The following is a 227,729-nucleotide window of genomic DNA, read 5'->3' on the forward strand; positions in this document are numbered from 1 at the left end:
CAAGATCTCAGGATTTACTTTGCCAGGGCTTGAGAATAAATCGATGAGCGATGAGTTGATCAAGATATGTTGGTAGAGCGGGATCGGGCGATGCTCGCTCAAGATCACATGGGTTTCACCACGCACTTCCCCGAGCCATTCACCGAACTCTTCAGCGTTAGAAACCGTTGCTGATAGCGAGATAACTTGAACTGACTCCATCAGATGGATCAAAACTTCTTCCCAAACCGCACCGCGGAACTTATCGGCAAGGTAATGAACCTCATCCATAACAACTGAACCTAAATTGGTGAGCGTTGAAGAGCCGGCATAGAGCATGTTGCGCAGAACTTCTGTGGTCATAACCAAGATATCTGCTTCGGAATTAATATTGGTATCGCCAGTTAAGAGACCAACCCGATCTTCACCGAATCGATCTACAAACTCTTGGAACTTCTGATTTGATAGCGCTTTGATCGGTGTTGTGTAGAAACACTTCTTGCCGTTACGTAGTGCAAGAAATGCTGCGAACTCTCCAACGACCGTCTTTCCTGCACCAGTTGGAGCAGCAACTAAGACTCCATGTCCGCTTTCTACCGCGTGACAGGCTTGGATCTGGAAATCATCAAATGGGAACTTTGATTCGGCTAGAAAATCTTCAGTTACAGCGTGCTTACTTCGACTCTTTGAAGCGGCGAATTTTTCAGCAGGCGTACTCACGGGGTCCACGATAGTCCAGCACCTGCCATACATTCAGCACGAACTGGCAAACCTCCGATTCGCTCTCCATCGGCATACGCAACGGCAGCAGATGAGATGGAGACACGAGCACTGCGATAAATGCACACTTGAGGGTGTCCGATATGAGCGCCCTTGAATACCTTGGGAAAGACCTTGATAAATTCAAATTTGCTAACGGGATGCAGAATCATCACATCAAAGAGTCCATCGGTCATAGATGCATCAGGGCAAACTTGCATGCCTCCCCCGTAACTCTTGCCATTTGCAACGGCGATCAACATCGCTTCAACTTGGAGTAATTGGGTATCCAATTCAATTGTGTAAGAAATCGGTGCAAATCTTGGCAACTCCATCGCAATAGCCAAGTTGTACTTCATTGGTCCTTTCGGCCATCTCATGGTGTTGGCTCGCTCGTTTACCACCGAATCAAAACCGGTTGAGAGTATTGCGCCAAACCATTCCGAATCAACCATTCCAAGATCAATTGCAGTCGGTTGCGTTGTTGTCACAAAATCTAATTGCTTAGTAATCGAGTCTAGGCTCCAACCCATGGTTCGAACCAAATCATTTCCAGTTCCTGCCGGAATCACTGAAAATGGGATCTTTCTTGGGGCAACCAATTGGATGACGAGATGCGCCAGGCCATCACCGCCAACTGCAATCACGCCCTGACATGGTTGACCGTCGGCTAGATCAAGAAAGTTAGCTAAGTTCTCTTTTAATTTGTTCGCTGATGTAGCGGTGATAATCGTGTATTCAAGTCCGTGCTTTGCGAAGTAACCAGCAACTTCCCTACCGAGAATGGCGCCTTTGCCTCCCCCAGATACAGGGTTGATAACGATCGCCCACACGATTTAATCCAGTGGAATTTCTTTTTTAGCTCGCCGCTTGTCATTCCAAAGCGCGAATACTCCCGAAAGTAGGTACAGAATAATTAGTGGAATAGCTAGAAGAATCATCGATAGCGGATCGGCGCTTGGTGAGAACCCAGCAACAAAGAGAACAATACAGAAGACCCAAATGCGCCAAGGTCTGAGAATTGTCACGCCGCTTAAGAAGCCAATCAAGTTAAAGGTAACTAGGAAGACAGGAAGTTCAAAGGCCAAGCCAAAGACCAATATCGTTCGCATTACAAAATCTAGATAATCATCGAATTTCACCAAGTTGTTAAGTGCATCTGGGGTGAAGCCGAATAGAACCTTGATCGCTAAAGGAAGAATTGCGTAGCCGAGGAAAGTTCCGGCAGCGAAGAATGGAGTGGCGGCGACGAAGAAGAAGACGGAGTTACGCTTTTCTTTTCGGTGAAGTGCCGGTGCTATGAAGGCCCATAGTTGATAGAGCCAATATGGCGCAGCGATGATCAGCCCGGTAAGTAGCGCGACTTTAATCTGAAGGTTCAATGGACCCAGTACGCCACTGATGTAGAGAGAACCGCAGGTGTCAGATCCAGTTCTTTGAGCTAGGGCTAAATCGCAAACTGGTTCTGCTAACTTCGCGATAATCTCGTTATAGAAGAACCAGCCAATTAACGCGGCGAGCAAGATTGCCGAAACCGAACGAACGATTCTCTTTCTAAACTCGCGTAGATGATCTAACAAAGGCATGCGAGCCGCTTTTGCTCCAGCCATCATAAGAGTAGGACGCGGGCCTAATTACTTACTGAATTACTTAGTTGATGAATCGTCGTCGTTCTTCTTTTCATCCCCATCGTTCTTCATCTCGCTCTTAAAGATGCGAAGTGATTGACCAAGGGAGCGCGCTGAATCAGGCAGGCGCTTTGCACCGAAGAGAACGATAAATACCAATAGGACAAGAAGGAGGTGACTTGGTTGCGCTAAATTCATAGGTACAAGATATCCCATTAGCGCCAGTATGCGCAGGCGTGCCTAGGACGAGAAGCGCTCGTTCTTATAAAGTTCCAAGGTCGCTTGCGCCTTTTGGCCCACAGCTTTGGCTAGCTCTGCCGGCTCTGTAATCTCTGTATTGGCCAACGTACTCATGAAATTTCTCACCAACCAATCTCGGCTAAATGAGGTGACCTCAACAGAAACCGCCTTGCCTGAATCAACGCTCGGAGCGGTCGCAAGCGCTGTCTCTAACCGGAATCTCTCAAAGGTGGTTCGCAATCGAGAGTTAACTTTGCATTTGGCTCGGAATAACTCTTCGCTATCGCTCTTAGCATCTGAAATCATCTGGCTTGAATCCAAGAGCCTTGCTTGCTTCACATTATCTAGGCGGAATGTACGAAATCCTAAAGCCTTATTGCAGTAAGCCAGAAGAACTTCGATCCCTTTATCCTCGCCCAACTCCAGTGGCGTTACCGCCCTGGTGGAAACTTCATCACGAATTAGAGAGTGATATTCAATCTCGAGATCTTTACGCTCTTTTATCGCTCTTAGAATTACCGCACGGTGTGCGCTATCTACCGTTGGTGATGCCTGCGCGATATCACCTATGAGGGATTTAATTTTAATTTGCAGCGAAGCAATTGCAGCGATTAGATCTACCCGATCTTTGGAAATCGAATCTCTTAGGAAATCTAACCCGATTGCAACGACAACCAACTCTTCTTTGGTGAGTAAGCGAACTTTCTGGAGTATTTCGGCGTTACGAATTGATACGTAACCAGATTCAAAGGCGAGGTCTATCAGCTCAAGTGGTGTGTATCCAGGAAGCCCGCACATCCAAAGGGTGTTCAAATCATCAAGCAACTCTTCTGTTGAAATGGAGAACTCGTTCGCTAGATCCTTAACTGATACTCCCTGATGGGTAGTTATATAAGGAACTAAATCCAATAGACGAGCGGTTTTAGCGATCGGTGAGGATGGTTGCTTAGCCATAGCGCTTCACCCCGAGTTCCAATCTCTTGATAATTTCAGCCCTAACATCGCCCGGTTCGAGGACGATTGCATCATCTGCATACCAGAGGACTTCTTCAATAAATCTCTCTTGATCTCGATAACTCAATTCGACTAAATCCCAGCCAGCAATTGAACTCTTGGTGGATGCGGTCTTGGATCTCGAACGTAGCGCTAACGCTCTACCGGTTCGCAAAAAGATCGTCGCTGTACGAATCTCATCTGCGTTACTGCCTTGGCTGGATAGATCAAAACTCTTTTCCACCTCGAAAGATCCTGACTTACCTTCAGGTGCGATATCTCCTGAAATGCGATCGAGTCGGAAGCTTCTAACTCCTAACTTCTCCAGATCTAGGCCATATAGATACCAGTGGCCATAGCGAGAAGTGACCGCGTAAGGATCGATTTTCCGTTCCTGTTCGGTTAGCTCTTCGCTTAGGTATTTAAAGGAGATCTTCTGTCGAGATGTAATAGCACTGATCGCAACTTGTAAATTCTTATCTCGAATATTTGCATGCGGTGCGAGATCAGGAATTGATTCGATATCTGACTCGATACCAATGGCGTGCAATTTTCTTAGCGCAGTAAGCGCAGATCCATCTAGCGCCGCTCCTCGCCAAGCTTCTGCGGCTAGAGAAAGAAGTGAGATCTCCTGGCTAGTAACTTCACCTAATTGGAATTGGTAACTATCCGGCTTAATTCGATAGCCAGCCTCATCTTCAAATAGTGGATCGAACGAGCCAACTTCAATTTCAATTCCGAGATTTCGAAGATCATCTTTATCGCGCTCAAACATCCGCTCTTTGCTCTCTGCAGTACCTTCATAGCCATCAACAGTGCGAAAGATTTCAGATTTCGTTATATATCTCTTTGTTGCCAGGAGCGCGATTGTTAAATTTACTAAACGCTCAGTCTTCCGCGACACCGTAAGACCCCTTCGCAGGACGACGACGTCGAGCCAGGACCTCAACGCCTGGAGCCATGCGGCGAGAGAAGATCAAGAATCCGGTGTGACCGATCATTCTCTGCTGCGGACGAACTGCTAAACCTTCATGGTGCCAACCACGAACCATGCTCTCAAAACTTTCTGGCTCAGTGAAGTGGCCATCATCTTTTAGCGCCTCTGCTGTGGCTGATAGCTGCGTGGTTGTTGCGACATAAGCCATAAAGACTCCCCCAGGGCGCAAAACTTTCGCTGCCATCTCGACACACTCCCAAGGGGCAAGCATGTCTAGTATCACGCGATCAAACTCGTGGTCGAACTCTTGTTCCTGCACTGAACCGATTGCAAGTGACCAGTTTGCAGGTCGCCCACCAAAGTAATTTTCAATATTGGATGTTGCGTTCGCGGCAAACTCTTCGCGACGTTCGACAGAGTGCACAGAACCCGATGGGCCAACTGCGCGTAAAAGCGAGAGCGTCAGCGCACCGCTTCCCACACCTGCTTCAAGTACTCGCGCACCCGGAAAAATATCTGCAAAGCCTACAATTAGCGCGGCATCTTTAGGATAAACAATCGTCGCGCCGCGAGGCATAGATAGAACGTAATCAGTGAGCAGAGGAATGAAAGCGGTGAACTTCAAACCAGCGCTTGTGCTGACAACTGAACCTTCCGGAAGTCCGATCAAATCATCGTGAATGATCCAACCTTTGTGGGTGTGCCACTCCTTACCTGGAGTTATGGTGATGCTGTAAATCTTTCCTTTTTGATCGGTCAGTTGAACTCGATCGCCAGCGACAAAACGTCCGCGATTGGCTTCTAGATCGGCGTTGCTCTCAATATGGCTAGACACGGGAGCATCTTAGGCGCAAAGCTCGGGTGAACGGGTATCTTCCTTCATTATGAGCCAATTGAGACTTTCGCCCAGCCGCATCAGCGACTTTAACAATTGTCCACAGCTCTATAAATATCGCACGATTGACCTGCTGCCAGAGCCACCGAGTATTGATGCCGAACGCGGAACTTTAATTCATACCGTTCTGGAAGATCTCTTTGAAGTTCCTGCATCCGATCGCACCGTCTCCAACGCTGCACAGATGTTGCCAGAGAAATGGCAGGCACAGATCGAAGCTAAGCCCGCCATTAAAGAACTGGTTTTAGATTCCGGAGCATGGTTTAAGAGAGCCGAAGAGCTGTTGGGCAATTACTTTACTTTGGAGAATCCAACTCTCTTTGAACCAACTTACCGAGAGCTACATCTAGAGATGGATCTCTCCCCCGAACTTTATCTTCACGGCTATGTAGATCGTTTAGATGTTGCACCAACTGGTGAGGTACGAATCGTCGACTATAAAACTGGTAAATCTCCCAAACCAGGTTGGGAAGATAAAGCCTTCTTTCAGCTACGTGTGTATGCCCTTCTTTATTGGAAGAATCACGGCGTAATTCCAAAGTTGTTGCAGTTGATTTATATGGGCGATACCCGATTGATCAAAAGTACGCCCACTGAGAAAGATCTAATTAAGACCGAACAAATACTCTTTGATGTCGCCGCCGATATCTTGCGCGCTATTGAGCGAAATGAGTTCCGACCACGTCCAACCAAATTATGCGATTGGTGCTTCTTTAAGGCAATCTGCCCAGCTCACGTTGGTTAACTTCTGCCCACTTCTCTAAATCTGCAAAAGTTATATCCTCAAATGAAGCAATGACTTTCAATCGAGGCTGTTCCTGCACTTCTACATAGTGTGGGACCGCCACGACAAACGCTCCACTTGCGACAGCCGCCGTTATGCCAGTTGGAGAGTCTTCAAAGATAAGCGATTGCTCAATATCGACGCCAAGAAGTTTGGCTGCATGCAGATAAGGATCAGGAAAAGGTTTAGTTCGTTCGATATCACCAGCACCTACCGTTACATCAAAGTACTTCTCGCTCATGCCGCGAAGAACTCCATCTACGATCGGGCGTGGACTAGCTGAAACTAAACCTTGTTTCGTGCCCGAACCGTGTATCGCTTTAGATATTGCTAGCGCACCTGGCATCAATGGAACTTTTCTGGAAAGACGATCGGTCATCTCGGCGATGATGATCGCCTCTAACTCTGTTGGCGATTTACGTCCCTCAAGACAATTAGACATATATTCCGCGACGCGACGAAGTGGCCCGCCGAGACAGTGCAGTTGATCTTCCGGCTTCCAGTCATAACCATTTTCACGCATCATTAGCGTCTCGGCTTCATGCCACTGTGGCTCGGAATCTAGGAAGAGTCCGTCCATATCAAAGAAGATTGCTTGGAAACTCAATTTGCGTTGAAGTATTTCGCCTCAGGATGATGAACGATGATCGCAGATGTACTTTGTTCAGGATGTAACTGGAACTCTTCAGAGAGCTCTACGCCAATGCGTCCTGGTTCTAGCAACTCGCATAGTTCAACTTGTTGTTCGATGTTTGGGCACGCTGGATAACCGAATGAGTATCTAGATCCGCGGTAACCCTGATCCAAAATTCCTTGCAGATCTGGTGCATCATCTCCGCGGACATGGAATTCTTCGCGAATTCGCGCATGCCAATGCTCAGCCAGCGCCTCTGTTAACTGAACTGATAAGCCGTGTAGCTCTAAATATTCGCGGTAGTTGTTTGCGGCAAAGAGTTCATTTGCCGCTTTACTGATCTCGCTACCCATCGTGACCACGTGGAATGCGACAACATCGGTCTTACCTGAATCTTTAGCGGCGAAAAAGTCACTCAAACAGAGTCTGCGATCGCGTGATTGACGTGGGAATGAGAAGCGGGTTCGTTCTTTTCCTTTATCAGGGCCTTCGTGATGCAAGATAACTAGATCATTGCCATCGCTAACACATGGGAAGTAGCCGTAAACAACGGCGGCATTTAACCAACCTTTAGATTGCACCTGATTTAGAAGTGCGCGAAGACGAGGACGCCCTTCATTTTCAACCATCGTTTCATATTCACCGCGGGCACCCTTTAAGCCCCACTGACCAACGAACAAAGCTCGTTCATCAAGCATTTCAACATAATCCGCTAAAGGAACACCCTTAATGATTCGAGAACCAAAAAATGGAGCGGCCGGAATATCGATATCGATCGCGACATCGCTTCGCTTGGTATCAATTACTAAATCTTCATCTTTCTTAGGACGTAGCGGAACTTTACGTTCTCTTAGCGCCGGCAAGATAGCCCCTGGAACTCCGCGCTTAACTGCCATAATCGAATCCATCAAGCGAAGTCCTTCAAATGCATCACGTGCATAACGAACTTCTCCGGGAAACATCCCAGCAAGATCTTGCTCTACGAAAGCGCGAGTCAACGCTGCTCCCCCAAGCACAACCGGCCACTTTTCAGCAAGCCCACGATTAGTTAACTCTTCGAGGTTCTCTTTCATGATCACCGTTGATTTAACAAGCAACCCGCTCATGCCGATGGCATCGACGTTAGATTCTTGCGCAGCATCAATAATCTGATTAATTGTCTGCTTAATTCCAATATTTACCACGGTATATCCGTTGTTGCTCAGAATAATATCTACCAGGTTCTTGCCGATATCGTGAACATCGCCCTTGACGGTAGCCAGCAGCATTGTGCCGCGACCTTCGTCATCGGTCTTCTCCATAAGCGGCTCAAGATAAGCAACTGCCGTCTTCATAACTTCAGCGCTCTGAAGTACGAAAGGAAGCTGCATCTCGCCTTTACCGAAGAGTTCGCCTACTACCTTCATTCCTTCGAGGAGATAATCGTTAATAATCATGAGCGGTTTGATGCCTTCAGCCATTGCGGTATCTAGATCATCGCTGAGGCCAACTTTTTCACCATCGATAATGCGACGTTGCAAACGTTCAGTAAGTGGCAAAGCGGCTAATTCTGAGGCTCGAACATTTCGAGATGCGGCTAGTTCAACGCCTTCAAAGAGTTGTAGAAATTCAGTTAACGGATCATAGATACAGCTTTCACCATCGTATTTACGGCGGTCATAAACTAAATCGAGGGCTACTTCCTTTTGTCGCTCTTCAATACGGGCAAGAGGCGTGATCTTTGAAGGATGAACGATCGCTGAGTCAAGACCTGCCACTACACACTCATGTAAAAATACCGAGTTAAGAACAACGCGCGCTGCGGGGTTTAGGCCAAATGAAACATTTGATACGCCCAGAGTTGTTTGAACATCTGGATACTCAGCCTTGAGCTGACGAATCGCCTCTAGCGTTTCGATACCGTCGCGGCGAGTTTCCTCTTGGCCGGTTGCGATTGGAAATGTCAGGGCATCGATCAAGATATCGCCGGTCTTCATCTGCCAATTGGTAGTTAGATCTTCAATTAGTCGACGCGCAACGCGCAACTTCCATTCTGCGGTACGGGCTTGACCTTCTTCATCGATAGTAAGTGCAACAACTGATGCGCCATGTTCTTTAACCAAGGGCATTATTCGCGCGAAGCGAGATGTAGGACCGTCACCATCTTCGTAGTTAACTGAGTTGATAACGCAGCGACCACCGAGCGCTTCGAGCCCTGCTTTGATCACATTAGGTTCGGTCGAATCAAGAACAATCGGCAAAGTAGACGCAGTAGCAAAACGTGATGCGATCTCGTACATATCTTTAGCGCCATCGCGACCGACGTAATCCACTGAAAGATCGAGCATATGCGCTCCGTCGCGGATCTGATCGCGGGCGATTTCTACGCACTTCTCCCAATCTTCGGCGACCAGTGCATCGCGGAATGCGCGAGAACCGTTGGCGTTGGTCTTCTCACCGATCGCTAAATAAGTATTGTCTTGGCGAAATGGAACATACTGGTAAAGCGATGAAGCGCCCGGATCGAGCGCTGCTCCGCGATCTTTAAATGGCTTGCTCGACATTTTCTCAACAACCGCCGCTAAATGCTCTGGCGTAGTTCCACAGCAACCACCAATTAGGCCGATGCCATAATCGCCCACAAATGTTTCGAGTGCATCGGCTAACTCTTTAGGCCCAAGCGGATATTCAGCGCCCTTTGCACCGAGTATTGGCAGGCCAGCATTTGGCATTACTGAAATGGCACAGTTTGCAAACTTTGAAAGGTAACGCAGGTGCTCAGACATTTCTGCAGGACCCGTCGCACAATTCAGGCCAATTAGATCAATCTCTAGCGGCTCTAGCGCATTTAGCGCTGCGCCAATCTCGGAGCCCAGCAACATCGTGCCAGTTGTTTCAACAGTTACCTGTGCAATCAGCACTACATCGAAATCAACTTCTTCGATCGCTTGGCGACAACCATTTACCGCAGCTTTTGCCTGCAACAAATCTTGAGTTGTTTCAACTAAGAGCGCATCTGACTTTGCATCAAGCAGACCCTTCGCCGCTGTGTAATAAGCTTCTTTAAGCTTTTGATATGTCGTGTGTCCGAGCGAAGGCAACTTCGTTCCGGGTCCAAGTGAGCCAAGCACGAAACGCGGCTTCTCTTTCGTGCTCGCGGCATCTGCTGCCTCGCGAGCGATCTTGCCACCGGCAAAAGCCAGTTCGTAAATTCGATCTTCAATTCCGTACTCGGCTAAATTCGCCCAGTTCGCACCGAAAGTGTTGGTTTCAATTGCATCAACGCCCACGGCTAAATATTTGTCGTGAACTCCGCGAACAACATCTGGCCGCGAGACGTTAAGAATCTCGTTGCAACCTTCATGGCCTTGGAAATCCTCCAGCGTTGGATCGGCCTCTTGCAACATCGTGCCCATCGCCCCATCGGCGATTACCGTGCGCGATGCCAGGGCTTGGCGGAGTAATCCCGCGGGTCTCTGGCGATTAGGGCTCGTCACTTGGCAGAGGTTACCGTAAGGTGATCAATGTGGAGATTCATAAGATACCTGCGCTGCGCTCACCAGTCATGGTTATCGCATTCTCTGGTTGGAACGATGCCGCAGAAGCGGCAACTGGCGCCGTCTCTCATCTCTTAGGTATCTGGAGTGAAATCGCTGATGTAGATAATCCAAAGGCGACCGATTTGATTCCAGAGCTAATCGCGGATGTAGATTCTGAAGATTATTACGATTTCCAAGTAAATCGACCAATGATCGAAATAGATGGTTCCCTTGTTCGATCTCTAATCTGGCCCGGAACCCAAGTCTTTGGTCTTTCTACACCGCAGTTTGCCAATGACTTTGTAATTGTTCGCGGCGTTGAACCTTCGATGAAATGGCGCACATTTACGCATCAACTATTAGATCTCGCCGATGATTTAGAAGTATCAACGATTATTACCTTGGGATCGATGCTCGCTGATGCGCCACATAGTCGCCCAATTACTGTTACGGGATCAGGTGCACATCCTGAGATTGCCAAGCGTTTAGGAATAGAAGTAAGCCGTTATGAGGGACCAACCGGAATTCTCGGTGTCATCCAAGATGCATGTCTGCGCCGTGGAATTGATGCGATTTCACTCTGGGCTGCGGTTCCTCACTATGCGAGTAGCTCACCATCTCCGAAGGCAACTCTCGCATTGATAAACGCTTTAGAGGATTTTTTAGAGATCGAATTCCCATTGGGTGAGTTAAATGATCACGCCCAAGAATGGGAGAAGGAAGTTGATGAGTTAACGCAGGAAGATAGTGAGATCGGAGATTACGTTAAAGCGTTGGAAGAGAGTAAAGATAGCGCCGCCTTCTCCGATGTATCTGGCGATGAGATTGCCCGTGAACTAGAGAAATTCTTAAGACGACAAGAAGGCAGTTAGAAAGCGATACCGAGCAAGGTATCAATCGCGCGTGATAGTTCTCCCGGGCTTCCGCCAATTTTTCCAGCGTTAGTAGCTGCCAGCCAGTTTCGTAGAGCCTTGATAGCCCGTGGAGTATCGAGATCGTTTGAGAGCGCAGCAATAATTTCATTGATAGTGGCATCTGTTGGTGCAACTTCCATACGCGAGAGCGCAATACGTAGTTGCTCCATAAACTCCTCGGCGTTAACTAGATCTGTATCCGTCCACATATGGTCGCTGCGATAGTGATGGCTTAACAAAGCCAAGCGAATCGCCATCGCATCGCGACCTTCTTTGAGCAAATTAGAGACCAGAACAAGGTTTCCCTTGGATTTACTCATCTTTTCGCCATCAAGTCCGATCATTCCTGCGTGAACATAATGCGTTGCAAACTCGCGTCCGTTGATCATCTTCGACTGAGCAGCAGACATTTCATGATGTGGAAAAATCAAATCGCTTCCGCCACCTTGGATATCTATCGAGGTGGCATCGTCTTCTGCAATATCTAAATAATTGAGCGCAATTGCACAGCATTCGATATGCCATCCTGGACGTCCACTGCCGAATTCGCTTTCCCAACCCGGTTCATTGGGACGTTGTGCAAGCCAGAGAAGAGCATCAAGTGGATCTTTCTTGCCCGGCTTCAACGGATCTCCCCCGCGTTGCGCGAATATTTCGAGCATCTCTGGTTGAGATAAATTTGAACGTCGGCCAAAGTCGGCATCACTTCTAACTTCGAAGTAGAGGTCTTGGTTTACGTTATAGACCGTACCCTTTTCTCGGAGCGTCTTAATTGCGCTTATTACTTCTGGAATCGCTTCAACCGCTCCGATGTAACGAGCTGGTGGAATCACATGAAGTGCGACCATATCCGACTTAAAGAGCTCAATCTGTGAATGAGCCAGATCTTTCCAGTCGATGCCATCGCGGGCGGCTCGCTCTAAAAGCGGATCATCGATATCAGTGATGTTCTCAACGAAGTTTACTTGTGCACCGGTTGCTCGGAGATAACGGTTCACTAGATCAAAGGTTAAGTAAGTATTGGCATGGCCTAGATGCGTTGCATCGTACGGAGTTATTCCACAGACATAGATTCGATAGATGATCTTTCGCGCAAGTGGCTTGACCGAACTAGTTGCAGTGTCGTGAAGTGCGAGATCTGCTAAAGGAAAGCGCGCATCAAGTGGCGGGATATATAGATCTGACCAGGACTTCATTTGCTCATCCTAGAACGGTGGCCAAGGAACTGCTGGCCAATCTGGGTTGGGTTCCGGGAAACACTTCTCAGTAAGGGCTCTATCGATCCGATCAACAGTTGCATCCAACTCTTCTTCTTCAATCAAACCCAGAACAACATCTCGCTTCTCAGTTGCAATCAACATCCTTGCTAATTGTAAAAGTTCTAGCTCGGCCGGAGAGAAAGGTTGCTTTGCCCACTGCCACAAAACAGTCCGCAATTTATCTTCAGCGTGAAAGGTAACACCGTGATCGCAGCCATAAACTGCACCTTCGGAAGTCGGAATCAAATGGCCGATTTTTCGATCTGTGTTGTTAGTTATCAGATCGAGTAGCGCAATCTTGCGAAGCTCAGCGTGATCTTCCTTGAAGAACTCCATAAGATCAACGCTCTCGTCGATATCGATCCAAAGTTGGACCATTCCAGTTCCGTAAGGGCCATCGCGAAGCACCGTTGGTGGGACGAGATGTAAACCTAACCAATGGCTCACTAAGAATGTTAGGTATTCGCGGTTTGCTAACGTGCCGTCGGGAAAATCCCACAGCGGACGTTCGCCAGCGATTGGTTTGTAGATACAAATTAAAGTTCTTTCCTTAACTTCGCACGAGGCATACAAAGTTGCATTGGATGCATCAACCAATCTGCCGGTCACGGATATTTCACCGTGGCTAAGATCTCGCAGATATTCTTCAATTTCCTGAGCGCCGAGAAAACTCATCTTCGGTATCCATTTGCACGGGGACAGAGATGGCCACTCGGATCAATTGGGCCACCGCAGAATGGACAAGGTGCGCGACCAGCGCCAACGACTGCGATGGCGCGTTTTGCAAAACTTTCGGCATAACCCAGCGGAATCAAAACTCGCAATATGTCCTGGCTATCAGATAACTCCATCAGCAACTCTTCATCTTCAGGAGATTGGCTATCTGCGATCGCCTGAAGATCAATCTCAATCATCTTGCGATCTGAAAGATAGGCCAGACCGATAACTCCAACGCGAAACTCTTCATCGATAGGTGTCTCGAGCGGTTGATCATCCCGACCTACGCGCTCAAAGACCGTCAAAGGTTCTGATGATCTAACTTCTCGAAGAATCTGTTGAGTTCTCTCAGCAAGTGCAGCCACTTGTGCCTTCTCTAGCGAAACCGAAATCAATCGCGATCCTCCTCGCGCTTGAAGAAAGAAAGTGCGCTCCCCCGGTACGCCTACCGTTCCAGCGACAAAACGCTCTGCCGGATCAAAGAGGAATATCTGACCGCTCATCCCTTACCTTTGCGCCCGGATCCTCCACCAAGCAGCGCTGACACACCCTTCTTCTTGGAACTCTCTTCTTTCAAGAAGGCGGTGATTGGAGATGTAGTGCTATTTAAAGTCAGAACTCGATAATCAGCGCCATTGAAATCAAGAACGGTTATCGATGCGGGATCAATGACGATCTTTTGAAAATGATCTAAATGGGTACCTAATACGCTGGCAATAATCGATTTAATTACATCACCATGACTCACTAGAAGCTTCGCACCTCTACCTGGAGTGTTTGCCGCTCCATTTAAAGCGCGCATCGCTCGGGCTTGGACATCTAAAAGTCCTTCACCGCCCGGAAAGTACATCGCGCTTGGAGTATTTTGCACAACCTTCCAAGCCTTATCTCTTGAAAGAACAGCGAGCTTTCGCCCTGTCCATTTACCGTAATCCACTTCCACAAGATCGCTCTCAACTTCAATTAACGATTTAACCCCACTGCTCTTCGATAGTTGCGTCAATAGTGGTTCAATCGTTTGCGCACAGCGCTCCATAGGGCTAACTCTGATTAAGGAAAAATCAACGCCTTTTAATCTCTTCGCAACATCCAACGATTCTTTTCTCCCGCGATCAGATAGATCTACACCAGGTGCTCTTCCGGCAAGGATTGCTTTGGCATTGGCTGTGGAATGTGCATGCCTCAATAAAACTATCCGTGTCATGTTAGAAGGTTATCCGCAAAATTCATTTGCGTCTTGCTAGGGTGGCCGCCATGGAACTTCGTCGCGCTGGCAGATCAGGTCTTTCGCTATCGCGCCTTGCCTTAGGGACGATGACCTGGGGGCGAGATACCGATACCCATGAAGCAGCCGACCAAGCCCGTGCCTTTATAGATGCTGGCGGAAATTACTTTGACTCAGCTAGTCACTACGGCGATGGAGATGCTGAGCGGGTAATTGGTGGATTAATCGGAACGCTCTTCAAACGAGAAGATGTCGTTATCTCAACCAAGGCAGGGTCTTCATACATAGACGGTTCTTTAGTAACCGACAATTCGCGCACCTCTTTAATGAGTTCACTCGATAAATCACTCACTCGACTAGGTACAAGTTATGTAGATATCTGGATGATTCAAAGTTGGGATGATGCTGCGCAATTAGAAGATGCGCTATCGGCTCTTGACTGGGCATATACCTCTGGTCGCGCCAGATATGTGGGCATTTCAAACTTCAACGGTTGGCAGAGCGCACGGGCTATCTCGTTACAGGAAGCCAATAGCAGCAAGGCACCTATCGCCGTTATGCAGAATGAATTTTCACTTCTGAATCGAAGAGTGGAAGAAGATTCGTTGCAATGCTCCCGCAATCTGGAAACCGGATTTATCGCATGGTCTCCACTAGGTCGCGGTGTTTTAACCGGTAAATATCGCAACGGAATTCCTGCCGATTCTCGCGCTGCTACACCGCACTTTGCGCCCTTTATTGAACCTTACTTAAATGATCGTTCACGTCGCATAGTTGAAGCTGTCTCTGTTGCTGCTCAAGGTCTCGGCTATTCACCACTAGAGGTGGCCTTAGCTTGGGTACGTGATTTTCCCGGTGTTACTAGTTCAGTCGTAGGTGCTCGTACCGCGGCTCAATTGCAGGGAATACTGGCTAGCGAAGAGATTGAACTTCCTGAAGTTGTACGTAACGCGTTAAACGAAGTATCAGCAACTCTCTAAAAAGTCGTTAAGTACTCGTACTCCAAAGCGCAGGCCATCAATTGGAACTCGCTCATCTACTCCATGGAATAGAGACATAAAGTCGAGATCTGCTGGAAGGCGCAGTGGAGAAAAACCGTAACCAACAATTCCAATTTCAGAGAGAGCTTTATTGTCCGTGCCACCGCTCATCAGATAAGGAACGGGAATTCCTTCTGGATCATGGGCGAGAATTGCAGCCTTCATCGCATCGACAAGCGGTGCATCAAAGTCAACTTCTAAAGCAATATCGTGAGAGATGGTTTCGATTAAAATATCAGGACCAACAATCGCTCTAACAGTCTCATTTAGCTCAGCTTCATAACCTGGTAGGAAACGTCCATCAATAACCGCACTTGCCGTTCCTGGAATTACATTTGCCTTGTAGCCTGCTTCCAACATCGTTGGATTTGCAGTGTTCTGCAACGTTGCTCCAATCATTCGCGCAGTTGAACCAATCTCCTTCAAAAGCGGCCGTAGATCCTTCTCGTCATATGCTTTTCCAGTAACGCGCGCAACTTCTTTAAACAAATCTTTTACCGTCTTGGTGTAACGCTGTGGCCATTCGTAGCGACCAATTTTGGCGACTGCTTCAGTTAGCGCCGTTAACGCATTTTCATCGTTCATCATCGAGCCATGGCCTGCGCGACCTTGCGCGGTTAATTTCATCCAATGAATACCCTTTTGTGCTGCTTCAATAAAGTAGAGACGCTTGCCATCGGCAACGGTTACGGAGAAACCACCGACTTCTGAAATCGCTTCTGAACAACCAGCGAATACTTCAGGGTGATTTGCCGTCATCCAACGAGAACCAAAGGTCATTCCTGCTTCTTCATCTGCGAAGAAGGCGAGAACAATGTCGCGTTCTGGAACATAACCGCGCTGCGCCCAATCTCGCACGATGGCCAAGATCATTGCATCCACATTCTTCATATCAACTGCGCCACGACCCCAGATACATCCATCTTTAATCTCGCCGGCGAAAGGATCGACTGACCATTCAGCAGCGTTAGCGGGCACGACATCGATATGTCCGTGGACAACGAGACCTGGTTTATCTGGGTTGCTCCCTTTAATTCGTGCAATTACGTTGCATCGCTTGGGCGCGGATTCATAAATTTTCGCTTCGATTCCAACTTCCGCGAGTGAGGAAACAATGTATTTAGCAACCGCTTCTTCGTCGCCGCGTCCTTCACCAAAGTTCACACTAGGAATTCGGATTAAATCTTGGCAGATACGAATTGCTTCATCTTCAAAATTTCTTATCTCGCTCATGCCGTCATTCTCCCCCACAATCGCTCGAAAAAGGACCTGCTTTTGCGTGGTTGCTTCAGCGTTGCTATCGTTTGCAGCGCACTGGTCCGGGTGGCGGAATTGGCAGACGCGCTAGCTTGAGGTGTTAGTGCCCGCAAGGGCTTGAGGGTTCAACTCCCTTCCCGGACACGTTTAATGTGGTGGAATTGGATCGTTATGAAGTTAGCAGACGCCCTCTCCCTGATCAGAGATATTCCAGATTACCCAAAACCTGGCATCCTCTTTAAAGATATAACGCCGCTACTGGCCGATCCAACTGCTTACTCAACTGTAATCAAAGCCTTCGCATCCCAGATCGACGACGTAGATGTAATTGCTGGCATTGAAGCTCGTGGTTTTATCTTTGCCGCAGCGATTGCCTTAGAGAAGAGCGCTGGTTTCGTGCCCTTTAGAAAGAGTGGAAAACTCCCCTTTGAAACTATCGGCGCGAAATACGGTCTGGAATATGGCGAAGATGAGATAGAAGTTCATATCGATGCATTTGCCAATGGAAAAACGGTAGTGATTATTGACGACGTCCTCGCAACAGGCGGAACGATCGCTGCCGCGCTCGAACTCGCTGAACGCACTGGGGCGGTCGTCAAATCCGTTCAGGTTCTCTTTGAAATTTCTGGACTCGGTGGCCGGGAGTTAATCGCCAAGCGTTTTCCCAAGATCGAGATTAAATCGTTGGTAACTTCTTGAGTTCTAAAGTTCGCATCCACCAGATCCAAGCGCTGCGTGCCGTCGCTGCAACGCTGGTTGTTCTCTTCCATGCAAAGTTAGCTCCTGGTGGGTTCATTGGCGTAGATATCTTCTATGTGATCTCTGGATATCTAATAACTGGCATCATCATTAAAGAGATAACGCTAAGTGGCGCCTTTAACTACCGAAACTTCTTTTTGCGGCGAGCCAAGCGGTTACTGCCTGCCTCAATAAGCGTTCTGATACTTACCGCATTCGGGGCCTGGCTTTTTCTTCCACCAACTATTCGATCATCTCTGGGTCAGGATATCTTCGCCGCTTCGATCTATATTTCCAATTACCTTTTTGCTTGGTGGCAGAACGATTATCAGAATCTAAACGCGACGCCATCGCCAGTAATTCACTACTGGTCGCTCGCCGTAGAGGAGCAGTTCTATCTTCTCTGGCCACTGATAATTTTCACACTCTGGAAGATTGGTCGCCAACGCTTAGTCTTTCGCGGCGTTCTCGGTATCACCATCCTCTCTTTTCCATTCTCGCTCTTCCTAACTAACGCAGCACCGATCTGGGCTTTCTACAGTCTTCCAACTCGCGCTTGGGAACTCGGCGTGGGCGCGCTACTACTCTTCATACCGAAAGAGCTTCTTGAGAAGAAATCGGTTGCTCGAACGCTGATCGTTTGGTTATCTGCGCTAACACTTCTCTACGGCGTAATTCGATTCAGTGACAACACGCCGTTCCCAGGTACTGCAGCTCTGTATCCGGTTTTGGCTACTGCGCTACTGATTGCATTCATACAATCGTGGCCACCAATACTCAATGATTTTTCACGCCTGCGCTTTGTTCAATGGTTAGGTGAAATCTCCTATCCTTTCTATCTCTGGCACTGGCCTCTACTAGTAATTCCTAGTACTCGCTTCGGTCGCCCTTTAACCCTGCTTGAGCGATTTCTCTTAATTGCCCTAACCGCTCTGGCCGCCGATTTAACTCATAGATTTATTGAAAAACCGTTCTCCCGAATCAAGTTATCAAATCGCCAGACTACGAAGTTCGCATTAGCGGCAACTCTCTCCGGCGTTATGGTGGCAAGTGCAATATTGCTCACCACAAAAGATGACATCTCTCTACCGAATGGTCGCTCTGTATCAATAGCGGCAGTGATGCAGAAGCCTAAGATCTACGACGATGGATGTCATGCAAACTATGGCAACAAAAACTCTCCAGAATGTCTCTACGGAGATGTTAATTCGAAGCGGAAGATAGTTCTCTACGGGGATTCACATGCAGCGCAATGGTTTCCGGCCCTTGAAAAAATCGCAATCGATGACGGGTTTGCACTAATCAGTCTCACCAAATCCGCCTGTCCTGCCGTTGAAGTAGATCGCGTTAATTCAGGTGCTTTTAAAAACTCCGACTGCAACGCTTGGCGTGAGAACTCCATAAAGCGAATAAAGGAGTTAAAGCCCGATGCGGTGATCATGAGCGGATTCCAGCATTTCGCGTTCCCAAAGCGTTACTCATCGCGTGATGCCTGGTGGTTTGAAGGACAGCGTTCTCTCTATGCCAAGGTTTTAAATAGTTCTCCAAATTTGATTTATATCTCCGATACGCCGAAGCCACAGCGAGATATCCCTAGTTGCTTAGCAACAGCGAAGGGCGATGAATGTGATGCCAATGAGAAATCTGATCCGCGAGTAGCGGGAGGGTTTATCGCGCTAGATCCAACTCCATGGCTCTGTAACGATTCCTGCCCAGCAATTGTCGATGGGATCGTGGCCTATCGTGACGCCTCACACATAAGCGTTGATATGAGCGCGGCGCTTTCCGATAATCTTCGTGAATTCTTGAGGAGCAATGGCGTCATATGAAGTCACTCTCGCCAATTTCCTTGATTAGATGCAAAGATGCACCCCGTGGCTGAACTCATCTATTACTGCGGAACGATGGATAGTGGTAAATCCACGCTTGCACTGCAGACCGCCCACAACCATAAGAGCCGTGGACGTTCGGGTTTAATTTTCACAAGTAAAGACCGCGCCGGTTCTGGAGTTATCTCATCTCGTCTTGGCTTACAGAGCGCTGCGATTGAAGTTGATCCAGATCTAGATCTTCACAAGTTAGTTGTGGAACGTCTCTCTCTTGGAGATCGCATTGATTACATAATCTGCGATGAGGCCCAGTTCTATCAGGAAGAACAAATTGAACAACTTGCAAAGATAGTTGATGGTTTAGGGATTGATGTCTTCGCCTTCGGAATTTTGGCAGATTTTCGCACAAAGTTATTTCCAGGATCGGCTCGATTGGTAGAACTTGCTGATCGAGTAAATACGCTACAAGTTGAAGCACTTTGCTGGTGTGGTTCAAGAGCAACTCACAATGCCAGAACTCTCGGCGGAGTAATGGTCACCGAAGGCGAACAAGTCGTTGTCGGAGATGTTGCACCAGGTGCAGAAATTGCCTACGAAGTCTTGTGTCGGCGCCACCATATGCGCCGTGTTACTGCGCGGGCATCTCGGGCAGGACATACTTCACCGTTGCCTTTACCATTTACAGAGACTGAATAGTTCAAGCCACTAATAAGAACCAAAATAGGGAGAGAAAAATGAAAATACGTGGATATGCTGCAATGACCGCTAAGGCCCCGCTTGCCCCTTGGGAGTTTGAGCGTCGCGATCTTGGCGCACACGATGTCGCCCTAGATATTAAGTACTCAGGCATCTGTCATTCAGATATCCATCAAGCTCGCGAGGAATGGGGGCCAGCAATTTTCCCTATGGTTCCGGGCCACGAGATCGCAGGCGTCGTAACAAGCATTGGCTCTGCAGTATCCAAGTTTAAAGTTGGAGATCTAATCGGTGTTGGCGTTTTCGTTGACTCATGTCGCGTATGCGAGCCTTGCAAAAATGGAACGCAGCAATACTGCATCGAAGGAATGACAGGAACTTATAACCAACTAGAACGCGATGGTAAGACTCCTGCAATGGGAGGCTATGCAAATGTCATGGTTATTAATGAAGATTACGCAGTAACTATTCCCGCAAATCTTTCACTAGATGGCGTCGCCCCCCTGCTTTGTGCTGGAATTACTTTGTATTCACCAATTAAGCATTGGAAAGCCGGCCCTGGTAAGAAAGTTGCGGTGATGGGTCTGGGCGGTCTTGGCCATATGGGAGTGAAGTTTGCAGCGGCGTTGGGCGCAGAAGTTACCGTCTTCTCTCATTCACCATCTAAGGAAGCGGATGCAAAGGCGATGGGAGCAGATCACTTTGTTTCAACAAAGTCCGAAGGTTTCCACACTAAGTACAGCAAGCACTTTGACTTAATCTTGAACACAGTCAGCGCTGAGTTAGATATCAATATCTACCTCTCAATGCTCGGTGTCGACGGAACGCTCGTCGTTATTGGACTTCCAGGAAAGCCGTATTCGGTTGAAGCTGGTTCGTTACTTCCTGCACGCCGTTCACTATCTGGATCAATGATTGGTGGCATCCCCGAGATGCAAGAGATGCTTGATTTCTGCGGGAAACATAACATTGTCAGTGACGTTGAAGTCATTAAGGCTGATTACATCAACGAAGCCTATGAACGCACAGTCGCAAGCGATGTTAAATATCGCTTCGTGATTGACGCAACTACTTTCTAAAAATCCTAAAGAGTAATTCCTAAAGGAAGTTATTTAGCACAAGAACAAAGATAGGTGCGATAAACAGCGCTGGTAACAAATTGCCAACGGCGATATCTTTGATCTTTAGTAGTCGTAGACCGATGCATACCAACATCACTCCGCCTGTAATTGTCATGGCATCAACCTGATAACCCTCAAGAATGCTGCCTAGCCCGAGTCCAATTACCGTCCAAATACCTTGATAGATCGCTACCGGAATCGCCGCAGCAGCTACGCCCCAACCCAGACTTGCTGCAAAAGCCATTGCCGCAAAAAAGTCGAGACTTGATTTGAGAAGTAGCTGATCAATACCGGTAGACATTCCATCGCTTATCGATCCAAGAATTGCCAACGGCCCTATTGCAAATAGCAACGCTGCTGAAACGAAACCTTCTATGAAGGTGCTCTCTTTATGGGCACCAAATTTAACTCGTAGAGTTTCACCTAAACCTTCGAGTCGAGACTCGAGTGATAGCGCGGAACCTATAGCGCCACCGATAAGAAGTGAACCCAGAATCGCTAAGAGAGTCCAACCTTTAGGAATTGAATTGATATAGCGATCGCTCCACATTGGAGCCAGTGCACTGACAGCGCCAAGAATCGTTACTAGGCCAAGTACTTCCGTGATCAATATTCTGGTTCGCGCCAACATTCGGGTGCCAACAAGAACACCAATAGCCGCTCCCCCGATGATTGTCGAGATATTAATTAGAGTGCCGAGGCCAACGAACATTTGATTAGGATACGGCCTTTAAAGCGAATTATTTGCGTTAAACTCACAAAATGAGTTTTATGAGTAGGTTCTCCGAATTCTTAAAACCCCACAAGACGGTTCCAATCACCCCTTGGCGCGCGAATTCTCGTTGGGATCTCTCATTCTCTCGCGTCGCGATTCTCTTCTTTGGGCTAGCTATCTTTGGTTTAGGAGATGCGCTAGTTGTTCAATCGAATCTAGGAAATGCACCGTGGACTGTATTTGCACAGGGCCTTAGTTTAAAGACCGGCCTATCACTCGGATGGGCAACATTTGTTACCGGTTGCTTCGTTCTACTTTTATGGATTCCATTACGTGAAAAACCAGGATTTGGAACGCTTACAAATATCGTGATCATCTCCGCTGCGATCGAGTTCGGTGTTTCAGTATTTCCTTTACAAGAAACGTTAATTGGTGGGCTTGCCTCTGCACTGATTGGTATCGCACTAGTTGGCCTCGGATCAGCGCTCTATATAACTTGTGGCCTTGGTCCTGGCCCGCGCGATGGCGCAATGACAGGAATTCATCAACGTACCGGCGTTCGCGTGGGACGTGTGCGTATGGGAATTGAAGTAACTGTTTTGATCGTGGGTGCGCTGCTAGGCGGCAATATTGGCCTCGGCACCGCGCTCTTTGCCCTCTTAATCGGCCAATCTGTCGCTATTTCCTTCGGCATAGTCGCGCGTCTAACCTCAAAGTAACCGCTCTTTTAGGTTTAAATCCTCTTATCCCTCGGTCTGTGAGCCGTCATTTCACACGGGGTCGCAAACACCCCCGTTAACAAAATTAGAAAGGTTCGTCATGCTCGATAGCTATTTCAAAATATCGGAACGTGGCTCAACTGTAGCTCGGGAAGTTCGCGGCGGCATCGTCACCTTCTTCACCATGGCATACATAGTCGCTCTAAATCCACTCATCATTGGTCTCGCAAAAGATGCTGATGGCAAATACATCGGTGGCGGAGATGCTCCTAATCTCGCTCTAGTTGCCGCGATGACTGCGCTAATGGCCGGTGTATTAACAATCCTGATGGGTGTAGTTGGAAACTATCCACTCGCACTCGCCACAGGTCTTGGCCTTAACACCTTCGTTGCAGTTGGTATCGCATCGAAAATGACATGGGCAGATGCTATGGGCCTTGTTGTAATCGAAGGCATAATCATCACCATCTTGGTGCTTACCGGCTTCAGAACAGCGGTCTTTAGAGCAGTACCTGCACAGCTAAAGATTGCAATCTCCGTGGGTATTGGTTTATTTATCGCACTTATCGGTCTTGTTGATGCGGGATTCGTTCGACGCACTGGCGCCGGTCCGGTTCCAGTAACTCTTGGTGATGGCGGAACTCTTGTTGGTTGGCCAGTAATCATCTTCGCACTTGGACTCTTCCTAACTATCGCTCTGATGGTCAAGAAGGTAAAGGGTGCGATTCTTATCGGAATCATCGTTGCAACTATCGCAGCGGTTATCGTCGAGACAACTCTTAAGATTGGGCCGCTATTTAACGGCGCAACCGGTGAAGTAAATCCAAAGGGATGGAACCTAAACGTTCCTGCGGTACCTGAAAAGATCGCCGCTACCCCAGATTTCAGCCTCTTTGGAGATTTCAATCTTCTTGGCTCATTTGACCGTCTTCCTTTGGTCACAGTTATCCTCTTGATCTTCACCTTGCTGCTCTCAGACTTCTTCGACACTGTCGGAACGGTTACAGCAATCGGACACGAGTCAGGCTTGATCGATAAAGATGGAAACGTTCCAAATAACGATCGCATCCTTCTCGTCGACTCATTGGCTGCCGTTGCAGGTGGCGCTGGAAGCATCTCTTCCAATACCAGTTACATCGAATCTGCATCAGGAGTTGGCGAAGGCGCACGAACTGGTCTGGCATCTGTTGTAACCGGAGCTTGCTTCTTGCTTACGACATTCCTTGCTCCGTTAGTTGCGATCATTCCTTACGAGGCTGCAACTCCTGCCCTCATCATCGTTGGTTTCTTGATGATGACTCAGATCAAAGCCATTGATTGGGATGATTACGGAATCGCAATTCCAGCGTTCCTCACAATCATCTTGATGCCATTTACCTACAACATCTCAGTTGGTATCGGCGCTGGCTTCGTTACTCATGTAGTAATCCGCTACATCCAAGGCCGTCGCAAGGAAGTACATCCACTACTTCTTTTGGTCTCTGGCCTCTTTATGATCTACTTCTTATCTTCACCAATCAATACCTGGGTTGGATAAGTAAGTAATTAGTAAGTAGAAAGCCCCCGGTTGTTGTTAACCGGGGGCTTTCTACTTTAAATAGACCAGTCGATGGGTTGGCGCCCCTTGCTAACCAATACTTGATTAGCTCGGCTAAAAGGTTTGGAACCGAAAAATCCACGGTAGGCAGATAGCGGACTGGGATGAACGGATGAAATGCAATCCGATTTAGGAAAGTGGTGTTCCACCTCTTGCGCGTTGGCGCCCCAAAGAATTGCAACAACTCCTTGTTGGGCGAGAACAGAAACAACTTGATCCGTAAATTCTCTCCAACCTATATCTCTATGTGAATTGCTCTCGCCTTCTGCACATGTAAGGGTTCGATTTAAAAGAACAACACCCTGTTTGCACCAAGGAGAAAGATCTCCTGAAGTTGGGTGAGGAATATCTAAGTCATCAACTAATTCACGATATATGTTCTTTAGTGAAGCCGGCAGTTTTCCGTCTCTTCGCGCTGTTGAGAAGGCCAGGCCCATCGCATCATCTGAGTTTGGATAAGGATCTTGCCCAAAGATTAAAACTCTTGCCTGCGTCGGATCAAAGCTTAAGGACTTCATAACATCTTCGCGTGCCGGTAGATAGGCGTCCGCCTGAAGTTCTCTCTCAATCCGATCTAGGAGATCTAGTGAACCCTCGAGCAAATCGCGCCAGCCAGGATGTAACTGTTCTCTGAAACTAGTCATCTACTTCTAGCGAAGAAACGCGAACCATCTGTAGTCACATCGATACTAACTCCGAAAACAGCGCTCATATGCTCCGATGTAATTACTTCGGCGATAGGTCCTGAAATCGCAATTACCCCATCTTTGATAATGAGTGCATGCGTAGTTCCGGCTGGAATTTCTTCAATGTGATGAGTAACGATGATGCTAGATGGTGCTAACGGATCTAATGAAAATTCTGAGAAGCGACGAAGTAAATCCTCGCGACCACCCAGATCAAGACCAGCGGTAGGTTCATCTAAAAGGAGTAGTTCAGGGTCAGCCATCAATGCGCGGGCGATCTGTACTCTCTTTTTTTCTCCATCACTAAGCGTGTAGTAACGGCGATCGGCGAACTCGCGAACTCCGAAGGTGGTTAACAGCGCTACAGCACGTGACTCATCCCAGAGATCATAAACTTCATTCCATCTACCAATCACGGCGTATGCCGCAGTTAGAACAACATCTCGAACAAATTCATCATCGGGAATATCTTCAGCAAGTAACGATGCACAAATTCCGATACGGGTTCGCAGTTCAGAGAGATCAACTTTTCCCATCTGTTTATCGAGTATCGAAACTGTTCCAGAAGTCGGAAAGATGCGCGTGGCTAAGATGTTGAGAAGTGTGGATTTACCTGCGCCATTAGGTCCAAGAATTACCCAACGCTCTCCGCTTTGAATTCGGAAATCTATCGGTCCGAGAATACGTTTATCGCCGCGGGTAACGCTCACCCCTTGCATTGCTAGGACAACTTGGCTCGGTGCGGCGTTCATAGATGAAAAAGATAGCGGTAAAGGGGATGAATCACTTGCAATTGCGCCATGCGCTGATGTGATTCACGATAATCTTCTCCATTATGGAGTCAAAAAACGGTGTTTCAGAGCAACAATTCACCGGCCTTATCTTGGTCTCCGGAGTTGATAGTCCAGGCATTACAGAGGCTCTCTTCGAAACGCTCTCCCCTTTTGCTGTAACTATTCTTGATATCCAGCAAGTCGTAATTCGTGGTCGATTGATTTTGACAGTTTTAATCTCTCTTTCACCCGCTCACGCTAAATCGATTGAGGCGGACCTAGAAGAATGTGCCGCGAAATTAGGCGTAGATATCGCAACCTCCTTTGAAAGCAGCGACCAGAGCTCGATTGCTGCAAAGAAATCTCTTCTGCACGTCGTTGTGCTTTCACAATCTCTAAAGCCGCAAGCCATAAATGCCATCGCTGCAGTGATTGCCCAAGATGGCGGAAATATTGAACGCATAAACCGAACCGCTAGTTATCCAGTAACCGCTGTCGAATTAACCGTCTCTGGTGCTGATTTGGCAACGCTGCGCAGCGCGCTAGCTACGACCGGAAGTGAACTCGGTGTTGATATCGCAGTCTCCCTTGGGGGGCTAATGCGCTTTGCAACGAAGTTGGTAGTAATGGATGTGGATTCAACGCTGATTAAACAAGAAGTGATTGAACTTCTCGGTGCCAAGGCAGGCGTTCAAAGTAAGATTGCAGAGATCACCGAGGCAGCGATGAGAGGCGAACTCGACTTTGAAGCAAGCCTACGCGCACGTGTTGCACTTCTCAAGGGTCTACCTGAATCCGTTCTAGTTGATGTGCAATCTGAGATCACTTTGACACCTGGTGCTCGCACACTAGTTCGCACCTTAAAGAAACTCGGACACCATATCGCTCTAGTTTCTGGCGGCTTTGAACCTGTTATTGCACCGCTGGCTTCCGAATTAGGTATCGACCATATGCGCGCCAATAATCTAGAAATTGCAGATGGAAAGCTAACTGGCGCACTTGTCGGTCCAGTTATTGATCGCGCAGGAAAAGCAACTGCCCTGCGTGATTTCGCCGCCGAACATAACATTGATTTAGAGCAGACTATTGCTATCGGTGATGGCGCAAATGATTTAGATATGATCGCCATAGCGGGAATGGGAATAGCATTTAATGCTAAACCCGCCGTTAAAGCAGCGGCAGACAGCTCTGTTTCTGCGCCATATCTAGATTCCGTTCTCTACCTAATGGGAATTTCTCGTGAAGAGGTTGAAGAGGCTTAATTTAAAGCCGGCACGCGTGGATATCTGTAACCAAGATTCCACGTGCACCTAAAGACCACAACTCATCCATTAAACGATTTGTATCTTTACGAAGCACCATCGCGCGAACTGCGACCCAATCCTCTTTCTGTAGAGGTGAGATAGTTGGTGATTCAAGTCCTGGTGTGATTGCGCAAGCTTTATCAACGCTCACCTTCGGAATGTCATAATCTAGAAGAACATACTCGCGAGCAGTTACGACTCCTTGCAGGCGTCGTTGCAGAACTTCTAAACCAGCTGGTACAGCAGCACCGCTACGTGTAATAAGAACGGCCTCGCTCACCAAGATCGGATCTCCGAATATTGCAAGTCCCGCCTGGCGAAGAGTGTTTCCGGTACTCACAACATCTGCGATTACATCAGCAACGCCAAGACGAACGCTACTTTCAACTGCTCCATCTAAGCGAACAACCTCGGCCTTGATTGACTTCTGAGCAAGGTAATTTTGAACAAGTCCTGGGTATGCGGTTGCGACCCGCTTTCCATTTAAATCCGAGATCGAAAGTTTTTCAGACGCAGGTCCTGCAAATCTAAATGTTGAACCACCAAAACCAAGTGATAGAACTTCAGTAGCGGCGGCTCCAGAATCTATAAGTAAATCTCGCCCAGTTACGCCCGCTTCTAGTTCGCCAGAGCCAACATACAGAGCAATATCTCGCGGACGAAGATAATAGAACTCAACGTTATTTTCGGGATCGATTAAGACTAGATCTCGAGAGTCACTTCTCTGTCGGTAGCCTGCCTCTTTGAAAATTTCGATTGAGGCGTCAGCCAACGAACCCTTATTTGGAATTGCGATCTTTAACATTTACTACCTATCTCTAGAGAAACTTGTATATATCTGAAGGTTGTAACCCGCGCGCTAACATCAAAGTTTGGAGATGATAGATAAGTTGGCTGATCTCCTCGGCCAGTGCTTGATCGCTCTCATGTTCTGCAGCCAGCCAGACTTCACCGGCTTCTTCAAGAACCTTCTTTCCGATCGAATGAACTCCGGCATCTATCGCCGCCACAGTGCCCGAACCCGCTTCACGGGTAGCCACCTTTGCAGCAAGCTCTTCAAAGAGTTGATCGAAAGTCTTCATGCTCAGAGTTTACTAGAGTGCGCTTGCGCGATGGCGGAGCATTTCAACCATAGCCGCAGGTTCTGGAGAGTTGAAAACAGCAGATCCAGCGACAAAGGTATCTGCCCCTGCTTCACGTGCCATTGCGATGGTATCGATAGAGATTCCACCATCTACTTGCAACCAGATTGGACGATCGCCTATCGATCTACGGGTAAGGCGAACCTTATCCATCATCTCTGCCATGAATTTCTGGCCCCCGAATCCTGGTTCCACCGTCATGATGAGAAACATGTCGACGAGATCAGAAAATTCTAAGTAATTTTCAATTGGAGTTCCGGGCTTTACTGCAAGGCCAGCTCTTGCGCCATGTGATTTAATCCCCCGCAACGTCTTATTGATATCAACAGCCGCTTCTGCGTGGATCGTGACGCTTCCCGAACCGGCAATTGCATATTCAATCGCTAAGGTGTCAACATCCTCGACCATTAAATGAGCATCGATGAGGGTTGGTGATGCGGCGATAATCGCCTGTGCCTCCGCTAAGTTCCAAGTTTCGTTCGGAACAAAGCGATTATCCATAATATCTAGATGAATGAGATCTGAAACTTCGGCGATCTTGGCAATCTCACTGACAATATTCTCGCGATCGGCGCTAAGAATGCTTGGCGTGATTCGAATATGTTGATCGCTCATAGAAATACCTTATTCGCCTTTCTTGCGAAATACCGCCATGAACATGGAATCGCTCTGATGGCGATGGGTCCATAGCGAAAGGGATTTACCGCGCATCGCGCTGTTAAGTCCTTCTGGAAGAAAGGGCGCCAAATCGATCTGTTCTAACTCTGGATGAGCCTTCAAAATATCAGCAACCGCAACAGTAGTTTCGGCAAAGTGCGGCGAGCAAGTTGCATAAGCAAAGAGCCCACCATCTGCCAACACGGATACTGCGCTATCGGATAATTCGCGTTGTAACGCTGTTAACGCACGTAGATCGGTGACAGTTCTGCGCCAACGAACTTCGGGACGGCGACGTAACGCACCGAGCCCAGTGCAAGGAACATCAGCAAGAATGGCATCGAAGAGTTCACCGTGTGAAGCGATTTCGCGACCATCTCCTACCCAAACTCTCGCACTTCCAATTACTTGTCTAACTAACTCTGCTCTTGGTTGGCTAACTTCATTTGCCGTAAATTCTTTCCCATTTTCTTGCGCGATTGAAGAAAGAAGCGCCGCTTTTCCGCCAGGCCCAGCACACAGATCTAGCCATCGTTGTGATTGCCCAGCAACGTTAGAAAAAATCTGCGCAACGAGCTGAGATCCTTCATCCTGCACGCCCGCTCTTCTACGTCGCACCGGCTCTAGTGAATTCGGAATACCATCAAACTTAATTCCATACTCTGAAAACTCCGTGGGTACTCCGCCCAACTCAACTAACTCTGCCTGCGAGGAACGCCCTGGCCACCAAACTAAAGTCGGTGATGCCGGAATATTGTTAGCAATTAGCGCAGATTCAACCTCTGAGAAATCCTTAAGCAAGTCAAAGTAAGCCGAAACTATCCACTCTGGGTGCGAGTGAATTATCGCTAACCGTTCAACCTCATCTTTAATATCGTTAACCGGCTCCATCCACTGATCCAGCGTCTGAGCGCTCATCTTTCGCAACATGGCGTTGACGAATGAGGCTTTCGACTCCCCCAGCACTTTACGGGCAAGTTCCACCGTCTCAGATACCGCCGCATGAGTTGCGACTCTCATCTCGAAGAGCTGGTGCGCTCCCAGACGAATTACATCGACAATTCCGTTATCGACTTCACTCCAGGGTCTATCGGAAATCTGCGCAGCAATGTAATCGTGTCGCCCCTGCATGCGCAGAGTTCCGTAGAGAAGTTCGGTAGCAAAACCCTTATCCCGTTGCTCATACTTAGAATCATTTAACGCACTTGGAAGTAATAAATTTGAATATCCGCCACGCTGATTAACCTCTTGCAAGATGTCGAAGACTAATAAGCGAATAGGATCTGGCTTAGGTGATTTGAAGGTGTTGCGACGAGCTGGCGTTGACTTTTCGTTCATTTAAAGCACGCTTCTGGCTCAATACGGGCTCCATTTACCCAGTCCATAGCCGGCATAGATGCTTTACCTGCAGGCTTTAAAGTAAAGATTTTTAGTGAGCCCTCGGAGGTGGAGACAAACAATTCTTTTCCTTCGAGAAGTATTTCTCCTGGTTGGCCAGACTTCGCCTCACTTGTTTCAGCAGACTCAATTTTTATCGCTTCATCGCGGAAAGTGGTCCATGCTCCAGGTGCTGGGTAGAAAGCGCGAATCTTTCGCTCGATCTTCGTTGCTGGCAGTTGCCAATCAATCCGCCCCTCATCTTTTGATAACTTCTCCGCACGTGATCTCCCAATCTCTGATTGGATCACTGGGCTCTCGTTGGCTTCGATTGCCTTGATCGCATCTAAAACTACTGGCGCACCAATTGCTGCTAGATCTTGCAGCAGAGATGAGGTAGTTGCCTTATCTGGCATCGCTATCTCTTTCTGGCGATAGATCGGCCCAGTATCCATACCTTTATCGAGTTGAAAGACGGTAATTCCCGTGCTTTGATCCCCTGCTTCAATTGCGCGTTGTACTGGAGCAGCGCCCTGCCACTTGGGAAGCAGTGAAAAATGAAGATTTAAAAAACCATGTCTAGGTACGTTGAGAACTTCCTCTTTAATGATCACACCAAAGCCAATGGTGATAACTAGATCTATATCTGCGACCGCTAATTTGAGCTCTTCTTGGTCTACTGGCTTACGAACGATAATTCCATGGTCCTTGGCCCAGATAGCAACTGGTGATTCCTTGCGCGCCAGCCCACGACCCGCGGGTCTATCTGGCTGGGTGATCACCGCAACAAGATCGTGTCCACTAACGAAGAGCGCCTCAAGAGTTGGTAGAGCGACTTCAGGCGTTGCAGCAACTGCGATCTGCACTAAATACTCTTCCCGAACATGTTATGCGGTGAAGTCTTTATCACTGGGCTATCTCCGCCATCTAAAGCGGTACCGAACCATTCTGATTCACGAATCTCTTTCATCGCTAACTTTCGATCTTCAACAGATAGACGATCGATAAAGACGATCCCATCTAGATGATCGGTCTCATGTTGCAAGCATCGGGCTAATAATTCAGTACCTTCAACGGTAATTGGTTCGCCATACATATTAAATCCCTTAGCAACGGCGCGAAAGGCGCGCGGAGTTTCATAGCTAAGTGCAGGGAAAGAGAGGCAACCTTCCTCGCCATCTTGCAGTTCTGCACTCAAATCCAGCGTGGGATTTATGAGATGTCCAATCGCTTCATCGATATCCCAGACAAATACTCGAAGCGGCACACCAATTTGTGGCGCCGCTAGTCCAGCGCCAGGTGCTTCCAGCATGGTCTCGGTTAAATCTTGAACCAGAGTTCGTAACTCCTTATCGAAATCCAAAACCGCAGATGCCGGCGTCGTTAGCACGGGATCGCCAAAGAGGCGGATCGGTTGAATAGACATGTGAGAAGTCTATCTCAGTGCGGAAATAAATAAGTTATCCGCCTCTGATACTGTAACTCAAGAGAGTGAATATGGGTCGATTCGCACTTGTATCGCCTCTTTCTTGGCTATAGCGCGATGCTTTACAAATTCACCAACGAATTGCGTTAGCTGCAAAAAATCATTTAGTGAAGCAGTCAAAATAATTCTTGCCTTATCTCCGCCTCGAATCGAAGGCCCTAGTATTTTTGTTGAGGAAGGAATACGAGAATCAAGGAGCGCCTTCTTAAATCCATCTGCAACCGCGCTTGCTTCACGCGTTACTAAATCGATGGTTAGCGATCTTGTAAACGGTGGAAGCTCCAGCGATTCGAGATCTGCTAGTTCTCGTTTATACATATGAGCCGGATTCCAACTAGCTAGCGCGGCGCTGATTGGGTGGCTAGTATCGATAGCAACTAATACCGAACCTCCAACCTTTACCTGGCCCGCCGCCTCAAAGAAAGCTTCACGGGATCTCTCTTGTCCACGTAGATCAGAGTAGGAAAAGAATGAAACACCTTCTAGAAGTACTACTGCTGAATATCCGCCTTCGCAGATTGGCGTCATGCCCTGAGTTGAAATTACTACCGATTTTTTACCTGTGATCTCTTTGACCGGTGTATCAGCATCGGAGTTAATCACTTGGAAACCCGGAAACGCCCTACCTATTTCCTCTGCATGTCGGATCGCTCCCCTGCCAAGAAGAACCAACTTATCTTCGTTGCACCACTTGCATTTCCAATTAGAAAAGACGTTTGAACAATGAACACAGGATGGTGAAGAGCTCTGACTCGAACGGGAAAGTTTTCCACCACAAGAGCAGATCGCTAGATTTCGACATTTCTTGCACATCAGAGCGCTGGCATAACCTTTCTTGGGAACGAGAAAGAGAACTGGTCCCGACTTTAGCGCACTGCGGATTGGAGAAAAGATCCGCTCCGGTAACAACTCTGAATTGCCTTGCGGAAATGTAAATACCTGAAGACGCGCTTTTTTACTTAAGAATTTCACCGAACCCGATTCGATGGCCCGAGCCATTTCGAATGACGGTGAATGGCCAACAAAGTAAAGGTTTAACTCCTCTTCACTCTGGCGCAAAAGGGCGACATCTCGCACATTCCATCCAGGGTGGCGCGGTTCATAATGGCTCTGTGAATTTTCGCGGTAGATAATCAGCGTAGTTAAATCGGGTGGCGTTAAAAAGATCGCACTTCGGGTACCGATAATAATCTGGTTGGAACTAGTAATCGCAGTAAGGTAATTTGCATATCGCTGAGTGCGGGATAACGATGAAGTCAAAATTAGCGCATCAGGAAGTTCAGTCTTAAGAAGTTCTAATTCGCGATCTTCTGGAACGACTATTAATACAGTTCCCTTTGCTTGAGCCTTCACTGCAAACTCGCTTAAGCGCTTTAAAGGATCTTCATGAGGAGCTAGATGGAGATAGGTCACCTCCCCCTGCGCTTTCTTGACCAAGTCTTGAACCTTTGAACTTCTAGCCTCGGTAGCAAAGGCTTTATCAACGCTAGCCACGCGCGCCGGAATTGCGCTCTTAATGAGATCGTAGGGATTACAGATCCAGCGTTTAGCGATTAGGGAAACCAGGTTGATAAGGGTCGGAGTTGCAACCACCTCCTCTGATATTACTGATGAGATGAATTTCAAGTTTGTTATCTCGCTCTTATCTGTGCGCTCCAAAACCAGCGCTTCTACATCACGTCCCGCAAATGGCACACCGATGCGGATTCCGGGGTGTACCGAATTTGTTAGCCGCTCGGGAACTAAGTAATCGTAAGTACCATCTAGATGGCTAACGGAAGTATCCACCCACACCTTTACGAAGGCGGCTTGCTCGGCTTGAGCGCTATCTACTCGCTTTGCTTCTTCTCGCTTCAAGCGAAGTGGACGCGCCGTAGCCACGGCGTTACTTCTCTTTAGTTAACAGCAGCGCGTAGCGCATCGACTCGCGAAGTTGTTTCCCATGTGAAATTTGGGAGTTCGCGACCGAAGTGGCCGTACGCAGCGGTTTGTGAATAGATTGGACGCAGCAGATTAAGGTCACGAATAATCGCAGCAGGACGTAGATCAAAGACCGTGGTCACAGCATCTTGAATCTTCTGTACTGGAACGGTTTCAGTTCCGAAAGTTTCAACGAAGACACCTACTGGCTGTGCTTTACCAATCGCGTAAGCGACTTGAACTTCACAGCGACGCGCAAGTCCGGCGGCGACAACGTTCTTGGCTACCCAACGCATTGCATATGCAGCAGAACGGTCAACCTTTGAAGGATCTTTACCTGAAAATGCTCCTCCGCCGTGGCGGGCCATTCCACCATAAGTATCTACGATGATCTTGCGGCCAGTTAAACCAGCATCACCCATCGGACCGCCGATAACGAAGCGACCGGTTGGGTTAATCAAGGTGCGCATATCTTTACGTGGCAGATCGATCTTGGAAAGCACAGGTTCAATAACGTGTTCAATAATTTCAGGGGTTAACTTCTTTACAACATCTACTTCTTCAGCGTGCTGACTAGAGATGACCACGGTATCTAGCGCAACTGCCTTGTCGCCATCGTATTCAATGGTTACTTGGGTCTTGCCATCAGGGCGTAGATATCCGAGAGCACCTGATTTGCGAACCTTGGAAAGTTGTTGTGCAAGTTCGTGAGCCAACCAAATTGGAAGTGGCATCAACTCTTTAGTGTCATCACAGGCATAACCGAACATCAAACCCTGATCTCCAGCACCTTGTAAATCTAAAGGATCGGCTGAGGATGCCACGCGATTTTCGTAAGCATCATCTACGCCTTGGGCAATATCTTGCGATTGCTGTCCAATCGAAATAGATACACCACAGCTATTTCCATCAAATCCTTTTACTGAAGAGTCATAACCAATACCGATAACGGTGTCGCGAACAATGCCCATTACATCTGCATATCCATTAGTTGTTACTTCACCAGCAACATGTACTTGACCTGTAGTGATGAGAGTTTCTACGGCAACGCGACTTGAGGGATCCTGAGAGAGAAGTGAATCTAAGATCGCATCCGAGATTTGATCGGCGATCTTATCTGGGTGCCCTTCGGTGACAGATTCGGAGGTAAATAGACGCTTTGACATGGGCTTAACCTAACTGAATAAGGGCTTGGTCGAGGAGAAGTTCGGCCAGCGAGTCCTTGCTTGAAGTTGGTACTTCAATTTGAGCGCCATTGCTCGTTAAAACAATTCCTTGAGTCTCAGTAGCACCGAATATGGCGCCTTCTGAAACATCGTTGAGATAGAGAATATTAGCGCCTTTAGCGACTAACTTTGCTTTAGCGATCTCAATATTCAGCGATGTCTCTGCGGCAAAGGCAACAACTATCTGTTTATCCCTTAGGCGAGCGATTGATTTAAGTAGATCTGGATTCTCTGATAGCTCGATCTGTTGCAGATCGCCCTTCTTTATCTTGCCTTCGGAATACTGCGAAGGTCTAGCATCTGCAACCGCCGCGCTCATGACCAATACGTCGGTCTTAGGAAATTCTTCTTCCAAAAATTGGTGCATTTCAATAGCGGTTTCAACCGGAATAACACGGACTCCTTGCAGAGCGCGAGACTCTTCCTCAGTTAACTGTGAATTAGCCATAATCAAAGTAACTTCTGCGCCACGATTTAGCGCAGCGCTAGCAACTGCTGCACCCTGTCTACCGCTAGAACGGTTGCCGATATAGCGAACTGGATCTATCGCCTCACGTGTTCCACCAGCCGTAACTAAAACTTTACGACCCAGGAAGTCCTTCTTCGCGCCAATAGCTTGCTCAAAATTTTCGATGATCGCTGCAGTTTCGGGAAATCTTCCCGGACCAATGTCATCGCCAGTGAGTCGACCTACTTCAGGTTCCATAACCTTAAATCCACGCGATCTAAGTGTTGCCACATTTGCGACAGTTGCTGGATCCAGCCACATCTGCGGATGCATAGCTGGTACGACCAGGATTGGTACATCGATTGCGAGAATTAGGTTTGTTAACAGATCGTCAGCGCGACCAGCTGCGATACGTGCGATGAGGTCAGCGGTAGCCGGAGCGATGATTGCGCAATCTGCATCCTTGGCAAGTGAGATATGGCGAACTTCATCAACGCGCTCCCAAACTTGCGTAGTAACTGGTCTGCCAGAGAGCGCTTCCCAGGTAGCAGCACCGACGAAATTCAGACTTGATGGAGTTGGAACAATAGTTACTAGGTAGCCACGATCTTGCAGACGACGAAGTAGATCGCAGGATTTATAGGCAGCGATGCCTCCGCCAACTCCGAGAATTACTTCCCGAGCGCGCGCCATAACTCAAACCTAATTAAAGGTTAATTAAGCAGTTGGCTCGAGGTTTTCGATGGTCAATAGACCTTCGTTGATTTCGCGTAGCGCGATTGAGAGAGGCTTCTCATGAACGTGGGTCTCAACTAGTGGACCAACATATTCAAGTAAACCTTCTCCGAGTTGTGAATAATAAGCGTTGATCTGGCGTGCGCGCTTTGCCGCATAGAGAACGAGGCTGTACTTAGAACCGCTCTTCTCGAGAAGTTCGTCGATTGGTGGATTAGTGATGCCGTCCATTTGAGCCTCCAGTAATTATTGCTAACTGCTTCTAAAAGTAATTTGCTCGGCAACTGTTAAAGAACAGCAGTCCTAGCGTTGAGTCACCAATGATATCAGGTGTGCGACGACCTCTTCTACTCGCTCATTTACCAAGGAAATATCGAAAAAACCAGCCTGGGCTAGCTCTTCTTGGGCCAACTCTAAACGCGCTGCCCTTCGCTCTGGTGAATCAGTACCACGTCCTTCTAACCGCGAAACTAACTCTTCCCATGATGGCGGCTCTAGAAATACAAGTACCGCTTCAGGGGCGCGTTCTTTGACTTGCTTAGCGCCAGCAATTTCGATTTCAAGTAAAACGCTCTTGCCATCGCGGAGCGCATCTTCGACAGGCTTGCGTGGCGTTCCATAACGAGCGCCTGCAAAATTTGCCCACTCCAAGAAGAGCGCACCTTTTACCGCGTTATCAAATTCCTCGTCGGTATAAAAGAAGTAATCAACGCCATCTATTTCATTATGGCGCGCTGTTCTTGTGGTGGCTGAAATGCTGACCCAAAATTCGCCGGAGTCACGAAGCAATTTGGCGATCGTGCTCTTACCAACTCCCCCGGGTCCAGATAGAACCAGCAACTTTCCACGCTGAGCGGCGGCGACGCGATCAGGAAACTCTTTCAATAGATTTTCACGTTGTGAAACTCCTAAGCCTTGAATTCTGCGCGTTGGAGAGATATTTAACTTCTCAAGAATTCCCAAGGCTCGAACTTTGCCGACCCCTGCAAAAGATTCGAGTAACTCAGCAACGCGCATCTTGGCGATCGCTTCATCATTTACCGCCAGCGTTAAAATCGCAGAAAGTGAGAGATCACCGGCTTTCACGCGCGCTTTGATCGCAGCTCTTACTTGGCGAGAAGCGGTAGATTTCGCTAACGCCGCAGATCTTTGTGCGGGGGTTAACTGTGGTGGCGTTGGCATATCTAAAAGTCTAGTTACTAAGAATTTCGCTAGCAATCAATGCAGCTTTATCGCGCAGCGCCTGTGGACCTTGGCTCCATGCCGAAGTAATAGGGCGACCAATCACCACGAAATTTGCACCTTGTGCAATTGCATCGGCCGGAGTCATCGTTCGCTTCTGATCGTCTGAGCCAACTTCAGTTAGTGGCCGCACGCCAGGGGTAATGATTATTGGCTCGCTTCCAACCGCGCTTCGAATCGCAACCGTTTCAAGAGGGGAACAGACCAATGATCTCGCTCCTGCAGATACTGCCATCTTTGCCAGAGCGACAGCGCTTTCTAGTGCGGGGCTTGCAAAACCAACTTCAAAGAGATCTTCTTCAGACAAAGAGGTCAAGATAGTTACCGCAGTCACGCTAACTTCGGGAACTGCCGCAGCTGCAGCCTTAACCATCTCTCTACCTCCACTTGCATGGACCGTCAAAAACTTGGGAGATAAGTACGCGATGGCTTTCGCCGCACCTGCAACTGTGTGCGGAATATCGTGCAACTTTAGATCAAGAAATATCTCAGCACCGGTCTCTTCGATAATTCGTGAAACTCCAGCACTTCCAAAGTTAAGGTAGAACTCGAGCCCCAACTTATAGACCGATACCGATTCCTTAGTGTTATCGATCCACGCTAGAGCAGTATCGAAATCAGAGGTATCAACCGCCAGAATTATCGGGGCTTTCATGGCACATCCGTTCTGTGTGCGTACCCGATGGCAGATTTCAAAGATTTAAAACCCTTATCTATCAAAATCTGCTGCAACTGGTTTTGAACATCAATAAGCGCATGTGGATTTCCAAAACTTGCTGTTCCTACGGAAACTCCAGATGCACCAGCAAGGATTAGTTCAAAGGCATCGCGCCCGGTTGTTACGCCACCCATTCCGAGAATCGGAACGTTCGGTAGCGCTTGATGGACTTGGTAGATAGCGCGGACCGCCACTGGACGAATCGCTGGACCAGATAGACCGCCTGTTTTTCCACCGAGGTGCGGACGCATGGAGTCAACGTTGATAACCATTCCAAGAACGGTGTTGATCAAGGCAAGTGCATCGGCCCCAGATTCAACTACTCCCGCTGCAATCGATGGAAGGTCAGTTACATCTGGAGATAGCTTTGCGATGATCGGAAGGTCTCCCCCAATTATTCGACGAACTCCATCAATCACTCGCCGCGAAGCTTCGGGATCGCAAGCAAAGACAAGTCCACGATTTTCCACATTCGGACATGAGATATTTACTTCCAAAGCGCTGATGCCGGAAACCGAGCGAACCTTGCGCGCCAAGGTTGCATACTCTTCAATTGTTTCTCCCGCGATCGAAACAATTACTCGTGCTTTTTCTTCAACTAGCCACAGAACATCATTAGCCAGAAAGGCATCAATTCCTGGACCTTGTAGACCAATTGAGTTGAGCATTCCAGACGGAGTCTCTGCCATACGTGGTGTTGGGCGACCATGGCGCGGTTTATTCATAACCGATTTCGTTACGACAGCACCGATCTGACTTAATGGAAAGAACTGCGCCAACTCTTTGCCAGAACTGGCGCAACCACTTGCGGTGAAGATCGGTGAGGAAAAATAAGCATTTCCTAGAGTTGTCGAAAAATCGAAGTTCTCTGTGTTATTTAAGGTCATTGCTGCACCTGCGGAGTCTGTCCAACTAAGTGCCATTGCACATCAGCGCCATCCATTACCGGACCGTCAATGCAAGAGCGCAACATTGAAACTTGCCCATCACTGCCCTTTACTGGCAAAACACAAGTCATGCAGATACCAATGCCACAAGCCATCGCTTCTTCAACCGCACACTGGTGAACTACATCGCTTCCTTCGGTGAGTTTAGATATGGCAGATAACATTCCCATCGGGCCACATGAATAAATAACGTCAACGCTGCCGGCCTTGATCAAGTCAACGATTGGTTCGGTAACTCTTCCAGTCTGACCCATGGTTCCATCTTCGGTGTAAATCTTGAGTGAATTAACTGAACGCTTACCTTCCATCGGCGCGTAAATCTTTGCTCCGGTAGATGCACCTAGCAACATATCTACTTTGCAGCCACGAGATTTCAAAACTTCTGCAAGACCGAAGAGCGGTGCCGACCCGTAACCGCCACCAACTAGGAGCGCGTTCACAGGAGATGTTGGAATACCGAAGGCGGTACCAAGCGGAGCGACAATATCGATCTCAGAACCTTCTGGTTGGGAACATAACCATTGTGAACCGCTACCGTGAGGAGCCGCGATTAACTCCATCGTTCCACCGAATGATGTGCTTTCTGCAACGCGTGAAATAGCAAATGCGCGACGAAGAATCATTCGAGAACTGTCACCTCCAACCTTGATTGCAACAAAGTTTCCAGGCTTACAAGCTTTAACTAGATCTCCAACTCCGAGGAGAATCTGATGGTATTGACCTACGCGCTTATTAGATAGAACTGTTGCGAAGGTGTGTGTTGCGCCACGATTTATAGTTGTCATTACTTCTTCAACCATTCTTGAATTGGTTGCACCGATAATTCACCGCGTTGCAGCGCCTTAATTCCCTCTACAGCGGCGCTAAATCCTGCAGTGGTTGTGATGCATGGAATAGATCGTTGCACAGCTGCGGTACGAATTGCCCAACCATCGGCTCGAGTTCCACGACCTACTGGTGTATTAATGACTAGATCTATCTCTCCACTGTTGAGTAGTTCGACGATCGTCCTTTCACCCAGAGGACCTGTTCCTTCAGAGTTCTTTCGGACTTTTTGAGCAAGAATGTTATTGACTGCAAAGAAATCTGCTGTTCCGCCTGTTGCAATCAACTTAAAGCCAAGTTGCAGAAGGGCGCGCGCCGGAGCAAGACCTGCATCCTTATCTTTATCCGCGAGTGAAACAAATACTGAACCTTTTTTTGGTAAAGGGCCAAATGCTGAGATTTGACTCTTGGCATAACTCTCACCAAATGTTTCGGCTATTCCCATAACTTCACCGGTTGAGCGCATCTCTGGTCCCAGAACTGCATCAATTCCCCGACCATCAGTGCGACGGAATCTGTTCCATGGAAGTACCGCCTCTTTAACTGAAATTCCCTTGGCAACTCCATCTCCACTTGCTGGGAGAAGACCTTCGCTTCGCAGCTCTGAAATCTTTGTGCCCATCGCAATTCGCGCCGCCGCCTTTGCTAGAGGAACTCCGGTCGCTTTGCTAACAAAAGGTACTGTGCGCGAGGCGCGTGGATTGGCCTCAAGAACATAGAGAATCTCATCAGCCATAGCGAATTGAATATTGATTAAGCCGAGCACTCCAACGCCTTGTGCGATCTTGACGGTCGCTTCGCGAATCGCTTTCTGCTGCGCCGGATTAATTGTCATCGCAGGTAGAACGCACGCGCTATCACCTGAGTGAATCCCAGCTTCTTCAATGTGTTCCATGATGCCACCTAAGAAGAGTTCTTCGCCATCAAAGAGGGCGTCAACATCTAATTCAATAGCGCTATCTAGGAAACGATCTACTAAAACTGGATGATCTGGAGTTATATCGGTAGCTCTTGAGATAAATCCAGCCAGGGCTGCATCGTCGTAAACGATCTCCATGCCGCGCCCACCTAGAACAAAGGAAGGACGCACAAGTACCGGATAACCGATACGTGTAGCAATGGATTGTGCTTCTAATTGTGAAGCAGCCATTCCAAACTCTGGTGCGAGCAGTGATTGCTCTGCAAGAACTTGGCCAAATGCACCGCGCTCTTCCGCCAAGTTAATCGCCTCTGGTGATGTTCCAAGAATTGTTACACCCGCTGCCTTTAAACCTGCCGCTAGCCCAAGAGGTGTTTGTCCGCCTAATTGAGTTATCACACCAAGAACAGGACCAGCCAAAGTTTCGGCGTGAACAACTTCTAAAACATCTTCCAAAGTAAGCGGTTCAAAGTAAAGACGGTCAGAAGTGTCATAATCTGTCGAAACTGTCTCTGGATTACAGTTGATCATTACAGTTTCAAAGCCCGCTTCACGTAGAGTAAATGATGCGTGAACGCATGAATAATCAAATTCAATTCCTTGACCGATGCGATTTGGTCCACTACCTAAGATAATTACCGCTGGTTTGGTGCGCGGGCGAACTTCGGTCTCTTCCTCATAGCTTGAATAGTGATACGGGGTAAAGGCTTCAAACTCAGCAGCACAAGTGTCGACAGTCTTATAGACAGGTCTAACGCCTAAGTGATAGCGAGCCTTACGAATATCTTCATCTGTTACTCCACGAAGAGCAGCAATTTGAAGATCTGAGAAGCCCATCTCCTTGGCGCTACGCAGGAACTCTTCGCTAATCTCGCCAGGTTGGGCGATCTCGCGTGCTCGCTCATTAATCAACTGCAACTGATGCAAGAACCAGCGGTCAATCTTGGTGGCTGCAAATACATCTTCCATGTTGGCACCAGCCCAAAGTGCGAGCTGTACTTGCTGCAGACGGTACTCAGTAGGAATAACCATTGCCTTAAGCAGATGTGGCAGATCGATCTTTGAAAGATCGGTAGGGAATGTGAAGATCGCTTCCTTGCGCTCCAAAGATCGCGACGCCTTCATCAACGCTTCTGGAAATGACCGGCCGATCGCCATAGCTTCGCCAACGCTCTTCATCGTTGTAGTAAGCCTTGGATCGGCATCAGCAAATTTCTCAAAGGCAAAGCGCGGCGCCTTAACGACTATGTAATCAAGGGTTGGCTCAAAAGATGCTGGAGTTACTTGGGTAATGTCATTCTTAATCTCATCAAGGGTGTAACCGATCGCCAACTTGGTAGCGATCTTGGCGATAGGAAAACCAGTTGCCTTAGATGCAAGTGCGCTTGACCTGGAAACACGTGGGTTCATCTCAATCACAATAATGCGACCATTATCTGGATTAACAGCGAATTGGATGTTGCATCCACCTGTAGCCACGCCAACTTCGCGAATGATATCTATTGAAAGATTACGTAGCTTCTGAAATTCGACATCAGTAAGTGTTAGCGCAGGGGCAACGGTAAGTGAATCTCCGGTGTGAACACCCATCGGGTCAATGTTCTCAATACTGCAGACGATAACGACGTTATCTGATTTATCGCGCATTACTTCGAGTTCGTACTCTTTCCAGCCAATGATAGATTCTTCAAGGAGAACTTCTGTAGTTGGGCTATGGCGAAGACCCGCGCCCGCGATCTGTCGCAAACTCTCTACTTCAAATGCGATTCCGGATCCGAGTCCACCCATCGTAAAAGAAGGGCGTACGACGACTGGATATTTGAGAATTGCGGCGCCCGCAATTACCTCGTCCATCGTGTGACAGATAATCGACTTAGCCGACTCTCCCCCGATTTTCTCAACGATGGTGCGGAAGATTTCACGATTCTCACCGCGTTCGATCGCATCAACATCGGCGCCAATTAACTGCGCACCATAACGTTGCAGCGTCCCAGCCTTGTGTAGACCAATCGCTGCATTAAGCGCAGTTTGTCCGCCGAGCGTTGCAAGCACTGCATCGGGACGTTCTTTAGCGATAATTCGTTCGATAAATTCTGGGGTAATTGGTTCGATATATGTAGCATCGGCAAACTCTGGGTCGGTCATGATCGTTGCGGGATTGGAGTTAACCAGAACTACGCGGATACCTTCGGCGCGCAGAACGCGGCAGGCTTGCGTTCCTGAATAATCGAATTCGCAGGCTTGGCCAATAACAATTGGTCCAGAACCAATTACAAGAACGCTCTTGATCGAGGTATCGCGTGGCATTAGATCGCCACCTTTGCTCGTGGGTAACGCAGCATTAATTCTATGAAGCGATCGAATAGATAGGCAGCATCATGCGGACCAGCCGCAGCTTCAGGGTGATACTGAACGCTAAATGCACCGCGTTCCAGCAATTGCAAACCTTCAACGACGCCATCATTTAGGCCAAGGTGAGTTACTTCGCCGGCACCAAATACGGTGTTGAAGGTTCCCTCAGTCGGAGCTTTGATTGCGAATCCATGGTTATGCGCCGTGATTTCGACCTTTCCAGTTCGCTTATCGATTACCGGTTGATTGATTCCGCGGTGACCAAATTGCAACTTATACGTTTCGAAACCAAGTGCGCGTCCGAGAATTTGATGGCCAAAACAAATTCCAAAGATCGGTATCTGCTCCAGCAAAATATCTCTAACCAGATCAACGACATCGTTCATCGTTGAGGGATCGCCTGGACCATTCGATAAAAAAACACCGTCCGGTGAGATCGCCATGATCTGCTCAAGGGTTGAGTTGTAAGGCATGACATGGACTTCTACTCCACGTTGGGCAAGGGCGCGTGGCGTTGCTCCCTTAATTCCGAGATCAAGTGCGGCAACAGTAAATTTCTTTTCACCAATTGCAGGGATGATGTAGGTCTCTTTGGTGGAGACATCCTCGCTCAAGTAAGCACCGCTCATCTGAGAAGTTTTACGAACTTCGACAACCATCTCTTCTTTACTCAACTCTTCACCGGAGAAAATTCCAACTCGCATCGCACCGCGATCGCGTAAATGGCGGGTTAAAGCGCGTGTATCAATCCCCTGAATTCCTACAATATTCTGATCGATTAACTCTGCTTCCAGATCTTTCTCACTGCGCCAGTTGCTAGTTAAAGTAGATGGATTTCTTACGACAAAGCCAGCCACCCAGATCTTCTTTGATTCATTGTCGGTTGAGTTAACGCCAGTATTTCCAATATGAGGCGAGGTCATGACCACCACTTGTCGGTGGTAGCTAGGGTCGGTAAGAGTCTCTTGATAACCAGTCATACCAGTTTGAAAAACTGCTTCACCGAAAGTTCTTCCTGGTGCGGCCCAAGATTTACCTTCAAAGATCCGTCCATCATCTAAAACCAGGTAGGCCTTACTCATCTAGAGCTACCTCCCTGCGCTTCTGAATTTGAACCGTTGCTATGTATCGATGTTAGTTGTCCAGCCAAATAGGTCGGAATACCTCGGAAGAAAGTTCCCTGAATTACTCCAGAGAGTTCCATTCCATGGAAGGGAGTATTGCGACTTCGAGAGGCAACTAGGTCGCGATCCACGCGGTAAGTCTGGGTCGGGTTAATCACAGTCAGATGTGCAGGTGCACCAACCGCGATCTTGCCACCATGGTTTTCATAACCTGCGATGCGAGAAGGAGCGCGGCTCATACGATCTGCCACACCCTCCCAATTTAAGAGGCCGGTTTGAACCATTGTTTGGTTAACGATCGAGAGCGCGCTCTCCAAGCCCAGCATTCCAAATGCAGCTTCTTGCCACTCACACTCTTTCGCTTCCGCTGGATGTGGTGCGTGATCTGTTGCAACGATATCGATAGTGCCATCTGCTAAACCTTCACGAAGCGCTTCCACATCTCGTTGTGTACGGAGTGGTGGATTAACTTTAAAAATCGGATCATAACTATTTGCGTAGTCATCGGTCAGAAGTAAGTGATGCGGCGTAACTTCTGCGGTTACATTGATTCCGCGGGCCTTTGCCCATCGAATAATGTCGACGCCACCAGCAGTTGTTAAGTGGCAGATATGTAGCCTTGATTGGACATGATCAGCAAGTAAGACATCTCTAGCAATAATCGCTTCTTCGGCGACCGCAGGCCAACCCTTCAAACCTAAGCGAGAAGAGTTAATACCTTCATTCATCTGCGAACCGATTGTCAGCGCTGGCTCCTGCGCATGTTGGGCAATAACGCCATTGAATTTCTTTACATACTCCAAAGCCCGGCGCATGACTAATGGATCATGAACGCAATTTCCATCATCGCTAAATACTCGAACTCGCGCATTTGAATCTGCCATTGCCCCGATCTCAGAGAGCGTTTGTCCATTTAAACCTTGCGTAACTGCGCCAATTGGAAAAACGTCCACAAAGCCAGCGCTCTGGCCAAGTGCGTAAACCTGTTCCACGACTCCTGCGGTATCAGCAACTGGTGAGGTATTGGCCATCGCAGATATCGCAACGAAGCCACCTTTTGCCGCTGCCATCGAACCAGATAGAACTGTTTCAGCATCTTCCTTACCTGGTTCTCGCAAATGTGTATGGAGGTCAACTAAACCAGGAAGTACTACCGAACCCTTGAAGTCAATAACTTCGTCTGCAGAGTTTTTAGGAAGTGATTTGCCGATTGCGGTGATAACTCCATTTGCAATCTGAATATCACTAGTTGTTCCATCTGGCAGAGTTAACCCTGTTAAGAGAAAGTTTGAATTCGATGCGCTCATTACAAAGCACCTACCTCTCTGTTAATTCCGATAATTTCACCTTCAGGAGCGCCAGCTAACAACATATATAAAATCGCCATTCTTACGCTGACACCGTTGGATACCTGCTCAACAATCACAGATCGAGCACCATCTGCGGCATCTGCGGTGATTTCTAAGCCACGATTCATTGGACCTGGGTGCATAACCAGCGCTGTTGGTTTAAGACTTTTAACGCGATCACCATTTAAACCAAAGTATCTTGAATACTCACGGGCATTGGGAAAGAACATTTCAGACATACGTTCTAGTTGAATGCGAAGCATCATCACCGCATCGGCGCCAACCAGCGCATTATCAAAGTCATAGGAAATCTTGCATGGCCAACTTTCAACACCTACCGGTAGCAAAGTAGGTGGCGCTACCAAAGTTACATCGGCTCCCAACTTTGCCAGTAGAAGTACATTCGAGCGCGCAACTCGTGAGTGCAGTACATCGCCAACGATGACGACTTTTATACCCGTGAGATCCTCACCTGATTTTGCCAAATGCTTACGGATGGTGAAGGCATCAAGCAGAGCCTGACTTGGATGCTCGTGCGTTCCATCGCCTGCATTTATCACCGAACCAGACATCCATTTTGAATCTGCTAAACGTTGTGCGGCGCCCGATGCGCCATGGCGAATGATCACCGCATCTGCGCCCATCGCCTGCAACGTCTGTGCGGTGTCTTTTAAGGATTCGCCTTTACTGATACTTGAACCTTTAGCCGAGAAGTTGATTACATCGGCCGATAGCCTCTTAGCTGCGGCTTCAAATGAGATTCGAGTTCTGGTGGAATCTTCCGCGAAGAGATTTACTATCGTTCTTCCGCGAAGAGTAGGAAGTTTCTTCATCGGTCCATCGCTTACACGAGCCAACTCCTGGGCCGTATCTAAAATTGCAATCGACTCAGCTTTACTCAAATCATTTATTGACAATAGGTGCTTCATTTTGCGCCACCTTCAATCAAGACTTCATCAGCGCCATCGAGCTCTGTTAGATGAACAAGGACGCTCTGATCTATAGACGTTGGCAAGTTTTTGCCTACGAAATCTGCTCGGATCGGAAGTTCGCGATGGCCACGATCTACTAAAACTGCCAATTGCACACTCTTCGGGCGACCGATCTCACCGAGGGCATCGAGTGCAGCTCGGATCGTTCTGCCAGAGAAGAGAACATCATCGATCAGAACAACGTTTCTTCCTTCAACGCCGAGTGGAGGTATCAGAGTCGGCATCAAGGCGCGAGGCGGTCTCATCCGAAGATCGTCTCGGTGCAAGGTGATATCTAAAGTTCCAACTTGAACCGGGACCTTCTCGATCGTTTCAATTATTGCGGCGATTCTCTTGGCTAAATGTGCACCGCGCGTGGGAATTCCAAGAAGTGTGATTGATTCAGAACCTGAGTTGCGTTCTAGGATTTCATGGGAGATGCGGGTTAGCGCGCGCGTTATATCTGGCGCAGGCAGGGCAAGGCTCATCGTAAATCTCCTTCCCCGCCTCGCAGGACGGGTCGTTAAAGGATGTTGGCTGATGTTACACCGAAATTCAATAGCCCTGTGGACAGCCACGGTAGCGCAACTGATGGGTGATCTACCTTTGCGCGCATGAGCCAGATAACACCCGCCACAGCATTCACTCAGCCTACGACCGCGACCATCAGCGCACGCATCCGCGCGCAGCGGAAAGCGCGATCCTTGACGCTGCAAGATATCGAAAGACTTTCAAATGGGAGGATCAAAGCGGTTGTGATGGGTTCTTACGAGAGAGGCTCTCGGGCGATCTCCTTGGCGCGAACAATTGAGATAGCAAACCTATTCACTATTCCGCTTTCTGAACTGATCGAAGAATCGAAAAATCCCGAACGAGGAAGCGACGATCAGTTGATCTTTGACCTTAGAAAATTGCGTGAGATTTCTTTAGCGGTGACGGGAAGTGAGATCAGCAAAATCAACGCTTTCGTTAGCGCTATCTGCGCCAGGCGTAGAGATTGGAATGGTGAAATATTAACGCTACGTTCCGGCGATTTAGATACGCTCACGCTCGTACTTTCCGCGCCTCGCGCAGCAGTTCAAGAACTCTTAGAGCGCTTCCAACTAGTTATTAAAGCGCCCAGAAACTAAAGGGCGAGGCCATCTTTCAGCGAGGCGATACGACCCAAAACTCCATGGATATACCCGGCTGATTCATCGGTGGAAAGCTCCTTAGCAAGCGAAAGCGCTTCATCGATTGCAATCGCATCATCTAAACCCGGTGACCAGAGAATCTCATAGAGCGCAAGGCGCATAATATTGCGATCCACTGCTGGCAAGCGATCCATATCCCAGCCCTGCGCGTAGGTAGCAATCAACTCATCAATTTTTCGGCGGTGCTCAGCAACGCCAGTAATTATCTCGCGGGTGTATTCACGAATAGGACGCGCATCCGGTCCATCTTCAGTTACATCTCGAGATGCCAAAATATCAAGCGGCAGAGTTCCCCGGATATCTGCCTCAAAGAGAATATCCAGACTCTGTTTACGCGCTTTACTGCGAGCTGACACTAGTTAGCGCGACCTTGGTATGACCCATCGCGTGTATCTACCAATACCTTCTCATCCTGCTTGATGAAGAGCGGAACCTGGATTTCAATTCCAGTTTCAACGGTGGCAGGTTTTGTTCCACCTGAAGAGCGATCGCCCTGAAGGCCTGGTTCGGTGTAGGTAACGGTGAGTACAACTGATGCCGGAAGTTCGATATATAGCGGGTTATTCTCATTGATAGCAACGATAGCCTCAGTGTTCTCAAGCATGTAGTTCACAGCATCTCCAACAATCGCTGCTGAGATATTCATCTGGTCAAAAGTTTTGTTATCCATGAAAACGAAATCTTCGCCCTCTTTGTAAAGGAAGTTCATCTCGCGCTTTTCTAGAATAGCAACTTCGACTTTGACGCCTGCGTTAAAGGTCTTATCGACAACCTTGCCAGTCAGAACTTGCTTTAACTTTGTACGAACGAAAGCTGGGCCTTTGCCTGGCTTCACATGCTGAAACTCAACGACCGTCCATAGCTGGCCTTCAATATCTAAAGTCATGCCATTTTTTAGATCATTTGTTGTTGCCACGAGAAACTCCAGTTCACGTCCGTTGACGTAATAATTTCAACCATCAGCGAACCAAAGTGCCTTTGATCTAGCGCGGTTGGCCTTCGAATGTCGAAGGCGAATGCTTAAGTTTACCTGAACTTTTAGGCTAGCAACGCCTTCAGCGCGATCAGCGCAAGAACGTAAGAGTTTGGACCAAATCCCCCAATGGTGCCGTTGGCTACTCCCGAAATTACCGATGTGTGGCGGAATTCCTCGCGCGCCAATGGATTTGAGAGGTGCACTTCAATCACTGGAGATTTCACTAATTCGACAGCGTCACGAATTGCATATGAATAGTGTGTGAAGGCGGCGGGATTGATGATTACCGGCAATTTCTTATCGGCAGCTTCGTGCAACCAACCGATGATTGTCGCTTCATCATCGCTCTGTCGAACATCCGCCTTAAAACCATGTGTCTCTGCCGCGTTTTCAATGTGAGCGACCAATTGGGGGTAAGTCATATCGCCATAGATTGCGGAATCTCGGATATCTAAGCGAGCAAGATTTGGGCCATTGATTACCAGTACATTCATGAACTCACCTTTTCATATGCGGCATACAACGTCTTGGGATCAGGGTTTTCTAACCTATCCGTCTTTCCTATCTCGCTAATGGTAACGAATCGCAGGCTATTGCCGCGGGACTTTTTATCAACTGCCATATGAGCCAATAACTTAGGCCAACTTTCGCGCTTGTATTTGATCGGCAAATCCAAATCTTGCAATATCTGCAGATGATCTGCTGCCAACTCTTTACTAATTAACCCTAAATCTAATTGGAGATTTGCCATGAAGGCCATCCCAATCGCTACACATTCGCCATGGCGCATTGAATATCCGCAATCAAGTTCAACTGCGTGGCCTAAGGTGTGGCCATAATTCAACGCCTCACGTGCAAAGCTCTCTTTAAAGTCCTGCGATACAACCTCGCCCTTAACCTTTACTGAGCGTTCTACTAACTCCTTTACGAGCGATAGATCTTTTCGGATCTCGGAGGTTTTCTTTCCTCGCAAGAGATCCAAGATCTTCCCGTCAGCGATAAAACCACATTTAACTACCTCTGCTAAGCCCGCTGCGAAATCACGATCGGAGAGAGTGATAAACCAATCAAGATCAATAATCACCTTGATCGGACTGTGAAATGCTCCAATTAAATTCTTTCCGTAATCGCTATTGATCGCAGTTTTGCCACCGATTGCAGCATCAACTGCTCCAGCAACTGTCGTCGGAATTGCGATCCAATCAAGGCCACGCAGCCAACTGGCCGCGGCAAAACCTGCAAAGTCGGTAACTGCTCCCCCGCCAATTCCAACAATTAAATCACTTCGTGTAAATCCGGCCGCACCGAGCCAATCCCAAATCTCGAGCAAGGTATCGGAAGATTTACCAGCTTCGCCATCAGGTATTGCAAAGGTAAAAATCTCTACGCTGCCCAGATCTAAGCCCTGAACTCTCGAAGTTAACGATTCTGAAACTATAAGTGCAACACGAGATCGACCTTGCACGCTCTCGGACAACGAGCTTCTCCAAGATTGGGAAATTAGAACGCTGTAATCGCGTTCAGATCTCACCATTATCTCGCTCATTACTTAACTCCATCCGTTGCCGTTTTAACGCTCTTCTTGCCTGTGATGATCTCGTCGACGATTTCTCTAGGAGTTAGGTTATCTACTAGGACTACTTGGGTAGCTAAAGAAAGATAAGTTGGACGGCGTTTCTCCATTAACTCTTGCCATGCCGCTCGCGGATTGCTGAGCAGTAACGGACGATCACGATTAAATCCCACGCGAGGGGCAGCTGCTGATAACGAGATATCTAGATAAACAACGTTAGCACCAGATTCTTTGATCGCCTTCTGCGCAATCTCAGATAAAGGTGCACCACCTCCCAGAGAAAGCACTCCAGAGAGTTGAGCTATCTCGCGCGCCACAATTCGTGCTTCAACTTCACGGAACCAAGGCTCGCCTTTATCAATAAAGATCTGCGAAATGGAAGTACCCACTTCAGATTCAATCAAAGCATCAGTGTCAGATAACTTGAAACTAAGGGCCTTTGATAGCGCTCTACCAATTGTGCTCTTTCCTGAACCCGGCGGGCCGATGAGGATGTAGTTCTGCTTTCTAGAATCGCTCATATCGCCTACTTAAAACGTAGGTTGCTCATATAGTTTTCGAAGTTGCGACGGGTTTCACTTACATTATCGCCGCCAAATTTTTCGAGGACCGCCTCTGCCAGAACAAGCGCTGCCATCGCTTCTGCAACGACTCCCGCAGCAGGAACAGCACAAACATCTGATCGTTGATTAATAGCTTTTGCAGCCTCACCAGTCTTAACATCGATGGTGTCCAACGCCTTTGGCACAGTTGAAATCGGTTTCATTGCAACGCTAACGCGAAGGATCTCACCATTAGACATACCGCCTTCGGTACCACCGGCGCGATCGGTGCGTCGCTTTATTAATCCATCTGAACCGCGCTCAATTTCATCATGGGCAACTGAACCTCGACGAGTAGCCGTTTGGAAACCATCACCGATTTCCACACCTTTGATTGCTTGAATTCCCATCATGGCTCCAGCCAAGCGTGCATCTAAGCGGCGATCCCAATGAACATGTGAACCAAGACCGGGCGGCAAGTTGTAAGCAAGAACTTCACAAACGCCACCAAGTGTGTCTCCATCCGAGTGTGCAGCTTCAATCTCCGCGATCATTTTGACGCTAGTTGCAGGATCTGCACATCTGACTTGATCTTGATCAATTCTCGCCATATCTGTTTTCTCTGGAAGTTTTGTACCGTCAGGAATTCTTACCGAACCGATAGAGACAACGTGGCTCAATATTGTGACTCCGACGCTCTGTTCCAGAAATGCTCGAGCAACTGCACCAAGTGCAACCCGAGCTGCAGTTTCGCGAGCACTTGCACGTTCTAAAATTGGTCGTGCGTCATCTAAGTCATACTTTTGCATTCCAACTAAGTCGGCATGTCCTGGACGTGGTCTAGTAAGAGGTGCATTTCGAGCCAAGTCTTTAATTTCCTCATCAGGAACCGGATCAGCAGACATTACCTTTTCCCACTTTGGCCATTCTGAATTTCCTACTTGAATTGAAATTGGACCGCCTTGAGTTAAACCAAGACGTATACCGCCAAGAATCGAAATTTTATCTGCCTCAAAATTCTGTCTAGCGCCGCGACCAAAACCTAAGCGTCGTCTAGCTAAATGAAAATCAATATCCTTCGATGAAATTTCAACACTTGCCGGAATGCCCTCAATAATCGCCGACAGGGCTGGGCCATGAGATTCACCTGCTGTTAACCAACGCATTCGCATATTGTGTCAGATAAGCGCGTTATCTCGCGCACCATATAAAGGCGGCGCAAATTGCTGGTGCCAACGCTATTGGATCGGCTAACGATCTCCTTGAAATGAGATGTCCAATCAGAAGTAACACGCCTCCCAAGATAAAGCCCTCGATGAAATCACTCCATCTCGATACTTCCAGAGGCAGAAAGAATAGAGCGAGAAGAGCCGCCAATTTCACATCGCCAGCGCCCAAACCAAAGAACATCGCAATAAAACCAATTGAGAAAATGGCTAGTGAACTAGCGAGATGAATCTGCCCCTTACCTACGATAGTGGTTGCAGCAAAAATCGCGGCGGTGAAGATCAGATTTCGATTTCTAACCTTATGAGTAGTGATATCGACTATTGAGATATAGAGCGATGAGATGAGAAGGAGCGCATACACACCGTGACGCTAATCGCTAGATAACCCGAATTTACATCTTTCGCAGAATCTGTGAATTACTTCGAAGCGTTGGTTAGCGCCAGTCTTAGCTCGCTATCGATAATCTTTTGGCCAAGTGGATAAACAGCGTTTATCTGGTCGATACCCTGATATAGAAGTAGTTCCAATCCACTGATCACCTTACCGCCAGCATCAGACCAGCGACGCGCAAGAAGTGTTGGCCAAGGTTTATAGAGAACATCGAAGAGCAGGCCTTCGACCTTAGAAGGAATATTATCGGCAACTAAATCCGCCGCACCTGAAGGAGTTGTGTTTACTACTAGATCGAAATTGCGAAGATCAATTTGATCATCCCAAGCAATAAACTCCGGCGCTAATTTTCTAAAGCAAGCCGCTATTCCAACATTTCGCCTAACGCTTCTTCCCATAATTGCGACGCTGTCTGCGATCTCATCGAGGGCTCCCGCCACTGCTCGAGCGGTTCCACCGGCTCCTAATATCAAAACCGAATTGAAATGATCGTATCCAGCATTGGCAAGTGCTTTAACAAATCCTGAGCCGTCTGTACTGGTCGCACTCCAACCCGAACCATTTCTGACAAGAGTGTTAACAGATTGAATTCGCAACGCAAGCTCATCAACGGTAATCCCAGAACTTTCGGCGATAACCAATACTTCTTCCTTTAAAGGCATAGTAAGTGAGAGGTAGTCATAGTCAGCGCCTTGGCTTTTAAGAAATTCTGCTAAGCCGCCACTTGCTACTTCAATGGCTTCATAGCTTCCTGCGATACCAAGCAAATCGAAGGCTTTGGCATGCAATACGGGCGAAAGAGAGTGCGCAATTGGAAAGCCAAGTACGGCAGCTTTTAAACTCTTATCTGACATGTCCTAATCACTCCTTACTCTCAAATAGCCCAGCACGTAGATTCTTCTTGTATTCAACTTTCCATAAGCCAAACTCTTCAAATGATGAGGTAAATCTAGTGTCATTTGGTGCAACGGTGATGAAGTAAATCCAGTCCCCCGGTTCAGGGTTAACTGCAGCCAACAAGGCTTGCTTACCTGGGTTTCCTATCGGTCCAGGAGGAAGGCCATATTTTCTGTAGGTGTTATATGGCGAATTCAACAAAGTCGACTTGGTGCTCAAAAAGATATTGCCCCGCAACTTCTGGACATAATGAATTGTTGAATCCATCTGCAGGGGCATGCCCTTCTCCAAACGATTTCGAATAACTCGCGATACTTTCGTGAAATCCGCCAGACCGCCTTCCGCCTGAATAATCGAAGCGATTGTTAAAAGCTCTTGCGCGCTGAATTTTCCTGGAGCTTCTAGAAACCCTACGCTCTTCATTTCAGTCTGAGCCCGTTCAACCATAGTCGCAATTGCAACGGATGCAGTCGTGCCCTTGGCAAATGAGTACTGCGCAGGGAAGAGAAGTCCTTCAAGTGATTTGTATCCCACCGGCAACTTCAATTGAGCGAGGGCTTCTTTTATCTCAGAACGTGAGTATCCAGCTTTAACCATATCTTCAAAGACTTCAGAGTTCCATTCACCTTCAACGATATTGATTAGCCCCGCGATTCGCTTGCTATCTAGAAGTTGTTCGAGGGCATCCTTTGCGCAAAGTTCGGGCGAGATCATATGTAAACCTGGTGCAATTTTGGCGGCACGAGCATCTCCAACTGCCACACCGAAGAAAGCCCTTGAAGATTTGACAACGCCTTTCTCAAAAAGTTGAGACGCAATATCAGAACCAGTTGCCCCTGCACCGATCTCTATCGCAATATCTGCCTCTGTTATTTTCTTACCAGCTGAAGATTCATCGGAACAGGAGAAATCAGGTGCCGCTGATGTCTTGCGAAGTTCGTGAACTCCCCCAGTGAAGACGAATACAAATGCGAGTGCTAAAGCAACGCGAATAAGCGCCTTTCTATCTCTTATCAAGTGCTAGCCCTTGTTCAAGAATCGCAACTGCGGCAGCACAATCAATAAGAGTTTTTGCGCTTTTGGCATCGATTCCGGCATCTCGTAACTGGCGACTTGCCGAAACAGTTGATAGCCGTTCATCAACCATCGAAATTTCAATATCGAATCTAGCGCTAAGTCTTTCTGCAAACTTCAAAGCTTTCTCCGCTGAAGATGAATCAGCGCCACTAAGTTGCTTCGGCTCTCCCACGTAAAACTTAACAGGCTCGTACTCTTGAACAAGTTCGTTGATTTTGACTAACAAATTGGGGTCTTTACTCTGTAGAACTTCTAACGGCGTCGCCAATAAACCATCAGGATCACAGATTGCTACACCGATACGGACATCGCCATAATCAAATGCGATCCTCCGGCCTAGCCTTGCCATTACTTCCCGCTTATTGCGAGTTCAATCGCTTGCAGCGCTTTATCAATCGCAGAAATATCAGTTCCGCCACCTTGTGCGAAATCATCTTTGCCGCCGCCGCCACCGCCCAGAACGGTTGAACCGATCTTGACTAAGGCACCAGCTTTCACTCCACGTGCCCGAGCGGCATCGCTTGCAGCAACGACTAGAACGGGTTTTCCATCAACGACACTTACCAAGGCTACGACGCTATCGATATCACGGTTGCGCAGTTCAAGCGCAATTTTACGAAGATCATCTACCGCTATCCCATCTGGAATGCGATTAGCAATCAACGTTGCGCCACCAATCTTCTTTGCACCCGCAGCAAACTTTGAAATATCAGCCATTGCCGCAGCGGATCTAACCTGCGCTAGCTCTTTCTCGATCTCTTTAAACTTAGTAAGAAGATCTGAGATTCGTTCTGGAAGTTCCTCTGCGCGCGAGCCTTTGATCAGCGATGTTAACGAATTGAGCAAGATATGTTCGCGGGCCAGGAATCGGTAAGCATCCACGCCAACTAGGGCTTCAACGCGACGTACGCCAGCGCCAATTGAGGACTCACTTAACAGCTTTACAACACCTAATTGCCCAGAGCGCTGGACATGTGTGCCACCGCAGAGTTCGCGCGCCCAATCTCCAACGGACACGACGCGAACGCGATCTCCGTATTTTTCGCCGAAGAGCGCCATTGCGCCCAACTTCTTCGCTTCATCTTGCGACATTACTTCCGCGCTTACTTCAAGATTATCTAGTAAAAGCGTATTTACGCGCGCTTCAACGTCATTGAGTACTGCTTCAGAGACCGCCCCTGTTGAAGGGAAGTCGAAACGAAAACGTCCTGGTGAGTTCTCCGAACCTGCCTGAGTTGCAGTCTCACCCAATATTTCGCGGAAAGCTTTATGAACCATATGGGTTGCAGTGTGTGCGCGAGAGATTCCATCTCGACGTTCTTGATCGATTGTTGCTAGACCCTTAACCCCTACTCCAACTTCACCCGAGATAACTCGACCACGATGTACGGATAATCCGGTAACAGGTGCTTGAACATCTTCAATTTCAATAACCGCACCATTACTTAAGACAATGCGTCCACCATCGGCTAACTGTCCACCGCCTTCAGCGTAGAAAGGGGTGCGATCTAGAACTATCTCGACATCGCTTCCTGATTGCGCAGATGTTACGGATATGCCGTCAACCAAAATTCCATTGACCTGAGATTCAGTCTCGGTCTTTATATAACCGAGGAATTCTGATGCGCCCTTACTGTCGGCGATCTTCTTGTATTCACTCAAATCAGTGTGACCGCTCTTCTTCGCCTTGGCATCGGCCTTCGCGCGATCACGTTGTTCTTTCATTAGGCGCGTGAAACCGGCCTCATCGACTTCTAAACCTTCTTCGCGCGCCATTTCAAGAGTGAGATCAAAAGGGAATCCATAAGTGTCATGCAATTTGAAGACTTCTTCGCCAGGCAGTACCGATTTCTTAGACTTCTTTAGTTCAGTTGAAGCCATGTCAAAGATCTGGGTTCCGCTCTTTAGCGTCTGCAGGAATGACTCTTCCTCTGAGACTGAAACCGACAAGATTCGTTTCTTATCTGTAACTAGCTCTGGATACTGCGGCCCCATTGCGCCGATGGCTGCAACGGTGAGCTCAGACATGATCGGATCATTGGTACCCAGCAAGCGCATATTTCTAATTGTGCGACGCATCATGCGACGCAGGACATAGCCACGACCTTCATTGCCAGGAGTTACTCCATCGCCAATCAACATCGCAGATGTTCGAGCATGGTCAGCAATAACACGAAGTGCAACATCAGATTTCTCAGATGAGCCGTATTTAACACCCGTTAGCTCCATCGCTTTATTCAAAATCTGCATGGTCGTGTCAATTTCGTAGATATTTTCTACGCCTTGCAATAGCGCAGCTGTGCGTTCTAGCCCAAGGCCCGTATCAATGCTCTTTGCAGGAAGCTCGCCCAAAATTGGATAACTATCTTTACCACCGCCTGCTCCGCGTTCGTTTTGCATGAAAACAAGGTTCCAAATTTCTAAGTAACGATTTTCATCCGCGATTGGGCCGCCATCTTTTCCGTAGGCAGGACCGCGATCGAAGTAAATCTCTGAACATGGTCCGCAAGGCCCTGGAACTCCCATCGACCAGAAGTTATCTGCCATATCGCGGCGTTGAATTCGCTCTTTAGGTATGCCGATCTTTTTATGCCAGATATCGGCTGCTTCATCATCGGTTAGATAAACGGTTACCCACAATTTATCTTCAGGAAAACCATAACCACCATCTGAAATCGGCCGGGTTAAAAGATCCCAAGCAAGGGCGATCGCACCCTCTTTAAAGTAATCACCAAATGAGAAGTTTCCACACATCTGGAAAAAAGATGCATGGCGGGTTGTCTTTCCAACTTCATCGATATCTAGAGTACGTACACATTTTTGGACCGACGTTGCACGCTTAAAGGGAGGAGTTACCTCGCCGAGAAAATAGGGCTTAAATGGAACCATTCCTGCATTTACAAGTAAGAGATTTGGATCATCGGCAATTAAAGATGCTGACGGAACAACGGTGTGAGTTAAACCTTCGCGGTTACCGCTTTCAAAAAAGCGCAGCCAGCGTGAACGTATCTCGGCGGATTCCACGTTTGGAGATCACTCAGCCTTCTTCTTCTTTTTAGAGCGAGATTTACTCATTCCGGCCGCGCTAATTAGCGCGCCAGCGACTTTAACCGCAGGACCACTCTTATCCATGAATCCTGTCGTTGCATCAGCAACTTTTGTAGTTACATCTTCTACGTTCTTAGTTATGCGCGCAAAGCTTTCAAGGGGGCTATTTACTAGTTCTACAGTGCGAGTTGACTCGTGAATTAACGGTGCAGTCTCATCTGTAAGAACTTTAAGTGAGGCTCTTGCCTCATCTACGAGGCGGCCGATGCGGATTACTGCGTAAGAAATTGCTATGGCGATAACAAGTAGTGAGCATGCCGCAATAATCGTTGCTACTCCGCCTGGACCGGTAACCATTTCCATCCTCACTTAATTTGCACTAATAATCGGCTTAATATCGTTAGCCTACCTGAGATAGCCCTTACTTCTGGCTATCTACCTTTGTAACTCCATCAATTCCACTCTCTTTACGCTGTGCTGGAGTAATTGGCGTTGGCGCCCCAGTAAGCGGATCTCCCCCGCTTGCCGTCTTTGGAAAGGCGATAACTTCACGGATTGAGTCGCTTCCGGTTAGTAGTGCGCAAACGCGATCTAGGCCAAGTGCGATTCCGCCATGTGGTGGTGGACCGTAATTAAATGCTTCAAGTAAGAAACCAAATTTGCTCATCGCTTCTTCATCGCTTAACCCAATGACAGAGAAGACATCTTTTTGAATCTGGCGATCATGGATACGAATCGATCCGCCACCGAGTTCGGTTCCGTTAAGAACGATGTCATATGCATATGCCAAAGCGTTGGCAGGATCAGATGCGAATGTTTTTGCAAACTCTGGCTTTGGACCAGTGAATGGGTGGTGCACTGCAGTCCATCCACCATTATCCGTTGGTTCGAACATTGGAGCATCCACTACCCATAGGAATTCCCATGCGCCTTCAGAGATTAAATTACAGCGCTTGCCGATTTCTAGACGAACTGCGCCGAGAAGTGAAAGGGATGCTGAACGCTCACCGGCGGCGAAGAAGATTGCATCGCCTGACTTCGCGCCAGCAGCTGCAACAATTCCGGCAGTCTCTTTCTCAGAAATATTCTTTGAGACGGGGCCACCTAGAGTTCCATCTTCATTTACAAGGATGTATGCAAGGCCTTTTGCACCGCGCGCCTTTGCCCAATCCTGCCAAGCATCGAGTTCGCGACGTGGTGATGATGCGCCACCTGGCATCACGACGCTACCAACGTATGGCGCTTGGAAGACACGGAACTCGGTATCTTTAAAGAATTCAGTCTGCTCGACTAACTGCAGGCCAAAACGAAGGTCTGGTTTATCTGAACCATAGTTCTGCATTGCATCGGCATAAGTCATATGGCGAATCGGAGTTGGAATATCGTAACCAACCGCTTCTTTCCAGATCTTAACCAAGAGCTTTTCAGCAACTGCCAAGATATCTGCTTGATCAATGAAAGACATTTCGATATCTAGTTGAGTAAATTCTGGCTGGCGATCAGCACGGAAATCTTCATCGCGGAAACAGCGCGCAATTTGGTAATAACGTTCCATGCCGGCAACCATCAAGAGTTGCTTAAACAACTGTGGAGATTGAGGGAGTGCATACCAACTTCCGGGTTGCAGACGAACCGGAACTAAGAAGTCGCGTGCACCTTCTGGAGTGCTACGAGTCAAGTAAGGAGTTTCAATCTCTAGAAAATCGAGATCTTCCATAACACGACGAATTGTTGAAGTTACCTTTGAGCGTAGGCGCATATTTGCGGCCGGCTTTTCGCGACGCAGATCTAAGTAGCGGTACTTAAGGCGAACTTCTTCAGAAATTTCAGAATCATTTCCGCTATCAACTGGAAAGGGAAGCGCGGCGCTCTCACTAAGAACGACTATGTCATCGCCCATGACTTCAATTGCTCCGGTTGGGTTTGAAGTATTGGCATTGCCATCAGGGCGCAGAACAACTTCGCCCTTTATCTGCAGACACCATTCGGCGCGAAGAGATCCAGCTAGAGCTTCGTCGCGAATGACTACCTGAACTGAACCTGTGGCATCACGTAAGTCGATAAAGGCAACGCCACCGTGATCGCGGCGGCGCGCAACCCAACCAGCCAGGCTTACCGTCTGACCAGCATCGCTTGCGCGCAGAGCGCCAGCATCGTGAGTACGTAACATTTTAAAAGCCGCCTTTAATATTTGTAAAACGTTGGTCAGAGATCCCCGAGAAGAACGCTCTGTAATTGGTCAATCTTAACCGATCTCGTGCTGCCATCGCTCATGCGTTTGAGTTCAACGCTCCCTGAGGCTACTTCGCTATCACCAAGAACGATTACATAGCGAGATCCACTTTTATCGGCAGCCTTCATCGCACCCTTTAGGGCGCGATCACCAAAGGCGATCTCCGTGCGAATCCCCGCTTCACGCAATTTCGCTGCAATAGATAAGGATGCGCTCTTTTGATTATCGCCCAAAGGAATGATGAATAGATCTGATGAGAATTGATTTTCAACTAAAACGCCTTCTGCTTGTGCTGCAAGAAGTGCTCGATCCACGCCCAGACCAAAACCGATTCCAGAAAGTGCTTGACCGCCAAGAATCTCCATCAGGCCGTCGTAACGTCCACCGCCACCAATTCCTGATTGCGCCCCAAGTCCTTCATGAATGAACTCAAAAGTAGTGCCGGTGTAATAATCCAATCCGCGGACCATTCGGGGATTTACTACATATGAAATGCCAAGTGAATCTAGATAACTCTTTACCTGCTTAAAGTTCTCCGCAGAGTCAGCCGAGAGATAGTCAAGTAAGAGAGGTGCCTTTGCCATCGCCTCTTTCATCTCTGGTCGTTTATCGTCAAATAAACGAAGTGGATTTATCGCAGCGCGAGTCGCGGTTGCTTCATCCAGATCCAACTTCGATATAAATTGCAGTAAATCAACGCGATGAGCAGCGCGAGATTGTGCATCTCCAAGCGAAGTGATATCTAAGCGGTAATTCTTTAAACCTAAAGATTTAAATCCTTGATCTGCGATGGCAATCACTTCAGCATCTATCGCTGGATCATCTAGACCAATCGCTTCAATTCCAACTTGATAGAACTGGCGATAGCGCCCTGCTTGTGGGCGTTCGGCGCGGAAGAATGCTCCGGAGTACCAGACCTTTACGGGAAGTTGCCCGCGATCCAAACCCTTTTCGATTACTGCACGCATAACACCAGCAGTGCCTTCGGGGCGCAAAGTTATAGAACGCCCACCGCGATCTTCGAAGGTGTACATCTCCTTCGATACAACATCAGTTGACTCGCCTACTCCACGAGAAAATAGTGAAGTGTCTTCAAATACCGGGAGCTCCATTAGTTGATATCCAGCTAACTTGGCGGGAGCGATCAGAGATTCACGGACCCATTCAAAGGCAGCCGAAAGTGGGGGTGCGTATTCGCTTACCCCTTTTGGCGCTTGAATCTTTTCGTACTTCATGCCTGTAATTCTTTCAGATATGGATTATTTTTTCGCTCGAATTTAATTGTTGTCTCTGGACCGTGTCCTGGCAACACTCGCAAGCCATCATTCAAGGGAAGTACTCTTGTTTTTAGGGTCTTTTGCATCGCTTCATGCGATCCTGAAGGCAAATCAGTGCGTCCGATCGACCCTGCAAATAGAACATCTCCAGTAATCAACAACTCGTCATTGATTGTAAACATAGTGCTCCCCCGCGTATGGCCCGGAGCATGAATCGCGGTGATCTTCATATCTAATAGATCGATCTCATCGCCATGTCGTAAGTTTTTAACTTCATTTGGTTCTTCAAATTTCATGGCATCAAGCGTTTGAATAAATTCAGCGCCATGTGCACCTTGTGGTTTTAGAAGTAAATCTCGATCTTCGGTGTGAATATAAGAGGAAATTCCATATCCATCGGCAAGTGGCTTTACTGAGAATGTGTGATCAAGATGGCCGTGGGTGATTAAAGCTGCAACTGGTTTCAAACCATGTTCAGAAATGAGAGCCTCAATCTCATGTGAAATATCTGGCATACCTGGATCGACGATGATGCACTCTTGGCCAGGTCCTGCAGCGATCACCCAACAGTTTGTGGCAAACATAGGGGCTACAAAAGAGGTAACTAACATCGCCTCACCCCCTAATTTTCGCGCGCAAATAGGCGCAAACTTTCCCCAATAAGTAAGACAGGGTACCTTTTATCTCCGCAAGACCTCATCTGCACACTCAAACAACGAAGGCGAAATCGCCGACGCGCTGAAAGGGAACACTATGACCGAGCAAATCAATCCAGGATCAATCAACATCACACCAGCCAATGCAAGTGCAGCATCTGCGCTAATTGGAGATCCATCAAAGTTCGGTCGAGTCGCAGAAGATGGCACGGTTTATGTTCGTACTCCAGAAGGCGAAAAGGCCGTTGGTTCATATCCCGGAAAAACCGCTGAAGAAGCGTTGCAATATTTTGTAAGAAAATTTGAAGCTCTAGCATCCGAGGTCGCGCTGACCGCAGCCCGCATCACAAGCGGCGCCATGGTTCCAGATGATGCGTATGAAGCAGTCAAGAAGTTACGTCAGCAAGTCCGCGAGTTAAATGGTGTTGGCGATCTCGCAGCACTCGCTGCCTCAGTTGATCAGATTGAGCCACTAATCGAAGGTCACCGCGAAGCATATGAAGCCAAGAAGGTTGCAGAAGCTGCGGTAAAAGCTGCGCGTCGTGAACAAGTAATGGTTGAGAAAGAGAAGATTGTTTCTGAAGCTGAATCGCTAGCGCTCTCTGAAAATTGGAAGGTAACCGGAGATCGCTTAAAAACACTGCTCGAAGAGTGGAAGTCAGCTCCTCGGCTAGATAAGAAAGTAGATGGAGAACTTTGGAAGCGTTTTTCTGCATCACGCAATAAGTTTGATAAGCGTCGTAGAACTCATTTTGCAACTCTAGAAGAGACATCGGCAAAGGTATCTGCGGCTAAGAAAGCACTTGTTGAGCAGGCTTCTAAACTTGCTACCTCCACCGATTGGGTTGCCACTGCGCGTGCTTTCAAAACTCTTATGGATCAATGGAAGGCTGCCGGTCGCGGTAAGCCAAGTGAAGATGCCAAGCTTTGGGCTAAGTTCAAAGCGTCACAAGATCATTTCTTCACCGCAAAGAACGCTGATCTTGAAAAGCGCGAAGTTTCAATGGTTGCAAACCTAGCCAAGCGCGAAGAGTTGATAGTTCAGATTGAGGCGCTAGTGCCATTTACTGATGTAAAAGCCGCGAAGAACTCGTTCCGCGAACTTTCTCGCTCTTGGGAGAAGATCGGCATTACTCATCGTGACAAGCGAGCAGCAATGGATGCGCGAGTAGCTAAAGTCGAAGAAGCGATAAAAAGTGCTGAGGCTGAGATCTGGCGTAAGACAGATCCAGCTGCAAAGGCTCGTGCTGCCGATGTGGTTAAGCAGCTGTCTGATTCAATCGCTAACTACGAGAAGATTGCGGCGAAATCAACCTCTGCCGGAAATGCGAAGAAGGCACAAGAAGCCCTTGATTCAGCTGCTGCTCGTAAGGTCTGGTTGGCCGAGGCTGAAAAGTCTCTCGCTGAATTTAACTAAACTTTACTTTCTTAAAACTATCGAGTTAGTTGCGATAGACGTCGTAGACGCCTTCAACGGCGCGTACTGCAGCTAAGACTGAGTCGAGATGCGTCGCATCTGCCATTTCAAAGGTGAACTTGCTGATCGCGGTTCGATCCTTTGAGGTATTCACTGCAGCGCTTAAAATATTTACATGCTGTTCAGATAGCGCTCTCGTTACATCTGCCAACAAACGTGATCGATCTAGCGCCTCTACTTGGATATTTACTAGGAATACGCTTCCGGCTCCATCGAGCCAGCGCACCTTTGCAATTCGTTCGCCTTGATTTAACTGCAAGTCAGCAGCGTTGATGCAATCATCGCGATGGACTGAGATGCCACTTCCTTTGGTGATAAATCCGATAATTCCATCTCCAGGAACTGGCGTACAGCAGCGGGCTAGCTTCACTAGCACATCGCCCACGCCTTCAACTTCGATTGCGCTACTTGAACGTCTGATTGAGTGGGATCCGGTTGGAATAACATCGATAGTTGGTTCAGGGTGCGAATCTTCCACGCCTAGCGAAACAACTAATTTTTCAATAATGGAAGCTGCAGAAACATGCCCATCTCCTACAGCGCTATAGAGCGCAGAGATATCGGGATAGCGCAGTTCGTGTGCCAGCTCCAGTAAAGAATGTCCTGCAAAGATTTTCTGAAGTGGTAGTCCTGCTTTACGCATTTGACGCGCAATAGATTCGCGCCCAGCATCAATCGCTTCCTCGCGACGCTCTTTGCTGAAGTGCGCTTTGATCTTCGATCTGGCTCGAGGAGATTTAACAAAGTTAAGCCAATCGCGTGATGGCCCTGCGTTTTCGCTCTTATTGGTAACTATCTCGATCACATCACCATTAACTAAGCGGGTATCAAGTGGAACTAAGCGACCATTTACTTTTGCGCCAGCGCATTTGCTGCCGACATCTGTATGCACTGAGTATGCGAAGTCGACAGGTGTAGATCCACCAGGAAGAGCAATCACGCTCCCCTTTGGAGTAAATACGAAGACTTCGGGACTGCCTAAATCAAAACGAAGCGCTTCGAGGAATTCTGAAGGATCCTCAGTCTCTTTCTGCCACTCGTGCAACTGGCGTAGCCAAAGCATCTCTGGTGAGGAGTTCTTTGACTCATTGCCTTGCTTGTACTTCCAGTGCGCTGCGATTCCGAATTCAGCACGGGAATGCATCTCAAAAGTTCTAATCTGGATTTCTATCGCCTTGCCGTTTGGCCCAATCACCGTAGTATGCAATGACTGGTATAGATTGAATTTTGGCATTGCGATGTAATCTTTAAATCGTCCTGGCACAGGCGACCAGCGAGCGTGAATCGAACCAAGAACCGCGTAGCAATCCTTGACGTCATTTACCAAGACGCGAATACCGACTAAGTCATAGATATCGTTGAAATCGCGTCCTCGCACCACCATCTTCTGATAGACGCTGAAATAATGTTTTTTGCGCCCTGTAACTGTCGCAGTGATCGCATCTCGATCTAGATCACTTTGCACCGCATCAATTACCTCTTGTGACAGCGCATCGCGGGAAGGCGAACGCTCGGCAACTAGCCGGGAAATCTCTTCAAACTTCTTAGGTTCCAGAACCTCGAAGGAGAGGTCTTCCAGCTCCCATTTAATTGCATTCATACCTAAGCGGTGCGCTAGAGGGGCATAAATATCTAAAGTTTCACGTGCTTTTCGCTCAGCGCTCTCAGTGCTAACAAACTTCCAAGTGCGCGCATTATGTAATCGATCTGCAAGTTTTATCACCAGTACTCGAATGTCGCGCGACATGGCAACGACCATCTTGCGAACCGTCTCAGCCTCAGCGGTCGGACCGTAAGTTAATTTATCTAACTTGGTGACTCCATCAACTAAGTTAGCAATCTCGTCGCCGAAATCAGAACGCAATTGGGTGAGCGAGTAAGGCGTATCTTCAACGGTGTCGTGCAGAAGGGAGGCGATTATTGTTGTGTCATTTAAACCAAGTTCAGCCAGAATCTGCGAAACCGCAACGGGGTGAGTTATGTACTCTTCACCGGATTTACGCATTTGCCCTACATGGGCCTGCTTTGCGATTTCAAAAGCGCGCTCAACTTCAGAGAGCCGACTTGTTGGGTGGCTCTCTTTAAGTGTTGCTAATAGTGGTGCAACTAGAGCGTTCAAAGGCTGCGCCTTACTTGCGACCCTTGCGCTTTGGTTGATTGCGAGGTCCGCGACCAACGCTTGGGCGTATCGCCGCTCTCTCACTATTTGCACTCACTGATGCTGAGACTGGATCTGCTCCCCCGCGCGATGCAACTCGCTTTGCAAGTGCTTGCATCGCTGGTTCCTTCTCGCGAAGTGATGCCAGGAATGGTGGAGCGATAAAGATTGAAGAGTAAGTACCAACTGCAAGCCCGATAAACAAAGCAAGGGATAGATCCTTGAGAGTTCCGGCGCCAAGTAAGCCAGCACCTACAAAGAGGATCGCACCAACTGGAAGAAGTGCAATCAAAGAAGTGTTAGCAGAACGCACGATTGTCTGATTAACAGCCAAGTTTGCCGCTTGTGAATATGTAACTTTGCCCACTGCAGCAACAGATTTGGTGTTCTCGCGAACCTTATCGAATACAACAACGGTGTCATACAGCGAATAACCAAGGATCGTTAAGAATCCGATCACAGTTGCGGGGGTAACATCGAACCCGACGAGTGCATAGATTCCAACTGTAATAAAGACGTCATGCACAACGGCCACGATCGCAGAAACTGCCATCTTGGGTTCAAAGATCATCGTCAAGAAGATCATAATTACGATTAAGAATGCGATAAGTCCGTACAGCGCCTTCTTGGTAATTTCCTTACCCCATGAAGGTCCGATCAACTGAGTATCGATTGATTCAAGCGGCACATTAAAGGCGATAGTCAAAGCCTTTTCAACCGCCGTTGACTGTGCCGCAGAAAGCGCACCAGTCTGAACCTTTACTTTGTCATCACCGATCTTCTGAACAATGATTTCTCCTGGAATATCAACATCTGCAACAGCGGCGCGTGCTTGTTCAACTGTCGTGCCCGCCTTATTTACTGTGTAAGAAGAACCACCCTTAAATTCGATTCCAAGGTGAAGACCTTGAATCAAGAGGGCACCTATTGATAGCAAGATGAAAATTGCTGAGATTGAGTACCAACGACGGCGATTACCAACGATGTTAAATGAAGTTTCGCCAGAGTAAAGACGACCGCCAAGACCTGAGATTTTTACCATGGCTTATGCCTCCAATGTTGAAACAGACTGGGTAGAAACAGTTTTGGTTGAATCAGTTGTGATCGATGCAGTTCTATAATTCTTCATACCGATGCTCTTAGGCGATAGCCCCGAAAGCGGATGACCGGAAGAGAAGAATTTAACTCCGGCCAAGATGCTCACCATTGGCTTGGTGAAGAAGAAGACGATAATTAAATCGACAAGTGTTGTGAGACCTAGAGTGAAAGCAAAGCCACGTACGCCACCAACTGCGAAGAAGTAGAGCAAAGCAGCCGCAATCAGAGAAACAGCATCTGCAACCAAAATCGTGTGACGCGCCTTAGCCCAACCACTTTCAACCGCAGAGCGGATTGAACGGCCTTCACGCGCTTCATCGCGGATACGTTCGAAGAAGACGATAAATGAGTCTGCGGTAACACCGATCGCCACAATGGCACCAGCGATACCTGCCAAGGTGAGAGTAAATCCAATCGTTTCACCGAGTACTAGGAAGAGCAGGTAAACAATTGCAGCTGCTAGCGCAAGTGAACCAACTACTACGAGACCGAGTCCGCGATAGTAAAGAAGTGAATAGATAAGAACTAAACCAAGTCCCAACGCGCCAGCCAAAAGGCCAGCGCTTAACTGGTCAGCGCCCAGGGTTGGTGATACTTGCTGCACCTCACCGCGGTCGAATGCCAACGGCAAAGCTCCGTATTTAAGAACATTTGCAAGATCTTGCGCTTCAACTTGTGAGAAAGACCCAGTGATCTGAGCATTTCCTGATGGAATCGCTTCATTAATTCTTGGTGCAGAAACAACTAGACCATCGAGAACAATCGCAACTTGATTGAGCGGTGATTGCAGCGAAGTTACGCGGTTAGTTAGTGCGCCAAATGCCTTTGTGCCATCGCCATTGAAGGTTAGAGAAACAAACCAAGCAAGGCCTTGTGATGGGTCATATCCAGCCTCGGCGGAAGAGACTTGAGTTCCGAGAACTTCGGCTGGAGCGAGAATGTACTTTGCACCGCCATCGCGAGAACAAGAAACAATTGTGTCGGCCGGACTATCAGCGCCAGTACCTTCACGACTAGCAGGATCGGTGCAATCAAGTGCGGCGTACTTCGCATTGAGATCAGCGTTAACGCCGGCTGCAGGTGTTGCAGCAGTTGAAGTGTCAGCAGGATTTGATATGCCAGAACCTTCTGCTAGTACCTGACGAAAACGAAGCTCTGCAGTTTGGCCAACAAGATCCACAACGCGACGTCCGCTATCTCCTGGAACAGAGATAACGATCTGTCGATTGGTTCCGCTTCCTTGAGCAGTTACTTCACTCTCTGCTACACCAATTGAGTCAACGCGTTGGCGAATAATTGAGACTGCTTGATCTATCGCCTCAGAAGTTACCTTGTTGGAGTCATTTGACGCTCGGGGTTGCAGCGTCACGCTGGTTCCGCCTCGAAGATCGAGACCTAGCTTGACCGAAGAAACACCCTGGATAAAGGTGGTTGCAAGTAGACCGAAGATAATGAGCGCCAGAATCAAAAGGGCGCGGCCAGAGCGGGCAGGGCTCTTCACAGTTTTATTTGGTGTGGACATAAGAGCAGAGTCTATGCGTTGGGCGCGGGCGTGTCGAAAAGGGTTGCGATCCCAGCAGGAGGGGTTCGCCCTAAATGGCGCCACCCGAGTTCGGTGGCGATACGACCCCGCGGAGTGCGGGCCATAAAACCATTTCTTACCAAGAATGGCTCAGCCACGGCTTCGACCGTTTCCGTCTCTTCACCCACTGCAATCGCCAGCGTTGAAAGACCAACCGGTCCCCCATTAAATCGCTCGATAAGTGCGGTCAGCACTGAACGATCTAGTCGATCCAAACCTTTCTCATCTACTTCATACATTTCAAGCGCGGCCATCGCATCTGAGTGAGTGAGGGCATTTGCAGCTTTAGCGCTGGTTCCACCACTTGTGCGAACTTGGGCATAGTCGCGGACGCGACGCAATAAACGATTGGCGATACGTGGTGTGCCGCGAGACCTGCCAGCAACTTCAAGTACCGCCTCTTCTTCAATTGTCAGTTGCAGTAAAGCAGCGCTGCGACGAATTACTTCAGCAAGTTCAGTGGACTCATAGAAATCAAGATGTGCAGTAAAGCCGAAGCGATCCCTCAGCGGACTAGGAAGTAATCCTGCGCGTGTAGTTGCCCCAACTAATGTAAAGCGCGGCAGTTGTAATGGAATCGCAGTTGCTCCCGGTCCTTTACCTACGACAACATCAACGCGGAAATCCTCCATTGCAAGGTAGAGAAGTTCTTCAGCAGGTCTTGGCAAACGGTGAATCTCATCCAAGAAGAGAATCTCTCCTTCAACTAGTGAAGATAAAATCGCCGCTAAATCTCCAGCGTGAGTGATCGCAGGACCGCTGGTTATACGAATCGGTGTTTGCATTTCGCTAGCTAAAATCAAAGCAAGAGTTGTCTTTCCGAGTCCGGGTGGACCGCTAAGCAGGATGTGATCGGCGGCCGAGCCGCGTGAACGTGCTGCTGATAACAAGACATCAATCTGATCTCGAACGCGATGCTGTCCAATGAAATCATCGAGAGTCTTTGGACGTAGCGCGTGTTCGGCAGCTGAGTCATCCTGACTAAATTCTGGCGCTACTAAACGATCATCGCTCATATCGTTAGCCACTTTAACGCCCACCTTGCGAAAGTGCGCGCTTTAAGAGATCGGAGAGTTCAAGAGTTTGCGCATCGACGCCATCTTCAGAAAGCCGCGCTACTACTTGTGAAATTGCCGCATCTGAATCTTTAGCGCTAAATCCGAGCGAGACAAGTGCGCTAGTTAATTGTTCACGCCAAACTGGTTGATGGCGATCACTCTTCGAAGAGGTTCCAAAATCAGTTAACTTGCCCTTTAACTCAAGGATTAAACGCTGTGCACCCTTGCGGCCAATTCCAGGAACCTTTTCAATAGCAGAGATATCTTCCTGGGCTACAGCAACGGCTAACTGCGATGGTGATAGCGCCGAAACAATTGAGAGTGCAACCTTTGGACCAATTCCACTAACTGTCTGAACTAATTCGAAAAGCGCACGATCTCCGTCTTCTAGAAAACCATAAAGCGTTAGCGCATCCTCACGAACCACCAGAGTTGTAAACAACTGGACCTGAACACCGATATTCAACTGAGCGGAAGTTTTCTGCGTAACTGCTAGAGATAGACCGACTCCGCCGACTTCAACTATTACCCTATCTAGCGAAATAGAGCGGACAACGCCGTTTACAAGTGAAATCATTTGCGCACCAACTTGGCTAGCCGTGATTTTTCAGCAGCAAGTGCTGATTCAATCTTGCTATTGCCGCCGCCACGCCAAATGTGGCAGATGGCAAGTGCCAGCGCATCGGTGCTATCGACAGGTTTAGGAATCTCAGTTAAGGAAAGTAATCTCTTGACCATCTCAGCCACTTGCACTTTATTTGCGCGACCTGAACCAGTTACCGCAGCTTTAACTTCACTTGGTGTGTGCATTACAACTGGGATTCCCGCTCTTGCGGCAACTAGCAATGCGATACCGGCAGCTTGTCCGGTGCCCATGACAGTACGAACATTGTGTTGCGAGAAAACTCTCTCAACAGCGATGCGATCAGGTTGATATTTACTCACCCAACTGGTGATCTCTTCTTCGAGTTGCAAGAGACGCTGTTCTAGAGGGTTATCACTTGGAGTCTTGATGACCCCCACGCTAATCAACTTAAGTGGCGAGCCAGGTAGGCCTTCAATAACCCCTATGCCGCAGCGCGTAAGGCCTGGGTCGATACCCAAAACTCTCAGCGTTGCTTGGCTCATAACTTCAAAGCCTATGTCCGAGTCCGCAAAGAGCTAGGAAAGGCTCGCCATAACCTCGTCTGAGACATCGAAGTTGCTGTAAACATTCTGCACATCATCCAACTCTTCAATGGCATCAATTAGTTCGAAGACCTTGGTGGCACCTTCTGCATCCAAGGGAATGGACATCGATGGCAAGAATGATGAATCGGCGGATTCGTAATCAAGGCCTGAGTTCTGCAACGCTGTGCGAACTGCAACCAGATCGCTAGCCTCACAGACAACCTCAAAAGATTCACCTAAATCGTTTACTTCTTCGGCTCCGGCTTCAAGCACAGACTCGAGAATTTTCTCTTCAGTTACCGACTCCGCCTTAGCAATGATGATTACACCCTTGCGATTAAAGAGATAGGAAACTGATCCGGGATCTGCCATTGAACCACCGTTGCGAGTTACGGCTACACGAACTTCTGAAGCTGCGCGATTTCGGCTATCAGATAAACATTCAATCATGATCGCAACGCCATTTGGACCGTAACCTTCGTACATAATTGTCTGCCAGTCAGATCCGCCAGATTCGAGTCCAGCGCCACGCTTTACCGCTCTTTCGATGTTATCGGCGGGCATCGAGTTTTTCTTTGCCTTTGCGATCGCATCAAAGAGAGTTGGATTGCCATCAACATCTGGCCCACCATTACGTGATGCAACTTCAATGGCCTTAATGAGTTTTGCAAAGTTCTTTGCACGGCGGCTATCGATTACCGCTTTCTTATGCTTTGTCGTTGCCCATTTGGAATGGCCTGACATGGCGTAACCTCAAACTTTCACTCTCGTTGAGCGGTATCTAAACCGCGTAATTCACTTCGCTTACTTTATCGCGCCTGTACAGACTTGATCAAAGAAGTAGCGATGTACGCGTAAATCTCCAGTTAACTCGGGATGGAATGAGGTTGCCAAGAGCCTTCCTTGTCGAACAGCCACCGCGTGCGATCCCTTCGCAGTTTTCACTGTTGCTAGGACCTCGGCCGTTGCGCCGACTTCTTCTACCCAAGGCGCACGAATGAAGACCGCGTGAAGATTGCCGCCTTGAAAATCAAGATCGCTTTCAAAGGAATCAACTTGGCGACCAAAGGCATTTCTTCGCACGGTCATATCAATGCCACCGAAAGTTTCTTGACCATCCGATCCATCAATAATTCGATCAGCTAAAAGAATCATTCCTGCGCATGATCCATAGACCGGCATACCTGATTTGATTCGATCTCTTATCGGCTGCATCAAGTTAAAGGTATTTGCAAGATGTGCAATCGTTGTTGATTCTCCCCCAGGAAGAATCAGCGCATCTACTTCAGCAAGCTCTTCTGGACGACGCACAGTTAGCGCAGCATGGCCAGCGCTCTTTGCTGCAACGAGGTGTTCGCGAAAATCACCTTGAAGAGCGAGAACGCCAATCTTCATTTTCTAATTAACTACCAGCCGCGATCAGCTAAGCGATGTGGTGCAGGAAGATCAGCGACATTGATTCCAACCATCGCTTCACCCAGACCACGTGAGGCATCGGCAATTACTTTTGCATCCTCGAAGAATGTGGTTGCTTTAACGCAAGCAGCTGCGCGAGTTGCAGGATCGCCTGACTTGAAGATTCCTGAGCCAATGAATACGCCGTCAGCGCCCATCTGCATCATTAAAGCCGCATCGGCAGGAGTTGCGATACCACCAGCAGTAAATAGAACGACAGGAAGTTTTCCGGTCTCAGCTACTTCTTTAACAAGTGCGTAAGGAGCTTGTAACTCTTTTGCGGCAACATAGAGTTCATCTTCGCGCATGGAAGATAGGCGACGGATTTCTGCCCCGATCTTGCGCATATGCATCATGGCGTTGGAAACATCTCCAGTACCTGCCTCGCCCTTTGAGCGAATCATTGCGGCGCCTTCATTAATCCGACGGAGCGCTTCACCTAAGTTTGTTGCTCCGCACACGAAAGGAACTTTGAAATCCCACTTATCAATATGGTTTTCAAAATCTGCTGGAGTTAAAACTTCTGATTCGTCGATGTAATCAACGCCTAGAGATTCGAGAATGCGAGCTTCGACGAAGTGACCGATACGAGCCTTAGCCATTACAGGAATTGTCACTGCAGCTTTAATCTTTTCGATCATGTCTGGATCTGACATGCGTGCCACGCCACCTTGGGCGCGAATATCTGCGGGGACTCTCTCGAGCGCCATAACAGCACAGGCACCTGCATCTTGAGCGATCTTGGCCTGCTCAACATTGACGACATCCATGATGACGCCGCCCTTAAGCATCTCTGCCATACCGCGCTTAACGCGAGCTGTTCCGACTGCCTCTGACATCGCTAACTCCCTAAAAAATATCTATCCAAATAGTTAAGGGCTTAATACTACTTTGCTGCAGCAGATGGCGCATCTGCGGGGATTTTCGATGGAATAGGCGTAAATACTGGTTCCTTATCGGTTAACGCGATCCAAATTTGCCCCGGTGCGAAGGGGATCGTTTCTCCAGAAGTGGTTTTCCAAGCAGTTCCTGATTCAGGAGTTGGACGATCCCATAGCGCGGAAATGTATTTACCGTCGCGAAGAATGTAGCCACTACCTGACCCGACCGTTGCGGTGAATGGAGTAACGCCTCCGAACTTATCTCCATATTCAGATGGAGTAATTGAAACGATTTGAATTACGAAGGTACTTGCAGCTAAATGAATGCCACTGGCTGAAATGTTTGGAACACCTTTGTGTGAGAGCAGCCAGTGCTTCTCCACATTTGACCAGACCGCATCGTATGAATTTGCCGGCCAAGAAATTTTAGCTGAGGCGATTGCCGTTCCAGTATCGAAGGATTCCGCAAAGTTCCATCCAACGTTCTTCGAAATTGCAACAGGAAGTTGCTGTTCCTTAACTTTTTGCATCAAAGTTTGCGCCTGCAGCATCATCGCCGTCGGTGCGTTGCGTAGCGGATCATTTGTATAGATTTCGCGTGACTGGCGCTGTGCTCCTAAGTTCTCCAGGTTTGCCGCACCAATTACTGGCAATAATTTTTTCTGTGCGCCACTGTAAGCAAAGGCCACACGACCAAACTGCTCAAGTATTTCTATATCTGAGATACGCGCACTTCTTACAGGTCCTATTACCGTCGGGATAGTTGAGGAGAAAACGGCAGCCAGTCTGGTGAGTCCACCTTCTACTTGCTCTATATAAACCACATCAGCATCTTCGAGCCCCGCTTGTGGATGTGCCGGCGGAGTGTCATCGATCTTTACCACCAGAATTGGTCCATCGCTTCCGATGCGACCACTCAATGAGTTAACCGGCTCAGGATCCTTGAAGACGTTTTCAATTTCACCCAATTTCGAGAACTGTTCAGGCGAGAAAAAGCCCAAGCCAACAACAAAGATGGATGTAACTCCAATTATCGAGATGGCAAACTTTTTAAAGAACATCGGCTTCAAATTCATAGGTAACAGGAAGCGGTGCCCGACCGGCTAAGCGAAATATCCTAAAAACGGGCTTACGTCGCACCATTTGTGTGCGATTGACGGCATCAACGTGTAGAGCAATTGCGACGCGAATCTTGTCGGTTAATTCGCTGAGTTCTCTCAACAAATCCTTTTCTATTGAGCCACTTACCAAATGTCCATCGTGCAGCAAGAGACCCAGCGCACCAGATAGTCCGCTTTCAGCTTGCGAACGTGCGCGCATTTGCGCATCTCGCGCTTGGTGCGCAGCCGCTGTTAGGAGAAGCGAGGAAGCGGGGTCAGCAATTTCGCTCTTAGCAATCTCTAGAGCCACTGCTGCACGTCGCTGAAGTAGACCATCAAGATTTGCCCAACTAGTTTCAACACGGTTATGTAGACGATCTAGCCTTGTTGCCGAATACGACAAATACCAGATCGCGAAGATAACAATGAGCGCAATAAAGAAATACTTCTCCATTTAATTTCCTTCTCTTCCTAGAAAGCGATTCCACGCGCGATTTTCCGAAGAAAGAGTTACCCCAGAGCTTCCCACAAGCGCCATTTCGTATATTGAATAAATATCTTCAGCAACAACATCCCAGTCAAATCTTTGTGCGTACTCTTTGCCACGTTTAGCTAGTTCACGGCGTTTTTCAGAATCACGCAACAAATCAATAGCACCGCGCGCCAGATCTTGCGGATCTTCTGAAGTAAAGAGCGCACCAAATTCTCCATGGCCCAGCAGTGAATCAAATGCTGGGATATCGCTAGCAAGTACCGCAGCTCCCCCGGCTAACGCCTCGGCCAGAATGATTCCGAATGATTCTCCTCCAGTATTTGGCGCTACATAAATAGCGACAGAAGAGAGAAAATCGGCTTTCTCCTTCTCGGAAATTCTTCCCAAAAATTCGAAGCGGCCTCGCAGTTGCGGATCAATACTTTCGATTACCTCTTTACTCTCGCCTGGTCCAGCAACTAAAACTCTTACATCTGGAGCAAAGCGGGCGATTATCGGCAGTGCTTCAAGAAGGACAGGCAAACCTTTACGCGGTTCTTCATATCGGCCAATAAAACCAATTGTGTTCCCGCTCCATTTTTCTAGCACTTCACCATCACGATATCGATCAGCATAAATACCGTTAGGAATCACAACTGCGTCAGTTTCTAGATGTTCTGTAAGAGTGGAACGAGCAGCTTCGCTTACCGCAATTCGCGCCGTTAACTTTTCAATTACCGGCTCAAGAATTGGTCCAATTGCAAAGATCGCCTTCTGGCGTTTTGCAGCGGCGTGGAAGGTTCCAACCATCGGTCCTTCAGCAGCCCAGCAAGCCAATAATGAAATTGATGGAATAGCAGGTTCGTGTAGATGTAGAAGATCAAATTTTCCATTGCTGATCCACTGGCGAACTCTGGCAAAGGCAATTGGACCAAAGAGAACGCGAGCAACCGCTCCGTTATATGGAATCGAAATTGGTTTTCCTGCACTCGTTACATAATCAGGGATGTTCTCTTCATCAACAACAGGTGCAAGAACAGATACGTAATGGCCTTTGGCAATCAGGTACTCCGCTAGATCGCGAACATGGCTCTGTACGCCACCTGGTGTATCCCAACCGTAGGGACAAACTAGTCCGATCCTTAATTTTTTTAGGGTCATGCGCTGCGCTCCTGGAAATCTCCATCTGTCCAGATTCGCTGCAACATATGCCAATCTTGCGGCGAAGATGCGATTCCTTCTGCAAATAGGTCAGCGCAACGTTGCACTACTTGCGAGACTCTCTCTTCTTCGCTTCCATGGGTAGGAATCTCCACCGAATTAAAAACAATGTGAATGCCGGCAGTCGTGTAAGAAACATATGCGGTAATTAGTGGAATACCAGTTCTGATTGCAAGCAGTGCAGGGCCAGCAGGCATGCGCGCTGGATGGCAAAAGAAAGATACATCCACGCCGCTCTTAGAAAGATCACGATCGGCGACAAGGGCGATCAAACGACCCTCGCGCGCCCTTTGCATCAGGGTGACAATTGATCTTGAATCAAGTGCAAGAACTTCCATCCCGATGTTTTGGCGATACTCCAAAAATTTATTGAAGAGCGCTTCTGGCTTTAAACGCTCGGCAACAGTTACGAGTGGAAAACCCATTCCGCAGAAGTACGAGCCGGCATGGTCCCAATTACCAGCGTGCGGAAGTGCTACTACTACACCGGTCCCGTTCTTCATGGGTGCGGTTAGTAAATCTTCACCGTCAACAGTGACTGTTGCAGCAATTCGCTCACGTGACCAATCTGGCGATCTAAATGTGTCACACCAGTAACGCATATACGAACTCATCGCCTTGCGCATCAGTTCGTCCATTTCGGATGAAGAGTAAGTAGGGCAAACTCGTGACAGGTTAGAGCGCAACCTTTTCACGCGCGCGCCATTACGGGAAAGTGCGTACTTACCGATTGCTTCGAAAGCTTTATATGCAAACTTTTCTGGTAGCGCTCGAACTAGGCGCCATCCAGCGAAATACCCACCTGCCACTGCGAAATCAAAATTCATTGCGTTACAGCGCTGCCTTCACAATCAAAATTCGTTGAATAACGGTAACCACGGCGAGAGCTAGTAGAAGCCAGATGCCGATCGCTAGAGCGAATGGAACTCCAAGGCCTTCCAGACCAATCGCTGTTAAAGAGATGATCAAGCGTTCGGTTCGCTCAGCGATTCCGCCAGAACAAGAGATTTGCATGCTCTCGGCCTTGGCTCTGATGTATGGAACGAGTGAACCAAAAACTAGCGCACCAATCACAACAGCAGTTAATGAGTCATCGGCATCCACTAAGTAAAGTGTTAAACCAACCAAGATAGCCGAATCAGTAATTCGATCGATTGTTGAATCTAAAAATCCACCCCATGCGCTGGCGCCTTTATGGGAGATTCGCGCCATTGCACCATCAAATAGATCGCTCAGTGCAAAGAAAGAGACAACAAGAGTTCCGATAAAGAAATCGCCCTTGGGATAGAAAAAGAGCGCCGAAGTGACAAGGCCAAGTGCGCCAATAAAGGTAACTGCATTTGGAGTTAAACCAATGGCAAGGGCACCGCGAGCGATCGGATTGATAGCGCGGGTGACTGCGGGTTTTAAAGAGGCGCTTAACATCAGGTCCATCGTAGGCTCCCCCGCGGATTTTCACCTATTCTGACGCCTGTGAGTTCAGAGAGAGATAGCGCTAATCCGCGTATCCATATATATGGACATGTCTCCTCGCAACCAAAAGCGCTAGCCGAACTCTTCGGTGCGGTTCATTCCAATGAACCAATAGCCGAGAGCGAACTAGCTATCTTTGCAATTAATCCCGCTGCCGGAATTGATCAAGAAACGATTGATCTTTGGACCACTCTCTCTGACTTCCAGTTACCACGTTTAGTTGTTGTAAATGAATTAGAGGGAAGCGATTCAGATTTCGACGATGCGGTATTACTTGCTAATCGAGTCTTCGATCCTCTTGTTACCCCGTACTTAGTTCTCCATGACGATTCAGGAAATCCATCTGCACTGATTGATCTCGAAACGCTCGAAATAATTGATTATTCGCAAAGCCCCATTTCACGTAGAGATAGCGATGCGGAACATAAAGAGTTAGTTGCAGATTTCAGAAGTGAATATTTAGAAGCGGTAGAAGATGCGGGAGAAAGCGCGTTCGAGGCGGGTTTACTCTTTCCAGCAATTCCAGTTGTGATAAGCAAAGGAATTGGTGTGGATATTGTGAACTCCTTTATAGATAGAGCGGTAAGAAGCTAACTACCAAGCTTGTGCGAGTTCGTCGCGGGTTTGAGTTAGAAGAACTGGCAGCACCTTGGTCTGTCCGATGATCGGCATGAAGTTAACATCGCCAGACCAGCGCGGAACAATATGTTGATGGATATGTTCTGCAACTCCGGCACCCGATATGGCGCCTTGATTCATACCAAGATTAAAACCGGCAGGCGCCGAAACCTTACGTAGAGTTTTCATCGCATGCGCACTTAGCTCGAATATTTCGTTACGTTCGTCCTGATTGAGTTCGGTTAAATCGGCGACATGGCGATATGCGCAGATTAGTAAGTGACCAGCGTTATACGGGTAGAGATTCATAACAACGTAAGCGTTTGTTCCGCGAGCAACAACTAGGCCTTCTTCATCGCTCATCTTGGGAATTTCACAGAAGGGGCAAGTAACTTCATTTCCCGCAAGCGGGCGGTTCTCGCCCTTTAAATACTCCATACGATGCGGCGCCCAAAGTCGTTCCCAACGATCGGGCATTCCTGCCCCGCCTGGAATTACTTGGTCGCCTTCGCGCATTACTTAAACCTGTTTACGTTCTGCAATAGCGGTGCGAATTTCGGCAATGGCATCTGCAACAGCGATTGAGTTCTTCTGTTCACCGTTGCGATAGCGAATTGAAACCTTGCCAGCTTGCTGATCTTCTTCACCTGCAATCAGCATGTAAGGAACTTTCTGCATCTGCGCATTGCGAATCTTCTTCTGCATCCGGTCGTCAGAGGCATCTAAATCGATACGGATACCCGCTGCTTTAAACTCTTTCACAACCGAAGCAAGGTAATCCGCAAAAGCTTCAGCAACTGGGATGGCGGTTACTTGAACTGGCGCCAACCATGGCGGGAATGCTCCTGAGTAGTGCTCGGTAAGAACACCGAAGAAACGTTCGATGGAACCAAATAGTGCGCGGTGAATCATCACTGGTCGTTGACGGGTTCCGTCAGTTGCGGAGTATTCGAGTTCAAAGCGCTGTGGCAACTGAAAATCAACTTGGATCGTCGACATCTGCCAAGTACGTCCAATTGCATCTTTTGCTTGAACTGAAATCTTTGGCCCATAAAACGCTGCGCCACCTTCGTCGAGAACGAGTTCTAGATTTTGGGCTACCGCTGCTTTACGTAGCGCTTCAGTTGCCTCTGCCCAATCGCTATCTTCTCCGACAGATTTTTCAGGGTTACGAGTTGATAGTTCGAGATAGAAATCTTCGAGTCCGTAATCGCGCAACAAATTAAGTACGAAAGTTAAGAGCGAATCTAGTTCTCCCACCATCTGTTCCTTTGTGCAGTAAATGTGGGCATCATCTTGGGTAAAGCCGCGCGCACGAGTGAGTCCGTGGATCACACCTGATTTTTCGTAGCGATAGACAGTTCCGAACTCAAAGAGGCGAAGTGGGAGTTCGCGATACGAACGTCCGCGCGATGCAAAAATTAAATTGTGGAAAGGGCAGTTCATCGGCTTCATGTAGTACTGCTGTCCAGCACGCTTGATAGTTCCGTCAGCGTGCAGCTCTTCGTCCATCACCATCGGTGGATACATACCTTCTGAGTACCACTGCAAGTGGCCAGACTTTTCAAATAGCGCAGCCTTAGTTAGATGTGGTGAGTAAACGAATTCGTAACCTTCATCTTCATGGCGCTTACGTGAATAATCTTCCATAGCGCGACGAACTATGCCGCCCTTGGGATGAAAGACCGCAAGCCCTGATCCAATTTCCTCCGGAAACGAGAATAGATCGAGTTCAGTACCAAGGCGGCGATGATCGCGCTTTTCTGCCTCTGCCAAAAGTTCTAAGTAAGCAGTTAATTCTTCTGCCGAAGGCCAAGCAGTTCCGTAGATACGTTGCAGCATTGGATTCTTTTCAGAGCCACGCCAATAAGCAGCAGCGCTACGCATCAATTTAAATGCTGGAATATGTTTGGTTGAAGGTAGATGCGGACCACGACAAAGATCAGACCAAACGGGTTGTCCATCGCGACCTAAATTGTCATAGATGGTGAGCTCTGCTCCCCCAACCTCAACGCTGGCTTCTTCTCCGGCGCCAGATTTAATTCCAATCAACTCGCATTTATATGGCTCGTGCGCCAACTCTTTAAGTGCATCTGCTTCGTTTGTAACGCGACGGCGAAAACGTTGGCCTTCTTTTACGATCTTGCGCATCGCGCTTTCGATCTTCTCTAAATCTTCTGGATTAAAAGGTCGCTCTGGATCGAAGTCGTAATAAAAACCATCTGTGATCGGTGGACCGATTCCGAGTCGGGTTTGAGAAAAGACTTGCTGAACCGCTTGCGCCATTACGTGGGCTGTCGAGTGGCGAAGAACTGATAAACCTTCAGGCGAGGAGATTGAAACTCCCTCGACAACATCACCATCTTTTAGATCAGTCCATAGATCTTTGAGCTCACCATTTACTTTGCAGACAACGATCTCTTTGCTTTCGGCGAAGAGATGGGTCGGGCGTTGGTCATCTGCAATGCTTACGGCGCGACCATCTACGGTGATCGAGAGCTGGGACATGTTCCTAGCCTACCGAATGAGAATGCGTCTGGGCGCGAATTTCCTCTAGGAATGATCGACATTGCCCATCAACGACGAGATCACGATTATCGATTGATGTAACGGCTAGACCAATTTTCAGACTTGAAATAACAATTGCAGAATCCACGCGTTCTATGTCGCGACGCGTCAAAGATTGGACAGTAACCCCACATCTTTCGATGGTTAAGGCGCGTTGCACTCCAGGTAAAACGCCTGCACTTAGCGGGGTCGTAACCCACTGCCCATCAATTAGGAAGAGAAAATTGGAGACAGCACCTTCAGTTATCTCACCTGATTCATTGACGCAGATGATCTCGTCAAAGCCATCCCGCTGCGCTAACTGCAGCAAACCGGTTCGGTGGATATATGGAAAGGTTTTAAATGCGATCGGGTCAACCAGTCTGCTTTCATCAATGACCTTCAATTTTGCAGGTAGTAGAATTTCTTCATAACTTTGGTGTACAGCAACAAACCATTCCTTTGAGAAGAGCAATCTCAACCTTCCGAGATGGTGAGGTTCTGCAACAAGTAAAGCTGCTATTGCATCTCTTATCAATCCTTCGCCAGGCAACTTAATGTCGAACTTTCTCGCAGCGGTAGCCGCGCGGCGCATGTGGCGCGCCAATTCGAAAACTTCACTATTTTCAGTTCTGATAGTTTCGAAAACGCCACTGCCAACCGGCCAGCCATCGCTGTCGATATCAATTTCTTGAGAATCGCAGATTCGATCATTGAGCCAGATCTTCATTTGATAGATCCTCCTGCAATCGAAATCAGACGTTGCGCCTTTAACTCAGTCTCTTCCCATTCTGAAACCGGATCGCTTCCGTAGGTTATTCCAGCACCGGTTCCAAATTTAAGTAACCCATCGTTTTCCTGCCAGAAGATGCGAATCGCAACGGAAAGTTCTGCGCGATCTCCTTCTACCCAACCCAGCACACCACAGTATGGTCCTCGTTTAATCTCTTCATTTTCAGCAATTACAGATAGCGCCGAACTCTTTGGCGCTCCACTTATGGAACCGGCGGGAAGTAACGCCTCAAAAATTTCCGACCAAGAGATATCTTTCCGAAGTTCACCAACGACGTCGGAGACCAAGTGGCGCAGACCAGGATGTTCTTCGCTACGAAGAAGCTGTGAGACATCTACTGAACCAGGCTCACAGATACGCCCGAAATCATTGCGCATCAAATCAACGATCATCACGTTTTCGGATTGATCCTTATTGCCAAATCCCTGCTCACTTAAATTCTGAGTTCCCTTAATTGGAGAAGTTTTCACGGTCGACCCGTTTCGGGAAAGGAATAATTCAGGAGATGCTGATGCGATCTTTAACTGCGGGATAGAGAGAAAGGCGGCATGCGGTGCTGGGTTCTCGCTAAGCATCTTGGCAAAGAGCGAAGCGAGTTCTTCTCGATCTGATGCAACCTGCAACTGTCGACAAGCGTTGACTTGATACACCCAACCATCGGATATCGAGCTTCTAATATTTTCTACATACTTGCCGTACTGGACTTTGCTAAGAGATGAGATCCAATCGCCTTCCAAGGGCTTCCAATGCGAACCGCTAAATGGGAAATCTGCTTCAAAGTTAGATCTAAACCTTGCAAGAGTAACTTCCCCTTCAAAAGAGATCGCCACCGCCCAAAAGTTTCCATCATCAAGTCGCGAAAGATCGTTCGTTACTTCTACAAGAGATCTGGCATACCTTCGACCCATCCAGAATGAGTCATCGCGCAGATCCATAGCCCTAACGCTACGGTGAAAGCGCTCACTTTGGCGGATAGCCCCTTGCTGCGCTAGATTTGCCCCCGCACGAAATGCGGACGTAGCGCAGCTGGTAGCGCGGAACCTTGCCAAGGTTCAGGTCGCGGGTTCGAACCCCGTCGTCCGCTCGGATTCTCCGCCGCTTTGGAATTAATTTTTCAGGTGGCGGTTTTTCTATAAGTGAAAAGATCAGCAAGAAGATAGTAAAAGAATGGTCGGATGGCCGAGAGGCGAGGCAAGGGACTGCAAATCCCTCTACACGGGTTCAAATCCCGTTCCGACCTCCAATAACGAAAAGTAATAGTGCAGAACAGTTCTACTGGAGAAGAAGATGAGCGAAGATCAATCACAACGTCCATGGGGACGTTATGAAATCTTGCAAGAAAGTGATGCTCATAAAGTTAAAACCATCTGGGTAAATCCAGGTAAACGTCTTTCATATCAACGCCATGAAAAGCGCGCAGAGCATTGGTTCATCGTTCAAGGTCAAGCGAAGATAACTCTCAATGGAGATATCTTCGAAATGTCCACAGGTGATTCACTCGATATTGAAATCGGTGATCTCCACCGAATCGAAAATATTGGATCAAACGATGTCATCTTCATCGAAGTACAGACAGGTACTTACTTTGGCGAGGATGACATTGAGCGTATCGAAGACGATTTCGGGCGCTAAATAGCCTCGGCTATACTTTCGACCACAACTTAATAGATACCGAAGTTTTAGACCCGGACGATTGGCTCAGCGGTAGAGCACCACATTGACATTGTGGGGGTCACTGGTTCGATCCCAGTATCGTCCACGCAACGCAGTGAAGTGGCGAGGAAATATCGTCCACGCAACGCAAAGAGAAAGATAAGAATAAATGGAGAAAGAGCCTCGCACCGGATTTATGGGTGAATGGGATCGTCTATCTTCGAATATGAAGATCGTCGCGGTGATTCTTCTTATCATTCCGATCTATCTTTACCCACCATCAGTATTTCTCTACATGGGCTATGCCGTGTATCTGAATGTGCGGGATAAGCGAAAGAAGTAAAAGTGGTGCCAAAAGACCCATCTAGAGAAGCACATTTTCCATCGATAGAGAAGAAGTACGGCGAACCAATGAAGTACTGGTTTGCGGTTATGAAGAAGCTAGATGGTAAGAAATACCCAGAACAGATAGCGCACTTGCGCGAAAACTTCGGTTTCTCTCAAGCACATGCAAATGCACTCGTAATGTTCTCAAGAGGATCCGTTTCATCTAGAAGGCATGAAACTCCTGCTGATTACTTCAAGAGCATTAAGCCTGAGCAGGCTAAGACGATGAAGAAGATTTTCAAGGCTATTCAGAGCAAGTTTCCAAAGCTAGAGCTTGTGATCGCTTGGAATCAGCCGATGCTAAAGAGCGGTGGTGAGTACATTTTCGGTGCATCTGCCGCTACTAATCACATTCTGATTGCGCCATGGGATCAGCAAGTCCTCAAAGAGTTCACCCCTCACTTTGCTGAATATCGAGTCAATAAGAAAACCATCGCGCTGCCCAATGATTGGCCAGTAGACGAGAAAGTCCTGCAGAAGATGATCAAGGCGAGCATTAAGAAATAACTTCTTTTTATGAGACTTCGCGTGAGAGGATCTGCGCATGACTAGAGCCAAACTTGAATCCTTCGCGAAGGAAAAACTCACCTTCGGAGCCTCTCCCCTACAACGCCTTGATCGTTTAACCGAACATCTTGGTGGCAAAGTAGAAATCTGGGCAAAGCGGGAAGATGTGAATTCTGGGCTGGCTTATGGCGGAAATAAGACGCGCAAGCTTGAGTACTTGGCAGCGGAAGCGCTAGCAACAGGTTGTGACACTCTCGTTTCAATTGGTGGAGTTCAGTCAAACCACACTCGCCAGGTTGCTGCGGTTGCGGCGCACCTTGGTTTGAAATGTGTTTTAGTTCAAGAACACTGGGTTGACTGGGAAGAAGTTAATTACGAGAAGACTGGCAATATTTTATTGAGCCGCATTATGGGTGCAGAAGTTCGCCTGGATCCAGCAGGTTTTGATATCGGCTTCAGAAAATCTTGGGAAGAAGCGATTGCCGATGTAATTGCGCGAGGCGGAAAGCCTTATCCAATTCCAGCCGGTGCCTCAGATCATCCGCTTGGTGGTCATGGTTTTGCAGGTTGGGCTTTTGAAGTTGAAGATCAAGAGAAGGATCTCGGTTTCAAATTCGATAATGTAATCGTTTGCTCAGTTACCGGATCAACGCAAGGTGGAATGATCGCGGGTTTTGCTCACTCAAATCGTGCTGAAGGCGTTATTGGTATTGATGCATCGGCAACCGTTGAGAAAACTTGGGATCAGATCAAACGAATTGCATCTCGTACAGCAGCGGCGATTGATCTGGGGCGCGAACTTAAAGATTCAGAGATCGTTTTGCTAGATCGTTGGCATGATGGGATCTATGGAGTTGCTGGCCCGCGAACAATCGAAGCGATTCGCTTAGCCGGAAGTTTGGAAGGCATGATTACTGATCCGGTTTATGAAGGTAAATCGATGGCGGCGATGATTGATTTGATCCGTGAAGGTTTCTTTAAAGAAGGTTCACGAGTTCTCTATGCACACTTAGGTGGACAGCCAGCGATTAACGGATATACCGGCGCTTTTTAAATTACTTTAAGAAAGTTGGTTTAAGTACGCCTAGGTCGAGAGTCTTCTCGATCAAGGCCATCGCTTGAATTAAACGCTCTTCTTGATTTGCTCTAGCAACAACGCCAACTGCCACGGGCAACCCATCAACTAAGCCCATCGGAAGTGCGCCGATTGGAGTGCCGGCAATTGCTGGCGCCATTGAGATCCACGATGCAGAACCGTAATCATCTCCCCCGCCCAGATTGCTCTTCCATGCGGGTGCATAAGTTTCACCGATCAAAATATCGAACTCTTCAAATCCCGGCGTCAAAACTTTATTTATCGCCCAATCTAAATTTTCGCTTCGCAACTTTTGATAATCGCTATTTCGGCCACCTAACTTGAGTGCCATGTCAAAGTATTCCTGACCGAAGTGCTGCAACTCCGAATCCTTATTTGCGAGATTGAAATCAACAACATCTTGCAAAGTCTTTACGCGCGCACCCTCACGAGTCGCTAGATAGCCAGCTAAATCTTCATTTAATTCGTGCATCAAAACCTTGAACTCCGACTCTCCTTCTTGATCACTTGGGGCTGGCAGTGAGATTTCGACAATCTTTACTTGTTTACTCAACTTGCTAACAAGATCTTGGAAGAGCTGATTGGTGCCAGGGTTCTCCGTTACCCATTCTTTAACAACTCCGATACGAATCTCAGAACTATCGTTAACTGCCGATTGATATCCACCTTTGCCCGTTAAAACTTCTAACAAAAGCGCCACCTGTGCAACGCTCTGCGCCATAGGCCCTGGTGTGTCTTGGCTCGCGCTAATAGGAATCATTGCATCGCGTGGAATTGAACCAACGGTTGGCTTAATGCCAACGCAACCATTTAGTGATGCCGGACAAACAATTGATCCGTCTGTTTCGCTGCCAACTGCCATTGAGACTATTCCGGCACCAACAGCTGCGCCTGAACCTGAAGAAGAGCCGCCTGCGCTGTGCGCATGCTTCCAAGGGTTAGCGGTAAGTCCACCAACTGCAGACCAGCCACTTGTTGATTTTCCAGAGCGAATATTTGCCCACTCAGAAAGATTTGTTGAACCGATAATGGTTGCACCAGCAGCACGCAAGCGTTTGGCGATTGTTGAATCACGAACCACTGGTGTATCTGCAAGAGCCAGCGAACCTGCAGTTGCGGGTAGTCCTAACGCTTCTATGTTGTCCTTTATCAGAATTGGAACACCAGCCAATGGGCCATCGACCTCATTAAAAATTAAATCTTCGGTTACCGCCAAGACTGAATTGAGTTGATAACCAGAAGCGTCAATCTCAGCAATTTTGCTTAAAGATCTCTCGTAACTATCTTTACTCAACATCTAGTATCAATCCGCGGCGTGAGTCTCAATAAAAATCTTGGAATTTTCGAAGATTATTTCGGCATCGTAATCAAGGGTGGCAACGTGGTAGCTATTGGTTAGTTCAATCCTCTGCTTAATTCTGGAACCTACGCCCTTCATGATTATTTCAGTATTAGATACTGGAAGGGTGTGGTCATCAACGCTATGGAATAACTGCATTGGTACGGTGACGTCATGCAGGCGTTCTCTTGTGTATTTCAACATGATCAAGAGTTGATGGATTCCTCTTGTAGGTAGGGCGTCATAACCCCACTCCGAAATTCCTGGACGTTTTATGTCATCTCCGACAGATTTGCGCATCTTTTGAAATCTCGAAAGCACGAACGCTAACTGCGGGCTAACCATTGCCACGTGAATCATTGGGTTCACCAAGATGATTCCGCTGATCCGATCCGAATAACGCGTAGCAACGTTTAGCGTTGTTCCGCCACCCATGGAAAGACCACAGATAAATACCCTTGAGCAAGTCTTGAAAAGTTCTGCTAACTCGGCTTCAACTTTGGCGGGCCACTGCTCCCATTTCACTTCATTTAAATCTTCGGGTTTGGTTCCGTGGCCAGGCAGTAAAGGAACTCTGACAGTAAATCCTCTTTGATTTAAATACTCTGCCCAAGGTCGCATCGAAGCCGGCGATCCGGTGTATCCATGCACCAATAGAACACCGACACTTTTATTTTTTCCGCTTCCATCTGCTGCCCAATCTTCAAGCAGACCAGCGGGCGCTCCAATTACTCCCATTTCTAAAGCGTAGCGATATCTCGCTGTCAGGGCTATGGATTAGCCTTACATTCATGTCGGTACATGCACTCTCTCTTGCAGAAACCACATTTGTAGTTCTCGACCTCGAAACCTCTGGGGCGGCCCCGTCTACCGGCGCTGCTATTACCGAGATCGGTGCCCTGAAAGTTCGGGGTGGCGAAATAATCGGTGAGTTTCAAAGTTTTGTAAACCCTGGTCATTCACTTCCTGATTTCATAACCGCGCTAACTGGCATAACAGATTCGATGCTCTTTGATGCGCCAACAATTGCAGAAATACTCCCAACCTTCTTTGAGTTTCTCGGTTCTCATCACGAAACGGTTCTTGTCGCCCATAACGCTCCGTTCGATATTGGTTTTCTAAAAGCTGCCGCGATTGAAAGTGAAAACATTTGGCCTGAATTTATTGTTGTAGATACGGTTCGAATTGCCAGATCTGCCTTGGGTCGCGACGAGGTGCAAGATTGCAAACTATCAACCTTGGCCGAATTTTTCGGGGCATCGATCGAACCTAACCATCGCGCCTTAGATGATGCCCGGGCTACCGTTGATGTCATGCACGGAATCTTTGAACGCCTCGGAACCTTTGGAGTATCAACGCTAGGAGAGCTAACAACCTTCAAACGTAAACGTGAACGTAAAGCCCTAGATTAATTAGCGGCTAATTTATTGCTCAGCAGAACCCATTCGCCAAGCAAAGAACTTGCCTTTCCAGAGTCAATGCTCTCTGTCGCCTTCTTCAGTGACTTACTTAAACGTTCATGAATCGAGAGCTCGAACTCTCCATCATAGGCGGCGATCGCAGCGGCGGCGTTGAGTAAAACTGCATCTCTAGGTGCACCGCGTTCCCCAGCAAAGATCGCTTTGGTGATGCGAGCATTTTCTTGCGCATCTCCCCCAACTAGAGCCGAAATCGGCGCGTTAGCTAATGCAAAGTCCTTAGCGTCGATGCGATCACTGGAGATTTCGCCATTACCGATTGTTAGAACTGAAGTTGTCGTGGCCAAAGTGATTTCATCCAAACCATCATCTCCGCGGAATACGAAACCTTCTACGCCACGTTCGGCCAGCACTTGGGCCATCACTAAATGCATTCGATCATTGGCAACGCCTATTGCTGCGGCTTTTGGCTTGGCTGGATTGGCAAGAGGGCCAAGGATGTTAAAGACCGTTGCAGTTGCTAACTCTTTACGAGCTGGCGCTGCAAAGCGCATCGCTGGATGAAAAATTGGAGCAAAGCAGAAACCGATGCCGAGCTCGGCAACTGTTTGAGCAACTTTTGCGCCATCCAGATTGATTGCAACACCGAGGGCTTCGAGAAGGTCGCCGGCGCCAGATTTCGAAGACGCGGCACGATTGCCATGCTTCACAACACGCGATCCTGCCGCTGCAGCAATGATCGCTGCGGTAGTTGAAATGTTGATCGTGTGGGCACCGTCGCCGCCAGTTCCGACAGTATCTACGGCGCGTTCATTGATAGTTATTGGTGCGCAAAATTGATACATCTGAGAAACAAGCGCTCCGACTTCTTCGGGAGTCTCGCCTTTGTTTTTTAGCGCAATTAAGAAACTTTTTAAAACTTCTTTATCAGCACGATCTTCCAATACTTCACGCATGACCGCTTGCGCCTCTAGAGGTAGGAGATCAAGACCGTTTTCTAATTTGGCGATAACGCCGGCCCAATCAATTGAGCTCATTTAAAAATCGCTTTCGTTTATTAGTTAAGCGGTGGCAACTGCGCTAGTGCGCATCAAGTTTGCAACGGTATTTGCCAAGGTAAATGGGTCGATCGGATGGATAACGCTAGCTTCGGCGCGCGACCATGCAGCAAGCCAGGCATCTTCTCGTCTGCCAGTTATCAGCAGAACTGGCGGGCAGTTAAAAACCTCATCCTTTAATTGGCGGGCAATTCCCATACCGCCCTCAGGTACTGCCTCCCCATCTAAAATAAATAGATCTGCACGGAGATTTCCTGAAACGCTCTTGCGATCAATGTATGAGCGAAGCGCCGGCCCAGTAGCGAATTCCTCAATCTGATGCTCTGGTAGATCGGCGGCAACTTTCTTTCCCAAAGCGGCAACAATCGACTGGCGCACCGCCGAATCATCGGAATAGATAACGATGATCGGCTTGCTCGGAGAATTCATGGGGTAAGTCTAATCAAAGCGGCGAGAATTCCCAGCCAGTTTTAGGGTGGAAATGCGTGACCCGTTTCACCAAAAAGTGGGCCATTTTAAGTGTCAGAACCAAGCCTAGAACTAGGTAGGTGAGCCTACTTTCAGGGATACTTGCCCCATGACCAGCACATCGACTGCGACCCATCACAACATCAATCGCCCCAATATGGTGGCGGTCGGAACGATCGTATGGCTCTCAAGTGAGTTGATGTTCTTTGCGGCGCTCTTTGCAATGTATTTCACTACGCGCGCAGTCCAAGGCCCAGAGATCTGGCTTGAGTCAACGGAAGTTTTGAATATTCCTTTCGCTGCATTTAACACAACAGTTTTGGTTCTCTCATCTGTAACCTGCCAATTCGGAGTATTTGCCGCTGAACGTTTCCAAGCAAAGCGCACAGGCTCACTTCTAAATGTTAAATCTTGGGGCATGCGCGAATGGTTCTCTCTAACCTTCCTCATGGGCGCATTCTTTATCGCGGGCCAAGTTTATGAATATGCCAGCCTTACTCACGAAGGTTTAGCGCTTTCAACTAACGCCTACACATCTGTCTTTTACCTAGCAACCGGCTTCCACGGATTACACGTGACCGGCGGGTTGATTGCATTTCTGATTGTCATGGTCCGCGTCGCAAAGGCGCGACGTTTTACTCACAACCAAGCTACAACAGCGATCGTTGCCTCTTACTACTGGCACTTCGTTGATGTTGTTTGGATTGCACTCTTCGCAGCGATTTATCTAATTAAGTAATTTCACTATCGGAAGAAATGGAAAATAACTTGAAGCGTCTCTCACGTTTTCGCAGGCACCGCGCAGTAGCCCCGCTTCTCTTGGTGCTTGCACTCCTTTCGATAGGAACCACTTTCTCTGTAGCCGGGGCTTCTACAAGTACTCCGATCACTGCCGCTGAAAGAAGCGCTTTGATCGAAGAAGGTAAGGAGATATTCCTTAAAGGCTGCTCTTCATGCCACGGCTTAAATGCTGAAGGTGCAACCATCGCGCCTTCACTAATCGGCGTAGGTGCCGCTTCGGTTGATTTCCAAGTTGCTACAGGGCGTATGCCTATGGCTGATATGAGCCAGCAAGCGATGCGTAAGGCACCTGTCTACAACGAACGCGAAGTGGAAGCGCTGGCTGCCTATGTTGCATCTCTTGCTCCGGGACCTGAAATTCCTGGTGAGGAACACTTGAATTACGAACGCGATGGATCTCTTGCAGAAGGTGGAGAGTTATTCCGCACAAACTGCGCGATGTGCCACAACTTCGCCGGACAAGGTGGAGCGTTAACTCGTGGAAAGTACGCGCCAACAGTTATGGGAGTTACTTCACGCCATATCTATGAAGCGATGATTACTGGTCCTCAATCAATGCCGGTCTTCTCTGATAAAACAATTACCCCTGAAGAAAAACTCTCAATCATTAAGTGGATTAAAGCCGTTGAAGTTGAACCACAGTTGGGTGGCGCATCACTTGGACGCGTTGGTCCAGTAACTGAAGGTTTATTAGTTTGGACTCTTGGACTCGGACTGCTAATTGGTGTTGCAGTCTGGCTAGCGATGAAGGCGAGATAGGTAAATATGTCGAATGAAATCGAAGCGATAAAAGATCCAGGGCTACCAGCACACGTTCACCGTCGTGCCGACACCGATCCGAAGGCAGCTAAGAAGGCTGAGCGCCAAGTTGCGATTCTCTTTTTACTCTCCGCAGCCGGAACAGTTCTCTTAATCGCCTCTTATATCTTCATTCCTCAGGATGTCTTTATCTTCTTCCCAGTTCTTGGTAGCACTAACGCACACCAACTCTTTCTTGGTCTCGGAATGGCTGCATCTCTCTTCTTTATCGGAATGGGTGCGATCCACTGGGCAAAGACCTTAATGCCGGATGAAGAAGTAATTATTCAGCGCCATGAATTTCGTTCACCAGATGAAGATCGTGAAGAATTTGTAAAGGCTGCAAAGGCTGGCGCCGAAGCGGCAGGTCTTGGTCGCCGCTCACTTATTAAACGCTCCCTCGGTCTTTCGTTAGGCCTAGTAGGACTCTCTCCGCTAATTCTTCTTCGTGACTTGGGCCCGCTTCCAGGTGATTCACTTACCAAGACATCTTGGAAAAAGGGAACTCGTCTGGTTACAGATCCAGGTGATCGACCAATTCGTCCAGAAGATCTCGAAGTTGGCGCGGTTGCTCAGACACTTCCAGCAATAGCCGCTGGTGAACATCGCAAACTTTCCGATATTGCTAAAGATGCCGTTTTATTGATTCGCCTTCGACCAGAAGAGTTCAACTTAGATGCTGAAAGACTCTCTTGGACACATGAAGGCATCATCGCCTTCTCAAAGATTTGCTCACATATGGGATGCGCCGTGGCCTTGTACGAACAGCAAACAAAGCACCTGCTCTGCCCTTGCCACCAGTCAACATTTGATGTGACGCGCGCTGCCAAGGTGATCTTCGGACCAGCTGCTCGCCCACTGCCTCAACTCGCGATAACAGTAGATTCCGAGGGATACTTGGTCGCACAGAATCCATTTAACGAACCGGTCGGACCTAGCTTCTGGGAGCGCTCATCATGACAGCACGTGAAAGAATCGCAGGCAGCGTTGCAAATTACGTTGACGAAAGAACTGGCGCTGCCAAATGGATGAAGAAGAATTTAACAAAGGTATTCCCTGATCACTGGTCATTCCTTCTTGGTGAAATTGCACTTTACTCATTTATCATCTTGCTCCTCTCTGGAACTTACCTAACTTTCTGGTTTGATCCATCGCAGCGCGAAGTAATCTATGACGGCGCTTATGAACCTCTTCAAGGTATTGAGATGTCTGCTGCATATGCATCAACTCTTGATATCTCATTCGAAGTTCGTGGCGGACTTTTGATGCGCCAGATTCACCACTGGGCAGCCCTAATCTTTATGGCAGCGATTGTTGTTCACTTGATGCGCGTTTACTTCACTGGCGCATTCCGCAAGCCACGCGAGTTCAACTGGATTATCGGAGTTGGTCTATTAACTCTTGGAATCGTTGAAGGCTTCTTGGGCTACTCACTTCCAGATGACCTACTTTCTGGAACAGGAATCCGTATTGCTGAAGCAATTATTCAAGCCTTGCCAGTCGTTGGTTCTTATCTAGCGTTCTTCGCATTCGGAGGAGCATTCCCTGGAGAAGCATTTATCCCACGTATCTACACGGTTCACGTTCTGCTTCTACCAGGAGCATTCTTAGCGCTGATAACAGTTCACTTAATGTTGGTCTGGTACCAGAAGCACACTCAATACCCTGGTCCTGGTCGCACTGAAAAGAATGTTGTCGGTTATCCACTTCTTCCTGTCTACATGGCTAAGGCCGGCGGCTTCTTCTTTATCGTCTTCGGAGTAACTGCATTTCTCGGCGCAGTCGCATCCATTAACCCAATCTGGTTATACGGTCCATACACGCCTGCACAGGTTTCTGCAGGATCCCAGCCCGATTGGTATATGGGTTGGCTCGATGGGTTAGTTCGTATGGCTCCGCCACTTGAGAGTTACATATTTGGTTACACAATCTCTTGGAACATTTTGATTCCAGGATTGATTGTTCCGGGCATCCTATTTACCGGAATGGCGCTCTATCCATTTATCGAAAGTTGGATAACTGGAGATAAACGCGAACACCATCTCCTTGATCGTCCGCGCAATGCGCCAAACCGCACAGCGCTCGGAGCGATGTCTCTGACATTTATGCTTGTTGCACTTATCAACGGTGGTAACGACATTATCGCCATAACCTTTGATCTAACGATTAATCAGATTATGTGGTTCTCGCGAATCGGTATCTTTGTACTTCCACCACTTGCCTTTGTAATTACCAAACGCATCTGCCTTTCATTACAGCGCGCTGATCGCGAGCTAGTACTTCATGGCCGCGAAACCGGTCGCTTAGTGATGATGCCGCATGGAGAGTTCGTTGAAGTTCACGAGCCAATCTCACCTGAAAAGGCTTGGCTGTTAACTCAGCATGAACAGATTCCTGCGCTAGCTCTTGAAGAGCACGATGCCAGCGGAGTACGTCGTCCAAAGGCGCTGAAGAATAAGTTACGCGCACGTATGAGCAAAGCTCATGCCGTATCGATTCCGAAGGTAACCTCTGAAGATCTAAAGCAGATCGAGAACCACTAATTAAAGCAGTTCCTAGTTTAATTTGTTTCGCAGATCGCCTTTAAGCGCACCAAGCTCTTAGCAATCCACTTTGGGTTGTGGGCCATCGCACCCGTTATCTTGAGCCATCGCTTGGCATAGAACGGTATCTCGCGAGCATCAAAAGTTTCGATTACGAGCGTTTTGCCATTTGCTAGCTCCTCTAGCTGATAACTCCAGGTCCACTTCATCAAGTGACACCAAGAAATCCTGCGGCCTTCTTCAAACGCTACAACCGTGTTTGTGATGCGATATGGCAACCTGATCTTCATCGCCATTCCGAACTTCGCACCAAGATGAAGTCGAACCGGTCCCGAGATACTCCCCTGCACCGTGCCAGAGCCATCGAAGAGCTGGTGGCAACGCGGGTCTGCAATCAAGTCAAAGATTTGTTGTGCTGGTGCGCTAATTTCAATTTGTGCTGAGGTAGCGAGGTCGGAGCCGGTATTTAGAATTTCGGCGCGCACTTTTTCCATACTGAGATTTTGAGATTAGATATTTAGTGTGCAGCGTTGTCAGGTAAAGGTTTCTCATACTCAGTCACGAAACCGATAATGCTGATAACTAGCGCACCGAGCGCGATAAGAGTTAACCACCAACCAATAAGAAGTGAGAGACCTAAAGCCATCGCGCTTGCCGCAACCGGCAGAGGCCACCATGAATGAGGGCTATAAAAACCAAGTTCGCCAGCGCCTTCTGCAATCTCTGCAGTAGGACGATCTTCAGGTAGTAGTCGGCCAATTCGTTTCTGGGTAAACCAAACATAGAAACCGACCATGCCTGCCAAGCATGCAGCGAGAATCATTCCTGTAATGCCAACTGCCTCGCCACCTACGTAGTAGTAAACGATCGCCATTAAGACGTAGAAAACGCTTAGACCACCGAAGAGCTGCCAATTAGTTTTCATCTGTAATTAGTGGCCTTCCGTTTTAACATGTGGGTGGTGAAGATCAAATGCTGGGCGCTCAGAGCGAATACGTGGCATCGTCAAGAAGTTATGGCGCGGTGGTGGGCAAGATGTTGCCCACTCAAGAGATGAGCCATATCCCCAAGGATCATCACAGTTAACTAGTGGTGACTTGCGGGTAATCCAGACGTTTACAAAGAACGGAATCATTGAGAGCGCAAGGAGCGCAGATCCGATCGTTGAAATCATATTCATCCCGGTGAAGCCATCAGTTGCTAAGTAATCAGAGTAGCGTCGTGGGAAGCCCTTAATTCCAAGCCAGTGTTGAATTAAGAAAGTTGTATGGAAGCCGAAGAAGAGCGTCCAGAAGTGGATCTTTCCAAGGCGTTCATTGAGCATGCGACCAGTCATCTTTGGCCACCAGAAGTAGAAACCGGCGAACATTGCAAAGACCACAGTTCCGAAGAGAACGTAATGGAAGTGAGCTACAACGAAGTATGAGGCCGATACCGCAAAGTCCATTGGAGGCGAGGCCAAGATGATTCCGGTGATTCCGCCGAATAAGAAGGTAACGAGGAATCCCATAACCCAGAGCATTGGAGTCTCGAAGGTTACGTGGCCACGCCACATGGTGCCGATCCAGTTAAAGAATTTAACGCCAGTTGGAACACCAATCAAAAAAGTCATGAATGAGAAGAACGGTAGAAGTACCTGGCCGCTGGCGAACATGTGATGGGCCCATACTGCAACCGAAAGCGCTGAGATTGCGATTGTTGCTGCGATCAAACCTTTATAACCAAAGATTGGCTTGCGGCTAAAGACCGGCAAAATTTCGGTAGCGATTCCGAAGAATGGCAGCGCCAAGATATAAACCTCGGGGTGTCCGAAGAACCAGAACAAGTGCTGCCATAACATCGCACCACCGTTGGCCGGATCAAAGATATGGGTGCCGAAGAGGCGATCAGACTCCAACGCTAATAACGCAGCTGCCAATGGAGGGAAGGCAAGCAATACCAAGATCGAAGTTAAGAGAACGTTCCAAGAGAAGATCGACATACGAAACATCGTCATACCTGGCGCGCGCATTGTAAAAATTGTTGTAATGAAGTTAACGCCGCCCAGGATTGTTCCGAGACCTGAAACTGCCAAACCGATTACCCAAAGGTCTCCGCCGATTCCTGGTGAATATGTTGAGTTAGCAAGTGGTGCGTATGCAGTCCAGCCAAATGATGCCGCGCCTCCTGGAGTTAAGAATCCAGCAACTGCCGTAATGCTTCCAAACATAAATAACCAGAAGGAGAGCATGTTAAGGCGAGGGAAAGCCACATCGGCTGCGCCAATTTGCAAAGGCATTATCACGTTGGCAAAGCCAACAAAGAGTGGAGTTGCAAACATGAGCAACATAATCGTTCCGTGCATCGTGAAAATCTGGTTGTACTGCTCGTTGCTCAAAAATTGCATTCCTGGACGAGTTAACTCAGCGCGTAAAAAGAGCGCTAGTAGCCCGCCTACTAAGAACCAGCCGAAGGTAGCCATCAAATACATATAGCCGATCGTCTTGTGATCGGTTGAGGTAATCCACTTTACAAAGTTTTTACCCTTGCTCGATGGTTGCGCGCCTACTAGATTGATCGTTGGACGTTCTGCATAAGTGGTCATGCTGCGCTCGCCTTCAGAGTTTCGAGATAAGCCTTATATTCGGCAACTGTTACAACTTTTACCGTAAAGAGCATCTGTGAGTGATTACGTCCGCAGAGAATGTTGCATCGACCTGGATATGTGCCCAATTTATTTGCGGTGAATTCAAGGCTATTTGTTACACCCGGCAGGTTTTGCATCTGAATCATAAATGCAGGAATCCAGAAACCATGAACAACATCGTTGGATTCAATTGTGTAGCGAACCTTTTCGCCGATCGGTACTACCAAAGTTGGAGGCTGCGCTGGAGTTCCAGTAACAACTGCCTTTGGTCCCGCCTCAGGATAACTAAACTGCCATGACCATTGGAATCCATTTACTGTGATTTCATGGGCGTAGGTTGATGTCTTCTCAACAATTTTCTCTTGCTTCACTGCGGTGTAATAGAAGAGAACTGCAACGATGATAAATGGAATTATCGTGTAAGCAATTTCTACAGGAATGTTGTACTGAGTCTGCTTTGGGAATTCACCTTTACTGGCTTTAGCGCGATGGAAAATCGCTGGCCAGATAATCAGTACAAATGTAATTACACCAACTACGCCGCCAGCAATCCATGCTCCCTGCCAGAGTGAAAGTGAGATGTCATTAACGCTTGATAAACCCTCTTCATATCCAAGGCCAGAGACTTTGGAGCAACCGCTAAGCAGAAGTGTTAGCGGAGCGGCTAGAAGAACCAGAGCGCGCGAGCGTTTTTGAGCGAACATAAGGCTAAGGATAGTCGGCTAATTCGGAGTTAGTCGCATTGGCTAGTAGCGTTCGCTAGGTGGTACGAGTCACAGGAAACTTTCAATCAGAGACAGCACTCAATTCCCTTGCTGCCCAAGCCTTTCTCGCTGCCTTAGATAGCGGATGGGCCGACCCGAAGAAGATAGGGCAATCGCCTAGTCGCGCCGCCAACCTGAGAACAAACGCCCTCGAATCTCTCGCGACAAATTTAGGATTGAAAGCAGATCAAATTGAAATTTCAGGTGAAGTTGGGCTTGGCTATTTTCTTTCTCTGGGAGGTTTCTTAGCGCCACAACGAAAACTTTTCTATGGAGCTGGAGATAGATCAGGTGTGATCGCAACAGCCAGATCGCATCTAGGCGACTCTCAGATTATTCCACTCTCCCGCGAAGGAACCTTAGATTTCTCTGCCGTTGAGTTGACTACCAATTCGGTGCTTTCATTTCAATTAGCAAATGGTGAAACTGGCGCCATAAACCAAGTTCCAGAGCAACTGCCAAACGATCTCTTGATTGCAATCGATGCCACCGCCTCTGGAGCTCGTGAACCGCTTCCCGAAAAGTGGAGTAGCGCGGTCTTTGATTCAAGAGCATGGGAAGGGCCGGCTGGTCTCGCCGTCGTTGCAATCGCAGATTCCGCTAACTGGAAGAATCCGCTCCCCCATATATCTGCAGTTCGCAGGACCTACGGAACATTCTCGTTACCGCTATTGATTGCTAGCGCTGTAGCGCTTGAGAATTTCAAACCTGGCGATAAAAATATAAGGCAAATGAGCGCAAAGATACGCTCCAATATATCGCGCGAGATTCCGGGTGCCCGCATTGCGGGAGATTTAGAAAATTCCATGGCGCACTTAACATCCTTAGTTATTCCAGGTTGCAATGGAGAAGAGATACTTCGCGGCTTAAGCGCCCGTGGCCTATCAGTTGATTCGGGCTCGGCATGTACTGCAATGAATCTGCAACCTAGCCATGTCTTAGCGGCTATGGGGCTACCAACCGATGGAAATATCCGAATAACTTTGCACGCAGAAACTACTGCAGAAGAAGTTGAATTACTGATTAACGCTTTGGTAGATGAGGTTCGATCTCAGCAGCAGCGCTAGCGCCGTATGCGTCTTTAAAGCGCGTTAAAAATTCGGCTGATGTAAAGCGATACTCCTGTGTACCGGTTGTTTCAATTACATAGGTAGCAATCATCGAACCTAGTTGTGCACATCTTTCGTGGCTTAAGCCCCAGGCCAATCCAGCAACAAATCCAGATCTAAATGAATCTCCAACACCGGTTGGGTCGGTCTTTGATTTCTCTTTCGGACAGGTAACTTTAATTGTTTCACCAGTTAGAGATTCAACTCTTGCACCTTCCGAGCCAAGAGTTACAACGCGATACTTAACTTGCTCGAGAATTTCGCGATCGCTCCAACCGGTTTTTTGAATTGCTAGCGCTAGCTCGTACTCATTTAAAAATAGGTAAGTAGCACCTGTTATAAGTTGCTTAATCTCTTCGCCACTCATGCGTGCCATTTGTTGTGAAGGATCAGCTGCTATAGCAATTCCCTCCTTGCGGGCTACCTCAGAATGGCGCAGCATCGCTTCTGGGTCATCAGGAGAAATAACAATTAGATCTAACTTTCCGGTCTTTTCCATGATTGGTGACAGTTCGATATTGCGCGCTTCTGACATTGCACCAGGAAAGAAAGATGCGATCTGATTTAACTCGGTATCTGTCGTCACCATGAAGTGAGCCGTGTGAAGAGTTTTAGAGACTAAAACATGCGACGTATCGACGCCGTGACGCACCAACCAAGCGTCATAATCTGGCCAATCGATTCCAACTGCGGCGATCAAAATTGGATTAAGGCCGAGTGAACCCATACCGAATGCGATATTTGCTGCGCATCCCCCACGGCGAACTTCCAGGCCATCTACGAGAAATGAGAGGGAAACTTTTTCAAGTGATCCGGCAACGAGTGAGTCGGTGAACTTTCCAGAGAAAGTCATCAGGTGATCTAGACCAACCGAACCGGCAACGCCAATCTTCATGCAGCCACCATCGCAGTTAACAACAAGTTGAAAGTGTCTTTAGTTGAAAGAATCGCCGCAGGCGCAAGATCCGCCAGCGTTTGGATTATCGATTGTGAAGCCCTGCTTCTCAATCGTGTCAACGAAATCAATTGAGGCGCCCATTAAATATGGATCGCTCATCTTGTCTACAACAACTTTTACAGTTCCGAATTGATGTGAGATATCGCCTTCTTGATCGCGATCATCGAAGTAGAGCTGGTAGCGCAAGCCCGAACAACCACCTGGCTGTACTGCAACGCGGAGATAGAGATCATCGCGACCTTCTTGAGCAAGGAGCGCTGCAACCTTGGCTGCGGCAACTTCTGTCAGGACGATAGGGCCAGTCGATGCTGGCGCTTCTGTTGTTGAGTTCGATGTCTCTGTAGTCATGGGTAAAGACTACCTGCCGCTTACTGTCGATGCGACAGCAAGGCTATAAATGCGCGAGAATGTGTCCATGTCCACACCTGCTCGTTCAACTTCGCTGACTGACCTGCTGCTTCTTGGGCAAGGTCGAGATCTGGCATCTGAGCGAGGCGTCTCCTGTACTGGCGAACTACCAGAGGCGAGTGATCCTGATTTAATCTCCAGAGCAAGGGCTGCTCGCGCCGCACTTGGCGATCGCGCCCTTGTTTTGGGCCATCACTATCAGCGAGATGAAGTAATTGAATTTGCAGATGTAACTGGTGATTCATTTAAGTTGGCACAAGCTGCGGCAGCACAATCGGGCGCCGAGTACATAATCTTCTGCGGTGTTCACTTCATGGCCGAAAGCGCTGACATTCTGACTTCAAATAAACAGAAGGTAATTCTTCCTGATCTCGCTGCCGGTTGTTCGATGGCTGATATGGCGACAGCAAATCAAGTTACCCAATGCTGGAGAGATCTCGAAGAAGTTGGCGTAGCCGATAAAACAATTCCAGTCACATATATGAATTCATCTGCAGCGATTAAGAGTTTTACTGGCGAACATGGCGGAACGATTTGTACGTCATCTAATGCCAAGAAGAGTATGGAATGGGCGCTTTCCAAGGGCGAGAAAATTCTCTTCCTTCCCGATCAGCACCTCGGTCGAAATACAGCAGTCCTTTCGCTAGGCCTAACTCTGGATGATTGCGTTCTCTGGAATCCTTGGAAGCCAATGGGTGGGTTAACTCCTGAAGAAATTCGTGGAGCCAAGATAATTTTATGGCGCGGACATTGTTCTGTGCACGGGCGCTTCACTTTGGAATCTGTGAACGAGGTGAGAAAACAAGTTCCAGGGGTGAAGGTTCTAGTTCATCCAGAGTGCCAACATGAAGTTGTTGCTGCGGCCGATGTCGTTGGCAGCACCGAGATGATCATCAAAACTGTCGAGCAATCCCCTGCAGGGAGCGCTTGGGCGATTGGTACCGAGCTAAATTTGGTTTCACGCCTTGCCAAAGCCCACCCTGATAAGAAAATTGTCTTTCTGGATAAGACCGTTTGCTATTGCTCAACGATGAATCGAATTGATCTTCCACATCTGGTTTGGGCGATGGAATCGTTAGTTGACGGCCACGTTGTAAACCAGATTAGCGTTGCCCCAGAAGTTGCCAAGTACTCCAAACTCGCACTCGAGCAGATGCTCGCCCTATAGTTTGCCCATGACTTCTACTCCAGAAAATAGCCAGAAAAAAGGTCGTCCGACTCCAAAGCGAAAAGAAGCGCAAGCGGCGACGAAAGTTTCCTCACTAGCGCCAGCATCAACCAAGGCAGAGAAGAAGCGCTCTAAAGATCAAGCACGCGCGGCTCGTCTCTTGCAGCGTCAGGCTTATTTACGCGGCGATGAGAATGCGCTCCCAATGCGTGATCGCGGACCAGAAAAGAAATTTGTTAGAAATTACATCGATACCCGTCGTTCGATCGGTGAATATTTCCTTCCAATCATCGGCTTTGTGTTAATTCTTTCGCTCATCCCGCTAAGTGTTTTTGCTGTGGCTGGAATCGTGATTATGTATAGCGTTCTTCTCTTCTCAATCATCGATGGATTCTTCTTATCTCGCAAAATTAAAGCCGAAGTCACCGAGCGCTTCCCAGATAAAAGCACCAAAGGACTTGGGCTTTATGGATGGCTGCGTTCTACACAGATGCGACGTATGCGCGCACCTAAGCCACAAGTAAAAGCTGGAGATAAGGTTTAACTCAAGCCCTAGGATTTGGGCTTTTAGTCTCTTTTGGATCAGTCGTCGGAATATTGCCGAGCGCCTTATCAATAGCGTGCATAACATCGGCAGATAACTTCACTCCCGATGCCTTTACATTCTCTTTAACCTGAGCTGGCTTGGTTGCTCCCATAATTGCGCTAGAAACATTTGAGTTCTGCAGAACCCAAGCGATTGATAGTTGACCCATCGTTAAATCTAGGTCACGGGCTATCGGGGCTAAATTCTGAACTGCGCTAAGTACATCATCGCGCATCCAGCGCGAGATCATATCTGCGCCGGATTTCTTATCTGTTGCGCGAGAACCCACTGGCGGTTTCTTACCTGGCAGATACTTTCCAGTTAGTACGCCTTGCGCCATAGGTGACCAAACAATCTGTCCGATTCCTTCGCGCTTACTAAGTGGAACAACTTCGGTTTCGATAACGCGCCAAAGTGCAGAGTATTGCGGTTGGCTAGATACAAATCGGTTGTAACCCTTGGCATCTTGAATGCGCAGCGCATCTGCGATCTGCTTAGCGTTCCATTCAGAGAAACCTATGTAATGAACTTTTCCAGCGCGAATCAAATCATCGAAGGCGCTCAGTGACTCTTCTAGTGGGGTTTCATAGTCAAAGCGATGCATCTGGTAAAGATCGATGTGATCGGTATTGAGGCGCTTTAGCGAAGCGTTGCAGGACTCAATAATGTGTTTACGCGATAAACCGCGATCGTTTTTGCCAGAACCAGTTGGCCAATAAACCTTGGTAAATAGCTCATAGGATTCACGCTTGATTCCCTTGAGAGCGCGCCCTAATACTGATTCAGCTTTAGTTGCTGCATATACATCTGCAGTATCAAATGTTGTGATGCCCAGGTCGTAGGCAGTGCGCACGCACTTAACGGCCGCATCTGCTTCAACCTGAGATCCGTGGGTAATCCAATTTCCATAAGAAATCTCTGAGACATACATTCCTGAACTGCCGAGGCGACGATATTCCATGGGCGAAACCATACCCCCACTCTGATACAGCTTGGCCTTAATTGGCGTGGTGAATTGCTATCGCGAGTAACCTATGGTTTTCTTCGCAGGTACCTACAACTCAATAGCAATACTTTCTCTTGAGGGGAAGTCGGTGAAAATCCGACGCTGACCCGCAACCGTAAGAGTTCCTTGGCGATAAAAGCGCCACTAGAACTTAAGTCGGATTACCTCACCAGAAAGCGTAATTGACCAACACCCGCCGAGGTTTGCGGGGCGTAGTCTCAAGAAAAAGTAGATTCAATACTTTTATTGCGCTACCCCTGTGAGACTCTGACTTTCTAGAGAGGCTCCACAGTAAAAATGTTTAACTTAAAATTGTCTAACGTAAAATCATCTCGCAAGTTCAGCCCAACGTTATTTGTTCTAGCCCTCGTTGCTGCTCAAATAATTCCAGTTGCTTCAGCCAACGCTGCCGATAAAGGTTGGCGTTACTGGGGTTATTACCAAGCAGCTCCAGGAGCAACGAAGTGGACCGCTGCAATGACCGGACCAACAGTAGATATTGAAGATGGCGCCGTTGAAGGCTGGTCATTTGTATTCAGCAGCGATGACATCCCATCGACTCCCCCATCAGCCAAACCAAACTTTGCGTCGATCTGCGGAAAAACAAAGGCTGATGAAGATACAAAGCGGATCGCCCTGGTGATTGACTTCGGCTCCAAGTCATACGCCCCCAAGGGTGAAAAGGTAAAGAAGCCAATATCGATGTGTGTTCGCACCGCAAAGACTTCGCAAGGTATCGATGTTCTCGGAATGGCCGTCAAGGTGCGCGCCGCAAAGAGCGGACTCATCTGCGGTCTAAATGGTTACCCAGCAAAAGAGTGCGGTTCTGAAATAGCAACGCCTGCTTCACTTAAGAAGTAAGAAAAGCGCCTAACTGTTATGAAATCGCTGCACCCGCTTACTTGGTGGCTTTGGAGTATCGCTTTAATTGTCACGGTCATTCGTGCCGATAGCGCTCTCTATGCTGCTTTGGTTATTGCGGGTGCAGCGCTCATAGTTTGGCGCTGGGCTGGAGATTTTCCTTGGTCGAAGAGTTTTTGGTTCTCGCTTCGCTTGGGAGCCTTTATTTTGATTGTCCGAGCGGTCACAGGTGTATTAATCGGTGTACCAGTTCCTGGCACCAAAATAGTTGAACTACCGATTCTTCCTCTGCCGGATTGGATGGCGGGCATCCGCATTGGCGGCGTTATTAACCAAGAACGACTTTTCTCATCACTACATGAGGGCTTGATCATTGTTGCAGTTATCGCACTCTTTGGAGCGGCGGTATCACTTACCAGTCCTCATAAAATGTTGCGAGTGCTTCCCGTAATCGTTTATGAATTTGGGGTTGCGATTGTTATTGCAACCTCATCACTTCCACAACTTGTCGCTAGTTACTCGCGAATCAAACGCGCGCGAATTCTAAGAGGCGATGAGAAACCAAAGTTTAAATCCATCGCTCTGCCACTCTTGGAAGAGGCTTTAGCAAAGTCGCTCGATCTTGCAGCAGCGATGGATTCGCGCGGGTATGGCGTAAGTCGAGTTCGCTCCAGGTATCGCCCGATCAAGTGGCGCTCAGCCGATACTGCGATTTTCTCTAGTGGCCTCGTTCTTCTTGGTCTTGTTTGGTCAGTGACTTCATGATCAAATTTTCAAATGTCTCACTTGTCTACCCCACATCAACACAAACGATTTTAGAAGGACTGACATTTTCTATTGAAGAAGGTGAAATGGTTCTGGTAATTGGTTCGACCGGAACTGGAAAATCTTCACTCCTACGTTTAATCAATGGCTTGGTTCCGCATCACACCGGTGGAATTTTGGCAGGAGATGTAACAGTTGATGGAATTTCTACTCAACTAGTGCGACCGGGTGAGTTGGCTCATCTCATTGGAATTGTGGGACAGAACCCAAGTAGCGGCTTTGTAACCGATACCGTTGAAGAAGAACTCGTCTTTAGTATGGAGTCGCTAAATGTGGCCCCGGATGTGATGCGCAAACGCGTTGAAGAGATACTTGATCTACTGGCCCTGGCGCCACTACGTAACCGAGCGATTTCAACTCTCAGCGGTGGCGAACAGCAACGTTTAGCGATCGGCAGCGCACTTGTCATGCACCCCAAGATTTTAGTTTTGGATGAACCAACCAGCGCACTTGATCCGATAGCAGCCGAAGAAGTTCTCTCAATTATCCATCGCTTGGTTCATGACCTCAGCCTGACAGTTGTCATTGCAGAACATCGCTTAGAGCGAGTAATTGGTTTTGCTGATCGAATCATTCATATAGCAGGAGATGGTCAAGCCCAAATTGATCTTCCCGAGAACATCCTGAAAAATTCAGATATCGCTCCCCCAATCGTTCATCTATCGCGCGCCCTTAAATTGGATCAACTCGGTCTTAGCGTTCGCGATGTTCGAAGAATGACCGAAGATGTCAGACGCGATGGTAGAGAGAATCCGCAGTCACTAAAGAAAACGACTCCAACGGCTATTTCGGTTAAGGGAGCTTCGATTTCTTACGGCTCACATCTTGCGCTAAAGAACGTTGATGCACTTGTAATGGAGGGCGAAATTGTCGCCGTGATGGGTCGAAACGGCGCCGGCAAGAGCTCTCTCCTGCAATCGATCGTAGGAGTTAAAGAGTTGGATCGAGGTGAGATATCGGTTTTCGCGCGTCCCCCAATGAGTCTTAAGGGTGCGCTGCGCCGCGCAACCGTTGGTTACATCCCGCAAGAACCTAGCGATCTCTTATACGCGCAAAGCGTTACGCAAGAGTGTTCACAAGCCGATAAAGATAATGAAATAGCAAGTGGTACAACCTTTGCTTTACTTCAAGAGCTAGTGCCTTCAGTCTCCCCTGCGACCCATCCACGCGATTTATCGGAAGGACAACGTTTGGCGCTGGCGCTGGCCGTGGTTCTCTCAGCACAACCGCGCGCGCTAATCCTGGATGAGCCAACGCGTGGGTTGGATTATCAATCTAAATCGCTCCTTATTGAGATTCTTAAGGGCTTCGCTGCACAACCTGGAAAGTCAGTTGTTATTGCCACGCACGATGTCGAACTAGTGGCCGAACTAGCCGATCGAGTTATCTTCTTATCTGAAGGTGAAATTGTCGCAGACGGACCAACGATCGATATTTTATTGGCATCACCTGCCTTTGCCCCACAGGTCGCCAAAGTGATGGCGCCACGGAGATGGCTAACGGTTAACGATGTAATGCGGGCGCTGGATCCAGAAGCTGATCAGCAATGAAGTATTTAACTAACGATGTATATCGTTTCAGTGGCAAATCTAAATTCGCGCTCTTATTGGTTTCAATCACAGTCTTTGCCGGCTTCACCTGGCCCTTCTATGTGCAATCACAGAGCTCGGCACAGTTTGCACAATACTTTTTCTGGGCAGCCGTTCCTGCCTCAATCTTTTTACTAATCGCGCAACTGAGTGATTCTGGGTTAGATGCTAAATCTGTTGCACTACTTGGAACGCTCGCTGCTCTTTTGGCAGCGCTTCGACCACTAGGGGCTGGCGCAGTTGGACTTGAGCCTATGTGGTTTCTTTTAATTCTTGCCGCCCGCGTCTTTGGTTCGGCATTTGGTTTTCTGTTGGGCGTTCTCGGAATGTTGGCATCGGCTCTTCTTACTGGTGGATTTGGACCTTGGTTGGCCTATCAACTCTTCGCAGCGGGCTTAGTCGGTTTATTTGCAGGTTCATTCCCGGCAAGAATCAAGGGCCGTGCTGAAATTTTCTTGCTGGTCTTTATCGCAATTCTCGCTTCGCTCATGTTCGGTTTATTGATGGATCTGCAATTCTGGCCGTGGGCGTTAGGTGGAGATACCCAACTCTCTTATCTGCCAGGAGCCCCCGTCTGGGAGAACTTAAATAGATTTATAACCTTTCACTTTCTATCGTCAATGGCGTGGGATATTCCAAGAGCTGTTTTGACGTCAACGCTAATTCTTATTACCGCGCCCGCTGTTCTATCGGCGCTGCGTAGAACAAGAACTAAAGCTGCCTTCTTGACGCCAGTCGAGTTCAGCGCACGTTTGAAGTAACTAGCGGCAACTTAGTAATTACCGAAACGCTATCTCTTCCACGAACATCGACGATTAACTCATCGCCTACTTTATATTCGGGGTTGACCAAAGCCAAGGCGATACCTTTTTTTAAGGTTGGCGAGAAAGTTCCGCTCGTTATCTCGCCAACAACTTCGCCGCTTGAATTCTTAATCTGCATACCAGCACGTGGAATACCGCGATCTTGGCTAACAAGGGCGCGCAGTTTGGTGTGCGATTTTGCTTCACGTTGCTCAGTAAGCGCTTTAGCGCCACTGAAAGTTGGCTTCTCCCAATCAATCGCCCAAGTGGCTGATGCTTGAACCGGTGTTATTTGAAGAGTTAACTCGTGTCCATGAAGTGGATATCCCATTTCGGTGCGCAAGGTATCGCGCGCACCTAAGCCGCAGATTAAACCGTCGTATGGCTTAATTGCTTCGACCAGGGATTCCCAAACAGCGCCAGCATCGCTCCAGCTTGGAAGAATTTCATATCCATGTTCGCCGGTGTAACCAGTGCGACACAAAATGGCAGGGCGCCCTGAAATCTGGATGTGTTCAAAGGCCATGTAATCCATCGCAGGGTTTAAGCCAAGGGATTCAATGACCGATTTAGATTTTGGGCCTTGCACTGCGATGACCGCAAATTTCTCGTGGAGATTTGTAATCGTGATTCCAGTAGGCACAACAGCCGTGAGGGCAGCGACTACATCTGATGTGTTGGATGCGTTAGGGATTAGAAATAAATCAGTCGGGCTATTTCGATAAACAATCAGATCATCGATAACTCCGCCAGCAGAGTTGCAGTGAAGGGTGTACTGGGCCTGTCCATCGGTAATTCGATTTAAATCATTGGTAAAGACAGAGTTGAGAAATTCCAGCGCTCCTTCGCCAATCACGCTGACTTTGCCGAGGTGAGATACATCAAATATCCCAACTCGCTCCCGAACAGCGGTGTGTTCGGCGATTACGCCCGATGCTGGGTACTCAATAGGCATCAACCAACCGCCGAAATCGGCCATCTTTGCGTTAAGTGCAAGATGTTTTTCAGCAAGTGGTGAATTTTTCATGTAGACAACTTACACTTACCCGAGCATCGCCACCAGATAAGAACCATCATTTAGTAGCGAGTCACCACGACGCAGGTTACTTCTTAAGGAGCTTTACATGACAACAATCCACCTTTCTGATGGAATCATCAAAGATGAGATTCTGGTAGTTGGGCTATCTCATAAGAAGAGCAAATCCTCGCTAACAATTGAAAGTGGCGATATCGCACTTGATACAAAGAAAATTTTGGCGACCTTGGCCGATATGGGTGCAACTGGCAAGGCCGATGAAGTCATTAAAATCCCCGGTACTAGTACGCGTCTATTAATCTTCACCGGACTTGGCGAACATAAAGCCACCTTCGACGATGAGACCCTGCGCCGCGCAGCAGGTGCAGCCGCGCGAGCTCTGGCCGGAAATTCCAGCGCCACCTTCTCGCTTCCCGCAAAGAAAGCAAATGCAGTCGGAGCTGTTGCAGAGGGCGCGCTATTGGGCGCGTATGTCTTTAACAAATTTAGAGTTGATTCACTAAGTGATCGCCGCCCGAGCCTTAAGTCGGTAACGGTTCACTCATCCCTTGCCCAAGATCCAAAGGCGAAGGCAGCGGTTAAACGAGCAGCGATTATTGGGGATTACACCGCAATTGTTCGCGATCTCATCAACACTCCCCCAAGTCACTTAACTCCTGATTCGTTCTGCAAGACATTTACTGAAATCGTTAAGAAAGCAGGCGGTGCCGCAGCCGGCTTAAAGGTTTCGATAATGACTGATTCACAGTTAAAGGCAAAGGGATATGGCGGAATCACCGCAGTCGGACAAGGTTCTGCAAATCCACAACGACTGCTTCAAATTTCATATCGCCCAGTTAAGGCTAAGGCGCGCAAAACCTACGCCTACGTTGGTAAGGGAATCACCTTCGATACTGGTGGCTTAGCTCTCAAGCCTGCTGCCGGAATGGAAGCGATGAAATCCGATATGTCAGGAGCTGCTGCTGTCTGTGCAGCAACTATCGCAATCGCACTTCTGAAGCTTCCGATAGCCATTGATTGTTACGCGCCGCTTGCTGAAAATATGGTCAGCGATAACGCAACTCGTCCAAGTGACATCATCACTATGTATGGTGGCAAAACTATTGAGGTCCTAAACCCAGATGCGGAAGGGCGTTTAGTCCTTGGTGATGCGCTGGTGAAGGCGCAAGAGAATAAAGATCTAGACGGAATCGTTGATGTTGCAACTCTCACCGGTGCCCAAGTTGTTGCACTCGGTACGCGAACAAGTGCGATCATGACCAACAACCAAGAATTCAGCGATCACTTCTTTGCAATTACAAAAGAGGTTGGCGAAGCTTTCTGGCCGATGCCGCTTCCTGTAGAACTTCGCGCATCTCTTGATTCACCAGTCGCTGATATGGCAAATATCGGTGAACGTATGGGCGGAATGATGGTCGCTGGCCTCTTTCTAAAGGAGTTCATCGCACCTGAGTTGCCTTGGTTACATCTCGATATCGCAGGTCCGGCCTATAACGAAGGCGATCCATATGGCTATACGCCAGTTGGCGGCACTGGTGTTGCTCTGCGCTCACTGGTTGCCCTTGCTGAATCAGCCGCCATTTCGTAATCGGGCGTTAAAACTGGCAAGATAGGAACTAATCGGGCCGCTTCGTGGCGCTCGGTGATGAGGGAGTCAGCAGACGTGTCTAATTTTGATCTCGTAGTTTTAGGTGGCGGCAGTGGCGGTTACGCAGCTGCGCTACGTGGCGCTCAACTCGGACTATCCGTAGCGCTAATCGAGGCAGATAAATTAGGCGGCACTTGTCTTCACCGCGGATGTATCCCAACTAAGGCCCTGCTCCACGCCGGCGAGATTGCAGATGGCGCACGCGATGCGAGCCACTTCGGCGTAAATGCAACTTTTAACTCAATAGATATGACCGGCGTAAATGCCTACAAGGATGGCGTCGTTTCAAAGTTACATAAGGGTCTGCAAGGTCTAGTTAAATCTCGAAACATCACCTTTATCGAAGGCCACGGAAAGCTTGTCTCTAAGGACACCATCGAAGTTAATGGCGCTCGCTACACAGGCAAAAATATTCTTCTTGCAACCGGTTCATATGCCCGCACTCTGCCTGGTCTAGATATTGATGGAAAGCAAGTCATCACATCTGATAAGGCGATGAAGATGGAATATGTGCCAAAGAGCGTAATTGTTCTGGGTGGCGGAGTTATCGGATGTGAGTTTGCATCAGTCTGGAAATCATTCGGTGCAGAAGTAACAATTATCGAAGGTTTGCCGCACCTTGTAGCTCTGGAAGATGAATCATCAAGCAAGCAGTTAGAACGCGCCTACCGTAAGCGCGGAATTAACTTCGAACTAGGCGTTCGCTTTAAATCCCATGCAGTCACAGCTGATGGAGTAACCGTCACCTTGGAAGATGGAAAGACATTTACCGCTGAAGTTCTCTTGGTTGCCGTTGGTCGCGGTCCAGTTTCCGCCAACCTCGGCTATGAAGAACAAGGCATCACGATGGATCGTGGATACGTTTTGGTTGATAACAAGTGCCGCACCAATGTGCCAGGTATTTGGGCAGTAGGAGATTTGATTCCAACGCTGCAACTCGCTCATGTTGGTTTCGGAGAAGGCATCTTGGTTGCTGAGGAGATCGCAGGTCTTAATCCACGTCCAATCAACTATGACGGCGTTCCACGCGTTACTTACTCTGAACCAGAAGTTGCCTCAGTTGGCCTTACAACTGCGCAAGCAAAAGAACGTGGTTATGACGTTGTCGAACTTAATTACGACCTAGCCGGAAACGGTAAGGCGCAGATTCTGCGTACAGCGGGTTCAATAAAGCTGGTCTCGCAAAAGGGTGGACCAGTTCTAGGAATTCACATGGTTGGCTCACGTGTCGGTGAACTACTCGCCGAAGCGCAATTAATCTTTAACTGGGAAGCATCAGCAGATGATGTTTCTCCATTGATCCACGCCCACCCAACGCTTTCTGAAGCAATGGGTGAAGCGCATATGGCACTTGCCGGCAAACCACTTCACGCTCACGGATAGAGAATAGGAAAAGCAATGACTTTCTCAGTAACTATGCCAGCACTTGGCGAAAGTGTCAGCGAAGGTACAGTCACACGTTGGCTTAAATCCGAAGGCGATCATGTCGCAATGGATGAGCCACTCCTTGAAGTATCAACCGACAAAGTCGATACCGAAATTCCTTCACCTGTTGCCGGCATCTTGCAGAAAATAGTTGTTGCAATTGATCAGACCGTTCCAGTTGGAGCAGAGCTTGCAATCATCGCCGATGGTGCTGCGCCCGCTTCAACTCCTGCACCTGCAGCGCCAGTTGCTGCCGCACCTGTTACTCCGCCTGCTGCCGCACCTGCGCCAGCAGCACCAGTTGCTACTGCTCCTGCTGCAGCTGCAACATCTGCCGGAACAATTATTACGATGCCAGCACTTGGCGAGAGCGTTAGCGAAGGAACTGTTACGCGCTGGTTAAAGGGCGTCGGAGATTCAGTCGCAGTTGATGAAGCTCTTCTCGAAGTTTCAACTGACAAAGTTGATACCGAAATTCCTTCACCTGTTGCAGGAACAATTCTTTCAATCGATGTTCCTGTTGATTCAACTGTTCCAGTTGGCGCACGTTTAGCAGTTATCGGTGGCGCAGGAGCTTCCGCACCTGCCGCACCAGTTGTAACTCCCCCAGCGCCACCAGTTGTTGCTGCACCAGTTGCTGCACCAGTTGCTGCACCAATAATTTCTGCTCCAGCGCCAGTAGCACCACCAGCGCCAGCGCCTGTTGCTGCAAGTGCTCCTGTATCACAACCTGCCGATGCTTATGTAACTCCAATTGTTCGTAAGTTAGCTAACGATCTTGGGGTAAACCTGGCAAGTGTAAAAGGCTCTGGTGTAGGTGGACGAATTCGCAAGGAAGATGTTGAGGCTGCTGCACCAAAGAGCGCCGCTCCGGTTTCAACAACAGCGGCAGCACCTGCACAACGCTCTGCTGCGGCACCTGTCGTTGCAACGTCTCCACTTCGCGGAACTACCGTAACCATGTCACGTCTTCGTAAAGTAATCGCAGCCCGCATGGTCGAATCACTTCAAGTAAGTGCGCAGTTAACAACTGTCGTGGAAGTAGATGTAACAAAGATTGCTCGTCTGCGTGATCGCTCAAAGGCAACATTCGAGGCACGTGAGGGCGTAAAACTCTCATTCCTTCCATTCTTTGCAGTTGCGGTTTGCGAAGCGCTAAAGCAGCACCCAGTACTTAACTCATCGGTTGAGGGCGACCAGATCATTTATCACGGCGCAGAACATCTCGGAGTTGCCGTAGATACTGAACGTGGATTGCTAGTTCCAGTGATCCATAATGCTGGAGATCTAAATATGGGTGGCATCGCACGCAAGATTTCTGATCTCGCTGCACGCACCCGCGACAATAAGGTCACTCCTGATGAACTGGGTGGCGGAACATTTACGTTAACGAATACCGGAAGCCGCGGAGCGCTCTTTGATACTCCAATTATCAATCAGCCACAGGTTGCAATCCTCGGTCTTGGTGCAGTTGTTAAGCGTCCAATGGTTGTTAAAGGCGACGATGGTGGCGAATCTATTGCGATTCGTTCCATGGTCTACCTTGGTCTTTCATACGATCATCGCGTAGTCGATGGCGCAGATGCTGCTCGATTCCTAGTCACTCTTAAAGAGCGACTAGAAGGCGGCGCTTTCGAATCAGATCTAGGTCTCTAAACTTCTATGACAGTTCCACAACGCATCGCAATTACTGGCGCATCCGGTCTCATCGGAAGTGCGCTAGTTGGCCATTTGAAATCGGAAGGCCACACGGTTCAGCGCCTAGTTCGTCGCGCAACTGTTGCACCTGATGAGATTCAGTGGGATCCCAAGACAGGTTATGTAGATATTGAAGCGCTGCGTGGCGTCGATGCAGTTATTCACTTAGCTGGCGTTGGAGTTGGCGATAAGCGTTGGACGAAGCGATATAAATCAGAAATACTAAATTCACGTTTGCTAGGAACAACTGCAATTGCAAACGCAGTTGCCGAAGTAAAACCACAAGTTTTTATCTCGGCAAGTGCGATCGGTTGGTATGGAGATTCTGGAAACCGCGCTGTTGTTGAGAGCGATTCTGTCGGCAATGATTTCTTAGCTGCAGTTTGCCGCGAATGGGAAGGCGCTGCCGACCTCGCAGGAGATGTTCGTACTGTAAAACTTCGCACAGGTTTGGTCCTTGATCCAACTGGTGGCGCGCTAGGTCGCATGCTGCCACTCTTTAGATTTGGTCTCGGTGGAAAGCTCGGTTCAGGTAAGCAGTGGTGGTCTTGGATAACTCTTCACGATGTAGTCCGCGCGATCATCTTTGCACTTGAACACCCAATTGCCGGTCCAGTAAACCTGACAACGCCTAACCCTGTTACCAACCAAGAATTTACCGCCGCCCTTGCTCGTGCCATGAATCGACCAGCGCTATTTCCAGCACCTGCAATTGCGCTAAAAATCGCACTCGGTGGATTTGCCAGCGAAGTACTGGGTTCAAAGAAAGTTATGCCGAACGCTCTAAGCGATGCAGGATTTGTTTGGGATTATCCACATATCACCAACGCGTTAACGGCGTTGATCGATCAGTAACTGCTCTGCCGCTTTTCTACCAGAAAGCAAAGCACCGTTCTGCGATGGTGATTCTAAATAATCTCCCGCACAATAAATATTCTTTTCAATCTTCACCACTTGGCGCTTTTTATATCCTGGCTCAAATAAAGGCAGCGCCGAATTAATCTCGTACTTAGCAAGGAATCTCCACTCTTCTGTTGATACTCCCCACATCTGCGTTAAGTGGCGGCGAACTTCAGATTCAGATGAATGTCTGATCGTTGTGGAAGAAATCAAATTTTGACCGCTTGGTGCGTAAGCGCGTGAGAGGTTCGAGATAACTATCGAGTTAACGACTGGTCCGCGCGCTTGGCTATCAACAATCAGCTCAGCGTTATCTACTGGGGCAACTGGAGTTGAGTGATACCAAGTTGTCGAGCTAGCTAAACGACAAATTTCCTGTGCCCCTAATAGCTGTCCCGCTGTAGTTAGGTCGGTTGCAAGAATTACTCCAGTGGCGTTAATTCTTCCTTGGTTGGTGACAACGCCTTTGCTATCTATCTCTTCGACCTGGGTGTTCAACCTTAAGTCTTTGATCTGATCGGCCATGCGCGAGGCAAACTCCCCCATACCCTTAGATGGAATACCTGACTTTCCATTTATAAATGAGGCAATAACTTCTCGGCCGATAACTGCGCTTACTTGCGAAGGTTCGGCAAGGAAGACGCCCTGCAGAAAGGGCTTTAGAACTTTCTGGTAGAGATCAGATGTTCCTGTGCGCAGCAGGTGTTCTTCTACGCTCTCATACTCATTGGGGGTAGAAGTTAAATACCGAAGAAAACTTGCCTTCGCAAAAATACTGCCAGTTTTACTTGAGAATATTGAGAACATCGCTGAACGCGGATCTCCTAGCCTTGTGATTCCATCAGCGCTAGCTATTCCAACAGTTCGTGGTGCAACTTGAAAATCAACGCCTTCAAGATAATTACCCTCTTTGATTTCGGAATAATTCGCATTTATCAACTGGAAGCCGCGATCTAAGGTGAAGCCATCGATCTGATCACTGGCAACCCGACCACCAGCTCGATCGGATGCCTCAACTACAACAATATCCACACCGTTCTTCTGCAAGGTAATCGCAGCGCTCATTCCAGCTAAGCCCGCACCAACAACCAGATACATAACGGGGTTATCGCAGAATTATCAGGTGCACTAGTTATTTGTTCTGCAGCTTTGAAGGCCACCAGATTTTCGGACCAATCTCATGAACCAATGCTGGAACCAGAATTGAGCGAACGATGATGGTATCTAGCAGAACACCAAATGCGACTGCGAATCCCAATTGGGCTAGAGGTACCAGCGGCAATAGACCAAGTACGGCAAAGGTCGCTGCTAAGACAATTCCTGCAGATGTGATTACCGCTCCGGTGACCGTTACTCCCTTAGTCACGCCAGCGCGAGTGCCAATCTTGGCGCTCTCTTCTCGCACGCGAGTCATCAGGAAGATGTTGTAGTCAATACCAAGTGCAACTAAGAAGATAAATGCAAACAATGGGAATGAGTTATCTCCTCCTGCAAATCCAAAGACATGGTTAAAGACCAGCGCACAAACGCCCAGGGTTGCGAAGTAACTGAGTACAACCGTGCCAAGAAGAACTACTGCACTCACAATGCTTCGGAGTAAGACTCCAAGTATCAGAGTGATGACAAGCAAAATAATTGGAATAATTGTTCGGTTATCTCGATTATTCGCTGTACGTACATCGAAGTAGACAGCACTTGTTCCGCCTACGAGTGATGTTGAATCCGCAGCTTGTGCGAGTTCGCGAATCTTTGGAATGTCATTTCCGGCCTCCACGCTATCTGGAGCCTTATCCAAGGTCACATTCAATATGGCCCGCCCATTTACGATTTTGACCTCAGGGGTGGGTCCGCCTTCTAACGCCATTCCATCAAGCATCGGAACGACTTCAGTTACTCCCGGTGCGTTTTTGACGGCTGCAGTTACTGCGCCAATTTTATCGGCAGCGACAACTATCTGAGTTGGGTCGCCTTGCCCACCAGGGAAATGCTTCTCCAGTAAACGCTGACCAACAACAGATTCCGGTTTACCGGTAAAGGTATCAACTGTTCCGATTCCATCTGCTTTCAGAGTTGTCGATGCGCTAGCGAAAGCCAGCAATACAACGCCAGTAATAATCCATGCCTTACGAGGATTGCGCGCGATTGAATTAGAAATTTTTGACCAAGAGCCACTCATTACATGGTCATCACCATCGTTCTTCGGAACTCGTGGCCAGAAGATCCAGCGGCCAAAAATCAATAGTAGCGCTGGCAAAAGCGTCAGAATCGTAAACATCGATACAACGATTCCGATTGCACCAATCGGTCCTAAACCAGCTGTGTTAGTTAACTGGCTAAAGAGCAACACTAAAAGTGAGATAGCAACGGTGGAACCAGAAGCCAAGATCGGCTCCCAAACACCTTTATAAGCCGCACGCATCGCCACAAATCTGTTATCAGTGAAATGTAGTTCTTCACGATAACGAGCAATTAATAAGAGCGCGTAATCAGTGGCTGCACCAATAACTAGTACCGAAAGGATTCCTTGGGATTGTCCATCCACATCAATAATGTCGTTCTTAGCGAGGAGATAAACAATTCCACCAGCGGTAGAGAGTGCAAACAGCGCTGAAAGTAAAGGAATTATCCAAAGAATTGGTGAGCGATAAACAACGATCAAGATTATTGCAACTACGCCGAGTGTGGTTAGCAATAACTTAGAATCGATATCACCAAAGGCGCCAAAGAGATCACCGAGCAGTCCAGCAGGACCTGTTACATAAGGCTCAAAACCATTTGCTTTAGCGATTGGTTCGAGATCCTCGCGCAAAGCTTCAACTACCGCGGGAAGAACTGGCTCATCATTTGGAAGAAGTTTCGATATTGCATTTCCATCAAGTGGAATGTTTGCAAGTAACGCTTCTCCATCTTGCGAAGGAAAGACCGAGATACCGGCACCAGGAGCAAGGAATTCAGAGATCTTTGCGGTGGTTCCGGCCAAAGTTAGGTTTCCAACTTGCAGCACTCGCTCGTTAATCGCCGCAAATGTCGCAGGAGTGGAACTACCTTCAAAGAGAACTAGCGCTGGGAAGTTAAATGAATCCTGAGAGGAAAAGAGCTTTGTCTGATCAGCAGCCAGAGTTGCTTCAGCGCCTTTAGGCAAGAATGAGGAGTTGTTGTTCTCCTGAACTGATGTCAACTTTCCAAATAGCGGTCCAAAGATGCCTGTTATGACAAACCAGAGAATTACAACCAACATCGCCCATGCAAAGGGCTTACGGTTCTTTTGGACTTTCTGAATTTGGAAGTTTTGTGACACGTTGAGATGGCCTTTCGGTGCGTGGATCGAGCTAATTTCGCTAGGGGCCTAGCCTACCTTTAGGCTGTGCATGTGGCTCTACAAGAAGCACCTAGCGCGCCAGTGATCGAAATCTCGCGCGCTGGATTAGTGGAGTATGAGCAAGCGCTCGCAAGGCAGCGCCAGTTTCATCAAGAGGTTGTTGCTGGCACGCGTCCTAACTCGCTTATTTTGTTAGAGCATCCATCTGTCTTCACCGCCGGGAAAAGAACTCAGGACTTTGAAAGACCTACCGATGGCACACCAGTAATTGATGTAGATCGAGGCGGACGAATAACTTGGCACGGACCCGGTCAGCTCGTTGGCTATCCAATTGTTAAATTGCTTAAGCCAACCGAACTTGTCGGTTTCGTTAGAACTCTCGAATCAGCGCTAATCGAAATCTGTTCGCATTTTGGGATCAAGTCGCAAAGAGTTGAAGGGCGCTCTGGCGTTTGGGTCTGTGATGAAAAGGGAGAGCGAAAAATTGCGGCGATCGGAATTCGCGTCGCCTCCGGAGTAACAATGCATGGTTTTGCGTTAAATGTGAGCCCAGACCTAACTGCCTTTGAACAGATCGTGCCATGCGGAATAGATGATGCTGCTGTGACCTCTATGGCGCGCGAACTTGGGCGTGAAATTAGCATTTCTGAGGTGGCTTCGATCGTTGAGAAAGCGATAACCGCTGCACTCGGTAAGGTAAGCGCATGAGCATCGCTCCAGATGGACGTAAGTTACTTCGCATTGAGGCTCGCAATACCGAGACCCCAATCGAAAGAAAACCAGAGTGGATCAAGACTCGTGCAAACATGGGTCCCGAATACACCAGACTTCGTTCGTTGGTTAAAAGTGAAGGTCTCCACACGGTCTGCCAAGAAGCGGCCTGTCCCAATATTTTTGAATGCTGGGAAGATAAAGAAGCAACTTTCTTAATTGGTGGCGATCGCTGCACTCGTCGCTGCGATTTCTGCAATATCGATACCGGTAAGCCTCTTCCAATTGATCGCGAAGAGCCACGCAAGGTTGCCGAATCGGTTAAGAGCATGGGACTTAAATACGCAACTATTACTGGAGTAACTCGCGATGATCTTCCAGATGAAGGTGCTTGGTTATATGCCGAAACTATCCGTCACGTACACGAGTTAAACCCTGGTTGCGGCGTTGAAATGTTGGCGCCAGATTTTCATGCCAAGCCAGAGCTGCTAAATCAGATTTTTGAAACGAAGCCAGAAGTATTTGCTCATAATTTGGAGACAGTCCCCCGCATTTTCAAGCGAATCCGTCCCGCATTTACCTACGAGAAATCACTACACGTGATCAATATGGCCCGCGAATATGGTTTGATCACCAAATCGAATCTAATTCTAGGACTCGGTGAAACCCGCGAAGAGATTTCTCAAGCTTTGGTTGATTTACAAGATGCGGGCTGTGACTTAATTACGATCACTCAATACCTTCGTCCTACAAATAAACATCATCCTGTTGAACGTTGGGTAAAGCCTGAAGAGTTTGTTGAGCTCGCTGCTGAAGCAAAAGAAGTTGGCTTCCTTGGAGTTATGAGTGGCCCACTTGTTCGCTCGAGCTATCGCGCAGGCAAGTTGTATAAGCAAGCCCAAGAGGCTCGCGTGGCTCAAGGTTCAAACCTTGGCTGAAATCGTTTATCCACCTGTAATCGTTGCGCTAAAAACTTTTTGGAAGTATCTCGGTCTGCAATTTACCTTTACAGGTGAAGCGCACATCCCACGCAAAGGTGGCGCAATTCTTGCAATGAACCACATTGGTTATTTGGATTTTGCGCTAATTGGTACAGCAGCACTGCCTGCCAACCGACTTGTACGCTTTATGGCAAAGAAGGAAATCTTCGATAACAAGTTAGCCGGACCGCTTATGCGCGGCATGCACCATATAAATGTTGATCGCAATAACGGTTCGGCATCATTCGTCGCAGCGCTCAGAGCGTTACGTAGCGGTGAAATCATCGGCATATTTCCAGAAGGAACTATCTCGAAAAGTTTTGAGATCAAAGATTTGAAATCAGGCGCAGTCCGCTTAGCAATGGGTTCTAACGTGCCAGTTATCCCAGCAGTTATTTGGGGCTCGCAAAGAATTTGGACTAAGGGCGTAAAGCGAGATCTCCGTCGCAAAAACGTTCCAATCTATGTAACTTTCGGTGAGCCACTTCACTTTGAAAAAGGTAGCGATGTCGAAGCTGGTGAAAAAATCCTTCGGGAAAAGTTGATCGCTTTACTGCATGAAGTCCAGGAAAGTTACCCAGATAGCCATATCGGCCAACGCTGGGCGCCGCTGCGTCTTGGTGGTACGGCACCTGCTCCCCTAAACTAACGATCATGTTTAAGAAGAAGGCGAAAGAGCCAAAAGTTAAAAAGGTCCGTTTCAAAACTTTCCGCGATGCTTACTCCGTTACCAAGAGCGTTAAACCTTGGATCGGTGCTGGAATATTCGGTGTCTTTGCAATCACTTGGTCTATCGGTATCTCAACAGGGTTAGTTGTTGGTCATCCGATCTACCTTGGCTTTGTATCGCTGCCCGTCGCGGCTCTTGCGGCAATGTTCTTCTTCACGCGCATTGCAGCTTCTGCCGCATACGTTTCGATTGAGGGACAGATCGGTGCCGGAGCAAGCGTTTTGATGGCGATTCGTAAAGGTTGGGTTACCACGCCAGCCGTTGCAGTTACTAAGAATCAAGATATGGTCCATCGCAGTATTGGACGTGCCGGAATTGTTATTACTGGTGAAGGCACCCAAGCGGTGCGGATGATGTTGCAAGATGAGCGAAAGAGATCTGAGCGATTTGCGCCAGGCGTTCCTGTTACTGAAGTTTATGTCGGTGATGGCCCTGGACAAGTTCCACTTCGTAAATTACAGAAGCACCTGACAAAGTTGCCTAAGAAATTATCTGCTCACCAGATGCGTGAAGTTCGTGCGCGCTTTAAGGCCGTCGGCGGAATGTCGATACCAATTCCAAAGGGGCCAATGCCAAAGGGCGTTCGTATTCCTAAAAGGTAGGTTTTCTTAAATCTAGAAGTTTTGTACCACTAAATCTTTCATGTAGCCCACGACCATTTTCGTCGTAGGTAATTGCGGTAACTACTAAGCAGAGAAGTATGGTGCGAATAAAAGATTGTCGCAGTGTCGGATTGGTACCGCTCTGAAAATTGACCACCTTGACCCGAATCGCGCGATGGCCGGCGGTCGCTCCCCCGAGGGCGGTAAGTAAAAAGGTTTCGATGAAAAAGACGGCCAGAGTCCACGTTGTGTCACCAATGAGCCCGAAGGCGATTGCGTAACACATCAGCCAATCGATGGTCAGGCCTAATAAGCGGCGGCCGAGGCTGATCTGATGTTTCATGGCGTGAGCCTACCGAGTGGGTTCTAGTTTTCAGCAAGGTTTTACACCTGAAGGAAGCGTCAGCGGCTGAAGGTTTTACATGGCTGTAACACGCCAGTTATGTCAAAAGGTCCTTTAAGTCTTAGGGTTTACCTAGATCGGTCGCCCTCAAAGGTGAGGCCCCGAGTACACCTGGCAGATATCAAATTCGGCCTTAGACTCGAAAAATTCGATTACATGAGGAGTTCGATTAATGTTTAAAAATGCAGCAGAAGTTTTTGCTTACATCAAGAAAGAAGATGTAAAGCTCGTCGATGTTCGCTTTACCGATCTACCCGGTATTCAGCATCACTTCAACGTTCCAGTTGAATCATTCGATGAAGCAGTTTTCACTGATGGCCTAATGTTCGATGGTTCATCAATCCGCGGATTCCAGTCAATCCACGAATCAGATATGAAGTTGCTGCCAATTCCATCTTCAGCATTTATCGATCCATTCCGCTTGGAAAAGACACTAGTCATTCTCTTCTCTGTCCATAACCCATCTGATAACTCTCCTTACTCACGCGATCCTCGTGGAGTTGTCGCTAAGGCTGTCGATTATTTGAAGTCAACTGGAATTGCAGATCAGGCTTTCTTCGCGCCTGAAGCTGAGTTCTACGTTTTCGACGCAGTGCGCTTTAGCACTGGAATCAATGAGTCTTTCCACCACATCGATTCTTATGAAGGTGCTTGGAATACCGGCATCGTCGCAGACCCAGATGGAACACCAAACCGTGGATACCGCACACGCGTCAAGGGTGGATATTTCCCTGTTTCACCAACTGATCAATTCGCAGATCTTCGCGATGAGATGGTTATGGAACTCGGTCGCGCTGGCTTGCTAGTTGAGCGCTCACACCACGAAGTTGGTACCGCAGGACAGATGGAAATTAACTACCGCTTTACCGACATCCTCAGCGCCGGCGATGAATTGATGAAGTTTAAGTACATCATTCGAAACGTTGCCTGGGAAGGTGGCAAGACTGCAACCTTTATGCCAAAGCCACTTTTCGGTGATAACGGTTCAGGTATGCACGTTCACCAATCACTTTGGAAAGATGGCAAGCCACTCTTCTTCGAAGCAGGAACATACGGAGATCTCTCCGATATGGCTCGTTGGTATATCGGCGGGCTCTTGAAGCACGCTCCATCACTTCTTGCATTCACCAACCCAACTGTTAACTCATACCGTCGTTTGGTTCCAGGTTACGAAGCGCCAGTAAACCTCGTTTACTCAGCGCGTAACCGTTCTGCATGTATCCGTATTCCAATTACAGGTTCATCACCAAAGGCAAAGCGCATTGAGTTCCGTTGCCCAGATCCATCATCAAATCCATATTTAGCATTCGCCGCAATGTTGATGGCCGGTATCGATGGAATCGTTAACAAGATCGAACCACCTGCTCCAGTTGATAAGGATCTCTACGAACTCGAAGGTGCAGAAGCTGCAGCAATTCCTCAGGTTCCAGGTTCCCTTGATGCTGTTCTAGATAGCCTCGAGAAGGATCACGAATTCCTTACTAAGGGTGGAGTCTTCACTGAAGACCTCATCTCAACATGGATCGAATGGAAGCGTAAGAACGAAGTTGATTACGTTCGCTTGCGTCCACATCCAGCAGAGTTTGAACTCTACTTCGATATTTAAGTTGAAGTAAGTCTAGTTTTAACTAGCAACAGCCCCGTCGAATCTTCGGCGGGGCTTTTGCTTTACCTTGTACTCTTTACAACATGATCTTGGATCTCTTAATTGCAATCTTCTTCCTCTTTGTAGGAATCGAGATAACTGCGACGCTTACTCATCCAAAGCAAGTGCTTCTGCCCGCTATCGCAGCGCTTGGCGGAATGGTTATACCTGCATCGATATTCCTTATACTAAATCCTGGATCACAAGCGTGGGCAACTGCCATGCCTACTGATCTGGCTCTGGCTCTTGGCGTGTTCGCACTTTTAGGAAAGAGTGCCAACCCTGCAGTTCGGATATTTCTCTTAACGCTGGCGGTTGCCGATGATCTGTTCTCACTTATCGTGCTCGCTATTTTCTATGGAGATCAACTGGACATGGCGCACAGTGCATCGACTTTGGGGGCAGCAGCCCTAGGCGCTAGCCTCGCAATAATTCCGAAATTTCCAGTTAAGCAAGTTGTCGCAATTCTCTCGCCACTTTGTACATTCTTTGTAATCCCCGTTTATGTCATCGCTAAATTAAGCCAAGGAATCTCAATGGATTCCATTACCTCTGAGACCGCGATTTCATTAACAATTGCACGCGTAATCGGCAAGATACTCGGCATAACCCTTTTCGCATGGTTAGCCATTACGCTAAATATCGTTCGGCTTCCTAGCGCTTTGAAATTATCTGAAATAGCTGGAGTTGGAGCATTGGCTGGCATGGGTTTAACCGTCGCACTTGTCATCTCTGAAGTTGCCGTTGAAAGCAAAGAAATTCAAGGCGATGTCAAGACAGGATTAATTATCTCAGCGTTAATCTCTGGAATGGTTGGTTATATATGGCTCAAAAAGCCTCTCGCGCTTTAATTTCTTTTCTCGCTAGTAGGTAATGGCCACCACCACCTATCGCAAGCGCAAGAAGCACGCCCACATTAGCAAAAGCCCAACTACCTTCTTTGCCGCCGATGATAAAGAGCAAGTAACCCTGCCAAGAAAGCCAGCTAGCAAAGGTATTAGTTACGAAACCCCAACCAATAAATGTTCCTATTGCCATGATTGAAAGCGACCTCTTATTCCAAGAGCCGTAGCGGCCACTTTCGCTGTAAAGATCTTCCTCCGAATATGCGTGTTTACGAAGAAGCACATCAGTTACAAAGATCGCTGACCAAGTAGCGATTGGAACACCTAAGGTGATTAAAAAACCTTGGAATGGGTAGAAGAAATTATCGGCAATCCAAACAATATAGATCGTGCCAAATAGCATCACCGCACCGTCAATTATCGCTGCGATATGTCTCTTAACCGGAAGACCAATCGAGATAAGAGTTAGCCCCGATGAGTAAAGGTCGAGAATTGCTCCGCCTACCAATCCGAGGATGGCGATCAAGGCAAAGATAGCTAAATACCAAGTAGGAAGAATTGTGGTTAGCGCACCGATGGGATCCATGGCAATTGCCTCATTTAGCTTTGGATCACTGCCGGAAAGTGCGGCGCCATAAATCACCAGAATAATTGGAACGAAAGATGCGCCAAGAACTGTCCAGCCTACGACAGATTTACTAGAAGTCGTTCTTGGTAAATATCTGGAGTAATCGGCTGCTGCATTAACCCAGCCCAGACCTATGCCAGTTATGCCAAAAATTAGTGCGCCGATAAATGCTTGAGTGTTGCCTGAAGGAATCGCTGAGACGCTCTCCCAGTTGACTTGATCGATCGTCAGAGCAATATAAATCAGCGTTGCAAACACGGTTACGAGAGTTAAATACTTCTGCAGGCGCATGATTACTTTATGGCCGAGTACTCCCCCATAAATAGTTAGTGAAACAGCGAGGGCAAATCCAATCACCATTGCTAGATCATGATTGATATGCCCAATTCGGATAAAGATTGTACCGGTGGCAAGAGTTGCAAGAGAGACTAAAACCGTTTCCCAACCAACAAAGATTAGGTAGGACAAGAGACCGGGAACGATATTTCCTTTTACTCCGAAGACAGCGCGAGAAAGCACCATTGTTGGCGCACTCGATTTCTTTCCTGCGATTGAACTAAGCCCCACTAAAAGGAATGAAAGGACTGTGCCAAGTACCGCGGCCAGCGTTGCTTGCCAGAAGGAGATGCCAAATCCCAGGAAGAAGGAGCCGTAGGAAAGCGCTAATAAAGAGACGTTCGCCCCGCACCACGGCCAGAAGAGAGAGGACGCCTTGCCCGCACGTTCATTCTCGGCGATGACATTTGTTCCATTAAGTTCTAGTTGCATCTTTTCCTTCATCTTTTTTGGTGCAAGTCTAGGGCTTACTTCTCTTTACGTTGGTAAGAAGAGAATTCGCCAATTAGCGAAAATCCAACCTTTTCGTATGCGCGCTTGGCGCTAACGTTTCCAGCGAAGACTCCTAAGCCAACATGTGCAATACCTCTGCTATTTGCAGTTGAGAGCATTCGCGAGACAAGTGTCTGGGCCAAACCTTTGGAACGATAATCCGAATGTGTTGCAATAGATGCAAACATCACTTCACCGGTTCGCCATTTCACCAGAGCGCCAGTTGCTACCAGTTGATCATCTTTGCGAATCGCTCCCCAAAAGAGAACTTCTTCATTTCCTGGCCAAACCGAAGAGTTTGGGGCATGCGCTTCAAGTAGCGCCTTTACCTCTTCATTGTTCGTCGCTTCGTCGGCACCTTCAAAAATCGCGAATGTATAAGTATCTATTGAGTAGAAATCCCAATCTGCGCGATGGGTAAAGCTATCTAAATTGACTTCAATTCCGCGTGATGTCGCTACGCGGTCGCATTCCAGAATTTTTGGATTTCTGCCAAGCGCCATCGCGAAGATAGATCCATCTTCATCCCTTACGGAAAAACTTAGATTTTCAGGATCTACAATTGCCTCAATAAATTTGTGCTCTGGTGAATACGTGGTAAAGGTCTCTAAGAATTTAGGCCTACCTTCCAGAAGTTCAAGTACTTGACGATGGTCTTTAATCGAGGAAGAAGTCAAGAAGAAAATCCGTTGTTCCAGGAACGACCGAGTACTTTTCAAGATCTGTTACTCCGACAGATGCTAGAACTTCGTCATCTACGAAGAAGTTTCCGGTGCAATCTTTCGATTCGCGATTGAGAATTGCATAGGCCGCATCAGCCAAAATCTCTGGCGTTCTGCAAGCGGCGGTATCAATTCCAGGAATCATCTGCAAAGCCGCGGTATCAATCGCTGTGCGTGGCCATAAGGCATTTACGGCAATTCCTGTTTTGCGAAACTCTTCAGACATTCCAAGCACGCACATCGACATGCCGTACTTCGCCATTGTGTATGCCACGTGGTGCTGAAACCACTTCGCCTTCATAGAAAGCGGCGGAGAGAGCGTGAGAATGTGAGGATTGCGTCCGGCCTTTGCGGATTCACGAAGATGCGGAATTGCAGCCTGAGAAGTCAAGAATGTACCTCGCACATTTACGTCAAACATCAAATCAAAACGCTTGGCTGGTGTTGCCTCTGTTGGCGTTAAATTGATGGCGCTTGCGTTATTGATCAAAATATCTATGCCACCGAACTCTTGCGCTGCCTGATTTACAGCAGCTGCAATTTGCTCTTCATCTCTTAAATCGCATTGGATCGGTAGCGCCACTCCACCAGCATCACGAATTTCTTGGGCAGCAGAGTGAATCGTGCCAGGCAGTTTCGGATTAGGTTCAGATGTCTTGGCTGCGATTGCAACAGATGCGCCATCGCGCGCTGCACGTAGGGCTATCGCTAGACCGATGCCTCTCGAACCTCCAGTAACAAAGATTCGCTTTCCTGAAAGATCTCCAGAGATTGTCATTACTTACCCTTCTTAGCCATAAAGTTCATAAACGCTTCCATCGCTTCTTCGGATTGAAGGGCGAGTGAGAAGAGCTCAAATTCTGCTTTCATAACTGCGGCAACGGCATCGTGCTTGCTCGCCTTCAAAAGCGCCTTGGTGTTGATCATCGCTTGTGGTGGTTGCTCCGAAATATGAGTTGCGATTTCCAGAGCCTCACGTAAAGGATCAGATGCAATCGATGCAACTAGCCCCATCTCTTTCGCGCTATCGGCGTCAAAACTTTCTCCGGTCATAAATATCTTCGCAGCTCTTTGATATCCAACCAAAAGTGGAAAGAGATAACTTGAGCCCGCTTCTGGAACCAATCCAAGGGATGCAAAAGGCATCGAAAACTTCGCGCTCGGTCCCGCGACTACAACATCGCAATGCAGCAACATCGTCGTTCCAACTCCAACTGCATTTCCTTTAACAGCGGCAATTAAGGGTTTTGGAAACTCCAAAAGTGAACCAAGAAAACGGGCAACGTCACTATCTTCATTAGTTGGTGGATTTGCTAAAAAATCTGCGATGTCATTACCTGCAGTGAAATGATCGCCCTCAGAGGTAAGGATTACTGCGCGAACTGCAAAGTCGCCGGCCGCCTCATTCAACCCATTTGCAAGCCCCGCATACATCTCCCGAGTGAGCGCATTCATTTTTTCGGCGCGATTGAAGGAGAGAATCTGGATCGCGCCCTCACGGCGGCTGGTGATCTGCGACATCTGCGCATACTACTGGTTGGTAACCTTCGAGGAAAGGAGGACACTGAAGAAGACGGAGAGGTCAAAATGGCTGCAGATATAACGATCACCGCACGTGAACTCAATCCTTTTGAGCAACTGGTACTTGGGTTGCTCTGCGAAGGTAAAACCAATGCCGCTATCGCTCGCGAGACTTCACATACCGAAAAGGTTGTAGAAAATACAATCAGTCGCGCCGCTAAAGCGTTCAACATAAAGTCCGATGCTGATACAAATATTCGAGTACTTCTAGCACTTGCCTATCGCACACATTTTGGTGATGCAGCATTAGACCGCCTGGGGATTCCCTGCTCTCACTTAGAAGTTGGAGCCGATGGACAGATGCTTTGCAACAAGATTGTTCATTAACTAGATCACTCATCTACTGGGGCTAGCACTCACCGCAATTGGTGAAGGGCTAGCCCTTCGTATTTCATTCATCTTGATATCAAGATAAGAGTATTAATTGTCTTGCACTCAACTCGTGAGTGTCTAAAAGGGAGAGATTAAGATGAAGAGAAAGAGTTTTGACAGAATTGTTACGGCAGTTGGTTTTGGTTTGGCAGTTTTCCTACTGATAGCTGCAGGCCTACTTAACTGGGGCGCAGGTTTTGCCTCAGATGCAGTTAGTTCACAGTTAAAGGCGCAAGAGATAACAATTCCTGCTGTAACTGGTAATCCAGATGAAGCAGCAGATGTGACCGCGTTCTTTAAGGATAACGGCGACAAAGTTTTATCTGATTCCAAGCAAGCGCAAATGTATGCCGATAATTATCTTGGCTTCCATTTATCAAAAATGCCAACCTATGCTGCAGCATCTAATGCAAGTCGCGCAGCAAACGCAGCGTTGGCGGGTAACCCAACAGATCCAGATTTGAAAGCGGCTGCAGTGAAATGATCGCCCTCAGAGGTAAGGATTACTGCGCGAACTGCAAAGTCGCCGGCCGCCTCATTCAACCCATTTGCAAGCCCCGCATACATCTCCCGAGTGAGCGCATTCATTTTTTCGGCGCGATTGAAGGAGAGAATCTGGATCGCGCCCTCACGGCGGCTGGTGATCTGCGACATCTGCGCATACTACTGGTTGGTAACCTTCGAGGAAAGGAGGACACTGAAGAAGACGGAGAGGTCAAAATGGCTGCAGATATAACGATCACCGCACGTGAACTCAATCCTTTTGAGCAACTGGTACTTGGGTTGCTCTGCGAAGGTAAAACCAATGCCGCTATCGCTCGCGAGACTTCACATACCGAAAAGGTTGTAGAAAATACAATCAGTCGCGCCGCTAAAGCGTTCAACATAAAGTCCGATGCTGATACAAATATTCGAGTACTTCTAGCACTTGCCTATCGCACACATTTTGGTGATGCAGCATTAGACCGCCTGGGGATTCCCTGCTCTCACTTAGAAGTTGGAGCCGATGGACAGATGCTTTGCAACAAGATTGTTCATTAACTAGATCACTCATCTACTGGGGCTAGCACTCACCGCAATTGGTGAAGGGCTAGCCCTTCGTATTTCATTCATCTTGATATCAAGATAAGAGTATTAATTGTCTTGCACTCAACTCGTGAGTGTCTAAAAGGGAGAGATTAAGATGAAGAGAAAGAGTTTTGACAGAATTGTTACGGCAGTTGGTTTTGGTTTGGCAGTTTTCCTACTGATAGCTGCAGGCCTACTTAACTGGGGCGCAGGTTTTGCCTCAGATGCAGTTAGTTCACAGTTAAAGGCGCAAGAGATAACAATTCCTGCTGTAACTGGTAATCCAGATGAAGCAGCAGATGTGACCGCGTTCTTTAAGGATAACGGCGACAAAGTTTTATCTGATTCCAAGCAAGCGCAAATGTATGCCGATAATTATCTTGGCTTCCATTTATCAAAAATGCCAACCTATGCTGCAGCATCTAATGCAAGTCGCGCAGCAAACGCAGCGTTGGCGGGTAACCCAACAGATCCAGATTTGAAAGCGGAATACGCTGCGAAGATTTCAACCCTAGATACCGTATTTAAGGGAACCGTTCTCCGCGGAACTTTGTTAACTGCTTATGCATTTGGAACTCTCGGATACATCGCAGGTATTTCAGCGCTTGTCTCACTTGCCGGAGCGGCAGTTATGTTCTTCCTTTCAGTTCTGGGACTGCTTCATATTCGTCGCACTCCTGAGGATGCGACGATTTAGCCCTCAACTCTCCGTGAGGGTGCCCCTCGTTAGTTCGCCGTAAGGCAGCGCTAGCGAGGGGTTTTTTACGACTCGCCAAGGCTTTGCACGCTAGTAGCGGTGGACGAAGTCGTACCCTTAAACCATTCCCTGGTAGTTCTCAGTAAACACTTCCCCAGCAAAGAGGGCCCACGCTCGGTGGACCTTCCTTAAGCGCCATTACCGTCTGCGGTAATCGGAAAGGAAGACAATGTCGTTACTCTCATGGAAACTTCACGGAAATGGAAAGAGCGTTTCAGCCGGTGAGGTTGTATCTACAGATGAAAGACTCACTTGGCCTCGCACAATTGGAGTAGGTCTACAACATATCGCGGCTATGTTTGGTGCAACATTTCTTGTACCCATCATTACCGGGTTCTCGCCGACTACGACTCTCTTCTTTTCTGGAATTGGCACAATCCTCTTCTTAATTATTACAAAAAATAGAGTCCCAAGTTATCTCGGCTCTTCCTTTGCATTCTTGGGGCCAATCGCTGCAGCAATGACAGCTGCTGGAACTGGCGGCGGAATGGCGGCAGCCCTTGGTGGAATCGTCTTTACTGGCGTAGTTCTTGCCTTGGTTGGTCTGGCAGTTCGCGCAGCAGGAATCGGTTGGATTAACTGGCTACTTCCACCAGTTGTAACTGGAACGATTGTTATGTTGATCGGTTTCAACTTGGCAGGTGCTGCAAAGGGTAACTTCACCAAGGAACCACTAATTGCGATCATTACGCTTGCGAGCATCGGTGTAATCGGCGCATTCTCAAAAGGCTTTATGAGCCGCATCAGTATCTTCTTGGGGCTTGTTGTTGGTTACGTTGTCGCGCTAGCCATGGGCGATGTCGATACAAAGGGAATCTCAGCAGCTGCTTGGTTCGATACCCCAACATTTACAACACCAACATTTAGCACCAACATCATGATCCTCTTCTTACCTGTCGTTCTTGTTTTGATCGCAGAGAACGTCGGCCATGTTAAGGCTGTCGCTGCGATGACCGGTAAAGATCTAGATGATCAAATGGGCAATGCGTTGATGGCAGATGGACTTGCAACAACTGTTGCCGGTTTCGGTGGTGGCTCTGGAACAACTACTTATGCAGAAAATATCGGAGTAATGGCAGCCACTCGCGTTTACTCAACTGCTGCATATTGGATCGCTGGCGTTGGAGCAATCTTGCTATCGCTATCACCAAAATTTGGCGCAGTGCTTAGCGCTACTCCAGCTGGCGCCCTTGGTGGCGTATCAACGGCCCTCTTCGGAATGATCGGCATCTTGGGTGCGAGAATTTGGATTGAAAGCAAAGTTGATTTCTCTGACTCAACCAACCTACTTATTGCAGCATCTGCTCTAATCATGGGTATTGCTGACTATTCATGGACCCAAGGCGATTACACCTTCACAGGTATCGTCAACGGAACGCTCGTTGCAGTAATCGGTTATCGAGTGCTCCATGCAATTTCGAAAGCCCGGGGCAATTAGCTACTAAGCAAATAAGTACTAAATAGGCGGGCCAAGAAATTGGTCCGCCTATTTCTTTCCCACATCAATTAATATTTGGTTAGAATTCCGAAATGGTTATCCCATCGCGCTTGATTGAATACATCATCGCCGCGATGATAATTATTCTGGCGCCCGGTCCTAGCGTCTTGTTTGTAATTGCCCGCGCCATTGCCTGGGGAAGAAAAGTCGCAGTCTTTACAGTTGCCGGCAATGTAACCGGCGCATTCTTTCTATCTTCGCTTGTTGCTTTCGGTTTAGGGCCAATACTTTCAAGGTCCGACCTCGCTTACTCCGCAGTGCAATGGGGTGGCGGTGGATATCTGGTCTACCTAGGAATCAACTCAATTAAAGCGCGCAAGATCGCCGCCGCTGATATGAAGAGCCAAGGAAGCGTCGTTCCAACCTTCTGGCGTTCTGTGCGTGATGGTTTCTGGGTTGGTGCGCTAAATCCTAAAGGTTTAGTTTTCTATGCCGCAGTGCTGCCTCAATTTGTAGATATCGAGCGCGGAAATGTAACCGGGCAATTACTTTTTCTCGGAGCACTCTTCTCGATTTTAGCTTTTATCTCAGATGGAACATGGGGGCTCTTAGCGGGAACAGCTCGAGCATGGCTGGCAAGTGATGAGAAACGGTTAGAACTTTTAAGAGTTATTGGTGGTTGTGTGATGATTATCTTGGGTCTATTGGTCATCGCGTCAGCCCTTCGTGATTTAATCAATACATGAGTTCATCAACTAATTCCAAGATTGTTAAGCCTGAGAAACCCGCGCGCGACACTATTGCCCCATCGGATCTAACCTTTGGGCTTTCTACTTGCAAGCGTTGCCTTTGGATTAAGTATTGGTTTAAAGTCATGATGCCCGGGCAATTTCCTTTAGTTAAACCTCTCTCATCTGCGCAAGAAGAACATTTCCGCCGCGCAGCGATGCCTGATCTTGATCCATCACTTGCGCCGGGCGTTGTTAAGCAATGGGGGCAATGGGTTAAGAGCGCACCTATTGAGATCAATGGTGAGGCAACCCGTTGGCGGATCCTTGGAATTTACGACCTGCTCGCACACTATGACGATGGCAGCGTAGGAATTATCGATTGCAAGGTCTCGGATTCAGATCGCGACAACGCGCAGTTCTACGCTCCGCAGCTCGAGGCTTACGCCTACGCGCTCGAAAATCCTGAAAAAGGTAAGCCCTTCCCAGTTTCATCAATGGGTCTGCTGGTCTGGAAGTTAGCTGGCGTAACGCCCACGGCAGATGGCGCACATGGCTTTGGCGTAACCCAGCACTATCTCCATGTCACGCGCGATCAAGCCCAATTCAAATCTCTGATCGCCGATTTGATTAACGTCATCGAGGGAGACTTACCCGATGCAGGGGTTGATTGCGATACCTGTAACTACTTAACCAAGCGTTTATCGCTTGAAAGTTAATTAACCCTCTTCGTCTTCGGTACTTTTCTTCGCCTTTGTTGCATAAGTATCAACATACTCTTGCCCAGATAAAGCTTGGATCGTCTCCATGATTTGATCTGTGACATCGCGTAGATGCTGCAGATCTGTTGAGTCACCTTCAAAGTACATTGGTTCACCAAAGATCATCTCAACTCGCATCACCTTTGGAACAACAGTTCCGGTTGGCTGAATCTTTTCGGTATTAAACATCGCCACCGGAATAATTGGAGCGCCTGATTCGATTGCCAGACGCGCAATGCCTGTGCGACCTTTATAAAGCCTGCCATCTGGTGAGCGCGTACCTTCAGGGTAGATACCCAGACACTTACCTTCAGCTAAAACTTTCAAACCGGTAATCAGCGCTGCTTCACTGCGACGACCACCAGAGCGATCAACGGGAACTTGACCGAGGGCGATAAAAGTTAACTTCTTTAGTAATCCCTTTGGGCCAGGTGATGTGAAGTATTCACTCTTTGCCAAAAAAGTGACCTTGCGCGGAACAACCAACGGCATGAATATGGAGTCACTAAAAGATAGATGGTTGGAAGCGATGATCACCGGGCCAGAACCTGGAACGTGGCGCAGCCCCTTTACCTTCGGGCGAAAGAGCACCATTAGAAATGGCGTCAAGAATGCGCGCAGAATGCCGTAAGGCAGGTTGTTCATGGCGTTAATTTACCGCTTAACCAACCCATAACCAACCTAATGTGCGAATATGAACCATGGAGCGCAAGAGATGAGCGGAAAAGATCCTGGACATGGCGAGCCAGATGACGCCCATGAACGCGAGTTGATCGATTTGGAATTTCAATCAATGGTTGAAGGTCTATCACTTGATGAATCTTCTCCAACAACGTATTTAGATGAACTAGATAAATTTGAAGATCAGAATCGTTTTCAACCACCAGCGCCACCAAAAGTTGGTTTAGGTGAAACTTTTAAGCGCGCTATAAATTCAATTAAGAATTGGAAGAACGGCCCAACCTTTCGCGACGACGATGGTGCCGCACTTTAAATTCTAGACAAATCAGCAACGCCAACTAATCCCGCGTTATTACCCAGTTCTGCTGGAACGATTTCGGGGTAAGGATGCTTTCCGGAGAATGGAATTAGGCTAAGTGCGGCTTTGCGCGTTGGTGACAAGAAAAGCTCACCGGCATCGATAACTCCCCCACCTAAAACGATGCAAGATGGATCGATCACCGCACAAAGCGATGCAATACCTGCTCCTAAGTAACTCGCCATCGTATTAAATGCAGCCAGAGCAACTGGATCTTCATCGCGCGCTGCTTCAGTAATTTGATGGCCTTTAAGCCCTTCAAGTGTTCCATCACCACGAGCCAATAAATTTCTTGCAAGGTCAGGGCTCGCGTTGATCGCTTCTCGTGCATGTCGCATCAGTGCCGAACCTGATGCATATTGTTCAAGGCAGCCACGAATTCCGCATCCGCAGAGATGTCCATCCGGTACAACGCGAATGTGTCCTAATTCAGCGCCTATTCCGAAGGCTCCTCTAAAGACAGAGCCATCAAGAATCAAGCCTCCACCGACTCCGGTACCTAAGGTGAGCATCATTAAATCTTTACGGCCGCGTCCTGCTCCAAATTTAAATTCGCCCCACGCGGCAGAGTTTGCATCATTTTCTAAGACAATTCGATTGCCAATAATCTGCTTTAGTTCCTGAACTAGATTTACGCCGTTCCAACCAGCGATATTGGGAGTTGCCAAGATCGTTTGACGATCTGATGAGATAAATCCGGCCGCTGACACACCAATCGATTCGACTGGATATTCCTTTGATAATTCGTTTGCGACATCGGCGATAGTTTGGGTTAACGCCTTACCGCCTTCGCGCGGAGTATCACGGCGCGCAGTTGCCAGAATTTCGCCTGTTTGAGAGACAACCCCACCAAGGACCTTTGTACCACCGACATCTATGCCGATGGTATTTGAATTATCTTTACTCATTAAGGTTCTTAAGGGCCCTTGATCTCGGTGAAGAAATCAGCCTTCTATATGTTCTTTTAGTTGTTTAAGCGCAGAATCAATTGTTGACTTCTCTTGCTTTGTAATCATCATTGCCGGAATCGGCATAGATAAACCTACCGAAAGCTCGTAGGTAACAGAGGTCGTATCGGAGTCGAGGCTCTTGAGTAAATATGCGCCATCCATCTTCGTTAAAATATTGGCATCTTCTAATGAGAAGGTGACCTTGCTTGGCGCTTCTGACCATTCGAAGTTGAGGGTTACGACATCTTTTACTGCGCCGGCATCAACTGACAGGGTTGCCTTGGTAGCCCGACCTTGGCCATCGCTCTCCAGAACATCTACCTTCTTAAAGGCGCCTGACCATTGTGGGTAATCCGCAATTGCAAAAAGGGTGGCTGCTACCTGATCAAGTGGGGCATCGATGGAGATCGTTGAACTGCTCATATCGCTCATGGCTGTAGGTTACCTGAGAACGCTGTTAAAAAAGTACTTCGTAGCCTCTCCCCATTTTTCAAGGTGGGCGCTAGCGTTAGCGCCATGAACGAGATCACAATCCCAGCACTTGTCCCTGCGGCATCGACCGGAAACCTAACTAACTTAATTGCAGAACGCGCTTGGTTTGAACCCAACCGCACAATGCTTTCACGTCCCCTAGGAGATGGATGGCAGAAGGTTTCTGCAAAAGAGTTAGAGGAAGAAGTCCGCGCAACTGCGAAGGGTTTAATCGCCGCCGGAATTCAAATCGGTGATCGCGTCGCAATTATGGCGCGCACACGTTACGAATGGACGATTCTTGATTTTGCAATTTGGTTCGCAGGTGGATGCGTTGTTCCTATCTATGAAACATCTTCAGCCGAGCAAGTAGATTGGATTCTTTCCGATTCTGGCGCTGTTGGTTTAATCGTTGAAACTCCAACTCACCGCGAGCTAGTTAACACAGTTCTTCCTTCTCACACCAAACATATTTGGACTATGACCGAGGATGTTCTATCGGTTCTTGCCGCAGCTGGCGCTCACATTGGTGATGATGAGATCGATCGCCGCCGCAACGCCTTGCTTCCAGATACTCTCGCAACTCTAATCTACACATCTGGAACAACTGGTAAGCCAAAGGGCGTTCAACTAACTCACGGCAACTTCTTATCTGAGTGCGGAAATGTTGTTGAAGGCGCAAGTAATCTCTTCTTAAAGCCAGGTGGATCAACCCTTCTCTTCTTGCCAGTTGCCCACGTATTCGGTCGCATGGTTCAGATCGGTGCGATTCGTGCTGGGCTTCACTTGGCGCATTGCAGCGACCCAGTTGGCAGATTGCAACCAGATCTCGCATCATTTAAGCCAACCTTCGTTCTCGCTGTGCCTCGTATCTTCGAAAAGGTTTACAACGGAGCAGAAGCAAAGGCTGATGCAGCTGGTAAAGGAAAGATCTTCCGTAAAGCAGCAGATGTCGCAATTGCATATAGCGAAGCGATGGATAAGCGTGGATTCAATCCGCTGCTCACTCTCAAGCATGCACTTTTCGACAAGTTGGTATTTTCAAAGATTCGCGCCGCCCTTGGTGGAAATGTAGAAGCAGCGATTTCAGGAGGTGCACCACTTGGAAGTCGTCTCGGGCACTTTTATCGTGGCGCTGGTGTAACAATTTATGAAGGTTACGGATTAACTGAGACGACTGCGGGCGCAACTTTGAATATGACTGGTGCGATTAAAGTTGGGTCTGTTGGAAAACCTATTCCAGGAACTTCCGTCAAGATCGCCGATGATGGTGAAGTTCTAATCAGAGGACCAATCGTGATGCGCGGATACTGGCAGAACGATGAAGCAAATGCCGAAGTTTTCACCGAAGATCGCTGGTTTAAATCAGGTGACCTCGGCAAGATCGATGAAGATGGCTTCCTTTCAATTGTTGGACGCAAGAAAGAGCTAATCGTTACTGCGGGTGGAAAGAACGTAGCGCCAGCAGTCCTGGAAGATCGTCTGCGCGCCCATTCACTCGTAAGTCAATGCGTTGTAGTCGGTGATAACCAACCATTTATCGCAGCGCTAGTGACCATCGATCAAGAAGCGCTTAAAGGTTGGATTGCCGCCAATAAGAAAGATGGAGCAACAGTCGCAACGTTGACCCAAGATCCTGATCTAATTTCAGTGATTCAGACAGCGGTCGATGAAGCCAATAAAGCGGTGAGTAAAGCCGAATCAATTCGCAAATTCACGATCCTTCCGACAGATTTCACAATCGCAGGCGGCCAATTGACGGCAAAGCTTTCAATTAAGCGACATGTGGTTGCACAGGAGTTTGCTAAGGAGATTTCTGAGCTCTTCGCTAAGTGAGTAACCCAGCACGACTTGAACTAGCGCGCGATCTTCACGATGGCATAGCGCAAGATCTGGTTGCTCTCGGGTACGAATTAGATCTGCTCTTGGGAACAACTGAATCAACGGTTGAATCACGTCGTGAAATTCGCGTACTGCGCTTTAAGGTCGATGATCTCATCTCGAAAGTTAGGCGCGAGATGTATGCACTGCGCGATCCTCAAGTAACCACTTTCCAGGATGCGCTCAGCCAGTTGATTAACGAAATTTGTGGTGATCTACAAGTTACGCAGACCATCAGCCATTTCTCTATTCCCAATTCCTACCAGCCTGAATTAAAAGCGATCGCGACAGAGTTGCTTCGCAACGTAAAGGCTCACTCTAGGGCTAGCCATATTGAAGTCCTTTTAAAAGGAGTTGAAAATCGCACCTACTTAGAGGTTAGCGATAATGGAGTTGGAGGTGCGCAGGTGAATACCTCAGGTTTAGGACGTTTAGGTTTAATGGGCGTTAAAGAGCGCGTTGAACAACTTCACGGACAGTTAAAGATTATCTCTACTGAGAACGGAACCCGCATAAAAGTAGTTCTGTGAGTGATGCAGTAGCACCACCACGAATATTGGTAGTTGATGATCATTCAGCTGTTCGTGCCGGCCTGGCCCGCGCCATTGAAGAAGCGCAGATGGTCTGTTGTGCTACGGCAGCAAGTAAATCTGAAGCGATGGCGCAGCTAGCGCATACCGATCCGGATGCGATGGTTGTCGATTTGAACCTACCCGATGGCAGCGGTTTGGATCTGATTCGTTGGGCTCGAAAGAATTCAAAGGAGATTGCAATTGTAATGCTCACTATGAGCGATAACGAAAGCGATCTAATTGCCGCAATGACCGCTGGCGCCAGCGGATATGTTAAGAAAAGCGCCCCGCTTTCAGAGTTGATCTCCGTCCTAAAGAGAGCGCTACTTGCACCAAACTCATTTACCGCATCCAACATAGTCTCTGCGCTTAAGACAGTATCGGCTGCGAAGTTGTTAACCCAACGAGAAGTTGAAGTTCTGCGAGCAATTGCAGGCGTTGGAGATATCCGTGAACTCGCACAGCGGCTGTATATATCTGAATCAACGTTTAAGACGCATTTAACTTCAATTTATCGAAAACTTGAGGTCACAAATAGACTTGCTGCAATAAGAGTTGGAATTGAATCAGGAATTATTTAAACAACGAGTTAAATTCCTTTGCCCAAATCTCCCAGCGCCATTTTTCTATGATCCAACTGCGACCGGCCGCTCCCATCGCCTTCGCACTTATTGGATCATCAAACAATTTGATTAGCGCCTTAGAGACTTCTGTTGGTGAGGTTCCATCAACGCTAAATCCAGTAACACCTTCATCAACGGCATCAGGTGCTCCCCCAGAACGTCCTGCGATCACTGGCAAGGCGCAGGAACTTGCCTCTAAATAAACAATTCCGAGGCCCTCTACTTCAAGGCCGGCTAACCGTGATCTCGAAGGCATTGCAAAGATATCGCCAGCACATATGTAACGGGGTAAATCTTTATATTTGATACGTCCAATAAATGTCACTGCATCCGATAATTTTAGTTTCAGAACCATCTTTGTAAGGTCTTTTCGGTAAGGTCCTTCTCCAACCATCAAAATATGCGCCGTCGGATGTTTTTCTAAGATAGCGGGCAGTGATTGAATCAAAATATCTTGGCCTTTACGGTGCACAAGTCGACCTACGCTAACAATTACCTTCTTATCGGCTAGACCCAAATCTTTCCGTAATTGCTCAGATGTTGAATCTGGAGCAAAGTGATCAGTATCGATACCCGGTGCAATCTTGGTAAGCCTTAACTTGGCTTTTGGCGAAAGCGCTTTAGCAATTTCACCCTTTGTAAAATCGCCAAGATAGGTCAGATGATCAACGTTATTGCCAATAAAAGATATCGCTGACGAGAATGGCCACAACTTTGCCCACCAGACTTCATGTCCATGGGTTAGCGCGACGATATTTACAACGCCTTTTTTGCGCAGACTTCGAGCCATGACTCCAAGAGGAGCCGCCGCTCCGAAAAATACCTGTTTGATCGAATCACGCGCGATAACTTTCTTCACGTTTCGGATTACTCGTGGAGTCGGAAGCAAAATCTTGGAACGATCGCGAATTACCTCAACGCCAAAATCTCGCATCCATCCTTGATCATAAGAAGTTGTGTCACCCTGCGCGGAGGTATAGACAATTATTGATCCTTTGGGCGCGCGTTCAATCAGACCCATAACAAAGGTTTCGATGCCGCCGGCGCGGGGACCAAAGTCATTTGTGATGCAGAGAATTTTCCCTAAAGTAAGTTCAGACATTTACTTTGGTAGTTAGAGTCTGCGTGCGCCGACGAATGGTTTTCTTCCCAAGTTAGATGCGCTTGCGACTTTCACACGCGAACCAGATCGAGGTGCATGCACCATCTTTCCGCCACCCAAATAGATTCCAACGTGCGAGATTGGTCGACCAAAGAATATGAGATCGCCTGGAGCAAGATTTGAACGCTTAACCGATTTTCCATAGTTAAATTGAGCGCGCGATGAGTGCGGCAGAGAAACGCCTGCGGTCTGGAATGCACGCATGGTCAGCCCTGAGCAATCCCAATAGGTCATGCCATCGGCGCCGAAAACATATTTGTCACCGATCTGCTTCAAGGCAAATTGCAGCGCCTTTCCAGCTCGTCCTGAAACTGCTCCGGCTGTCTTTGCGGCGGCAAGTGACGATGCTTGGTCAGCATCTTCCTCTTCTTGCGCAAGCCTGGCTAAACGTTCGCGATCTTCCTTCTTTAACTTTGATAAGAGCGATTCGGCCTCTGCCAACTTCGCAATTGCGCGCGCGCTTTGCGCAGCCAATTTTTTCTGGGTTGCTTTAACTAGCGCGAGTTTGTCGCTGACTGTTAGCGAAGTTGCGGTAAGGCGTTGTTTGGCTGCTTGAAACTTTCGAAGCTCTACCGATTTCTTACGGGTAATTGCTTCTAGCGATCCTGCTGCCGAAAGGTAGAGCGCTGGATCTGATGAGAAGAGAAGTTCTAGGCTCTGACTTAACCCACCGGTTTTAAACTGCTCAACAGCGATCGCGTTAAGAGATTTAGAGAGAGCAGCAACGCTCTGACTTTGCACCGCAGCCTTCGCCTGGATGCCTTGAAGCTGTCCATTTAGCGAGGCTAATTTAACTTTTGCTTCCTGAGCGCCTTCTGCAGCAGTTGTGGCTTCTTCTTCAAGTTGGCGAACGCGCGCCTGAACCTGCGCCAAAGTTTGGGCAGCGCCAGCGCTAGGCGCGGTAAGCAACGGGGCAACCAGCGAGATAATCGCGCTGATTAGAGCCGCCAAAGAGCGCTTTGAAGTAAACATAGGGTTAAAGGCTAACGGTGCCTTATGAAGCAACTCAAACCGAAATAAGCGTGGCTGCCTGTGAATTTATTCTTATCTACGCTCGCCCAGCGGAGTTAAAGCGTAGTGGGCGGACTATTCCACGGGATGAGAGCAGATCAATCGCCTCAGCCGTTGTATCAGGAATTTCGCAGATTTCGCTGCGTTGATCTTTCTTGGGAGTTGAGAGGAGAAAAGTCAGTACGCAATCGTTGCAACCGATATCGCGAACTGCACATGAGTCACAGGTAATTATCATGAAGGAAACGTTACGTCTTCGCACTGACATCTACTTTGCCGCCAGATAGCCTTTCGACCATGGCCGTCTTCGCAACTCTGGTTACCGGAAGCGATGGCTCAACGACAAAAGGTGGCTCATCGCGCGCGATCACCAGCGGGGCAGATCGCACTGAATTTCTGACTCGCCGGCGCACCGCAGATTTCATCTTAATCGGAGGCAAAACGGCTCGAAGCGAGCCGTATCACCGCACCCCCGTCCCGGTTGTTATTGCTTCTCGTTCCATGGTCAACGCCCTTGCCGATAACCGGGATGCGCATTGGTGGAATTGCTCACCAAGTGCGGCGCTAGATCGCGGCATAAAGAAGTTTGGCAGCAATGTTTTGGTGGAAGGCGGCGCCACCTTCATCTTCGAACTAATTAGCAATCGCGCATTAGATGGAATTTATCTCAGCGTTACGCCAGAGAGTGGCGGCGAAGCCAAAATTGATTATCAAGAACTCCTTGCCAAGTTCTCAGAAGTCACCAGTCGCGAAGTTGATGGAACGCAATTTTTTGAGGCGCGGGACTTAATGGCCTAGAAGGCTGAAATTATGGCAACGCCTGCAACCGCAGCTGCAATTCCGATGTACTGAACTTTATGAAGTCGTTCATGTAAGAACTGGTATGCAAGTAACGCGGTAAAGATCGGATAGAGCGCGCCAAGAACCATTGCCAGAGTTAAATTGCCCTTTGTCGTTGCAACCCCCAAAAGTAAATTTGCTAAGAAATCTGCAACACCGATAAAGATCAAAATCGGGCTCTGTTTAAAGTTCAAGCCGCCTAAAGTTTTATATCTTGCAAAGATTCCTAATGAAACGAATAACGTTGTTAAACGCATCATCACCATCGTCATAAGAGCGCTGCCTTGCGAACCAATCGCCATAAAAGTAAGTGCAGTACCGAAACCACCTGCTGCGCCAAGGGCTAGAAATAGCGGCTTCAGCGGAAGTCCTTGAGAAATTTCTGGTCCACTCGCTAAGAAAGCGCCGACGATTGCAAGTGCAGCGCCAATACTTAGAATTAAAGAAAGGCGATCTCCTTTTACAAAGAAGGCATAGCCGACAGGAATCAAGGCGCTTAAACCGCTGATTGGAGATACGACTCCCATGCGACCAGTAGAAAGTCCCGCATATAAACAAATTAACCCTAGATATCCAAGAACTCCGGCAAGTGCTCCGGGAAAGAAATAACCATCAGGGCCAAATGCATCTGCAGAATAATCTCCAGTAACAATTACCAAACCAATTCCAAAAATTAAACCGATTGCTTGGGTTACTCCGAGCACTGCGATCGCTGGATGGCTCTTACTTAACTTGCCACCGTGATAATCCGCAGTTCCCCAAAGAGCGCTTGAGAGAAGGGCTAAAAAAGTTGCCATGGGCCTAAGGGTACACACGCAAAAAGAGAGTAAGCGCCCTGCCTCCCACTTAAAAGCAGGTCCTATCTTTAGAATTAACCAGTGGATTTAAACCAATTTAATCGCATGATCGAGCATCTGCGCACCGCTACACCGCGCGCTGAGATCATCTTGGAAGAAGTCCCAGCACCTCAAAAATTAGCTACTTACTCTTTTGCATTTACCGCAGATGTATCAAATGGTTTGCTCGGTGATGATGAAGATGAAGTTGCATCTGGTCGCTTTGTTTTGCTGCACGAACCCGGTGGGCAAGAGACCTGGGAAGGTGAATTTCGCTGCGTTACATTTTTAAGTGCAGATGTAGATGAGGCGATGCAAGATGATCCGCTTCTGCCTGAAGTTGGCTGGTCTTGGCTCCTAGATTCTCTCTCAGCAGTAGGTTGCGAATTCAACGCCCCAAGCGGAACTGTCACGCGAGTTTCCAGCGCATCATTTGGAAAGCTTTCACCTCGAAATGATCAATCTGAAATCGAAATCCGCGCATCATGGAGTCCAATAATCAAAGAGAGCGCCGAGATGATTAAACATATCGATGCCTGGTGCAATCTCCTTGGCGAAGTTGCCGGACTTCCACCCATCGTCGAAGGCGTAGCGCCAATTTCTGCAGCACGACGTCGCGTATAAAAATTATCTATGAGTGAAGATAAATCAACTACCGTAGAAGAAGTCCCGGCAACGCCAACCGTAGTTCCGCTCTTAGCTCCCGCTAATGGCATCCCACCGGTAGTTGATACGGATCTGAAATTTGCAGCCGCTCTTGCTCAACTAACTTCAGGACGTGGCCCTTTTGCAGTCGATGCCGAACGAGCCTCCGGATATAAATACAGCGCCCGTGCTTATCTAATCCAGATTAAACGTGAAGGCGGCGGGCTTCACTTGATCGATCCGATTCCATTTGGACCAAACCATAAGTATTTTCAAGAGCTAAACACGCTTCTGCAGAGCGATGAAGTAATTCTGCACGCAAGTACTCAAGATCTTCCATGTTTGCGTGAACTTGGAATAAACCCAAAGCAACTCTTTGACACCGAACTTGGAGGGCGTATCGCAGGTCTGCCGCGAGTAGGACTCGGGCCACTACTTGAATCACTTATGGAAGTCTCGCTCGCCAAAGAGCATTCGGCAGTTGATTGGTCGCAGCGCCCCTTGCCCCAAGATTGGCTAAATTACGCCGCCCTTGATGTGGAACTTTTGATTGAACTTCGCAATCAGATGTATGCAATTCTTGAGAGTTCAAAGAAGCTCAAGTGGGCGATAGAAGAATTCCAATCGATTATTGATGCACCTGCTCCCCCACCACGCGTTGATCCTTGGCGTCGCACATCCGGGATGCATAAGATTAAAAAGCGCGATCAACTTGCAATCGTGCGAGCGCTCTGGACAGTCCGTGCCGAAATCGCTCAAGAAGTAGATATCGCACAAGGGCGTTTGTTATCAGATGCCGCAATCGTTGAGATTGCAACGAAAGCTGTTGAAAAACCAATTAAGACGAAGAAAGATTTAGAGAAGGTTCTGCGCCCGATTGGTCTGCGAGCGCGTTGGTTTGAAAATACCGCCACCTGGATTAACGCCGTCACCGATGCCCTTGCCTTGCCCGAGAGCCAATGGCCACCGGTGCGCACCGATAGCGACTCACTGCCTCCAATAAAGATCTGGCGCGAGCGCTTTCCTGAGAGATATGCCCCGCTCACCCATGCCAAGGCCAATATTCAATTAAAGGCCAATGAGCTAGTTATCCCCTTTGAGAACTTGATTACCCCTGAATATGTCCGCCGGATCTGCTGGAACTCCCCTAAATCAGGGGTAGCAGCCGCCCTAGCCGATCTCGGAGCCCGTGGGTGGCAGATCGAGATAGTTGCTCCGATCTTGGAAGCTGCCCTTTTAGAGACCGAACCCCTGGCTATCGCTGAGAGTGAGCCTGATTCCGAGGCGCAGGCTCCAGAACAGGTGTGATGAATTACGCAACACTTAAGTTGCGTAAATACTGGGGTCGTTCTAGATTTATCCCATGCTCAGCACATTCATTATCGCCCTACGCGAAGGCCTAGAAGCCGCGTTAATCGTTGGAATTCTCGTTGCCTACATCGTTCGCACAGATCGTCGCCATTTTCTTAAGCCGCTCTGGACAGGTGTTGCAGCCGCACTAGCTGCAACTTTTGCACTTGGCGCATTTCTCTCTTTCACCTCAGCTGAATTATCCGATCGCGGAGAAGAGCTATTTGCTGGCATCACATCTTTCATCGCAGTTGGACTTGTTACATGGATGGTCTTCTGGATGAAGCGCACAGCGCGCACACTTCGCAACGAGCTACATGGAAAAGTTGATACCGCACTCACTGGAGGCCCAATAAGCCTTGCTTTAGTGGCTTTTTTCGCTGTTGCCCGCGAAGGTTTAGAGACCGCGTTATTTGTTTACACTAACTTTAAAACAGTCGGCGCTGCATCAACTGCAACTGTTGGTTTAGTTCTTGGACTTACCTTGGCAGTTGTTCTTGGATATTTGATCTACAACCGTTCTGTAAAATTAGATCTCTCAAAATTCTTCACAGTAACTGGAGTTGCGCTAATCATCGTCGCAGCCGGCGTCTTGTCTTACGGCATCCATGAGTTCCAAGAACTTGGTTGGATTCCGGGCGTTGATGACTTCCTATGGGATGTAACTCCTTGGATCGCAAAGGAATCAATCTTGGCCTCGCTCCTAAGCGGCACCGTAGGCTTTGATACAACGACCTCCTTTATTCAATTTATCGCTTGGTCTGCCTATCTAGTAGCTGTCTTGGTCCCATACCTTTCAAAGGGTAAGAGCCAGCAGAGCGCGCCTGCCGCCGAGCAGGTGAAGGCTTAACCTTTAGCCTGTTCCACTTTTGGCTACTGACCAGTAACCTTTCTCTATAAGCCCGCGCTCGCCCTTTTCAGGGCAAGAGCAGTTGGGCGCTTAAGAGAAAGCAGTCGTAAATGTCTCGCACCGTTGTCCTAGTTGATGCCGTTCGCACCCCATTCGGAAAAGCCGGAAGCATGTACTCCGGAACGCGCGCTGATGATTTGATGGTGCGCGCAATGCGTGGCCTACTAGAGCGCAACCCTAAAGTTTCGCCAGATGCGATTGAAGATGTCGCGATTGCTGCAGCAACGCAAACCGGCGATCAAGGAATGAACTTAGGGCGAAGCGCATCACTTTTAGCGGGGTTACCAGTCACTGTTCCAGGTTACTCAGTCGATCGTTGGTGTGCAGGCGCCATGACTTCGATGACGACCTTGGCCGGTGCAATTGCTATTGGATCAATCGATATTGCAATCGCTGGCGGCGTTGAACATATGGGAAATCATCCAATCGGTGATGGCCTTGATCCCAATCCACGTTTTCTTGCAGAGCGAATCGTTGAACAAGATGCGCTCGCCATGGGTGCAACCGCTGAACGTTTACATGATCGCTTTCCACAATTAACAAAAGAGCGCGCAGATCGCTATGCGTACAACTCACAGATGAAGACTGCAGCTGCATATGCTGCCGGAAAGATTCAGCGCGATTTGATTCCAACTGCCGCACGTATTCCTGAGATGGGTTGGGGTATTGCAACAGTTGATGAACCACCACGCCCAACGACAACTATGGAAGGCTTAGCAACGCTCAAAACTCCATTCCGCGCCGCCGGCCGCGTAACTCCAGGAAACTCATCAGGTTTAAATGATGGCGCAACTGCTGCGCTGCTTGCTAGCGAAGATAAAGCGAAAGAACTTGGGCTAACAATTAAAGCCAAGTTGGTTTCTTATGCATTTGCCGGTGTAGAACCAGAGGTAATGGGATTTGGACCGGTGCCTTCGACAATCAAAGCTCTTGCCAAGGCGGGTCTAAAGATTGAAGATATTGGCGCATTTGAAGTTAACGAAGCATTTGCTGTTCAGGTAATTGCATTTCTTGATCACTTTGGAATCGCCGATGATGACCCTCGTGTTAATCCTTATGGCGGCGCGATTGCAGTTGGCCACCCATTGGCTTCTTCCGGAATCCGTCTAGCGCTCAACCTGGCGCGCGCCTTTGAAGAGCACCCAGAAGTGCGTTATGGACTTACAACAATGTGTATTGGACTTGGCATGGGCGGCACCGTTATTTGGGAGAACCCACACTTTTCAGGAGGATCAAAGTAATGACTACCGAAATCAAATTACCTGAAGGTGCGCCAGAAGAAGTTGTCACCAACGCACTTGTCCGCGATGTTGATCTAACTCCATTTGGTTTTACTGGCTCGCTAGCGTTGATTACCTTAGATAACGGACTTGATCACACCCGTCCCAATACCTTCGGTGCTCAGTCACTTATAGCCTTAGATGCTGCGATTACCGATGCGATTGGCCGCTCCCCTGCTGCAATTGGCATTATCGGAAAGCCCTTTATCTTTGCTGCAGGAGCTGATCTTTCAGCGCTCTCATTTCTTTCTGAGCGCTCACAATCACTTGCTATCGGAAAACTTGGCCACGATGTATTTCGTCGCCTAGATGAATGCGGAGTTCCTACCTTTGCATTTATCAATGGTTTAGCACTTGGTGGCGGGCTCGAAGTTGGTCTGCATTGCAACTATCGTACTCTCGCATCAACTGCATTTACTGGATTGCCTGAAGTTTTCTTAGGGCTAGTTCCAGGCTGGGGTGGAGCGACAATTCTGCCAAAGCTAATCGGACCAGAGCGCGCTATTCAAGTCATCATGCTTAACGCTTTGAATAACAACACCATGATGAAGGCTAAAGATGCGCTATCACTTGGAGTTGTGGATGCAGTCTACGAACCTGCCGATTTCCTAGAGCGCTCTGTCTCATTTGCAGCAAAAGTCTTAAGTGGTGCAACGAAGGTAGAACGTAAAGATTATTCACAAGATCCGACATGGGATGCCGCGCTTGCTACAGGTAAGGCTGCAGCCCTTAAGAAATATGGCGGAGCAGAGATCGCATCTCCTATGCGCGCACTTGAACTAATTGCTGCGGCTCGCACCAACACCCGTGGTGCAGGATTCGATGCTGAAGATCAAGCACTCGCTGATCTAACAATGTCTGATCCACTTCGCGCATCTCTATATGCATTTAACTTAATCCAGAAGAAGCGCAAGAAAGTTGAGGGCGCACCTAAGCCAGCGCTAGGCCGAAAGGTAACCAAGGTCGGTGTTGTTGGTGCTGGACTTATGGCATCTCAACTCGCTCTGCTCTTGCTGCGTAACCTTAAATGTCCAGTCGTCATGACCGATATTGATCAAGAACGTGCCGATAAGGGCGTTGCTTGGGTAAAGAACGAACTTGCAAAGTTGGTAGAAAAGAAACGCATGAGCGAAGAATCTGCGCGTCGCCTTTCACTTCTAGTAAGCGGTTCTGCTGATCAGAGTTCTTTCGCTGGTTGTGACTTCATTATTGAAGCAATCTTTGAAGAGCTATCTCTTAAGCAAGATCTATTTAAGAAGCTCGAAACTATCGTCTCCCCCGAATGTGTATTGGCAACCAATACCTCATCGCTCTCAGTTGAACGCATGAGCGAAGGGCTAAAGAATCCAGAGCGGGTAATTGGCTTCCACTTCTTTAATCCGGTTGCAGTGATGCCACTTCTAGAAGTTGCACGAACCTCAAAGACAGATGATGCAACAACTGCAACTGCAGTCAGCGTTGGTAAAGAGCTAAAGAAGACGATGATCATCTGTAAGGATGCACCAGGCTTTGTCGTCAATCGCTTGTTAACTCGCTTCATGGGCGAGGTAACAGATGCCGTAGATGAAGGAACCTCACCAGAAGTTGCAGATAATGCAATGCGCAGCATCGGTTTCCCAATGTCGCCATTTGAACTTCTCGATTTGGTTGGCCCAGGCGTTGCCTTGCATGTTTCTGAAACGCTGCACGAGAACTTAGGTCCGCGCTATCGCATCTCACCAACGATGCAAGCAATGGTCGATGCCAAAGTTCGCAACTTCTACATCAAGGGCGCCGATGGAAAGTTCAGCGCTAACCCTGAAGCAGTTGCGTTGATTAAGCAGGGCGATAAAGCATCAACTGCCGAGCAAGTACGCGATCGCGCACTTAACGCTTTGGCAACTGAAGCACGCATGATGCTAGATGAAGGCGTTGTCTCATCAGCTGCTGAGATTGATCTCTGTATGTTGATGGGTTCCGGTTGGCCGATGCATCTCGGCGGAATCTTGCCTTATCTAGATCGCGAAGGAATCAGCGAAGCGGTTTGCGGTCAGCGCTTTCATGCACCGGGTATTGCATCTCTGCCATAGTCGACTCTTCCAAGCTCGAAGTCGAGTGGGAACTGTTCCACTCGACAATGCTTCTTGCGATGCTCTGAGCGGTAATTCCGAGATCGTTCATGATCTCAGAGCGCTTTGAGTGCTCAATGAACTCCAGTGGAATTCCGATTGAGTGAATAGGCGTAGTCAGCCCAGATTCACGAAACATTTCAGAGATCGAACTTGCAATACCGCCGTGCTTAATTCCATCTTCTAGAACAACTACGCTCTTATATCGCTGGGCAATTGTGACAAGTGAGACCGGAAGTGGCTTAACCCAGCGCGGATCGATAACCGTTACGCCAACGCCTTCGCGGTAAGCCATTGATGCAGCTTCTACTGCGATCGCGGCCATCGCGCCAATGCTCACCAAAAGTACATCTGCACTCTCTCCGCGATATAGAACATCGATGCCATCGCGTCTTTCAAATGCTGGAAGATCTTCTTGAACCGCTCCCTTTGGAAAGCGCAGCAGCGATGGCGCATCTGAAATAGCAACTGCTTCGCGCAAAATTTCACGCAGTCGTGCGCCATCACGAGGTGCGCCCACATGCATATTTGGAACAATTCCAGTTAACGCTAGATCCCAAATGCCGTGATGTGAGGGGCCGTCATCTCCGGTTATTCCAGAGCGATCTAATACGAAGGTAACGCCAGCCTTGTGCAGCGCCACATCTAAGAGCAACTGATCAAATGCACGATTTAAGAATGTTGAATAAAGTGCGACAACTGGGTGCAGACCAGCAAATGCCATTCCTGCTGCGCTAGTGACGGCATGTTGTTCTGCAATGCCAACATCGATAGTGCGCTCAGGAAATGCTTTCTCGAATTTGCCTAAACCTGTTGGTCCAAGCATCGCTGCCGTTATCGCGACGATATCGCTGCGTTCGTGGCCAATCGCAACTAACTCTTCGGAAAATACCTTGGTCCAGCTGGTACCGCTCTTCGCTAACGGCGCGCCAGTTTCTGGATCAACGATTCCAACTGCGTGAAATTTTTCGGCTTCATCTGCAACTGCAGGTTGATGGCCACGTCCCTTTTCAGTGATTGCATGAACAAGAACTGGCGCGCCAAATTCTTTAGCTTTGGCTAAAGCCTTTTCAAGGGCGGCGATATCGTGGCCATCGATTGGACCCATGTACTTCAGGCCGAGATCTTCAAACATTCCTTGTGGGGCGACAATATCCTTGATGCCCTTCTTCATACCGTGCAAAGTTTCATAAATCGGAGTACCGACAACCGGGGTCTTATGTAGAAATTCTTTACCCCAGTCAAGGAATCTTTCATAACCGCGGGTTACGCGCAGAGTTGAGAGATAAGTTGCAAGTCCGCCAATTGTTGGAGAGTAAGAACGTTCGTTATCGTTTACGACGATTACTAAATTTCGCTCTTCTGTAGCTGCAATATTGTTGAGCGCCTCCCAAGACATACCGCCGGTGAGTGCGCCATCGCCAACCACAACAACTACATGGCGATCACTTTGCCCAGTACGTGAAAATCCGTAGGAAATTCCATCGCCCCAAGAGAGCGCAGTTGAGGCGTGAGAGTTTTCAATTACATCGTGTTCGCTCTCGCTGCGATTTGGGTAACCAGCGATTCCACCGCGTTGGCGCAGACCATCGAAACTATCTGCGCGGCCGGTAATTATTTTATGAACGTAAGATTGATGCCCGGTATCAAAGAGCACTACATCGCGCGGTGAATCAAAGGTTCTATGTATCGCCAGAGTTAGCTCGACAACGCCTAAGTTAGGGCCGAGATGGCCGCCGGTCTTAGAGACTTTTTCGATAAGGAACTGGCGAATCTCTTCGCTTAACTTATCTAACTGTGCGCGATCCAGCGCCTTAATATCAGCGGGACCTTTAATCGACTCGAGCACGTACTTAGTCTAGTTAAGGCCCTGCAGTTACGCGATATTTAGGCGAGCATCTGGCTATCTCTTCGCGCAGCTACTGAAGTAGCTGACGGAGGACGTACTGCATGATTCCGCCGTGGCGATAATAATCACCCTCACCTGGCGTATCGATGCGAACCTTTGCGGTAAATGTCTTATCCCCTGCTGTAACAGTTACCTCTTTCGGAATACCTCCGCTATTTAGCGCGGTGATTCCGGAGATCGCAAATGTTTCATCGCCCTTAAGTCCAAGGCTCTGTGCAGTATCGCCATTAGTAAATTGCAATGGAAGAACTCCCATTCCAATCAGATTCGAACGGTGAATGCGCTCAAAGCTTTCAGCGATTACGGCGCGAACTCCAAGGAGAGCAGTTCCCTTTGCGGCCCAGTCGCGAGATGAACCTGATCCGTACTCTTTTCCAGCCAAGATAACTAGCCCAACTCCAGCTGCTTGATAAGCAACTGATGCATCGTAAATTGTTGACTGTGCACCGTTATCAAGGAAGTTGCGAGTAAAGCCACCTTCTACGCCATCTAGCAACATATTCTTTAAGCGAATATTTGCAAAGGTGCCGCGAATCATTACTTCGTGGTTTCCGCGGCGTGATCCATATGAGTTGAAATCTGCACGCGCAACGCCATGTGCTTCTAGGTATTTGCCTGCTGGTGAATCAGCTTTGATATTTCCTGCAGGTGAGATGTGATCTGTGGTCACAGAGTCTCCAAGGATTGCTAGAACGCGCGCACCAGCGATATCGGTGACTGGCTTTGGTTGCGCCGGCATTCCATCAAAGTATGGAGGTTTGCGAACATAGGTTGATTGCGCATCCCATTCAAATGTCTTGCCAGTTGGCGTATCAAGTGATTTCCAACGGTGATCGCCATCAAAGACAGTCGCATAATCTTTCTTAAACATCTCAGATGAGATAGAAGAATCAATTACATCTTGAATCTCTTTCGCACTTGGCCAGATATCTGCCAAGAGAACTTCCTTGCCGTCCTTGTCGGTGCCAAGTGAATCCTTTTCAAAGTCGTGGTTCATAGTGCCTGCTAGCGCGTAGGCAACTACAAGTGGAGGTGAAGCTAAGTAGTTCATCTTCACATCAGGGCTAATGCGGCCTTCAAAGTTACGGTTGCCAGATAGCACGGCAGTTACAGCAAGATCGTGTTCGTTAACAGATTTGCTGATTTCTATTGGAAGCGGACCAGAGTTTCCGATACAAGTTACGCAGCCATAGCCAACAAGGTGGAAACCAAGTGCTTGCATATATTGAGTTAGGCCAGCGCGATCGTAGTAATCGGTAACAACTTTTGATCCTGGTGCCAGAGTTGTCTTTACCCATGGCTTAGAAGTTAGGCCGCGTTCTACCGCTTTCTTAGCAAGTAGCGCAGCGCCGATCATTACCGAAGGATTTGAGGTATTTGTACATGAGGTAATTGATGCAATTACGACGTCACCATTTTTAATGGTTGTCTCTTTAGCGCCAACCTTTACTGGATAGGCCTCTTTGCCAGTCTTATCTGTGAAATAAGTTGGCAAGATTTTATCGAAGGCCGACTTTGAGTCGCTTAATGAGATGCGATCTTGTGGGCGCTTAGGTCCAGAGATTGATGGAACAACTGTTGAAAGATCTAGTTCAACATGTTCGGAATATCGTGGGCTAACTGATGGGTCATGCCACATGCCCTGTGCTTTTGCATATTGCTCAACAAGTGCAAGCTGATCTTCGCTGCGTCCAGTAAGACGCAGGTAGCGAAGGGTTTCATCATCAATTGGGAAGATTGCACAAGTCGAACCATATTCAGGGCTCATATTTCCAATTGTGGTGCGGTTCGCCATTGGTACAGAGACAACGCCTGGTCCATAAAATTCAACGAACTTTCCAACGACGCCATGCTTACGCAATATCTCGGTAATTGTTAGCGCCATATCTGTGGCAGTTGTCCCCACAGGAAGAGAACCGCTTAGCTTGAATCCAACTACGCGAGGGATCAACATTGAAACTGGTTGTCCAAGCAACGCTGCTTCCGCCTCGATACCGCCGACTCCCCAGCCAAGTACGCCGAGTCCGTTAACCATTGTTGTGTGTGAGTCCGTGCCAACGACAGTATCTGGATACGCGCGGAGCACTCCATTTACGGTGCGAGTCATGATTACTCGCGCTAGGTATTCAATATTTACCTGGTGCACGATTCCGGTTCCAGGTGGAACCACTTTAAATTCATCAAAGGCGCCTTGGCCCCAGCGCAGGAAGCGGTAACGCTCGCGGTTGCGCTCATATTCAATATCGGTGTTCTGTTCGAAAGAATCTTTAGTTCCAAATACATCTGCGATAACTGAGTGGTCGATAACTAGTTCAGCAGGTGCCAGCGGATTTACTTTGGCTGGGTCTCCCCCGAGATCAACGATTGCTTCGCGCATAGTTGCTAGATCTACTACGCAAGGGACTCCGGTAAAATCCTGCATGACAACGCGGGCAGGTGTAAATTGAATTTCAGTATCTGGTTCAACTGATGGATCCCATTGTGCAAGCGCTTTGATGTGATCAGCGGTGATATTTGCGCCATCTTCGGTGCGGAGTAAATTTTCAAGTAAGACTTTAAGCGAGAACGGCAAACTAGCAGCGCCTTCAATTTTAGAGATATCAAAGATTTCGAAATCTTTGCCGCTAACGTTTAGATTCTTCTTGGCACCTAATGAATTTTTGCTCATCGTTTATCCCTCACTGATTTATCTTGACGTCAAGATACCTTAACTCGCTTAAAAAGCGCAACAGATTCGATGTGTTGCGTCATCGGAAAGAGATCAAAGGCGCGAATTTCGGCCAGCTGATAGCCCGAACTTTCCAGATACGCGCTATCTCGGGCAAGGGCTGCGGGATCGCAAGCCACGTAAACAATGGCGCGTGGCTTGAGTGAAACCATTGATTCAACGACGCTCTTGCCGGCGCCTTCGCGAGGTGGATCGAGAATAATTACATCGGCTTTGGAAAATCTCGGCAAGATCTTTTCTACATCACCGGTATGAATTCCGACATTGGTGCGCTCGGCAAAATTTCTAAGCGCATCCCCAGTTGCAGATTTACTACCTTCGACTAGATCAATTCTGCCGCTCTCGCCAACTAATTCGATAGCTTGAGAAGTGAACAGCCCAACTCCCCCATATAAATCAAGTAGATGATCCCCGCTCTTAACTTGAGCGAACTTCAAAACGGCTTCAGTTAGGACTCGTGGCGCTTCCTTATGGCTCTGCCAGAACGAACGTTGTGAAACCTCTAATGGAAATTCATTTACCGCATATCTTGCGATATCTGGACCTTCCGAAGTTCGAACTGGGCTTTCATCGCGCATATATCCCGTCGCAATGGTCCGCTCACCGGTTGAAGAAATCGATACTTCGACCTGCAGATCCCCTTTCCACTTTCGATTACTCAACTCTTGATATTTCAATTCTGGTTGCAGAATTCGACAATCAGAGACCGGAACAACTTTATTGCTACGTGCTTGGCGAAATCCGAGCGCTCCATCACGTGTTGTTACCGCTGTAAAGCGGGTGCGATATCCAAGCGGCCCAGCAACTTCTTCTACCTTCACAAGTACTTCCTTCTTGGCAATACGTGCGAATTGTTCAGTTATAACTTCACTCTTTAGCTGGCGTTGTCTTTCCAGCGAAATATGTTGAAAGTCGCATCCCCCACAACCAGCGCGATGCGCAAATTGGCAAGGGGCGCTAACGCGATCACTAGATGCGCTCACAACTTTCACGACATCGGCGCGATTAAAAGAAGATCCGGTACCGGTTATCTCAATCTCAACTTCTTCACCAGGTATCGCATGGCGAACAAAGATCACTGCTCCTTGGTGGCGCGCTATGAAATGACCGCCATGGGCGATCTTCTCGATGGTGACGTTAAAGCGTTGACCTACGGATAGGTCCGCCTTTCTTTCTGATTTTTCCATTCGAGCATCATCTACCGCCATGTGCCCAAGCCTAGAGGTGGTAAGTTAAACCTTGTGCACGTCGTGATTATGGGATGCGGTCGAGTTGGTTCCTCTTTGGCGAGCGAACTTGAAGCCGCTGGCCATTCGGTTGCAATTATTGATCAATCTCGCGAAGCTTTCCGTCGCCTAGGCCCAGACTTTAAAGGTCGAACAGTCGCTGGCGTTGGCTTTGATCGCGATACCTTGCTTGAAGCCGGTATCGAAACAGCCGATGCATTTGCCGCTGTAAGCAATGGTGATAACTCAAATATTTTGGCAGCGCGCGTTGCCCGCGAAACTTATGGAGTAGCAAATGTTGTTGCGCGTATCTACGATCCAGGTCGCGCTGAGATTTATCAGCGCTTAGGCATTCCAACTGTCGCAACTGTTATCTGGGCAACTGATCAGATCTTGCGTCGCCTAGTGCCAGAAGGTTCACTTTCTGAATGGCGCGATGCCAGCGGAACAATTCAACTCTGCGAGATGCATCCCCACAAAGATTGGTTCGGTCGTCCAATCGCTGAAATTGAATTAGCGATCGAAGCCCGCGTCGCGTTTTTAACTCGACTTGCTGAAGGCTTGATCCCTGATGAGCACACTGTTTTGCAAGAAGGCGATCTAATGCACGTAACAGTTCGCGCCGAAAACACCGCTGCTGTGGAAGCAATTCTGGCGCGCTCACCTGAGGATCATTCATGAGAATTGCCATAGCAGGAGCCGGAAATGTTGGTCGTGCGATTGCGCGCGAACTTCTCGATAACGGACACCAAGTACTTCTAATCGACCGCGATCCAAAAGCGCTGAAGATGGAATCAGTTCCAGATGCCGAATGGTTGATGGCCGATGCCTGCGAAATTACCTCACTCGATAAAGCGGTGTTAAATAATTGCCAAGTTTTAGTTGCAGCAACCGGTGATGACAAAGTTAATTTAGTAGCCTCGTTATTGGCCAAGACCGAATATGGCGTTCCTCGCGTTGTCGCACGTATTAATCATCCAAAGAATGAGTGGCTCTTTGACTCATCTTGGGGCGTAGATGTTGCAGTATCAACCCCACGAATTATCTCAGCGCTAGTTGAAGAAGCGGTAAGCGTAGGAGATGTCGTTCGACTCTTCTCTTTCCGCAAGGGTCAAGCCAACTTGGTTGAGCTAACACTTCCTGATACATCAATGTGCATTGGCAAAACCGTTGAAGAAATTACCCTTCCCGACGATGCATCTCTTGCCGCAATCGTGCGCGATGGTCGTGTGATTACTCCGACTCCAACTGATGTCTTTAGCGCTGGCGATGAGCTTCTCTTTGTTGCTTCAGCAACTGCTGAAAGTTTGATCAAATCCTGCTTTATCGAACAGTAACTTTACTTTTCGCTAACTTTCGTTGTTGGAACGGTTTTTAAGATCATCCAAGAACCATAGGCAGTCGCCAGAAATAGCGGATATCCCATAGCTAGATTTACTGTTCCGAGTAAATTCACATTTCCACTTCGATAAATCGGGTACTGAACGGCGATGCGCGCAAAGAACATCCCAACCCAGAGCCAACTAGCCCGCTTATATGCGCGAGCTCGTGCTGGATCTTTACGCCATTGTAAGTTTTCTCCCAGAATTGGCCCAAGCAATAAACCAAGGATCGGCCATCCCGCCAAGTTGGCAATCAAGTAAACGCTGCCATATCCAAGGTTGGTGAGTAACTTTGGGATATAGAGATCGCTGGCATTTCCGGTGCGGTTGGCAAACCAAGCGCAGATTAACGAGCCAATCAACCCAGAGACTGCATGTTGAATGGTCTCGCGCATGGCTAGGCGAATTATCGTTAAGAGCGCCGACACTGCAACGGATGCAAAAAGTGCGCTTTGAAGTTCATCTGTAACGTTGAAAACAACTAGGAAAATAACTGAAGGAATACCAGAATCAATTAAGCCTTTCTTGCCACCAAAAGCTGCAAGAACTTTCGCCTTATCCTCGTGATGTTCCGGATTACTCATGTGCGACCCGTTGATCCAAAGCCATCAGCGCCGCGACCAGAACCTGGCAGGCTTTCTACTTCTAGGAAATCTGCACGTTCTACCTTTTGAATAACTAGTTGCGCGATGCGATCTCCGCGTTTGAATGAAACGCTCTCGTTAGGATCGTGATTGATCAAAATAACTTGTAACTCTCCGCGATAACCAGCATCAACTGTGCCAGGAGCGTTGACCATGGTGACGCCATGTTTAATTGCAAGCCCAGAACGCGGATGAACTAACGCAACGTAACCATCGGGAAGGGCGATCGAAATTCCAGTTGGAACAAGCGTGCGCTCCCCCGGTGCAAGAACAACATCAATACGCGAGACGATATCTGCGCCGGCATCTCCGCCTTTTGCGTAACGCGGCAGTGGCAGATCAGGATCTAGCCTTGTTACTAATACTTGAACGCCCATTATGGATTTATCTCAAATTCCGGATCTACAAAGGCAAGGATCTCAGGGGTCTTGGCGATATGTTCTAGATACTCTTTCGGAGCGTTCTCTAAAAAGTGTGACATGGGAACAATTACAAAGAGCGCTGCCGCTTTTACCGCGATTTCACCATCTGGGCCACCAAGGCGGCCTTCTGCCGCGGTGTAAACCTTACGATTTACCTGTCCAGTAATTCGCGCGGTGATGTGCAAAGTAGTTCCCATTGGAACTGGTTTTAAAAAATCTGTTTCTAAGCGCGCGGTAACGGCCGGTGAGCGAATCAACCACATCAACTTTCCAAGTGCCTCATCAAATGCCAGCGATAACAGACCACCGTGCGCTAGCCCTGGAGCGCCTTGGTGATTTTCGGTAACAATAAACTCAGCAGTTAAATCTGCACCAGCTCCTGCGTGTGCAACTAAATGTAAACCAGTTGGATGAAGTTCGCCGCAACCAAAGCAATGTCCAAAGTGAGATGGAATCTTGGTCCCAATCTCGGGCGCCTTCGGATGGCGCTCTGGGATAACCGCACCTTCTGGAGCAGTAGTGCTAGCGATTCGACTCATAGCCTCACTTTACTTCATAGTCTTAACTTCATCTACGTTCCAAGATAAGAAAGGAGCTTAAAAGACTAAGATAAAGGTGTGATCTTCCGCGAAGTTCTAAGGCCGCCTATTTGGGTGCTGGCCTTTATATATTTTCTCTTTCTCTCCATAGTTCTCTCTGTATGGGCAGCGCTAGATAATCGAGCGACGTTGGTCACTTTTGTAATCTCAACACTCGCGCTGATCTGGATCGCGTTTTCTATGACTTCAGAAATAACTTTTGACGGAAAAGTTCTAAAGATTGATAAAGCAAATATTGAAGTTAATTACCTTGGAAAAGCCACGGTTCTAGATAAAAATGCAATGAGGCTACTTCGTACCCGTGATGCTGATCCCGCCGCTTATCTGGCAATCAAATTTTGGGAGCCACGTGGTCTACGGATTGATCTAAACGATTCAAGAGATAGGACGCCATATTGGCTAGTAACGAGCAAACGCGGCGAAGAGATCGCCGCGCTGCTTAATCGTTAAACCGATTACTGAATTACTTTAATTAATTGCACTCTTTACAGACTGCTAGTCTTAATTGCACTCTTTACAGACTGCCTTGGCGCCTTCGCCTTTAGCAAGTTGCGTAATGTGATGCACCAAGAAGCATCGTGAACAAGTAAATTCATCGACCTGCTTTGGCACGACGCGCACTGCTAGTTCTTCACCAGATAGATCTGCGCCAGGAAGTTCTAGATTCTCTGCCGCCTCTGCTTCATCGACATCAATCTGACCGGATTGAGCATCGACGCGCTTAGCTTTGAGTTCTTCTAGCGACTCCTCGTGGAGTTCCTCATCCGTCTTTCGGGGGGTGTCGTAATCTGTTGCCACTGCTCTCACCTCACTTCCATATATTCAAAACAACTCGCATCTATTGCTCGTTGCGTACGGGCGCATACTCGCGCACTTACCTGTGATTACCCATTACAACCATCGGCGTGTCGCAGATATTCCCCGTATACATAAGTAAGACCAGACATTAATAGGGCTTTTCCACCGCTTCTATCGCTTTAGCCAGTGATGCCCCCACGCGCGCATGAATAGCCGTGCCGCTCTCCACGTATTCCTCAGAGAGAATTTCACCAGTCTCATGAATCGCGTTTACCAAATCACCGCGGTTGTATGGAATTATCGAATTTATTTCGATATTCGGCTGCGGTAGCGACTTCTCGATTGCATGTACTAAACCTTCAATTCCAAATCCGGTTCGCGCAGAGAATGCATAACTGTTCTTCTCTTTACGTAATATCTCCATAACCACTTCAGGGTTAGCTGAATCAACTTTATTAATGGCGATTATTTCCGGGATATCTCCCCCGCCAATATCGGTTATAACTTCGCGGACGGCGCGGATCTGTTCAAAAGGATCTGGATGCGAACCATCGACAACGTGAACGATTAAATCTGCTCCAGATACTTCCTCCAGTGTTGATTTAAAGGCATCAACTAATTGATGTGGAAGGTGGCGAACAAAACCCACTGTGTCAGAGAGCGTGTAGGTGCGACCATCGGCGGTATGTGTCTTACGCACCGTTGGATCAAGGGTTGCGAACAGCGCATTCTCGACTAGTACGCCAGCATTAGTTAGCCGGTTAAGAAGAGATGATTTTCCTGCGTTGGTATAACCGGCGATAGCTACAGATGGAATATTGAAACGTTTACGTTCTTGCCGCTTTGTATCTCGAGATACCTTCATCTCCGCTATCTCACGGCGCAATTTGGCCATCTTGTCGCGAATACGACGTCGATCTGTTTCGATCTTAGTTTCACCTGGACCGCGGCCACCAATACCTGCACCACCTGCGGCGCGGCCACCAACTTGGCGGGAAAGTGAATCACCCCAACCACGTAGACGAGGAAGTAAGTAGGCGATCTGCGCGAGCTCTACCTGCGCCTTACCTTCTTTACTCTTGGCGTGCTGGGCGAAGATATCGAGAATAAGGGCTGTGCGATCTACAACTTTCACCTTTAACTTATCTTCAAGTTGTCGCAGTTGTGATGGAGAGAGTTCACCATCGCAAATAACGGTGTCGGCGCCACTTGATGCAACTATCTGGCGAAGTTCAATTACCTTTCCAGAACCGATATATGTTGCGGGATCTGGTTTATCTCTTCTCTGGATCAAGCCATCTAGAACTTCCGAACCAGCCGTTTCGGCGAGTGCTTTCAACTCGGCGAGTGAATTCTCGGCCATCTCGGCGCTGCCTTCTGTCCATACGCCGACAAGAACAACACGTTCTAGTTGTAACTGGCGATACTCGGCATCAGAAATATCTTGTAGTTCAGTAGAAAATCCCTTTACGCGGCGGAGCGCGTGACGATCGCTTAGCTCTTGTTGCGGATCAGGATCGTATTCACTTTCGTCGGCATCAAAATCTGCCGCTACCCGCGCACTTTCGCGAAGTAGCTCTTCAAATAAATCGTTATTGCGTGGTTGGTCGTTACTCATGCATCCTGCAAGTAATCGGTTATATCAATATCTTTTATCAAGACTGCTGGGCCAATAAGAGTGGCATTGGCGTGAGGATCGATATCTACTACCAATCTTCCTCCCGGAGGGAAAATTACCCAACGCGCTGGCAGAGAAGTATTTGTGTGAAGCGTTGCAGCAAGTGCGACTGCGCAAGTCCCGGTTCCGCATGAACGAGTCTCACCACTACCCCGTTCGTGCACGCGCATCTTGATCTCTTTATTTGCAGTGATTTCAACGAATTCAACGTTAACGCCTTCTGGGTATATATCTCGTGGGCGCACTACTGGCGCATCTTTGAGCGATCCCACATCTTCAATCTTTTCGACAAAAACCACTGCATGAGGATTGCCTACGCTGATGTGATACCCGTTCCAGATCTTTCCCTCAACGGAGGCAGTAACCGCTTCTCCCTCATCGATAACTTTGCCCATATTTACAGAAATATCATCTTTAGCTGGAACACGCAGGTGCTTTACGCCGTCTCGGGTATTGATTGCAAAAATTCCTTCAGGTTGATGGCCGCGCTCAACTAAGTATCTAGCCATTACGCGGATGCCGTTGCCACACATTTCAGCCAGTGATCCGTCGGCATTTCGGTAATCCATAAACCATTTACCGTCGCGCTTACCAATTTTTATCAGGCCATCTGCGCCGATTCCAGTTTCACGGTTACACATCGCAGCCGTCTGTGAAGTAGTTATTGATATCTCTTCTTCAGGATCAAAGACCACAAGAAAATCATTCTCGGTGCCATGGCCATAGGTGGCGATAATTGGAGTATTCATTACGTTGTTGAGTTTATCTTCTGCAGAACCGTTTCCAAACGCGGTTGGATCGGTGAAATCCATTTAATTCGCGCATCGCGGGAGAACCAAGTCTCTTGGCGGCGGGCATATTGCCTTGTGGCGCGTTTGGTCTCTTCCATCGCCTGATCCTCACTAATCTCACCTGCGCGCATGGAGATTACTTGCGCATAACCCAGTGCGCGCCTTGCGGTGGTTGCCTTGGTGATTCCTTCGGTGATTAGCGAATCAACTTCGGCTACCAAGCCTCTGCGCCACATTAAATCAACGCGCGCATCGATGCGTTCGGTTAGCTTCTCGCGATCCATAACGAGGCCAAATTGCAGCGCGTCTGGATACTTGGACGAGTCTTCGCGAGGAAGATTGGCGGTAAATGGTTGTCCCGTAATCTCAATTACCTCCAGAGCTCGAATTACGCGGCGCACATTTTGGATATCGATCGCCGCAGCTGCTGCGGGATCCAGAAGTTGTAGTCGTTCAAAAAGTCGGGCTACTCCGAATTCTTCGGCCTCTTGATTTAAACGCTCTCGAACTTCTGGATTGGTACCTGGGAAATTCAACTCATCCAAAATCGCCTTTATGTAGAGGCCCGTTCCACCAACGATTACAGCATGGTTATTGCGCGCGTGAATCTCGGTGATCTTCTTTCGCGCTTGTTCTTGATACCAGGCAACCGTTGCATCTTCGGTAACGTCCAAGACATCTAGTAGATGATGCTCGATGCCGCCTCGTTCTTCCAGAGTTAACTTCGCGGTTCCTATATCCATGCCCCGATAGAGTTGCATCGAATCGGCATTGATTATCTCTGCACCAATCTCTTTAGCAAGAGCTACCGCAAGATCGCTCTTACCGGTGGCGGTAGCCCCACAAATAACTATCGTCTTCATAGTTGAGTTATTCAGCGGCACTTGGCTTGCGAAGAGTCGGGATGCCCAGCGAAGTTGCAGTTGGTCCTTGCTTTGTGCGCGCTTCGTGGACATCTCCCCCACGAGTTTTGATATGCGCCAACTCTTTTGCGATCAGATAATGCGCAGAAGCATCTGTAATTTCTAGGTCTACAAAATCTCCGGGGCGCGCTTGGCTCTTGGCATCAAAGTGCACTAAGCGGAAATCTTCCGTCTTTCCAGTAAGCCTCGCCTGCGCTTGGTCGCGTCGACCTTCGACTTCTGAGACCAAGGCGCGATGTGTTTGCCCAATAGATCTCTTATTTACGCCGAGAGAAATCTTCTGTTGATGTTCATGCAGAAGCGTGTATCGCTCACCGACAATTGCTTCCGGAACTTGATTGGGCATAACCCCAGCAGGTGTTCCGGGGCGAATTGAATATTTGTATGTGTACGCCGCGGAAAATTGCGCTTGCGTAGTTAGGTCAAGAGTTGCTTGGAAATCGTATTCTGTCTCGCCTGGAAAACCTACGATGATGTCGGTCGTGATCATGGCATGCGGCATAGCGCTACGAACTCGATCCAAAATGCCAAGGTAACGGCTTGATCGATAAGAACGGCGCATCTCCTGCAAAATTCGATCAGAGCCCGACTGCAACGGCATATGTAGATGGGGCATCACATTTGGCGTAGTTGCCATAACTTCAATGACATCATCGGTGAAATCGCGTGGGTGAGGTGACATGAAACGAACTCGCTCTAGCCCGTAAATTTCTCCACATTTGCGAAGTAGCGCAGCAAAGGCGCCGCGATCGCCAAATTCAACGCCGTAGGCATTTACATTCTGACCGAGCAAGGTAATTTCAATGACGCCCTGATCGACCAGTGCTCGAACTTCTTTCAAGATATCTGCTTCGGGGCGATCTTTTTCAATACCACGTAACGTGGGGACGATGCAGAAGGTACAAGTGTTGTTGCAGCCAACCGAAACTGAAACCCACGAGGTAAAGGCTGAAAATCTACGCGCCGGCAAGGTTGATGGGAAATGTTCTAGCGCTTCTTTAATTTCGATCTGTGATTCTTCTTCAATACGGGCGCGCTCGAGGAGCACAGGTAGCGATCCAACATTATGCGTACCGAATACGACATCTACATATGGAGCCTTTTTAAGGATTATCGATTGATCTTTCTGAGCCAAGCAGCCGCCAACTGCGATCTGCATATTGGGATTAGCCTTCTTAATTGGTGCTAAGAAACTTAAGTTTCCGTAAAGCTTGTTATCAGCATTTTCGCGCACGGCACATGTATTGAAGACAACGATGTCAGCTTGTTCGCCCTGAATAACCGGAAGATAACCTGCTTCATCGAGAAGACCTGCGATGCGTTCAGAATCGTGAACGTTCATCTGGCAGCCATAAGTTTCGACTGCGTAGGTACGGGCCATGAGGAGAAGGGTATCGCTGTGAGTTAGAGAGGTAATACCTCAAAGCTCAGATCCTTGCGATTAACGACCAAGATTGAATGGTTGGTTAGACGAGTCCAGTGATCTTTACCCCAACCGGTCGAGGCCACCTTGATGACGCCATCTTCAACGCTATAGCGAAGTTCATAATGGCTATCAACAGTCCACTCAGTCGAATCAGCCTCATTGAATTCACAGACCGCAATAAAGGTGTCGGGGGTCATGAGCATTGAGTTGATACTCGTGAAATCACAATTGGCAGAAATGGTCTTTACCGCTTTACGAACACCTTCGATCAAACCAAGTTCATCTAGACAGCTCAAGATAGTGAAGAAATAGCGCTCACTATCAGTAGTTGAAGTGAACTTACCTAGGTAGCGTGGATCAACAAATTTCTGGACTGAATCGATCGATTTGATGGTGCCATTATGCATAAAGGAATAATCACCGTAGATAAATGGGTGGTTGTTGGAGAGATCTACCGTCAAACCTTTAGAAGCTAGGCGAAGGTGCAATAGCGCGCCATCTGACTTCAAATTCGTAGAAGATTCGGCGAACTTCTCACTCTCTGCTGCGAGAGTTAAGTCGCGAACCAGTTCAGTCTTACGTGTATCAGTTGAGCAAGCCGAAATTCCCCATCCATGTTTATGCTCTTTGGATAGTTCTACAAAGTTTTCAAATCCTTCGCCAACAACATCTGCAAAGGTACGTTCTTCGGTCGCTACATATCCAAGTAATCTGCACATGGGGTAAATCTACCTTGAATTAAAAGTTAAAGTTTACTTTTGGATACGGATTGGGTTTTGGCCACGTGCGATCAAGCGCTCAAAGTGCACTTCGCGCTTATCGTTAAAGGTGGCAGCTTCTTTTCCTGATTTCTCCATAAAGGCGACTAGTTCATCGCGGGCTACTAGTCCATCTCCAGACAAATCATTTCGTTCAAAGACGTTCCAGGCGCGAAGAACCGGGGATACAACATCGTCTAGGTGTTGTTGCAGATCATAAATACCAGCAAGGGCGATCTGTACCGCCTTGCGTCCAAATCCTGGCATGTTTGCACCAGGCATATCAAAGTTGGTTACAACATCTGCGATGGCGCGCATCGAAGCGTTTGGTTCCATATCCAGTGCTGCAGATAGAGTGTTGCGGTAGAACAGCATATGGAGATTCTCATCTAGAGCAACGCGCTGCATCATTCCTTCAGCGATTGGATCATCGGAAATTTTTCCGGTGTTACGGTGTGAAATACGCGTTGCCAATTCTTGGAATGAAACGTAAGCAATTGTGTGCAACATATCGTTTTCATATGGAGTCTGATATCCCAATGACATATGCGCCATACGTAGATCTTCAAGCTCGTAAGGATCGACGCCACGAGTAGCCATTAGGTAGTCGCGAATCACGATTGCGTGGCGCGCTTCTTCGGCGGTCCATCGTTCAATCCAATTGCCCCAAGCGCCATCGCGACCCATAGAAATTGCGATTTCAGTGTGGTAGCTCGGCAGGTTATCTTCAGTAAGAAGATTTAAAATTAGTGAATCTTGTGCAACTGGAGAGAGTCGAGAATCTTTTGCTTCCCAGGCATCGCCATTTAAAGGACCTGCGTAATCGCGACCTTCAGACCATGGGACATACTCGTGCGGATACCAATTTTTTTGAACAGATAAATGGCGCTCGAGTTCAACGGCAACCACTGGTTCGAGATCGCGAATAAGGCGAGATTGGATCTTTTCTGACTCTTCGCTCATAGGTGAACGCTAAAGCAAAACTGCGGTTACTGACTAGTTAGAAATTCTTTTTCGCGCGCTCAATGGCCTGTAATTCGCGCCACTTAGCGATCTCAGCGTGATTTCCACTCAATAAGATCTCCGGCACCGCTATGCCACGCCATTCTTGAGGTTTCGTGAAATTTGGATACTCCAAATAACCTTCAGAATTATGTGACTCTTCAGCCAGCGATTCAGGATTTCCAAGTACGCCCGGAATCAAACGGGTAATCGCTTCAATCATTACAAGGGAAGCAACTTCTCCCCCGCCAAGAACATAGTCACCGATTGAGACTTCATGAACTCGAACATTTTTTGCTGCATATTCAGATGACTCGTAATGTTGACGTACTCGATCATCAATTCCTTCGTAACGCCCACAAGCGAAGATCAGATGTTTTGAATTAGCAAAGCTCTGCGCCATTTCCTGGTTAAAGCGCTTGCCCGCTGGGGTCAAGATAATCAAATCTGTATCAGCAACCATCAAGGGATCTAATACTCGCCCCCAAATTTCAGGAAGCATCACCATGCCGGCGCCGCCACCGTATGGGGTGTCATCTACGGTGTTGTGGTTATCTTGCGTTGCCGCGCGAAGATCGTGAACTTGTATATCTACCAAGCCCTTGCTCTGTGCTTTCCCAAGCAGCGAAAGTTGAGCCGGCGCAAAGTATTCTGGAAAGATTGTTACCGCATCGATCTTCATTTACTGACTCCTGCTTCGTAATCCTCGGGAGGAATAACGGTCATTCGCTTTTCTTTCACATCAACTACTGGAACTAATTGATGTACGAAAGGAATTAGCACTTCTCCGGCTTCGGTCTTAATGCTCAGCACATCTTGCCCAGGCAGGTTTAAGACTTCAGTTACTTCCCCAAATAAATCGCCATCAACTAGGTATGCCTGACAGCCGATTAGCTGCAGCACGTGATAATCATCTTCATCAAGACCTGGCGCATCGATATCAACGTCTGCATAGAGAAGTTGATCCCGATATTTCTCGATGGCATTGCGATCTTCTACTCCATCGAAGCCAAGCAACAGGATTCCGTTGTGCACACGTGCAGAAGCCACGGTTAAATTACCGTGGCTTTCTGTCTCAAGTATTGCCCCGATGGCAAAACGTTCTGCTGCATCATCGGTACGTACTTCAATTGTGGCCTCGCCCAAGATTCCGTGGGCGCGACCGATGCGACCTATATTCAGGCGCATCAGATAAAAGCTTTCGCTTTAACGAGCCTCATCGGTATCGATTAGGTCAACGCGTACAGTGCGACCAGCAATAGCGCTTACAACTGTGCGAAGCGCTTTTGCAGTGCGACCATTACGACCAATTACCTTGCCGATATCTTCAGGATTAACACGAACTTCTAGAGTCGTGCCGCGACGATGAGTCTTTTCCTTCACGATGACATCTTCAGGATTATCAACGATTCCTTTAACGAGGTGCTCGAGAGCTTCGTCCATCATTGTTATTCAGCGGCCTCTTCTGAAGTCACTGGCTCAGCTGGAACCTCTGCCACCACATCGGTCGCAGTTGGTTCGGACACAGCTGGTGCTTCAACAACAGCCTCTGGTGCGGTTTCAACAACCGCTTCTACTGCTACCTCTTCGGTCGCAGTTGGTTCGGACACAACTTCTTCGATTACAGGAGCAGGGTTAGCCTTTGCAGCCAACTTCTCTTGCGCCTTCTTCTTCATTGTTGTTGCGCCTTCTTTAGGCTCATCCATTGCTTGCTTAACAGCTGCTTCGTAAGCGATGCTCTTAGCTGGCTTTGGTGTTGCAAACTTAAGTGTTCCTTCGGTGCCAGGTAGGCCCTTGAACTTCTGCCAATCTCCGGTGACCTTAAAGATCGCCTCTACAGCGGCAGTTGGTTGTGCGCCGACTCCGAGCCAGTACTGCGCGCGCTCTGAGTTAACTTCCATGATTGATGGCTCTTGTCCTGGAACGTAACGACCAATTTCTTCAATTGAAAGTCCGTTACGTGCTTTACGTGAATCTGTTACGACGATGCGGAAAAATGGTGTGCGGATCTTTCCCATGCGCATTAAGCGAATTTTTGTAGACAAAGAAGTAGTGCTCCTAAAAAGTGTGTCGCATCTTTAACTATGCAGCGGGGTGCGCATGTATTCAATACAACTGTGGATATGGATGTTGTGGGGGTAGAGGGCCCCTCAACAGGAGGCTAATCTTGCCATCTACGCGTGTAGATGCGAAATCCGAGCGTGGTTAGAGCAGGGCTTTAGCCCTTCTCCTCCAAGGCGCGTTTGGCGGGATTTCCAGATTTGGACTTCTTCTTAGCTGGCTGCTGGCTGACCTTTTGAACAGGTGCGGGCGCACCTGTTGGCATACCCATTCCAGGCGGCAACCCTTTACCGCTGCGCATCTGTTTCATCATCTTCTGTGCCGCTGCGAATTTATCAACTAAAGAATTTACATCTTGAACTTTTCGGCCGGCGCCCAAGGCAATTCGTGCACGACGTGAGCCATTTAGAACTTTTGGATCACGACGCTCGATTGGCGTCATTGATTGAACAATTGACTTAGTACGGACGATCTCGGATTCATCAAAATTTTCGATCTGCTTCTTCATCCCGCCTGCACCCGGCAACATTCCTAGCAACTTCGACATTGAGCCCATCTTCGACATCGCCTCTAACTGCTCAAGAAAATCTTCAAGCGTGAAGTCATCACCACGCGCAAATTTTTCTTCTAGACGTGCGGAACTTTCACCATCAAAGGCTTTCTTGGCCTGTTCTGCCAAAGTTGCGACATCGCCAAGACCCAAGATTCGTGAAGCCATGCGATCGGGATAGAAGATATCGAAATCTGAAAGCTTTTCACCGTTCGATGAAAACATGATTGGTTTACCGGTTAATTGGGTGATTGATAGCGCAGCGCCACCTCGAGCATCACCATCGAGCTTGGTAAGTACCACGCCATCAAAACCAACGCCATCCTGAAACGCTTGCGCGGTGCGGACAGCATCCTGACCGATCATCGCATCAACAACGAACAGGATCTCATCTGGCGAAATTGCATCACGGATAGCGATCGCCTCGCGCATCAAATCTTCATCTACACCTAGGCGACCTGCGGTATCGACGATAACCATGTTGTACAACTTTGACTTTGCAAAAGCGATTCCTTGCTCTGCAACCTTTACTGGATTGCCAACACCGTTGCCAGGTTCAGGTGCAAAGACCGGAACTCCAAGGCTTTCACCAACAACCTGTAATTGGTTTACTGCATTTGGACGTTGCAAGTCAGATGCAACTAGAAGTGGAGTGTTTCCTTGGTCGGCATAGAACTTGGCGAGTTTTCCAGCCAAAGTCGTTTTACCTGCACCTTGCAATCCAGCCAACATGATTACCGTCGGAGCGGTCTTCGCAAATCGAACTCGGCGCGCGGATCCGCCAAGGATCTCTACTAGTTCGGCGTTAACGATCTCAAAGATTGCTTGTGCTTGATTTGTGCCTGATTGCAGATTTGGGAGCGCTTCCAGCGACTTGCTGCGAATTTTTTCGATAAAGCGGTCTACAACAGGTAGTGCAACATCTGACTCGAGAAGTGCGGTACGAACTTCAGCGCAAGTGTTTTCGATATCTGAAGGAGAAATTTTTCCTCGGGAACGCAGCGAGGAGAAAGCGTTCGAGAATTTGGAGGAAAGGTTGTCAAACATAAGGTGGCAATAGTACTTGAAAGGTTAATTAAGCAAGAGCGCTAGATAGGCGATTGGCTAGTTCTTGGGCGCGCTCAGGAGAGAGCGCTCCCCCACCAATTTCAGTTACATAAAGGGTATCTATCGCTTCCGCCCCCAAAGTTGTAACGATTGCGGAGCGAATATCAACTTGTGATTTGGTGATTACATCGCCGATTCCGAATAAAAGTGCGGGACGATCATGGCTGCGAACCTCAATAATCGTTGCATCGGTTGCCGAATCCATAAAGGTCTCAACGATCGGAAGCGGAACTGGAATTGACGGAATATTTGAGTAATCTGCAACGCGGCGTTTAATTCTCTCTGTTAAATCAGAGGCATCCGCTAAAGCTTCGGCAATTGCGGCTTTTATCGCACCCTCATCAACCGATGGGGCGAATTGGTTAGGCGTAACTATCCATTTCATAATTGCGCTCTTACCGATCGTTTGCGTACGCGCTGAACGTACATCGAATCTAGCCAAGTTTAAAACACCTGCAACGATAGAGAGAAGTCCCGTTTTATCTGGAGCGATAATTTCGATTGCAAAATCAGGATCGCGAGCTTCGATTTTAACTTGAAGTTCGCCACTATCTACTAAAACTCTCTGCTCGCTTGTGAATTCTGGTTGTCTCGCTATCGTGTTATCTGTTAAGGCCGATGTCACCCGACTTACAAGTTCGCTTAACAAACTCTCTTTCCAATCACTCCATGCCGCCCGCCCTGTTGCCTGTCCATCGGCGATACTAAGGGCATGCAAGAGTTCCAGAGTCTGCAAATCCGGAATAACAGAAGTCACGCTGGCGATAGTCGCGGGGTCATCTAAATCTCGTCGCGTAGCGGTGGCGCTCAATAGCAGGTGATGTTTTACCAATAGTTTCAAAGTTGCAATATCGTTTTCATCGAATCCAATACGGCGCGCAAGCGGTTCAATTAACTTTTCCCCGCGATCGCTGTGATCTTCTTGCGTTCCTTTACCAATATCGTGGAAGAGCGCAGCAAAGAGAAGTAAATCTGGGCGGTGCACATTTCTAGTAAGCGCAGCTGCAAATACCGCGGTCTCAACCATGTGTCTATCAACAGTATGGCGATGCAGCGCGTTGCGCTGCGGCAAGGAACGTACTGCGCGCCATTCAGGCAACCAATCGAAGAGAATCTCCTCTTGATCAAGTCCCTCCCAGATGCGCACCATAGGCGCACCTGCACCGATTAGCGTAATTAAATTCTCACGTGCTGATCTGGGCCAAGGGTTAGGTAACTTAGAAATACCCGATTTCGATGCTTGTGCCAGAGCTTGCAAAGACGTTGGTGAAACCGGAAGCCCTGCTTGCGCTGCGATTGCGGCTGCACGTAAACCAATTACCGGATCTTTATGAAAATCAAATCCCTCGTCAATAAAGACTTCTTGATGGGCAATTGATATCCCTTGCGCAATATGTGTGGTGCGCGTTTTCCTTAAAAAGCGTCCAAGTCCATCTTTACCGCGATGATCGAAGCGATGCCAAGTTGATTCGAGAAGATAGTCAACCGATCTAGCGGCCTGTGCGATATCGCTCATTAGCGCATCCGCATCGGCGTATTTCAATAGTTCGGCAACTTTATCTTGCTCTTGAAAAAGTAACCGATCCTTATCTCTGCTGGTAACGGTATGTAAAGCTTCACGTGCATTGTTTAAAACTGATTCTGCAGTGCTGATGTGCTCAAGAGAGATAGATACCGCACCGGAACGAGCGATTGCTCGCAGTGCGTTGATATCTCTTAAACCCCCGCGCGCCTCTTTTAAATCAGGTTCAAGGAGATAAGCGAGATCACCGGCGCGAAGATGGCGATCGGCAAGTGAGCGGCGTAGTTCGGGCAGCCTTTCACGCGAATTACCGCGCCAATCATCTATTGCATCGTGTTGCACCGCCGCCACTAAATCTGGATCACCACAAATTAATCGAATATCAAGTAGCCCTAGAGCAACTTTTAAATCACTGGAGGCGCTCTCTCGGGTTTCGGATCTGGTTCTAACAGAATGATCGACTTTATAAGATTTATCCCAGAGCGGGTAGAGAATTTTATTTACTATCTCTGCGAGAGATTTCACTTCAATTCTCCCGTTATGTAGAAAGAGAATATCTAGATCTGATCCTGGAGATAGCTCACCGCGGCCGTAACCACCGACCGCGGCGAGTGCTACCCCACTAACTGCATCTGGTACTTGGCTAAATAGCGAGGTCAGGAAGCGATCGCTCTCGTTCGATCGCTCCCGTCGCTCACGTGTACCCATGCACCTATCTTACTTACCTGCTTTATCCCCTAGATCGCATCCGTTCCGCGTTCACCGGTTCTGACGCGCACGATTGAATCAACTGGCGTTGTCCAAACTTTTCCATCGCCGATTGATCCTGTTGATGCCGCTTTCACGATGACATCGACAATTGCTGCTGCATCTGCATCATCAACTAGTACTTCAAGGCGAACCTTGGGTACAAGGTCTACGGTGTATTCGGCGCCACGATAAACCTCAGTGTGACCACGCTGGCGACCGAAACCACTGGCTTCAGAGACTGTCATTCCGGTTACGCCCGCCGCTTGCAGAGCATCTTTGACTTCATCTAACTTAAATGGTTTCAAGATAGCCGTTATTAACTTCATAGCAATGAACCTCCTCGTGATGAACTTGTCATTTCATATGCAGTTTCTGCGTGTTCATTTAGATCAATGCCTTCTACTTCTGCATCTTTCTTTACGCGGAAACCTATTGTCTTTTCAATTGCGTAACCGATGATCAGTGTGGCAATGAATGAGTATGCGAAAACAAGTCCGACACCCAGCGCCTGCTTTCCAAGTAGCGCTGTTCCGCCACCATAGAAGATTCCATCGAGGCTGAGGCTGTTGACCGCTGATGAGCCAAATAGGCCGATTGCAAGTGATCCCCAGATTCCACCGATTAAGTGAACTGCTACTACATCGAGTGAATCATCGAAGCCAAGCTTGTATTTGATTCCGACAGAGAGCGCACAAATCGCTCCTGCAAGCAGACCAATTACTACTGCGGCCCATGGAGCCACGAATGCACAAGCTGGCGTGATTGCAACTAGCCCTGCAACCGCACCTGATGCTGCACCAAGTGAAGTTGCATGTCCATTACGAATTTTCTCTACGAGTAACCAACCCAGAACCGCAGCAGCAGCTGCAACTTGAGTATTGATTAGAGCCAGTGCTGCAGTTCCATTTGCAGCCAGTGATGAGCCGGCGTTAAATCCAAACCAGCCGAACCAGAGAAGACCTGCGCCGAGCATCACCAATGGTAATGAGTGTGGACGCATTGATTCTTTGCGCCAACCAACTCTCTTTCCAATTACGATCGCTAGAGCTAACCCTGCAGCGCCGGCGTTGATATGCACTGCCGTTCCACCTGCAAAGTCTTGAACGCCTCTGCTGGCTAAATAACCGGCACCGGTAATTGTGTCTCCGACTTTATTTCCGAATGCAAATACCCAGTGCGCAACTGGGAAGTAAACCAATGTGGACCAGATAGCGACAAAGATCGCCCAAGCGGTGAACTTTGTGCGGTCTGCAATTGCACCCGAGATCAGCGCAGGGGTAATGATTGCGAACATCAATTGGAATGCTGCAAAGACAAGAACTGGAATTGGATAAACTCCACCGTTATTTGTGAAGTCATTAACAACTCCACCTAATCCGGATAAGGAAATATTTCCATACCAAGCTGAATTTGCCTTATATCCAAATGCCAATTCAAATCCGTAGATAACCCAAATCACGCTAACGATTCCGATGGTCACCATCGACATCATCATCATATTCAAAACGCTCTTGGTGCGAACCATGCCGCCGTAGAAGAAAGCTAAACCTGGCGTCATAAGTAGGACGAGAGCGGTACTTGCTAATACCCAGGCGGTATCGCCTGAATTAAGAACAATCTCTTCCATTATTCGTTTCCTATTCCTAGAGTTTTAACAAAAATGAACAAACCCTCGCCGTTGAGATGGGGTAAAGATGCTCTCGGCGAGTTACGTAGGCTCGTTTTCTAGGTTAAGACGGGGTCACAAAATCGGGAAATTTGTTACATCTGTGTTACGCCAAGTGCGGGATAGGAATGCTATTCGCCGATTAAGCCTGAGATGTAGCGCTCTGAGTCGAAGGCAGCGAAATCTGATTCGGCTTCACCGGTTCCGACAAACTTGATTGGTATATCGAGAGCGTTTTCAATGGCTAGGGCTACTCCCCCTCGGGCGCTGCCATCTAACTTTGTGACAATCAAGCCAGTTACATCAACGGCTTCGGTAAAAATCTTCGCTTGGGTAATTCCATTTTGGCCTGTCGTTGCATCAATTACTAATAGAACTTCAGAAACCGGTAAGGATTTTTCGATTACGCGTTTTACCTTACCTAACTCGGCCATCAAATCGTTCTTATTGTGAAGTCGCCCAGCGGTATCAATTAGCAAGTAGCTAACTTGTTGTTCGTTTGCACGAACTGCGGCATCAAAAACGACCGATGCGGGCTCGGCTCCATCTTTGCCAGCGATAACTTCAACGCCGATACGCGCTCCCCATGTCTGCAACTGTTCTACTGCAGCAGCGCGAAAGGTGTCGGCTGCAGCAAGAATTACTGAGGAGCCAGAGCCTTTTAGCGAAGCGGCCAACTTCGCAACTGAAGTTGTTTTGCCGGTGCCATTTACTCCAACAACGATTAGCGCTGAGGTGGAGGCTGCCTTACTTAAGGTGCGGGATTTACTTGAGAGCTTCGAATTTAATATCTGAGTCAGAGAAGCGAGTGCATCATCGCCCTTGATTGATTTAGCATCTTTGATAATTGAGGATGTAAGTGATGGGCCAAGATCTGCAGCAAGAAGTTCTGCTTCAAGTTCTTGCCAATCAAGTGGATCAGCTGTCGAAACGCCTTTTATCTTTGAGATGAATTTACTGAAAATACCCATTGCCTAAATACCCATTGCCTAAAGAACCTTAAGCGGTGTCAGATTCGCGCAGGCGCTGTGAAATAACCTCAGTTACGCCATCGCCGCGCATGGTTACGCCATAGAGCGCATCTGCGATCTCCATAGTGCGCTTCTGGTGAGTAATGATGATCAACTGTGAACTTTCACGAAGTTCTTCGAGCACAACTAATAATCGGCCCAAGTTAACGTCATCGAGGGCGGCCTCAACTTCATCGAGCACGTAGAAAGGACTTGGTCGTGCTTTAAAGATCGCTACCAACATAGCAACCGCTGTCAGAGACTTTTCACCGCCTGAAAGTAGCGAGAGGCGCTTGATGCGCTTTCCTGGTGGACGCGCTTCCACATCAACACCAGTGTTGAGAAGATCATCAGGATTTGTAAGTATCAAACGGCCATCGCCACCAGGGAATAAGCGGGCGAAGATATCTTCAAAGTGTTTAGCGGTTTCTTCGTAGGCTTCCATGAAGATCTGTTGCACACGATCATCAACTTCCTTGATGATATCCAGCAGATCTTTCTTGGTGCGCTTTAGATCTTCTAACTGTTCGGCCAAGAACTTAAGGCGCTCTTCAAGCGCGTTGTACTCTTCCAAAGCTAATGGGTTGATCTTGCCGAGAAGAGTGAGTGAACGTTCAGTGGCAGCGAGGCGCTTCTCCTGTTGATCACGGCGATACGGGATTAACTCAGTAGCGACGATCTCACCGGTCTCGGTTTCGATAAAGGTTGGTACATCGTTCTGAGGTCCGTACTCATTTACAAGAGTTGTCGTATCAACTCCAAGTTCTTCTACTGCTTTGGACTCAAGTTGTTCGATACGCATGCGCTGTTCTGCACGAGCGATCTCATCTTTATGAACCGAAGAAGTTAGCTGTTCGAGTTCTGATGCGAGTTCACGTCCACGTGATCGCACGGTAAGCGTCTCGCCTTCGCGATCGGATCGTGATGCTTCGAGACGGGCGCGCTCTGTTGCAGCCTTCGCAATAGATCTTTCAATGTGGATTAACGCTTCGTATGCGGCTTCTGCAATTGCAGAAGAGATCAGCGCACCGCGCGCACGTGCACCGCGGCGCGATACTGCCCGCTCGGATGCTTCACGTTCGGCGTTAGCGGAATCTTCGAGGGCCTTGGCACGTGCACCAATTGAATCAACGCGCTCTTCGCTGGTGCGAACGGCAAGACGTGCTTCTACTTCTGCAGTTCGCGCAAGTGAGACTTCATTTCGTAAGTTTTCGGCGGCGCTGTGATCTGGTTCGCCAATTTCTCCACGTTGTTGCAATTGTGCAGAAGCGATGGAAAGTTCGTTCTCATCGCGACCTTTAGCAGCATTGGCTTCAGCGATTGCAGAATTTAAGCGCTCAACTTCGGCAGATGCCGATTTCATATTCTGGCCAGCTACGGCTAGTTGTTCAGTAAAAGCAGAAATTCGAGCATCTGATTCATTTAACTTAGATAGCGCGATATCAAATGTATTTTGCTTGCTTTCTACATCGCCTTGCGCTGTTGAGATCTCAAATTTAATGCGATCGCAGTTATGCGTAATGGTCTCAAGCTTGGCCTGTAACTCTTGGACCAGTGCGTTGATCTCAATTAGCGAAGTAGATGATGCTGAACCACCACGTGCGCGCTTTGCGGTGATTACATCGCCATCACGCGTTACAACTGTGACGCTTGGGTGGGAGTGAATAATGCCTTCGGCCTCACGTGCGCTTTCTGCAACGACCGTATTAGAGAGAAGTGAAGCGAGGAGCTCGGAGATCTCCGTAGAACGAACATGGGAAGTCAGCGCTGTAAGACCATCTGGAACAGATGTAGCACTGTGTGAACCTGGTTGGTAGACAAGTACATCTGCTTGGCCCAAGTTCTCGGAGCGCATCGTTGTTAAAGCGCTGATTGCAGAATTTAAATCACGAACGACAATCGCATCACAGAGCGATCCGAGCGCTGCGGCAGTTGCAGATTCCCATCCGGAATCAATTTGAACAAGGGATGCAATGCTTCCGAGAATTGTTAATCCGCGAGAATCGCGAACTAACGCTGCCCCACCATCGCGTGACTGCGAGGTTAACAACATCGCCTCTAACTTGGATTCGATTGCATTTCGCTCGCGATCGGCGGCGCGTTCTGCATCAACTAGTGAACTCAGTTCCGCTTTCGCGTTATCGAGAGATCGCTTAGCGACTTCAAATTCAGAGTCGAGCCCAAGTTCTCCGGCATCTGCACCAGCAATATCCATCTCGAGAGTTGAATATTGACGTTGTGCGCTTTCGGCGCGAGATTGCGCTTCATCGCGCGCTTTTACTAATCGAGCAATTTCTTCTGCGATCGCTTCTAATCGCGCTGCCAGCGACTTGATATGGCCTTCTTGGCGCGCCGTGCCTTCACGCTGATCGGCGATAGCGCGCATCGCTGCGGCGATTTTATCTTCCTCAACTTTTAAAGATTGTTCCGCGCTGGAAAGTTTGGAAGTTGTGGCTTGTAAGTGCGCTTGTGCGCTCTGAACTTCGCTGCGCAGTTGCGCCTCTTGCTGGCGAAGCGCCAGCGCTTCTTGATCAAGCGCTTCTGGGTCGCGACCAGCGCTACGTGCTTCTTCTGCTTCTTCAGCTAAGAAGCGTGAGCGCTCTTGTGCAAGTGATTGCGTTCCGCGGAATTTTTCACGAAGTGCGCTAAGTGCGTAGAAATTTTCCTGTGCTGCAATTAGAAGTGGGCTCTCGAAAGCGGCTTGCGCATCAAGTGATTCTTCGCGTGATCTGACTTTATCTAACTCATCTTCAACAAGTGAACGTCGCTCACGAAGTGCGGTTTCATCCGCTACTTCAGCATCGAGAGTTTTGGAAAGTGAGATGAAATCATCAGCGAGCAGACGTAACTTGGCATCACGAAGATCAGCCTGAATTGTCGCCGCTTTTTTCGCAACTTCTGCTTGCTTCCCGAGTGGACGGAGTTGGCGACGAAGTTCAACCGTTAAATCCTGAACGCGAGCTAAGTTCGCCTGCATTGAATCTAACTTACGAAGGGCTTTCTCTTTACGTTTGCGATGCTTAAGTACGCCAGCTGCTTCTTCGATAAACCCACGGCGTTCTTCAGGGGTAGCCATCAAAATTGCATCTAATTGGCCTTGGCCAACGATGACATGCATTTCGCGGCCGATACCTGAGTCGCTTAGTAGTTCTTGGATATCCAATAAGCGTGATGCTTCACCATTTATTTGGTACTCGCTCTGGCCATTACGAAAGAGAATGCGGGAAATTGTTACTTCGGTGTAATCAATTGGCAGGGCGCCATCGGTGTTATCGATTGTTAGTGAAACTTCTGCGCGACCAAGTGGTGCACGCCCGCTTGTGCCAGCGAAGATGACATCTTCCATCTTGCCGCCGCGAAGTGACTTCGCACCTTGCTCGCCCATAACCCATGTGAGGGCATCTACAACATTTGATTTTCCAGAGCCGTTTGGACCGACGACGCAGGTGATGCCCGGTTCCAGGCGAAGCGTCGTTGCCGACGCGAAGGATTTAAATCCTTTAAGCGTCATACTCTTTAAATACACGGCGTAAACCTACCGTTTAGGTGGCGTCATTACGTACGTGACGCGAGTGAAGTACTACTTGAGGGTTGCGAGAATTTCGTAGGCAGAACGAGCCGCTGATTGCTCTGCTTCGCGTTTGCTCTTACCGATACCTTGCGCAACTGCTTCACCGGCGACCATCGCTACAGCGGTGAAACTCTTATCGTGGTCTGGGCCTTCTTCAGTTACTAAATATTCGAGGGTGCCTTTTCCAAGTGATGAAACTAATTCTTGGAGCGCGGTCTTGCCATCTAGCCCAGCGCCCTTTGCCATAGCGCTTTCGAGAGTCTCATTAATTAACGTGCGAACAACGGTAGTAGTTGTTGCAAATCCGCACTCCAGATAAATAGCGCCAATCAAGGCTTCTAGAGCATCGGCAAGTAGTGAGTTTTTATCGCGCCCACCGGTGACTTCTTCACCTTTTCCAAGGCGAATATATTTTCCGAGTTCTAGCGTGCGAGCAATATCTGCGAGCGCACGCATATTTACGATTCCAGATCGCAGTGGAGATAAACGTGATTCATCTAAATCTGGATAACGAAGGTAGAGCTCTTCAGTAACAATTAAGCCCAGTACTGAATCACCTAAAAATTCTAAACGTTCATTTGTTTCTTTAGCACCGGTCTCATATGCAAATGAGCGATGGGTAAAAGCTAACTCGAGCAATTCGGGCTTTAATGTGATCCCGAGTTGCGCAGTTAAAGTAGAGAACAGATCAGACCTCGAGAACCTGGCGGCGGTTATATGTTCCGCAGGTTGGGCATGCTGTATGTGTGAGCTTTGGCTGCTGGCACTGTGGGCATGCTGCAAGTGATGCTGCAGTTGTCTTCCACATTGAGCGGCGTGAGCGTGTCTTCGAACGAGACATCTTTCGCTTTGGAACTGGCACGGTAATCGTCCTTAATCTCTTTTAAACCTATTGGTAAAAATTGGCTTAACTCGGTTAGGAGGTAAGTATCCCTTATTCATCCGATTTCTTAAAATCCAGTCCAGCCAAGCCCGCCCAGCGAGCGTCGATCGCCTCATGCTGGTGGCCTTCCGGAAGATCTGCCCACTTCTGACCGCAATCTGGACAGAGCCCGAGGCACTCTTCGGAGCAGAGCGGGTTGATTGGAAGATCTAATACAACGGCATCTCGAATAGGGGGCTCGAGATCCATCACATTGCCATCCATCCAAAGTTCGTCATCTTCTTCCAGATCTACGTCGTCATCAGATGCGCGCTTGGACTTCTTACCCTTCTTGCCAGAATCTTTACTTGGCTCGTAGCGATAGAGCTCTTGAATCTTTCGTTCAACAGTAATTTCAACTGGATCAAGGCAACGAATGCACTCGCCCTTTGCGATCGCATATAGATCAGCGCTTAACAAGACTCCCTCAGTAACGGATTCCAGACGGAGATCTACTTCAATAACATCACCGGCTGGCACGCTCACCAGCGGAACGCCAATCGGCTCCAAAATTTCTAGATCTAACTGATACTCCTTCATCTCCCCCGCACGGCGAGGAAGTTCAAAAGTGTTAAATTCAAATACCGAAGAGGCCTTAGACATCGAAATAGGTGCTCTCGTGGTTAATTGTCGTCGGCTAATTGCGACAAGACATCTTTATCGTTTGCACCATCTAGTCGCTCACGACCGCGGGCTACTGCATCAAGAGTCTTATTGAGGATCACTTCTAGAGTGGCAAGGCGGCCATCAATGTAGCTTTCTACTTCAGCGCGCTCATCAGCAGCAAGTGCGCGTGCATCGTCAAGGATTCGTTGTGCTTCATCACGTGCTGCTTGGACAATCGCAGTTTGTTCGATCATGCGCGCAACTTCTTCGCGCGCGGTGGCGATCATTTGTTCGGCTGAAGAACGGCCTTCTTCAACTAAGTTATCGCGCTGGGCCAAAATTGCTTCGGCTGCAGATAAATCTTGTGGAAGTGCAATTCTTGCGCCATCTAAGATTTCTAAAATTTCGCCACGATGTACAACGCAGGAAGCTGAAAGTGGAACTCCGCGAGCCTCTTCGATCAGAGTAATGGCGGTGCTGAGTTTTTCGATCGAGTCCATTTTTACTTCCCTGCTACTCGTGCTTTAAGTGCATCATTTACGACGCCTGGAACCATAGAGGATACATCTCCACCGAAATGAGCGAGCTCTTTAACGATAGAAGAGGAGAGAAATGAGTGTGTTGGAGCAGTTGCCATAAACATAGTTTCAACGCCGGAGCCCTGGAGATTTACCTGAGCCATCTGAAGCTCGTAATCAAAGTCGGTAACCGCGCGCAAACCCTTTACGATCGCCTGAATTGAATTTTCCTTACAGTAATCAACGAGCAAGCCATGCCAAGAATCAACCTTGACGTTCTTAAACTGTGAAGTAGTTTTGCGGGCCATTTCCATACGTTCTTCGACAGAGAAGAGCGAAGCCTTTGTGCGATTTTCCAAGACTGCCACAATAACTTCATCAAACTGGCTGCTGGCGCGCTCGATGATGTCGAGATGACCAAAGGTGATTGGATCAAATGATCCTGGGCAAACGGCGCGCTTCATGGAGTAAACGCTAGCAACGATCAGCGTGGTTATCCATTTTCAGGCTCAAAGTTCGGCTGGAACCCCATAGAAAATCGTCGCTTGGCCATAATTTTTTTCGCGCAGAGCCTGATATCCATCTGGCCAAGATATTTCCTTGACTCTGGAATTTCTCTCAACTGCAATTAAAGCTTGCGGATGAAGAAAACCACCCTCACGAAGTTGAATGAGATTTTCAATTACATCAATATCTTCTACATCGTATGGTGGATCGATATAGATAAAGTGGTACGGAACTGTCGCCCGATCTTGTAAGAAACGGTGAACGCTCATTCCAAAGAGGTGGAAACTGCCTGGACACTGCGCGCTCCTGATGCTTTCAAAGTTTGCGGCTATCGACTTCTGCGCTTGCTCATCTTTCTCAACTGCATGAACAATCTCGGCACCTCGGGAGAGCGATTCAAGTGCAATAGCACCTGTGCCGGCATATAAATCCAGAATATGAAGCCCTGCAAAGTCACCAAATTCAGATGCCAAGGTAGAAAAGAGCGCTTCACGGGCGCGATCAGAAGTTGGTCGGGTAGCACCTGCAACGGCGGCGATGTTTCGCCCCTTAGCAAGTCCTGCGATAATGCGCATTTATCTATCCCTAACCTTTATCGATATATGAAGACGTTTGTTCTTTCTTTAACATCTCTAATTCATCTTTGAGCAAAGGATAGCCGTTTAGAGAGCTGTCGCTTTCTAATAATTCTGCAGCCACATTGCGCGCTTCCTCAATTAGCCCTTCATCGCGCAAGACACGCAATAAGCGAAGATGCGACCGAGCGCCAGATTGTGTTGCACCTAAAACATCGCCTTCACGTCTTTGTTCAAGATCAATACGAGAGAGTTCGAAGCCATCTTGGGTCTTAGATACTGCTTCCAATCGCTCACGTGCTGGCGTTTCGATTGGCGCGCCAGATACAAGTAGGCACAAACCAGGTGAAGTGCCGCGACCAACTCGGCCACGTAACTGATGAATCTGAGATACGCCAAAGCGATCTGCATCCATAATCACCATGACTGTGGCATTTGGAACATCCACACCAACTTCAATGACAGTTGTTGAAACAAGTACATCTATCTCACCTGCAGAAAAAGCCTGCATCGTTGCATCTTTTAACTCTGTGGTTAAACGTCCATGCAAAGGCGCAATCCGTAAGCCCTTAAGCGCTCCCCCGTGTAACTTCGGCGCCAACTCTTCAACGGAGGCGATATCAGGCGATTGCTCTCCGTATAGAAAATCTAGATCGGCATCTTCAGAACTTCCGGCAGCGATGCGCGGTGCAACGATGTAAGCCTGATGCCCTTGTGAGACTTCTTCGCGAATTCGCTCCCAGGCGCGATCTAAGAAAGAAGGTTTCTCCATAGTAGGTACCACGTGTGTTGTTATAGGTTGGCGACCCAGCGGAAGTTCGCGCAGAGTTGAAATATCTAAATCGCCAAAGACGGTCATCGCAACTGTTCTTGGTATTGGGGTTGCAGTCATAACCAATAAGTGCGGCGGATTAACCGCCTTTGCTTTCAGCGCATCTCGTTGCTCAACACCAAAGCGATGTTGCTCATCGACAACAATCAAGCCAAGATCGTTAAAAACAACGCTCTCGCTAAGAAGTGCATGAGTACCAATAACAATTCCAGCTTGGCCAGATGCGGCAAGAGCAAGCGCCTCTTTGCGCGCTGCCGAGTTCTGAGAACCAGTTAATAAAGTTATTTGCGTTGCGTTTTCAACACCGCCCAGCATCCCTCCTTGGGCCAGTGGCCCAAGCAATTTTTCAATTGTTCGTAGATGCTGGGCTGCCAAAACTTCTGTTGGGGCAAGTAACGCTGCTTGCCCCCCGCTATCGACGACCGCCAACATGGCACGAAGTGCGACAACAGTTTTTCCAGAACCAACTTCACCTTGTAGCAAACGGTGCATTGGGATATCTGCTGCTAGATCGCTTTCAATCTCTCGTGAAACTTCTACCTGGCCAGGCGTTAACTTCCACGGAAGCGATTTATCGAAGGCTTCCAAAATCCCGTCGGACTTAACTGGTCGGGCGACAGTCTTTAGCGCACGGAGTTCGGCTCTGCGCTCGAGTAAAAGTAGTTGCAGTAAGAAGGCTTCATCAAAGGTCAAGCGCGCCTTGGAAAGTTCTGCGCTATCTAAATCAACTGGGTTATGTATCTGAATTAGCGCTTGCTGCGCAGACGGGTATTTAAACATCTCAAGGATATGTGGCGGGATGAAATCTGGGACTTCATCTAAAGAATCAATGGCTAGCTTTACACATTGCGCAATCTTCCACGAAGGAAGTTTTGAACTGGCTGGATAAACCGGCAGAAACTTTCCAGCAAAATCTGCAACGGCAGAATCAACATCACTGCCATCTGGAACCATTTCGTAATCCGGATGAGCCAACTGGCGTTTGCCGTTAAAGACTCCGACTTTTCCTGCAAACAAACCTTGTCTACCTACGCGCAACTCTTTCTCGCGCCAAGATTGATTGAAAAAAGTTAGCGACATCTTTGCGCTGCCATCGGTCACGATAACTTCGAGAATGCTGCCCTTGCGCCCCTGCAATTTGCGGCTACTCGAGGAGTAAATCTCTGCCAGTACCGTTACTTCATCACCTTCGTTAAGTTCGGCAATGTCGCTTAGCTCGCCACGTACTAAGTAGCGACGCGGATAGTGATGCAATAAATCAGAGACAGTTCGGTAACCAAAAACGGTATCTAGGACTTTGGCAGTGCGATCGCCCACTACATCAACCAACTTGGTTGTGAGCCTGCCGTCTGCGATCGCCATGGGAGCCATTCTCGCGTGGATTTCTCGGAATTAGCGTGAAGTTGGCCTTCTTGCTACCCTTACGCCCTATTCATTAAGTTAAAGATCTAAAAGGAGAAACGCTGTGGCATCAACATGCGATATCTGTGGCAAAGGGCCCAGCTTTGGAAATAACGTTTCACACTCTCAGGTAAAGACTCGTCGTCGCTGGAATCCAAATATCCAACGCATCAAGACTCTTGTCGGTGGAACAGCTAAGCGCCAGAACGTTTGTACTTCCTGCCTTAAGGCCGGAAAAGTTTCTCGCTAAAGTTTCTTAAATCTAATTAAGACCGCTTTTTAAATCCAGTAGGACACTTTGGCTTCACGCCAGTGACCTTTCTTAACTGGTTACCTTTAATACAAGAAATCGACGTCACCTTTGGCGTTGGCGTTGGCTTAGGCGACGCTGTAGTTCGAACTGTTCCCGCGGCCGACATATTGCTTGCGGCCCCTGCAGATGAAGCCATTAAGTCAAAACTAGGATTTAGCGAGATATCTAGCATCGGGTCTGGAAACTCAAAGCCGAAGACCTGAATGATGATTCGACCATTCTTAACAGCAACAGTCTTAGTCGCCGCGGTAGATCCGCCTTCGCTTGTGCGAACAGAGATAGTTAAAGCCGATGCTGCATCTTCTGCGCGCTTAAGTCCCCAAAGCGCTAGCGCATCGGCAGATGAAATCGTTGCATAGTAAAAACCAGTGTTAACTGACTTACCATCCGGCGCTAGGCGCGGAGCAGATGCTTTGTAACTCAAAGACTTTTTCTCTGCATTCCACACAGGAGTTGAAAGTTTGCAGAGTCCGTTAGATCCAACATAGATCTTGCCGCTGCCGCCTTCAAATGAGAACCCAAGTGGATCATTGGATGGAACTAAAATTGATTGGAATTGCGTAACAAGCGCTGATGAAACACCAGCATCGCCTGAGCAATCTTTAGCGCTCTTAGCCTGCGGAACCTTCACTGGATAACCTGCAATCTCAAAGACCGCAGCCTGAACGTCAACTGTTGCTTCAGTTGCAATGCCATAGGTAACGCCTAGCTTGAAGTCGGAGATTCGCATCTTTACCGAAATCAGCGCATCACTATTTAGATTAACTGGCGTTGTGGCACTTGTGGTTAGCGCTGCCAGCGTGACGTTATTTCCTGGTGAATAAGTTGGTTTGGCATCGAGCATGATCCATGGAACAAATTCATTTGCAGCTTGTGCTTCTATATATAGACCGTCGTAATTTTCATTTGCGAATGCGCCATCTGCGCTCCATCGCCCTGGCAGAGCTTTGCCTGATGCAACACCATTTGTATTTCCTGCAGTAGCGCCTTGAGTACCGCTAGCAACCCAAGTAAGTGCAATAGCTTTGCCACCAGTAGGTGTAATGCTTACTGAATCAATGCAGTATGCGCCGCCACCTGCAGAACAAGGTAAGAACGCACCCTTAGGAAGTGTGACACTGGCATTTGCAGAAGTAACTCCAACCAGAATTGCTGAGATAGAAAGTGCTACAGTGGCCAAAGTTGCTACAAATGATGATCTTTTCATCTCGCAAAATTATCGCCTTGCTAAAAGGTAGGCAATAGCACCGCGCCAGTTTTTATGTGTTTAAAAAAATAAAAAATATGGAAATCGCTGCATAAAAATCCAAGGGTCTTTTTAGAAATGTTGCCAAGCGTTCGCTGCCACGCCTGCGGGAACGTTTGCAAGGCCCGCGCCCTGGGTAACGTCTCCAATTAAAAGCCCTGGCAGATCTGTGCCGGTTGCCAGAAGGGCGTGATCCTCTCCCCCAGCAAAAATCCAACTCCAAATATCAATATCCATTCGCTGGGCAAGATTTTCAAGCTCCATGAATTCAGCGCTTGCTTGGATTTTAGTTAGGTCAAAGTTAAAGCAAACCTTTGAAGCCTCAGCCATCTGTGCTGCTTGAATAACCAAGGCATCGCTGACATCGCAGAGCGCATTTGCCTTTGAGGAATCAAATCCATAATCAATAGTTGGAGACTTAAACTCGCTAAGTGCTTTTTGAGCAGGCTCCATATTTTCTTTTGATCCGGAACTCACAATCGCCAAACCGGCCGCCGACCACCCCGTAAGTGATGATAAATAAATGCCATCTCCTGGTTTTGCTCCACTACGAGTTATCGCTTTGTTAGTAGAACCAATCGCAGTCATTGAGAAAACTACTTGATCAGCGCGAGAAATATCTCCACCAACTACATGGGCTCCCGCAAGATCTGCTTCATATTTAATCCCACGTGCAAGATCAGAAATCCATTCCATAGTTTCGGAACCTGTAAGAGCAACAGCGACAAGCAGGTAATCGGGCTTAGCTGACATCGCTAAAACATCTGCGGTATTTGCCGCCGTAACCTTTCGCCCAATTTCAAAAGCGCTCGACCAGTCGGTTCGGAAATGTACTCCGGAAACGGCCATGTCGGTTGTTACAACTTGGGCTTTGGCGCCAGATACAACCGCTGCATCATCGCCAATCCCAAGAGAAATTCGTGGATCGGTTGATGCAAAAATCTCCTTTAGGCGCGCGATTACCTGCGCTTCGTTGAAGCCGCTAGCGTTTTTTTGCGCTTCGTTGAAGCCGCCATCACTAATCGCCATAGCGCCAAGACTAGAACATGGGGTACCTTTGCGCTTACCTTCAACGGCGAAGTTCTCACGAGAAAGGCAGACCACTATGTCAGTTCAGGCATACATCTTGATTCAAACCGAAGTTGGCAAAGCATCTAGCGTTGCAAAATCTGTCTCTGCTATCGCCGGCGTTACATTGGCTGAAGGAGTTACAGGTCCTTACGATGTAATCATGCGCGCAGAGTCTCCATCGATGGAGGAATTTGGCCGCGCGATTTTGTCTAAGGTGCAGGCTGTTCCGGGTATTACGCGCACCCTGACTTGCCCAGTTACTTATTAATTTCCCAAGACTTTAATTTCCCAAGACACCATTACTGCGCGTAAGCGCTGATGCGAGTAAATGGGAAATTACTTCTGTGTATTGCACACCGGTTGCTGCCCACATCTTTGGAAATACTGATGTTGCGGTAAAGCCCGGCATCGTGTTTAACTCATTGATGATGACTTCATTGTTATCAGTTAAGAAGAAGTCCACACGGGCTAAGCCACTGCAGCCAAGTGCGATAAAGGCATCTACCGCTTTGGCGCGGATCTGATCGCTGATCTTCTGATCAATTGCCGCCGGAAGTTCGATGGTTGTGGCTGAATCTAGATACTTAGCTTCAAAGTTGTAAAAATCGTACTTCGGATCGATTTTTATCTGCCCAACCAGTGATGCTTTAGCAACGCCATCAATTTCAAGGACTGCGCACTCAATCTCTTTGCCACGAATTTCTTGCTCCACCATCGCCTTTGGATCAAAGGTATGTGCCTCTTCAAGAGCAGCGGCAAATTCAGCAGCAGATTTAACTTTTGTTGTCCCACGACTTGATCCACCACGTGCCGGCTTTACAAATACTGGATAGCCAAGTTGGTCTGCCTGTTTTTGAACCGCTGATTTATCTTTTGCCCAATCGGATGCGCGAGCGACAAAGCCTGCCGCAACTTTAATTCCGTGGGCCGCAAAGATTGGCTTTGCAAATGATTTATCCATAGCAACTGCTGAGGCAAGAACTCCAGAGCCAACGTATGCAATATCGGCCATCTCAAGAAGTCCTTGAATCGTTCCATCTTCACCGTACGGACCGTGCAGTAACGGAAAGACGATATCAATCTTTAAGTTGACGCCAGCGCTGATAAAACCTGATGCATCTAATGAAACGGGGTTTCCAGTTTCTGGAACTACTGGGAGAACACCATTTTTGATTGTGAGAGATGTTTTGTCATCAAGTAAGAACCATTTGCCGCTCTTGCTGATGCCGATCAAAACAGGTTCAAATTTGCTGCGATCAATTGCGGAGAGCACTCCCCCTGCGGAAATACATGAGATTTCGTGTTCGCTGGAGCGACCACCACAGATAATTGCTACGCGCTTAGTCATCGGATGAAGTTCTCCGCTTGAGTTGTAATCTCCATTAAGCGCTGTAGCGCCTGTGCTGGCGTAAGCGAGCCATTAACAATGTCAGCAACTGATTCGATTACGGGAACTTCTACTCCAACGCGGTGGGCTATTTCTACAATCGCTCCCGATGAGGAGACGCCTTCTACCGTCTTTGCTCCTTGCGCAACCGCTTGTTCCATGGAACCAGTCTTACCTAAGAGTTCGCCAAATGTGCGGTTACGAGAAAGTGGAGAGCCACAAGTTGCAACTAAGTCACCCATTCCGGCAAGGCCTGCCGCACTTAGTGGATCAGCCCCGTGCGCAGCACATAATCGGGCTACTTCATTAAGGCCGCGAGTAATCAGCATCGCTTGGGTATTTTCGCCAAAACCCATACCGATAGAGATTCCAACGGCTAAGGCAATTACATTTTTGATTGCGCCCGCTAATTCACAACCTAATAAATCAACTGATGTGTAAACGCGGTAGTAAGGAGTACGGAATAGTGCGCGAACTTCTTCAGAGGTGGCTTGCGTAGTTGCTGCAGCCACCGCACCAGCGGGTTGGCGCAGCACTAGTTCGTCAGCCAAATTTGGTCCGGTAATCATCGCGACTCTATGTGGTCCGAGAATTTCAACAATGACTTCAGTCATGCGAAGTTGGGTGCTGATTTCAATTCCCTTTAATGTACTGACCACCAAACAACCTTCCGAGAAGCGTGGTTTCCACTCCCTTAAAGTTGCGCGCAATTGCGAGGATGGAATCGCTAAAACATAACTTTGGCTGAAGGCAAAGGCCTCATCTAAATCTGTAGTGGCTTTCAGCTCTGCGGGCAATGTGTGATGCGCTAAATATTTCGCATTTGTATGGGACGAATTAATCTCATCTACAACTTCTTGGTTTCGGCCCCAGAGCAGAACATCATTTCCGGCATCGCAGAGAACTTGCGCCATGGTTGAACCCCATGCTCCTGCTCCGAACACCGTTACCTTGCTCATTACTTCTCTGCCACCTTTTTACGCTTCTTTTTAAAATTACCTGTACGAGGTAAATCAGAAGTATGTGGATCAAAGATTACTTCAGGTCGCTTCTCGCCACGAATTTCTTCTAGCAAAGTTGTAATTTCCCGCATGACTTTTGCAGTTGCCTCGATAAGTGCTTGCTGATCATCCTCTTTGCCATACCACTGGGAGAGATCAACCGGCTTTCCCGCTTTCAAGGTGATCTGGGTACGTGGAAATAATTTAATCTTCTTCGAATAAGTCGGCATCAAAACTTGTGCGCCCCATTGCGCAACCGGAATTACGGGAGTGCGTGTGCTTAGAGCAAGTCTGGCCAAACCAGTCTTGGCAATCATCGGCCAATGATCGGCATCACGAGAGAGAGTCCCTTCTGGATAAACACCAAGTAAATGTCCCGACTCTAAAAGTCGCTTCGCGTGATCAACAGCTTTGCCTGCGTTAGGTGTTTCCCGTTCAACGGGAACCTGGCCAGCTGCAAGCAGAATGCGGCCGATTATTGGAACTTTAAATACGCCAACCTTGCCTAGGAAACGTGGGGCTCGGCCATTCTTGTAAAGAAAGTGCGCAAAATTTAAGACATCGAAATATGAGAGGTGGTTATTCGCAACTATTACCGCGCCGGTCTTCGGAATATTTCCAGCGCCGATCCACGTGCGCTTGGTGATCAAGTTAATGATTGGGATCAATATAGATGAGCAAATTTTAAAGGTGATATTTGTACCGAGAGGATTACCGGTAGGTGGCGCATATGAAACGCGCATCTTGGCCATATCTAAATCTTAGTGGGCAAAGAAAAACTGGGGCCAGCAAGCGCTGACCCCAGTTCTATGAAGTTTTTGAAGATAGGTTAGGAAGCGAGAATTAACGCTTCTTAGCAGCCTTCTTTGCAACCTTCTTCTTAGCTACTGGCTTACGCTTAGCAACTTTCTTAACAGCCTTCTTCGCTGCTGGCTTCTTCTTAGCAACCTTCTTGACTGCTGCCTTCTTAGCCACTGGCTTTGCAACAGGCTTTGGTTCTGGCTTTGGAGCCGGTCCTAGCTTGCGCTCACCTGAGATGACATCCTTCAAACCCTTTGCAGGCAAGAAGCGAGCCTTCTTTGAAGCCTTGATCTTGATTGTCTCGCCTGTGAATGGGTTACGTCCCATACGTGCCTTGCGATCAACCTTCTTGAACTTACCGAAATCGTTGATCATTACATCTTCACCCTTTGACATGGTGCGTGTAATTGTGTCGAAAACGATTTCTACAGCGTGTGCTGCTTCCTTCTTGCTGTCGTTGAAGTGTGGGGCCAACGCGGCAATGAACTGGGCCTTATTCATCTAAATCCCCTTAGATTTAAGCGTAAATTAAGCGTTCGCTTAACTTGTGGCTAAAACTTAAACCTTTTAATAGGGTGAGAGCGATATTAAAGCGGGCGTGTCGCAATTTAATATTTTAGAAAAATCGCACTTTTTACGCGTAAAAAACTCTCATTTACAAGTTGAGGGTTGAACAGAAAATGCTCACCCCATCCAAGAAGTTAGCGTTTTACGCTGGTTTTCACGCTTGAAAAACGATCGAGAGTTTTTCTTAATTCTTTAAATGCGAATTGGCAGTGTTTTTGGCTTGTAAGCAGGTCGCTTTGCTTCGAAAGAATCGATCTCATCAGTGTGCTTTAGCGTCAAACCGATGTCATCTAGGCCCTCCATCAAGCGCCAGCGGGTGTAATCATCTAGCTCGAAGGCAACTGTGGTTGATCCGTAGGAAACAGTGCGTGTTTCAAGATCCACGGTGATTGAAGTTGTTGGATCGCTCTCAATAGTTGTCCAGATCGCTTCCACTGCCTCCTGAGGAAGGATCACGGTTAGCAAACCGCCCTTAAGCGAGTTGCCTCGGAAGATATCGGCGAAGCGGCTTGAGATGACCACCTTGAATCCGTAATTCTGTAGCGCCCAAACAGCGTGCTCGCGAGATGAACCGGTGCCGAATTCAGGGCCGGCAACCAAGATGGTTCCGCTCTTATATTGCGGTTGATTCAAAACAAACTCTGGATCATTGCGCCAAGCAGCAAATAAACCATCTTCAAAGCCGCTACGAGTAACGCGCTTTAGGTAAACGGCAGGAATGATCTGATCGGTATCGACATTGCTACGACGTAGCGGAATACCTGTGCCTGTGTGTTTAACAAACTTCTCCATGGCCATATCCCTTCCTACAAATCTGCCGGTGATGAGAGCGTGCCGCGAATTGCGGTAGCTGCTGCAACTAGCGGGCTCACTAAGTGTGTGCGTCCGCCTTTACCTTGGCGGCCTTCAAAGTTTCTGTTAGAAGTTGATGCTGAACGCTCTCCCACAGCTAGTTGATCTGGGTTCATTCCGAGACACATTGAACAACCGGCGTTACGCCATTCGGCACCGAAATCAAGGAAGACTTTATCTAAGCCCTCTTTCATCGCTTGCTGGCGAACGCGCTCTGATCCAGGCACAACCAACATGCGAAGTTTTGGTGCAATCTTCTTGCCTTCGATTACCGATGCAGCCGCACGTAAATCTTCGATGCGACCATTGGTGCAAGAGCCCAAGAAAACAGTGTCAATCGCTATCTTTTTCAATGGTGTTCCTGCTGTAAGACCCATGTACTCAAGTGCGCGTTCTGCTGCGCCACGCTCTTCAGAGTCTTTAATGTCTGCAGGATTTGGCACTGATGCATTTAGCGGAAGACCCTGTCCTGGGTTAGTTCCCCAAGTTACAAATGGCTCAAGTGTGTTGCCATCGAGCGTGATTTCAACATCGAACTTAGCATCGCTATCTGTAAATAGCGTCTCCCAATACTTCTGCGCAGTTTCGAAATCTTCTGGCGCATGTGGCTTGCCCTTGATGTAATCAAAGGTCTTCTGATCTGGTGCGATCAATCCAGCGCGCGCACCAGCTTCGATAGACATGTTACAAACGGTCATACGACCTTCCATCGAAAGTTCGCGAATTGCAGAGCCGCGGTATTCGATGATGTAGCCCTGTCCCCCGCCAGTACCAATCTGCGCGATGATCGCCAAGATAATATCTTTTGCGGTTACACCGGTCTTTAGAGTTCCTTCAACATTGATCGCCATTGTCTTTGGGCGACTTGACGGCAGAGTCTGCGTAGCAAGCACATGTTCAACTTCTGATGTACCAATACCGAATGCAATCGCACCGAATGCGCCATGTGTTGAAGTATGTGAATCGCCGCAAACAATTGTCATACCTGGTTGAGTGATTCCGAGCTGTGGTCCAACTACGTGGACAACGCCTTGATCGGCATCGCCAAGTGAGTGGATACGAATTCCGAATTCCTTAGCGTTATTGCGCAAGGTATCGATCTGCAGTTTTGAAACTGGATCTGCGATCGGCTTTAAAATATCGAGCGTTGGGGTGTTGTGATCTTCAGTTGCAATTGTCAGGTCTGGGCGGCGCACTTTTCGTCCGGCAAGGCGCAGGCCATCAAATGCTTGCGCACTTGTTACTTCGTGAACTAATTGCAGATCGATGTAGAGTAGATCAGGTTCTCCTTGCGCCGAACGAACGACGTGGTCTTCCCAAATCTTCTCTGCCAGAGTTTTACCCATGCTCTTCTTCCTTTAAATCTTGCATCTCATTAAATGGGATGCTAATCTCACTGTGTGGAGAAGAAGAATAGCGGAGTTGGCGTTCTAGATAAAGCGGTAACCATTCTAGGTACGCTTGAATCAGGCCCCCATTCGCTGGCAGAGCTCGTTGCCGCAACTGGCATCGCTCGCCCCACCGCTCACCGTTTAGCCGTTGCCCTTGAGCACCATCGCCTTGTTACGCGCGATCTGCAGGGTCGTTTCGTTCTTGGACCTCGTTCTTCAGAACTCGCAGCTGCAGCAGGTGAAGATCGCTTACTGGCTGCTGCTGCCCCAGCACTTGCTGCGCTGCGCGATGCAACCGGCGAATCTGCACAGTTATATCGTCGCCAGGGAGATATCCGAATCTGTGTTGCAGTTGCTGAACGTTTATCTGGTCTTCGCGACTCTGTACCTGTTGGTGCTTCGCTAACTATGCAAGCAGGATCTGCTGCACAAATTTTATTGGCTTGGGAAGATTCCGAAAAAATTCATCGCGGACTTAAGAATGCGCGATTTACCGCCGCTCACTTATCTGCCGATCGTCGTCGCGGATGGGCGCAATCTGTTGGAGAACGCGAAGCCGGCGTTGCATCTGTCAGCGCACCAGTTAAAGGCCCTAATGGAAAAGTAATTGCCGCAGTATCTATCTCTGGTCCAATCGAGCGTTTAGGACGCCAACCAGGGCGCGTACATGCAGCAGCCGTTGTTGCAACTGCCGCAAGACTTACAGAGCATCTCGCTAAAAGTTAGTTGTTAAGCAGATCCAACTCTTTTAAGACTTGAGAGATTGTTCCAAAACCAAAGCCTTTTCGTTGCAGTAGAGACTGAATTCTGCGCACCTGCACCTCTGGTTCAAGACGTGACATGGTGTTGTACTTCTTGAAGGCAAGGTCAAAGGCGCTGCGGTATTCAGAATCGTCATCGATTTCATCAAGTGCTTCATCGATTGCGCTCTGCATTACGCCCTTTTGGCGAAGCTCCCCCGCGATGATTCGCTTTGAGATCTTCTTATGGTTGTGGCGCGACTGAGCCCAGGCTTTAGCAAACTCTTCATCGTTAACGAGGCCGGCTTCTTGCAACCGGAAGATAATTGCTTGCGCAACATCATCTTCTACGCCCCGGGTCTTAAGGTGAGCGAGAAGCTCGCCCTTACTTTTCGCACGAGTAACCAGAGCGTTTAACGCAATGGTGTGTGCTACTTCGTAAGGGTCGGAGCCTTCGCCTCTTGAAACCTTTACAAAATCAAGGCTAATTAGAAATCAACCTCTGCTGCAGCTTCATCGATCGCCGCTACGAGCTCGGCATCAACTTCGATCGGCACAAAGTGTGCACGGATCTTGGTCTCGATCTCATTAGCTAGATCTGGGTTATCGAGAAGGAATGCACGAGAATTTTCCTTGCCCTGTCCCAACTGATCGGCTTCGTATGTGTACCAAGCGCCCGCCTTCTTAACGACTCCGATTTCAACGCCAAGGTCGATTAATGAACCTTCACGTGAGATACCTGTGCCGTAGATGATGTCGAACTCTGCTTGCTTAAATGGTGGAGCCATCTTGTTCTTGACGACCTTAACGCGGGTACGGTTACCGACGGATTCGGTGCCATCCTTAAGAGTTTCAATGCGACGGATGTCGAGGCGAACTGATGCATAGAACTTAAGTGCCTTACCGCCGGTTGTTGTCTCAGGTGAACCGAAGAAGACACCGATCTTTTCGCGGAGCTGGTTGATGAAGATCGCAGTTGTCTTTGATTGGTGAAGTGCACCGGTAATTTTACGAAGCGCTTGTGACATAAGGCGTGCTTGCAAGCCCATATGTGAATCGCCCATTTCGCCTTCGATTTCAGCGCGTGGCACAAGTGCTGCAACTGAGTCGACGACAACGAGATCAAGTGCGCCAGAACGGATCAACATATCCATGATTTCAAGTGCTTGTTCGCCAGTGTCTGGTTGTGAAACAAGAAGTGCATCGATATCAACGCCGAGCTTCTTTGCATACTCTGCATCGAATGCGTGTTCAGCATCGATAAATGCACAGATGCCGCCGGCCTTTTGTGCATTTGCGATTGCGTGCAAGGTAAGTGTTGTCTTACCTGAAGATTCTGGTCCGTAGATTTCTACGATACGTCCGCGTGGTAGTCCGCCGATACCGAGTGCGATATCTAGTGCGATTGAACCAGTTGGGATAACTTCGATGATCGCATTTTGACGATCAGACATTTTCATTACTGAGCCCTTGCCAAATTGACGTTCGATCTGGGCGAGTGCGGTGTCGAGCGCCTTTTGGCGATCGGAGGTGTTTTTCTCTTCGGCTTTATTTGCTTTTTCAGCAGCCACGTTTTGCTCCTTTAGATAAGAACGTCTATGCGTGATGCATATTCGTTGGTAGTCGGCCCAGAAGGTACGGAAGGCCACCGACGGCCTACGAGGCTTATAGAGAGCCTGTGGGCGGAAAGCGGAACCGCTCTGGTTGTGCAGGGATAACTTTATCCGAACATCTGTTCGAAAGGTAGCAGGCGCCACTGACAGCGCCTTTAGGCGTGTCGCATGGGAGGATTCGAAACGTGTTGATCCTCCTGCCGCCTTCCGAGAAGAAGGCCCCGACCAGCAAGCCAATGCCTGCGATCAACGTCTACACCGGCGTCCTCTACCAGGCCCTCGGCTGGGCCACGCTTAGCCCAGCGGCGCGTAAGCGGGCGGCGAGCGCGGTTGTGATCATCTCAGCCAAGTACGGAGCGGTGCGCCCGGACCAGTTGATCGAGAGCTACAAGGCGAAGATCGATAACAGCGCGATGCGCGAGCCGGTCGCGAAAGTTCTAGACCCAATCAAGAGCCCACTAATCGTGGACTGCCGTTCATCTACCTATAAAACCGTTTGGCACTCCCCCGTCGATAAGACTGTTGAGATTCAGATTTCAACTGTCGTCGATGGCGTGCGTAAAGTCGTTACTCATATGTCTAAGAAAACCCGTGGTGAAATTGCCCGCGCGCTCTTGCAATCACGTTCGGTGCCCAAATCCCCGGAAGATCTATATGCGATCGTTTCGGAGAAGTATCCATGTGCGCTGACCCCGAGCGATGGAATAAATCCTTGGGTCTTGGAAGTAATCGCTGTCTAAAAGTTAACGATTACTAATTTAGTTTCTAGCTAAATATCCCCACGCCAGACTGGCGGCGACAGCTACCCAGATTTGATATGGAACAAGTAATAGCCCCATAGTGAGCGTTGCTCTAAAAGTCAGAAAAAGTACGGGAAGTGTTAGAACCGCAGCCGACGTTAGCGCTATTGAGGCATAGAGAAAATTGTGTGGAACATAGAATTGATAAGCCCAGGTTAAAGCGGCGGCGATGCTTAAGCCAAAGAACACCAACCAGGTTATGTTTTCAAATTTACTTAAAGATCTAGATACTTGATAAGAGGCAATTCCAAGAACTGTGAAGTTGTATGGCCAGATGAGCCCGATAACAGCACTGGGTGGCTGCCAAGCAGGACGGTTTAGAGATGCATACCAACCAGGTGAGGAAGAGACCCAGATTCCTGAACCGAAGGCGTAAATAAAGACAAAGAGAATTCCAACTGCAGCTGCGATTAATTTGAAATCCACGGTAAGAATCTAGCGGTATTCCGTGGCTTACCTTGGTTTCTGCTGCTTAAAGCTTATGGAGTTTTAGCTTTATCCCGATCCAAGCTCCGGTAAAGGCAGTTGCGAAAAATACCCAGCCAGAGAGTGCAAATGACTGTGTTCCAGAGAGAAGAACTCCGACGGTGCAGCCGAGTGCGATCATCGAAGACCAACCCAGAAGCATTCCGCCAACAAGTGCGGTTAAGGCGTTGCGCCAAGTAATTTGCTGAAATTTAAAGCGATTGCCCGCTAGCGCTGCGGCAAATGAAGCGGTAACGATTCCCAGAATCAACCAACCATTATTCACGATCGCCGTAGAAACAACTGCGATACAACCGGCCATTAGATCTAAGCCATCCAGGTTTTGTGGAATCCAACCCTGTCCCTCAAAGTAGGTTCTAGAGGTTGTGCTTAATTGGCGAGTTACTCCAAGCGGCTCAATACGTAGATAAGCAAAGGTGCCAATAACGCCAAAGATCGCACCAGTTGTTAGCGGGCGCCAACGATTGATGAGAAGTGATTGGCGCAGGCTTGCGAGATCGATCTTGGTCGCTACTGGATTTGCAAGTGGTGTGGAGTTCTTACCAAATCTAATTGTAACGACTGCTATCACGGCTAACAACAAAAGAGTTAAAACGAGCGATCCGCCATAACCAAGGTAATGTGGCAGCCATGTTGTAGGTGCATCGCTAATTGATTTTGAGTACAACGTGTTCCAACTCTTAAAGCCGAGTCCGAAACCAATTAGCGAACCAAATAAGGCTGGGTATGCGCGCAGTGATCCTTGTCCGATGCGATAGAGATGCCCGCTAATGCAAGCACCTGAAAGCGCCATACCGATTCCGAATGCAAGACCAGCGGCAATTAACGCGGTACTAACTGGTCCAATGTGTGCGTTTGGAGGAAGGCGATCTGAACTTGTATCAGGTAAGAACTGTCCGAAGATAACCGCATAACCAATTGCACCGACTGCAATGGCGCTAAGGATCGATAAGAACGGTGTTGTGTCACGGTCTTCAATGGCATCGCGGAAGATGCAGAAGAAACAGAATCGACCTCTCTCGAAAGCGATTCCGAGGGCGCTACCAATCAAGAGCGATAGCGCTGCATTCACGCCAGTTCCTTCGTTATCACTTAATTGGTATGCGGTGAATAGCAAACCAACTACCAATAACGCTGCTAACCCTGTTCTTACAGAATCGCCCTTGCTCCAGGTAGAAACCTCAGTAGAGGTTCCGGAATCTCCAGAACCTCTACCAAAGTTAGTAACTGCGCTAATTACGCTGCTCCCCAAATAGTTCCGGCTGGGTTGTTAATTGGATTACCAACGCCATTGCCGTACTCAGTCCAAGAACCGTCATAGTTCTTTACGTCATATCCAAGGATTTCGCTAAGCACGAACCAGGTTAGAGATGAACGCTCACCAATGCGGCAATAGGTAATGATTGTCTTCTTGCCATCAATCCCCTTGTCCGCATAAAGCTTCTTTAATTCAGCAACGGTTTTGAAGGTTCCATCTGAATTAACATTTGCACCCCAAGGGACATTCACTGCTCCCGGAATGTGCCCGGCGCGAATAGCGAGTTCTTGAAATCCTGACGCTGCAAAGATCTTGCCGTTGTACTCATCTGCTCCACGAATATCGACCAGATCGACCGTACCCTTCTTGCGAACTGCAGGAAGTACATCGCGAATCAAAGTTGCGCGGATTGATTTATCTGCCTTAGTTGCAACAAAGTTTCCTTCTTTTGGAGTTGGAACAACAGTTGTGAATGGGCGACCATCTTTCTCCCACTTAACGCGTCCACCATCTACTAGACGAACATCTTCAATACCGTAAGTATTGAAGATCCATGCGCCCCATGCAGCGAACCAGTTGTTCTTATCTCCGTAGAGAACGACGGTTGAGTTCTTATTGATTCCGGCAGCGCGCGCTAGCTTCTGAAAGCGTGCACCAGCGACGATGTCACGGTTTACAGTTTCAACTAGATCTGTGTACCAATTGAACTTAACTGCATTCTTGATATGTCCACGCTCGTAAAGACCAGCTTCGGTGCTTACTTCGATGATCTTTACATCTGGATTATCGAGGTTCTTCTCTAGCCAATCAGCTTGAACAACAGAGCGGGCTAGGTTCTTTGGAGCCGCACTGGCAGGTGCAACAGTCACGCCGGCGACTAAGCCCAGGCTAAGTAAGGCAACAACAATATTCTTCGGTCGAACTACTAAATTCTTAAACATACTTCTCTCCTTAAAATAGTTTTATACATGGAAAACTGGCTGAAATAAAAGGTTTGATGGCTTGCTTAAAATCAGCAGGCAGAGGTGTTTACACGGCAGAAATCAATTACGCGACGCTTTGTAAACATGGTGGAAATATAAATTGATAACTTGCTAAACGCAACACGCCAATTATTTGCAGATGCGATCTATCTATAGTTACTTGTATTTAACAGTCTCATTCGGGTAAGCAGCACATACTGCGCGCCATATTTCATGCGGTTCAAGCCCAGATTGCAACGCTTCATCCACGCTCTTACTGCCGAGTTCAGTAATTGCAATGTCTTTGCAGAAGGAAGGAGCCCATTGCTCTCCGAATGAGAGAGTTAAACGTTCGCGAAGATCAGAAATACGCATTTAATCGATAGTTAAAATTTAAAAGAGGGTGCGATCGACTAAGAGTTCTGCTTGTTCGCGAGACTGAGCCAGGGTTAGTGGTTGCATCGCCTGCCCCATCAGCCAACGCATAGCAACGCCTGTGCCTGCTGCAGATTTAGTTGCGTTGTACAAACACTTTGCCAGTTCGAGATAAAGGGGATGTTCTGCATGAGAGAGCATCTCGGTAAGCGCTGCTTTATCGTGAATGCGCATCGCAGATAGCGCACCATCTGTTGAAATGTAGAGCGAAAGCTTTTCCAGGGCATCAGCTGGGGTGCCTGCCTTGTTTGCCAGGTCAATCATGAATTCAACTTCTGCGGTGATTAACGCAGAGATCACCGCTGATTTATCGCGGTAATGGTTATATAAAGTTGCGCGGGATACCTGTGAAGCATCTGCGATTTCGATCATGGAGATATTTGATAGACCAAATTGTGAAATTAATTTTTTAGCGCCTTCTAAAATTGCGCTCTCGGTACGGCGGTGGGTTGCACCTTGGGTGGCGTACTTAGGCTGCGTCGACAACGGACAACTTCGCACTCTCTTGAGACTTGAGCTCAAGTGAGACGTTGGTAATCACAGAAGAAAGAGTTAGATCTAGCGCTTCACAGATTGCATTTAATAATTCTGAGGATGCTTCCTTTTGGCCGCGTTCTACTTCAGAGAGGTAACCGAGTGACACGCGTGCTTCGCGTGCGACATCGCGCAATGTGCGTGACTGTTCAGTACGGGCAGCGCGCAGGGTCTGGCCAACTGCTGTGCGTAGTAGCGCCATGGTGGTCATCCCTTCTCTTATCTATCGCGTTGTCTAAGGATACGCGCAAATGAGGCGATCGCGCTTGCTACGGTGGCGTTTCGCACAACTTCACGTTCACCAGAGAGCGAAAGTTCTATTACTTGAACTATCGGGCCAACGAAGGCTACGAAAACTCGGCCGGCATCAGAGCCATCGGATGGCCCAGGTCCTGCGACGCCAGTGGTTGCAATCGCCCAGGTGGAACCAAATGATTTATTGGCGCCGTGCCCCATGGCAATTGCAACTTCTTCGCTGACAACTGAGCGTTCTGCAATCACAGATTCATCTACTCCCAAGTGCGAAACTTTTATCTCAGGACGATAAGCAGTTAGTGATCCAAGAAAAACATCTGAGGCGCCAGGAACAATTGTTAGCGCGTTGCTTAGCCCGCCTGCAGTAAGTGATTCTGCGGTGGAGAGAGTTTCGCCACGAGTGCGCAGCGAGTCATGGATATCGGAGACAAGGCCGAGAATCTCTTTTGAAAGCTCCATGGTGGCTCCGAATTAATCTAATTGGTGGTCTGTGGTCTAAAAGCAGATCGTACATAGTAAGCACCGGTCACGATAGTGAGTGCGATCGCAATATACATAAATCCATCACGGAACCAATAGAGCGAAGGATCTAGCGGCAGAACATAGAAACCTGTTCCGAAACCTTGGAAGGCAGCCTTTATCTTTCCGCCCTTATTCGCCGGAATTACTCCCCGCTTAACAATGGCTAATCTAAAGAAGGTTATTCCTATTTCGCGAGCCAAGATCACGATTGTGATCCACCAAGGCATGCGGTCGAGAATTGATAGGCAGATCATTGCCGTTCCGACCATCGCCTTATCCGCAACTGGATCTAGGAATTTACCTAGCTCAGTTATCTGTTGGCGACTGCGCGCTAACTTGCCATCGACAATATCGGTCAGACCTAAGATGAAAAATATCCACCACGAAATAATCTGCCAGTTGTAATCATCTCCCCCGTTCATGAAGAGGGCTACCGCGCCAAAGGGAATTAGTACAAGTCGTGCGATAGTTAAAGAGTTAGGAGTTATGAAGGCGGGGACTCTCACAGCGCACGCGCCACCAAATCTGCGCCCATGGATTCGATAACCACGGCATCAATGTATTGCCCGACCTTAAAGCCAGTTCCGATAAATGAGGTTGTGCCATCTACTTCAGGGCCTTGGTGTGCGGCGCGACCTTCTTGTAGCTCTTCATCTTCAATAAGGACGCGCACATTCTCGCCAATACGGGCTGCTGCGCGCATGGAAACCATCTCATCAGCCAATGAAGATAAAGCCTCAACGCGTTCGCGGATAACTTCTTCGGCAACTTTATCTGTGAGATCAAGGGCCTCAGTATTGTCTTCATCAGAGTAGCCAAAGATGCCGATCGCATCTAATTTAGCGGCGCTAATGAAGTTTGCAAGATCGTCATAATCTTCTTGCGTCTCCCCCGGAAAGCCAACGATGAAGTTAGAGCGAATACCTGCTTCAGGAGATAGCGCTCTGATCTGAGCAATCAAATGTAAGAATTTTTCAGAATCTCCAAAGCGGCGCATGCGACGCAAGACTGTAGGGCTGGTGTGCTGGAATGAGAGATCAAAATATGGCGCAATTTTTTCATTTTCGATCATTGCCTGTAGCAACGATGGGCGCATCTCGGCTGGCTGCAGATAGGAAAGGCGAACTCTCTCGATGCCCTCGATCGCAGCAAAGTCAGGAAGTATCTTCTCCATTAACTTTAGATCACCGAGATCTTTTCCATATGAAGTCGTATTTTCACTTACCAAGAAGAGCTCAGTGACCCCGTTCTTGGCGAGCCATTTTCCTTCTTCTATGATCTCGGTTGGCTTGCGTGAGATAAATGAACCGCGGAAATAAGGAATCGCACAGAATGAACAACGACGATCACAACCGGAGGCAATCTTTAGCGGCGCCCATGGAGCGTTACCTAAACGTTTACGAAAGAGCGAACCGCCTGCGCCGAGTGAAGATGCATAAGACTCATCAATGGCTTCTTGACGTGCAGCTGGGCGATCAGCTGGAGCAATAGGCAGTAACGATCTGCGATCTCGTGGAACATGTGGCGTATGAGCATTTCCAGAAACAATTGATTGCAAGCGGGCTGAAATATCTTGGTAATCATCGAAGCCCAAAATACCGTCGGCTTCAGGTAACGCCTTTGCTAACTCTTGTCCGTACCGCTCGGCCATACATCCAACGGCGACAACCGCGCGCGTGGTTCCGTGGCCTTTTAGCGAATTAGCCTCAAGCAAGGCATCGATTGAATCTTTCTTTGCAGATTCTATAAAGCCACAGGTATTTACAACGGCGACTTCGGCATCTTCAACTTCGCTAACCAGAGTCCAGCCATCGGCTGCTAAACGGCCAGCAAGTTCTTCGGAGTCGACTTCATTACGGGCGCAGCCCATGGTGACTATTGCAACTGTCCGACTCATTTGTCAGATGGTACAGCGTGCAGAGATTACTTGGATCTAAAAGTCTTACGAATCTCCTGATTACGCGCACCTAGCGGCGCTAATTTCTGACCATTTAGCGTTAAATCAAGATCTCCCGCATTGCTTAGATAAACACTGATAGATGTTGGAGCGCTAAAGCTCTTGGTGTCGCCTTGAAAGATAGGGTCTTGAAAAAGTGTTTTACCACCGGCAACAACATGAATATTTGAACTTCCTCGCGTTGCCGAAATTGTTAACTTCATTTCGCCATTTGCTGAAGCAGGAACGCTTTCAGTTGCGGCAGGTTCTGTGGCTACTGCTGAAGCAGAGGCCAAAGGTGTTGGTGTTGCAGATGGAGTTGTCGTAACAACAGGCGTTACCGTGGTTTCAGAATTCGAAATGATGATTTGACCTACTGCAATTGCAGATAAGAGTACGACTGAAGCGATTACCAGCGACTTGGGCTTAATAGATTTACGTTCCGTCGGTATTCGGGATACATTATTTTCAACCAACATGTCATGAATCTTTCGCGATTCGCTAGAGTGCTCTTCGTTGTAAAGATCAATCAGCGTCTGTGGCTCTACGAATATATGAGCAGCAATGTTGCGAAGATGTCCGCGTGCATAAGTGTCGCCACCGCAATTAACGAACTTATTTTTTTCCATCTCAATAAGCAATCCAGGGCGAATGCTTAGCCGTGATGCGAGTTCGTCAATACTCAGGCCAGCGCTTTCGCGCGCACCTTGCATAAATTGACCAAGTGACATTTCTGCTCGCAATGCTAAGTATCGGGATTACTGATGAGTAAAGTCTAGAACCGCAATCACCCCAGCGATAGCCATATACGTGAATCCTGAGTGAAATCACCCCCAGAGGTAGTCCCCTATTTGGTTACTGTCACCGCTCTTTAGTAATCGCGGAGCGTGGCAAGAACCGAATCGAGTTCATCTGGCTTAACCATCACAACTCGTGCCTTGGAACCTTCTGATGGTCCAACGATTCCGCGAGATTCCATCAAATCCATCAAGCGACCGGCTTTTGCAAAACCGACTCTAAGTTTTCGTTGCAGCATTGAGGTAGAACCAAATTGCGTTCCGACAACTAGCTCAATCGCTTGAAGCAATAGATCTAAATCATCACCGATCTCTTTATCAACCATCATTGAAGATTGCGGTGCAACTGTGACATCTTCACGATAGCGAGGCGATAATTGCTTCTTGACGTGGTTGGTAACCGCTTCAATTTCGCGCTCTGAAACGTAGGCTCCCTGAATACGGATAGCGCGGGAAGCTCCCATTGGAATAAATAAACCATCGCCTTGTCCAACGAGCTTTTCTGCGCCCGGGCTATCTAAGATAACGCGGCTATCAGCCAGCGAACTTGTTGCAAAGGAAAGACGTGATGGAACGTTTGCCTTAATGAGACCGGTGACAACATCTACTGAAGGGCGCTGGGTGGCAAGAACTAAGTGGATACCTGCAGAACGTGCCAACTGAGTAATACGTACAACAGATTCTTCAACTTCACGTGCAGCAACCATCATCAAATCTGCGAGCTCATCAATAATTACAAGTAGATAAGGGTATGGCTCAACTACGCGATCACTTCCTGGAGGCGGAATAACTTTTCCAGCGCGAACCGCCTTGTTGAAGTCATCGATATGTCTAAATCCAAAGGTTGAAAGATCCTCATAGCGAAGATCCATTTCGCGGACCACCCAAGTAAGGGCATCTGCCGCTTTCTTAGGGTTGGTAATGATTGGAGTAATCAGATGAGGAATACCTTCATAGGCGGTTAACTCAACTCGCTTGGGATCGATTAAAACCAAGCGAACTTCATCAGGTGTTGCACGCATTAAAATCGATGTAATCATCGCGTTAATCATCGATGATTTACCAGCACCTGTCGCACCTGCCACTAATAAGTGCGGCATCTTCGCCAAGTTGGCACATACAAAATTTCCTTCAACATCTTTACCTAGCGCGACCAGCATCGGGTGGTGATCCTGGCCTGCAACAGTTGAGCGCATAACATCGCCCAAAGCCACGATTTCACGGTCGGTATTTGGAATCTCGATACCGACTGCAGATTTTCCTGGGATCGGCGAGAGGATGCGCACATCGCTAGATGCAACTGCATAGGAAATGTTTTTAGCTAGCGCGGTGATTCGCTCGACCTTTACCGCGTTTCCGAGTTCTACTTCATAGCGCGTAACCGTTGGGCCACGCATAAAGCCAGTAACTTGGGCATCGATGTCAAACTGTAGAAAGACTTCGGTTAGCGCTGCAACTACGGTGTCATTGGCCTTCGATTTCGCCTTTGCGGCGGGGCCGGTGCGCAGTAAATCTTGTGGTGGCAACAAGTAATTTGAGTCGGCAGTTAATAAAAGTTGTTCGGGACGCTTTCCAGTTGCTGGCGGCGCAGTTGTAGTAGCAGTCGGAGCCTGAACTACGCGAGGAACCTCAACTGTGAATTCTTCATCAAATGACTCTTCATCAATATCTTCTTCAGTTTCATCCGCATGCTGGTTCCAGGCAACAACGGGGGTTTCAAATGGTGGGGTATCAGTAATTTCAAAGTCGGCTTCTTCACGTTGCGGGCGTTTTGACCAGAGCCAAATTCCAGTGTTCTTAACCCGGATGCCAACGGATGAAAGTGGAGTCGCGGTTGTAACTAACAAACCGAAGCAGAACAGCGCGATCAAAAATGGATAGGCCAAGAGCGATGTCATCAAAGCTTCGAGTGGCATAGCTACTGCGTAGCCCAACCAACCCCCACCATGGCGCATCGCAGTTGCACCTGTTGGATTAACCGCACCTAGCGAACCATTTAATAAGTGCGCCAAACCGGAAGCGCTAACAACAAGAGTGATTACGCCGACGATGATCCGTGAAGTTGCTTTGTGGCTATCTGGAGATCGGAATAAGCGCATTGCAAAGTAGAGAATTAAGAGCGGTGCAAAGAAACCAATTCGGCCGAAGGCGCCGTAGATAACTGCGTAAAGGTTTCTACCTACAAAGTTATCGGCTGCAAACCAGGTTCCAGCAAATGCCGCGATAGCAAGAATTAAAAGTAGGAAAGCTAGGCCGTCGCGGTGATGGGCAGGATCTAAATCGCGCGCACCGCGAGCCAAGAAGCGCACCGTTGAACCCAGCGCCTTGGCGATAGTTCTCCAAAGGGCGCTAATTGAACGCCCAACAAATGAGAGCGCGGTCTGTCCAGCGCCACCTGATTTGCGAGTAGTTGTGCGTTTTCTCTTAGCCACACCTTTAATCTTAGCGGTCAGACCTCAATAACTACGGGAACGATCATTGGGCGGCGACGATGTTTTCCACCGACCCAACTGCCTATAGTGCGTCGAACTACTTGAGAAAGTTGATGAGTTCCATTTACACCTTCAGAAACCGCGTGCTTTAAGGCTTTTTCGATCTGCCCCTTAACTTCGTCAAAGAGCGCTTCATCTTCATTAAATCCACGTGCATGGATATCAGGGCCAGCGATGATCTTTCCGCTCTGTGACTCAATTACTACTACGACAGAGATAAATCCTTCTTCTCCTAATATGCGTCGATCTTTCAGAGATGATTCGGTGATATCTCCGATGCTTTGCCCATCTACATAAACAAAACCACAAGGTACGGCGCCAGCAACTTCGGCAACATGGTCTACCAAATCAACCACGATTCCGTTTTCGATAATAAAGGTATTTTCGCGAGGGACTCCAGATTGAATCGCTAGCTCGGCGTTGGCCTTTAAGTGGCGCCATTCACCATGCACCGGCAGGGCGTACTTTGGTTTCACAATGTTGTAGCAGTAGAGCAACTCCCCTGCGGCGGCATGTCCAGAAACGTGGACCATGGCGTTGGCTTTATGGACAACCTTGGCACCGAAGCGAGTTAATTCGTTGATGACTCTGAATACTGAATTTTCATTGCCGGGAATGAGTGAAGAAGCCAAGATGACTGTGTCACCTTCACCAACTCGAATCTGATGATCACCATTAGCCATTCGAGATAGCGCAGCCATTGGCTCGCCTTGTGAACCAGTACAAATCAGAACTACGCGATCATCGTAGTTATCAAGTTCTTTAGCATCGATAACAATTCCAGCTGGCACATTTAGATAGCCCATATCTTCGGCGATCTTCATATTGCGAACCATGGAGCGCCCGATGAAAACGACTTTCCGGTCATGCATCGCTGCCGTGTCAATTACTTGCTGTACGCGGTGAACATGCGATGAGAATGAGGCCACGATTACGCGCTTCTTCGTTGCGGCAATTACGCGATTTAGCGCTGGCATGATCTCGCGTTCAGCGGGGGTAAATCCAGGAACATCTGCGTTAGTTGAATCAACTAAGAATAGATCGACTCCTTCATCGCCTAAACGCGCGAAGGTGCGCAGATCGGTAATGCGCCCATCAAGTGGCAATTGATCCATCTTAAAATCGCCAGTGTGAAGAACCGTGCCAGCTTTTGTATGAATGGCAACGGCTAAAGCATCAGGAATTGAATGGTTAACCGCGACGAATTCAACTTCGAATGGCCCGATATCTTCGCGCATTCCCTCTTTAACCTCGCGAGTAAGTGGTGAGATGCGGTGCTCTTTTAGTTTGGCAGTGACTAAAGCCAAGGTGAGTGCTGAACCATAGATCGCGATATCGCCGCGTTCGCGAAGTAGGTACGGGGTTGCTCCGATATGGTCTTCGTGGCCATGCGTTAAGACCAGCCCAACAACATCGTCTAAACGATCACGGATGTAACTAAAGTCCGGCAGAATCAAATCAATACCTGGTTGATTCTCTTCTGGGAAAAGCACGCCACAATCAACAATCAAGAGCTTTCCATTTGTTTCAAAGACGGTCATATTGCGACCGATTTCCGCTAATCCGCCAAGTGCGACGATACGAAGTCCACCTGCAACTAATTTGCTAGGGGTACCAAGTTCGGGATGGGGATGCGTCATTTATTAAGAATCAAAGGCTATAAAGAGATACCACCGGCGATGAGATCTTTGCGCAGTTGCGCGATCTGATCTTCGGTTGCATCTACGAGCGGAAGACGAGTATGGCCACCAGGTAGGCCCAGCATATTTAGCGCGGCCTTGGTGAGGATCGCACCTTGAGTGCGGAATGTGCCAGTAAAGACTGGAAGTAACTTTTGGTGAATCTCTAACGCTTTAGCTGCATTACCAGCGAACCAAGCATCGAGCATCGCCTTTAAATCTTTTCCAACGGTGTGGCCACAAACTGAAACCATTCCGACTGCGCCTACTGAGAGCAGAGGCAAGTTAAGAATGTCATCACCTGAGTAAACAGGGATTCCACAACGCTTAATCACCCAAGAAGTTGAAGCGACATTTCCTTTAGCATCCTTGAGCGCAACAATCTGTGGGTGCTCGTAAAGGCTAACAATTGTGTCTGGTTCGATCTCAATTCCACAGCGACCAGGGATGTCGTACATCATTACTGGTAAGTCAGTTGCGCTAGCAATCGCCTTAAAGTGCGCGGCAACGCCTGCTTGTGGTGGTTTGTTGTAATACGGAGCAACAATTAGCAAGCCGTCAGCGCCAGCTTTCTCGGTGCGCTTTGCTTGGTTAATTGAATAATCGGTTTCATTGTCACCAGCACCAGAAACCACAAAGATCTTTGGACCAACAACGTCTTTTACAACTCGGATAATCTCTTCTTTTTCAGATGATTTAGTTGTTGGCGCTTCACCGGTTGTGCCGTTGACAGCAATTCCATCATGGCCATTTGCAACAAGATGGGCAGCTAGTTTTTCAATGCCCGGCCAATCGATCTTGCCGTTCTTATCGAACGGGGTCACCATCGCGGTGAGCATACGTCCGAATGGCGCCTCGATTGTCATGGGTGAAACCTACCGTTTTACGGTGCGATCCGTCCAGATTTCTCAAAGGCTCCGTATGTAAGCGGCATTAATTTTGCGAATTCGGCTTCCATTTTTTCGGCAACCATCTCGATTTCACGTTGTGGGTAGCTTGGAAAATGTGAACCTTCACGAGCGGTGCGAAGTGAGAGAAAGTTCATTAAGGCGCGCGCATTCATGGAGACATACATCGATGAATATGTAGCAACTGGCAGAACAACGCGTGCAACTTCGCGTGCAACGCCAGCATCAAGCATCTTCTTATAACTGTCATAGGCAACTAAATATGCATCTTTCATTGCTTTAGTAGAAATGTCGAACTGCTCTTTCGTGCCATCTTCAAATGTATACGCCCCAGTTTTACCAACCTGAATAAGTTTGCGCTCTTTAGATGGGATATAGAAGACCGGTTTCAATTCACGATAACGGCCAGACTCTTCGTTATAAGAGGCGATGCGGTGGCGCATGAATTCGCGGAATACAAATATTGGTGCACTAACAAAGAAAGTCATTGAAGTATGTTCGAATGGTGAGCCGTGGCGTTCGCGAGCCAAGTAATTAATCAGCCCTGCAGAGCGCGCAGGATCCTCCCCGATCTCGTCCATTGATTGCTCACCAGCAGTAGAAACGCGCGCTGCCCAAATTACATCGGCATCACTGGCGCTGGCTTTGACTAGTTCAACGGTTACATCGTCGCGGAAAATGACTTCATTACTCATGGGCGTCACCTTATATATATGCCGCTACCTCACCGAGGATATCTAGGGCAGAATGCACCCGTGTCTAGAGTGAACCGCGCCACCGCCGCGCAATCCTTCAGCGTTTCGCTTACCGTAGGCGCATATGGCATCGCTTTTGGCGCAGCCTCAGTGGCGGCAGGTTTTTCGGTTCTGCAATCTTGCTTACTTTCTCTTCTTACATTCACGGGCGCATCGCAATTTGCTGTTGTTGGAGTTCTTGGCGCAGGTGGCAGCGCGCTCAGTGGAATAGCAACGGCAACTTTGCTCGGAGTCCGTAACACTTTATATGGGCTAAGAATGGCGCCAGTTTTAAACGTCCGTGGTTTGAAGCGGGTATTCGCCGCGCAGTTAACTATTGATGAGTCAACAGGCGTTGCACTTTCACAAGAAAATTTAGGAGTTCGTGAGGCTCGCCAAGGTTTCTGGTTAACTGGAATCGGCGTCTACGTTTTTTGGAATCTCTTTACTTTAGCGGGAGCGCTCGGCGCACAAGCGATGGGAAATCCCGCTGCGTGGGGACTGGATGCGGCAGTTCCTGCAGCATTCCTGGGCCTTCTTTGGCCACGGTTAACAAATAAGAGCGAACGTTTATTGGCCGTTGCTGCTTGCACACTGGCACTGGCGATGACGCCTTACTTTGTTCCTGGTTTTCCAATTATCGCGACGGCAGTTCTTGCTGTGATTTTCGGATTGCGAGCCAAGATATGGAAATAAATTTGATTGAACCGTTCTGGCTCGCCGTTATCGGCACCAGCCTTCTGGCTTTTCTACTGAAAATTCTGGGCTACAGCGTTCCAAAAAAGTGGCTCTCAAATCCAAGAGCTCTAAAGATTAATTCGCTGATACCGATTGCGCTACTTAGCGCACTGGTTGCCGTGCAGTCATTCACACAAGATTCACGAATCGTTGCTGATCAGCGAATGGCAGGAGTTGGCGTGGCTGTGCTCGCGCTAATTCTGCGAGCACCGTTTCCGGTTGTGGTTATTTCAGCAGCTGCGACATCGGCTGCGCTATTCCACTTAAATTAAAATTTATTAGATAATTTTTAGCGCTTGTAACTTTGCCTTGAGATCATTATCTGAAGGCTCAGTTAGATGTGTTCCATCTGAAAATACGATTACTGGGATTGACTGGGCTCCCCCGTTGATCTCAATTACCTTGGCAGCAGCTGATTTATCTGCTTCAACATCGATGTGATTTACCTGAACATCAAGTTCTTCAAGGAGACGCTTTGAACGACGGCAATCTCCGCACCAGTCAGCACCGTACATCGTGATATCTGCTTTAGCCATTTGATTGCTCCTTACATAAATTTCTCAAGGCCGAAGGTCAGCCCTGGTTTTGAAATAACGCTGCGAACTCCGAGCAATACACCCGGCATAAATCCGGCGCGATCGAGTGAGTCATGGCGAATTGTGAGGGTTTCACCAAGGCCGCCAAGTAAAACTTCTTGATGTGCGATTAGTCCGCGCAGACGAACAGAGTGAACTGGGATATCGCCAACTGTTGCGCCCCGTGCACCATCTAGTGAAGTCGTAGTTGCATCTGGCATAGCGCCAAGCCCGGCATCCTTGCGCGCCTTCGACATTAGCTCTGCCGTACGCGATGCAGTGCCAGAAGGAGCATCAACTTTATTTGGATGGTGAAGCTCAATAATTTCCGCTGATTCAAAGTATTTAGCGGCCTTGGTGGCAAACTCCATCATTAATACCGCACCAATTGCGAAGTTTGGAGCGATCAAGATACCGACTGATGGGTTTGCCGCGATTAACTTTTCTAGCGTTGCGATTCGCGCCGCATCAAAGCCGGTTGTACCGACGACTGCATGGATCCCGTTATTGGCTAAAAACTCAAGGTTGGCCATTACTGAATCAGGAGTAGTGAAATCAACGACTACTTGAGCACCGCTGCTCTTTAGAGTTTCAAGTGAGTCTCCGAGATCAAGTGCGGCAACGAGTTCGAGATCTGCGGCTTCAGTAACAGCCTTAACGACCTCAGCACCCATGCGACCTCTCGCACCAAGTACTCCGACTTTGATCATGACTTCAACACCTTTTCAAATTTCGCTTCGCTCTTAAATGGTCCGACAAGAGCAAGGGTAGGCGATTTGGTGAGAAATTCGTTGGCAATTTCGCGGACATCAGTTGGGTTTACGCGTGAGATCGCTTTTAGAATCTCGTCAAAGCCCATTACCTGGCCGTAAACAATTTCATTCTTACCGATACGGCTCATACGTGAACCTGAATCTTCTTGGCTCAAAACTAGAGACCCACGAACCGCACCTTTTGCGCGCTCAATCTCTTCATGGCTCATGCCGTTTTCAGCCACATCAGCCAGAACTTCACGGATAATCTCGACAACTTCAATCGCCTTTGTTGGATTACAGCCGGCATAGAAACCGATCTGGCCAGAGCCGGCAAACTGTTGCGCGTAGGCATAAACCGAATAAGCCAATCCGCGCTTCTCGCGGATCTCTTGGAATAAACGTGAAGACATTCCGCCGCCAAGTGCCGAAGCTAGTACGCCCATTGCAAAGCGGCGTTCATCACTACGCGCAACGCCTTCCATGCCATAGAACATATGTGCTTGCTCAGTTTTGCGAGTCAATAATCCAACGCTCTGCATTGGCTTGGTCTTTAAAGGTGTATTTGGGCGAATCTGCGGAGATCCCTTAACGTCAAGGAAGTTATCGCGCGAAAGCGCTTCTTCAACCATGGCGACTACGCGCTTATGTTTAATATTTCCAGCAACCGCAACGACGAGATCCTGTGGCAGGTACTTCTTCTTATAGTAGTTAAAGACGCTGCTGCGGGTCATATCTGAAATCGATTTAATAGTACCCAGAATTGGACGACCTAATTGTGTATCGCCATAGTAAGTCTCGGCATATAGATCATGGACTAGATCGCTCGGATCATCATCGCGCATCGCGATTTCTTCAAGAACGACCTTGCGTTCTGCATCAACATCTAATGCCGAAACGATTGAGGATGTAATCAAATCCGAGACCACATCGATCGCCATCGGCAGATCGGTATCAATTACGCGCGCATAGAAGCAGGTGTATTCCTTGCTAGTAAATGCGTTCATTTCGCCACCGACCGCTTCGATCGTTGCTGAAATTTCTAAAGCGTTGCGGCGCGTGGTGCCTTTAAATAGAAGATGCTCTAGAAAGTGAGAAGCCCCAGCAACAGCCGGGGTTTCATCACGTGAACCAACATTTACCCAGATACCAATCGCGGCGCTGCGTACCGACGGAACTTCTTCCGTGACGATACGCAGACCGCTAGGTAATACTGTGCGCACTACTGGGCGACGAACTGACATTTAGAGTCTGTTCTCTACTTACTCAGCGCTCGGTGTTGATCCATCTTCGAGAACTGGAACAAGTGAGAGCTTGCCCTTGGGATCGATTTCACCGATCTCAACCTGAATCTTGTCGCCAACCTTCATAACTTCTTCAAGGTTTTCAATGCGCTTTCCACCATGCATCTTGCGAATCTGAGATACGTGGAGCAAGCCATCTTTACCTGGCATAAGAGAAATGAATGCACCGAATGCAGCAAGCTTTACAACGGTACCGAGGTAACGCTCTCCAACTTCTGGCATTTGTGGGTTAGCGATCGCATTGATCTGTGCACGTGCAGCTTCTGCTGACGGACCATCGACAGCGCCGATGTAGATCGTGCCATCATCTTCGATTGAGATATCAGCGCCAGTTTCATCTTGAATCTGGTTGATGATCTTGCCCTTAGGCCCGATTACCGCACCGATCTGATCTACTGGAATCTTTACAGAGATGATGCGAGGAGCAAATGGGCTCATCTCATCAGGTGTATCGATCGCTTCATTCATGACATCAAGGATCGCAAGACGCGCTTCCTTTGCTTGGTGAAGTGCGCCAGCAAGAACTGATGCAGGAATACCGTCAAGCTTGGTATCTAGTTGAAGAGCTGTAACGAAATCTTTAGTTCCGGCAACCTTGAAGTCCATATCTCCGAATGCATCTTCTGCACCCAAGATATCTGTCAAAGCAACGTACTCGACCTTGCCATCGACGGTATCTGAGATAAGACCCATTGCAATACCTGCAACTGGCGCCTTTAGTGGAACACCAGCGTTAAGCATCGCAAGTGTTGATGCGCAAACAGAACCCATTGAAGTTGAACCGTTTGAACCAAGTGCTTCAGAGACCTGACGAATTGCGTAAGGGAACTCTTCGCGAGTTGGAAGAACTGGAACAAGTGCACGCTCTGCAAGCGCTCCGTGTCCAATTTCGCGACGCTTTGGCGTGCCAACACGACCTGTTTCACCAGTTGAATATGGTGGGAAGTTGTAGTTGTGCATGTAACGCTTGTGGTTTTCTGGGTTCAAGGTGTCGAGCTGTTGCTCCATCTTGAGCATGTTAAGAGTTGTGATTCCGAGAATCTGAGTCTCGCCACGTTCGAAGATCGCTGATCCGTGAACGCGAGGAATAACTTCAACTTCAGCAGATAGCGCACGGATATCGCGAAGACCGCGACCATCGATACGGATCTTGTCACGCAATACGCGCTGGCGAACCAACTTCTTGGTGAGTGAGCGGAAAGCTGCAGGAACTTCTTTTTCGCGACCTTCGAAGGCAGCAGAAACTGATTCCTTAGTTGCAGCAGAGATCTCATCGATCTTAGTTTCGCGCTCTTGCTTACCGACGATTGTTAGCGCCTTTGCAAGATCATCCTTGGCAGCCTTTTCAACTGCTGCGAATACATCGTCTTGGTAATCCAAGAAGACAGGGAATTCAGCAGTTGGCTTTGCAGCAACCTTGGCTAACTTCGACTGTGCTTCGCAGAGAATCTTTATAAATGGCTTAGCTGCATCAAGTCCTTGTGCCACTACTTCTTCAGTAGGTGTTGGCTGACCGTTCTTGATTAGCTCGATTGTCTTAGCTGTTGCTTCTGCTTCAACCATCATGATTGCAACATCGCCATCGCTGATGCGACCGGCAACGACCATATCGAATACAGCGTTTTCAACCTGTGAATGGTTAGGGAAGGCAACCCATTGTCCGTCGATCAAAGCAACGCGAACGCCACCGATTGGACCTGAGAATGGAAGACCAGCAAGTTGTGTAGACATTGATGCCGCGTTGATCGCGATTACGTCGTACATGTGGTCTGGATCAAGTGCCATAACTGTTACAACGATCTGTACTTCATTACGAAGACCCTTTACGAATGATGGGCGCAATGGGCGGTCGATCAAACGACAAGTAAGGATTGCATCTTCTGATGGACGACCTTCGCGACGGAAGAATGATCCTGGGATGCGACCAACTGCGTACATCTTCTCTTCAACATCTACTGTCAAAGGAAAGAAATCGAATTGATCTTTTGGAGTCTTTGATGCAGTTGTTGCTGAGAAGATCATTGTCTGATCATCTAAGTAAACAGCTGCGGCTCCTGCTGCTTGACGCGCTAGGCGTCCGGTTTCAAAGCGAATCTCGCGCTTTCCGAATTTTCCGTTATCGATAACGGCTACTGATGTTTGTACTTCTTGACCCTCCATGGGTCCTCCTTTTGTTTATGTACCCAGCCCAGGTTCATAAGGAGTCTTCGATTAAAAGTTAAGTAATGAATCGTCGATCGAAGTTCACGCACAGGGATAAACCTTGCGGAAACCACTACCGAGGACCATTAGCTTTAAAGATTAATGAAAAAGCCAAACTCCCCTGGAGGGTAGTTATTTAATTAGCGGCGAATACCGAGCTTTTCGATAATCGCGCGATAACGATTGATATCTGTCTTTGACAAGTACTGAAGGATGCGACGACGCTGACCTACGAGCAACAACAGACCGCGACGGTTGTGGTGATCGTGAGGGTTTGTCTTCAAATGTGTAGTGATGTCTTCAATACGACGTGAGAGCAAAGCAACTTGTGCTTCAGGGCTTCCGGTGTCGGTAGCTGATGAGCCGTACTTTGCGATGATTTCTTTCTTTACTTCTGGTGTTAACGCCATTTCTGGACTCCTTTTAGTTACCGCCACGACGGCGACCGGTTTGATACACGGTCACTCACTTTGATCGTTGGACAGGGGCAAGGTTACCAGCGGGGCTGTGGGTAAAGGAAATCGAGGGATTTAGCCTTCAGTTAACGCTCGCGCACGGTCGCAATCCAACTTCATCTGCGCCAAAAGCGGCTCGAGGCCATCAAATTTCAAGGTATCGCGCAGACGCCAGCCAAATTCGATTGATGCGTTCTTGTCATAAAGTTCTAAGCCTTCTTGATCAAGTGCATATGCCTCTACTTGGCGACCACGTACGCCTTCAAATGTTGGATTGGTGCCGATTGAAATTGCTGCAGGCCAGAAGTTAATTCCGACCGTTAGCCATCCTGCATATACGCCATCGGCAGGAATTGTTTGGCCATCAATATTTCCAAGATTTGCTGTTGGGTATCCAATTTCGCGACCACGTTTTTCACCGTGCACAACAACGCCATCTAGGCGGTGCGGGCGAGAAAGTAAGGTGCGCGCTTCTTCAACCTTTCCTTCAACAACTAATTTGCGGATGCGCGAAGAAGAAATAACATCACTTTCTTCAGACTTTAACTCTTGGACATCTACGGTGAAGTTAAAGTTCAAACTATCCTTGATTAGCGACTCGATATTACCTGCTGCTTTATGGCCATAAGTGAAGTTCTTGCCCACGATAACTGTAGAAACGCTCAACTGGCTGACTAGAACATCCTTCACAAAATCTTCCGGAGACATAGCCGCAAATTTCTCGTTGAACTTAAGCACCGCCACTTGATCGGCGTTGTGGATCTTTAACAACTCCACGCGATCGGCCAAGGTGGTCAGCATCGTCGGAGCGCGATCTGGTGCAAATATCTGCATCGGATGTGGATCGAAAGTTAACGCGATTATTGAACGGCCATCGGCGATCTCTTTGGCGCGGTTAAGCAATAACTGGTGGCCTTTATGTACGCCATCGAAGACGCCTATTACGACGACGCTTCCAGAACTCATCTGCCTATTATCTCTGAATTAATTCGCCGCTGCAAAAACCGCTATTGGTTTTGCCTTGCCGGATTCGTTCTGTAAAAGTGCAATTAGGCGGTTATCTGGTGAGAGCGCAGCAAAGATATCTTCACCTGAATTTGAAGGAAGTGGTCTTCCGAATGAGAGTTCGGCAACCTCATCAAGAGCTAACTCGCGGACCGAGAATGTGGCACGCGCAACATCTGCTAGATCTAAAGTTTTAAAATCTTGCGCCTTGAGCGCATCGAAGGTAATCGCCTGATCAATTGCGAATCCCGCAACTCGCGTACGGCGCAGCGCTGACAAGTGACCACCAACGGCTAATTCGCTTCCTAGATCGCGTGCGATAGCGCGGATGAAAGTGCCAGCCGAACATGTGACATCGATATCTATCTCAATTCGTGAACTGGTACGGCGAATATCTAGTACATCTAAAGATGAAATTGTGATCGTACGAGCGGCCAGCTCAAATACTTCGCCGGCGCGCACTCGGTCATAGGCGCGCTCTCCTGCAACCTTTACAGCAGATACCGAACTTGGGCGTTGCTGAATCTCCCCCACCATTTTGGAAAGGTCTACTCTAATTTCTTCGTCGGTAATCTTTGAAGCATCAGCTTCAGAAATGACTTCACCTTCTTGATCATCGGTAACTGTTGCCGCACCTAATACAACAGTTGCCAGATAAGACTTGTCGCCATCGGTGATGTACTGCAATAAGCGAGTTCCGTTACCAAAACCGAGAACGAGTACGCCGGTTGCCATCGGATCTAGCGTGCCAGCATGGCCAACTTTGCGTGTGCCAAGTGCCTTGCGCGCAACTGCCACAACATCATGGCTAGTCATGGCGGGTGCTTTATCTACAACTAGAAAGCCATCCATTAGTTAGGAGTTAATCTTCAATAACTTTTGGAACTTTATAGGGATCTGCTCCCCCAGCAAATGTTGCATTCTTGCGCAGTTGAGCAACCTCAGCATCCAGAACATGGACCTTATCCAAGAGTGAATCAAGTGCTTTCGCAGATTCAGGAAGTCCATCTTCAAAGAATTCGATCGTAGGCGTAATGCGAGTCTGAAGATCGCGACCTACAGCGCTGCGAATGACTCCTTTTGCGCTCTCAAGTGCAGCGGCAGTTGCAGCGCGTTGTTCTTCATCACCGAGCACGGTGTAGAAGATCGACGCATTTTGCAGATCGCCAGTTACGCGCGCATCTGTGACAGTGACGAAACCGAGACGAGGATCTTTAATCTTCGTCTCAAGCAGCTGCGCCACTACCACTTTGATGCGATCGGCAACTTTCTGAGTGCGATGTGATTGGCCCATAATTATGCGCGCTTCTTCTCGCGCATCTCAAAGACCTGAATGGTGTCTCCGATTTGCAGATCCTTCATATTGCCAAGGCCAATACCGCACTCGAAGCCTTCTTTAACTTCGGTGGCATCGTCTTTGAAGCGCTTGAGCGAATCAATGGTTAGGTCATCGGCGATGATTTCAGTACCGCGCATGATGCGCGCCTTGGCATTTCGCTTGATAGAACCATCGCGAACGATAGAACCTGCGATATTGCCGGCCTTTGAAGATTTAAAGATCTCACGGACTTCTGCATTACCGAGAACGATTTCTTCGTACTCTGGCTTGAGCAAGCCCTTAAGAGATAGCTCGATCTCTTCAATTGCGTTGTAGATAACTGAATAGAAGCGAACTTCTACACCTTCTTGATCAGCATATATCGCTGTCTGTGGTTCTGGCTTCACGTTAAAGCCAATAACTACAGCAGTTGATGCTGAAGCCAAAGTGATATCTGACTTGGTGATTGCACCTACGCCACGGTGGATAACGCGAAGATCAACTTCTGCTCCGACATCGAGTTGCATAAGTGCATCTTCGAGCGCTTCTACAGAACCTGAAACGTCACCCTTAAGGATGAGGTTAAGTGTTGAGACCTTGGACTGCTCCATAAAGTCTTCAAGTGAAACCTTCTTGCGCGCCTTAGCAAGTTGCGCGTTACGTTCTGCAGCCTGACGCTTTTCAGCGATCTGACGCGCAGTTCGGTCTTCATCTGCAACCAAGAAGGTATCGCCTGCACTTGGAACCGATGTGAAACCTAGAACCTGCACTGGACGTGATGGTCCAGCGCTTTCTACGCTCTCACCGTGCTCATCGAGCATCGCACGAACGCGACCAAATGAACCGCCAGCAACAATTGCATCACCGATTTTGAGCGTTCCGCGTTGCACAAGAACTGTGGCAACTGGTCCGCGACCGCGATCGAGGTGAGCTTCAATGGCAACACCGCGCGCTGAATCTTCGGCAACTGCGCGAAGATCGATTGCAGCATCTGCTGTTAGAAGAATTGCATCGATGAGTTCGTTAACGCCTACACCTGATTTAGCAGAGACGTTTACGAAGAGAGTTTCTCCGCCGTACTCTTCTGCGATCAAGTTGTACTCGGTCAATTGCTGGCGGACCTTATCTGGGTTCGCGCCTTCTTTATCAACCTTGTTAACGGCGACAACGATTGGGACATCTGCAGCTTGAGCGTGGTTTAACGCTTCAATTGTCTGCGGCATGATTCCGTCATCTGCTGCAACAACGAGTACTGCGATATCTGTGACCTTGGCACCACGAGCACGCATAGCGGTGAACGCTTCGTGGCCAGGTGTATCGATAAAGGTAATCGCACGGTTTACGCCGTCATGATCATGGTGAATTTGGTAGGCACCGATGTGCTGAGTGATTCCACCGGCTTCGGTCTTTAGGACCTCAGATTTACGTATGGCATCGAGCAAACTGGTCTTACCGTGATCGACGTGTCCCATAACAGTTACAACTGGGGGACGTGCAACCAGTAGATCTGCATCCAGATCGGCAAGTTCTTGCGCAAGATCGATATCGAAATCTTGCAAGAGTTCGCGGTCTTCATCTTCTGGGCTAACAATTTGGATTACATATCCAAGTTGTGCACCAAGAATTTCAAATGTGTCAGCATCTACTGATTGAGTTGCAGTAACCATTTCACCTAAGTGGAATAGCGCAGCTACCAACGCTGCTGCATCTGCACCGATCTTTTCAGCGAAATCTGCCAGGGTTGAACCGCGACGCATGCGGATCTGAGTCTTTCCATCACCGTGAGGAATAACTGCGCCACCCAATTGTGGAGCTTGCATATTGTCGAATTCATCGCGCAGCGCTTTTCTTGATTTTGGTTTGCGCTTGCTGCTCTTACTTGCATTCTTTCCAAATGCACCTGCAGCGCCGCCGCGACCTGGACCACGATTAGGACCGCCGCCTGGACGTTGTGGGCCACCAGTAGTTGGTGCACCAGTTGAAGGACCGCCAGATGAAGGACCACCGGAACGATATGGACCAGAAGATGAACCTGGTGCACCTGCACCTGCAGGACGTGACTGATAATTTCCAGGACCGCCGCTACCTGCTGGTCGTGGAGTATTTGGACGCGCTGCAAAACCAGGACGAACAGAACCAGGACGTGGTCCTGACATTCCGGGACGTGCACCTGGTGCACCTGCAGGACGTTGTGGTGGACGTGGAACTGCGCCGCCAGTTGAGAATGGATTATTTCCGGGACGTGGCGGACGTGGAACTGCAGGTGTTGTTCCACCAGAAGTTGAGAATGGATTATTTCCAGGACGTGGAGCAGCCGGTTTACTTTCAGCAGCTGGCGCTTCTTCATCTGAAACAGGTGTTGGTGCAGGAGCCGTTGCCGCAGCGCTTTCAGCGCGCGATGCTTTTAGCGCCTCTAAATCAACGCCGAGTTCGGCGGCAAGTTCGGCGGCAAGTTCAGGGTTAACTTCTGCAGTTTTCTTAGCAGCGGTCTTCTTTGCAGCTGCTTTCTTAACTGGCTTGGCATCGGAAACTGGCTTGGCATCGGGATACATCTCGATGAGCTTGCGCACGACCGGCGCTTCTACAGTTGATGATGCTGAGCGGACGAATTCGCCCATTTCTTGGAGTTTTGCAAGGACAACCTTGCTCTCCATACCGAGTTGTTTTGCCAACTCATGTACGCGGACCTTTGACACATTTCTCCTGTCTTGGCCCGCAATCTTTATTCTAGATATTTATCTAGGGATGCGAGCCTTAGTTGTAAGACCTCATAATCTGAACGAGCTCATTTGAGTTTCATATCTTTCGCATCCATATCTTTAAGTTAATAACTAATTGTCTGACTTTAAACGCTCATCTAAGAACACTTTAAATTTTGAAAGATCCGGCGCTTGCTCCAGCTTGAAGGCTGATTTAAACGCTTTCCGATCTATTGCGATGTAGCCACAAGATAAGTGGAGCCAGGCTCCCCTACCGTGAGATTTTCCACCGCTTGTTGGAGTAATTACCCCATCAACACAGTTGACTCGCAATAGCTGCGAAGGCTCTTGAGATTTACGACAAACGATGCAGGTGCGTATCGGTTTGATACCTCTTTGCATTGCAGCCATTTCTCTAACCTTCAACAAGGGTTAAGGATAGCGAAGAGCGGCTATTTCACCTAAATCCCTGCGTAGCAGGTGCGTTTATTTAGGTCCAATCACCTAGGCACAGTTGGGGTGTCGGGATGGATATCAATACGCCAACCAGTCAGGCGTGCAGCCAGCCGCGCATTCTGTCCATCTTTGCCAATTGCAAGTGAGAGTTGGTAATCAGGCACGGTTACTTTTGCAGATCGCGTTGCAAGATCAACAATTTCAACCTTGGTAACTTTTGCAGGAGAAAGTGCATGCGCAACAAATTGTGCAGGATCTTCTGACCAATCGACGATATCAATTTTTTCACCATGCAGCTCTTCCATAACTGCATTGGCACGTGAACCCATTGGACCAATTAAAGATCCCTTAGGTGAAACACCTGCACGGTGTGAGCGGACCGCCAACTTTGTGCGATGTCCTGCCTCGCGCGCAACTTCCATAATCTCAACGATGCGATCGTTGATTTCGGGAACTTCGAGTGCAAAGAGTTGCTTAACTAGCGCAGGATGGCTGCGCGAGAGCATGATCTCTGGCCCTTTCATTCCCTGTTTAACTTCAACTACAAAGCACTTGATGCGATCGCCATGATTGTAAACCTCACCAGGAACTTGTTCTTGCGGAGGAATGCGACCTTCAACTTTGCCGAGGTTGACGTTAATCATCTTGGGATCGCGACCTTGCTGCACAATTCCAGAGATAACATCGCCAACGGATGCGCTGAACTCTCCAACAATTTCAGCATCGTTATTAGCACGCATCTTTAACTTGATGACCTGTCTGACAGTCGAAGTTGCGGTACGCGCAAAACCTTCCGGTTCATCGCGATCTTCTGAGATTCTTTCGCCAAGTTCGTTAAATGTCGGAACCCAGATAACAATCTCGCCAGTTTCGCGATCGATGCTGGCACGGGCTTGGCGCTTTGGCGCATCAGTCTCGTAGTAAGCGGTCAATACTCCTGCTTCAATTTCAGTAATCAAATCTTCAAGTGGCATCTGCTTATGGGTTGCCAGCGCGATTAGCGCATCGACATCGACCTGGCCTTTATTCATCGCCAGCCTCGTCATTTAAATTCTGAGCTTCTTCTTTTCGGTTAAATTCGATTTCAACGACTGCACGCTTTATATCTGCGAAGTTAACGGTATGGGTTTTGATTCGCCCCTTGATGTTTTCAACGAGCGTCGCTGTTACTTCGTTAAATTCAGTGAGGCGACCAGTGGTAACAGTTCCATCTTGCAGAGTTACCTTTACCAAGCGAGTTAAGTTCTTGGTCCAATGGCGTGGCAGAGTTAGTGGACGATCAACACCAGGTGAAGTTACTTCTAGAGTAAAAGGTGTTTCATCCATAAAGGTAGCGGTATCAAGAAGTTCTGAGATCAACCGTGAGACAACGGTGACTTGATCTAGGTTTAGCGGGCTCTGGCCATCAACGATGCAGGTAACTACGCGGTGGCTGCCGGCAGATGTTAATTGGACTTCTTCTAGGAAGAAACCGGCTTCTGTAACAGCGGGTTCGATCAACTGGGTAATTGACTGTGTCAGTGACACTTCTGGCTCCTTATTAATTTGTTATTTAGTTTTTTACTACGTCCCAAGTTTAGCACCGATTATTTTATGGTTAACGCAGCGCGGTAAAAGTATCGAAAGCTACTTTTAGAATCAGCGCTGCCGTAATTGCCATAAAGACTTTTCTCACCAAACCTGAGCCGCCACGTAGGGCTATGCGAACTCCGATTAGTCCGCCACAGACATTGGCGATCGCCAGGGTCAGGCCAATTTTCCAGAGAATTTCACCGTTGACGCCAAAGACCAGAATGGCACCGCCGTTGGTAGCTACATTGACGACTTTAGCTATTGCAGAGGCTGATAGAAATGCAAAGCCCATAACTGCAACCAGTAGAAGAATTAGAAAAGAACCGGTCCCTGGGCCGATGATGCCATCGTAGAAACCAATTACTAACGCCGCAACAGCCGAGATCTTCAACCGTTTGCTTTCACTATGACGCATCGATTCAATCTGCCCCAGTTGCGGACGTTTCCAGGTATAGATCAGAACTGCGATTAAGAGCGCAACAACTAGTGGTTTCAAAACTTCTGTTGGAATAAGTGAGGCAAGAGATGCACCACCCATCGATCCAATAAAGGCGGGTATCGCCATTACTATTAATAGCTTCGAACTTACCTTTATATTTCGGCGATAGGTGAGCGCGGACGCAGTTGTTCCGAAGATCGAGGGGACTTTATTTGTTCCGAGAACTACAACGGTTTCAGTTTTTGCAAGTCCTATCAACATTGCGGGAAGTTGAATTAGCCCTCCCCCGCCAGCTATCGCATCAATAAGTCCAGCGCAGAAAGCAGCAGCTGCCAGAAAGGCCAGTGTGTAGAGAGTTAGATCTGCAAACACTTTAGGAAAGTGATGCGATTAGAGTTGTTACGGCAGAGATGGCATCACCAACTGCAACTTCAGATTTCTCACCTGATTTACGGTTACGGAGCTCGATCTTGCCATCTGCAAGTGATTTACCAACAACGATAATCACAGGGATTCCGATTAGCTCGGCATCTTTAAATTTAACGCCAGCGCTTGGATCACGGCGATCATCGAGCATTACTGTGATGCCAGATGCCTCAAGCTTGGTTGCGATATCTAGCGCGGTATCAAATGGCAGATCTTCTTTACCAGTGGCAACGATGTGTACCTTCGCTGGCGCTACTTCTAGCGGCCAAACCAGGCCAATCTCGTCATAACTTTGTTCAGCGATTGCCGCTACTGCGCGCGATACGCCGATTCCATAAGAGCCCATTGTGACAACTTGTGATTTACCGTTTTGATCAAGCACAGTAAGACCAAGTGCATCCGCGTACTTGCGACCTAATTGGAAGATATGACCGATCTCAATAGCGCGATCAATAACTACTGCAGTTGAACATTCTGGACATGAATCGCCTTCACGAATTTCAGCAGCTTCAACATATGCGTCAGGTGTGAAGTCACGACCGTTAACTACGTTGCGGGCATGGCGATCTTTCTTATTTGCACCAGTTACCCAAGAAGTACCAGGTGCAACGCGAGGATCGGCGTAGACAGTGATGCCAAACTTTCCAGCATCTTGTGGGCCGATATATCCCTTAACTAATCCTGGGTGCTTTGCAAAATCTGCTTCTTCAAATACACGCAGCTCTTCTACTCCAGGTAACCCTGCCTGCAAACGCTTAAGATCGACTTCGCGATCACCGGGAACCAAAACTGAGATCGCTTTCTTATCGGCCATCAACAAAACATTTTTTAGAGTTGATGCACCGGTAAATCCGCCACCGAATTTTAAATTGAGTACATCAACTAGTGAATCGATGGTTGGAGTATTTGGAGTATCGAGTTCCTCAAGCGCTGGAACACCTGATGCATCGGCAGGCGTAACTTTGGTGACCATCGCTTCTACGTTTGCTGCAAATCCACACTTCGGGCAGAGAACATAAGTATCTTCACCGGTTGGGCAAGGCGCTAAGAACTCTTCCGATTTAGATCCACCCATCGCGCCAGAGACTGCCTTAACGATGTTGTACTTAAGGTGGAGACGATCGAAGGTGGTGATATAGGCATCGCGATGCTTGTCGTAAGAAATTCCGAGGCCCTCATCAGTTAAATCAAATGAGTAAGAATCCTTCATAACGAACTCGCGGCCGCGGATGATTCCGCTACGTGGGCGCGCTTCATCGCGGAACTTATTTTGAATCTGATAAATGGTCAACGGTAAGTCTTTATAGGATGAATATTCACCTTTAACCATCAAGGTAAACATCTCTTCGTGGGTTGGACCTAGTAAATAATCTCCACCTTTGCGATCTTGCAATCTAAAGAGCGATGGTCCGTACTCTTCCCAGCGATTGGTGGCCTCATATGCCTCTTTCGGCAAGAGCGCTGGAAAATGAACTTCCTGAAATCCAGCCTTATCCATTTCTTCACGGATGATATTTTCGACATTGCGTAGAGTGATTACGCCAAGTGGCAACCATGAGTAAATTCCAGCAGCGATACGGCGGATATATCCCGCGCGTACTAAGAGCTTATGGCTTGGAACTTCTGCATCGGCAGGATCATCGCGCAGTGTGCGAAGAAATAGGCTGGACATGCGCAACATGGGCGCAACCTTATCGCGTAATTACTTAACTGTGACGGAAGGTTCGCCTGAACCAACGCCAGCGGCTTCCATTTCCTCAGCCAAACGCATCGCTTCTTCGATAAGAGTTTCAACGATCATCGCTTCAGGAACGGTCTTGATTACTTCACCCTTAACAAAGATCTGGCCTTTACCGTTTCCAGATGCAACTCCAAGATCTGCCTCGCGCGCTTCGCCGGGTCCATTTACGACACAACCCATAACTGCAACGCGAAGTGGAACGGTCATTCCTTCGAGCCCTGCTTGTACTTTTTCAGCCAAGGTATAGACATCTACTTGTGCGCGACCGCATGAAGGGCAAGAGACAATCTCGAGCTTACGTTGGCGTAAGTTAAGTGACTCGAGAATTGAAATACCAACTTTTACTTCCTCAACAGGAGGTGCCGACATTGATACGCGAATCGTGTCCCCGATTCCTTCTGCGAGCAAAATTCCAAATGCGGTTGCAGATTTTATTGTTGCTTGGAAGGCAGGACCTGCCTCGGTGACGCCAAGGTGTAATGGGTAATCACACTTTGCTGCCAAAATGCGATAAGCGTTAACCATAGTGACAGGGTCATGATGCTTAACTGAAATCTTTAGATTTGAGAAACCATGTTCTTCAAAGAGCGAAGCTTCCCAGAGCGCAGATTCGGCAAGTGCTTCAGGAGTTGCTTTGCCGTACTTTGCAAGTAACCGTGGATCAAGTGATCCGGCATTTACTCCGATACGAATTGGAATACCAGCATCACCTGCGGCTTTGGCTACCTCTTTTACCTTGTCATCGAATTGTTTGATATTTCCTGGGTTTACACGGACCGCGGCACAACCAGCATCGATTGCGGCGAAAATATATTTTGGCTGGAAGTGAATATCTGCAATAACTGGAATCTGTGATTTCTTTGCAATCTGAGCAAGCGCATCTGCATCATCTTGGCTTGGAACTGCAACACGAACAATCTGACAACCAGCAGCGGTTAGTTCAGCGATCTGCTGCAGAGTTGAATTCACATCGGCAGTTAGCGTTGTGCACATCGATTGAACGCTCACTGGTGAATCGCTACCTACCCCGACGCTGCCAACTCGCAACTGCTTCGTCTTACGTCGCGGATGAAGTGGAGCAGGAGGGGCGCTAGGAATTCCGAGATCAACCATGGGGCTATTCTGCACCAAAAATAGGTAATCGGCGATTTAACCGCCGCAGCGCTGCTTAGAAGTTGAGCGAAATTGGATTGAAGATATCTGCAATCAAAAGTAGGACAGTCAGCGCAGCCAAGATCACAAAGACCGTTGCAGTAATTGGTGTGAGCACTTGCACATCAATAGCGGCTGGTCTTGGCTTTCGGCGGATTCGTGCAAAGAGCGCACGAATTTCATCTGCAATAGCTACCGCCATATGGCCACCATCTAGTGGCAATATCGGTAAGAGATTAAAGAGACCTACAAAGATATTTAAACTAGCAACAATCAAGATAAATGTTCCGAGACGTTCAGCCAGATCTAACTCACCGCTAGCTGCTGCTTGACCAGATACGCGGGCAACTCCGACGACTCCGACTAAACCATTTTGATCTCGTTCTTCGCCACCAAATGTCTGACCCCAAAGTGCAGGGATCTTGGTAGGAAGTTGTACAAGAGAGGTTGCTGATGCAGAAGTAAATCTCCAAGTTAACTCGGCTGCTCGAGTAACTGATGAAACTGGGCTCATCCGCTTAGTTCCGAATTCATTGATAATGCCGAGTACATAACGTGATGTGCCATCATCGATATCGGTCATCCGCGGTGCTGCCGAAATATCTTGAATTACACCGCCTCTTTCAATGGTGAAGGTGAGCGGGCGCCCTTCTGAGTTTCGGATCTTTAAAAGTTGATCTTGCCAATCGGTTGAGCGATCACCGTCAATTGCAATGATCTGATCACCTTTTTGAAAACCAGCCGCTGCTGCAGCGCTATTTGCGGCAACGGAATCAATAACGGGTAGAACTTGATTTACGCCAACGCCAGCTAAAAGAACGAAGAGTAAGAGATAGCCGAGAACAAAATGAAGAAATGAACCAGCACCTAAGACAATTAATTTACGCCCTGATGATGCGCGATAGAAAGCACGGCCTTCTTCACCTTCTGGCATCTCATCGCGTGGAGTCATTCCGTCGATGCGGCAATAACCACCGGCTGGGATAGCTTTGATTCCGAACTCAGTTTCACCACGTTGACGCGACCAGATGCGCTTGCCAAATCCAACGAAGAACTCAGAGACTCGCATTCCGTAACGACGCGCTGTGAGGTAGTGCCCAAATTCGTGCACCATCACTGAGAAGAGCAGGGCAAAGATAAAGGCGAGGATTCCGACGAGTTGCATTAACGGGCTGCTTTCTGAAGAAGTTCGGTGGCGATTGCTCGCGCATCCTCTTCGATGGCACTGACATCAGATAGATCACGCGGGGCGCTTGCCGATTTTCCGCCGAGCTTCTGGACGACTTCTTCAACTGTTTCCACGATCGAAGTAAAGCCAATTTTTCCTGAGATAAACGAGGCAACGCATACTTCGTTTGCCGCGTTGAAAATTGCAGGTAGTCCGCCGCCGAGCGCGCCACAACGTCGCGCCAAATCAATTGCTGGAAAGCGTTCGTTATCGATCGGTGCAAATGTCCAGGTATGAGATTGCGTCCAATCAATTGGCGCTGTTGCCGCCTTTACGCGATCTGGGTGGTTAATTGCGAAAGAGATTGGCCCCTTCATATTTGGAGGCGATGCTTGGGCAATCGTTGATCCATCTATGTACTCGACCATTGAGTGCACAACTGATTGCGGATGAATAACTGCTTCAATTTGTGAGTAAGGAATCGCAAATAGGTAGTGGGCTTCAATTATCTCAAGGCCCTTATTTACAAGCGTCGCAGAGTTAATTGTTACGACCGGCCCCATCGACCAAGTTGGGTGGTTAAGTGCTTCTGCAACAGTGATCGCAGATAAATCAGTGCGGTCGCGAAATGGGCCTCCACTTGCGGTGAGAACTAACTTGGAAACTTCAGATTTCTTTCCACCCATTAGCGATTGCCAGAGAGCCGAATGTTCAGAATCAACCGGCAATAATTGATCAGGCTTTGCCAGAGACATCACTAATTCACCGCCTGCCACGAGTGATTCTTTATTGGCTAGGGCGAGGCGATTTCCCACACGAAGAGCTGCCAGAGTTGGGCCTAATCCAATTGAACCAGTTATGCCATTTAAAACTACATCGCAAGTGATCGCTGCTATTTCAGTGGATGCCAGCGGCCCATCAATTACCGTTGCATTAGGTAGCGCAGCTTTAATTTGATCAGCGTTCTTAGTAACGCCAATTACGGGAACGTTGAATTTCTTTGCTTGGGAAATTAATAGTTCGGTATTACTGCCAGCTGCCGTTATAGCAACAACGCGAAATAGCGATGGATTGGCCTCAACAATTTCCAGTGCCTGAACACCAATAGATCCCGTTGAACCAAGGATTACTAAATCTTTCACTGCTGCTACCAATTAACTATCTATCGAGAAGATTTTGCGTTGGTGAATACGGAGTTCCGCTACGACGTTTTGCGATCGCAGATAAAGCTTCTAATACAACGCGGTTGGCAAGAATTGCGGTGATATCAGCGCTATCAAATGGAGGAGCAACTTCAACGACATCAATTCCGACAACGGGAAGTTCTAGACAGATACGACGCACTGCTTCAAGTAGTTCACGGCTAGTCATTCCACCTGGTTCGGGAGTTCCGGTGCCTGGAGCCATGCCTGGATCAACCACATCTATATCCACTGAGAGAAATACGCCATCGCATCCATCGGTAAGGGTTGCAAAGGATTCATCAAGAACTTTATTGAGCCCGCGGTGATGGATTTCTGTCATCTCGTATGAGCGCATACCTTGATCGCGCATCCAATTTAAAGTCTTGTCATCTGGCCAATATCCGCGAAGCCCTAGTTGCAGGAAGCGATCACCGCGAACATGGCCTGATTCAATTAAGCGACGCATTGGAGTTCCGTGACCAACTAGCGCACCAAATTGATCCTCACCTGTGTCGGCATGGGCATCAAAGTGGATCATGGAAATTTTGCCAAGGCCGCGGTGTTTTGCAATACCTGCAACATCTGCTGATGCGATCGAGTGGTCTCCCCCAAGAATTACCGGAATCTTTCCAGCGCGCGAAATCTTTTCAGTTGCCTCTTCTAAAACTTTTAAGGATGAAACTAGATCTCCAGGTGGCATCATCAAATCGCCTGCGTCATAAACCTTTAGCGCCTTTAGCGCATCGATGCGCAGGGCAAGGTGTGGGCGCTCAGCATCATGTGGCAGATAATCTCCGCCGCGAATTGCTTGCGGACCAAACTTGGCACCAGAGCGATGTGAAGTTCCGGAATCAATTGGTGCGCCAACAATGATTACATCAGCATCAGCGTATGACTTTGGATCATCTAAATCGCACTGTGGGATTCCAAGAAATGTAAAACTTGGTCCATACATATTGCCGTGGTTTGCCATTGGTTAAGGATAGTTGCTAACGATTAAGAATCGAACCCAAGGCCAAGTGAATCCAGGAGTCTGAGCCAGAGATTGCGCTTGCCGTGGTGTTTATCTGCCTGATTGATCGACCACTGCGTGAGGCGGATAAAAATGAATCTGAGAGGTTCGGGTGGAAATGGCATCGGCTTCTTGCGAACCATCTTTAATCTGGTTCGCTCATTATCTTTGCCATCCAATAGATCAAGCATTACTTGGGCGCCAAAGCGCGTTGAACCAACTCCCAAACCTGTATATCCCAATACATAGGCGACGCGTCCACCATAAGCGGCTCCCCAGAAAGGTGAGAAGCGCGAACAAGTATCTATTGCTCCGCCCCAGCCGTGTGTGAATTTAATTCCCTTTAGCTGCGGGAAAGTTTCTAAGAATGCTTCTGCCAGATGTGCATACGTTTCAGCATCTGTTTCATACTCTTGTCGTACCTTGCCACGGAAGTTATAGATGGCGTCATATCCGCCCCAAAGAATCTCATTATCTTTAGTCATTCGATAGTAATGGAACTGATTACCTGCATCAGATAGGCCTTCGCGCTCCTTCCAGCCAATTGATTGGAGTTGTTCAGCGGTCAAAGGTTCAGTAACTAGTTGGAAGTCATAGACAGGAACTACATATTTATGCGCGCGTTTAATGAGTGACTTGAAAACATTTGTAGCGAGTGCAACCTTTGTGGCATAAACGCTTCCATATGGAGTGTGAACAATCATGCCGTTCTTAGTGCGCTCTAAACGATCTACATGCGAATTTTCAAATATCTTTACACCCAGGCTGATACATGCTCGTTCGAGCCCCCAGACTAAGCGAGCAGGATCTACTAGCGCCGTGCCATCTGGATCCCAGAGCGCTCCTTTGTAGATTGGAGATTTAACTCGGGCTTGTACTTGCTCTTGGCTTAAAAGCTCAACGTTGTCACCGAATGAATTACGGAGTTCGGCTTCTTCTCCTAGCCCCTGCATCTGCCAATCTTCGACAGCAACTCGAAGTTCACCGTTCCATTCAAAATTACATTCGATTCCGTACTTCTTTATTGTCGCCTCAATCGCATCTAAATTCTCGCGACCTAGCTTTTCAATAACCGCCATCTCATCTTTAAATCGACTATATCCATTCATAAATCCATGGGTTAGTGAGTAACTGCAGAAACCACCGTTGCGACCGGAAGCACCCGCACCAGTTTCGCGCTGTTCGACAACAACAACTTCGCGTTCTGGATTTGCTTCCTTAGCTAAGAGCGCCGTCCAAAGACCGGTGTAACCGGCACCGACAATGCATAAATCTGATCTCACATCGCCGATTAACGTTGGATGCGGCATTGGTTCGAGTGGATCTTCATCCAACCAATAAAGCTCTGGCTGCATCTGGGATAAATGGTTAAGAATCGATGGGTCGATATTCGCCATCACGTTTTCCGGTAAGCCCGGAAATCACCTCTGCAATTACTAGTAGTAGTTAAGGCGTACTTTAGCGCGCTTTACGGCGATTTAGGATCTGCCCCGCTATAACGATCGCAAGTGCAAGGAAGAACATGCTTGAGGCAATTACATTTGCTTGCGCCGGGATACCACGAGCGGCCGCGGTATAAACAAATTTGGGAAAAGTTATAACAGTTCCTGAGTTGAAATTGGTAATAATAAAGTCGTCGAAGGAAAGACTGAAGGCTAGTAACGCAGCGCCTGCAATACCAGGTGCCACTAGTGGAAGAGTTACGCGGCGGAAAGTTTGAAATTCATTGGCATACAAATCCATCGCAGCTTGTTCAAGTCGCGGATCAAGGCTTGCGATACGCGCCTTCACAGTAACTACAACGAAGGAGATACAGAAAACCACGTGCGCAATAACAGTTGGCCAAAATCCTGGGTTGATGTGAAGTACTAGGAAGAGAGAAAGCAACGATGCGCCAAGGACAATTTCAGGGGTTGCCATCGGTAAGAAAATCAAGAGATTTGAAGTTGAGCGACCTCTAAATTTATGGCGGCCAATTGCAAATGCAATCATCGTCCCTAAGATCGTTGAGAAGATAGTTGCCAGTAGGCCGATCTTGATCGAATTTGCTAAGGCGTTACAGACTTCAGGTGCGCCACAAGGGTTCTGCCAATTATCGAGGGTGAAGCCTTTCCAGATTAAGTTGCTCTTTCCGGAATCATTAAACGAGAATGCAAAGGTGTAGGCAACTGGAATAAAGAGATAGGTGAAGGCCAAGAACATATAAACGCGGATTAAATTACGTCCAAACCAACGCTGGAATCTAAGAACCGGAGAAATTGTTGGCGCTTTTGCTTCAGCGATCTTCTTGCTCATACCAACTCCTCCGTTCCGGCCTTGCGGATATAGAGCGTTACCAGGATCAAGATCGCCGCCATCAATGTAAATGAGAGCGCTGCCGCGGTTGGGTAATCAACAATCTTGAAGTAGCGAGATTCAATAACATTACCGATCATCTTGGTATTTGGGCTACCCAAGATCGCAGCATTTACATAGTCACCAGCTGCTGGAATAAATGTCAGCAAAGTTCCTGCAACAACACCTGGCATAGATAACGGCAGGGTGACTTTGCGGAAGGTAGTAAAACCATTGGCGTATAGATCACCTGATGCTTCCAAGGTGCGTGGATCAATGCGATCGATCGAGGCATATAACGGCAAAGTCATAAAGGGTAAGAAGTTATAGGTCATACCCATGACCACTGCAAATGCGGTCGAAGTTAAAGTTGTACTGTCGCTGATAACTCCGATTGTTCGCAGAGTCGGAACTACGAATCCTTCTTCACCAAGTATCTGCTTCCAGGCAACTGTGCGAAGAATGAAAGATGTAAAGAACGGAGCGACGACTAGAACTAAGAAGAAGTTTTTATATTTGCCTGATTTAAAGGCGATTGCATAGGCGAGCGGATAAGAGATCGCTAGCGCTAGCAACGTTGCGATAAGTGCGTAGATAAATGAGCGGCCGAACTGTTCCTTGTTTTCGACAAAAGCATCGATGTAGTTTCCAAATCGGAAGGTTTGTTCG

236 protein-coding genes, 4 tRNA genes and 1 riboswitch (2 of these 241 running past the window's edge) are annotated in these 227,729 nt (G+C 48.2%); of the genes, 69 read left to right on the forward strand and 171 right to left on the reverse strand.

The window, feature by feature from the left end; all coding sequences use genetic code 11:
- The 7 genes in view from A1sIIB60_RS03405 to A1sIIB60_RS03435 are tightly spaced (at most 60 nt apart) and all read right to left on the reverse strand, a layout consistent with a single transcriptional unit that may run on beyond the window.
- Positions 1–732, reverse strand: the start of a protein-coding gene (locus tag A1sIIB60_RS03405) for a DEAD/DEAH box helicase (protein WP_095689131.1). Its footprint begins 1,677 nt before the window's first position; only the first 732 of its 2,409 coding nucleotides appear in the window; its start codon is at positions 730–732; its stop codon lies off the left edge, out of view.
- The gene (locus tag A1sIIB60_RS03410; protein ID WP_095689132.1) at positions 696–1,571 is read right to left on the reverse strand and encodes a diacylglycerol/lipid kinase family protein; all 876 of its coding nucleotides are present in this window, start codon (positions 1,569–1,571) and stop codon (positions 696–698) included. Before A1sIIB60_RS03410 ends, A1sIIB60_RS03405 begins: the two co-directional genes overlap by 37 nt.
- A gap of 3 nt (positions 1,572–1,574) precedes the next feature.
- The gene (gene tatC / locus A1sIIB60_RS03415; protein WP_190276916.1) at positions 1,575–2,324 is read right to left on the reverse strand and encodes a twin-arginine translocase subunit TatC; all 750 of its coding nucleotides are present in this window, start codon (positions 2,322–2,324) and stop codon (positions 1,575–1,577) included.
- A gap of 60 nt (positions 2,325–2,384) precedes the next feature.
- Positions 2,385–2,564 (reverse strand): Sec-independent protein translocase subunit TatA, encoded by a 180-nt coding sequence (gene tatA / locus A1sIIB60_RS03420; protein WP_095671812.1) that lies wholly within the window; start codon positions 2,562–2,564, stop codon positions 2,385–2,387.
- A gap of 42 nt (positions 2,565–2,606) precedes the next feature.
- A complete protein-coding gene (locus A1sIIB60_RS03425; protein ID WP_095689133.1) occupies positions 2,607–3,560 on the reverse strand; it encodes a helix-turn-helix transcriptional regulator in 954 nt (317 codons plus the stop codon).
- Positions 3,553–4,503 (reverse strand): helix-turn-helix transcriptional regulator, encoded by a 951-nt coding sequence (locus A1sIIB60_RS03430; protein WP_095689134.1) that lies wholly within the window; start codon positions 4,501–4,503, stop codon positions 3,553–3,555. Before A1sIIB60_RS03430 ends, A1sIIB60_RS03425 begins: the two co-directional genes overlap by 8 nt.
- Positions 4,487–5,371: a tRNA (adenine-N1)-methyltransferase gene (locus tag A1sIIB60_RS03435; protein WP_223298733.1), complete on the reverse strand. Its 885-nt coding sequence runs from the start codon at positions 5,369–5,371 to the stop codon at positions 4,487–4,489. Before A1sIIB60_RS03435 ends, A1sIIB60_RS03430 begins: the two co-directional genes overlap by 17 nt.
- A 49-nt stretch (positions 5,372–5,420) precedes the next feature.
- Between A1sIIB60_RS03435 and A1sIIB60_RS03440 the strand changes: the two genes are divergently transcribed.
- The gene (locus A1sIIB60_RS03440; protein ID WP_095689135.1) at positions 5,421–6,176 is read left to right on the forward strand and encodes a RecB family exonuclease; all 756 of its coding nucleotides are present in this window, start codon (positions 5,421–5,423) and stop codon (positions 6,174–6,176) included.
- Here the strand turns inward: A1sIIB60_RS03440 and A1sIIB60_RS03445 are convergent.
- Both A1sIIB60_RS03445 and metH read right to left on the reverse strand, forming a co-directional pair.
- Positions 6,145–6,822 carry an HAD family hydrolase gene (locus tag A1sIIB60_RS03445; RefSeq protein WP_095689136.1) on the reverse strand — a complete coding sequence of 226 codons (678 nt, stop codon included), beginning with the start codon at positions 6,820–6,822 and terminating at the stop codon, positions 6,145–6,147. The two genes, A1sIIB60_RS03440 and A1sIIB60_RS03445, sit on opposite strands and share 32 nt — an antisense overlap.
- The gene (metH, locus tag A1sIIB60_RS03450; RefSeq protein ID WP_095689137.1) at positions 6,819–10,325 is read right to left on the reverse strand and encodes a methionine synthase; all 3,507 of its coding nucleotides are present in this window, start codon (positions 10,323–10,325) and stop codon (positions 6,819–6,821) included. Before metH ends, A1sIIB60_RS03445 begins: the two co-directional genes overlap by 4 nt.
- Before the next feature lie 29 nt (positions 10,326–10,354).
- Between metH and A1sIIB60_RS03455 the strand changes: the two genes are divergently transcribed.
- Positions 10,355–11,239: a PAC2 family protein gene (locus A1sIIB60_RS03455; RefSeq protein ID WP_223298734.1), complete on the forward strand. Its 885-nt coding sequence runs from the start codon at positions 10,355–10,357 to the stop codon at positions 11,237–11,239.
- Here the strand turns inward: A1sIIB60_RS03455 and mshC are convergent.
- Genes mshC through A1sIIB60_RS03475 form a run of 4 tightly spaced genes read right to left on the reverse strand, consistent with a single transcriptional unit; the run spans position 11,236 to position 14,461 of the window.
- Positions 11,236–12,477, reverse strand: a complete 1,242-nt coding sequence (gene mshC, locus A1sIIB60_RS03460) for a cysteine--1-D-myo-inosityl 2-amino-2-deoxy-alpha-D-glucopyranoside ligase (protein WP_095689138.1) — start codon at positions 12,475–12,477, stop codon at positions 11,236–11,238. The two genes, A1sIIB60_RS03455 and mshC, sit on opposite strands and share 4 nt — an antisense overlap.
- Before the next feature lie 9 nt (positions 12,478–12,486).
- On the reverse strand, positions 12,487–13,215 hold the full coding sequence (locus A1sIIB60_RS03465) for an SCO1664 family protein (RefSeq protein WP_095689139.1): 729 nt from the start codon (positions 13,213–13,215) through the stop codon (positions 12,487–12,489).
- Positions 13,212–13,760, reverse strand: a complete 549-nt coding sequence (locus tag A1sIIB60_RS03470; RefSeq protein WP_095689140.1) for a DUF3090 family protein — start codon at positions 13,758–13,760, stop codon at positions 13,212–13,214. Before A1sIIB60_RS03470 ends, A1sIIB60_RS03465 begins: the two co-directional genes overlap by 4 nt.
- On the reverse strand, positions 13,757–14,461 hold the full coding sequence (locus A1sIIB60_RS03475; RefSeq protein WP_095689141.1) for an MSMEG_4193 family putative phosphomutase: 705 nt from the start codon (positions 14,459–14,461) through the stop codon (positions 13,757–13,759). The genes A1sIIB60_RS03470 and A1sIIB60_RS03475 overlap by 4 nt, the downstream gene beginning before the upstream one ends.
- A 50-nt stretch (positions 14,462–14,511) precedes the next feature.
- On the opposite strand from A1sIIB60_RS03475, the gene A1sIIB60_RS03480 reads away from it, so the two are divergent.
- Positions 14,512–15,462: an aldo/keto reductase gene (locus tag A1sIIB60_RS03480; protein WP_095689142.1), complete on the forward strand. Its 951-nt coding sequence runs from the start codon at positions 14,512–14,514 to the stop codon at positions 15,460–15,462.
- On the opposite strand, the gene A1sIIB60_RS03485 is transcribed toward A1sIIB60_RS03480, so the two are convergent.
- Entirely contained in the window at positions 15,448–16,755 is a 1,308-nt protein-coding gene (locus tag A1sIIB60_RS03485; RefSeq protein ID WP_095689143.1) for a M20/M25/M40 family metallo-hydrolase, read from the reverse strand. The two genes, A1sIIB60_RS03480 and A1sIIB60_RS03485, sit on opposite strands and share 15 nt — an antisense overlap.
- An 84-nt stretch (positions 16,756–16,839) precedes the next feature.
- Here A1sIIB60_RS03485 and A1sIIB60_RS03490 point away from each other — a divergent pair.
- From A1sIIB60_RS03490 to A1sIIB60_RS03510, 5 genes are all read left to right on the forward strand, one after another.
- A tRNA-Leu gene (locus tag A1sIIB60_RS03490) sits at positions 16,840–16,923 on the forward strand.
- 27 nt (positions 16,924–16,950) lie between these two features.
- Positions 16,951–17,478 (forward strand): adenine phosphoribosyltransferase, encoded by a 528-nt coding sequence (locus tag A1sIIB60_RS03495; protein WP_095671814.1) that lies wholly within the window; start codon positions 16,951–16,953, stop codon positions 17,476–17,478.
- Complete coding sequence (locus tag A1sIIB60_RS03500) at positions 17,475–19,346, forward strand: acyltransferase family protein (RefSeq protein ID WP_095689144.1); 1,872 nt, start codon at positions 17,475–17,477, stop codon at positions 19,344–19,346. The genes A1sIIB60_RS03495 and A1sIIB60_RS03500 overlap by 4 nt, the downstream gene beginning before the upstream one ends.
- A gap of 45 nt (positions 19,347–19,391) precedes the next feature.
- The gene (locus A1sIIB60_RS03505) at positions 19,392–20,042 is read left to right on the forward strand and encodes a thymidine kinase (protein WP_095689145.1); all 651 of its coding nucleotides are present in this window, start codon (positions 19,392–19,394) and stop codon (positions 20,040–20,042) included.
- Between the two features lie 38 nt (positions 20,043–20,080).
- Positions 20,081–21,121, forward strand: coding sequence for an NAD(P)-dependent alcohol dehydrogenase (locus A1sIIB60_RS03510; protein ID WP_095689146.1), 1,041 nt, complete (start codon positions 20,081–20,083; stop codon positions 21,119–21,121).
- 19 nt (positions 21,122–21,140) lie between these two features.
- On the opposite strand, the gene A1sIIB60_RS03515 is transcribed toward A1sIIB60_RS03510, so the two are convergent.
- Positions 21,141–21,875, reverse strand: coding sequence for a DUF554 domain-containing protein (locus A1sIIB60_RS03515; RefSeq protein WP_095689147.1), 735 nt, complete (start codon positions 21,873–21,875; stop codon positions 21,141–21,143).
- A gap of 50 nt (positions 21,876–21,925) precedes the next feature.
- Between A1sIIB60_RS03515 and yczE the strand changes: the two genes are divergently transcribed.
- Together yczE and A1sIIB60_RS03525 are read left to right on the forward strand one after the other, a co-directional pair.
- Positions 21,926–22,597: a membrane protein YczE gene (gene yczE, locus A1sIIB60_RS03520; protein WP_095689148.1), complete on the forward strand. Its 672-nt coding sequence runs from the start codon at positions 21,926–21,928 to the stop codon at positions 22,595–22,597.
- 100 nt (positions 22,598–22,697) lie between these two features.
- On the forward strand, positions 22,698–24,134 hold the full coding sequence (locus A1sIIB60_RS03525; protein ID WP_095689149.1) for an NCS2 family permease: 1,437 nt from the start codon (positions 22,698–22,700) through the stop codon (positions 24,132–24,134).
- A 56-nt stretch (positions 24,135–24,190) separates the two neighbouring features.
- Here A1sIIB60_RS03525 and A1sIIB60_RS03530 read toward each other — a convergent pair whose 3' ends face one another.
- Positions 24,191–24,838 carry a uracil-DNA glycosylase gene (locus tag A1sIIB60_RS03530; protein WP_095689150.1) on the reverse strand — a complete coding sequence of 216 codons (648 nt, stop codon included), beginning with the start codon at positions 24,836–24,838 and terminating at the stop codon, positions 24,191–24,193.
- Positions 24,835–25,632, reverse strand: a complete 798-nt coding sequence (locus tag A1sIIB60_RS03535) for an ABC transporter ATP-binding protein (RefSeq protein ID WP_095689151.1) — start codon at positions 25,630–25,632, stop codon at positions 24,835–24,837. Before A1sIIB60_RS03535 ends, A1sIIB60_RS03530 begins: the two co-directional genes overlap by 4 nt.
- Positions 25,633–25,715: 83 nt before the next feature.
- Between A1sIIB60_RS03535 and serB the strand changes: the two genes are divergently transcribed.
- Positions 25,716–26,915 (forward strand): phosphoserine phosphatase SerB, encoded by a 1,200-nt coding sequence (serB, locus tag A1sIIB60_RS03540; protein ID WP_095689152.1) that lies wholly within the window; start codon positions 25,716–25,718, stop codon positions 26,913–26,915.
- A gap of 1 nt (position 26,916) precedes the next feature.
- Here serB and hisG read toward each other — a convergent pair whose 3' ends face one another.
- The 19 genes from hisG to pyrR form a co-directional block, all read right to left on the reverse strand.
- A complete protein-coding gene (gene hisG, locus A1sIIB60_RS03545) occupies positions 26,917–27,762 on the reverse strand; it encodes an ATP phosphoribosyltransferase (protein WP_095689153.1) in 846 nt (281 codons plus the stop codon).
- A 13-nt stretch (positions 27,763–27,775) separates the two neighbouring features.
- Positions 27,776–28,039 (reverse strand): phosphoribosyl-ATP diphosphatase, encoded by a 264-nt coding sequence (locus A1sIIB60_RS03550; protein WP_095689154.1) that lies wholly within the window; start codon positions 28,037–28,039, stop codon positions 27,776–27,778.
- A 12-nt stretch (positions 28,040–28,051) separates the two neighbouring features.
- The gene (locus A1sIIB60_RS03555) at positions 28,052–28,714 is read right to left on the reverse strand and encodes a ribulose-phosphate 3-epimerase (RefSeq protein WP_095689155.1); all 663 of its coding nucleotides are present in this window, start codon (positions 28,712–28,714) and stop codon (positions 28,052–28,054) included.
- A gap of 9 nt (positions 28,715–28,723) precedes the next feature.
- Entirely contained in the window at positions 28,724–30,094 is a 1,371-nt protein-coding gene (locus A1sIIB60_RS03560) for an RsmB/NOP family class I SAM-dependent RNA methyltransferase (protein WP_095689156.1), read from the reverse strand.
- On the reverse strand, positions 30,091–30,999 hold the full coding sequence (gene fmt, locus A1sIIB60_RS03565; protein ID WP_095689157.1) for a methionyl-tRNA formyltransferase: 909 nt from the start codon (positions 30,997–30,999) through the stop codon (positions 30,091–30,093). The genes A1sIIB60_RS03560 and fmt overlap by 4 nt, the downstream gene beginning before the upstream one ends.
- Complete coding sequence (gene def, locus A1sIIB60_RS03570; protein ID WP_095689158.1) at positions 30,999–31,559, reverse strand: peptide deformylase; 561 nt, start codon at positions 31,557–31,559, stop codon at positions 30,999–31,001. Before def ends, fmt begins: the two co-directional genes overlap by 1 nt.
- Before the next feature lie 57 nt (positions 31,560–31,616).
- A complete protein-coding gene (locus A1sIIB60_RS03575; protein WP_095689159.1) occupies positions 31,617–33,500 on the reverse strand; it encodes a primosomal protein N' family DNA-binding protein in 1,884 nt (627 codons plus the stop codon).
- Positions 33,501–33,514: 14 nt separating this feature from the next.
- A complete protein-coding gene (gene metK / locus A1sIIB60_RS03580) occupies positions 33,515–34,705 on the reverse strand; it encodes a methionine adenosyltransferase (protein ID WP_095689160.1) in 1,191 nt (396 codons plus the stop codon).
- 4 nt (positions 34,706–34,709) lie between these two features.
- Complete coding sequence (gene coaBC, locus A1sIIB60_RS03585) at positions 34,710–35,906, reverse strand: bifunctional phosphopantothenoylcysteine decarboxylase/phosphopantothenate--cysteine ligase CoaBC (RefSeq protein WP_095689161.1); 1,197 nt, start codon at positions 35,904–35,906, stop codon at positions 34,710–34,712.
- Positions 35,907–35,930: 24 nt separating this feature from the next.
- The gene (rpoZ, locus tag A1sIIB60_RS03590; RefSeq protein ID WP_095671129.1) at positions 35,931–36,179 is read right to left on the reverse strand and encodes a DNA-directed RNA polymerase subunit omega; all 249 of its coding nucleotides are present in this window, start codon (positions 36,177–36,179) and stop codon (positions 35,931–35,933) included.
- A 72-nt stretch (positions 36,180–36,251) separates the two neighbouring features.
- A complete protein-coding gene (gmk, locus tag A1sIIB60_RS03595; protein WP_095689162.1) occupies positions 36,252–37,130 on the reverse strand; it encodes a guanylate kinase in 879 nt (292 codons plus the stop codon).
- Positions 37,131–37,140: 10 nt separating this feature from the next.
- A complete protein-coding gene (gene pyrF / locus A1sIIB60_RS03600) occupies positions 37,141–37,845 on the reverse strand; it encodes an orotidine-5'-phosphate decarboxylase (protein ID WP_095689163.1) in 705 nt (234 codons plus the stop codon).
- The gene (locus A1sIIB60_RS03605) at positions 37,842–38,795 is read right to left on the reverse strand and encodes a dihydroorotate dehydrogenase (RefSeq protein WP_095689625.1); all 954 of its coding nucleotides are present in this window, start codon (positions 38,793–38,795) and stop codon (positions 37,842–37,844) included. Before A1sIIB60_RS03605 ends, pyrF begins: the two co-directional genes overlap by 4 nt.
- Positions 38,792–39,640 (reverse strand): dihydroorotate dehydrogenase electron transfer subunit, encoded by an 849-nt coding sequence (locus tag A1sIIB60_RS03610; protein WP_095689626.1) that lies wholly within the window; start codon positions 39,638–39,640, stop codon positions 38,792–38,794. The genes A1sIIB60_RS03605 and A1sIIB60_RS03610 overlap by 4 nt, the downstream gene beginning before the upstream one ends.
- Positions 39,640–42,906, reverse strand: coding sequence for a carbamoyl-phosphate synthase large subunit (gene carB / locus A1sIIB60_RS03615; protein ID WP_095689164.1), 3,267 nt, complete (start codon positions 42,904–42,906; stop codon positions 39,640–39,642). The genes A1sIIB60_RS03610 and carB overlap by 1 nt, the downstream gene beginning before the upstream one ends.
- Positions 42,906–44,033, reverse strand: a complete 1,128-nt coding sequence (carA, locus tag A1sIIB60_RS03620; protein ID WP_095689165.1) for a glutamine-hydrolyzing carbamoyl-phosphate synthase small subunit — start codon at positions 44,031–44,033, stop codon at positions 42,906–42,908. The genes carB and carA overlap by 1 nt, the downstream gene beginning before the upstream one ends.
- The gene (locus A1sIIB60_RS03625) at positions 44,030–45,382 is read right to left on the reverse strand and encodes a dihydroorotase (protein ID WP_095689166.1); all 1,353 of its coding nucleotides are present in this window, start codon (positions 45,380–45,382) and stop codon (positions 44,030–44,032) included. The genes carA and A1sIIB60_RS03625 overlap by 4 nt, the downstream gene beginning before the upstream one ends.
- Entirely contained in the window at positions 45,382–46,353 is a 972-nt protein-coding gene (locus tag A1sIIB60_RS03630) for an aspartate carbamoyltransferase catalytic subunit (protein ID WP_095689167.1), read from the reverse strand. The genes A1sIIB60_RS03625 and A1sIIB60_RS03630 overlap by 1 nt, the downstream gene beginning before the upstream one ends.
- Positions 46,350–46,883, reverse strand: coding sequence for a bifunctional pyr operon transcriptional regulator/uracil phosphoribosyltransferase PyrR (pyrR, locus tag A1sIIB60_RS03635; RefSeq protein WP_095671136.1), 534 nt, complete (start codon positions 46,881–46,883; stop codon positions 46,350–46,352). The genes A1sIIB60_RS03630 and pyrR overlap by 4 nt, the downstream gene beginning before the upstream one ends.
- 126 nt (positions 46,884–47,009) lie before the next feature.
- Between pyrR and A1sIIB60_RS03640 the strand changes: the two genes are divergently transcribed.
- On the forward strand, positions 47,010–47,525 hold the full coding sequence (locus A1sIIB60_RS03640; RefSeq protein WP_150131911.1) for a DNA-binding protein: 516 nt from the start codon (positions 47,010–47,012) through the stop codon (positions 47,523–47,525).
- Here the strand turns inward: A1sIIB60_RS03640 and nusB are convergent.
- The 15 genes from nusB to A1sIIB60_RS03715 all read right to left on the reverse strand — a co-directional run bounded on the left by nusB (position 47,522) and on the right by A1sIIB60_RS03715 (position 61,442).
- On the reverse strand, positions 47,522–47,944 hold the full coding sequence (gene nusB / locus A1sIIB60_RS03645) for a transcription antitermination factor NusB (protein WP_095689169.1): 423 nt from the start codon (positions 47,942–47,944) through the stop codon (positions 47,522–47,524). The genes A1sIIB60_RS03640 and nusB overlap by 4 nt on opposite strands.
- Positions 47,944–48,504: an elongation factor P gene (gene efp / locus A1sIIB60_RS03650; protein WP_095671139.1), complete on the reverse strand. Its 561-nt coding sequence runs from the start codon at positions 48,502–48,504 to the stop codon at positions 47,944–47,946. Before efp ends, nusB begins: the two co-directional genes overlap by 1 nt.
- Before the next feature lie 122 nt (positions 48,505–48,626).
- The gene (aroQ, locus tag A1sIIB60_RS03655) at positions 48,627–49,058 is read right to left on the reverse strand and encodes a type II 3-dehydroquinate dehydratase (RefSeq protein ID WP_095689170.1); all 432 of its coding nucleotides are present in this window, start codon (positions 49,056–49,058) and stop codon (positions 48,627–48,629) included.
- Entirely contained in the window at positions 49,055–50,110 is a 1,056-nt protein-coding gene (aroB, locus tag A1sIIB60_RS03660; RefSeq protein WP_095689171.1) for a 3-dehydroquinate synthase, read from the reverse strand. The genes aroQ and aroB overlap by 4 nt, the downstream gene beginning before the upstream one ends.
- Complete coding sequence (locus A1sIIB60_RS03665; protein ID WP_095677377.1) at positions 50,110–50,658, reverse strand: shikimate kinase; 549 nt, start codon at positions 50,656–50,658, stop codon at positions 50,110–50,112. Before A1sIIB60_RS03665 ends, aroB begins: the two co-directional genes overlap by 1 nt.
- Positions 50,659–50,663: 5 nt before the next feature.
- Positions 50,664–51,845 (reverse strand): chorismate synthase, encoded by a 1,182-nt coding sequence (gene aroC, locus A1sIIB60_RS03670; RefSeq protein WP_095689627.1) that lies wholly within the window; start codon positions 51,843–51,845, stop codon positions 50,664–50,666.
- Positions 51,846–51,870: 25 nt separating this feature from the next.
- Positions 51,871–52,269 (reverse strand): prepilin peptidase, encoded by a 399-nt coding sequence (locus A1sIIB60_RS03675; RefSeq protein ID WP_095689172.1) that lies wholly within the window; start codon positions 52,267–52,269, stop codon positions 51,871–51,873.
- 56 nt (positions 52,270–52,325) lie between these two features.
- Complete coding sequence (locus A1sIIB60_RS03680; RefSeq protein WP_095689173.1) at positions 52,326–53,153, reverse strand: shikimate dehydrogenase family protein; 828 nt, start codon at positions 53,151–53,153, stop codon at positions 52,326–52,328.
- A gap of 7 nt (positions 53,154–53,160) precedes the next feature.
- Positions 53,161–54,213, reverse strand: coding sequence for an endolytic transglycosylase MltG (mltG, locus tag A1sIIB60_RS03685; protein WP_095689174.1), 1,053 nt, complete (start codon positions 54,211–54,213; stop codon positions 53,161–53,163).
- On the reverse strand, positions 54,200–54,622 hold the full coding sequence (ruvX, locus tag A1sIIB60_RS03690) for a Holliday junction resolvase RuvX (RefSeq protein WP_095689175.1): 423 nt from the start codon (positions 54,620–54,622) through the stop codon (positions 54,200–54,202). The genes mltG and ruvX overlap by 14 nt, the downstream gene beginning before the upstream one ends.
- Positions 54,622–57,297 (reverse strand): alanine--tRNA ligase, encoded by a 2,676-nt coding sequence (gene alaS / locus A1sIIB60_RS03695; protein WP_095689176.1) that lies wholly within the window; start codon positions 57,295–57,297, stop codon positions 54,622–54,624. The genes ruvX and alaS overlap by 1 nt, the downstream gene beginning before the upstream one ends.
- Before the next feature lie 9 nt (positions 57,298–57,306).
- Positions 57,307–57,678 (reverse strand): DUF948 domain-containing protein, encoded by a 372-nt coding sequence (locus A1sIIB60_RS03700; protein WP_095677860.1) that lies wholly within the window; start codon positions 57,676–57,678, stop codon positions 57,307–57,309.
- A gap of 64 nt (positions 57,679–57,742) precedes the next feature.
- Positions 57,743–59,491 carry an aspartate--tRNA ligase gene (aspS, locus tag A1sIIB60_RS03705; protein WP_095677384.1) on the reverse strand — a complete coding sequence of 583 codons (1,749 nt, stop codon included), beginning with the start codon at positions 59,489–59,491 and terminating at the stop codon, positions 57,743–57,745.
- Between the two features lie 35 nt (positions 59,492–59,526).
- Positions 59,527–60,789, reverse strand: a complete 1,263-nt coding sequence (hisS, locus tag A1sIIB60_RS03710; RefSeq protein ID WP_095677385.1) for a histidine--tRNA ligase — start codon at positions 60,787–60,789, stop codon at positions 59,527–59,529.
- A complete protein-coding gene (locus A1sIIB60_RS03715; RefSeq protein ID WP_095689177.1) occupies positions 60,786–61,442 on the reverse strand; it encodes an MBL fold metallo-hydrolase in 657 nt (218 codons plus the stop codon). Before A1sIIB60_RS03715 ends, hisS begins: the two co-directional genes overlap by 4 nt.
- Positions 61,443–61,584: 142 nt before the next feature.
- Here A1sIIB60_RS03715 and A1sIIB60_RS03720 point away from each other — a divergent pair, with 142 nt between their 5' ends.
- Positions 61,585–62,904, forward strand: coding sequence for a DUF349 domain-containing protein (locus A1sIIB60_RS03720; protein WP_095689178.1), 1,320 nt, complete (start codon positions 61,585–61,587; stop codon positions 62,902–62,904).
- Between the two features lie 25 nt (positions 62,905–62,929).
- Here A1sIIB60_RS03720 and A1sIIB60_RS03725 read toward each other — a convergent pair whose 3' ends face one another.
- From A1sIIB60_RS03725 to pgsA (A1sIIB60_RS03790), 14 genes are read right to left on the reverse strand one after another with little or no spacing between them, the layout of a single operon-like run.
- Positions 62,930–65,083 carry a RelA/SpoT family protein gene (locus A1sIIB60_RS03725; protein ID WP_095677388.1) on the reverse strand — a complete coding sequence of 718 codons (2,154 nt, stop codon included), beginning with the start codon at positions 65,081–65,083 and terminating at the stop codon, positions 62,930–62,932.
- A gap of 10 nt (positions 65,084–65,093) precedes the next feature.
- Entirely contained in the window at positions 65,094–66,164 is a 1,071-nt protein-coding gene (gene secF / locus A1sIIB60_RS03730) for a protein translocase subunit SecF (protein WP_095689179.1), read from the reverse strand.
- 3 nt (positions 66,165–66,167) lie between these two features.
- On the reverse strand, positions 66,168–67,742 hold the full coding sequence (gene secD / locus A1sIIB60_RS03735) for a protein translocase subunit SecD (protein WP_095677390.1): 1,575 nt from the start codon (positions 67,740–67,742) through the stop codon (positions 66,168–66,170).
- 11 nt (positions 67,743–67,753) lie between these two features.
- The gene (gene ruvB / locus A1sIIB60_RS03740; RefSeq protein WP_095689628.1) at positions 67,754–68,818 is read right to left on the reverse strand and encodes a Holliday junction branch migration DNA helicase RuvB; all 1,065 of its coding nucleotides are present in this window, start codon (positions 68,816–68,818) and stop codon (positions 67,754–67,756) included.
- A gap of 13 nt (positions 68,819–68,831) precedes the next feature.
- Complete coding sequence (ruvA, locus tag A1sIIB60_RS03745) at positions 68,832–69,437, reverse strand: Holliday junction branch migration protein RuvA (protein WP_095689180.1); 606 nt, start codon at positions 69,435–69,437, stop codon at positions 68,832–68,834.
- Positions 69,434–69,988, reverse strand: coding sequence for a crossover junction endodeoxyribonuclease RuvC (gene ruvC / locus A1sIIB60_RS03750; RefSeq protein ID WP_223298635.1), 555 nt, complete (start codon positions 69,986–69,988; stop codon positions 69,434–69,436). The genes ruvA and ruvC overlap by 4 nt, the downstream gene beginning before the upstream one ends.
- Positions 69,989–70,021: 33 nt before the next feature.
- Entirely contained in the window at positions 70,022–70,774 is a 753-nt protein-coding gene (locus tag A1sIIB60_RS03755; protein ID WP_095689181.1) for a YebC/PmpR family DNA-binding transcriptional regulator, read from the reverse strand.
- Between the two features lie 60 nt (positions 70,775–70,834).
- Positions 70,835–71,425 carry a pyridoxal 5'-phosphate synthase glutaminase subunit PdxT gene (gene pdxT / locus A1sIIB60_RS03760; RefSeq protein ID WP_095689182.1) on the reverse strand — a complete coding sequence of 197 codons (591 nt, stop codon included), beginning with the start codon at positions 71,423–71,425 and terminating at the stop codon, positions 70,835–70,837.
- A gap of 11 nt (positions 71,426–71,436) precedes the next feature.
- Positions 71,437–72,324 (reverse strand): pyridoxal 5'-phosphate synthase lyase subunit PdxS, encoded by an 888-nt coding sequence (pdxS, locus tag A1sIIB60_RS03765; protein ID WP_095671159.1) that lies wholly within the window; start codon positions 72,322–72,324, stop codon positions 71,437–71,439.
- Positions 72,325–72,371: 47 nt separating this feature from the next.
- Positions 72,372–73,442: a DUF3048 domain-containing protein gene (locus tag A1sIIB60_RS03770; RefSeq protein ID WP_223298636.1), complete on the reverse strand. Its 1,071-nt coding sequence runs from the start codon at positions 73,440–73,442 to the stop codon at positions 72,372–72,374.
- Positions 73,417–73,920 carry a LemA family protein gene (locus tag A1sIIB60_RS03775; protein WP_095689184.1) on the reverse strand — a complete coding sequence of 168 codons (504 nt, stop codon included), beginning with the start codon at positions 73,918–73,920 and terminating at the stop codon, positions 73,417–73,419. Before A1sIIB60_RS03775 ends, A1sIIB60_RS03770 begins: the two co-directional genes overlap by 26 nt.
- On the reverse strand, positions 73,921–75,099 hold the full coding sequence (locus tag A1sIIB60_RS03780; RefSeq protein WP_095689185.1) for a glycosyltransferase family 4 protein: 1,179 nt from the start codon (positions 75,097–75,099) through the stop codon (positions 73,921–73,923).
- A complete protein-coding gene (locus A1sIIB60_RS03785; RefSeq protein ID WP_095689186.1) occupies positions 75,096–75,986 on the reverse strand; it encodes a phosphatidylinositol mannoside acyltransferase in 891 nt (296 codons plus the stop codon). Before A1sIIB60_RS03785 ends, A1sIIB60_RS03780 begins: the two co-directional genes overlap by 4 nt.
- Positions 75,987–75,990: 4 nt before the next feature.
- On the reverse strand, positions 75,991–76,593 hold the full coding sequence (gene pgsA / locus A1sIIB60_RS03790) for a phosphatidylinositol phosphate synthase (protein ID WP_223298637.1): 603 nt from the start codon (positions 76,591–76,593) through the stop codon (positions 75,991–75,993).
- Between the two features lie 39 nt (positions 76,594–76,632).
- Here pgsA (A1sIIB60_RS03790) and A1sIIB60_RS03795 point away from each other — a divergent pair, with 39 nt between their 5' ends.
- A complete protein-coding gene (locus tag A1sIIB60_RS03795; RefSeq protein WP_095689188.1) occupies positions 76,633–77,226 on the forward strand; it encodes a hypothetical protein in 594 nt (197 codons plus the stop codon).
- On the opposite strand, the gene A1sIIB60_RS03800 is transcribed toward A1sIIB60_RS03795, so the two are convergent.
- The 4 genes from A1sIIB60_RS03800 to A1sIIB60_RS03815 are packed head-to-tail and all read right to left on the reverse strand — an operon-like array spanning position 77,227 to position 81,525.
- Positions 77,227–77,766, reverse strand: coding sequence for an HIT family protein (locus A1sIIB60_RS03800; RefSeq protein WP_095689189.1), 540 nt, complete (start codon positions 77,764–77,766; stop codon positions 77,227–77,229). It abuts the gene before it with no gap.
- A gap of 3 nt (positions 77,767–77,769) precedes the next feature.
- Positions 77,770–79,758, reverse strand: a complete 1,989-nt coding sequence (thrS, locus tag A1sIIB60_RS03805; protein ID WP_095689190.1) for a threonine--tRNA ligase — start codon at positions 79,756–79,758, stop codon at positions 77,770–77,772.
- Between the two features lie 4 nt (positions 79,759–79,762).
- Complete coding sequence (locus A1sIIB60_RS03810) at positions 79,763–80,527, reverse strand: aminotransferase class IV (protein ID WP_095689191.1); 765 nt, start codon at positions 80,525–80,527, stop codon at positions 79,763–79,765.
- A complete protein-coding gene (locus tag A1sIIB60_RS03815) occupies positions 80,524–81,525 on the reverse strand; it encodes a chorismate-binding protein (RefSeq protein ID WP_223298638.1) in 1,002 nt (333 codons plus the stop codon). The genes A1sIIB60_RS03810 and A1sIIB60_RS03815 overlap by 4 nt, the downstream gene beginning before the upstream one ends.
- Before the next feature lie 76 nt (positions 81,526–81,601).
- Here A1sIIB60_RS03815 and A1sIIB60_RS03820 point away from each other — a divergent pair.
- From A1sIIB60_RS03820 to A1sIIB60_RS03845, 7 genes are all read left to right on the forward strand, one after another.
- Positions 81,602–81,674, forward strand: a tRNA-Gly gene (locus A1sIIB60_RS03820).
- 85 nt (positions 81,675–81,759) lie between these two features.
- Positions 81,760–81,833 (forward strand) — tRNA-Cys (locus A1sIIB60_RS03825).
- A gap of 44 nt (positions 81,834–81,877) precedes the next feature.
- Positions 81,878–82,222 (forward strand): phosphomannose isomerase type II C-terminal cupin domain, encoded by a 345-nt coding sequence (locus A1sIIB60_RS03830; protein WP_095689192.1) that lies wholly within the window; start codon positions 81,878–81,880, stop codon positions 82,220–82,222.
- Positions 82,223–82,277: 55 nt separating this feature from the next.
- Positions 82,278–82,349 (forward strand) — tRNA-Val (locus A1sIIB60_RS03835).
- A 63-nt stretch (positions 82,350–82,412) separates the two neighbouring features.
- Positions 82,413–82,586 carry a hypothetical protein gene (locus A1sIIB60_RS07280; RefSeq protein ID WP_190279191.1) on the forward strand — a complete coding sequence of 58 codons (174 nt, stop codon included), beginning with the start codon at positions 82,413–82,415 and terminating at the stop codon, positions 82,584–82,586.
- A gap of 2 nt (positions 82,587–82,588) precedes the next feature.
- The gene (locus A1sIIB60_RS03840) at positions 82,589–83,137 is read left to right on the forward strand and encodes a DUF4287 domain-containing protein (protein WP_223298639.1); all 549 of its coding nucleotides are present in this window, start codon (positions 82,589–82,591) and stop codon (positions 83,135–83,137) included.
- A gap of 37 nt (positions 83,138–83,174) precedes the next feature.
- Positions 83,175–84,191 (forward strand): 1-aminocyclopropane-1-carboxylate deaminase, encoded by a 1,017-nt coding sequence (locus tag A1sIIB60_RS03845; RefSeq protein WP_095689193.1) that lies wholly within the window; start codon positions 83,175–83,177, stop codon positions 84,189–84,191.
- A gap of 1 nt (position 84,192) precedes the next feature.
- On the opposite strand, the gene A1sIIB60_RS03850 is transcribed toward A1sIIB60_RS03845, so the two are convergent.
- Positions 84,193–85,530, reverse strand: coding sequence for an amidase family protein (locus A1sIIB60_RS03850; RefSeq protein ID WP_095689194.1), 1,338 nt, complete (start codon positions 85,528–85,530; stop codon positions 84,193–84,195).
- A 6-nt stretch (positions 85,531–85,536) separates the two neighbouring features.
- Positions 85,537–86,310, reverse strand: coding sequence for an alpha/beta hydrolase (locus A1sIIB60_RS03855; RefSeq protein WP_095689195.1), 774 nt, complete (start codon positions 86,308–86,310; stop codon positions 85,537–85,539).
- 53 nt (positions 86,311–86,363) lie between these two features.
- Here A1sIIB60_RS03855 and A1sIIB60_RS03860 point away from each other — a divergent pair, with 53 nt between their 5' ends.
- Positions 86,364–86,984 (forward strand): exonuclease domain-containing protein, encoded by a 621-nt coding sequence (locus A1sIIB60_RS03860; RefSeq protein ID WP_095689196.1) that lies wholly within the window; start codon positions 86,364–86,366, stop codon positions 86,982–86,984.
- Here the strand turns inward: A1sIIB60_RS03860 and trpD are convergent.
- A complete protein-coding gene (gene trpD / locus A1sIIB60_RS03865) occupies positions 86,981–88,027 on the reverse strand; it encodes an anthranilate phosphoribosyltransferase (RefSeq protein ID WP_190279192.1) in 1,047 nt (348 codons plus the stop codon). The two genes, A1sIIB60_RS03860 and trpD, sit on opposite strands and share 4 nt — an antisense overlap.
- 24 nt (positions 88,028–88,051) lie before the next feature.
- Positions 88,052–88,477: a response regulator transcription factor gene (locus A1sIIB60_RS03870; protein ID WP_095677408.1), complete on the reverse strand. Its 426-nt coding sequence runs from the start codon at positions 88,475–88,477 to the stop codon at positions 88,052–88,054.
- A gap of 148 nt (positions 88,478–88,625) precedes the next feature.
- Between A1sIIB60_RS03870 and ctaE the strand changes: the two genes are divergently transcribed.
- Genes ctaE through qcrB form a run of 4 tightly spaced genes read left to right on the forward strand, consistent with a single transcriptional unit; the run spans position 88,626 to position 92,658 of the window.
- A complete protein-coding gene (ctaE, locus tag A1sIIB60_RS03875; protein WP_095677409.1) occupies positions 88,626–89,255 on the forward strand; it encodes an aa3-type cytochrome oxidase subunit III in 630 nt (209 codons plus the stop codon).
- Between the two features lie 29 nt (positions 89,256–89,284).
- The gene (gene qcrC / locus A1sIIB60_RS03880) at positions 89,285–90,076 is read left to right on the forward strand and encodes a cytochrome bc1 complex diheme cytochrome c subunit (protein ID WP_095677866.1); all 792 of its coding nucleotides are present in this window, start codon (positions 89,285–89,287) and stop codon (positions 90,074–90,076) included.
- A 6-nt stretch (positions 90,077–90,082) separates the two neighbouring features.
- Entirely contained in the window at positions 90,083–91,075 is a 993-nt protein-coding gene (qcrA, locus tag A1sIIB60_RS03885) for a cytochrome bc1 complex Rieske iron-sulfur subunit (protein WP_095689197.1), read from the forward strand.
- On the forward strand, positions 91,072–92,658 hold the full coding sequence (gene qcrB / locus A1sIIB60_RS03890) for a cytochrome bc1 complex cytochrome b subunit (RefSeq protein WP_095689198.1): 1,587 nt from the start codon (positions 91,072–91,074) through the stop codon (positions 92,656–92,658). The genes qcrA and qcrB overlap by 4 nt, the downstream gene beginning before the upstream one ends.
- A gap of 17 nt (positions 92,659–92,675) precedes the next feature.
- On the opposite strand, the gene A1sIIB60_RS03895 is transcribed toward qcrB, so the two are convergent.
- Genes A1sIIB60_RS03895 through ctaC form a run of 4 tightly spaced genes read right to left on the reverse strand, consistent with a single transcriptional unit; the run spans position 92,676 to position 95,988 of the window.
- Positions 92,676–93,152 carry an SRPBCC family protein gene (locus A1sIIB60_RS03895; protein WP_095689199.1) on the reverse strand — a complete coding sequence of 159 codons (477 nt, stop codon included), beginning with the start codon at positions 93,150–93,152 and terminating at the stop codon, positions 92,676–92,678.
- Positions 93,153–93,175: 23 nt separating this feature from the next.
- Positions 93,176–93,583, reverse strand: coding sequence for a cytochrome c oxidase subunit 4 (locus tag A1sIIB60_RS03900; protein ID WP_095689200.1), 408 nt, complete (start codon positions 93,581–93,583; stop codon positions 93,176–93,178).
- Between the two features lie 6 nt (positions 93,584–93,589).
- Complete coding sequence (gene ctaD, locus A1sIIB60_RS03905; RefSeq protein WP_095689201.1) at positions 93,590–95,242, reverse strand: aa3-type cytochrome oxidase subunit I; 1,653 nt, start codon at positions 95,240–95,242, stop codon at positions 93,590–93,592.
- Positions 95,239–95,988, reverse strand: a complete 750-nt coding sequence (ctaC, locus tag A1sIIB60_RS03910) for an aa3-type cytochrome oxidase subunit II (RefSeq protein WP_095689202.1) — start codon at positions 95,986–95,988, stop codon at positions 95,239–95,241. Before ctaC ends, ctaD begins: the two co-directional genes overlap by 4 nt.
- Before the next feature lie 236 nt (positions 95,989–96,224).
- Between ctaC and A1sIIB60_RS03915 the strand changes: the two genes are divergently transcribed.
- On the forward strand, positions 96,225–97,115 hold the full coding sequence (locus A1sIIB60_RS03915) for an aminotransferase class V-fold PLP-dependent enzyme (RefSeq protein ID WP_190279193.1): 891 nt from the start codon (positions 96,225–96,227) through the stop codon (positions 97,113–97,115).
- On the opposite strand, the gene A1sIIB60_RS03920 is transcribed toward A1sIIB60_RS03915, so the two are convergent.
- The gene (locus A1sIIB60_RS03920) at positions 97,072–98,010 is read right to left on the reverse strand and encodes a carbohydrate kinase family protein (protein WP_420021915.1); all 939 of its coding nucleotides are present in this window, start codon (positions 98,008–98,010) and stop codon (positions 97,072–97,074) included. The genes A1sIIB60_RS03915 and A1sIIB60_RS03920 overlap by 44 nt on opposite strands.
- Positions 98,011–98,091: 81 nt before the next feature.
- Positions 98,092–98,463, reverse strand: coding sequence for a HesB/IscA family protein (locus tag A1sIIB60_RS03925; RefSeq protein ID WP_095671186.1), 372 nt, complete (start codon positions 98,461–98,463; stop codon positions 98,092–98,094).
- Between the two features lie 49 nt (positions 98,464–98,512).
- On the opposite strand from A1sIIB60_RS03925, the gene nadA reads away from it, so the two are divergent.
- Positions 98,513–99,691, forward strand: coding sequence for a quinolinate synthase NadA (gene nadA / locus A1sIIB60_RS03930; RefSeq protein WP_223298640.1), 1,179 nt, complete (start codon positions 98,513–98,515; stop codon positions 99,689–99,691).
- A gap of 7 nt (positions 99,692–99,698) precedes the next feature.
- Positions 99,699–100,235, forward strand: coding sequence for a DUF3043 domain-containing protein (locus A1sIIB60_RS03935; RefSeq protein ID WP_095689206.1), 537 nt, complete (start codon positions 99,699–99,701; stop codon positions 100,233–100,235).
- A gap of 1 nt (position 100,236) precedes the next feature.
- On the opposite strand, the gene A1sIIB60_RS03940 is transcribed toward A1sIIB60_RS03935, so the two are convergent.
- A complete protein-coding gene (locus A1sIIB60_RS03940) occupies positions 100,237–101,238 on the reverse strand; it encodes an aldo/keto reductase family protein (RefSeq protein ID WP_095689207.1) in 1,002 nt (333 codons plus the stop codon).
- Positions 101,239–101,336: 98 nt separating this feature from the next.
- Positions 101,337–101,504: riboswitch (adenosylcobalamin (AdoCbl) riboswitch) on the forward strand.
- A 76-nt stretch (positions 101,505–101,580) separates the two neighbouring features.
- Between A1sIIB60_RS03940 and A1sIIB60_RS03945 the strand changes: the two genes are divergently transcribed.
- The 4 genes from A1sIIB60_RS03945 to A1sIIB60_RS03960 are packed head-to-tail and all read left to right on the forward strand — an operon-like array spanning position 101,581 to position 105,319.
- Positions 101,581–102,144 (forward strand): SCO2322 family protein, encoded by a 564-nt coding sequence (locus A1sIIB60_RS03945; RefSeq protein WP_223298641.1) that lies wholly within the window; start codon positions 101,581–101,583, stop codon positions 102,142–102,144.
- An 18-nt stretch (positions 102,145–102,162) separates the two neighbouring features.
- Complete coding sequence (locus tag A1sIIB60_RS03950; RefSeq protein WP_095689208.1) at positions 102,163–102,909, forward strand: energy-coupling factor transporter transmembrane component T family protein; 747 nt, start codon at positions 102,163–102,165, stop codon at positions 102,907–102,909.
- Positions 102,906–104,519, forward strand: a complete 1,614-nt coding sequence (locus A1sIIB60_RS03955) for an ABC transporter ATP-binding protein (RefSeq protein ID WP_095689209.1) — start codon at positions 102,906–102,908, stop codon at positions 104,517–104,519. The genes A1sIIB60_RS03950 and A1sIIB60_RS03955 overlap by 4 nt, the downstream gene beginning before the upstream one ends.
- Positions 104,516–105,319, forward strand: a complete 804-nt coding sequence (locus A1sIIB60_RS03960) for an ECF transporter S component (protein WP_095689210.1) — start codon at positions 104,516–104,518, stop codon at positions 105,317–105,319. The genes A1sIIB60_RS03955 and A1sIIB60_RS03960 overlap by 4 nt, the downstream gene beginning before the upstream one ends.
- Here the strand turns inward: A1sIIB60_RS03960 and gcvT are convergent.
- Positions 105,300–106,388 carry a glycine cleavage system aminomethyltransferase GcvT gene (gene gcvT, locus A1sIIB60_RS03965; protein ID WP_095689211.1) on the reverse strand — a complete coding sequence of 363 codons (1,089 nt, stop codon included), beginning with the start codon at positions 106,386–106,388 and terminating at the stop codon, positions 105,300–105,302. The two genes, A1sIIB60_RS03960 and gcvT, sit on opposite strands and share 20 nt — an antisense overlap.
- A 97-nt stretch (positions 106,389–106,485) precedes the next feature.
- Here gcvT and A1sIIB60_RS03970 point away from each other — a divergent pair, with 97 nt between their 5' ends.
- The 4 genes from A1sIIB60_RS03970 to A1sIIB60_RS03985 all read left to right on the forward strand — a co-directional run bounded on the left by A1sIIB60_RS03970 (position 106,486) and on the right by A1sIIB60_RS03985 (position 112,023).
- Positions 106,486–107,985, forward strand: a complete 1,500-nt coding sequence (locus A1sIIB60_RS03970; RefSeq protein WP_095689212.1) for a leucyl aminopeptidase — start codon at positions 106,486–106,488, stop codon at positions 107,983–107,985.
- A gap of 75 nt (positions 107,986–108,060) precedes the next feature.
- Complete coding sequence (gene lpdA / locus A1sIIB60_RS03975) at positions 108,061–109,428, forward strand: dihydrolipoyl dehydrogenase (RefSeq protein WP_095689213.1); 1,368 nt, start codon at positions 108,061–108,063, stop codon at positions 109,426–109,428.
- Between the two features lie 15 nt (positions 109,429–109,443).
- Complete coding sequence (gene sucB, locus A1sIIB60_RS03980; RefSeq protein WP_095689214.1) at positions 109,444–111,126, forward strand: 2-oxoglutarate dehydrogenase, E2 component, dihydrolipoamide succinyltransferase; 1,683 nt, start codon at positions 109,444–109,446, stop codon at positions 111,124–111,126.
- 6 nt (positions 111,127–111,132) lie between these two features.
- Positions 111,133–112,023: a TIGR01777 family oxidoreductase gene (locus tag A1sIIB60_RS03985; RefSeq protein WP_095689215.1), complete on the forward strand. Its 891-nt coding sequence runs from the start codon at positions 111,133–111,135 to the stop codon at positions 112,021–112,023.
- Here A1sIIB60_RS03985 and A1sIIB60_RS03990 read toward each other — a convergent pair.
- Both A1sIIB60_RS03990 and A1sIIB60_RS03995 read right to left on the reverse strand, forming a co-directional pair.
- On the reverse strand, positions 112,000–113,166 hold the full coding sequence (locus A1sIIB60_RS03990; RefSeq protein ID WP_095689216.1) for a protoporphyrinogen/coproporphyrinogen oxidase: 1,167 nt from the start codon (positions 113,164–113,166) through the stop codon (positions 112,000–112,002). The two genes, A1sIIB60_RS03985 and A1sIIB60_RS03990, sit on opposite strands and share 24 nt — an antisense overlap.
- A 34-nt stretch (positions 113,167–113,200) precedes the next feature.
- Entirely contained in the window at positions 113,201–115,306 is a 2,106-nt protein-coding gene (locus A1sIIB60_RS03995) for an MMPL family transporter (protein WP_095689633.1), read from the reverse strand.
- Between the two features lie 132 nt (positions 115,307–115,438).
- On the opposite strand from A1sIIB60_RS03995, the gene lipB reads away from it, so the two are divergent.
- From lipB to A1sIIB60_RS04015, 4 genes are read left to right on the forward strand one after another with little or no spacing between them, the layout of a single operon-like run.
- Positions 115,439–116,095, forward strand: coding sequence for a lipoyl(octanoyl) transferase LipB (gene lipB / locus A1sIIB60_RS04000; protein ID WP_223298643.1), 657 nt, complete (start codon positions 115,439–115,441; stop codon positions 116,093–116,095).
- Entirely contained in the window at positions 116,092–117,036 is a 945-nt protein-coding gene (gene lipA, locus A1sIIB60_RS04005; RefSeq protein ID WP_095689217.1) for a lipoyl synthase, read from the forward strand. Before lipB ends, lipA begins: the two co-directional genes overlap by 4 nt.
- A complete protein-coding gene (locus tag A1sIIB60_RS04010) occupies positions 117,029–117,727 on the forward strand; it encodes a lysophospholipid acyltransferase family protein (RefSeq protein WP_095689218.1) in 699 nt (232 codons plus the stop codon). Before lipA ends, A1sIIB60_RS04010 begins: the two co-directional genes overlap by 8 nt.
- Positions 117,728–117,732: 5 nt before the next feature.
- On the forward strand, positions 117,733–118,410 hold the full coding sequence (locus A1sIIB60_RS04015) for a DUF4191 domain-containing protein (protein ID WP_095671201.1): 678 nt from the start codon (positions 117,733–117,735) through the stop codon (positions 118,408–118,410).
- On the opposite strand, the gene A1sIIB60_RS04020 is transcribed toward A1sIIB60_RS04015, so the two are convergent.
- Positions 118,400–118,753, reverse strand: coding sequence for an RDD family protein (locus tag A1sIIB60_RS04020; protein WP_095689219.1), 354 nt, complete (start codon positions 118,751–118,753; stop codon positions 118,400–118,402). The two genes, A1sIIB60_RS04015 and A1sIIB60_RS04020, sit on opposite strands and share 11 nt — an antisense overlap.
- A 232-nt stretch (positions 118,754–118,985) precedes the next feature.
- On the opposite strand from A1sIIB60_RS04020, the gene glnA reads away from it, so the two are divergent.
- Complete coding sequence (gene glnA, locus A1sIIB60_RS04025) at positions 118,986–120,419, forward strand: type I glutamate--ammonia ligase (protein WP_095689220.1); 1,434 nt, start codon at positions 118,986–118,988, stop codon at positions 120,417–120,419.
- Positions 120,420–120,460: 41 nt separating this feature from the next.
- The gene (locus tag A1sIIB60_RS04030) at positions 120,461–121,309 is read left to right on the forward strand and encodes a Na+/H+ antiporter NhaA (protein WP_223298742.1); all 849 of its coding nucleotides are present in this window, start codon (positions 120,461–120,463) and stop codon (positions 121,307–121,309) included.
- Here A1sIIB60_RS04030 and A1sIIB60_RS04035 read toward each other — a convergent pair.
- The 4 genes from A1sIIB60_RS04035 to A1sIIB60_RS04050 all read right to left on the reverse strand — a co-directional run bounded on the left by A1sIIB60_RS04035 (position 121,287) and on the right by A1sIIB60_RS04050 (position 125,002).
- Complete coding sequence (locus A1sIIB60_RS04035; RefSeq protein ID WP_223298644.1) at positions 121,287–122,711, reverse strand: purine-cytosine permease family protein; 1,425 nt, start codon at positions 122,709–122,711, stop codon at positions 121,287–121,289. The two genes, A1sIIB60_RS04030 and A1sIIB60_RS04035, sit on opposite strands and share 23 nt — an antisense overlap.
- A 23-nt stretch (positions 122,712–122,734) precedes the next feature.
- Positions 122,735–123,262 (reverse strand): GNAT family N-acetyltransferase, encoded by a 528-nt coding sequence (locus A1sIIB60_RS04040; RefSeq protein WP_095689222.1) that lies wholly within the window; start codon positions 123,260–123,262, stop codon positions 122,735–122,737.
- A gap of 154 nt (positions 123,263–123,416) precedes the next feature.
- Positions 123,417–124,259, reverse strand: a complete 843-nt coding sequence (locus A1sIIB60_RS04045) for an SDR family oxidoreductase (RefSeq protein WP_095689223.1) — start codon at positions 124,257–124,259, stop codon at positions 123,417–123,419.
- Positions 124,259–125,002, reverse strand: a complete 744-nt coding sequence (locus A1sIIB60_RS04050) for an enoyl-CoA hydratase-related protein (RefSeq protein WP_095689224.1) — start codon at positions 125,000–125,002, stop codon at positions 124,259–124,261. Before A1sIIB60_RS04050 ends, A1sIIB60_RS04045 begins: the two co-directional genes overlap by 1 nt.
- Positions 125,003–125,068: 66 nt before the next feature.
- Here A1sIIB60_RS04050 and A1sIIB60_RS04055 point away from each other — a divergent pair, with 66 nt between their 5' ends.
- Positions 125,069–125,389 carry a helix-turn-helix domain-containing protein gene (locus tag A1sIIB60_RS04055; protein WP_095689225.1) on the forward strand — a complete coding sequence of 107 codons (321 nt, stop codon included), beginning with the start codon at positions 125,069–125,071 and terminating at the stop codon, positions 125,387–125,389.
- Between the two features lie 142 nt (positions 125,390–125,531).
- On the forward strand, positions 125,532–125,918 hold the full coding sequence (locus A1sIIB60_RS04060) for a hypothetical protein (protein ID WP_095689226.1): 387 nt from the start codon (positions 125,532–125,534) through the stop codon (positions 125,916–125,918).
- On the opposite strand, the gene A1sIIB60_RS07375 is transcribed toward A1sIIB60_RS04060, so the two are convergent.
- A complete protein-coding gene (locus tag A1sIIB60_RS07375; RefSeq protein WP_095689227.1) occupies positions 125,825–126,088 on the reverse strand; it encodes an enoyl-CoA hydratase/isomerase family protein in 264 nt (87 codons plus the stop codon). The genes A1sIIB60_RS04060 and A1sIIB60_RS07375 overlap by 94 nt on opposite strands.
- A 66-nt stretch (positions 126,089–126,154) precedes the next feature.
- Between A1sIIB60_RS07375 and A1sIIB60_RS04070 the strand changes: the two genes are divergently transcribed.
- The 5 genes from A1sIIB60_RS04070 to A1sIIB60_RS04090 all read left to right on the forward strand — a co-directional run bounded on the left by A1sIIB60_RS04070 (position 126,155) and on the right by A1sIIB60_RS04090 (position 130,144).
- Entirely contained in the window at positions 126,155–126,475 is a 321-nt protein-coding gene (locus tag A1sIIB60_RS04070) for a helix-turn-helix domain-containing protein (RefSeq protein WP_095689225.1), read from the forward strand.
- A gap of 142 nt (positions 126,476–126,617) precedes the next feature.
- The gene (locus tag A1sIIB60_RS04075) at positions 126,618–127,199 is read left to right on the forward strand and encodes a hypothetical protein (RefSeq protein ID WP_095689228.1); all 582 of its coding nucleotides are present in this window, start codon (positions 126,618–126,620) and stop codon (positions 127,197–127,199) included.
- Positions 127,200–127,428: 229 nt separating this feature from the next.
- Positions 127,429–128,697 carry a uracil-xanthine permease family protein gene (locus A1sIIB60_RS04080; protein ID WP_095689229.1) on the forward strand — a complete coding sequence of 423 codons (1,269 nt, stop codon included), beginning with the start codon at positions 127,429–127,431 and terminating at the stop codon, positions 128,695–128,697.
- Positions 128,698–128,789: 92 nt separating this feature from the next.
- Complete coding sequence (locus A1sIIB60_RS04085) at positions 128,790–129,443, forward strand: LysE family translocator (RefSeq protein ID WP_095689230.1); 654 nt, start codon at positions 128,790–128,792, stop codon at positions 129,441–129,443.
- Positions 129,440–130,144, forward strand: a complete 705-nt coding sequence (locus A1sIIB60_RS04090) for a PD-(D/E)XK nuclease family protein (protein ID WP_095689231.1) — start codon at positions 129,440–129,442, stop codon at positions 130,142–130,144. The genes A1sIIB60_RS04085 and A1sIIB60_RS04090 overlap by 4 nt, the downstream gene beginning before the upstream one ends.
- On the opposite strand, the gene A1sIIB60_RS04095 is transcribed toward A1sIIB60_RS04090, so the two are convergent.
- Entirely contained in the window at positions 130,145–130,831 is a 687-nt protein-coding gene (locus tag A1sIIB60_RS04095; RefSeq protein WP_223298645.1) for a lysophospholipid acyltransferase family protein, read from the reverse strand.
- 49 nt (positions 130,832–130,880) lie between these two features.
- On the opposite strand from A1sIIB60_RS04095, the gene A1sIIB60_RS04100 reads away from it, so the two are divergent.
- Positions 130,881–131,180, forward strand: a complete 300-nt coding sequence (locus A1sIIB60_RS04100) for a hypothetical protein (RefSeq protein WP_150131912.1) — start codon at positions 130,881–130,883, stop codon at positions 131,178–131,180.
- Here the strand turns inward: A1sIIB60_RS04100 and A1sIIB60_RS04105 are convergent.
- Both A1sIIB60_RS04105 and A1sIIB60_RS04110 read right to left on the reverse strand, forming a co-directional pair.
- On the reverse strand, positions 131,177–132,133 hold the full coding sequence (locus A1sIIB60_RS04105) for an ROK family glucokinase (protein WP_095689233.1): 957 nt from the start codon (positions 132,131–132,133) through the stop codon (positions 131,177–131,179). The genes A1sIIB60_RS04100 and A1sIIB60_RS04105 overlap by 4 nt on opposite strands.
- A gap of 36 nt (positions 132,134–132,169) precedes the next feature.
- A complete protein-coding gene (locus A1sIIB60_RS04110) occupies positions 132,170–132,607 on the reverse strand; it encodes an SRPBCC family protein (RefSeq protein WP_095689234.1) in 438 nt (145 codons plus the stop codon).
- Between the two features lie 84 nt (positions 132,608–132,691).
- On the opposite strand from A1sIIB60_RS04110, the gene A1sIIB60_RS04115 reads away from it, so the two are divergent.
- From A1sIIB60_RS04115 to A1sIIB60_RS04125, 3 genes are read left to right on the forward strand one after another with little or no spacing between them, the layout of a single operon-like run.
- The gene (locus A1sIIB60_RS04115; RefSeq protein ID WP_095689235.1) at positions 132,692–134,482 is read left to right on the forward strand and encodes an AMP-dependent synthetase/ligase; all 1,791 of its coding nucleotides are present in this window, start codon (positions 132,692–132,694) and stop codon (positions 134,480–134,482) included.
- Positions 134,479–135,057, forward strand: coding sequence for a sensor histidine kinase (locus tag A1sIIB60_RS04120; RefSeq protein WP_095689236.1), 579 nt, complete (start codon positions 134,479–134,481; stop codon positions 135,055–135,057). The genes A1sIIB60_RS04115 and A1sIIB60_RS04120 overlap by 4 nt, the downstream gene beginning before the upstream one ends.
- Positions 135,054–135,680 carry a response regulator gene (locus A1sIIB60_RS04125; RefSeq protein ID WP_095689237.1) on the forward strand — a complete coding sequence of 209 codons (627 nt, stop codon included), beginning with the start codon at positions 135,054–135,056 and terminating at the stop codon, positions 135,678–135,680. The genes A1sIIB60_RS04120 and A1sIIB60_RS04125 overlap by 4 nt, the downstream gene beginning before the upstream one ends.
- Here A1sIIB60_RS04125 and A1sIIB60_RS04130 read toward each other — a convergent pair.
- The 3 genes from A1sIIB60_RS04130 to A1sIIB60_RS07240 form a co-directional block, all read right to left on the reverse strand.
- Complete coding sequence (locus A1sIIB60_RS04130) at positions 135,673–136,824, reverse strand: glycosyltransferase family 4 protein (protein ID WP_095689238.1); 1,152 nt, start codon at positions 136,822–136,824, stop codon at positions 135,673–135,675. The two genes, A1sIIB60_RS04125 and A1sIIB60_RS04130, sit on opposite strands and share 8 nt — an antisense overlap.
- A 12-nt stretch (positions 136,825–136,836) precedes the next feature.
- Entirely contained in the window at positions 136,837–137,856 is a 1,020-nt protein-coding gene (locus A1sIIB60_RS04135; RefSeq protein WP_095689239.1) for a C40 family peptidase, read from the reverse strand.
- Between the two features lie 76 nt (positions 137,857–137,932).
- A complete protein-coding gene (locus A1sIIB60_RS07240; RefSeq protein WP_125932397.1) occupies positions 137,933–138,133 on the reverse strand; it encodes a hypothetical protein in 201 nt (66 codons plus the stop codon).
- A 59-nt stretch (positions 138,134–138,192) separates the two neighbouring features.
- Here A1sIIB60_RS07240 and A1sIIB60_RS04140 point away from each other — a divergent pair, with 59 nt between their 5' ends.
- Entirely contained in the window at positions 138,193–138,693 is a 501-nt protein-coding gene (locus tag A1sIIB60_RS04140; RefSeq protein ID WP_095689240.1) for a dihydrofolate reductase family protein, read from the forward strand.
- Here A1sIIB60_RS04140 and A1sIIB60_RS04145 read toward each other — a convergent pair.
- Positions 138,690–139,532 carry a DMT family transporter gene (locus A1sIIB60_RS04145; protein ID WP_095689241.1) on the reverse strand — a complete coding sequence of 281 codons (843 nt, stop codon included), beginning with the start codon at positions 139,530–139,532 and terminating at the stop codon, positions 138,690–138,692. The genes A1sIIB60_RS04140 and A1sIIB60_RS04145 overlap by 4 nt on opposite strands.
- A gap of 81 nt (positions 139,533–139,613) precedes the next feature.
- On the opposite strand from A1sIIB60_RS04145, the gene A1sIIB60_RS04150 reads away from it, so the two are divergent.
- The 5 genes from A1sIIB60_RS04150 to A1sIIB60_RS04170 all read left to right on the forward strand — a co-directional run bounded on the left by A1sIIB60_RS04150 (position 139,614) and on the right by A1sIIB60_RS04170 (position 145,825).
- Complete coding sequence (locus A1sIIB60_RS04150; protein ID WP_223298646.1) at positions 139,614–140,195, forward strand: DUF3000 domain-containing protein; 582 nt, start codon at positions 139,614–139,616, stop codon at positions 140,193–140,195.
- Positions 140,196–140,204: 9 nt separating this feature from the next.
- Positions 140,205–141,524 (forward strand): HRDC domain-containing protein, encoded by a 1,320-nt coding sequence (locus tag A1sIIB60_RS04155; RefSeq protein WP_095689242.1) that lies wholly within the window; start codon positions 140,205–140,207, stop codon positions 141,522–141,524.
- 55 nt (positions 141,525–141,579) lie between these two features.
- Positions 141,580–142,416 (forward strand): iron uptake transporter permease EfeU, encoded by an 837-nt coding sequence (gene efeU, locus A1sIIB60_RS04160; protein WP_095689243.1) that lies wholly within the window; start codon positions 141,580–141,582, stop codon positions 142,414–142,416.
- Positions 142,417–142,526: 110 nt separating this feature from the next.
- On the forward strand, positions 142,527–143,717 hold the full coding sequence (locus A1sIIB60_RS04165; RefSeq protein WP_095671224.1) for a thiolase family protein: 1,191 nt from the start codon (positions 142,527–142,529) through the stop codon (positions 143,715–143,717).
- Entirely contained in the window at positions 143,717–145,825 is a 2,109-nt protein-coding gene (locus tag A1sIIB60_RS04170) for a 3-hydroxyacyl-CoA dehydrogenase NAD-binding domain-containing protein (protein WP_095689244.1), read from the forward strand. The genes A1sIIB60_RS04165 and A1sIIB60_RS04170 overlap by 1 nt, the downstream gene beginning before the upstream one ends.
- Here A1sIIB60_RS04170 and dxs read toward each other — a convergent pair.
- The 3 genes from dxs to A1sIIB60_RS04185 form a co-directional block, all read right to left on the reverse strand.
- On the reverse strand, positions 145,767–147,713 hold the full coding sequence (dxs, locus tag A1sIIB60_RS04175; RefSeq protein ID WP_095689245.1) for a 1-deoxy-D-xylulose-5-phosphate synthase: 1,947 nt from the start codon (positions 147,711–147,713) through the stop codon (positions 145,767–145,769). The genes A1sIIB60_RS04170 and dxs overlap by 59 nt on opposite strands.
- Before the next feature lie 70 nt (positions 147,714–147,783).
- Positions 147,784–150,441 (reverse strand): aconitate hydratase AcnA, encoded by a 2,658-nt coding sequence (acnA, locus tag A1sIIB60_RS04180; protein WP_095689246.1) that lies wholly within the window; start codon positions 150,439–150,441, stop codon positions 147,784–147,786.
- A gap of 29 nt (positions 150,442–150,470) precedes the next feature.
- Positions 150,471–151,709, reverse strand: coding sequence for a class I SAM-dependent RNA methyltransferase (locus A1sIIB60_RS04185; protein ID WP_223298647.1), 1,239 nt, complete (start codon positions 151,707–151,709; stop codon positions 150,471–150,473).
- 33 nt (positions 151,710–151,742) lie between these two features.
- Here A1sIIB60_RS04185 and A1sIIB60_RS04190 point away from each other — a divergent pair, with 33 nt between their 5' ends.
- Complete coding sequence (locus tag A1sIIB60_RS04190; RefSeq protein WP_095671228.1) at positions 151,743–152,408, forward strand: potassium channel family protein; 666 nt, start codon at positions 151,743–151,745, stop codon at positions 152,406–152,408.
- Positions 152,405–153,064 carry a potassium channel family protein gene (locus tag A1sIIB60_RS04195; RefSeq protein ID WP_095671229.1) on the forward strand — a complete coding sequence of 220 codons (660 nt, stop codon included), beginning with the start codon at positions 152,405–152,407 and terminating at the stop codon, positions 153,062–153,064. The genes A1sIIB60_RS04190 and A1sIIB60_RS04195 overlap by 4 nt, the downstream gene beginning before the upstream one ends.
- Before the next feature lie 2 nt (positions 153,065–153,066).
- Here A1sIIB60_RS04195 and A1sIIB60_RS04200 read toward each other — a convergent pair whose 3' ends face one another.
- The 3 genes from A1sIIB60_RS04200 to A1sIIB60_RS04210 are packed head-to-tail and all read right to left on the reverse strand — an operon-like array spanning position 153,067 to position 154,714.
- Entirely contained in the window at positions 153,067–153,693 is a 627-nt protein-coding gene (locus A1sIIB60_RS04200; protein ID WP_095689247.1) for a DUF3159 domain-containing protein, read from the reverse strand.
- Positions 153,690–154,130, reverse strand: a complete 441-nt coding sequence (gene dut / locus A1sIIB60_RS04205; protein ID WP_095689248.1) for a dUTP diphosphatase — start codon at positions 154,128–154,130, stop codon at positions 153,690–153,692. Before dut ends, A1sIIB60_RS04200 begins: the two co-directional genes overlap by 4 nt.
- A complete protein-coding gene (locus A1sIIB60_RS04210; protein WP_095689249.1) occupies positions 154,130–154,714 on the reverse strand; it encodes a PaaI family thioesterase in 585 nt (194 codons plus the stop codon). The genes dut and A1sIIB60_RS04210 overlap by 1 nt, the downstream gene beginning before the upstream one ends.
- Positions 154,715–154,792: 78 nt before the next feature.
- On the opposite strand from A1sIIB60_RS04210, the gene A1sIIB60_RS04215 reads away from it, so the two are divergent.
- Positions 154,793–155,224 (forward strand): DUF3093 domain-containing protein, encoded by a 432-nt coding sequence (locus tag A1sIIB60_RS04215; protein ID WP_095689250.1) that lies wholly within the window; start codon positions 154,793–154,795, stop codon positions 155,222–155,224.
- A 51-nt stretch (positions 155,225–155,275) separates the two neighbouring features.
- On the opposite strand, the gene A1sIIB60_RS04220 is transcribed toward A1sIIB60_RS04215, so the two are convergent.
- The 24 genes from A1sIIB60_RS04220 to recG form a co-directional block, all read right to left on the reverse strand.
- Entirely contained in the window at positions 155,276–155,572 is a 297-nt protein-coding gene (locus tag A1sIIB60_RS04220; protein WP_029168537.1) for a DUF4193 domain-containing protein, read from the reverse strand.
- Positions 155,573–155,720: 148 nt separating this feature from the next.
- Positions 155,721–157,190, reverse strand: a complete 1,470-nt coding sequence (hflX, locus tag A1sIIB60_RS04225; RefSeq protein ID WP_095689251.1) for a GTPase HflX — start codon at positions 157,188–157,190, stop codon at positions 155,721–155,723.
- On the reverse strand, positions 157,187–157,999 hold the full coding sequence (gene dapF / locus A1sIIB60_RS04230; protein WP_095689638.1) for a diaminopimelate epimerase: 813 nt from the start codon (positions 157,997–157,999) through the stop codon (positions 157,187–157,189). Before dapF ends, hflX begins: the two co-directional genes overlap by 4 nt.
- Positions 157,999–158,997, reverse strand: coding sequence for a tRNA (adenosine(37)-N6)-dimethylallyltransferase MiaA (gene miaA / locus A1sIIB60_RS04235; RefSeq protein WP_223298648.1), 999 nt, complete (start codon positions 158,995–158,997; stop codon positions 157,999–158,001). The genes dapF and miaA overlap by 1 nt, the downstream gene beginning before the upstream one ends.
- On the reverse strand, positions 158,912–160,345 hold the full coding sequence (gene miaB, locus A1sIIB60_RS04240; protein WP_095689253.1) for a tRNA (N6-isopentenyl adenosine(37)-C2)-methylthiotransferase MiaB: 1,434 nt from the start codon (positions 160,343–160,345) through the stop codon (positions 158,912–158,914). The genes miaA and miaB overlap by 86 nt, the downstream gene beginning before the upstream one ends.
- A 23-nt stretch (positions 160,346–160,368) precedes the next feature.
- The gene (locus A1sIIB60_RS04245; protein WP_095689254.1) at positions 160,369–161,109 is read right to left on the reverse strand and encodes a class II glutamine amidotransferase; all 741 of its coding nucleotides are present in this window, start codon (positions 161,107–161,109) and stop codon (positions 160,369–160,371) included.
- A gap of 33 nt (positions 161,110–161,142) precedes the next feature.
- The gene (locus tag A1sIIB60_RS04250; protein ID WP_095689255.1) at positions 161,143–162,111 is read right to left on the reverse strand and encodes an acyl-ACP desaturase; all 969 of its coding nucleotides are present in this window, start codon (positions 162,109–162,111) and stop codon (positions 161,143–161,145) included.
- 37 nt (positions 162,112–162,148) lie between these two features.
- A complete protein-coding gene (gene trmD / locus A1sIIB60_RS04255) occupies positions 162,149–162,832 on the reverse strand; it encodes a tRNA (guanosine(37)-N1)-methyltransferase TrmD (protein ID WP_095689256.1) in 684 nt (227 codons plus the stop codon).
- Complete coding sequence (gene rimM / locus A1sIIB60_RS04260; protein WP_095689257.1) at positions 162,829–163,338, reverse strand: ribosome maturation factor RimM; 510 nt, start codon at positions 163,336–163,338, stop codon at positions 162,829–162,831. The genes trmD and rimM overlap by 4 nt, the downstream gene beginning before the upstream one ends.
- 18 nt (positions 163,339–163,356) lie before the next feature.
- Complete coding sequence (locus A1sIIB60_RS04265) at positions 163,357–163,596, reverse strand: RNA-binding protein (RefSeq protein ID WP_095527184.1); 240 nt, start codon at positions 163,594–163,596, stop codon at positions 163,357–163,359.
- A 2-nt stretch (positions 163,597–163,598) separates the two neighbouring features.
- Entirely contained in the window at positions 163,599–164,195 is a 597-nt protein-coding gene (gene rpsP / locus A1sIIB60_RS04270; protein WP_095689258.1) for a 30S ribosomal protein S16, read from the reverse strand.
- 173 nt (positions 164,196–164,368) lie between these two features.
- Positions 164,369–165,808: a signal recognition particle protein gene (ffh, locus tag A1sIIB60_RS04275; RefSeq protein ID WP_095689259.1), complete on the reverse strand. Its 1,440-nt coding sequence runs from the start codon at positions 165,806–165,808 to the stop codon at positions 164,369–164,371.
- A 28-nt stretch (positions 165,809–165,836) separates the two neighbouring features.
- A complete protein-coding gene (locus tag A1sIIB60_RS04280) occupies positions 165,837–168,098 on the reverse strand; it encodes a [protein-PII] uridylyltransferase (RefSeq protein WP_095689260.1) in 2,262 nt (753 codons plus the stop codon).
- A gap of 29 nt (positions 168,099–168,127) precedes the next feature.
- A complete protein-coding gene (locus tag A1sIIB60_RS04285) occupies positions 168,128–168,466 on the reverse strand; it encodes a P-II family nitrogen regulator (protein ID WP_095671244.1) in 339 nt (112 codons plus the stop codon).
- Positions 168,463–169,767, reverse strand: coding sequence for an ammonium transporter (locus A1sIIB60_RS04290; RefSeq protein WP_095677467.1), 1,305 nt, complete (start codon positions 169,765–169,767; stop codon positions 168,463–168,465). Before A1sIIB60_RS04290 ends, A1sIIB60_RS04285 begins: the two co-directional genes overlap by 4 nt.
- Before the next feature lie 170 nt (positions 169,768–169,937).
- Positions 169,938–170,777 carry a signal recognition particle-docking protein FtsY gene (gene ftsY, locus A1sIIB60_RS04295; RefSeq protein WP_095689261.1) on the reverse strand — a complete coding sequence of 280 codons (840 nt, stop codon included), beginning with the start codon at positions 170,775–170,777 and terminating at the stop codon, positions 169,938–169,940.
- 28 nt (positions 170,778–170,805) lie between these two features.
- A complete protein-coding gene (gene smc / locus A1sIIB60_RS04300; RefSeq protein ID WP_095689262.1) occupies positions 170,806–174,327 on the reverse strand; it encodes a chromosome segregation protein SMC in 3,522 nt (1,173 codons plus the stop codon).
- Positions 174,328–174,396: 69 nt separating this feature from the next.
- Positions 174,397–175,026, reverse strand: coding sequence for a ribonuclease III (gene rnc, locus A1sIIB60_RS04305; protein ID WP_236857233.1), 630 nt, complete (start codon positions 175,024–175,026; stop codon positions 174,397–174,399).
- A gap of 49 nt (positions 175,027–175,075) precedes the next feature.
- Positions 175,076–175,249, reverse strand: a complete 174-nt coding sequence (gene rpmF / locus A1sIIB60_RS04310) for a 50S ribosomal protein L32 (RefSeq protein WP_095671248.1) — start codon at positions 175,247–175,249, stop codon at positions 175,076–175,078.
- A gap of 72 nt (positions 175,250–175,321) precedes the next feature.
- On the reverse strand, positions 175,322–175,912 hold the full coding sequence (locus A1sIIB60_RS04315) for a YceD family protein (protein WP_095689263.1): 591 nt from the start codon (positions 175,910–175,912) through the stop codon (positions 175,322–175,324).
- A gap of 20 nt (positions 175,913–175,932) precedes the next feature.
- On the reverse strand, positions 175,933–176,415 hold the full coding sequence (locus tag A1sIIB60_RS04320) for an ATP synthase subunit B family protein (protein WP_095689264.1): 483 nt from the start codon (positions 176,413–176,415) through the stop codon (positions 175,933–175,935).
- A 2-nt stretch (positions 176,416–176,417) separates the two neighbouring features.
- Positions 176,418–176,897: a pantetheine-phosphate adenylyltransferase gene (gene coaD, locus A1sIIB60_RS04325; protein ID WP_095689265.1), complete on the reverse strand. Its 480-nt coding sequence runs from the start codon at positions 176,895–176,897 to the stop codon at positions 176,418–176,420.
- Between the two features lie 45 nt (positions 176,898–176,942).
- Complete coding sequence (gene rsmD, locus A1sIIB60_RS04330) at positions 176,943–177,515, reverse strand: 16S rRNA (guanine(966)-N(2))-methyltransferase RsmD (protein WP_150131913.1); 573 nt, start codon at positions 177,513–177,515, stop codon at positions 176,943–176,945.
- A 10-nt stretch (positions 177,516–177,525) separates the two neighbouring features.
- Positions 177,526–179,709: an ATP-dependent DNA helicase RecG gene (gene recG / locus A1sIIB60_RS04335; RefSeq protein ID WP_095689266.1), complete on the reverse strand. Its 2,184-nt coding sequence runs from the start codon at positions 179,707–179,709 to the stop codon at positions 177,526–177,528.
- 103 nt (positions 179,710–179,812) lie between these two features.
- Between recG and rpmB the strand changes: the two genes are divergently transcribed.
- Complete coding sequence (gene rpmB, locus A1sIIB60_RS04340) at positions 179,813–179,998, forward strand: 50S ribosomal protein L28 (protein ID WP_095671252.1); 186 nt, start codon at positions 179,813–179,815, stop codon at positions 179,996–179,998.
- Between the two features lie 16 nt (positions 179,999–180,014).
- Here rpmB and A1sIIB60_RS04345 read toward each other — a convergent pair whose 3' ends face one another.
- Both A1sIIB60_RS04345 and thiL read right to left on the reverse strand, forming a co-directional pair.
- Positions 180,015–181,268, reverse strand: coding sequence for a hypothetical protein (locus A1sIIB60_RS04345; RefSeq protein WP_095689267.1), 1,254 nt, complete (start codon positions 181,266–181,268; stop codon positions 180,015–180,017).
- A 111-nt stretch (positions 181,269–181,379) separates the two neighbouring features.
- A complete protein-coding gene (gene thiL / locus A1sIIB60_RS04350) occupies positions 181,380–182,336 on the reverse strand; it encodes a thiamine-phosphate kinase (RefSeq protein ID WP_095689639.1) in 957 nt (318 codons plus the stop codon).
- Between the two features lie 76 nt (positions 182,337–182,412).
- Between thiL and A1sIIB60_RS04355 the strand changes: the two genes are divergently transcribed.
- Positions 182,413–182,646 carry an Lrp/AsnC family transcriptional regulator gene (locus A1sIIB60_RS04355; RefSeq protein WP_095671254.1) on the forward strand — a complete coding sequence of 78 codons (234 nt, stop codon included), beginning with the start codon at positions 182,413–182,415 and terminating at the stop codon, positions 182,644–182,646.
- 12 nt (positions 182,647–182,658) lie between these two features.
- Here the strand turns inward: A1sIIB60_RS04355 and A1sIIB60_RS04360 are convergent, their stop codons facing one another.
- The 6 genes from A1sIIB60_RS04360 to leuC all read right to left on the reverse strand — a co-directional run bounded on the left by A1sIIB60_RS04360 (position 182,659) and on the right by leuC (position 188,332).
- Entirely contained in the window at positions 182,659–183,726 is a 1,068-nt protein-coding gene (locus A1sIIB60_RS04360; RefSeq protein ID WP_095689268.1) for a D-alanine--D-alanine ligase family protein, read from the reverse strand.
- Positions 183,723–184,724, reverse strand: a complete 1,002-nt coding sequence (locus A1sIIB60_RS04365; protein WP_095689269.1) for an NAD(P)H-dependent glycerol-3-phosphate dehydrogenase — start codon at positions 184,722–184,724, stop codon at positions 183,723–183,725. The genes A1sIIB60_RS04360 and A1sIIB60_RS04365 overlap by 4 nt, the downstream gene beginning before the upstream one ends.
- Positions 184,724–185,518, reverse strand: a complete 795-nt coding sequence (locus tag A1sIIB60_RS04370) for a lysophospholipid acyltransferase family protein (protein ID WP_095689270.1) — start codon at positions 185,516–185,518, stop codon at positions 184,724–184,726. Before A1sIIB60_RS04370 ends, A1sIIB60_RS04365 begins: the two co-directional genes overlap by 1 nt.
- A gap of 91 nt (positions 185,519–185,609) precedes the next feature.
- Positions 185,610–186,068, reverse strand: coding sequence for an HU family DNA-binding protein (locus A1sIIB60_RS07340; protein WP_095689271.1), 459 nt, complete (start codon positions 186,066–186,068; stop codon positions 185,610–185,612).
- A 258-nt stretch (positions 186,069–186,326) separates the two neighbouring features.
- On the reverse strand, positions 186,327–186,926 hold the full coding sequence (leuD, locus tag A1sIIB60_RS04380) for a 3-isopropylmalate dehydratase small subunit (RefSeq protein ID WP_095689272.1): 600 nt from the start codon (positions 186,924–186,926) through the stop codon (positions 186,327–186,329).
- Positions 186,927–186,940: 14 nt separating this feature from the next.
- A complete protein-coding gene (gene leuC, locus A1sIIB60_RS04385) occupies positions 186,941–188,332 on the reverse strand; it encodes a 3-isopropylmalate dehydratase large subunit (protein ID WP_095689273.1) in 1,392 nt (463 codons plus the stop codon).
- A 54-nt stretch (positions 188,333–188,386) separates the two neighbouring features.
- On the opposite strand from leuC, the gene A1sIIB60_RS04390 reads away from it, so the two are divergent.
- Entirely contained in the window at positions 188,387–189,103 is a 717-nt protein-coding gene (locus A1sIIB60_RS04390; protein WP_095671261.1) for an IclR family transcriptional regulator, read from the forward strand.
- Here A1sIIB60_RS04390 and A1sIIB60_RS04395 read toward each other — a convergent pair.
- Together A1sIIB60_RS04395 and recA are read right to left on the reverse strand one after the other, a co-directional pair.
- Positions 189,100–189,606 (reverse strand): regulatory protein RecX, encoded by a 507-nt coding sequence (locus A1sIIB60_RS04395; RefSeq protein ID WP_320410424.1) that lies wholly within the window; start codon positions 189,604–189,606, stop codon positions 189,100–189,102. The two genes, A1sIIB60_RS04390 and A1sIIB60_RS04395, sit on opposite strands and share 4 nt — an antisense overlap.
- Positions 189,606–190,688 (reverse strand): recombinase RecA, encoded by a 1,083-nt coding sequence (gene recA / locus A1sIIB60_RS04400; RefSeq protein WP_095671263.1) that lies wholly within the window; start codon positions 190,686–190,688, stop codon positions 189,606–189,608. Before recA ends, A1sIIB60_RS04395 begins: the two co-directional genes overlap by 1 nt.
- 227 nt (positions 190,689–190,915) lie before the next feature.
- Here recA and yaaA point away from each other — a divergent pair, with 227 nt between their 5' ends.
- A complete protein-coding gene (gene yaaA / locus A1sIIB60_RS04405) occupies positions 190,916–191,470 on the forward strand; it encodes a peroxide stress protein YaaA (RefSeq protein WP_190279194.1) in 555 nt (184 codons plus the stop codon).
- An 18-nt stretch (positions 191,471–191,488) separates the two neighbouring features.
- Here yaaA and A1sIIB60_RS04410 read toward each other — a convergent pair whose 3' ends face one another.
- The 14 genes from A1sIIB60_RS04410 to thyX all read right to left on the reverse strand — a co-directional run bounded on the left by A1sIIB60_RS04410 (position 191,489) and on the right by thyX (position 204,489).
- Entirely contained in the window at positions 191,489–191,956 is a 468-nt protein-coding gene (locus A1sIIB60_RS04410) for a TspO/MBR family protein (protein ID WP_095689274.1), read from the reverse strand.
- Positions 191,957–192,002: 46 nt separating this feature from the next.
- Complete coding sequence (locus A1sIIB60_RS04415) at positions 192,003–193,268, reverse strand: YeeE/YedE family protein (RefSeq protein ID WP_095689275.1); 1,266 nt, start codon at positions 193,266–193,268, stop codon at positions 192,003–192,005.
- A complete protein-coding gene (locus A1sIIB60_RS04420) occupies positions 193,253–194,215 on the reverse strand; it encodes a sulfurtransferase (RefSeq protein WP_095689276.1) in 963 nt (320 codons plus the stop codon). Before A1sIIB60_RS04420 ends, A1sIIB60_RS04415 begins: the two co-directional genes overlap by 16 nt.
- A 198-nt stretch (positions 194,216–194,413) precedes the next feature.
- Complete coding sequence (locus tag A1sIIB60_RS04425; protein ID WP_095671268.1) at positions 194,414–194,611, reverse strand: DUF3046 domain-containing protein; 198 nt, start codon at positions 194,609–194,611, stop codon at positions 194,414–194,416.
- A gap of 18 nt (positions 194,612–194,629) precedes the next feature.
- Positions 194,630–195,157, reverse strand: coding sequence for a TetR/AcrR family transcriptional regulator (locus tag A1sIIB60_RS04430; protein ID WP_223298650.1), 528 nt, complete (start codon positions 195,155–195,157; stop codon positions 194,630–194,632).
- The gene (locus tag A1sIIB60_RS04435; protein ID WP_095671834.1) at positions 195,141–195,407 is read right to left on the reverse strand and encodes a helix-turn-helix domain-containing protein; all 267 of its coding nucleotides are present in this window, start codon (positions 195,405–195,407) and stop codon (positions 195,141–195,143) included. The genes A1sIIB60_RS04430 and A1sIIB60_RS04435 overlap by 17 nt, the downstream gene beginning before the upstream one ends.
- A 17-nt stretch (positions 195,408–195,424) precedes the next feature.
- A complete protein-coding gene (locus A1sIIB60_RS04440) occupies positions 195,425–195,919 on the reverse strand; it encodes a CinA family protein (RefSeq protein ID WP_095671270.1) in 495 nt (164 codons plus the stop codon).
- A 17-nt stretch (positions 195,920–195,936) separates the two neighbouring features.
- Positions 195,937–196,488 carry a CDP-diacylglycerol--glycerol-3-phosphate 3-phosphatidyltransferase gene (gene pgsA, locus A1sIIB60_RS04445; protein WP_095671271.1) on the reverse strand — a complete coding sequence of 184 codons (552 nt, stop codon included), beginning with the start codon at positions 196,486–196,488 and terminating at the stop codon, positions 195,937–195,939.
- Positions 196,485–197,879, reverse strand: coding sequence for a 30S ribosomal protein S12 methylthiotransferase RimO (gene rimO, locus A1sIIB60_RS04450; protein ID WP_095671272.1), 1,395 nt, complete (start codon positions 197,877–197,879; stop codon positions 196,485–196,487). Before rimO ends, pgsA (A1sIIB60_RS04445) begins: the two co-directional genes overlap by 4 nt.
- 26 nt (positions 197,880–197,905) lie before the next feature.
- Positions 197,906–198,649 (reverse strand): helix-turn-helix domain-containing protein, encoded by a 744-nt coding sequence (locus A1sIIB60_RS04455; protein WP_095671273.1) that lies wholly within the window; start codon positions 198,647–198,649, stop codon positions 197,906–197,908.
- Positions 198,650–198,789: 140 nt separating this feature from the next.
- Positions 198,790–201,147 (reverse strand): FtsK/SpoIIIE family DNA translocase, encoded by a 2,358-nt coding sequence (locus A1sIIB60_RS04460; protein ID WP_095689277.1) that lies wholly within the window; start codon positions 201,145–201,147, stop codon positions 198,790–198,792.
- A 17-nt stretch (positions 201,148–201,164) separates the two neighbouring features.
- Positions 201,165–202,847: a ribonuclease J gene (locus tag A1sIIB60_RS04465; protein WP_095689278.1), complete on the reverse strand. Its 1,683-nt coding sequence runs from the start codon at positions 202,845–202,847 to the stop codon at positions 201,165–201,167.
- A gap of 17 nt (positions 202,848–202,864) precedes the next feature.
- The gene (dapA, locus tag A1sIIB60_RS04470) at positions 202,865–203,752 is read right to left on the reverse strand and encodes a 4-hydroxy-tetrahydrodipicolinate synthase (RefSeq protein WP_095689279.1); all 888 of its coding nucleotides are present in this window, start codon (positions 203,750–203,752) and stop codon (positions 202,865–202,867) included.
- A 17-nt stretch (positions 203,753–203,769) separates the two neighbouring features.
- Complete coding sequence (gene thyX / locus A1sIIB60_RS04475) at positions 203,770–204,489, reverse strand: FAD-dependent thymidylate synthase (RefSeq protein WP_095689280.1); 720 nt, start codon at positions 204,487–204,489, stop codon at positions 203,770–203,772.
- A gap of 60 nt (positions 204,490–204,549) precedes the next feature.
- On the opposite strand from thyX, the gene A1sIIB60_RS04480 reads away from it, so the two are divergent.
- Positions 204,550–205,224 carry an AzlC family ABC transporter permease gene (locus A1sIIB60_RS04480; RefSeq protein ID WP_223298651.1) on the forward strand — a complete coding sequence of 225 codons (675 nt, stop codon included), beginning with the start codon at positions 204,550–204,552 and terminating at the stop codon, positions 205,222–205,224.
- The gene (locus A1sIIB60_RS04485) at positions 205,215–205,538 is read left to right on the forward strand and encodes an AzlD domain-containing protein (protein ID WP_223298652.1); all 324 of its coding nucleotides are present in this window, start codon (positions 205,215–205,217) and stop codon (positions 205,536–205,538) included. Before A1sIIB60_RS04480 ends, A1sIIB60_RS04485 begins: the two co-directional genes overlap by 10 nt.
- A gap of 6 nt (positions 205,539–205,544) precedes the next feature.
- Here the strand turns inward: A1sIIB60_RS04485 and A1sIIB60_RS04490 are convergent, their stop codons facing one another.
- The 21 genes from A1sIIB60_RS04490 to A1sIIB60_RS04590 form a co-directional block, all read right to left on the reverse strand.
- Positions 205,545–205,802, reverse strand: a complete 258-nt coding sequence (locus tag A1sIIB60_RS04490) for a glutaredoxin domain-containing protein (RefSeq protein ID WP_095677497.1) — start codon at positions 205,800–205,802, stop codon at positions 205,545–205,547.
- Between the two features lie 11 nt (positions 205,803–205,813).
- Positions 205,814–206,551, reverse strand: a complete 738-nt coding sequence (gene dapB / locus A1sIIB60_RS04495) for a 4-hydroxy-tetrahydrodipicolinate reductase (RefSeq protein WP_095689282.1) — start codon at positions 206,549–206,551, stop codon at positions 205,814–205,816.
- The gene (locus tag A1sIIB60_RS04500) at positions 206,548–207,837 is read right to left on the reverse strand and encodes a M16 family metallopeptidase (RefSeq protein WP_095689283.1); all 1,290 of its coding nucleotides are present in this window, start codon (positions 207,835–207,837) and stop codon (positions 206,548–206,550) included. The genes dapB and A1sIIB60_RS04500 overlap by 4 nt, the downstream gene beginning before the upstream one ends.
- 18 nt (positions 207,838–207,855) lie before the next feature.
- Positions 207,856–210,057: a polyribonucleotide nucleotidyltransferase gene (locus A1sIIB60_RS04505; RefSeq protein ID WP_095689284.1), complete on the reverse strand. Its 2,202-nt coding sequence runs from the start codon at positions 210,055–210,057 to the stop codon at positions 207,856–207,858.
- Between the two features lie 182 nt (positions 210,058–210,239).
- Positions 210,240–210,509, reverse strand: a complete 270-nt coding sequence (rpsO, locus tag A1sIIB60_RS04510) for a 30S ribosomal protein S15 (RefSeq protein ID WP_095527135.1) — start codon at positions 210,507–210,509, stop codon at positions 210,240–210,242.
- A 120-nt stretch (positions 210,510–210,629) separates the two neighbouring features.
- Positions 210,630–211,520: a bifunctional riboflavin kinase/FAD synthetase gene (locus tag A1sIIB60_RS04515; protein ID WP_095689285.1), complete on the reverse strand. Its 891-nt coding sequence runs from the start codon at positions 211,518–211,520 to the stop codon at positions 210,630–210,632.
- Between the two features lie 18 nt (positions 211,521–211,538).
- Positions 211,539–212,411 (reverse strand): tRNA pseudouridine(55) synthase TruB, encoded by an 873-nt coding sequence (gene truB, locus A1sIIB60_RS04520; RefSeq protein ID WP_095689286.1) that lies wholly within the window; start codon positions 212,409–212,411, stop codon positions 211,539–211,541.
- A 10-nt stretch (positions 212,412–212,421) separates the two neighbouring features.
- Positions 212,422–212,853 (reverse strand): 30S ribosome-binding factor RbfA, encoded by a 432-nt coding sequence (gene rbfA / locus A1sIIB60_RS04525; RefSeq protein WP_095689287.1) that lies wholly within the window; start codon positions 212,851–212,853, stop codon positions 212,422–212,424.
- A 2-nt stretch (positions 212,854–212,855) separates the two neighbouring features.
- Positions 212,856–215,573, reverse strand: coding sequence for a translation initiation factor IF-2 (gene infB / locus A1sIIB60_RS04530; RefSeq protein ID WP_095689288.1), 2,718 nt, complete (start codon positions 215,571–215,573; stop codon positions 212,856–212,858).
- A gap of 135 nt (positions 215,574–215,708) precedes the next feature.
- On the reverse strand, positions 215,709–215,987 hold the full coding sequence (locus A1sIIB60_RS04535) for a YlxR family protein (protein ID WP_095671288.1): 279 nt from the start codon (positions 215,985–215,987) through the stop codon (positions 215,709–215,711).
- Between the two features lie 89 nt (positions 215,988–216,076).
- The gene (gene nusA / locus A1sIIB60_RS04540; RefSeq protein WP_095689289.1) at positions 216,077–217,063 is read right to left on the reverse strand and encodes a transcription termination factor NusA; all 987 of its coding nucleotides are present in this window, start codon (positions 217,061–217,063) and stop codon (positions 216,077–216,079) included.
- On the reverse strand, positions 217,056–217,559 hold the full coding sequence (gene rimP / locus A1sIIB60_RS04545; RefSeq protein ID WP_095689290.1) for a ribosome maturation factor RimP: 504 nt from the start codon (positions 217,557–217,559) through the stop codon (positions 217,056–217,058). Before rimP ends, nusA begins: the two co-directional genes overlap by 8 nt.
- A gap of 70 nt (positions 217,560–217,629) precedes the next feature.
- Positions 217,630–218,415, reverse strand: a complete 786-nt coding sequence (locus tag A1sIIB60_RS04550) for a sulfite exporter TauE/SafE family protein (RefSeq protein ID WP_095689291.1) — start codon at positions 218,413–218,415, stop codon at positions 217,630–217,632.
- 1 nt (position 218,416) lies between these two features.
- Positions 218,417–220,150, reverse strand: a complete 1,734-nt coding sequence (locus A1sIIB60_RS04555) for a proline--tRNA ligase (RefSeq protein ID WP_095689292.1) — start codon at positions 220,148–220,150, stop codon at positions 218,417–218,419.
- Positions 220,151–220,171: 21 nt separating this feature from the next.
- Positions 220,172–221,323, reverse strand: coding sequence for a flavodoxin-dependent (E)-4-hydroxy-3-methylbut-2-enyl-diphosphate synthase (gene ispG / locus A1sIIB60_RS04560; RefSeq protein WP_095671293.1), 1,152 nt, complete (start codon positions 221,321–221,323; stop codon positions 220,172–220,174).
- Between the two features lie 55 nt (positions 221,324–221,378).
- Positions 221,379–222,527, reverse strand: a complete 1,149-nt coding sequence (locus A1sIIB60_RS04565; RefSeq protein WP_095689293.1) for a M50 family metallopeptidase — start codon at positions 222,525–222,527, stop codon at positions 221,379–221,381.
- Complete coding sequence (gene dxr / locus A1sIIB60_RS04570) at positions 222,527–223,672, reverse strand: 1-deoxy-D-xylulose-5-phosphate reductoisomerase (protein ID WP_095677874.1); 1,146 nt, start codon at positions 223,670–223,672, stop codon at positions 222,527–222,529. Before dxr ends, A1sIIB60_RS04565 begins: the two co-directional genes overlap by 1 nt.
- Before the next feature lie 16 nt (positions 223,673–223,688).
- Positions 223,689–224,687: an agmatinase gene (speB, locus tag A1sIIB60_RS04575; protein WP_095689294.1), complete on the reverse strand. Its 999-nt coding sequence runs from the start codon at positions 224,685–224,687 to the stop codon at positions 223,689–223,691.
- A gap of 23 nt (positions 224,688–224,710) precedes the next feature.
- Positions 224,711–226,123, reverse strand: coding sequence for an NAD(P)/FAD-dependent oxidoreductase (locus A1sIIB60_RS04580; protein WP_095689295.1), 1,413 nt, complete (start codon positions 226,121–226,123; stop codon positions 224,711–224,713).
- 61 nt (positions 226,124–226,184) lie between these two features.
- Positions 226,185–227,021 (reverse strand): ABC transporter permease, encoded by an 837-nt coding sequence (locus tag A1sIIB60_RS04585; RefSeq protein ID WP_095689296.1) that lies wholly within the window; start codon positions 227,019–227,021, stop codon positions 226,185–226,187.
- Positions 227,018–227,729 carry the 3' portion of an ABC transporter permease gene (locus A1sIIB60_RS04590; protein ID WP_095689297.1) on the reverse strand. Its footprint extends 137 nt past the window's final position, so only the last 712 of its 849 coding nucleotides appear in the window; its start codon lies beyond the right edge, outside the window — the gene reads right to left on this strand; its stop codon occupies positions 227,018–227,020. Before A1sIIB60_RS04590 ends, A1sIIB60_RS04585 begins: the two co-directional genes overlap by 4 nt.

The sequence above is a fragment of the Candidatus Planktophila lacus genome, from assembly GCF_002288385.1.
Taxonomy (GTDB): Bacteria; Actinomycetota; Actinomycetes; order Nanopelagicales; family Nanopelagicaceae; genus Planktophila; species Planktophila lacus_D.

Coding starts and splice junctions, on each gene's coding strand:
- tatC (WP_190276916.1), bottom strand. CDS start 2,324: ATGCCTTTGTTAGATCATCTACGCGAGTTTAGAAAGAGAATCGTTCGT.
- tatA (WP_095671812.1), bottom strand. CDS start 2,564: ATGAATTTAGCGCAACCAAGTCACCTCCTTCTTGTCCTATTGGTATTT.
- A1sIIB60_RS03425 (WP_095689133.1), bottom strand. CDS start 3,560: ATGGCTAAGCAACCATCCTCACCGATCGCTAAAACCGCTCGTCTATTG.
- A1sIIB60_RS03440 (WP_095689135.1), top strand. CDS start 5,421: ATGAGCCAATTGAGACTTTCGCCCAGCCGCATCAGCGACTTTAACAAT.
- mshC (WP_095689138.1), bottom strand. CDS start 12,477: ATGAAGTCCTGGTCAGATCTATATATCCCGCCACTTGATGCGCGCTTT.
- A1sIIB60_RS03465 (WP_095689139.1), bottom strand. CDS start 13,215: ATGAGTTTTCTCGGCGCTCAGGAAATTGAAGAATATCTGCGAGATCTT.
- A1sIIB60_RS03470 (WP_095689140.1), bottom strand. CDS start 13,760: ATGAGCGGTCAGATATTCCTCTTTGATCCGGCAGAGCGTTTTGTCGCT.
- A1sIIB60_RS03475 (WP_095689141.1), bottom strand. CDS start 14,461: ATGACACGGATAGTTTTATTGAGGCATGCACATTCCACAGCCAATGCC.
- A1sIIB60_RS03480 (WP_095689142.1), top strand. CDS start 14,512: ATGGAACTTCGTCGCGCTGGCAGATCAGGTCTTTCGCTATCGCGCCTT.
- A1sIIB60_RS03485 (WP_095689143.1), bottom strand. CDS start 16,755: ATGAGCGAGATAAGAAATTTTGAAGATGAAGCAATTCGTATCTGCCAA.
- A1sIIB60_RS03495 (WP_095671814.1), top strand. CDS start 16,951: ATGAAGTTAGCAGACGCCCTCTCCCTGATCAGAGATATTCCAGATTAC.
- A1sIIB60_RS03510 (WP_095689146.1), top strand. CDS start 20,081: ATGAAAATACGTGGATATGCTGCAATGACCGCTAAGGCCCCGCTTGCC.
- A1sIIB60_RS03515 (WP_095689147.1), bottom strand. CDS start 21,875: ATGTTCGTTGGCCTCGGCACTCTAATTAATATCTCGACAATCATCGGG.
- yczE (WP_095689148.1), top strand. CDS start 21,926: ATGAGTTTTATGAGTAGGTTCTCCGAATTCTTAAAACCCCACAAGACG.
- A1sIIB60_RS03525 (WP_095689149.1), top strand. CDS start 22,698: ATGCTCGATAGCTATTTCAAAATATCGGAACGTGGCTCAACTGTAGCT.
- A1sIIB60_RS03530 (WP_095689150.1), bottom strand. CDS start 24,838: ATGACTAGTTTCAGAGAACAGTTACATCCTGGCTGGCGCGATTTGCTC.
- A1sIIB60_RS03535 (WP_095689151.1), bottom strand. CDS start 25,632: ATGAACGCCGCACCGAGCCAAGTTGTCCTAGCAATGCAAGGGGTGAGC.
- serB (WP_095689152.1), top strand. CDS start 25,716: ATGGAGTCAAAAAACGGTGTTTCAGAGCAACAATTCACCGGCCTTATC.
- hisG (WP_095689153.1), bottom strand. CDS start 27,762: ATGTTAAAGATCGCAATTCCAAATAAGGGTTCGTTGGCTGACGCCTCA.
- A1sIIB60_RS03550 (WP_095689154.1), bottom strand. CDS start 28,039: ATGAAGACTTTCGATCAACTCTTTGAAGAGCTTGCTGCAAAGGTGGCT.
- A1sIIB60_RS03555 (WP_095689155.1), bottom strand. CDS start 28,714: ATGAGCGATCAACATATTCGAATCACGCCAAGCATTCTTAGCGCCGAT.
- A1sIIB60_RS03560 (WP_095689156.1), bottom strand. CDS start 30,094: ATGAACGAAAAGTCAACGCCAGCTCGTCGCAACACCTTCAAATCACCT.
- def (WP_095689158.1), bottom strand. CDS start 31,559: ATGTCTATTCAACCGATCCGCCTCTTTGGCGATCCCGTGCTAACGACG.
- metK (WP_095689160.1), bottom strand. CDS start 34,705: ATGTCAAAGCGTCTATTTACCTCCGAATCTGTCACCGAAGGGCACCCA.
- coaBC (WP_095689161.1), bottom strand. CDS start 35,906: ATGGCGCGCGCTCGGGAAGTAATTCTCGGAGTTGGCGGAGGCATCGCT.
- rpoZ (WP_095671129.1), bottom strand. CDS start 36,179: ATGGACGGCATCACTAATCCACCAATCGACGAACTTCTCGAGAAGAGC.
- gmk (WP_095689162.1), bottom strand. CDS start 37,130: ATGCCAACGCCACCACAGTTAACCCCCGCACAAAGATCTGCGGCGTTA.
- pyrF (WP_095689163.1), bottom strand. CDS start 37,845: ATGAAAGCCCCGATAATTCTGGCGGTTGATACCTCTGATTTCGATACT.
- A1sIIB60_RS03605 (WP_095689625.1), bottom strand. CDS start 38,795: ATGACCTTAAATAACACAGAGAACTTCGATTTTTCGACAACTCTAGGA.
- A1sIIB60_RS03610 (WP_095689626.1), bottom strand. CDS start 39,640: ATGACAACTATAAATCGTGGCGCAACACACACCTTCGCAACAGTTCTA.
- carB (WP_095689164.1), bottom strand. CDS start 42,906: ATGCCACGCGATACCTCGATCAAGAGCGTTCTTGTAATTGGTTCTGGA.
- carA (WP_095689165.1), bottom strand. CDS start 44,033: ATGAGTAAGGCCTACCTGGTTTTAGATGATGGACGGATCTTTGAAGGT.
- A1sIIB60_RS03625 (WP_095689166.1), bottom strand. CDS start 45,382: ATGAGCGCATCGAATTCAAACTTTCTCTTAACAGGGTTAACTCTGCCA.
- A1sIIB60_RS03630 (WP_095689167.1), bottom strand. CDS start 46,353: ATGAAGCACCTATTGTCAATAAATGATTTGAGTAAAGCTGAGTCGATT.
- pyrR (WP_095671136.1), bottom strand. CDS start 46,883: ATGAGCCTTGCCCTGCCTGCGCCAGATATAACGCGCGCGCTAACCCGC.
- A1sIIB60_RS03640 (WP_150131911.1), top strand. CDS start 47,010: ATGAGCCAGATAACACCCGCCACAGCATTCACTCAGCCTACGACCGCG.
- aroQ (WP_095689170.1), bottom strand. CDS start 49,058: ATGAATGTACTGGTAATCAATGGCCCAAATCTTGCTCGCTTAGATATC.
- aroB (WP_095689171.1), bottom strand. CDS start 50,110: ATGAGCGAGATAATGGTGAGATCTGAACGCGATTACAGCGTTCTAATT.
- A1sIIB60_RS03665 (WP_095677377.1), bottom strand. CDS start 50,658: ATGAGCGATTCTAGAAAGCAGAACTACATCCTCATCGGCCCGCCGGGT.
- aroC (WP_095689627.1), bottom strand. CDS start 51,845: ATGCGTTGGTTAACAGCAGGTGAATCTCATGGCCCAGCCCTGTCGGCG.
- A1sIIB60_RS03680 (WP_095689173.1), bottom strand. CDS start 53,153: ATGTCAGATAAGAGTTTAAAAGCTGCCGTACTTGGCTTTCCAATTGCG.
- ruvX (WP_095689175.1), bottom strand. CDS start 54,622: ATGGCAAGGCTAGGCCGGAGGATCGCATTTGATTATGGCGATGTCCGT.
- A1sIIB60_RS03700 (WP_095677860.1), bottom strand. CDS start 57,678: ATGGTTACCGGTCCAGGCGGAGTAGCAACGATTATTGCGGCATGCTCA.
- aspS (WP_095677384.1), bottom strand. CDS start 59,491: ATGTTACGTACTCACGATGCTGGCGCTCTGCGCGCAAGCGATGCTGGT.
- hisS (WP_095677385.1), bottom strand. CDS start 60,789: ATGAAGTACGAAAAGATTCAAGCGCCAAAAGGGGTAAGCGAATACGCA.
- A1sIIB60_RS03715 (WP_095689177.1), bottom strand. CDS start 61,442: ATGTTAGTTACCTCTTTTGTAGCCCCTATGTTTGCCACAAACTGTTGG.
- A1sIIB60_RS03720 (WP_095689178.1), top strand. CDS start 61,585: ATGACCGAGCAAATCAATCCAGGATCAATCAACATCACACCAGCCAAT.
- secF (WP_095689179.1), bottom strand. CDS start 66,164: ATGGTAAAAATCTCAGGTCTTGGCGGTCGTCTTTACTCTGGCGAAACT.
- secD (WP_095677390.1), bottom strand. CDS start 67,742: ATGTCCACACCAAATAAAACTGTGAAGAGCCCTGCCCGCTCTGGCCGC.
- ruvB (WP_095689628.1), bottom strand. CDS start 68,818: ATGAGCGATGATCGTTTAGTAGCGCCAGAATTTAGTCAGGATGACTCA.
- ruvA (WP_095689180.1), bottom strand. CDS start 69,437: ATGATTTCACTTGTAAACGGCGTTGTCCGCTCTATTTCGCTAGATAGG.
- ruvC (WP_223298635.1), bottom strand. CDS start 69,988: ATGAGCCAAGCAACGCTGAGAGTTTTGGGTATCGACCCAGGCCTTACG.
- A1sIIB60_RS03755 (WP_095689181.1), bottom strand. CDS start 70,774: ATGTCAGGCCATTCCAAATGGGCAACGACAAAGCATAAGAAAGCGGTA.
- pdxT (WP_095689182.1), bottom strand. CDS start 71,425: ATGAAGATTGGCGTTCTCGCTCTTCAAGGTGATTTTCGCGAACACCTC.
- pdxS (WP_095671159.1), bottom strand. CDS start 72,324: ATGTCAGAGGCAGTCGGAACAGCTCGCGTTAAGCGCGGTATGGCAGAG.
- A1sIIB60_RS03770 (WP_223298636.1), bottom strand. CDS start 73,442: ATGAATTTGAAGCCGATGTTCTTTAAAAAGTTTGCCATCTCGATAATT.
- A1sIIB60_RS03775 (WP_095689184.1), bottom strand. CDS start 73,920: ATGGAGAAGTATTTCTTTATTGCGCTCATTGTTATCTTCGCGATCTGG.
- A1sIIB60_RS03780 (WP_095689185.1), bottom strand. CDS start 75,099: ATGACCCTAAAAAAATTAAGGATCGGACTAGTTTGTCCCTACGGTTGG.
- A1sIIB60_RS03785 (WP_095689186.1), bottom strand. CDS start 75,986: ATGAATTTTGATTTCGCAGTGGCAGGTGGGTATTTCGCTGGATGGCGC.
- pgsA (WP_223298637.1), bottom strand. CDS start 76,593: ATGGACCTGATGTTAAGCGCCTCTTTAAAACCCGCAGTCACCCGCGCT.
- A1sIIB60_RS03800 (WP_095689189.1), bottom strand. CDS start 77,766: ATGCGCGAAGGCGACCAAGTAATTCCAGGCGGGGCAGGAATGCCCGAT.
- thrS (WP_095689190.1), bottom strand. CDS start 79,758: ATGTCCCAGCTCTCGATCACCGTAGATGGTCGCGCCGTAAGCATTGCA.
- A1sIIB60_RS03810 (WP_095689191.1), bottom strand. CDS start 80,527: ATGAAGATCTGGCTCAATGATCGAATCTGCGATTCTCAAGAAATTGAT.
- A1sIIB60_RS03815 (WP_223298638.1), bottom strand. CDS start 81,525: ATGGATCTGCGCGATGACTCATTCTGGATGGGTCGAAGGTATGCCAGA.
- A1sIIB60_RS03830 (WP_095689192.1), top strand. CDS start 81,878: ATGAGCGAAGATCAATCACAACGTCCATGGGGACGTTATGAAATCTTG.
- A1sIIB60_RS07280 (WP_190279191.1), top strand. CDS start 82,413: ATGGAGAAAGAGCCTCGCACCGGATTTATGGGTGAATGGGATCGTCTA.
- A1sIIB60_RS03845 (WP_095689193.1), top strand. CDS start 83,175: ATGACTAGAGCCAAACTTGAATCCTTCGCGAAGGAAAAACTCACCTTC.
- A1sIIB60_RS03850 (WP_095689194.1), bottom strand. CDS start 85,530: ATGTTGAGTAAAGATAGTTACGAGAGATCTTTAAGCAAAATTGCTGAG.
- A1sIIB60_RS03855 (WP_095689195.1), bottom strand. CDS start 86,310: ATGGGAGTAATTGGAGCGCCCGCTGGTCTGCTTGAAGATTGGGCAGCA.
- A1sIIB60_RS03860 (WP_095689196.1), top strand. CDS start 86,364: ATGTCGGTACATGCACTCTCTCTTGCAGAAACCACATTTGTAGTTCTC.
- trpD (WP_190279192.1), bottom strand. CDS start 88,027: ATGAGCTCAATTGATTGGGCCGGCGTTATCGCCAAATTAGAAAACGGT.
- A1sIIB60_RS03870 (WP_095677408.1), bottom strand. CDS start 88,477: ATGAATTCTCCGAGCAAGCCGATCATCGTTATCTATTCCGATGATTCG.
- ctaE (WP_095677409.1), top strand. CDS start 88,626: ATGACCAGCACATCGACTGCGACCCATCACAACATCAATCGCCCCAAT.
- qcrA (WP_095689197.1), top strand. CDS start 90,083: ATGTCGAATGAAATCGAAGCGATAAAAGATCCAGGGCTACCAGCACAC.
- qcrB (WP_095689198.1), top strand. CDS start 91,072: ATGACAGCACGTGAAAGAATCGCAGGCAGCGTTGCAAATTACGTTGAC.
- A1sIIB60_RS03895 (WP_095689199.1), bottom strand. CDS start 93,152: ATGGAAAAAGTGCGCGCCGAAATTCTAAATACCGGCTCCGACCTCGCT.
- A1sIIB60_RS03900 (WP_095689200.1), bottom strand. CDS start 93,583: ATGAAAACTAATTGGCAGCTCTTCGGTGGTCTAAGCGTTTTCTACGTC.
- ctaD (WP_095689201.1), bottom strand. CDS start 95,242: ATGACCACTTATGCAGAACGTCCAACGATCAATCTAGTAGGCGCGCAA.
- ctaC (WP_095689202.1), bottom strand. CDS start 95,988: ATGTTCGCTCAAAAACGCTCGCGCGCTCTGGTTCTTCTAGCCGCTCCG.
- A1sIIB60_RS03920 (WP_420021915.1), bottom strand. CDS start 98,010: ATGACTTTCTCTGGAAAGTTCACCGACTCACTCGTTGCCGGATCACTT.
- A1sIIB60_RS03925 (WP_095671186.1), bottom strand. CDS start 98,463: ATGACTACAGAGACATCGAACTCAACAACAGAAGCGCCAGCATCGACT.
- nadA (WP_223298640.1), top strand. CDS start 98,513: ATGCGCGAGAATGTGTCCATGTCCACACCTGCTCGTTCAACTTCGCTG.
- A1sIIB60_RS03935 (WP_095689206.1), top strand. CDS start 99,699: ATGACTTCTACTCCAGAAAATAGCCAGAAAAAAGGTCGTCCGACTCCA.
- A1sIIB60_RS03940 (WP_095689207.1), bottom strand. CDS start 101,238: ATGGAATATCGTCGCCTCGGCAGTTCAGGAATGTATGTCTCAGAGATT.
- A1sIIB60_RS03945 (WP_223298641.1), top strand. CDS start 101,581: ATGTTTAACTTAAAATTGTCTAACGTAAAATCATCTCGCAAGTTCAGC.
- A1sIIB60_RS03950 (WP_095689208.1), top strand. CDS start 102,163: ATGAAATCGCTGCACCCGCTTACTTGGTGGCTTTGGAGTATCGCTTTA.
- A1sIIB60_RS03955 (WP_095689209.1), top strand. CDS start 102,906: ATGATCAAATTTTCAAATGTCTCACTTGTCTACCCCACATCAACACAA.
- A1sIIB60_RS03960 (WP_095689210.1), top strand. CDS start 104,516: ATGAAGTATTTAACTAACGATGTATATCGTTTCAGTGGCAAATCTAAA.
- gcvT (WP_095689211.1), bottom strand. CDS start 106,388: ATGAAAAATTCACCACTTGCTGAAAAACATCTTGCACTTAACGCAAAG.
- A1sIIB60_RS03970 (WP_095689212.1), top strand. CDS start 106,486: ATGACAACAATCCACCTTTCTGATGGAATCATCAAAGATGAGATTCTG.
- sucB (WP_095689214.1), top strand. CDS start 109,444: ATGACTTTCTCAGTAACTATGCCAGCACTTGGCGAAAGTGTCAGCGAA.
- A1sIIB60_RS03985 (WP_095689215.1), top strand. CDS start 111,133: ATGACAGTTCCACAACGCATCGCAATTACTGGCGCATCCGGTCTCATC.
- A1sIIB60_RS03990 (WP_095689216.1), bottom strand. CDS start 113,166: ATGTATCTGGTTGTTGGTGCGGGCTTAGCTGGAATGAGCGCTGCGATT.
- A1sIIB60_RS03995 (WP_095689633.1), bottom strand. CDS start 115,306: ATGTTGGTTGTAATTCTCTGGTTTGTCATAACAGGCATCTTTGGACCG.
- lipA (WP_095689217.1), top strand. CDS start 116,092: ATGAGCATCGCTCCAGATGGACGTAAGTTACTTCGCATTGAGGCTCGC.
- A1sIIB60_RS04015 (WP_095671201.1), top strand. CDS start 117,733: ATGTTTAAGAAGAAGGCGAAAGAGCCAAAAGTTAAAAAGGTCCGTTTC.
- A1sIIB60_RS04020 (WP_095689219.1), bottom strand. CDS start 118,753: ATGAAACATCAGATCAGCCTCGGCCGCCGCTTATTAGGCCTGACCATC.
- glnA (WP_095689220.1), top strand. CDS start 118,986: ATGTTTAAAAATGCAGCAGAAGTTTTTGCTTACATCAAGAAAGAAGAT.
- A1sIIB60_RS04035 (WP_223298644.1), bottom strand. CDS start 122,711: ATGAAGGAAAAGATGCAACTAGAACTTAATGGAACAAATGTCATCGCC.
- A1sIIB60_RS04040 (WP_095689222.1), bottom strand. CDS start 123,262: ATGGCGCTTGGCAGAAATCCAAAAATTCTGGAATGCGACCGCGTAGCG.
- A1sIIB60_RS04045 (WP_095689223.1), bottom strand. CDS start 124,259: ATGACAATCTCTGGAGATCTTTCAGGAAAGCGAATCTTTGTTACTGGA.
- A1sIIB60_RS04050 (WP_095689224.1), bottom strand. CDS start 125,002: ATGTCGCAGATCACCAGCCGCCGTGAGGGCGCGATCCAGATTCTCTCC.
- A1sIIB60_RS04055 (WP_095689225.1), top strand. CDS start 125,069: ATGGCTGCAGATATAACGATCACCGCACGTGAACTCAATCCTTTTGAG.
- A1sIIB60_RS04060 (WP_095689226.1), top strand. CDS start 125,532: ATGAAGAGAAAGAGTTTTGACAGAATTGTTACGGCAGTTGGTTTTGGT.
- A1sIIB60_RS07375 (WP_095689227.1), bottom strand. CDS start 126,088: ATGTCGCAGATCACCAGCCGCCGTGAGGGCGCGATCCAGATTCTCTCC.
- A1sIIB60_RS04070 (WP_095689225.1), top strand. CDS start 126,155: ATGGCTGCAGATATAACGATCACCGCACGTGAACTCAATCCTTTTGAG.
- A1sIIB60_RS04075 (WP_095689228.1), top strand. CDS start 126,618: ATGAAGAGAAAGAGTTTTGACAGAATTGTTACGGCAGTTGGTTTTGGT.
- A1sIIB60_RS04080 (WP_095689229.1), top strand. CDS start 127,429: ATGTCGTTACTCTCATGGAAACTTCACGGAAATGGAAAGAGCGTTTCA.
- A1sIIB60_RS04085 (WP_095689230.1), top strand. CDS start 128,790: ATGGTTATCCCATCGCGCTTGATTGAATACATCATCGCCGCGATGATA.
- A1sIIB60_RS04090 (WP_095689231.1), top strand. CDS start 129,440: ATGAGTTCATCAACTAATTCCAAGATTGTTAAGCCTGAGAAACCCGCG.
- A1sIIB60_RS04095 (WP_223298645.1), bottom strand. CDS start 130,831: ATGAACAACCTGCCTTACGGCATTCTGCGCGCATTCTTGACGCCATTT.
- A1sIIB60_RS04100 (WP_150131912.1), top strand. CDS start 130,881: ATGAACCATGGAGCGCAAGAGATGAGCGGAAAAGATCCTGGACATGGC.
- A1sIIB60_RS04105 (WP_095689233.1), bottom strand. CDS start 132,133: ATGAGTAAAGATAATTCAAATACCATCGGCATAGATGTCGGTGGTACA.
- A1sIIB60_RS04110 (WP_095689234.1), bottom strand. CDS start 132,607: ATGAGCGATATGAGCAGTTCAACGATCTCCATCGATGCCCCACTTGAT.
- A1sIIB60_RS04115 (WP_095689235.1), top strand. CDS start 132,692: ATGAACGAGATCACAATCCCAGCACTTGTCCCTGCGGCATCGACCGGA.
- A1sIIB60_RS04130 (WP_095689238.1), bottom strand. CDS start 136,824: ATGTCTGAACTTACTTTAGGGAAAATTCTCTGCATCACAAATGACTTT.
- A1sIIB60_RS04135 (WP_095689239.1), bottom strand. CDS start 137,856: ATGTTTACTTCAAAGCGCTCTTTGGCGGCTCTAATCAGCGCGATTATC.
- A1sIIB60_RS07240 (WP_125932397.1), bottom strand. CDS start 138,133: ATGATAATTACCTGTGACTCATGTGCAGTTCGCGATATCGGTTGCAAC.
- A1sIIB60_RS04140 (WP_095689240.1), top strand. CDS start 138,193: ATGGCCGTCTTCGCAACTCTGGTTACCGGAAGCGATGGCTCAACGACA.
- A1sIIB60_RS04145 (WP_095689241.1), bottom strand. CDS start 139,532: ATGGCAACTTTTTTAGCCCTTCTCTCAAGCGCTCTTTGGGGAACTGCG.
- A1sIIB60_RS04155 (WP_095689242.1), top strand. CDS start 140,205: ATGAGTGAAGATAAATCAACTACCGTAGAAGAAGTCCCGGCAACGCCA.
- efeU (WP_095689243.1), top strand. CDS start 141,580: ATGCTCAGCACATTCATTATCGCCCTACGCGAAGGCCTAGAAGCCGCG.
- A1sIIB60_RS04165 (WP_095671224.1), top strand. CDS start 142,527: ATGTCTCGCACCGTTGTCCTAGTTGATGCCGTTCGCACCCCATTCGGA.
- A1sIIB60_RS04170 (WP_095689244.1), top strand. CDS start 143,717: ATGACTACCGAAATCAAATTACCTGAAGGTGCGCCAGAAGAAGTTGTC.
- acnA (WP_095689246.1), bottom strand. CDS start 150,441: ATGAGCAAAAATTCATTAGGTGCCAAGAAGAATCTAAACGTTAGCGGC.
- A1sIIB60_RS04185 (WP_223298647.1), bottom strand. CDS start 151,709: ATGGCGGTAGATGATGCTCGAATGGAAAAATCAGAAAGAAAGGCGGAC.
- A1sIIB60_RS04195 (WP_095671229.1), top strand. CDS start 152,405: ATGAGAATTGCCATAGCAGGAGCCGGAAATGTTGGTCGTGCGATTGCG.
- A1sIIB60_RS04200 (WP_095689247.1), bottom strand. CDS start 153,693: ATGAGTAATCCGGAACATCACGAGGATAAGGCGAAAGTTCTTGCAGCT.
- dut (WP_095689248.1), bottom strand. CDS start 154,130: ATGGGCGTTCAAGTATTAGTAACAAGGCTAGATCCTGATCTGCCACTG.
- A1sIIB60_RS04210 (WP_095689249.1), bottom strand. CDS start 154,714: ATGAGTCGAATCGCTAGCACTACTGCTCCAGAAGGTGCGGTTATCCCA.
- hflX (WP_095689251.1), bottom strand. CDS start 157,190: ATGAGTAACGACCAACCACGCAATAACGATTTATTTGAAGAGCTACTT.
- dapF (WP_095689638.1), bottom strand. CDS start 157,999: ATGAATACTCCAATTATCGCCACCTATGGCCATGGCACCGAGAATGAT.
- miaA (WP_223298648.1), bottom strand. CDS start 158,997: ATGTCCACGAAGCGCGCACAAAGCAAGGACCAACTGCAACTTCGCTGG.
- miaB (WP_095689253.1), bottom strand. CDS start 160,345: ATGGCCCGTACCTACGCAGTCGAAACTTATGGCTGCCAGATGAACGTT.
- A1sIIB60_RS04245 (WP_095689254.1), bottom strand. CDS start 161,109: ATGTGCAGATTACTTGGATATGTAGCGACCGAAGAACGTACCTTTGCA.
- A1sIIB60_RS04250 (WP_095689255.1), bottom strand. CDS start 162,111: ATGAGCGAAGAGTCAGAAAAGATCCAATCTCGCCTTATTCGCGATCTC.
- trmD (WP_095689256.1), bottom strand. CDS start 162,832: ATGAAGATCGATGCGGTAACAATCTTTCCAGAATACTTTGCGCCGGCT.
- rimM (WP_095689257.1), bottom strand. CDS start 163,338: ATGCGCCTGAATATAGGTCGCATCGGTCGCGCCCACGGAATCTTGGGC.
- A1sIIB60_RS04265 (WP_095527184.1), bottom strand. CDS start 163,596: ATGATGGACGAAGCTCTCGAGCACCTCGTTAAAGGAATCGTTGATAAT.
- ffh (WP_095689259.1), bottom strand. CDS start 165,808: ATGTTTGACAACCTTTCCTCCAAATTCTCGAACGCTTTCTCCTCGCTG.
- A1sIIB60_RS04280 (WP_095689260.1), bottom strand. CDS start 168,098: ATGGGTACACGTGAGCGACGGGAGCGATCGAACGAGAGCGATCGCTTC.
- A1sIIB60_RS04285 (WP_095671244.1), bottom strand. CDS start 168,466: ATGAAGTTAATAACGGCTATCTTGAAACCATTTAAGTTAGATGAAGTC.
- A1sIIB60_RS04290 (WP_095677467.1), bottom strand. CDS start 169,767: ATGGAAGAGATTGTTCTTAATTCAGGCGATACCGCCTGGGTATTAGCA.
- ftsY (WP_095689261.1), bottom strand. CDS start 170,777: ATGGGTATTTTCAGTAAATTCATCTCAAAGATAAAAGGCGTTTCGACA.
- smc (WP_095689262.1), bottom strand. CDS start 174,327: ATGACGCTTAAAGGATTTAAATCCTTCGCGTCGGCAACGACGCTTCGC.
- A1sIIB60_RS04315 (WP_095689263.1), bottom strand. CDS start 175,912: ATGTCTAAGGCCTCTTCGGTATTTGAATTTAACACTTTTGAACTTCCT.
- A1sIIB60_RS04320 (WP_095689264.1), bottom strand. CDS start 176,415: ATGGACTCGATCGAAAAACTCAGCACCGCCATTACTCTGATCGAAGAG.
- coaD (WP_095689265.1), bottom strand. CDS start 176,897: ATGAAGCGCGCCGTTTGCCCAGGATCATTTGATCCAATCACCTTTGGT.
- rsmD (WP_150131913.1), bottom strand. CDS start 177,515: ATGCGCATTATCGCAGGACTTGCTAAGGGGCGAAACATCGCCGCCGTT.
- recG (WP_095689266.1), bottom strand. CDS start 179,709: ATGGCGATCGCAGACGGCAGGCTCACAACCAAGTTGGTTGATGTAGTG.
- A1sIIB60_RS04345 (WP_095689267.1), bottom strand. CDS start 181,268: ATGAAAAGATCATCATTTGTAGCAACTTTGGCCACTGTAGCACTTTCT.
- thiL (WP_095689639.1), bottom strand. CDS start 182,336: ATGGCGATTAGTGATGGCGGCTTCAACGAAGCGCAAAAAAACGCTAGC.
- A1sIIB60_RS04355 (WP_095671254.1), top strand. CDS start 182,413: ATGTCAGTTCAGGCATACATCTTGATTCAAACCGAAGTTGGCAAAGCA.
- A1sIIB60_RS04360 (WP_095689268.1), bottom strand. CDS start 183,726: ATGACTAAGCGCGTAGCAATTATCTGTGGTGGTCGCTCCAGCGAACAC.
- A1sIIB60_RS04365 (WP_095689269.1), bottom strand. CDS start 184,724: ATGAGCAAGGTAACGGTGTTCGGAGCAGGAGCATGGGGTTCAACCATG.
- A1sIIB60_RS04370 (WP_095689270.1), bottom strand. CDS start 185,518: ATGGCCAAGATGCGCGTTTCATATGCGCCACCTACCGGTAATCCTCTC.
- A1sIIB60_RS07340 (WP_095689271.1), bottom strand. CDS start 186,068: ATGAATAAGGCCCAGTTCATTGCCGCGTTGGCCCCACACTTCAACGAC.
- leuD (WP_095689272.1), bottom strand. CDS start 186,926: ATGGAGAAGTTTGTTAAACACACAGGCACAGGTATTCCGCTACGTCGT.
- leuC (WP_095689273.1), bottom strand. CDS start 188,332: ATGGGTAAAACTCTGGCAGAGAAGATTTGGGAAGACCACGTCGTTCGT.
- A1sIIB60_RS04420 (WP_095689276.1), bottom strand. CDS start 194,215: ATGTTTAAGAATTTAGTAGTTCGACCGAAGAATATTGTTGTTGCCTTA.
- A1sIIB60_RS04425 (WP_095671268.1), bottom strand. CDS start 194,611: ATGCGTATTTCTGATCTTCGCGAACGTTTAACTCTCTCATTCGGAGAG.
- A1sIIB60_RS04435 (WP_095671834.1), bottom strand. CDS start 195,407: ATGGCGCTACTACGCACAGCAGTTGGCCAGACCCTGCGCGCTGCCCGT.
- A1sIIB60_RS04440 (WP_095671270.1), bottom strand. CDS start 195,919: ATGGAGCTTTCAAAAGAGATTCTCGGCCTTGTCTCCGATATCCATGAC.
- rimO (WP_095671272.1), bottom strand. CDS start 197,879: ATGAGTCGGACAGTTGCAATAGTCACCATGGGCTGCGCCCGTAATGAA.
- A1sIIB60_RS04455 (WP_095671273.1), bottom strand. CDS start 198,649: ATGTCACTTGGTCAATTTATGCAAGGTGCGCGCGAAAGCGCTGGCCTG.
- A1sIIB60_RS04465 (WP_095689278.1), bottom strand. CDS start 202,847: ATGACGCATCCCCATCCCGAACTTGGTACCCCTAGCAAATTAGTTGCA.
- dapA (WP_095689279.1), bottom strand. CDS start 203,752: ATGACAATCGAGGCGCCATTCGGACGTATGCTCACCGCGATGGTGACC.
- thyX (WP_095689280.1), bottom strand. CDS start 204,489: ATGAGTAATGAAGTCATTTTCCGCGACGATGTAACCGTTGAACTAGTC.
- A1sIIB60_RS04485 (WP_223298652.1), top strand. CDS start 205,215: ATGGAAATAAATTTGATTGAACCGTTCTGGCTCGCCGTTATCGGCACC.
- A1sIIB60_RS04490 (WP_095677497.1), bottom strand. CDS start 205,802: ATGGCTAAAGCAGATATCACGATGTACGGTGCTGACTGGTGCGGAGAT.
- dapB (WP_095689282.1), bottom strand. CDS start 206,551: ATGATCAAAGTCGGAGTACTTGGTGCGAGAGGTCGCATGGGTGCTGAG.
- A1sIIB60_RS04500 (WP_095689283.1), bottom strand. CDS start 207,837: ATGTCAGTTCGTCGCCCAGTAGTGCGCACAGTATTACCTAGCGGTCTG.
- A1sIIB60_RS04505 (WP_095689284.1), bottom strand. CDS start 210,057: ATGGAGGGTCAAGAAGTACAAACATCAGTAGCCGTTATCGATAACGGA.
- rpsO (WP_095527135.1), bottom strand. CDS start 210,509: ATGGCGTTAACACCAGAAGTAAAGAAAGAAATCATCGCAAAGTACGGC.
- A1sIIB60_RS04515 (WP_095689285.1), bottom strand. CDS start 211,520: ATGAGTTCTGGAAGCGTCGTCGTAATAGGCGTCTTCGATGGCGTACAT.
- truB (WP_095689286.1), bottom strand. CDS start 212,411: ATGGATGGCTTTCTAGTTGTAGATAAAGCACCCGCCATGACTAGCCAT.
- rbfA (WP_095689287.1), bottom strand. CDS start 212,853: ATGGGCCAATCACATCGCACTCAGAAAGTTGCCGATCGCATCAAAGTG.
- A1sIIB60_RS04535 (WP_095671288.1), bottom strand. CDS start 215,987: ATGGCTGCAATGCAAAGAGGTATCAAACCGATACGCACCTGCATCGTT.
- nusA (WP_095689289.1), bottom strand. CDS start 217,063: ATGAATAAAGGCCAGGTCGATGTCGATGCGCTAATCGCGCTGGCAACC.
- A1sIIB60_RS04555 (WP_095689292.1), bottom strand. CDS start 220,150: ATGTTGCGCATGTCCAGCCTATTTCTTCGCACACTGCGCGATGATCCT.
- ispG (WP_095671293.1), bottom strand. CDS start 221,323: ATGGTTGATCTCGGAATTCCTAGCGCCCCTCCTGCTCCACTTCATCCG.
- A1sIIB60_RS04565 (WP_095689293.1), bottom strand. CDS start 222,527: ATGCAACTCGTCGGAATCCTCGCCTTTATCTTTGCCCTGCTCTTCTCA.
- speB (WP_095689294.1), bottom strand. CDS start 224,687: ATGGCAAACCACGGCAATATGTATGGACCAAGTTTTACATTTCTTGGA.
- A1sIIB60_RS04580 (WP_095689295.1), bottom strand. CDS start 226,123: ATGGCGAATATCGACCCATCGATTCTTAACCATTTATCCCAGATGCAG.
- A1sIIB60_RS04585 (WP_095689296.1), bottom strand. CDS start 227,021: ATGAGCAAGAAGATCGCTGAAGCAAAAGCGCCAACAATTTCTCCGGTT.